General features: G+C 67.6%; 179 protein-coding genes, 3 tRNA genes, 5 pseudogenes and 1 CRISPR repeat array (1 of these 188 cut by a window edge). Of the genes and pseudogenes, 96 read left to right on the top strand and 91 right to left on the bottom strand.

Annotated elements, in window-relative coordinates:
- The 8 genes and pseudogenes from CFB18_RS11510 to CFB18_RS11480 form a co-directional block, all read right to left on the bottom strand.
- Window positions 1–183: pseudogene (locus CFB18_RS11510) on the bottom strand (hypothetical protein); the annotation flags it as partial.
- A 16-nt stretch (window positions 184–199) separates the two neighbouring features.
- The gene (locus CFB18_RS11505) at window positions 200–700 is read right to left on the bottom strand and encodes a copper chaperone PCu(A)C (RefSeq protein WP_088571938.1); all 501 of its coding nucleotides are present in this window, start codon (window positions 698–700) and stop codon (window positions 200–202) included.
- A 25-nt stretch (window positions 701–725) separates the two neighbouring features.
- A complete protein-coding gene (locus tag CFB18_RS11500; protein ID WP_159461727.1) occupies window positions 726–1,424 on the bottom strand; it encodes an SCO family protein in 699 nt (232 codons plus the stop codon).
- A 129-nt stretch (window positions 1,425–1,553) separates the two neighbouring features.
- Window positions 1,554–3,203 carry a b(o/a)3-type cytochrome-c oxidase subunit 1 gene (locus CFB18_RS11495; protein ID WP_088571936.1) on the bottom strand — a complete coding sequence of 550 codons (1,650 nt, stop codon included), beginning with the start codon at window positions 3,201–3,203 and terminating at the stop codon, window positions 1,554–1,556.
- A 37-nt stretch (window positions 3,204–3,240) separates the two neighbouring features.
- Window positions 3,241–3,612: pseudogene (locus CFB18_RS11490) on the bottom strand (CBS domain-containing protein); the annotation flags it as partial.
- A 24-nt stretch (window positions 3,613–3,636) separates the two neighbouring features.
- Window positions 3,637–4,152 carry a cytochrome c oxidase subunit II gene (locus CFB18_RS11485; RefSeq protein WP_088571934.1) on the bottom strand — a complete coding sequence of 172 codons (516 nt, stop codon included), beginning with the start codon at window positions 4,150–4,152 and terminating at the stop codon, window positions 3,637–3,639.
- A gap of 37 nt (window positions 4,153–4,189) precedes the next feature.
- On the bottom strand, window positions 4,190–4,315 hold the full coding sequence (locus CFB18_RS16305) for a hypothetical protein (protein WP_268808076.1): 126 nt from the start codon (window positions 4,313–4,315) through the stop codon (window positions 4,190–4,192).
- Between the two features lie 14 nt (window positions 4,316–4,329).
- Complete coding sequence (locus tag CFB18_RS11480) at window positions 4,330–4,815, bottom strand: RrF2 family transcriptional regulator (RefSeq protein WP_088571933.1); 486 nt, start codon at window positions 4,813–4,815, stop codon at window positions 4,330–4,332.
- Window positions 4,816–5,035: 220 nt separating this feature from the next.
- On the opposite strand from CFB18_RS11480, the gene CFB18_RS11475 reads away from it, so the two are divergent.
- From CFB18_RS11475 to CFB18_RS11455, 5 genes are all read left to right on the top strand, one after another.
- Window positions 5,036–5,923, top strand: a complete 888-nt coding sequence (locus tag CFB18_RS11475; RefSeq protein WP_088571932.1) for a DUF5666 domain-containing protein — start codon at window positions 5,036–5,038, stop codon at window positions 5,921–5,923.
- Between the two features lie 90 nt (window positions 5,924–6,013).
- The gene (locus tag CFB18_RS11470; RefSeq protein WP_088571931.1) at window positions 6,014–6,622 is read left to right on the top strand and encodes a DUF5666 domain-containing protein; all 609 of its coding nucleotides are present in this window, start codon (window positions 6,014–6,016) and stop codon (window positions 6,620–6,622) included.
- A gap of 185 nt (window positions 6,623–6,807) precedes the next feature.
- Window positions 6,808–7,476, top strand: a complete 669-nt coding sequence (locus CFB18_RS11465) for a winged helix-turn-helix domain-containing protein (RefSeq protein ID WP_088571958.1) — start codon at window positions 6,808–6,810, stop codon at window positions 7,474–7,476.
- A gap of 2 nt (window positions 7,477–7,478) precedes the next feature.
- On the top strand, window positions 7,479–8,609 hold the full coding sequence (locus tag CFB18_RS11460) for a sensor histidine kinase (RefSeq protein ID WP_088571930.1): 1,131 nt from the start codon (window positions 7,479–7,481) through the stop codon (window positions 8,607–8,609).
- Between the two features lie 18 nt (window positions 8,610–8,627).
- Window positions 8,628–9,275, top strand: coding sequence for an MBL fold metallo-hydrolase (locus CFB18_RS11455; RefSeq protein ID WP_200808189.1), 648 nt, complete (start codon window positions 8,628–8,630; stop codon window positions 9,273–9,275).
- Here CFB18_RS11455 and CFB18_RS11450 read toward each other — a convergent pair.
- Window positions 9,175–9,936 carry a DUF2085 domain-containing protein gene (locus CFB18_RS11450; protein WP_200808188.1) on the bottom strand — a complete coding sequence of 254 codons (762 nt, stop codon included), beginning with the start codon at window positions 9,934–9,936 and terminating at the stop codon, window positions 9,175–9,177. The genes CFB18_RS11455 and CFB18_RS11450 overlap by 101 nt on opposite strands.
- 30 nt (window positions 9,937–9,966) lie before the next feature.
- Here CFB18_RS11450 and CFB18_RS11445 point away from each other — a divergent pair.
- From CFB18_RS11445 to CFB18_RS15635, 3 genes and pseudogenes are all read left to right on the top strand, one after another.
- Window positions 9,967–10,050, top strand: a tRNA-Leu gene (locus CFB18_RS11445).
- Window positions 10,051–10,466: 416 nt separating this feature from the next.
- Window positions 10,467–11,375: pseudogene (locus CFB18_RS16585) on the top strand (ATP-dependent metallopeptidase FtsH/Yme1/Tma family protein); the annotation flags it as partial.
- Window positions 11,364–13,709: a hypothetical protein gene (locus tag CFB18_RS15635; RefSeq protein WP_407084014.1), complete on the top strand. Its 2,346-nt coding sequence runs from the start codon at window positions 11,364–11,366 to the stop codon at window positions 13,707–13,709. The pseudogene CFB18_RS16585 and the gene CFB18_RS15635, both read left to right, overlap by 12 nt.
- A 55-nt stretch (window positions 13,710–13,764) precedes the next feature.
- Here the strand turns inward: CFB18_RS15635 and CFB18_RS16035 are convergent, their stop codons facing one another.
- The 4 genes and pseudogenes from CFB18_RS16035 to CFB18_RS11425 all read right to left on the bottom strand — a co-directional run bounded on the left by CFB18_RS16035 (window position 13,765) and on the right by CFB18_RS11425 (window position 18,092).
- Window positions 13,765–15,330 carry a hypothetical protein gene (locus CFB18_RS16035; RefSeq protein ID WP_234977044.1) on the bottom strand — a complete coding sequence of 522 codons (1,566 nt, stop codon included), beginning with the start codon at window positions 15,328–15,330 and terminating at the stop codon, window positions 13,765–13,767.
- Window positions 15,331–15,870: 540 nt separating this feature from the next.
- Window positions 15,871–16,476: pseudogene (locus CFB18_RS16580) on the bottom strand (glycosyltransferase family 39 protein); the annotation flags it as partial.
- A gap of 106 nt (window positions 16,477–16,582) precedes the next feature.
- The gene (locus CFB18_RS11430) at window positions 16,583–17,290 is read right to left on the bottom strand and encodes a sugar isomerase domain-containing protein (RefSeq protein ID WP_159461726.1); all 708 of its coding nucleotides are present in this window, start codon (window positions 17,288–17,290) and stop codon (window positions 16,583–16,585) included.
- Window positions 17,291–17,306: 16 nt separating this feature from the next.
- Window positions 17,307–18,092 carry a GntR family transcriptional regulator gene (locus tag CFB18_RS11425; protein WP_088571927.1) on the bottom strand — a complete coding sequence of 262 codons (786 nt, stop codon included), beginning with the start codon at window positions 18,090–18,092 and terminating at the stop codon, window positions 17,307–17,309.
- Window positions 18,093–18,236: 144 nt separating this feature from the next.
- Between CFB18_RS11425 and CFB18_RS11420 the strand changes: the two genes are divergently transcribed.
- The 5 genes from CFB18_RS11420 to CFB18_RS11400 are packed head-to-tail and all read left to right on the top strand — an operon-like array spanning window position 18,237 to window position 21,456.
- Entirely contained in the window at window positions 18,237–18,902 is a 666-nt protein-coding gene (locus tag CFB18_RS11420; RefSeq protein WP_088571926.1) for a Type 1 glutamine amidotransferase-like domain-containing protein, read from the top strand.
- Window positions 18,903–18,913: 11 nt separating this feature from the next.
- The gene (locus tag CFB18_RS11415; RefSeq protein ID WP_088571925.1) at window positions 18,914–19,792 is read left to right on the top strand and encodes a helical backbone metal receptor; all 879 of its coding nucleotides are present in this window, start codon (window positions 18,914–18,916) and stop codon (window positions 19,790–19,792) included.
- 50 nt (window positions 19,793–19,842) lie between these two features.
- Window positions 19,843–20,412: a UbiX family flavin prenyltransferase gene (locus CFB18_RS11410; RefSeq protein ID WP_088571924.1), complete on the top strand. Its 570-nt coding sequence runs from the start codon at window positions 19,843–19,845 to the stop codon at window positions 20,410–20,412.
- On the top strand, window positions 20,409–21,152 hold the full coding sequence (locus CFB18_RS11405) for a polyprenol monophosphomannose synthase (protein ID WP_088571923.1): 744 nt from the start codon (window positions 20,409–20,411) through the stop codon (window positions 21,150–21,152). Before CFB18_RS11410 ends, CFB18_RS11405 begins: the two co-directional genes overlap by 4 nt.
- A 10-nt stretch (window positions 21,153–21,162) precedes the next feature.
- Window positions 21,163–21,456, top strand: a complete 294-nt coding sequence (locus CFB18_RS11400; RefSeq protein ID WP_088571922.1) for an ArsR/SmtB family transcription factor — start codon at window positions 21,163–21,165, stop codon at window positions 21,454–21,456.
- Window positions 21,457–21,467: 11 nt separating this feature from the next.
- Here CFB18_RS11400 and CFB18_RS11395 read toward each other — a convergent pair whose 3' ends face one another.
- Window positions 21,468–22,832 (bottom strand): tetratricopeptide repeat protein, encoded by a 1,365-nt coding sequence (locus tag CFB18_RS11395; protein WP_159461725.1) that lies wholly within the window; start codon window positions 22,830–22,832, stop codon window positions 21,468–21,470.
- Window positions 22,833–22,971: 139 nt separating this feature from the next.
- On the opposite strand from CFB18_RS11395, the gene CFB18_RS11390 reads away from it, so the two are divergent.
- From CFB18_RS11390 to CFB18_RS11375, 4 genes are all read left to right on the top strand, one after another.
- A complete protein-coding gene (locus CFB18_RS11390) occupies window positions 22,972–24,315 on the top strand; it encodes an NAD(P)/FAD-dependent oxidoreductase (RefSeq protein ID WP_234977043.1) in 1,344 nt (447 codons plus the stop codon).
- An 85-nt stretch (window positions 24,316–24,400) separates the two neighbouring features.
- Window positions 24,401–26,092: a cyclic nucleotide-binding domain-containing protein gene (locus CFB18_RS11385; RefSeq protein WP_088571920.1), complete on the top strand. Its 1,692-nt coding sequence runs from the start codon at window positions 24,401–24,403 to the stop codon at window positions 26,090–26,092.
- Between the two features lie 272 nt (window positions 26,093–26,364).
- Complete coding sequence (locus CFB18_RS11380) at window positions 26,365–26,871, top strand: YceD family protein (RefSeq protein WP_088571919.1); 507 nt, start codon at window positions 26,365–26,367, stop codon at window positions 26,869–26,871.
- A gap of 61 nt (window positions 26,872–26,932) precedes the next feature.
- Window positions 26,933–28,141, top strand: coding sequence for a sigma-70 family RNA polymerase sigma factor (locus CFB18_RS11375; protein WP_088571918.1), 1,209 nt, complete (start codon window positions 26,933–26,935; stop codon window positions 28,139–28,141).
- A 336-nt stretch (window positions 28,142–28,477) separates the two neighbouring features.
- On the opposite strand, the gene CFB18_RS11370 is transcribed toward CFB18_RS11375, so the two are convergent.
- Together CFB18_RS11370 and CFB18_RS11365 are read right to left on the bottom strand one after the other, a co-directional pair.
- On the bottom strand, window positions 28,478–29,065 hold the full coding sequence (locus tag CFB18_RS11370) for a hypothetical protein (protein ID WP_088571917.1): 588 nt from the start codon (window positions 29,063–29,065) through the stop codon (window positions 28,478–28,480).
- Window positions 29,062–29,844 (bottom strand): P-loop nucleotide/nucleoside kinase family protein, encoded by a 783-nt coding sequence (locus CFB18_RS11365; protein ID WP_088571916.1) that lies wholly within the window; start codon window positions 29,842–29,844, stop codon window positions 29,062–29,064. The genes CFB18_RS11370 and CFB18_RS11365 overlap by 4 nt, the downstream gene beginning before the upstream one ends.
- A gap of 211 nt (window positions 29,845–30,055) precedes the next feature.
- Between CFB18_RS11365 and CFB18_RS11360 the strand changes: the two genes are divergently transcribed.
- Complete coding sequence (locus tag CFB18_RS11360) at window positions 30,056–30,973, top strand: DMT family transporter (RefSeq protein WP_088571915.1); 918 nt, start codon at window positions 30,056–30,058, stop codon at window positions 30,971–30,973.
- Window positions 30,974–30,995: 22 nt separating this feature from the next.
- Window positions 30,996–32,393: a tryptophanase gene (locus CFB18_RS11355; protein ID WP_088571914.1), complete on the top strand. Its 1,398-nt coding sequence runs from the start codon at window positions 30,996–30,998 to the stop codon at window positions 32,391–32,393.
- A 4-nt stretch (window positions 32,394–32,397) separates the two neighbouring features.
- Here the strand turns inward: CFB18_RS11355 and CFB18_RS11350 are convergent, their stop codons facing one another.
- Complete coding sequence (locus CFB18_RS11350) at window positions 32,398–33,627, bottom strand: molybdopterin molybdotransferase MoeA (RefSeq protein WP_088571913.1); 1,230 nt, start codon at window positions 33,625–33,627, stop codon at window positions 32,398–32,400.
- 97 nt (window positions 33,628–33,724) lie between these two features.
- Here CFB18_RS11350 and efp point away from each other — a divergent pair, with 97 nt between their 5' ends.
- From efp to rocF, 4 genes are all read left to right on the top strand, one after another.
- Window positions 33,725–34,285 (top strand): elongation factor P, encoded by a 561-nt coding sequence (gene efp, locus CFB18_RS11345; protein WP_088571912.1) that lies wholly within the window; start codon window positions 33,725–33,727, stop codon window positions 34,283–34,285.
- Window positions 34,286–34,319: 34 nt separating this feature from the next.
- On the top strand, window positions 34,320–35,567 hold the full coding sequence (fabF, locus tag CFB18_RS11340) for a beta-ketoacyl-ACP synthase II (RefSeq protein ID WP_088571911.1): 1,248 nt from the start codon (window positions 34,320–34,322) through the stop codon (window positions 35,565–35,567).
- A gap of 106 nt (window positions 35,568–35,673) precedes the next feature.
- On the top strand, window positions 35,674–36,342 hold the full coding sequence (locus CFB18_RS11335; RefSeq protein ID WP_088571910.1) for an HAD family hydrolase: 669 nt from the start codon (window positions 35,674–35,676) through the stop codon (window positions 36,340–36,342).
- 325 nt (window positions 36,343–36,667) lie between these two features.
- Window positions 36,668–37,567 (top strand): arginase, encoded by a 900-nt coding sequence (rocF, locus tag CFB18_RS11330; RefSeq protein ID WP_088571909.1) that lies wholly within the window; start codon window positions 36,668–36,670, stop codon window positions 37,565–37,567.
- Window positions 37,568–37,571: 4 nt separating this feature from the next.
- On the opposite strand, the gene CFB18_RS11325 is transcribed toward rocF, so the two are convergent.
- From CFB18_RS11325 to CFB18_RS11315, 3 genes are all read right to left on the bottom strand, one after another.
- Complete coding sequence (locus CFB18_RS11325) at window positions 37,572–38,693, bottom strand: cation:proton antiporter (protein WP_088571908.1); 1,122 nt, start codon at window positions 38,691–38,693, stop codon at window positions 37,572–37,574.
- Window positions 38,694–38,799: 106 nt separating this feature from the next.
- Window positions 38,800–39,183, bottom strand: coding sequence for a zinc ribbon domain-containing protein (locus CFB18_RS11320; RefSeq protein WP_088571907.1), 384 nt, complete (start codon window positions 39,181–39,183; stop codon window positions 38,800–38,802).
- A 27-nt stretch (window positions 39,184–39,210) separates the two neighbouring features.
- The gene (locus tag CFB18_RS11315; protein WP_088571906.1) at window positions 39,211–39,786 is read right to left on the bottom strand and encodes a phosphoribosyltransferase family protein; all 576 of its coding nucleotides are present in this window, start codon (window positions 39,784–39,786) and stop codon (window positions 39,211–39,213) included.
- 129 nt (window positions 39,787–39,915) lie between these two features.
- On the opposite strand from CFB18_RS11315, the gene CFB18_RS11310 reads away from it, so the two are divergent.
- Both CFB18_RS11310 and CFB18_RS11305 read left to right on the top strand, forming a co-directional pair.
- Entirely contained in the window at window positions 39,916–40,215 is a 300-nt protein-coding gene (locus CFB18_RS11310; protein WP_159461724.1) for a tetratricopeptide repeat protein, read from the top strand.
- The gene (locus CFB18_RS11305) at window positions 40,202–41,185 is read left to right on the top strand and encodes a uroporphyrinogen decarboxylase family protein (protein WP_088571904.1); all 984 of its coding nucleotides are present in this window, start codon (window positions 40,202–40,204) and stop codon (window positions 41,183–41,185) included. The genes CFB18_RS11310 and CFB18_RS11305 overlap by 14 nt, the downstream gene beginning before the upstream one ends.
- Before the next feature lie 91 nt (window positions 41,186–41,276).
- Here CFB18_RS11305 and CFB18_RS11300 read toward each other — a convergent pair.
- The 12 genes from CFB18_RS11300 to CFB18_RS15380 form a co-directional block, all read right to left on the bottom strand.
- Window positions 41,277–41,352: transfer RNA gene (locus CFB18_RS11300), tRNA-Arg, on the bottom strand.
- Window positions 41,353–42,183: 831 nt separating this feature from the next.
- A complete protein-coding gene (locus tag CFB18_RS11295) occupies window positions 42,184–42,435 on the bottom strand; it encodes a hypothetical protein (protein WP_143597593.1) in 252 nt (83 codons plus the stop codon).
- A 393-nt stretch (window positions 42,436–42,828) separates the two neighbouring features.
- A complete protein-coding gene (mobB, locus tag CFB18_RS11290) occupies window positions 42,829–43,347 on the bottom strand; it encodes a molybdopterin-guanine dinucleotide biosynthesis protein B (RefSeq protein WP_088571902.1) in 519 nt (172 codons plus the stop codon).
- A 48-nt stretch (window positions 43,348–43,395) separates the two neighbouring features.
- Entirely contained in the window at window positions 43,396–44,748 is a 1,353-nt protein-coding gene (locus CFB18_RS11285; protein WP_088571953.1) for a glycerate kinase type-2 family protein, read from the bottom strand.
- Between the two features lie 46 nt (window positions 44,749–44,794).
- The gene (locus tag CFB18_RS11280) at window positions 44,795–45,298 is read right to left on the bottom strand and encodes a hypothetical protein (protein WP_143597592.1); all 504 of its coding nucleotides are present in this window, start codon (window positions 45,296–45,298) and stop codon (window positions 44,795–44,797) included.
- Between the two features lie 211 nt (window positions 45,299–45,509).
- Window positions 45,510–46,679, bottom strand: a complete 1,170-nt coding sequence (phoU, locus tag CFB18_RS16575) for a phosphate signaling complex protein PhoU (RefSeq protein WP_088571900.1) — start codon at window positions 46,677–46,679, stop codon at window positions 45,510–45,512.
- Between the two features lie 9 nt (window positions 46,680–46,688).
- Entirely contained in the window at window positions 46,689–47,462 is a 774-nt protein-coding gene (gene pstB, locus CFB18_RS11270) for a phosphate ABC transporter ATP-binding protein PstB (protein ID WP_088571899.1), read from the bottom strand.
- Between the two features lie 10 nt (window positions 47,463–47,472).
- The gene (gene pstA / locus CFB18_RS11265) at window positions 47,473–48,330 is read right to left on the bottom strand and encodes a phosphate ABC transporter permease PstA (protein WP_088571898.1); all 858 of its coding nucleotides are present in this window, start codon (window positions 48,328–48,330) and stop codon (window positions 47,473–47,475) included.
- 15 nt (window positions 48,331–48,345) lie between these two features.
- On the bottom strand, window positions 48,346–49,236 hold the full coding sequence (gene pstC, locus CFB18_RS11260; protein ID WP_407084013.1) for a phosphate ABC transporter permease subunit PstC: 891 nt from the start codon (window positions 49,234–49,236) through the stop codon (window positions 48,346–48,348).
- A 174-nt stretch (window positions 49,237–49,410) separates the two neighbouring features.
- Window positions 49,411–50,496 (bottom strand): PstS family phosphate ABC transporter substrate-binding protein, encoded by a 1,086-nt coding sequence (locus tag CFB18_RS11255; protein ID WP_088571896.1) that lies wholly within the window; start codon window positions 50,494–50,496, stop codon window positions 49,411–49,413.
- Between the two features lie 123 nt (window positions 50,497–50,619).
- Complete coding sequence (locus CFB18_RS11250; protein WP_088571895.1) at window positions 50,620–50,955, bottom strand: hypothetical protein; 336 nt, start codon at window positions 50,953–50,955, stop codon at window positions 50,620–50,622.
- A 34-nt stretch (window positions 50,956–50,989) separates the two neighbouring features.
- Window positions 50,990–51,163, bottom strand: coding sequence for a hypothetical protein (locus CFB18_RS15380; RefSeq protein WP_159461723.1), 174 nt, complete (start codon window positions 51,161–51,163; stop codon window positions 50,990–50,992).
- Between the two features lie 349 nt (window positions 51,164–51,512).
- Here CFB18_RS15380 and CFB18_RS11245 point away from each other — a divergent pair, with 349 nt between their 5' ends.
- The 9 genes and pseudogenes from CFB18_RS11245 (at window position 51,513) to CFB18_RS11205 (ending at window position 59,519) form a co-directional block, all read left to right on the top strand.
- Window positions 51,513–51,851, top strand: a complete 339-nt coding sequence (locus CFB18_RS11245) for a TraR/DksA family transcriptional regulator (RefSeq protein WP_088571894.1) — start codon at window positions 51,513–51,515, stop codon at window positions 51,849–51,851.
- Window positions 51,852–52,083: 232 nt separating this feature from the next.
- On the top strand, window positions 52,084–52,587 hold the full coding sequence (lspA, locus tag CFB18_RS11240; RefSeq protein ID WP_088571893.1) for a signal peptidase II: 504 nt from the start codon (window positions 52,084–52,086) through the stop codon (window positions 52,585–52,587).
- 150 nt (window positions 52,588–52,737) lie between these two features.
- Window positions 52,738–53,628, top strand: a pseudogene (locus CFB18_RS11235) (ABC transporter ATP-binding protein); the annotation flags it as partial.
- Window positions 53,625–54,470, top strand: a complete 846-nt coding sequence (locus tag CFB18_RS11230; RefSeq protein WP_088571891.1) for an ABC transporter permease — start codon at window positions 53,625–53,627, stop codon at window positions 54,468–54,470. The pseudogene CFB18_RS11235 and the gene CFB18_RS11230, both read left to right, overlap by 4 nt.
- 197 nt (window positions 54,471–54,667) lie before the next feature.
- Window positions 54,668–55,681: an AIR synthase family protein gene (locus CFB18_RS11225; protein ID WP_088571890.1), complete on the top strand. Its 1,014-nt coding sequence runs from the start codon at window positions 54,668–54,670 to the stop codon at window positions 55,679–55,681.
- A gap of 131 nt (window positions 55,682–55,812) precedes the next feature.
- A complete protein-coding gene (locus tag CFB18_RS11220) occupies window positions 55,813–56,637 on the top strand; it encodes a beta/gamma crystallin family protein (RefSeq protein WP_088571889.1) in 825 nt (274 codons plus the stop codon).
- Window positions 56,638–56,675: 38 nt separating this feature from the next.
- Complete coding sequence (locus CFB18_RS11215; RefSeq protein ID WP_088571888.1) at window positions 56,676–57,266, top strand: RNA polymerase sigma factor; 591 nt, start codon at window positions 56,676–56,678, stop codon at window positions 57,264–57,266.
- Window positions 57,259–58,392, top strand: coding sequence for a hypothetical protein (locus tag CFB18_RS11210; RefSeq protein ID WP_088571887.1), 1,134 nt, complete (start codon window positions 57,259–57,261; stop codon window positions 58,390–58,392). The genes CFB18_RS11215 and CFB18_RS11210 overlap by 8 nt, the downstream gene beginning before the upstream one ends.
- 230 nt (window positions 58,393–58,622) lie before the next feature.
- Window positions 58,623–59,519 carry a L,D-transpeptidase gene (locus CFB18_RS11205; protein ID WP_159461722.1) on the top strand — a complete coding sequence of 299 codons (897 nt, stop codon included), beginning with the start codon at window positions 58,623–58,625 and terminating at the stop codon, window positions 59,517–59,519.
- A 50-nt stretch (window positions 59,520–59,569) separates the two neighbouring features.
- On the opposite strand, the gene mtnP is transcribed toward CFB18_RS11205, so the two are convergent.
- Window positions 59,570–60,451: an S-methyl-5'-thioadenosine phosphorylase gene (mtnP, locus tag CFB18_RS11200; RefSeq protein ID WP_088571885.1), complete on the bottom strand. Its 882-nt coding sequence runs from the start codon at window positions 60,449–60,451 to the stop codon at window positions 59,570–59,572.
- Window positions 60,452–60,906: 455 nt separating this feature from the next.
- On the opposite strand from mtnP, the gene CFB18_RS11195 reads away from it, so the two are divergent.
- Genes CFB18_RS11195 through CFB18_RS11185 form a run of 3 tightly spaced genes read left to right on the top strand, consistent with a single transcriptional unit; the run spans window position 60,907 to window position 63,922 of the window.
- Window positions 60,907–61,533, top strand: a complete 627-nt coding sequence (locus CFB18_RS11195; protein WP_088571884.1) for a LysM peptidoglycan-binding domain-containing protein — start codon at window positions 60,907–60,909, stop codon at window positions 61,531–61,533.
- A 24-nt stretch (window positions 61,534–61,557) separates the two neighbouring features.
- Window positions 61,558–62,103: an NUDIX domain-containing protein gene (locus tag CFB18_RS11190; RefSeq protein ID WP_200808185.1), complete on the top strand. Its 546-nt coding sequence runs from the start codon at window positions 61,558–61,560 to the stop codon at window positions 62,101–62,103.
- Between the two features lies 1 nt (window position 62,104).
- The gene (locus CFB18_RS11185; RefSeq protein ID WP_088571883.1) at window positions 62,105–63,922 is read left to right on the top strand and encodes a VanW family protein; all 1,818 of its coding nucleotides are present in this window, start codon (window positions 62,105–62,107) and stop codon (window positions 63,920–63,922) included.
- A 7-nt stretch (window positions 63,923–63,929) separates the two neighbouring features.
- Here the strand turns inward: CFB18_RS11185 and CFB18_RS11180 are convergent, their stop codons facing one another.
- Both CFB18_RS11180 and CFB18_RS11175 read right to left on the bottom strand, forming a co-directional pair.
- Entirely contained in the window at window positions 63,930–65,780 is a 1,851-nt protein-coding gene (locus CFB18_RS11180; protein WP_088571882.1) for a protein kinase domain-containing protein, read from the bottom strand.
- 105 nt (window positions 65,781–65,885) lie between these two features.
- A complete protein-coding gene (locus CFB18_RS11175) occupies window positions 65,886–66,827 on the bottom strand; it encodes a S1C family serine protease (RefSeq protein WP_088571881.1) in 942 nt (313 codons plus the stop codon).
- Window positions 66,828–67,517: 690 nt separating this feature from the next.
- Here CFB18_RS11175 and CFB18_RS11170 point away from each other — a divergent pair.
- Both CFB18_RS11170 and CFB18_RS11165 read left to right on the top strand, forming a co-directional pair.
- Window positions 67,518–67,748, top strand: a complete 231-nt coding sequence (locus CFB18_RS11170; protein WP_088571880.1) for a hypothetical protein — start codon at window positions 67,518–67,520, stop codon at window positions 67,746–67,748.
- Between the two features lie 56 nt (window positions 67,749–67,804).
- Window positions 67,805–68,440 carry a hypothetical protein gene (locus CFB18_RS11165; protein WP_088571879.1) on the top strand — a complete coding sequence of 212 codons (636 nt, stop codon included), beginning with the start codon at window positions 67,805–67,807 and terminating at the stop codon, window positions 68,438–68,440.
- A 13-nt stretch (window positions 68,441–68,453) separates the two neighbouring features.
- On the opposite strand, the gene CFB18_RS11160 is transcribed toward CFB18_RS11165, so the two are convergent.
- The 4 genes from CFB18_RS11160 to secG form a co-directional block, all read right to left on the bottom strand.
- Entirely contained in the window at window positions 68,454–68,642 is a 189-nt protein-coding gene (locus tag CFB18_RS11160) for a hypothetical protein (RefSeq protein WP_088571878.1), read from the bottom strand.
- A gap of 63 nt (window positions 68,643–68,705) precedes the next feature.
- Window positions 68,706–68,966, bottom strand: coding sequence for a hypothetical protein (locus CFB18_RS11155; protein WP_088571877.1), 261 nt, complete (start codon window positions 68,964–68,966; stop codon window positions 68,706–68,708).
- A gap of 19 nt (window positions 68,967–68,985) precedes the next feature.
- Complete coding sequence (locus tag CFB18_RS11150; RefSeq protein WP_088571876.1) at window positions 68,986–70,662, bottom strand: peptide ABC transporter substrate-binding protein; 1,677 nt, start codon at window positions 70,660–70,662, stop codon at window positions 68,986–68,988.
- Window positions 70,663–70,671: 9 nt separating this feature from the next.
- Window positions 70,672–70,908: a preprotein translocase subunit SecG gene (gene secG / locus CFB18_RS15375; protein WP_159461721.1), complete on the bottom strand. Its 237-nt coding sequence runs from the start codon at window positions 70,906–70,908 to the stop codon at window positions 70,672–70,674.
- 492 nt (window positions 70,909–71,400) lie between these two features.
- Between secG and CFB18_RS11140 the strand changes: the two genes are divergently transcribed.
- A complete protein-coding gene (locus tag CFB18_RS11140; RefSeq protein ID WP_159461720.1) occupies window positions 71,401–72,633 on the top strand; it encodes an MFS transporter in 1,233 nt (410 codons plus the stop codon).
- A gap of 233 nt (window positions 72,634–72,866) precedes the next feature.
- Complete coding sequence (moaA, locus tag CFB18_RS11135) at window positions 72,867–73,847, top strand: GTP 3',8-cyclase MoaA (protein ID WP_088571874.1); 981 nt, start codon at window positions 72,867–72,869, stop codon at window positions 73,845–73,847.
- A 52-nt stretch (window positions 73,848–73,899) separates the two neighbouring features.
- On the opposite strand, the gene CFB18_RS11130 is transcribed toward moaA, so the two are convergent.
- Together CFB18_RS11130 and CFB18_RS11125 are read right to left on the bottom strand one after the other, a co-directional pair.
- Window positions 73,900–76,080 (bottom strand): glycosyltransferase family 39 protein, encoded by a 2,181-nt coding sequence (locus CFB18_RS11130; RefSeq protein ID WP_088571873.1) that lies wholly within the window; start codon window positions 76,078–76,080, stop codon window positions 73,900–73,902.
- Window positions 76,081–76,090: 10 nt separating this feature from the next.
- On the bottom strand, window positions 76,091–77,248 hold the full coding sequence (locus CFB18_RS11125; protein WP_088571872.1) for a glycosyltransferase: 1,158 nt from the start codon (window positions 77,246–77,248) through the stop codon (window positions 76,091–76,093).
- A gap of 83 nt (window positions 77,249–77,331) precedes the next feature.
- Here CFB18_RS11125 and CFB18_RS11120 point away from each other — a divergent pair, with 83 nt between their 5' ends.
- The 5 genes from CFB18_RS11120 (at window position 77,332) to CFB18_RS11100 (ending at window position 80,770) form a co-directional block, all read left to right on the top strand.
- Window positions 77,332–78,015: a glycosyltransferase family 2 protein gene (locus tag CFB18_RS11120; protein ID WP_200808184.1), complete on the top strand. Its 684-nt coding sequence runs from the start codon at window positions 77,332–77,334 to the stop codon at window positions 78,013–78,015.
- 14 nt (window positions 78,016–78,029) lie between these two features.
- On the top strand, window positions 78,030–78,638 hold the full coding sequence (locus CFB18_RS11115; protein ID WP_088571871.1) for an RNA polymerase sigma factor: 609 nt from the start codon (window positions 78,030–78,032) through the stop codon (window positions 78,636–78,638).
- Between the two features lie 19 nt (window positions 78,639–78,657).
- Window positions 78,658–79,272 (top strand): anti-sigma factor family protein, encoded by a 615-nt coding sequence (locus CFB18_RS11110; RefSeq protein ID WP_088571870.1) that lies wholly within the window; start codon window positions 78,658–78,660, stop codon window positions 79,270–79,272.
- Window positions 79,273–79,428: 156 nt separating this feature from the next.
- Window positions 79,429–80,136 (top strand): (d)CMP kinase, encoded by a 708-nt coding sequence (cmk, locus tag CFB18_RS11105; RefSeq protein WP_088571869.1) that lies wholly within the window; start codon window positions 79,429–79,431, stop codon window positions 80,134–80,136.
- A complete protein-coding gene (locus CFB18_RS11100) occupies window positions 80,123–80,770 on the top strand; it encodes a PHP-associated domain-containing protein (RefSeq protein ID WP_088571868.1) in 648 nt (215 codons plus the stop codon). Before cmk ends, CFB18_RS11100 begins: the two co-directional genes overlap by 14 nt.
- Here the strand turns inward: CFB18_RS11100 and CFB18_RS11095 are convergent.
- Complete coding sequence (locus CFB18_RS11095) at window positions 80,765–81,532, bottom strand: ABC transporter ATP-binding protein (protein ID WP_088571867.1); 768 nt, start codon at window positions 81,530–81,532, stop codon at window positions 80,765–80,767. The genes CFB18_RS11100 and CFB18_RS11095 overlap by 6 nt on opposite strands.
- Before the next feature lie 222 nt (window positions 81,533–81,754).
- Between CFB18_RS11095 and CFB18_RS11090 the strand changes: the two genes are divergently transcribed.
- The 6 genes from CFB18_RS11090 to CFB18_RS11065 all read left to right on the top strand — a co-directional run bounded on the left by CFB18_RS11090 (window position 81,755) and on the right by CFB18_RS11065 (window position 88,246).
- A complete protein-coding gene (locus tag CFB18_RS11090; RefSeq protein WP_088571866.1) occupies window positions 81,755–82,798 on the top strand; it encodes a LacI family DNA-binding transcriptional regulator in 1,044 nt (347 codons plus the stop codon).
- Window positions 82,795–84,063, top strand: coding sequence for an ABC transporter substrate-binding protein (locus tag CFB18_RS11085; protein WP_200808183.1), 1,269 nt, complete (start codon window positions 82,795–82,797; stop codon window positions 84,061–84,063). Before CFB18_RS11090 ends, CFB18_RS11085 begins: the two co-directional genes overlap by 4 nt.
- Before the next feature lie 76 nt (window positions 84,064–84,139).
- Entirely contained in the window at window positions 84,140–85,051 is a 912-nt protein-coding gene (locus CFB18_RS11080; RefSeq protein ID WP_200808182.1) for a carbohydrate ABC transporter permease, read from the top strand.
- 6 nt (window positions 85,052–85,057) lie between these two features.
- Complete coding sequence (locus CFB18_RS11075; RefSeq protein ID WP_088571865.1) at window positions 85,058–85,888, top strand: carbohydrate ABC transporter permease; 831 nt, start codon at window positions 85,058–85,060, stop codon at window positions 85,886–85,888.
- Window positions 85,889–85,947: 59 nt separating this feature from the next.
- A complete protein-coding gene (locus tag CFB18_RS11070) occupies window positions 85,948–87,189 on the top strand; it encodes a glycosyltransferase (RefSeq protein ID WP_088571864.1) in 1,242 nt (413 codons plus the stop codon).
- A gap of 70 nt (window positions 87,190–87,259) precedes the next feature.
- Window positions 87,260–88,246, top strand: coding sequence for a sugar phosphate nucleotidyltransferase (locus CFB18_RS11065; protein ID WP_088571863.1), 987 nt, complete (start codon window positions 87,260–87,262; stop codon window positions 88,244–88,246).
- On the opposite strand, the gene scpB is transcribed toward CFB18_RS11065, so the two are convergent.
- The 6 genes from scpB to CFB18_RS11035 all read right to left on the bottom strand — a co-directional run bounded on the left by scpB (window position 88,239) and on the right by CFB18_RS11035 (window position 94,274).
- A complete protein-coding gene (gene scpB / locus CFB18_RS11060; protein ID WP_200808181.1) occupies window positions 88,239–88,814 on the bottom strand; it encodes an SMC-Scp complex subunit ScpB in 576 nt (191 codons plus the stop codon). The two genes, CFB18_RS11065 and scpB, sit on opposite strands and share 8 nt — an antisense overlap.
- A gap of 58 nt (window positions 88,815–88,872) precedes the next feature.
- On the bottom strand, window positions 88,873–89,442 hold the full coding sequence (locus CFB18_RS11055; RefSeq protein ID WP_088571861.1) for a hypothetical protein: 570 nt from the start codon (window positions 89,440–89,442) through the stop codon (window positions 88,873–88,875).
- A 41-nt stretch (window positions 89,443–89,483) separates the two neighbouring features.
- Complete coding sequence (locus CFB18_RS11050) at window positions 89,484–90,431, bottom strand: bifunctional riboflavin kinase/FAD synthetase (RefSeq protein ID WP_159461719.1); 948 nt, start codon at window positions 90,429–90,431, stop codon at window positions 89,484–89,486.
- 29 nt (window positions 90,432–90,460) lie between these two features.
- Window positions 90,461–91,351, bottom strand: a complete 891-nt coding sequence (gene truB / locus CFB18_RS11045; protein ID WP_088571859.1) for a tRNA pseudouridine(55) synthase TruB — start codon at window positions 91,349–91,351, stop codon at window positions 90,461–90,463.
- A gap of 11 nt (window positions 91,352–91,362) precedes the next feature.
- The gene (gene era / locus CFB18_RS11040; protein WP_234977041.1) at window positions 91,363–92,373 is read right to left on the bottom strand and encodes a GTPase Era; all 1,011 of its coding nucleotides are present in this window, start codon (window positions 92,371–92,373) and stop codon (window positions 91,363–91,365) included.
- 182 nt (window positions 92,374–92,555) lie between these two features.
- The gene (locus CFB18_RS11035; RefSeq protein ID WP_088571857.1) at window positions 92,556–94,274 is read right to left on the bottom strand and encodes an ABC transporter permease; all 1,719 of its coding nucleotides are present in this window, start codon (window positions 94,272–94,274) and stop codon (window positions 92,556–92,558) included.
- Window positions 94,275–94,530: 256 nt separating this feature from the next.
- Between CFB18_RS11035 and CFB18_RS11030 the strand changes: the two genes are divergently transcribed.
- Complete coding sequence (locus CFB18_RS11030; protein ID WP_088571856.1) at window positions 94,531–95,718, top strand: pyridoxal phosphate-dependent aminotransferase; 1,188 nt, start codon at window positions 94,531–94,533, stop codon at window positions 95,716–95,718.
- A gap of 10 nt (window positions 95,719–95,728) precedes the next feature.
- On the opposite strand, the gene glmU is transcribed toward CFB18_RS11030, so the two are convergent.
- Window positions 95,729–97,084 (bottom strand): bifunctional UDP-N-acetylglucosamine diphosphorylase/glucosamine-1-phosphate N-acetyltransferase GlmU, encoded by a 1,356-nt coding sequence (glmU, locus tag CFB18_RS11025; protein WP_088571855.1) that lies wholly within the window; start codon window positions 97,082–97,084, stop codon window positions 95,729–95,731.
- Window positions 97,085–97,181: 97 nt separating this feature from the next.
- Entirely contained in the window at window positions 97,182–97,979 is a 798-nt protein-coding gene (locus CFB18_RS11020) for a LysM peptidoglycan-binding domain-containing protein (RefSeq protein ID WP_159461718.1), read from the bottom strand.
- A gap of 134 nt (window positions 97,980–98,113) precedes the next feature.
- Between CFB18_RS11020 and CFB18_RS11015 the strand changes: the two genes are divergently transcribed.
- Window positions 98,114–98,629 (top strand): methylated-DNA--[protein]-cysteine S-methyltransferase, encoded by a 516-nt coding sequence (locus tag CFB18_RS11015; RefSeq protein WP_088571853.1) that lies wholly within the window; start codon window positions 98,114–98,116, stop codon window positions 98,627–98,629.
- Window positions 98,630–98,744: 115 nt separating this feature from the next.
- Here the strand turns inward: CFB18_RS11015 and CFB18_RS11010 are convergent, their stop codons facing one another.
- From CFB18_RS11010 to CFB18_RS10995, 5 genes are all read right to left on the bottom strand, one after another.
- Window positions 98,745–99,164: a response regulator gene (locus tag CFB18_RS11010; protein ID WP_088571852.1), complete on the bottom strand. Its 420-nt coding sequence runs from the start codon at window positions 99,162–99,164 to the stop codon at window positions 98,745–98,747.
- Window positions 99,165–99,171: 7 nt separating this feature from the next.
- Window positions 99,172–99,417, bottom strand: coding sequence for a hypothetical protein (locus CFB18_RS11005; protein ID WP_088571851.1), 246 nt, complete (start codon window positions 99,415–99,417; stop codon window positions 99,172–99,174).
- Between the two features lie 42 nt (window positions 99,418–99,459).
- Window positions 99,460–99,600: a hypothetical protein gene (locus CFB18_RS15370; RefSeq protein WP_159461717.1), complete on the bottom strand. Its 141-nt coding sequence runs from the start codon at window positions 99,598–99,600 to the stop codon at window positions 99,460–99,462.
- Window positions 99,601–99,874: 274 nt separating this feature from the next.
- Window positions 99,875–103,048 carry an ATP-binding protein gene (locus CFB18_RS15365; protein ID WP_088571850.1) on the bottom strand — a complete coding sequence of 1,058 codons (3,174 nt, stop codon included), beginning with the start codon at window positions 103,046–103,048 and terminating at the stop codon, window positions 99,875–99,877.
- Between the two features lie 201 nt (window positions 103,049–103,249).
- On the bottom strand, window positions 103,250–106,159 hold the full coding sequence (locus CFB18_RS10995) for a penicillin-binding protein (protein WP_159461716.1): 2,910 nt from the start codon (window positions 106,157–106,159) through the stop codon (window positions 103,250–103,252).
- 258 nt (window positions 106,160–106,417) lie between these two features.
- Between CFB18_RS10995 and CFB18_RS10990 the strand changes: the two genes are divergently transcribed.
- Window positions 106,418–107,362 (top strand): branched-chain amino acid transaminase, encoded by a 945-nt coding sequence (locus CFB18_RS10990; RefSeq protein ID WP_088571848.1) that lies wholly within the window; start codon window positions 106,418–106,420, stop codon window positions 107,360–107,362.
- Between the two features lie 92 nt (window positions 107,363–107,454).
- On the opposite strand, the gene CFB18_RS10985 is transcribed toward CFB18_RS10990, so the two are convergent.
- The 7 genes from CFB18_RS10985 to argC form a co-directional block, all read right to left on the bottom strand.
- Window positions 107,455–108,960 carry a leucyl aminopeptidase gene (locus CFB18_RS10985; RefSeq protein WP_159461715.1) on the bottom strand — a complete coding sequence of 502 codons (1,506 nt, stop codon included), beginning with the start codon at window positions 108,958–108,960 and terminating at the stop codon, window positions 107,455–107,457.
- A gap of 93 nt (window positions 108,961–109,053) precedes the next feature.
- Window positions 109,054–110,436, bottom strand: a complete 1,383-nt coding sequence (gene argH, locus CFB18_RS10980; protein ID WP_088571846.1) for an argininosuccinate lyase — start codon at window positions 110,434–110,436, stop codon at window positions 109,054–109,056.
- Between the two features lie 30 nt (window positions 110,437–110,466).
- Complete coding sequence (locus CFB18_RS10975; protein WP_088571845.1) at window positions 110,467–111,720, bottom strand: argininosuccinate synthase; 1,254 nt, start codon at window positions 111,718–111,720, stop codon at window positions 110,467–110,469.
- Window positions 111,721–111,761: 41 nt separating this feature from the next.
- Window positions 111,762–112,232 (bottom strand): N-acetyltransferase, encoded by a 471-nt coding sequence (locus CFB18_RS10970; protein ID WP_088571844.1) that lies wholly within the window; start codon window positions 112,230–112,232, stop codon window positions 111,762–111,764.
- A 14-nt stretch (window positions 112,233–112,246) separates the two neighbouring features.
- A complete protein-coding gene (locus CFB18_RS10965; RefSeq protein ID WP_088571843.1) occupies window positions 112,247–113,455 on the bottom strand; it encodes an aspartate aminotransferase family protein in 1,209 nt (402 codons plus the stop codon).
- A gap of 2 nt (window positions 113,456–113,457) precedes the next feature.
- Window positions 113,458–114,186, bottom strand: coding sequence for an acetylglutamate kinase (gene argB / locus CFB18_RS10960; RefSeq protein WP_088571842.1), 729 nt, complete (start codon window positions 114,184–114,186; stop codon window positions 113,458–113,460).
- 28 nt (window positions 114,187–114,214) lie between these two features.
- On the bottom strand, window positions 114,215–115,228 hold the full coding sequence (argC, locus tag CFB18_RS10955) for an N-acetyl-gamma-glutamyl-phosphate reductase (RefSeq protein ID WP_088571841.1): 1,014 nt from the start codon (window positions 115,226–115,228) through the stop codon (window positions 114,215–114,217).
- Window positions 115,229–115,646: 418 nt separating this feature from the next.
- Between argC and CFB18_RS10950 the strand changes: the two genes are divergently transcribed.
- Window positions 115,647–116,093: a hypothetical protein gene (locus tag CFB18_RS10950; RefSeq protein WP_088571840.1), complete on the top strand. Its 447-nt coding sequence runs from the start codon at window positions 115,647–115,649 to the stop codon at window positions 116,091–116,093.
- A gap of 53 nt (window positions 116,094–116,146) precedes the next feature.
- Window positions 116,147–116,803 (top strand): 50S ribosomal protein L25, encoded by a 657-nt coding sequence (locus tag CFB18_RS10945; protein ID WP_088571839.1) that lies wholly within the window; start codon window positions 116,147–116,149, stop codon window positions 116,801–116,803.
- A 411-nt stretch (window positions 116,804–117,214) separates the two neighbouring features.
- Here CFB18_RS10945 and CFB18_RS10940 read toward each other — a convergent pair whose 3' ends face one another.
- Window positions 117,215–119,632: a transglycosylase SLT domain-containing protein gene (locus CFB18_RS10940; protein WP_088571838.1), complete on the bottom strand. Its 2,418-nt coding sequence runs from the start codon at window positions 119,630–119,632 to the stop codon at window positions 117,215–117,217.
- 297 nt (window positions 119,633–119,929) lie between these two features.
- Between CFB18_RS10940 and CFB18_RS10935 the strand changes: the two genes are divergently transcribed.
- From CFB18_RS10935 to CFB18_RS10900, 8 genes are all read left to right on the top strand, one after another.
- Window positions 119,930–120,136 carry a hypothetical protein gene (locus tag CFB18_RS10935; RefSeq protein ID WP_143597590.1) on the top strand — a complete coding sequence of 69 codons (207 nt, stop codon included), beginning with the start codon at window positions 119,930–119,932 and terminating at the stop codon, window positions 120,134–120,136.
- Between the two features lie 45 nt (window positions 120,137–120,181).
- Entirely contained in the window at window positions 120,182–121,885 is a 1,704-nt protein-coding gene (locus CFB18_RS10930; RefSeq protein WP_088571836.1) for an aldehyde dehydrogenase family protein, read from the top strand.
- A 43-nt stretch (window positions 121,886–121,928) separates the two neighbouring features.
- Entirely contained in the window at window positions 121,929–122,657 is a 729-nt protein-coding gene (locus CFB18_RS10925) for an alpha/beta hydrolase (protein ID WP_088571835.1), read from the top strand.
- Window positions 122,630–124,564 carry a histidine kinase N-terminal 7TM domain-containing protein gene (locus tag CFB18_RS10920; RefSeq protein ID WP_088571834.1) on the top strand — a complete coding sequence of 645 codons (1,935 nt, stop codon included), beginning with the start codon at window positions 122,630–122,632 and terminating at the stop codon, window positions 124,562–124,564. The genes CFB18_RS10925 and CFB18_RS10920 overlap by 28 nt, the downstream gene beginning before the upstream one ends.
- Entirely contained in the window at window positions 124,561–125,679 is a 1,119-nt protein-coding gene (locus CFB18_RS10915) for a glycosyltransferase family 4 protein (RefSeq protein WP_143597589.1), read from the top strand. Before CFB18_RS10920 ends, CFB18_RS10915 begins: the two co-directional genes overlap by 4 nt.
- A gap of 62 nt (window positions 125,680–125,741) precedes the next feature.
- On the top strand, window positions 125,742–126,956 hold the full coding sequence (locus CFB18_RS10910; RefSeq protein ID WP_088571832.1) for a glycosyltransferase: 1,215 nt from the start codon (window positions 125,742–125,744) through the stop codon (window positions 126,954–126,956).
- A gap of 271 nt (window positions 126,957–127,227) precedes the next feature.
- A complete protein-coding gene (locus CFB18_RS10905) occupies window positions 127,228–128,187 on the top strand; it encodes a metal-dependent hydrolase (RefSeq protein WP_159461714.1) in 960 nt (319 codons plus the stop codon).
- 99 nt (window positions 128,188–128,286) lie between these two features.
- Window positions 128,287–129,501 (top strand): hypothetical protein, encoded by a 1,215-nt coding sequence (locus tag CFB18_RS10900; RefSeq protein ID WP_088571830.1) that lies wholly within the window; start codon window positions 128,287–128,289, stop codon window positions 129,499–129,501.
- Between the two features lie 93 nt (window positions 129,502–129,594).
- On the opposite strand, the gene CFB18_RS10895 is transcribed toward CFB18_RS10900, so the two are convergent.
- The 5 genes from CFB18_RS10895 to CFB18_RS10880 form a co-directional block, all read right to left on the bottom strand.
- A complete protein-coding gene (locus CFB18_RS10895; RefSeq protein WP_088571829.1) occupies window positions 129,595–129,816 on the bottom strand; it encodes a hypothetical protein in 222 nt (73 codons plus the stop codon).
- 127 nt (window positions 129,817–129,943) lie between these two features.
- On the bottom strand, window positions 129,944–130,066 hold the full coding sequence (locus CFB18_RS16300; RefSeq protein WP_268808075.1) for a hypothetical protein: 123 nt from the start codon (window positions 130,064–130,066) through the stop codon (window positions 129,944–129,946).
- A gap of 24 nt (window positions 130,067–130,090) precedes the next feature.
- Window positions 130,091–130,654, bottom strand: a complete 564-nt coding sequence (locus CFB18_RS10890) for a hypothetical protein (protein WP_088571828.1) — start codon at window positions 130,652–130,654, stop codon at window positions 130,091–130,093.
- Entirely contained in the window at window positions 130,638–131,081 is a 444-nt protein-coding gene (locus CFB18_RS10885; protein WP_088571827.1) for a hypothetical protein, read from the bottom strand. Before CFB18_RS10885 ends, CFB18_RS10890 begins: the two co-directional genes overlap by 17 nt.
- Window positions 131,082–131,116: 35 nt before the next feature.
- A CRISPR array of direct repeats spans window positions 131,117–136,762; the repeat unit is 30 nt; unit sequence GTTTCAATCCCACGCTGGTTCGATTGAGGC.
- A gap of 363 nt (window positions 136,763–137,125) precedes the next feature.
- Window positions 137,126–138,511, bottom strand: a complete 1,386-nt coding sequence (locus CFB18_RS10880; protein ID WP_088571947.1) for a PLP-dependent cysteine synthase family protein — start codon at window positions 138,509–138,511, stop codon at window positions 137,126–137,128.
- A gap of 167 nt (window positions 138,512–138,678) precedes the next feature.
- Here CFB18_RS10880 and CFB18_RS10875 point away from each other — a divergent pair, with 167 nt between their 5' ends.
- The 5 genes from CFB18_RS10875 to CFB18_RS10855 all read left to right on the top strand — a co-directional run bounded on the left by CFB18_RS10875 (window position 138,679) and on the right by CFB18_RS10855 (window position 145,739).
- Window positions 138,679–139,410 carry a DUF2085 domain-containing protein gene (locus CFB18_RS10875; RefSeq protein WP_159461713.1) on the top strand — a complete coding sequence of 244 codons (732 nt, stop codon included), beginning with the start codon at window positions 138,679–138,681 and terminating at the stop codon, window positions 139,408–139,410.
- A gap of 13 nt (window positions 139,411–139,423) precedes the next feature.
- A complete protein-coding gene (locus CFB18_RS10870) occupies window positions 139,424–140,383 on the top strand; it encodes a DMT family transporter (protein ID WP_088571825.1) in 960 nt (319 codons plus the stop codon).
- Between the two features lie 63 nt (window positions 140,384–140,446).
- The gene (locus CFB18_RS10865) at window positions 140,447–142,918 is read left to right on the top strand and encodes a Lon protease family protein (RefSeq protein WP_088571824.1); all 2,472 of its coding nucleotides are present in this window, start codon (window positions 140,447–140,449) and stop codon (window positions 142,916–142,918) included.
- A 385-nt stretch (window positions 142,919–143,303) separates the two neighbouring features.
- Entirely contained in the window at window positions 143,304–144,131 is an 828-nt protein-coding gene (gene trmD / locus CFB18_RS10860; protein ID WP_088571823.1) for a tRNA (guanosine(37)-N1)-methyltransferase TrmD, read from the top strand.
- Between the two features lie 27 nt (window positions 144,132–144,158).
- Window positions 144,159–145,739, top strand: a complete 1,581-nt coding sequence (locus tag CFB18_RS10855) for a UDP-N-acetylmuramoyl-L-alanyl-D-glutamate--2,6-diaminopimelate ligase (protein ID WP_200808178.1) — start codon at window positions 144,159–144,161, stop codon at window positions 145,737–145,739.
- Between the two features lie 15 nt (window positions 145,740–145,754).
- On the opposite strand, the gene CFB18_RS10850 is transcribed toward CFB18_RS10855, so the two are convergent.
- Complete coding sequence (locus CFB18_RS10850) at window positions 145,755–146,825, bottom strand: LCP family protein (protein WP_088571822.1); 1,071 nt, start codon at window positions 146,823–146,825, stop codon at window positions 145,755–145,757.
- Between the two features lie 261 nt (window positions 146,826–147,086).
- Here CFB18_RS10850 and CFB18_RS10845 point away from each other — a divergent pair, with 261 nt between their 5' ends.
- The 3 genes from CFB18_RS10845 (at window position 147,087) to CFB18_RS10835 (ending at window position 149,939) form a co-directional block, all read left to right on the top strand.
- Entirely contained in the window at window positions 147,087–148,238 is a 1,152-nt protein-coding gene (locus tag CFB18_RS10845; protein ID WP_088571821.1) for an XRE family transcriptional regulator, read from the top strand.
- Window positions 148,239–148,254: 16 nt separating this feature from the next.
- On the top strand, window positions 148,255–149,061 hold the full coding sequence (modA, locus tag CFB18_RS10840; protein WP_088571820.1) for a molybdate ABC transporter substrate-binding protein: 807 nt from the start codon (window positions 148,255–148,257) through the stop codon (window positions 149,059–149,061).
- A gap of 125 nt (window positions 149,062–149,186) precedes the next feature.
- Window positions 149,187–149,939 carry an ABC transporter permease gene (locus CFB18_RS10835; protein WP_159461712.1) on the top strand — a complete coding sequence of 251 codons (753 nt, stop codon included), beginning with the start codon at window positions 149,187–149,189 and terminating at the stop codon, window positions 149,937–149,939.
- A gap of 54 nt (window positions 149,940–149,993) precedes the next feature.
- Here CFB18_RS10835 and CFB18_RS16295 read toward each other — a convergent pair whose 3' ends face one another.
- From CFB18_RS16295 to CFB18_RS10815, 4 genes are all read right to left on the bottom strand, one after another.
- Window positions 149,994–150,284, bottom strand: coding sequence for a type II toxin-antitoxin system Phd/YefM family antitoxin (locus CFB18_RS16295; RefSeq protein ID WP_088571818.1), 291 nt, complete (start codon window positions 150,282–150,284; stop codon window positions 149,994–149,996).
- Between the two features lie 20 nt (window positions 150,285–150,304).
- On the bottom strand, window positions 150,305–151,390 hold the full coding sequence (locus tag CFB18_RS10825) for a baeRF10 domain-containing protein (RefSeq protein WP_088571817.1): 1,086 nt from the start codon (window positions 151,388–151,390) through the stop codon (window positions 150,305–150,307).
- A 72-nt stretch (window positions 151,391–151,462) separates the two neighbouring features.
- On the bottom strand, window positions 151,463–152,209 hold the full coding sequence (locus CFB18_RS10820; protein WP_088571816.1) for a DUF72 domain-containing protein: 747 nt from the start codon (window positions 152,207–152,209) through the stop codon (window positions 151,463–151,465).
- Between the two features lie 36 nt (window positions 152,210–152,245).
- Window positions 152,246–153,298, bottom strand: coding sequence for an L-threonylcarbamoyladenylate synthase (locus tag CFB18_RS10815; RefSeq protein ID WP_088571815.1), 1,053 nt, complete (start codon window positions 153,296–153,298; stop codon window positions 152,246–152,248).
- 192 nt (window positions 153,299–153,490) lie between these two features.
- On the opposite strand from CFB18_RS10815, the gene CFB18_RS10810 reads away from it, so the two are divergent.
- The 5 genes from CFB18_RS10810 to pyk all read left to right on the top strand — a co-directional run bounded on the left by CFB18_RS10810 (window position 153,491) and on the right by pyk (window position 159,060).
- Window positions 153,491–153,563 (top strand) — tRNA-Thr (locus tag CFB18_RS10810).
- 87 nt (window positions 153,564–153,650) lie between these two features.
- Window positions 153,651–154,703, top strand: a complete 1,053-nt coding sequence (locus CFB18_RS10805) for a hypothetical protein (RefSeq protein WP_088571814.1) — start codon at window positions 153,651–153,653, stop codon at window positions 154,701–154,703.
- A 225-nt stretch (window positions 154,704–154,928) separates the two neighbouring features.
- A complete protein-coding gene (fabF, locus tag CFB18_RS10800; protein ID WP_088571813.1) occupies window positions 154,929–156,176 on the top strand; it encodes a beta-ketoacyl-ACP synthase II in 1,248 nt (415 codons plus the stop codon).
- A 49-nt stretch (window positions 156,177–156,225) separates the two neighbouring features.
- Window positions 156,226–157,359 carry a beta-ketoacyl-ACP synthase III gene (locus CFB18_RS10795; protein ID WP_088571812.1) on the top strand — a complete coding sequence of 378 codons (1,134 nt, stop codon included), beginning with the start codon at window positions 156,226–156,228 and terminating at the stop codon, window positions 157,357–157,359.
- Window positions 157,360–157,608: 249 nt separating this feature from the next.
- Window positions 157,609–159,060: a pyruvate kinase gene (gene pyk / locus CFB18_RS10790; protein WP_159461711.1), complete on the top strand. Its 1,452-nt coding sequence runs from the start codon at window positions 157,609–157,611 to the stop codon at window positions 159,058–159,060.
- A 62-nt stretch (window positions 159,061–159,122) separates the two neighbouring features.
- Here the strand turns inward: pyk and rpmB are convergent, their stop codons facing one another.
- Window positions 159,123–159,308, bottom strand: a complete 186-nt coding sequence (gene rpmB / locus CFB18_RS10785; protein WP_088571810.1) for a 50S ribosomal protein L28 — start codon at window positions 159,306–159,308, stop codon at window positions 159,123–159,125.
- Window positions 159,309–159,645: 337 nt separating this feature from the next.
- Here rpmB and CFB18_RS10780 point away from each other — a divergent pair, with 337 nt between their 5' ends.
- The 4 genes from CFB18_RS10780 (at window position 159,646) to phnE (CFB18_RS10765) (ending at window position 163,998) form a co-directional block, all read left to right on the top strand.
- On the top strand, window positions 159,646–160,554 hold the full coding sequence (locus tag CFB18_RS10780) for a phosphate/phosphite/phosphonate ABC transporter substrate-binding protein (protein WP_159461710.1): 909 nt from the start codon (window positions 159,646–159,648) through the stop codon (window positions 160,552–160,554).
- A 139-nt stretch (window positions 160,555–160,693) separates the two neighbouring features.
- Window positions 160,694–161,452 carry a phosphonate ABC transporter ATP-binding protein gene (gene phnC, locus CFB18_RS10775; protein WP_088571808.1) on the top strand — a complete coding sequence of 253 codons (759 nt, stop codon included), beginning with the start codon at window positions 160,694–160,696 and terminating at the stop codon, window positions 161,450–161,452.
- Window positions 161,442–162,812, top strand: a complete 1,371-nt coding sequence (gene phnE, locus CFB18_RS10770; RefSeq protein ID WP_159461709.1) for a phosphonate ABC transporter, permease protein PhnE — start codon at window positions 161,442–161,444, stop codon at window positions 162,810–162,812. The genes phnC and phnE (CFB18_RS10770) overlap by 11 nt, the downstream gene beginning before the upstream one ends.
- Before the next feature lie 37 nt (window positions 162,813–162,849).
- Window positions 162,850–163,998: a phosphonate ABC transporter, permease protein PhnE gene (gene phnE / locus CFB18_RS10765; protein ID WP_088571806.1), complete on the top strand. Its 1,149-nt coding sequence runs from the start codon at window positions 162,850–162,852 to the stop codon at window positions 163,996–163,998.
- Window positions 163,999–164,011: 13 nt separating this feature from the next.
- On the opposite strand, the gene ruvA is transcribed toward phnE (CFB18_RS10765), so the two are convergent.
- From ruvA to CFB18_RS10740, 5 genes are all read right to left on the bottom strand, one after another.
- Window positions 164,012–164,608, bottom strand: a complete 597-nt coding sequence (gene ruvA, locus CFB18_RS15360) for a Holliday junction branch migration protein RuvA (RefSeq protein WP_159461708.1) — start codon at window positions 164,606–164,608, stop codon at window positions 164,012–164,014.
- 38 nt (window positions 164,609–164,646) lie between these two features.
- On the bottom strand, window positions 164,647–165,528 hold the full coding sequence (locus CFB18_RS10755; protein WP_088571805.1) for a response regulator transcription factor: 882 nt from the start codon (window positions 165,526–165,528) through the stop codon (window positions 164,647–164,649).
- A 56-nt stretch (window positions 165,529–165,584) separates the two neighbouring features.
- Window positions 165,585–166,070 (bottom strand): crossover junction endodeoxyribonuclease RuvC, encoded by a 486-nt coding sequence (gene ruvC, locus CFB18_RS10750; RefSeq protein WP_088571804.1) that lies wholly within the window; start codon window positions 166,068–166,070, stop codon window positions 165,585–165,587.
- Window positions 166,070–166,831 (bottom strand): YebC/PmpR family DNA-binding transcriptional regulator, encoded by a 762-nt coding sequence (locus CFB18_RS10745; protein WP_088571803.1) that lies wholly within the window; start codon window positions 166,829–166,831, stop codon window positions 166,070–166,072. Before CFB18_RS10745 ends, ruvC begins: the two co-directional genes overlap by 1 nt.
- A gap of 154 nt (window positions 166,832–166,985) precedes the next feature.
- Window positions 166,986–168,218 (bottom strand): S8 family peptidase, encoded by a 1,233-nt coding sequence (locus CFB18_RS10740; protein ID WP_088571802.1) that lies wholly within the window; start codon window positions 168,216–168,218, stop codon window positions 166,986–166,988.
- 232 nt (window positions 168,219–168,450) lie between these two features.
- Between CFB18_RS10740 and CFB18_RS10735 the strand changes: the two genes are divergently transcribed.
- On the top strand, window positions 168,451–169,728 hold the full coding sequence (locus CFB18_RS10735; protein WP_088571801.1) for an ABC transporter substrate-binding protein: 1,278 nt from the start codon (window positions 168,451–168,453) through the stop codon (window positions 169,726–169,728).
- 95 nt (window positions 169,729–169,823) lie between these two features.
- Here the strand turns inward: CFB18_RS10735 and CFB18_RS10730 are convergent, their stop codons facing one another.
- Complete coding sequence (locus CFB18_RS10730) at window positions 169,824–171,014, bottom strand: citrate/2-methylcitrate synthase (RefSeq protein ID WP_200808176.1); 1,191 nt, start codon at window positions 171,012–171,014, stop codon at window positions 169,824–169,826.
- 407 nt (window positions 171,015–171,421) lie between these two features.
- Here CFB18_RS10730 and CFB18_RS10725 point away from each other — a divergent pair, with 407 nt between their 5' ends.
- The 3 genes from CFB18_RS10725 to thpR all read left to right on the top strand — a co-directional run bounded on the left by CFB18_RS10725 (window position 171,422) and on the right by thpR (window position 174,160).
- On the top strand, window positions 171,422–172,603 hold the full coding sequence (locus CFB18_RS10725; RefSeq protein ID WP_088571800.1) for a phosphoglycerate kinase: 1,182 nt from the start codon (window positions 171,422–171,424) through the stop codon (window positions 172,601–172,603).
- 19 nt (window positions 172,604–172,622) lie between these two features.
- Entirely contained in the window at window positions 172,623–173,393 is a 771-nt protein-coding gene (locus tag CFB18_RS15355) for a hypothetical protein (protein WP_159461707.1), read from the top strand.
- A gap of 167 nt (window positions 173,394–173,560) precedes the next feature.
- A complete protein-coding gene (gene thpR, locus CFB18_RS15350; RefSeq protein ID WP_159461706.1) occupies window positions 173,561–174,160 on the top strand; it encodes an RNA 2',3'-cyclic phosphodiesterase in 600 nt (199 codons plus the stop codon).
- A gap of 37 nt (window positions 174,161–174,197) precedes the next feature.
- On the opposite strand, the gene CFB18_RS10715 is transcribed toward thpR, so the two are convergent.
- The gene (locus CFB18_RS10715; protein ID WP_088571798.1) at window positions 174,198–174,572 is read right to left on the bottom strand and encodes a YraN family protein; all 375 of its coding nucleotides are present in this window, start codon (window positions 174,570–174,572) and stop codon (window positions 174,198–174,200) included.
- Window positions 174,569–175,258 (bottom strand): FHA domain-containing protein, encoded by a 690-nt coding sequence (locus tag CFB18_RS10710; RefSeq protein ID WP_159461705.1) that lies wholly within the window; start codon window positions 175,256–175,258, stop codon window positions 174,569–174,571. Before CFB18_RS10710 ends, CFB18_RS10715 begins: the two co-directional genes overlap by 4 nt.
- Window positions 175,259–175,484: 226 nt before the next feature.
- On the opposite strand from CFB18_RS10710, the gene tig reads away from it, so the two are divergent.
- Genes tig through clpX form a run of 3 tightly spaced genes read left to right on the top strand, consistent with a single transcriptional unit; the run spans window position 175,485 to window position 178,798 of the window.
- Complete coding sequence (gene tig, locus CFB18_RS10705; protein WP_088571796.1) at window positions 175,485–176,828, top strand: trigger factor; 1,344 nt, start codon at window positions 175,485–175,487, stop codon at window positions 176,826–176,828.
- Between the two features lie 20 nt (window positions 176,829–176,848).
- On the top strand, window positions 176,849–177,514 hold the full coding sequence (locus tag CFB18_RS10700; protein WP_088571795.1) for a ClpP family protease: 666 nt from the start codon (window positions 176,849–176,851) through the stop codon (window positions 177,512–177,514).
- Between the two features lie 6 nt (window positions 177,515–177,520).
- Window positions 177,521–178,798, top strand: coding sequence for an ATP-dependent Clp protease ATP-binding subunit ClpX (clpX, locus tag CFB18_RS10695; RefSeq protein WP_088571794.1), 1,278 nt, complete (start codon window positions 177,521–177,523; stop codon window positions 178,796–178,798).
- Between the two features lie 5 nt (window positions 178,799–178,803).
- On the opposite strand, the gene CFB18_RS10690 is transcribed toward clpX, so the two are convergent.
- From CFB18_RS10690 to sufC, 4 genes are all read right to left on the bottom strand, one after another.
- Window positions 178,804–180,057: a cysteine desulfurase gene (locus tag CFB18_RS10690; protein ID WP_088571793.1), complete on the bottom strand. Its 1,254-nt coding sequence runs from the start codon at window positions 180,055–180,057 to the stop codon at window positions 178,804–178,806.
- Window positions 180,058–180,184: 127 nt separating this feature from the next.
- Window positions 180,185–181,522 (bottom strand): Fe-S cluster assembly protein SufD, encoded by a 1,338-nt coding sequence (sufD, locus tag CFB18_RS10685; RefSeq protein ID WP_088571792.1) that lies wholly within the window; start codon window positions 181,520–181,522, stop codon window positions 180,185–180,187.
- A 168-nt stretch (window positions 181,523–181,690) separates the two neighbouring features.
- Window positions 181,691–183,097, bottom strand: a complete 1,407-nt coding sequence (gene sufB, locus CFB18_RS10680) for a Fe-S cluster assembly protein SufB (RefSeq protein WP_088571791.1) — start codon at window positions 183,095–183,097, stop codon at window positions 181,691–181,693.
- Between the two features lie 9 nt (window positions 183,098–183,106).
- The gene (sufC, locus tag CFB18_RS10675) at window positions 183,107–183,886 is read right to left on the bottom strand and encodes a Fe-S cluster assembly ATPase SufC (RefSeq protein ID WP_088571790.1); all 780 of its coding nucleotides are present in this window, start codon (window positions 183,884–183,886) and stop codon (window positions 183,107–183,109) included.
- Window positions 183,887–184,065: 179 nt separating this feature from the next.
- On the opposite strand from sufC, the gene CFB18_RS10670 reads away from it, so the two are divergent.
- Together CFB18_RS10670 and CFB18_RS10665 are read left to right on the top strand one after the other, a co-directional pair.
- Complete coding sequence (locus tag CFB18_RS10670; protein ID WP_159461704.1) at window positions 184,066–184,734, top strand: helix-turn-helix transcriptional regulator; 669 nt, start codon at window positions 184,066–184,068, stop codon at window positions 184,732–184,734.
- Window positions 184,735–184,818: 84 nt separating this feature from the next.
- Window positions 184,819–185,163: a metal-sulfur cluster assembly factor gene (locus CFB18_RS10665; protein ID WP_088571788.1), complete on the top strand. Its 345-nt coding sequence runs from the start codon at window positions 184,819–184,821 to the stop codon at window positions 185,161–185,163.
- 12 nt (window positions 185,164–185,175) lie between these two features.
- On the opposite strand, the gene CFB18_RS10660 is transcribed toward CFB18_RS10665, so the two are convergent.
- The 3 genes from CFB18_RS10660 to CFB18_RS10650 are packed head-to-tail and all read right to left on the bottom strand — an operon-like array spanning window position 185,176 to window position 189,582.
- Window positions 185,176–187,245 (bottom strand): hypothetical protein, encoded by a 2,070-nt coding sequence (locus tag CFB18_RS10660; RefSeq protein WP_143597588.1) that lies wholly within the window; start codon window positions 187,243–187,245, stop codon window positions 185,176–185,178.
- Window positions 187,229–187,603, bottom strand: coding sequence for a diacylglycerol kinase family protein (locus tag CFB18_RS10655; protein ID WP_200808175.1), 375 nt, complete (start codon window positions 187,601–187,603; stop codon window positions 187,229–187,231). Before CFB18_RS10655 ends, CFB18_RS10660 begins: the two co-directional genes overlap by 17 nt.
- Window positions 187,604–187,635: 32 nt before the next feature.
- Window positions 187,636–189,582 carry an acetate--CoA ligase gene (locus tag CFB18_RS10650; RefSeq protein WP_200808174.1) on the bottom strand — a complete coding sequence of 649 codons (1,947 nt, stop codon included), beginning with the start codon at window positions 189,580–189,582 and terminating at the stop codon, window positions 187,636–187,638.
- 354 nt (window positions 189,583–189,936) lie between these two features.
- Between CFB18_RS10650 and CFB18_RS10645 the strand changes: the two genes are divergently transcribed.
- From CFB18_RS10645 to CFB18_RS15630, 5 genes are read left to right on the top strand one after another with little or no spacing between them, the layout of a single operon-like run.
- Window positions 189,937–190,419, top strand: a complete 483-nt coding sequence (locus CFB18_RS10645) for a hypothetical protein (protein ID WP_088571785.1) — start codon at window positions 189,937–189,939, stop codon at window positions 190,417–190,419.
- A 30-nt stretch (window positions 190,420–190,449) separates the two neighbouring features.
- On the top strand, window positions 190,450–192,726 hold the full coding sequence (locus CFB18_RS10640) for a molybdopterin-containing oxidoreductase family protein (RefSeq protein ID WP_200808173.1): 2,277 nt from the start codon (window positions 190,450–190,452) through the stop codon (window positions 192,724–192,726).
- Between the two features lies 1 nt (window position 192,727).
- Entirely contained in the window at window positions 192,728–193,462 is a 735-nt protein-coding gene (locus CFB18_RS10635) for a 4Fe-4S dicluster domain-containing protein (RefSeq protein ID WP_088571784.1), read from the top strand.
- A 3-nt stretch (window positions 193,463–193,465) separates the two neighbouring features.
- A complete protein-coding gene (locus CFB18_RS10630; protein ID WP_088571783.1) occupies window positions 193,466–194,182 on the top strand; it encodes a formate dehydrogenase subunit gamma in 717 nt (238 codons plus the stop codon).
- A 34-nt stretch (window positions 194,183–194,216) separates the two neighbouring features.
- The gene (locus CFB18_RS15630; protein ID WP_200808172.1) at window positions 194,217–195,134 is read left to right on the top strand and encodes a rhodanese-like domain-containing protein; all 918 of its coding nucleotides are present in this window, start codon (window positions 194,217–194,219) and stop codon (window positions 195,132–195,134) included.
- Window positions 195,135–195,190: 56 nt separating this feature from the next.
- On the opposite strand, the gene CFB18_RS10620 is transcribed toward CFB18_RS15630, so the two are convergent.
- Together CFB18_RS10620 and CFB18_RS10615 are read right to left on the bottom strand one after the other, a co-directional pair.
- Complete coding sequence (locus tag CFB18_RS10620; RefSeq protein ID WP_088571782.1) at window positions 195,191–196,369, bottom strand: tungsten cofactor oxidoreductase radical SAM maturase; 1,179 nt, start codon at window positions 196,367–196,369, stop codon at window positions 195,191–195,193.
- 18 nt (window positions 196,370–196,387) lie between these two features.
- Window positions 196,388–196,659, bottom strand: partial view of a response regulator transcription factor gene (locus CFB18_RS10615; RefSeq protein ID WP_088571940.1) — the end only. Its footprint extends 400 nt past the window's final position; 272 of the gene's 672 nt are visible here — the last part of the coding sequence; its start codon lies off the right edge, out of view — the gene reads right to left on this strand; its stop codon occupies window positions 196,388–196,390.

Raw genomic sequence — 196,659 nt, 5'->3', positions numbered from 1 at the left:
GCACGAAGCACACGTGCCCAAAAACAGCTCCTTCCCCTTCTCCGCATCCCCCTTCAGGGCAGCCGCCGCCGGCGCGGCCTCCCCGCCGCCCGAGGGGCGCGAGGCAGGCGCCCCACCCCCGCACGCGCTGCCCACCATCAGGATCCCGAGGAGCGCCAGCACCCCGAGCCGCCGTCGATCCATTGCTATGGCCTCCTCATTAGGGATTCATTTCCTTCACCGTCACGGTGACCTGTTTCTCCCCGCTCTTCTCAAAGCGAAGCGTCAGCGTGAAGGTGTCCCCGACCTTCAGATCGCGCCGCAGCCCGATGAGCATGACGTGAAGGCCTCGGGGGCGGAACTCCACCTGCCCCCGCGCCGGGACCTCCACCCGGGGGACCGGGTGCATCTTGGCCACGTCGCCTTCCATGCGAGTCTCATGGAGCTCCACCGTCTCCGCCACATCCGTAGCGGCCCCGATCAAGGCATCTGGCTGATCCCCCTCGTTGCGGACCACGAAATACACCGCGCTGGTGGCGGCCCCGCCGTGGCCCCCATGGCCATGGCCCTCCCCCATAGACATCCCCCCGCTCATCCCCGGACGGGCCCACGGATCCACGATTTGGATCTGGGGGCCAGAGGCCCCCGGCGCCCCACACGCGACCAGCGTCCACAGGAGACCGCCTGCGAAGACTACGCGCCAGATCTTGATCCAGGACATCGCGACACCTCTGTGCAGAGTGTTATTAAAACGAGCTCCTCAACGCAACGCGCATCGGAAGCAGCGCTGAGGAGGCCGGCCGCTCCCGCACCAGCCGGCGGATCTTCTCCATGGCCTCCGGCAGCTCAGTCCGGCTCCCAGGCAGCAGCGCCCGCACCCGCCCCTGACGGTCCACCAGGAAGATGCGATCCGTGTGGTTGATGAAGTAAGTCGCCGCCCCGGCGCCTCCGCCGGGCGTGGCGGCCGGCGTGCCGTCGATCACATACACCCGCTCCGTGTAGATCCCCAGCGCCTCGGTCAGATGACGGATGGTGGAGGGATCGCCGGTGAGGAAGGCCCAGTTCGTGAAGTCCACCTTGCGGGCCCGGGCGTAGCGCCGCAAAACCTCTGGGGTGTCCCGCTCCGGATCAAAGGTGATGGTGACGAAAAACACCTGATCCGAGAGGCCCTCCGCGGCCACCCGCTCCTGGAGCTCCCGCATCCGGGCGGTGATCAGCGGACAGACGTCCGGGCAGTGGGTGTAGATCATCCCCAGGACCACCACCCGGCCCCGGGTCTGCCCCAGCCAGAAGGTGCGGCCCTCCTGGTCGGTGAAGGGCCAGTCAGGGACGGTCATATACACCGGCAGGGACTCGGCCCGGGCGTCCAGGGCGATCTTCACCGCCCCCGCCGCGGCCACCAGAAGCAGACCGATCCCCACACCCAACCAGAACCCACGCGGCATCCCGTCGTCTCCCTCTTCACTCTGAGCAGGAATTTTACCCTTCCCTTCTCGCATAAGGGGGGCGGACGCCTGGGGCATCCGCCCCCTTCGGAGGCAGGTCTTCGGTCTCGGGCTCCCACTTGCACACACTCAGCGGATGGGCACCGCGCTGGAGGGAAGGTAGCCGTAAGCCGAGAACGACGAGACCTGGAGCACCTGGGTGATCACCGGCGCGTAGGCGATCACGATGAGGACGGCGGCGACAGCCAGCCACACCCGCCAGCGCTCGAAGGCGAGAGGCGCCTCGGCGGCGGTGTGCAGGGCCTCGGAGATGGGCACTTCCACCGCCGCGGGCTGTCGGGAGAACCAGAGGGTCATCGCCATGTTCAGCAGGAACAGCACCCCGGCGATGAACATCAGCGTCCCGCCCACCGCGGCCATGATCAGGAACGGCCTCCACTCCGGCAGCAGATACGGCGAGAAGCCCAGGTTGGTCCGCCGGGGCTCGCCCTCCAGCCCGCCGCGCATCATCCCCACGGCGAAGATCATCACCCCAACGAACCAGAGATATACGTTCGCCAGGGCGGCCTTCCGGCTCCAGAGGGCGCGGCCGGTGAGGTAGGGGACCAGCCAGGTGGCCATGGCCATGAAGGTCAGGGTCACCGCTGTGCCCACCGTGAGGTGCAGGTGGCCGGGGACCCAGGAGGTGTTGTGGACCACCAGGTTGACGTTATAAGAGGCGTTGACAATGCCGCTGATCCCCCCGAAGATGAAGGCGATCATCGAAAGCGTAGCCCCGGCGAAGGCCGGCTCTCCCCACGGAAGCCGGAAGATCCAGTCAACCCATCCCCGGCCGCCCCGCTGCCGGCCGGCGTACTCCAGGGAGGCCATCAGGTTGAAAGCGGTCAGCAGGCTGGGGATCGCCACCATGAACGTGCCGAAGGCATGCAGTAGCTTCCATTCCTGCCCGACAGCGGGATCGGCGTATTGATGGTGCAAGCCGATCGGGGTGGAGAAGATCAGCAACATCAGGAAGGCCAGGCGCGCCATCGGATCGCTATACAGCTTGCCCCCCGCCAGCCGGGGGACCATCGTATACCAGGCCACGTAGGCCGGCAGCAGCCAGAAGTAGACCAGGGGATGCCCGAAATACCAGAACAGGGTGCGGGCCAGCATGGGGTTGGTCTGCTTGACCAGGCCCAGGGACCAGGGGAGCAGCAGGAAGAGGACCTCAATGGCCACCCCCAGGGTGGCGATATACCAGAGGACGAAGACCACGATGGAGCCGAAGGTCATCAGCGGCGTGCGCTGCCCCGGGTTCTCCCGCCGCCAAGCCACATAGGTGAGGATCAGGTTCGCCCCGCTGACCCAGGAGCCCACAATGAGCAGGGTGGCGCCCAGGTAGAAGGCCGGATGGGCCATCAGCGGCGGGTAGAACGTGTAGAGGACGTTGGCCTGGCGGGTGAGGATGGCGTAGCCGGCGGCGGCGACCCCCACCGTCATCAGCCCGAACCCCGTCCACCCCAGGGCCGGGCTGTAGAGGGGACGCCCGAGGGAGGCCCGCACGGCCACCGCGAGCAACGCCACGATGTTGAAGGTGGTCCACACCAAGGCGTTCAGCACCCCATGGAAGGTGAGGCCCTGGTAGTAGTCATACAAAGGCGTGGGAGGCAGCAGCTTGGCCCGGCTGAGGACCTGCAGCAGGCCGAAGAAGATGCCCACCGCAAGGGCGATGTAGGCCACATACAGATGCCAGCGGATCAGCCGCTTTTCGCCTTCGGAGATCACAAGGGTTCCCATCTCAACCTCCTTGGGAGACAGGGGTTCCGTCTCACAGGGCCTTGCGGATGATATCGGTGACGGAGATCACCCCCAGCAGCCGCTCCCGGATCACCGGCGCGCGCCGGATCCCGGTCCGGGCGAAGAGGCGGGCCACGTTCTCCACCGAGAGGTCGGGGTTCACCACGATGCAGGGCTTGGTCATGATCTCCCGCACCAGCACGGACTGCGGGCTCAGGCCCTGGGCGACGACCTTGTAGACGATGTCGGTCTCCGTGACGATGCCGTAGGCGTCCTCCTCGTTGGTCCGCTCCACGATGAGCGCCCGCAGGCCTTTTTCCTTCATCAGGGCCACCGCCTCCGCGACCGTAGCGGAGGGCTCGATGGTCACCACCTCCGTGGTCATGATGTCTTTCGCCTTCAGCCCCATGGCGCACCCCCTTCACATATGGTTTCAGCGGGCCCAGCACGCCAGCGCCGAGGCCATCGCCCGAGGCGTCGGGAGGGAAGGCCCCTCCGCGGTCCGTGGCTCGACGATCACCTTGGCAAACATGGCGTGGTGACCCGTCCCGCAATACTCGTGGCAGACGATCAGATACTCGCCGGGCTGGTCGAAGCGGACCTGCGCCCGGTTCACCACGCCGGGCACGGCCATCAAGTTCACGTTGGTGTTGAGGATCTGGAAGCCGTGCTGCACGTCCTTGCTGACGAGGTTGAAGGTCACGAGGGAGCCGGCGGGGACGCGGATCTCACGAGGGTTGAAGGCCCACATCTGGGCGACGACGTTCACCACATACCGGCCGGGGGCTACCTCCTGGACAGCGGGCTGATCGAAGGGGGGGATGTCGGTCACGCAAGTGGGCACGCGGATCCCCAGGCCGAAGGCACCAACGACGATGGCGACGAAGAAAGCGGTCATCAAAAGCCCAGCGCCGAAAACCGCTACACGTTCAAAGGGATCGTGGATCATCCCTCACCTCCGCGGATCAGGATGGAGCCGGGAGCGCTCAGAAGGCGGTCATCCCCCGGGGGAGGAGGACCGTCAGGTAAAGGCCGAACCACATGGCCGCGAACAGCAGGATCATGCCGATAAAGAGGAGCAAAGCCGCCTTGGGCTGGAAGGCCTCCTGCATCGCGCACCTCCTGTTCACGGGGTGGGGATCGGCGACCGGAGCGCCGGCACCGCCGGAGCGCTGGCCCCATTGCGGGCCTGGGCCGCCCGGATCTGACGCCCGCGCTCCGCCACCTGAGCGAAAGTGGTGGAGCCCAGAAGGCGCTCCAGATACGCCTGCGCCTGGGCCCAGATCGGATGGATGGCGCAAAAGCTGTAGCGCGGGCAGAGATGGGGCTCCCGGGAGCAGCGGTTGAGGCGGATGGGGCCTTCCATGGCCTCGAGGACCTCCAACAGCGTGATGGACTCGGCCGGACGCGCCAGGCGGACCCCTCCTCGACGCCCCCGGCTGGCCTCCACAAACCCCGCCGCGCACAGATCCCGGATGATCTTCTGCAAAAAGGCGTATGGGATGGCCTGCCGCCGCGCGATGTCCCGGGCCCGGGCCCGCATCCCCGGCGGCAACATCGCCAGATCCAGGATCACCCGCATCGCGTAATCCGCCCGCCGACTGATCTCCATCCCCACCCCCGGCTTTGTAGAGTTTTCAGATCCGCATGATCCATTTTTCCAACCCGACACCCTCCGGGTAGTGCCCTCCCTCACGTTCTCTCTATGACATCTGGCAGGTCCCTTTCCGGGCCTTCGGGTTCGGCGCCCATAACCCACGCCCTCCTCGCCCGTTATTCATGACGGGAGCGCGAATGGGGCTCCCCAACCCGTAAGGCCAAGGAGGTGCGCGATGCGTCGGCTATGGATCGGGCTGATGGCGCTGACAGTGCTGGCCGTGTTGCTGGCCCCCATGGGGGCGGCCTGGGCCCAGGAACCCACCCCCACGTCGACCCCCGCCCCCACCCGGCCGGCGACGGTCCGCGGGACCCTTACGGCCATTCGGGCGAACGGATTCACCCTTCAGACGGAGCGCTGGGGCGATCTGGAGGTTCGGATCACCGAAGGGACCCGCTTTCGCGTCCCCGGCTTCGTGCGCGCGGACCTGAGCGACGTGCGGGTGGGGGATTCCGCCACCGTACACGGCCGCTGGATCGAGGAAGGCCGCGCCCTGGAGGCGCACTGGGTGATCGTCCGCGGGCCCACCCAGGTCCGCCACGGGACCATCCAGGGCATTGATGTCTCGGCCCGGCGGATGGAGGTGAAGACCCGGGCGGGGGAGGTGATCCCGGTGGAGTGGACGGAGCACACCCGCCTGCATGTGACCGGTGTGCTCTCGCCCACCTGGTCGGACCTGGGGGCGGGGTATCCGGTCACCGTGATCGGGCACTTCGTCCAGGGCACGTTCCTGGCCGGACGGGTCGTCTCCCATCGCCCACGCCATCTCTTCCAGGGCACCCTCCAGGGGATCGAAGGGACCACCCTGATCATCCAAACCCGAAGCGGTGAGACGGTCTCTGTGAGGACCGATGAGCACACGCGCATCCGGATCCCCGGCCGTCCCCATGCTACCCTGGGGGACTTGCAGGTGGGGGATGCCATCACCGTGTGGGTGGTGGGCCAGCCCGATGGGAGCTGGCTGGCCCGGCTGGTGGTCGCCCGCTCGCCGCGGGCCCCGAAGCCTACTCAGGGTCCCGAAAAAGGCCCTGGCAAGGGCCCTGCCCCCACCCGGCGGCCGTGACCCCGGGCATCAGCAGCAGGCCCTCGTGGCGGGGGTGTGGCGGCGCCACACCCCCGGGATCTCCACAATCCAGAGGGCAAGGAGGGTAAGGTGAGCCGAGCGTTCCCCCTATGGATATGGATGCTTCTGTTCTCCATCGGGATCCTGTTCTCCGCTTGCGCCCGGGGCATCCCGGGAGAGCGGCTCCCGGAAGGAAGCCGGCCGACCGCGCCGCCACCCGGCCGGACGGGAGGTCAGGGGACGGTGGCGCGCCCTCCGGCCTCGCCGCCGCGCCCGTCCCCCATCGAGGAGCCCTCCGGGGAGGCGATGACGCTGGAGGGCCGGATCACCGCGGTCATCCCGGGAGGCTATCAGGTGGACGGTCATCGGGTGCATGTAAGCCCGGAAGCGGACGCGGAGGGCCCGCTGCCGGTCGGGGTCTACGTGACGGTGGTCGGGATCGCTCGCCCGGACGGCTCGATCGAGGCAGAGGTCCTGGAGGTCCTGCGCCGCCCGGGCGCGGAGCGGGAGTGGGAGAGCACGCTGGAGCAGGTGCGGACGGATGGCTATCAGATCGATGGACGCCGGGTGTTCGTCCTTCCTACCACGGAGGTGATCGGGGATCCAAAGCCCGGCTCCTCGGTTTATCTCTCCGGGTTCGAGCAGCCCGATGGCTCCCTGGTGGCGGACACCGTGATCGTGATCGAGACAGAGCCGTGAATCCCCGCACCGGTTCTCCGCCGTGGCGGGGGCTGGGCCGGGCTCAGCCCCCGCCGATCTTTTGGACCCCGCGCGCTCTCTCGACGCCCATTGGGCTGTTTGACGGGCCCCTATGCGCGTGGCAACATACGGAAAGGAAATGGAGGACGATCCCGCTGGATGTGAAGATGTGCGGAGAGGAGAAGATGCGGTTGTTGCTGGTGGAGGATGATGCGTCCCTGCGGGAGACCCTGAGCGAGGCGCTGCGGCGGGAGGGCTTCGAGGTGATCGCCACTGGAGATGGCGGGGAGGCCCTGGAGCTGGCTCGCACAACCCAACCGGATCTGATCATCCTGGACCTGATGCTTCCCACCCTGGATGGCCTCTCGATCTGTCGGATCCTACGGAAGGAGAGCGATGTGCCCATCCTGGTGCTCACCGCCCGCAGCGGGCCGGTGGATCGCGTCGTCGGTCTGGAGATGGGAGCGGACGATTACGTAGTGAAGCCCTTTCATATGGGAGAGCTACTCGCCCGCATCCGGGCCCTTCTGCGGCGCGCGCGGGGACGCCCGGCCACCACCCTGACCGCGGGAGATCTCACCCTGGACCTGCTGTCCCGCAAGGCCTTCCGGGGCGGCCAGGAGCTCCGTCTCACGATGAAGGAGTTCGATCTCCTGGCCACCCTGATCCAGCACCGGGGCCGTGTCCTGAGCCGGGCCTTCCTCCTGGAGCGGGTGTGGGGCCTGGAGCACCCGGTGGACACCCGGACGGTGGACACCCACATCCGCTGGCTTCGGGAGAAGATCGAGGAAGACCCTGCGCGTCCGCGGCGGATCGTCACCGTGCGGGGGATCGGATATCGATTCGAGGGATAGGGATGCTGGAGATCTCTCTGGCGTCTCTGGCGCTCCTCGCGCTGCTCGCCCTGGGGGGCCTGGGCTTCGTCTACCGGCGGTGGCAGCGGGCGGAAACTGCCCTCCGGGAGGCCCGATGGCGGCTACAGGAGGAAACGACGGAGGCGCTCCGTTTCCGCGCCGATCTGGAGGCCCTGGCCCAGGGCGGGACGGAGGCCCTGCTCCTGCTGGATCGGGAGCGGCGCATCCGGTGGGCCAACCGTCCCGCGATGGAGCGCCTCGGCGCGCGGCCGGGCCGCACCCTCCTGGAAGCCACCCAGTCCCCTGAGCTGGACGCGCTGATCCCTCCTCCGGCTCCCTCTGAAGGAGAGGGGATCAGCATCCAGGAGCTGCGCTGGCGGGGGCGCTGGTGGCAGGCGACAGCCTGGGAATGGCCGGGTGGCTATGGGCTGGCCCTGCTGGATATCACCCAGCAGCGCGAGGCAGAGCGGGCGCGTCGGGAGCTCACTGCCAACGTGGCTCATGACCTCCGGACGCCACTCACCACTATCCGCCTGCTGCTGGACGAGCTCCGACCTCCGGATCCGTTGCCGCCACCCTGGCAGCGTCTGATCGGAGAGGTCGACCGGCTGATCCGGCTGGTGCACACCCTACTGGATCTGGCCCGGCTGGAGGCGGGGGAGTGGCCGATGGCCTACGAGGCGCTGGAGGTGAGCGCCTGGGTCCGGGGCGAGGTGGAGCGCTTCGCTCCGCTCTATCAGGCCCGTGGGCTGAAGGTGACGCTGGAGATCCCGGAGGGGCTCCGGGTGTGGGCGGATCCCGGGTGGGCGAGCCGGGCGCTGGGGAACCTGCTGGACAACGCCATCCGGTTCACCCCGCCTGGTGGGGAGATCCGGGTGCGGGCTTGGCCGGAGGGGGAGTGGGTGGCCATCGAGGTGGCGGACACCGGGCCGGGCATCCCACCGGAGGAGCTTCCCCGCATCTTCGAACGGTTCTACCGGGGGGAGCGGCACCGCGGGGGCGGCGGCAGCGGATTAGGTCTGGCCATCGCCCGCCATGCCGTGGAGGCCCACGGCGGCCGCATCCAGGCCTTCAGCGAACCCGGTCGGGGCGCGCGGTTCGTGTTCACGCTCCCCGCCGTTACGGATTCCTGAAAGCAGCGGGAGGCCCTTATGCCGGCATCCACCCTGCAGATGCGGATCCTGACCCTGGGGCCCCTGGCCACGAACTGTTATATCGTCTTCTGCTCAGAGACCCGGGAGGCGTTGATCATAGATCCCGGGTGGGATGCCCGACAGATCCTCGCCATGGTGCGGGCGCTGGATCTGCGGGTGCGGTATGTGGTGAACACCCATGCCCACTGGGATCACATCGGGGCAAATGCGGCGGTGGTGGAGGCCACCGGGGCGCCTCTGGCCTTGCATCCGGCGGACCGACCCCTGCTGGAGGCGAAGGGCGGGGCCGATTGGTGGTCGATCCCCCTTCCACCCAGCCCGCCGCCGGATCTCGAGCTCCAGGATGGTGAGGTCTTGGAGGTGGGGAAGCTGCAGTTTCAGGTGCTGTGGACGCCGGGCCACACCCCTGGGCACATCTCCCTGTATGAAGCGCAGGCCGGGGTGGTCCTGGACGGGGACGTGCTGTTCGCCCGGGGCATCGGCCGCACGGATCTGCCCGGAGGGGATTACGAGACGCTGATGCGGAGCATCCGGGAGAAGCTGCTCACCCTTCCCGATGAGACGCGGGTGTATCCGGGGCACGGGCCGCCGACCACAATCGGCCAGGAGCGGGCAGCGAATCCGTTCCTGGAGTTTCTGGAGTAGATGAAGAGGCGTCCTCCTGAGCGGCCCATTCCAGCCGCCAGAGGCGCGGGAAGAAGGTTCCGACGAAGGTGGTTCCGAACAGGGCGCCCGTGAGGAGGCGGAGCAGGGGGGTGCTCTCGCGGGGCGAGAAGGGCCCGATCATCGCCAGGATGTAGGAGAGCAGCTGGGAGCCGCCGTCCAGGGCGATGGGGAGCAGGCCCACTGTGAGGAAGAGCCAGAGCGGGAGGGGGCGTCCGGGGCGCCGGCGGAGGATCATCGCAGTGGCGGTCAGGGCCATGGCGCCGTAGATGGCCAGATCCCGCTGGCATAGGGCCGTCTTCCAGCCGACGGAGGGATCTCCGATGAAGGCGCGGGGCCACGGATCGCCGGGCAGGCGCTCGGATCCCACCCGGGCCCGGAGCTCCTCCAGCGTGTAGGCGGGCTGCTCCCCGAAGAGGAAGAAGGACCGCTGGGGAAGCTGATGGCAGGTGAAGGAATACAGCGTATAGAGGGCGGTGGCGAGGGCGTGAAGGCCGGTCTGGACCGGGGGGCTGACCCGGAGGACGTGTGGGATCCCCTCCAGCAGGGGGGCGAGGAGGCCGCCGCCCACATACAGCCAGAGCCCGAAGGTCAACAAGAGGATGCTCCGGGGGATCGGCGTCTCGCGCATCTTGACACCCATGGAGAGCTCCCCGTAGAATGAAATCGGCGCGCCGGGGTGGCGGAACAGGAAGACGCGCCTGACTCAAAATCAGGTGGCCGCAAGGCCGTGCGGGTTCGACTCCCGCCCCCGGCACCTGTGCATGATACCTGCGAAACGCCCTGGCAGGCGACTTGCCGAAAATCCGGGGCCGGGAAGAGACCTCAGGGGCGTCCCTATCCGGATGATTCCGTGGAACACCTCCCAGAGGTGGAGCCCACCAGGTCTATCGGGAAGGCCCGGTCGTCCTCAACCCTCCCCCTCACGGCTTGCCCGAACGGCCCCAGCGCCGAGCCTTCCAGACCGCCTGATCCCGAGGAAACAGGGGCGATGGCAGGTCGCCCCCACCGGCTGGCATGCATGCCTGGAATCTGTGGACCATCAACCCGATCCCCCAGCATCCAGATCCATCCCGCGTTCGGAGAAACCGGAAAGCCCTGACCGGAGGATTTGCGTGATATAATCAGGGGTGGGAATCGAAGGGCAGGAGGCTGCGTGTGAACTCGGTGCGAATGCGCAACGGGCTGATCTGGCTCCTCATCGCCATCACCCTCATCGTCTTCCTGGCCATGGGCCGGGGAGGGGGAAGCCGCGGGGAATCCGTCTCCCTCACCGACATCGCCGCCCGCTTAGAAGCCGGCGAGGTCAAGAAGGTGGTGGTCAGCGGCGACTACGTCCAGGTCGAGCTTCGGAACGGGAAGATCCTGACCGCGGTCAAGGAAAGCGGCTCCACCTTCCTCGATCAGATGAAAGCCCTGGGGGTGCCCGAGGACAAGCTCCGGGGCATCCAGTATGTGCCGGAGCGCCCCAACGAGTGGGGAAGCATCCTCATCGCCTTCCTCACCTATGGGCTGCCCGCTCTGGTTGTGGTCGGCTTCCTGTATTTCATCCTGCGACAGGCCCAGGCGCCGGGCAACCAGGCCTTCAACTTCAGCAAGAGCCGGGCCCGCATGTTCACCGGGGAGCGCCCCACGGTGACCTTCGATGACGTGGCCGGGGTCGATGAGGCCAAGCAGGAGCTCCAGGAAGTGGTGGAGTTCCTCAAGGAGCCGGAGAAGTTCATCGCCCTGGGCGCCCGCATCCCCAAGGGGGTCCTCCTGGTCGGCCCGCCGGGCACCGGCAAGACGCTGCTGGCCAAGGCCGTCTCCGGGGAGGCCGGTGTGCCCTTCTTCTCCATCTCGGGATCCGAGTTCGTGGAGATGTTCGTGGGCGTGGGGGCCGCCCGGGTTCGAGATCTTTTCGAGCAGGCGAAGCGCCACAGCCCGTGCATCGTGTTCATCGATGAGATCGACGCGGTGGGCCGCTACCGCGGAGCCGGGATCGGAGGCAGCCACGACGAGCGCGAGCAGACGCTGAACCAGATCCTGGTGGAGATGGACGGCTTCGACACCGACACCAATGTGATCGTCATGGCCGCCAGCGTCACCGGCGACACCCCCATCCTGATCAAGGAACGGGACGGACGTGTCCGTCTCCTGCCCATCGCGGAGGTGGTGGACCGCTACTACGCCCCGGGCGAGGAAGGGGTCGAGAAGCCCGCCGACTTCATGGCCCTTGGGCTGGTGCCCCGCCATGATCCCCGGGGGAACCACGCCCTCCTCTTCGGTCACAGCGCCTTCGTCCCGGTTCGCGGGGTGTTCCGGCACCGGGTGAATGAGATCTACGAGATCGAATTCGCCGGCGGGACCATTCGGGCCACGGGCAACCACTCGGTGTTCGTCCGCACCCGGCAAGGCCTGGTCACCAAGGCGGTGGCGGAGCTGCAGCCCGGCGATGTCCTGGTCGCCTTGCCCTACAAGGTCAACCGCACTTCCCGCGCCCGCGCGGTTCGTGCGCACCGCTTCCCCCAAGCCTTTTCGATGGAACTGCCCCTCTATGAGGAGCCTGAGGAGATCCGGGCGGCCTACGAATGGGCGGTCGCCGCCCCGCTCCCACAGGCCGCCGTCGCCGCCGCCCTCGGGATCTCCCAGACCACGATCTCCAAGTGGCGCCGGGGGCTCCATCTCCCGCGCTCCTTGAGCCGCGTCACCTCCCGGCACGCGCTGCCGGAGAAGGTGCCGGTGACGCCGGAGCTATGCCGGCTCCTGGGATATTTCGCCGCCGACGGATACAGCCGCAAGGAAGTGATCTTCTCCCTGGGCGCTGACGAACATGAGGAAATCGAGGACATCCGCCGGCTGATGCGGGAGATCTTCGGCCTGGAGCCGGACCGTATCCGGGAAGGGCCGGGTCGGGCGATCCACCTGGTGTATCACAGCAAGCCGCTGGCCGATTTCTTCGCCCGTCATGTCGGGCGGACCGCTCGGAGCAAGCACGTGCCGGCGTTCCTGTTCGAAGCCCCCTTTGAGTATTTCGTCGAGTTCCTGCGAGGCTACGCTCGAGGGGATGGTCACATCGACGCCCGGGGCAAGCTGGAGATCACCTCTGTGAACCATCAGCTGATCCTGGAGCTCCACTGGCTCTGCCGGATGCACGGCCTGAACAGCTACGTCTCCACCTTCCACGTCAGGGCCGGGCGCCGTATCGCCGGAGGCAAGCCGCTCCCCGCCACCCGAGCGTATCGCCTGGGCCTGGGCCGCTGGGATAACCCCCTGCTGCCCGGCTGGAAGCGGGAGAACAGCCACGCCCATCTGCCGGTGGTTCGGTCGGTGCGCCGCATGCCCTACGAAGGATATGTTTACGACCTCTGCGGCTGCCAGCACGAGGCTTTCTTCGGCGGGGAGACGCCGATCCTGTTGCACAACACCAACCGCCCGGATATCCTCGACCCGGCGCTCTTGCGCCCCGGGCGTTTCGATCGTCGGGTGATCCTGGATCGGCCGGATGTGAAGGGCCGGGAGGCGATCTTCCGGGTGCACCTGCGGGGCAAGCCGCTGGACGACGACGTGGATGTGTCGGTGCTGGCCCGGGCCACGCCGGGCTTCGTCGGCGCGGACATCGCCAACGTGGTCAATGAGGCCGCCATCCTGGCCGCCCGCAAGAACAAGAAGAAGATCTCCATGAAGGACTTCGAGGAGGCCATCGAGAAAGTCATCGCCGGCCCGGAGCGCAAGAGCCGCCTCATCACCGAGCGGGAGAAGCGCATCATCGCCTACCACGAGGCCGGCCACGCGGTGGTCGCTTATTACCTGCCCAACTGCGACCCGGTCCACAAGGTCACCATCATCCCGCGGGGGATGGCCGGTGGCTATACCCTTGCCCTCCCCCAAGAGGATCGCACGCTCTGGACGCGGTCCAAGTTCCTGGACGATATGGCCATGGCCCTGGGCGGACGGGCGGCGGAGGAAATCGTCTTCGGCGATATCACCACCGGCGCGGCGGAGGACCTGGAGCGGGTCACCGAGCTGGCCCGGGCCATGGTCACCCGGTATGGGATGAGCGAGAAGCTGGGGCCGATGGTCTTCGGGAAGAAAGAGGAGCTGATCTTCCTGGGCAAGGAGATCGCGGAGCAGCGCGACTACAGCGACGCGGTGGCCCAGGAGATCGACGCTGAGGTCCGCCGCTTGGTGATGGAGGCCTACGAGCGGGCCAAGCGGATCCTCACCGAGCACCGGGACAAGCTGGAGGCGGTGGCCCAGAAGCTGATCGAGCTGGAGACCCTGGACGCGGAGACCTTCCGGGCCATTATGGAGGGCCGGTTGCCTCCAGGGCCGAAGGCTCCCGAAGCCCCCGGCCCCAGCCCGCAGCCGGCTGCTCCCCAACCCAGTGCCCCCACCCCGGGCACGGGGCCTGCCCCGGTCCCCGTTCCGGCGTGACGAAACGGCCGGCAAAACTCGCGGAGGCGGGCGGTTGATCCGCCCGCCTCTTGGTTTATGGCCGCACCTCGATCTCCCCCAGCGGCACGGCATCCATCCGATAGCGAGCCCCCGAAGGATCCACCGCCATCCAACGTCCCTCCTCCGAATACCAGCCTACGAAGATCGCATATCGGCCGGCTGGGAGATCCTCCGGGATCCGTAGCGTGTGGATGTCCTCCACATATTCCCCCGGCTCCCAGGTCACGATGGGGCGCTGGCCTCCCTGCGGCGGCCCATCCCCCGTCGCCCACGGCGCCTGATCCGGCCTCTGGGTCAGGTGGACGAACACCACCCCTGGACGCTCGGGCCGGCGTCGCACATGCCAGGCCAGACGGACCTCCACGATCCCACCGGGGGCAACCCCTTCAGGTTGGATCTCGTAGCGATCCAGACAGACCGTCTCCACAAAGCATGCTCCCCCCTCTCGAGCCAGCGGGATGGGTTTGCGGCGGACCGGCCATGACGAGAGGCTCACCGAGAGGACCGGATAGCCTCGACGGTAAAACGGCCAAAAGGCGTCCCAGGGAAGCTCCCGGCCCGCCTCGTCATAGAGAGCCAGCCGGATCTGCCCGTAGCCCCGCAGATCCGGGGGCAAAGGGACCCAGATCCGTTGGGCCACCACCTGGCCGGCCCGCCAGCGATCTGCGGGGAAGGAGGAAGGCCCCAGCTGCCCTCGCAACAGCAGCCGGCGCTCCCCTCCCTGCTGCCAGAACAACGCCATCATCCGCGCCACCGGTGGGGAGGCCTCCGCCTGCCAGCGTAGCCAGAGCGGGATCCCCAGGCCGGGGAAGTAAGGCGGGCCCACCTCCGGCTGGGCCGAAAGCAGCTGCAGGCCTCCCGCGGAGCGAGCAATGGGGGAGAGGGAAAAGCGCTCCGTGTAGCCCTCCAGGGCGAAGAAGGGCGACTCCCAGACCGGGCCCCCATCCGCCGGGATTCGCCGGTCGAGGTCGAAGGCCTCCACCCGCAGTCGATAGCGGCCGGGAGGAAGACCGGGCGGCAGCCGCAGGCGGACCTGCTGGCAAACCGGTTCCCCCTCCGGCCACCGATCCGGGGGATACGACGGCCAGATGGGCTGGACCTCCCGCACCCAGACGGTGCCGGCCTCATCGACCAGCTGGATCCCCAACCACAGGTTCAACGAAGAGGCGCTCCCTTTCTCCCAGAAAAACCGCGCCCGCAGGAAGGGACTTGAGGGCTCCACCTCAAAGCCACGGAGCCGGAAATACGCTCCGAACCCCACGCCTGTCGGAGAGGTCCGGGGCGAGGGCGCGCAACCCGGGGAGGAAAAATCGTAAACCAGCACGCGGATCCAGACATTGCGGCTGGGGAAGACCTCCTGGCTCAGATAGCGGCCCCGGCGGCCCAGCCAGTGGTAGAGGGCCTGCTCCGGCCGGGCGAGATCCTCTGAGGAGAGGCCCGTGACCAGCCAGATCCGCTCGATGGGCCGGGGCCAGCCCTCCAGCCGGTGGATTAGCGCCTCCTGTCCTTCTCCTTGTTGTCCAATTAAGAACAGCTTGGCTGTTCCTTGATAATAATAATCTGCTAAAGGAGTAAGTGCAAGATCCTGCAAAACCAACACATCTTCTGGGCTCGCATTCTGATTTATCCATACCAAAGCCTCTCGCAGACTCTGTCTGGAGGGATAAGAATTTGCCAAATAATGCCAATTGTTCAAAAACATCCCGCCCAAGATCGACATATAAATCGCATAAGAAAAACCCTTTAATAATTTAGAAATTGCGAAAAATCCTTTCGAACAAACAAAATAAACAAAAGGAATTACGAAGAAAAGATGACGAACAGTCTGATAAATTGGCCTGATATAGGCCATCAAATATATCTCCGCAATCGGCAAAACAATCAAAAATAAAATATAGATACCTAATCTCCAAATTTTCACCAAATTTATCAATCCAATTACCATAATTACGATCCAGATTAATAGTAATAGGACATTTAGTGTTCCATAATCCGGTATTTCAAAACCTAAAATAGATGCTCTAAAAACATCAAATAAGATTGCATAAAAATCAGAAAAACTTGGCACAAAATATTTGCCTTCCACCCATTGATGGGCTGCTAAATATGTGAATGGTAGCATGAGAACGACCATGATTCCAAATCCTGCGAGGAGCCGGGGCAGATCCCGCCGGGGCTGGCCCAGGGCCCAGAGCCCGAGGGCCGGGACCAGGAGGAACGCGGTGTAATGGGTCAGGATCATCGCGAGCAGCGTCACGAGGGCCGCAATCTGCCGGCGGAGGCCCAGGGACGTGCCATGTCTGGAGGGAAGCAACAGGAAGAGCAGGAGCCCGCTCTCCAGGGCCAGCAGGGTATACATCCGCGCTTCCTGGGCATACCAGAGGTAAAGTGGGGAGGCCGCCGTCAAGGCCGCCCCCGCCCACGCCGCCGCGGGCTCCCTCAAACGCCTCCCGGTCGCCCAGGCCAGCGGGATCAGCAGGATCGACGCGAACACGGAGGGAAAGCGGAGGGCGAACTCGCTGTCACCGGCCAGGCCCACCCAAGCCTTCAGGACCGCGAAATAAAGGGGCGGATGATTGTCGATGGTCTCAATCGGCTGTAAGCCCCGCAGCACAATGCGGCCGCGCAGGAGCTCCTCCCAGGATGCCCGGGCCCGGTAGAGGCTCAGCCCCTCATCGCCCCACAGAGAGGGCTCCCCCAGCCGATAAAGCCGGAGGCCGAAGGCCAGCAGAAGCAACAACCCCATCCCACCCATGGCCCAGGATCGGACCCCAGGCCACATATGCCGTCGCATGCGCAAAACCCCGATGGGAGATCCCGGAGGGATTATATCCACGAAGGCCGGCGGGGCCTCAGATCAGGGGGAACACCCGCCCATGGTAACGCAGCCGGAGGGCGTGATTCTGCGCGTCCGCCCCCTCCACGTTCCCGGATCGGAAGAGGGGCGGGCGGATTCCCATGGCGAGGAGGCGGGCTGCGGCCTCCACCATCACCGCCTGGAGCAGCGCCGCCCCCACCACAGTGGAGGTGGGCCCCGCGGAGAGCTCCGGCCCCAGGGCCACGGCCGCATCCCCCGGAGCCCCCAGGGTGTCCAGGACCACGTCCGCGAGCTCGAAGAGGCGCCGGCCGGAGGAATGCCGCGAGGGCAACGAGCGGCTGAAGGCGACGGCGGTCACGGCGATCACCGGAAGGCCCTGGGCGCGACCCTGGAGGGCCACCTCCACCGGGGCCGGGTTGCGGCCGGAATGGGAGATCACAATGAGCACATCCCCGGGCTGGAAGCGGTGCGCGGACAGGAGAGCCGCGGCGAACTGCTCCACCCGTTCCGCCCGCCCGAAGAGCGGATCGAAGAGGGGATTGACGTTCGCAAAACCCCCAGCCCGGCCCACCACATCCAGGGCGACCAGCTGGGAGTGGCCGCTGCCGAAGACGTGCACGATCCGATCCTCCGCCACCGCCCGGGCGATGCGCTCCGCCGCCGCCGGGATCGACTCCCGGTTCACCTCAAAGGCCTGCTGGAGCTGATCCATCACAACCTCGCGATACAAAACCCAGCTCATCCCGCTCCCTCCCGGGTCACTTCGGGGTAAAAAGATGGACCTGGAACGCATAGCGATCTCCTCGGTAGAGGGATCGCACGAACTCGATGGCCTCACCGCTCTCCAGAAAGGTGACCCGTTCGAAGAGGAAAGCCGGCGAGCCCGCGGGCAGCCCGAACCAGCGCGCCTCCCGGGCGGAGAGAACCACCACCCGGATCACCTGCTCCGCACGGTCCAGACGTAGCCCATAATGCTTCCGCAACACCTCATAGAGCGAAAGCCGAGAGAAATCGAAGGAGAGCAACCCCGGGCACCGCGCGTGGGGAAGATACGCGGTCTCCAGCGCCATGGGCCCCCCATCCGCCGGCCGCAACCGCTCCAGCTGCACCACCTCCGCTCCTACCTCAATCCCCAGACGCTGGGCCACCTCCGGAGGGGCCGGGAGAACCCGCTGGCCCAGCACCCGACTGGAGGCCTTCATCCCCCGCGCGGCCATGTCCTCCGTGAAGCTGGTCAACCACTGAAGGGGTTGATGCACCCGAACCTGCGCGACGAAGGTCCCCTTCCCCGGCCGGGCGTAAAGATACCCCTGGCGGATCAGCTCCTGCACCGCCTGACGCACCGTCAGACGGTTGACCCCGAACCACTCCGCCAGCAGGCGCTCCGAAGGCAGCCGGCGATGAACCGGGATGTGCGCCGCCTGGATCGCCCGCACCAAACGCTCCCGGATCTGCTCGTGAAGGGGAACCGGCCCGTCCCGATCCAGCGGCTCCTGCAACAGGAACCGCTTCAGCGCCTCCCGCTCCGCTTCCGCGCGGCCCATCGCTCCAGCCCTGCATGGATTGTCTATACCGGATTATGCCAAATCGGCGGGAAGCACACAACTGGGAGCGCTCCCTTCCACGAGAGGCCGCATGACCTCCGGCTGTGTCAAAATACTAAGAGATCGTGAGCGAAGGGGAACCGGATGGGACAGAAAGGGCCTTTGCGGTGGCGGAGCGGATCCGGCTGGCTGGTGCTGTGCGGCGGGGAGGAGGCTGAGGAGGTGCATCGGATGGCCCTGGCCCGGAGCGCTCCCGGGCTGGCGGTGGTGGTGGCGGCGGCGGAGACGCCGGAGACCGCCCGCGCCTATGAGCACCGGTATCGCGCGTGGGGAGGCCCCCCATGCCGGGTGCTCACCCTACGCTCCCGGGAGGAGGCCTTCCAGACCGCCCACACTCGCATGCTGCTGGAGGCCCGCCTGATCCTGATCGCCGACGGAGACATCCGCCGCCTGCTGGAGACGTTCTTCGACACGCCAGCCCTCCAGGCGATGCTCACCGCCTATCACGCCGGGGCCGTGCTGGTCGGGATAGGGGCCGGCGCCGAAGCGATGGGGACATGGGTGCTGCGGTCCGGCCGGGAGGAAACCCTCGGCGCCTGGGGCTGGCTCCCCGGCGCCTTTGTGGTCAGCCACTACACGCCCGAAGCCGCCCGCGCCCTTCAGGCCGCCCTCCATCGGCGTCCCTTCGCCTACGGCATCGGCCTGGCCGAAGGAGCCGCCCTGGCCCTGGGCCCCCACGACCAGATCGAGCGCTGGGGCGCCGGCGAGATCACGGTGATCTTCGGTGCCCGCTGGCTGCATCCCGGATGAGCGGAACCGAGATGCTCGAAACGTCCTCCCCCCCAATCTGGGATCTGGAAGGACGGCCCTTCCGGCCCGACCGTCCGCTCCAGCGTATTGTCTCCCTGGTGCCCAGCCTCACGGAGACGCTGTTCGAGCTGGGGCTGGGGGATCGGGTGGTGGGACGCACGGATTACTGCCGCCACCCGCCTGAGGCCCAATCGATCCCCTCCGTGGGGGGGACGAAAAACCCGGACCTCGCCCGCATCCAAGCGCTGTGCCCGGACGTGGTGTTCGTCAACGTGGAGGAGAACCGGCGATCAGACGCCCTCGCCCTCGCGGCTGGGGGGATCCCGGTGGCCGTCTCGTTCCCCCGCTCGGTGAGGGAAGCCATCGCCCTGATCCGCTGGCTGGCCGGGATCTTCGAGCTTCGCGCGCCGCCGGTCCTGGAGGAGATCGAAGCGCTCTACGCCGAGCGGTGCCGCGCCGGGCCGGCCCGGCGTCCCCGGGTCTTCTGCCCCATCTGGAGGGATCCGTGGATGACTTTCAACGCGGAGACCTACGCCCACGACCTGCTCGTCCTGTGCGGGGGCGAGAACGTCTTCGCCCGCCGACGGCGACGCTACCCGCTGTCAGCGGACCTCAATCCCGCCCTGCCCGCCCGCCCGGCCGACCGGGACCATCGCTACCCGCGCCTCTCCACGGAAGAAATCCGGGCAGCAGAGCCCGAGCTGATCCTCCTCCCCGACGAGCCCTACCCGTTCCGGCCCGAGGACACCGGATGGGTGCGGGCGCTGTTCGCGGACACGCCCGCCGGGCGCGCGGGCCGGGTGCGCTGGATCGAGGGGAGTCTGCTCTTCTGGCACGGCACCCGCCTGCGACACGCCCTGCGGATCCTGCCGCAAGCGCTGGCCGATTGAGGCGAGCTCAGGCGATGGAACATCCATAGCCGAGAAGGAGATGAAACTGGATGGCGCAACGACTGATCGTGGGGATCAGCGGGGCCAGTGGGGTGATCTACGGGATCCGCCTGCTGGAAGTGCTCCGCTCCAACCCGGAGATCGAGACCCACCTCGTCCTCAGCCCCGCCGCCCGCCGGACGATTGTGGAGGAGACCGACTACACGGTCCGCCAGGTCCTGGAGCTGGCGGATGTGGTTTATCCTTTCCATGACATCGGGGCCGCCATCGCCTCCGGCTCCTTTCGGACCATGGGGATGGTGATCATCCCCTGCTCCATCAAGACGCTGGGGGCCATCGTCAGCGGCTACACAGCGGACCTGATGAGCCGGGCGGCCGACGTCACCCTGAAGGAGGGCCGTCCCCTGGTCCTGGTGGTGCGGGAGACCCCTCTGCATCTGGGCCATCTGGACCTGATGCGGCGGGCGGCGCGGATGGGGGCGGTGATCATGCCTCCCGTCCCCGCCTTCTACGGGCGGCCCCGCACCCTCCAGGACCTGATCGATCAGACCGTGGGGCGGGTGCTCCTGCGCCTGGGGATCGAGAACGATCTCTACACCCGCTGGAAGGAGAGCTCATGAGAACCATCGTCGTGGTCCCCACGTATAACGAAGCGGAGAACCTCCCCCAGCTGGTCCGGGCCCTGCTGGACCTGGGGCTGCCGGACCTGCGCATCCTGGTGGTGGACGACCGGTCGCCGGATGGGACGGGGGAGGTGGCCGAGGCGCTGGCCCGAGCACATCCCGGCCGCCTCCTGGTGTGCCATCGGGACGGGCCTCGCGGGCTGGGGCCGGCGTATCGGGAAGGCTTCCGCCTCGCCCTCGAGACCGACGCCGAGGCCATCGTGCAGATGGACGCCGACCTCTCTCACCCGCCCGCGGCCATCCCTCAGATGTTAGAACGGATGCCCGACTGTCACGTCGTGGTGGGCTCCCGTTACGTGCCGGGGGGACGGGTGGATCCGCGCTGGGGGCCCGGCCGCTACTGGCTGAGCCGCTGGGGGAACTTCTACGCCCGCGCGGTCCTGGGCCTCAAGGTCCGGGACGCGACGGCGGGCTTCAAATGCTGGCGCCGGGATGCCCTGGCGCGCATGCCCCTGGACCGTGTTCGATCCACCGGCTATATCTTCCAGGTGGAGATGGCCTACATCGCCCAGCGCCTGGGCTACCGGGTGTGCGAGATTCCCATCTTCTTTGAAGATCGGCGGGTCGGGCGCTCTAAGATGGACTGGCGGATCAAGATCGAGGCGGCCCTGCGGGTGTGGGAGCTCCGCTGGCGCTATCGGGATCTGCGGCCCATCGCCCGGGAGAACCTCCGGTAAGGGAGGGTCGATGAGCGGCGATCCGGTTCGTTTCGCCCAGGCCCTGGCCGACTCCCGTCGACAGCAGATCCTGAGGCTGCTGTGGGGACGGGAGCTGTGTGTGCGAGATCTGGTGCAGGCCCTGGGCCTCTCCCAGCCCACCGTCTCTCACCATCTCCGGATCCTGCAAGGGGTCGGCCTGGTGCGCGCCCGCGAGGCCGGCCGCAGGACGTTCTATACCCTGGACTCGGAAGCCCTGGACCGCGGGCTGCGGGCCCTCCGGCTCGCCCTGCGACCTACCCGCCGCCGGGCGCGGCGCCGCTGAAGGCCCGCCCGCTACGGGATCCGGTGAAGCATCCGGATGGCGCGGCCGCCGAAATCCCCCGTCGGATCCAGGAGCACCGTTCGCTCCAGGAGACGACGGGCTTCGGCCCATCGCCCCTCCGCCGCCATCACCACGCCCAGCCGGTAATGGGCCGAGGCGCGCTCTGGATCCATCCCCACGGCCTGCTGCAGCAGCCGCTCCGCCTCGGCGAAGTTCCCCTGAAGGTAACGCGCCCATCCCAGCCACTCGTAGCCCTCCACCCGCCGGGGATCCCGCCGCAGAAGCTCCAGAGCCGCCTCGATCCCCTTCCCCAGCCCGATTTGATGACCCAGGTAAAGCGCGGCCAGGGCGTTCCAGACCTCGACGTTCCCCGGGGCGTCCGCCGCTGCCTGGCGAAGCCAGCGCTCGGCGGTGAGAAGATCGCCGGCCAGCATGGCCGCGCGTCCCCGCTCCAGCGCGTAAAGGGGATGGGGATCCTGCTGGTAAGCGGCGGCGAAGCGCTCCTGGGCCTCGGCGTAGCGCCCTCGCTCCAGCAGGTAAAGGCCGGCGAAGTAATGGGCCTCCGGCGGGGCTTCGGCCCCTGCGAGGGCCCGTTGCAACCACGACTCCCCTTCCTGCCCCAGCCGTCCCAGGACATAGCCCATAGCGGCCATGGCAACCGGATCCCTCGGATCCTGCTCCAGCCAGCGGGCGAGGGCCCCTCGGGCTTCCCCCCAGTAACGCCCCCCGACTAGGGCAAGCCCCCATCGCCGCAGGGTCGACGGCTGGGCGGGATCCGGGAGCATCTCCGCCCAGCTTCGGAGAGGGGAGGGGAGGTCCTTGAGCAGCACCTGGGCAGCCCTCGGGTCCTCCGCGCCCCGCAGGAGGCCCAGCCGGAATCGGAACAATGGACCCTCGGGGTGATGCGCAAGCCCGGTTTCCCAGGCGGCCCGAGCCTCCGCTTCGTCGCCCAGGGCCAGCGCGGCCTCCGCCCAGCGCGCATACGCCTCCTGGTCCTCGGGATGGCGACGCGCCCAGTCCTTCCAGCGTCGTCGGGCTTCATCCCAATCCCCGCGGCGGGTCGCCAGCTCCGCCCGACCACGCGCCGCCCAGGGATCCCCCTGCGTCGCCGCCCGGGCCCAGGCGGCCTCCGCTTCCTCCAGCTCCCCCAAAGCCATATGCAGCTGGGCGATGCGATGCCAGAGGGCCGGGTCAGCGGAGCGAAGGGTCAGGGCCCTCTGATAGGCCTTTTGGGCGGAAAGCACCCGTCCCTCTGCCCAGAGGGTATCTCCCTCCCGCAGCCACCGCGCCGCCGGGATGCCGGAGGGGTCCAGGGCGAGCAGGAGCCCGCTGAGGAGGAGCAGCCCCATCGCGCCGACGCGTCGCATTCGTGCCATGGATGCCCATCCGTTGCGGTCAGACTCTCCGGATTCGATCGCCTCTTCCATTCCAGTTCATCCAAGGGGAACACGGCCCGGGTTACAATATAGCGCGAATACGTGGGGAACAGCGGGCATCCTTCCGGTGGAGCGGAAGATGACGTTGCGTGTGGCCATTGTGGGAGCGGGCGCGGCGGGCTTGGCCGCTGCCTATGACCTGACCCGGGCAGGGGCCCGGGTGGTGGTGTATGAGGCCGCGCCCCAGCCCGGCGGGCTGGCCTCCGGCTTCCGCGCGGAGGGCTGGTCCTGGTCCCTGGAGCGCTTCTATCATCACTGGTTCGCGTCAGATACCGAGATCCTGAGGCTGATCCGGGAGCTGGGCCTGAGCCACCGGGTGCGATTCCCCCGGCCGGTCACCGCCGTCTGGTATAACGAGCGCCCGTATCCCTTCGACAGCCCGCTGGCCGTGCTGCGCTTCCCCGGTCTCTCCCTCCTGGAGAAGCTGCGGATGGGGCTCGTGATCGCCTATCTGCGGCTGACTCCGCGCTGGGAACCCCTGGAGCGGGTGACGGCTCACGAGTGGCTCCCCCGGTATATGGGGCGCCGGGCTTACGAGCAGATCTGGCAGCCCCTTCTCGAGGGCAAGTTCGGGGAGGCGTATGCGGAGATCAACATGGCCTGGTTCTGGGCGCGGATCCACAAGCGCAGCCCGCGGCTGGGCACCTTCGAGGGGGGCTTTCAGGCCTTCTTCGACGCCCTGGCCGACCGGGTCCGCGCCCAGGGTGGGGAGATCCGCCTGAGCACCCCCGTGTTCCGCTTAGAGCCGGAGGCGGCCGGATGGCGGGTGGAGGCCGCGGATGGCCCGGGCACGTATGACGCGGCTCTGGTCACCACCTCCCCCCGCCTGCTGGTCCGCCTCGTCCCCACGTTGCCCGCCGGGTATGTGAGCCAGCTGCTCGCCTTGCGCTCCCTGGGGGCGGTGGTCCTCATCTTAGCCCTTGCGCGCCCACTCACCCAGGGCGTTTACTGGATCAACCTCCCCAAGCGGGCGGGGTTTCCCTTCCTGGCCCTGGTGGAGCACACGAATTACATCCCCCCCGAACATTACGGCGGAGAGCACCTGGTGTATTGCGGGGATTACCTCCCGCCGGATCACCCGTATTTCTCCATGTCGCCCGAGGAGCTGTTGCGCACGTTCCTGCCCGCTCTGCCGCGTTTCAACCCGGCTTTCCGACCGGAGTGGGTGCGGCGCTACTGGGTCTTCCGGGAGCCTTATGCCCAGCCGGTGGTGCCGGTGAACTACTCCCGGATGATCCCGGATCTGCGAGCCCCACTGCCCGGGCTTTACTTCGCCAGCATGAGCCAGGTGTATCCGTGGGATCGGGGGACGAACTACGCGGTGGAGATGGGCCGTCGCGTTGCCCGGATGATCCTGGAGGACCACCGGCAGGGCTGCTGGGCCGCCATGGCCCTCGAGGGTATATCCCAAGGCGCCCCATGAAGCGCGCGCCTTCGGCTTCCCGAGCATTCAGGCCGGGATTACTATAGTAAAGACCGGATTTTCCTGCTGACCGGCAGGGGGTGGGATGGTGGATCCGGCGCTGCGGGCGGCGCTGGCGGCGCAACCCCTCTTCCGCCGGCTGGATCCGGAGGAGCTCGATCAGCTGGCGGCGCGGTTTCAGACCCGAACCCTAAACCCCGGAGAGGAGCTGTTCATTGAGGGGGAACGGTTCCCGGCCTATTTCATCCTGCGCGCCGGGCGCTTGGCCCTGCTGCGCATCGACGCCGACGGCGTTGAGCGCCTGGTCCGCCATCTTCAGCCGGGGGAGGGCGTCGGGGCCCACGCCCTCTTCCTGGATGAGCCCCGGGACGTGACGGCGATGGCCATCACCCGGGTGGAAGGCTGGTTGCTGGAGCGAGCGGCGTTCGAAGCCCTCCTCGCCGAGCGGCCGGGCCTCATCCACCGCCTGGAGATCCCACCGGATGTGGAAGCCCGTCTGCGGGCGCCTCGCTTCCCCTGGCTGGAGCCTGACGAGCAGGTGCTGGCGGCCATCCATCGCCACTGGATCAGTCTGATCCCGGTTCTCCTCCCTCCCCTGGCCTTGCTGCTGGTCTTCATCGTCCTCACGACCTTCCTGGTCGCCCAGCTGGGCTGGTGGCCTGTTCTCTTCCTCAACGCGATCCCTCTGGTCTTCCTGGGCGCCCAGGTGTGGAACTGGTGGGACGACCAGTATATCCTCACCACCCATCGTATCGTCCACATCGAGCGGGAGCGCTGGCTTTACGTGTTCCCGGGCCCGGAGGCCCGGCAGGACATGCCGCTGGACCAGGTGCAGGGGGTGCAGATCCTGCGGCGCACCCCGCTGGCCAGCCCTTATCTTCTGGACTTCGGGGACATCGAGGTAGATGCCTTCACCGGTCGGGTGAGCTTCGCGAACCTCCCGCAGCCGGAGGAGATCCGTCGGCTGATCTACGAGCAACTGGACCGACTGCGGGCGCTGCAGCAGGCCCGCCAGCGCTACCGCTTGCAGCGGGAGCTGCGCCGCCGCCTGGGGCTGGAGCTCCCGCCGGCGGAAGCGGAGCCTGCCCCGACGCCGGAGCCCCCCCCGGGCTGGTGGGGCCGCCTCCTCCTGATCCTGCGGGCGGTGCTCCGCTATCTCCTTCCTCCGATCCGTGAGGAAGTCGGGGATCGGATCATCTACCGCAAGCACTGGGTGGCCCTGATCCGCTCCCTGCTCTGGGGGCCGCCCCTGGCGACCGGGCTGTGGATCCTGGGCTGGCTGCTCCACCTTCACCACGTGTGGCCGGTCGATCGCATCGAGCCAGGGATCCGCTGGGGGGCACTGATCCTGATTGGGATCCTGCTGGGGGTCTGGTGGTGGTGGCGCTACGAGAACTGGCGGAACGACGAATACATCCTGACCCCCAGCCAGCTGATCCTCTCCCAGCGCCTGCCGGCCCTCATGCGGGAGGAAACGCAGACGGCCAGCCTGAACCGCATTCAGAGCGTGGAGTATACGATCCCCTCCCTCTTGGCCCGCATCCTCGGCTACGGACATGTGCTGGTTCGGGTCCCCGGTGGGGATTTCCACCTGCGTTACGTTGGGAAGCCCCGACAGGTGCAGCAGGAAATCACCCGGCGGATGGAAGCCTACCGCCGCCGGCTCCAGGAAGAGGAGGCCGCTCGCCAGCGCCGCCATATCGTGGACACCCTCGCCGCTTACGATCGCCTCCGCTTCGGCCCCCCGGGCATCGGACCCGGCCCCCACGCCCCCTAAGCTCCATCCCTCCCATCCATCTTTTGTCCACCCCAGTCCCAGGCCTGCGATATATCTGGCCGATAATGGTGATCTAAATCTCTTCCATTTTCCATTAAAACAATCGATATATCTGATTTGTAATTTCATTCCAGGGAATGGGTTTCAACGGGATCCGTGTGGTGCTTGACGGGGGGATCGGCGCTGTGCTATAATCAGCGCAGCAGGTTTTGCCAACCTGCCCCAAAACGGATGCAGGCCAACCGGTCGATGGCCTGTCCGGGGAGGGCCCCATGAAAATGTTGCGCTATCGGGTGGGCGCGCTGGTGAGCGCGCCGGTGGGCAGCCGCATGGTGCTGGCCCTGGAGGAGGGACCGGGGGATTTGGGATATGGGGTGGAGGTGGATTATCTGCGCGGGGAGATCGAGCTGGTCCGCTCCGACCGTCGGCTCCTGGCCTCCGGCACCATCGCCACGCAGATCCACACCCAGTGCGCCCGCTGCCTGGAACCGGTTGCCTTCCCGATGACCTTCGAGTTCGAGGAGGCTTTTTTCCTCTCCCCCGTGGACATCCCGGGGGAGACGTTTTATGCGGTGACCGATGATGGTTATCTGTTCCTGACGGCGCCGCTACGGGAGCACATCCTGCTGAACACCCCGTTGCGGGTGCTCTGCCGGCCGGATTGTCGTGGGCTGTGCCCGGAGTGTGGGCAGAACCTGAATGAGGGGGAATGCGGATGTGTTCGGGAGCCGGACCCGCGATGGGCGGCTCTGGCCGCATTCCGCCTGCAGGGGGAGTGAAGGGGGCCGTTGGGAGCGGGAAGGAGCGTTTCGAGATCTCTGGGTGCGGAGAGGAGCGACGATGGCGAGCTTCGACGAAGTAATCGGCGAGCTGCTGTCCCTGGCGGAGCGACAGGGCTATCTCACCGTCACGGACATCTTGGAGATCTATCCGGAGGCGGAGGAATCCCCCGAGGAGCTGGATGAGATCTGCCTCTGGCTGCAGGAAGCGGGCATCGAGCTCTACGACGACACCCGGATCAACATCGAGGAAGAGGAGCGGTTCCTCCGGGAGATCGAAGAAGAAGAGGAAGAGGAGAGCGAAGAGCATTTCGAGACCAGCGATGTGGTCCTGGGGGAGGATGACGATCTGGCAGACATCGATGTGGATGACACGGTCGGCCTCTACCTGAAGGAGATGGCCCGTGTCCCCCTGCTGACCAGCGAGGAGGAGGTGCGGCTGGCCCGGCAGGTGTTCCGCGGGCAACAGGCCGCCCGGCGGTTGCGCGAGGCGCGGCGGCTAACCCCTCAGCAACGGGCGCGGCTGGAGAAGCTGGTGGAGGAGGGCCGCAAAGCCCGAGAGCACCTGATCAAGGCCAACACCCGCCTGGTGGTGAGCATCGCCAAGAAATACATGGGCCGCGGGGTCCCCTTCCTGGACCTCATCCAGGAGGGCAACTTGGGCCTGATGAAGGCGGTGGAGAAGTTCGATTACCGGCGCGGCTACCGCTTCAGCACCTACGCCACCTGGTGGATCCGCCAGACCATCACCCGGGCCATCGCCGACCAGAGCCGCACCATCCGCGTCCCCGTCCACATGAGCGATCGCATCCGCAAACTGTATCGGGTGGCCCACGAGCTGGAGCAGAGCCTGGGCCGTAAGCCCACCGTGGAGGAGATCGCCGCCGAGCTGGGCGTGGATCCCCGCAAGGTGGAGTGGATGTTCCGGGTCTCCTGGCAGCCCCTGAGCCTGGAGAACCCGGTGGGGGAGGACGAGGAGGACGAGCTGGGCTACTTCATCGAGGACGAATCCTCCCCCTCTCCTAACCAGATCGCTTATCAGAACCTGCTCCGGGAGAAGATCGAGGAGATCCTCTCCACCCTCAGCCCGCGGGAGGCCCGCATCCTGCGGCTGCGGTTCGGCCTGGTGAACGGTCGCTGCTACACCCTGGAAGAGGTGGGCAAGAAGTTCGGGCTGACCCGGGAGCGCATCCGCCAGATTGAGGGGCGCGCCCTGCGCCGGCTCCGCCACCCCCGTCGCAGCCGCCAGCTCCGGGAGTTCCTGACCTGAGTCGATGTCGCCTTCCCGCAATCCGATGTCGGGGCGCCGTGCGACGGCGCCCCGATTTTTTGCGAGTCTCCTCCTCTGCGAATGGCTTCTTTACTGAAAACGAAGGGGCCGCCTCCCGACGCCGGGGGCGGCCCCTTCCGGCGGGCCGTCGCTTATCGGTCCTCACCGGAGGTGATGCGACGGCCCGCCTCCCTCAGGTCTGTCCGACGTTTTTCGTCCATGTCGCATCACCTCCTTTCCGGTGGGATGGCACATCCGGAGGCGCCGCACTCGCCATCGGCGGGGGCGCCCGGAACATTGAGGATCATGCCCGCGATCCGGGACGCTGTCAATTCCTCACCCCCCGACGGCCTCCCGACCCTGCAGCCGGCCATACAGCCACCAGAAGCGCTCCCGGGGGAAGGCGCGTTGCAACGCCTCCTCCCACAGGAAGGGGCCGGGCACCCAGTGACGACGCAGACGTTGATCCAGGGCCTCCACCCGGCGCCGGGCCGGCTGGACCTCTAACCCCAGCCGTTCGGCTTCCTCCAGCAACAGATCGATCTTCACGCGGATGTGGACCTGAGCGGGATAGCTAACGGCCGCCTCCTCCGGCCGCTCCTCATAGTCCTCCAGATACCAGGACCAGGCGTCCAGACGGCTGCTGAGCTCCCGCTCGACCTTCCGACGATATCGATCCGGATGGACCTCCCGCACGCGCTCCAGCTGGCTCTTCATGGCCCCCAGCTCCGCCTGAGCCCCAGGCGGCAACTCCTCCCGGCGGGCCTCCAGACGACGCAGGCTCTCCAGCAGCCCCCCCACGCTGAAGGCAGGGAACGTGGCGGAGAAGGGGCGGAGCGTCCAGTAGACCAGATCCGAGCTCAGGTAGTCCTCCATCGCGGCCATCCCCTCACGGACGAAGGTCAGCTCCTCCTCCGGCTTCATCGCGATCCCTCCAGGGATGGGTTGCTCGGGCCCTGTCCCTCCTCCGCCGGCGAACGAGGCACGGAGGGAAGACCGGGAAGGGGCCACACAGGCTGGCGGATGGCCTGCACCAGATCCGGCAGGAGGGCCTCCAGATCTCGGGAGGTGTCCACCTCCAGATAGGGGCGCCCGATGGGCTCCATCTGCCGGCGCATCCGCTCGTAGACCGGCCAGGTGGCCTCGCTGGCGTCCGTCGGATCCCGATGGCGGAGCCGCCCCTCCAGGCGATCCCGGACCACCTCCGGAGGCGCGGTGACGAGGAGGATGATCAGGGGGATGCGGAGGCGGTCGGCGATCTGATAGACCAGGGCGCGATGCGCTTCGATGAGGTTGGTGGCGTCGAAGATGGCGGAGGAACCCTGGCGCAGCAGCTGCTCGAGGAGCACCCGACATACCTGATGAACCCGCCGGCTCTCCTGAAGGGAGTGGCGGGGCCACTTGAAGAGGACGCGGCGCACCCGGTCGGACTCCACGATGGGAGCCGGCAGGGCAGCGGCCAGGCGGCGGGCCAGGGTGGACTTCCCGGTCCCGGGCAGGCCGACCATCAGGATCAGGCGTGGATGCGGCGTGGGGATCGGACGGATGTCTAAGGCCTGGGCGGCCCGTCGGGCCATCGCCTCCGCCTCCTCTCGGGTCAGGGGATAAGGCGAGGGCCCGCCCGCGCCGCGCTCCCGCTCCGGGCTCCGTCCGGGGATGCCGGATGCGGGCCTCTCCGGCTGCGCAAGCCTTCGATCCTCCATATGATCTGATCCTCGCGCCGGAACCGCCACGGGCGATTTGTCAGGACCTCTGGTCAGAATTATAAACCGAAGGGCGGTGAGCGCTGCGCCGCTCTCCTCCCTCCAGCGCACCACCCGGGCCGGGGCCGAGACATGGCATCGTGGAAGCCCCGCCGCCGGAGGAGGGGACGAGAAGCGATCCAGGAAGCCGATCTTTTCTGGGAGGGAGGTGATGTCGCATCGGGAAAGCCCCCCCGTTCCGCCCTATCTGGTCCTGGCCTTGGGCATCCTGGCGGTCTCCATGGCCTCGATCTTCATCCGCTTCGCCCAGCGCGAGGCCTCCTCCCTGGTCATCGCCGCCTATCGCCTGACCCTGGCCACCTTGCTGATCCTGCCCGTGGCCATCGGGCGCTACGGGCACGAATGGAAGCGGATCGGCCGCAGCGATCTGCTCTGGATGCTGCTCTCCGGGGTCTTCCTGGCCCTGCATTTCGTGACCTGGATCACCTCCCTGGAATACACGACGGTGGCCAGCTCGGTGGTGCTGGTGAGCCTCTCCCCGGTGTTCGTGGCCATCGCGGCCCCCCTCTTCCTTCGGGAGGCCATCTCCCTTCGCACGGCCCTGGGGATCTTGCTGGCCCTGGTGGGGAGCGGGATGGTGGGCCTGAGCGACGCCTGCACGGGATCCCCCCTGCGCTGCGAGCTGGGAGGGAGCCGATCCCTGATCGGCAACCTCCTCGCCCTGGCGGGAGCGGTCATGGTGGCCGGCTATTTCATGATCGGGCGTCGGGTGCGTGGCCGCTTCTCCCTCCCGGTCTATATCGCCATTGTCTACGGGACGGCGGCCGTGGTTTGCCTCCTGATCGTGGCCGCCGCCCGCCTCCCGGTGCTCGGCTACACGCCCATGACTTACGTCTGGCTGAGCCTGGTAGCGATCTTCCCCCAGCTGATCGGACATTCTTCCTTCAACTGGGCCCTCCGCTACCTGCCGACGGCGGTGGTCACCGTGACCACCTTGGGCGAGCCCATCGGCTCCACCATCCTGGCCTACCTGATCCTGGGGGAAATACCAGGCTGGATCAAGCTCCTCGGGGGCGGGTTGATCCTCTCCGGCATCACCATCGTCTCCCGGGAGGGGGCCAGCGCTTAACTTTATCGTTGGAGGTTTCCCCATGCCGATCCATCCACCGGAGCCGTTTCGCATCAAGATGGTGGAGCCCATCCGGCTCCTCCCGCGGGAGGAGCGTCGGCGGCGTCTGGAGGAGGCCGGATACAACCTGTTCCGCCTGCGGGCGGAGGACGTCTACATCGACCTGCTCACGGATTCGGGGACCGGGGCGATGAGCGACCGGCAGTGGGCGGCGATGATGCAGGGGGATGAATCCTACGCCGGAGCCCGCAGCTTCCACCGGTTCCAGGAGACAATCCAGGAGATCACCGGCTACCCGTATGTGGTGCCGGTCCATCAGGGCCGGGCCGCGGAGCACCTCTTCTTCGCGGTCGCCGTCCGCCCGGGCCAGAAGGTCCCCAGCAACAATCACTTCGACACCACCCGGGCCAACCTGCTGGCCCGGCCGGCGGAGCCGGTGGATCTGGTCATCGAGGAGGCTTACGACCCGACCCTGGAGCACCCCTTCAAGGGCAACATGGACCCGGCGAAGCTGGAAGCCTTCTTCGAGCAGGTCGGGCCGGAGAACATCCCCTTCGTGATGCTCACCCTGACCAACAACACCGTGGGCGGGCAGCCGGTCTCCATGGAGAACGTGCGGGCCGTGGCGGCGATCGCCCGGCGATACGGGAAGGGGCTGTATCTGGACGTGGCCCGCTATGCGGAGAACGTCTATTTCATCCGGATGCGGGAGCCGGGATATGCAGGCCGCCCGTTGCGGGAGATCGCCCGGGAGCTCTTCGGATACGCTGACGGCTGTCTGATGAGCGCCAAGAAGGACGGCCTGGCCAACATCGGCGGGTTCATCGCCCTGAAGGATCGTGACCTCTATGAAGCCCTCTGCGCCCAGCTGGTACTGCGGGAGGGCTTTCCGACCTACGGCGGCCTGGCCGGCCGCGATCTGGAGGCCATCGCCATCGGGTTGCAGGAAGCCCTCGATGAGGCGTATCTGGCCTATCGCGTCGGCCAGGTGAGTTATCTGGCGGAGTCCCTCCGGCAGGCGGGGATCCCCATCGTGGTGCCGCCCGGGGGCCATGCCGTGTATCTGGACGCGCGACGTTTCCTCCCTCATATCCCCCAGAAGGAATACCCGGGCCACGCCCTGGCGGTCCATCTGTATCTGGAGGGGGGCATCCGTGGGGTCGAGATCGGCAGCGTGATGCTGGCCCAGGAGGATCCCCGCACCAGTGAGATGATCTATCCCCGATTAGAGCTGGTGCGCCTGGCGATCCCTCGCCGGGTTTACACCCAGAGCCATCTGGATTACGTGGTCGAAGTGTGCGCCCGGGTCTACGCCCGACGGGAGCGCATCCGGGGCTTCCGCATCGTGGAGGCGCCGAGGTTGCTCCGGCACTTCCTCGCTCGCTTCGAGCCCCTGGGAGAGCTGGACGAGGCGGCCTGACCCCTCACTCCCAGAGCCACACGTCCACCGGGTCTCCGGCCTGCAGGCCGTTGAGATCCAGGGGGACCATCACCAGGCCGTCGGAGCGGGCCAGGGTGAAGATCAGGTTGCTCTTGCCGAACACCGGCTCGGCCCAGAGGCCATCCCCTCGAGGGACGAGGCGGGCGGGCACCCAATCGATGCGCCCGGGGGCGGAGGGGATGTTGTGGGACAGGCGGGCAGGCTGACGGCGCGGCGGGGGCGGCTCCACGCCCTGAAGGAGATAGAGAAGGGGGACCAGGAGCATCCGAGCGACCACGAAGGCGGAGACCGGGTTCCCGGGCAGGCCCAGCACCGGCTTGCCGGCGCAGAAGGCCACCAGGGTGGGTTTGCCGGGGCGGATGGCCAGGCCGTGGGCCAGGATCCCCGGCGGGCCCAGGCGCTCGATGACCGTCGCGGTGAGGTCCCGCGTGCTCACGGAGCTCCCGGCAGTGAAGACCAGGACATCGGCGGCCTCAAAGGCCTCCCGGGCCATCGCCTCCAGGACCTCCAGGCGATCCGGGGCGATCCCCCAGGGGAGGGGCTCCCCGCCGTGCTGGCGGATCAGGCCGATCAGGGAGAATGTGTTGACATCCCGCACCTGGCCGGGCTGGGGCCGCTGGTCAGGCGGCACGATCTCATCGCCGCTGCCCAGGATGGCCACCCGGGGGCAGCGGGCCACCGGCACGCGGGCCACCCCCAGGGCAGCCAGGGCCCCCAGATCCTGGGGACGCAGGCGATGGCCCGCCGGGAAGGCGATCTCCCCCTGCCGGATGTCCTCGCCGATGGCGATGACGTTCTCCCCTGGGGCCACCGGCCGCAACACTTCGATGGTCTCCGCATCCAGCCGCTGGGTCCGCTCCAGCATGACCACCGCGTCGGCTCCCTCCGGCAACATCCCCCCGGTGTGGATCAGGGCGGCCTCTCCCGGGCCGATGGCGAACCCCGGGGCCTGTCCCATGGGCACCTCGCCGATCACCCGCAGGTAGGCCGGCAGGCCCTCGGTGGCCCCAAAGGTGTCGGCCGCCCGCACCGCATAGCCGTCCATCGCGCTCCGCGGGAACGCAGGCAGGGGCTCGGGGGCGACGACGGGTTGGGCCAGGGCTCGACCGAGGGCCTCGGAGAGCGGGAGGATCTCGGCCGGCAAAGGGCTCAGATGAGCGCGCAGCCGCTCCAGCGCCTGATCGGGCGGGAGAACCGTGAAGAACTCCGGCATCGATCCCTCCAGGCCGGGTCATTGACGGTCGGTTTTCCATTTTCTATAATGCCTCCGGAGTGGGAATTCAGGGAGCTTCGGCGGGAGGGAACCGAAGATGATCGATGTGAATGACCTGCGGAAGGGGACGACCTTCATCCTGGACGGTCAGATCTATGAGGTGCTGGAGTATCAGCATCACAAGCCCGGCCGGGGGAACGCCTTCATCCGCACCAAGCTGCGCAACCTGCGCACTGGGGCCATCATCGACAAGACGTTCCTCTCGGGCGATCGGGTGCAGGACATCCGGGTGGAGAACCGGGAGGTGCAGTTCCTGTATCGGGACGGCGATCTCTACTATATGATGGACACCCGGACCTATGAGCAGATCCCGGTGCCGGCCGAGCGGCTGGGGGAGGCGGTGAACTTCCTGAAGGAGGGGATCACCCTGATCCTGCGGGAATACGAGGGCGAGCCCCTGGGGGTGGAGCTGCCGGTGACGGTGGACCTGCGGGTGGTGGAGGCGGAGCCAGGGGTGAAAGGCGATACCGCCTCGGGTGCCGACAAATGGGTGGTGCTGGAGACCGGCTATCGCCTCCGGGTCCCCCTCTTCGTCAACGAGGGCGACATCGTCCGGGTCGACACCCGCACCGGGGAATACGTGACCCGCGTGGGTTAAATCCATCATGGAACCTGATCACAGGAGGAGACGAATGCGGCCCCGTCGTGTGGTGATCACTGGGATGGGGGCCATCACGCCGCTGGGGCTGGATGTGCCCACCACGTGGGCCAACGCCGTCGCCGGCCGCTCCGGCGTGGGGCCGATCACCCTCTTCGACGCCTCCGGTCTGAACGTGCGCATCGCCGCCGAGGTCAAGGGGTTCGACCCATTGAATTATATGGACGCCCGGGAGGCCCGGCGGCGGGACCGGTTCGAGCAGTTCGCAGTGGTCGCCACCCAGGAGGCGGTGCGCCAGGCTGGGCTGCGGATCACCGAGGAGATCGCCGATGAGGTAGGGGTGATCATCGGCTCAGCCATCGGCGGGGCCCAAACCTTCGCCGATGGGGTGGAGACGGCCCTGCACAAGAGCCCCCGCCTGCTCCATCCCTTCGTCATCCCCATGGTGATCACGGACGGCGCCTCCGCCCAGATCGCCATCGAGCTGGGGGCCCGAGGCCCCAACTTCGCCACGGTCTCCGCCTGCGCCGCCGGGGCGGACGCCATCGGCATCGCCTACGAGCTGATCCGCAGCGGAGATTGCCGGGTCTGCATCGCCGGGGGCGCCGAGGCCAGCATCACTTTCATCGGCATCGCCGCCTTCGACCGCATCGGGGCCATGTCCCGCCGCAACGACGACCCCGCCGGGGCGTGCCGCCCCTTCGACCGGGATCGGGACGGCACGGTGATGGGAGAGGGCGCGGCGGTCCTGGTGCTGGAGGACTTGGAGTTCGCCCTGGCCCGGGGGGCCGAACCCCTGGCCGAGATCATCGGCTACGGGGCGACCTCCGATGCTTACCATCCCATCGCCCCCGATGAAAACGGGGCGGGGGCGGCCCGGGCGATGGCCAAGGCCCTGCGCAAAGCCGGGATCCGCCCGGAGGAGGTGGATTACATCAACGCCCACGGCACCGGGACGCCCCTCAACGACAAAACCGAGACCCTGGCCATCAAGACGGTCTTCGGCGAGCGGGCCTACGAGATCCCGGTCAGCGCCACCAAATCCATGACCGGCCACATGATCGGGGCCACGGGAGCCCTGGAGGCCATCTTCTGTGTCATGGCCATCCGCGAGGGAATCATCCCCCCTACCATCAACCTGCAGAACCCGGATCCGGAGTGCGACCTGGACTACGTCCCCAATCAGGCCCGCCGCAAAGAGGTGCGCATCGCCATCACCAACGCCTTCGGGTTCGGCGGCCACAACAGCGTGCTGGTGCTCAAGCGCTGGGAAGGCGCGTGATGAGATCACCGCGTCCCTACATCTCGAAACGGATCGGACGGAGAGGATCCTCCGTCCGATCTTTGTTCAGGGGACCCTGGGGCGAAGCGGCGGGGAGGCGAGCGGGATGGAACCGGAAGGCGGGGAGATCGCGGCGTTCTTCGATGTGGACCACACGGTGCTCTCGGTGAGCTCGGGGAGGCAGTGGGTGCGCTATCTGCGCCGCAGCGGCCGGATGACCGGAGCGCTCTGGTGGACATTCCTGTGGCTGGCGCTGCGGTATTATTTGGGGTTGCTGGAGTTCCCCCGGGCCAGTGCCCGCCTCACGGCGATGATCGCCGGCGCCGATGAGGGCGCCTTCCGGGAGGAGACCCGGCGTTGGTTCGAGGAGTGGGTGCGGCCGTATATCGCTCCCGGGGCCGTGGAGCGGATCGAGGCCCATCGCCGCCAGGGGCACCGGGTGGCCCTGATCTCCGCCGCCACCGAATACGTGGTCCGCCCCCTGGCGGAGGCCCTGGGGATCCCCGATTATCTCTGCACTCGCCTGGAGGTGGTGGACGGACGCCTCACGGGCCGGGTAGTGGAGCCCCCGTGCTACGGCCCGGGGAAAGTCTACTGGGCCGAGCGCTACGCGGCAGAGAAAGGCGTCGATCTCTCCCGCAGCTATTTCTACACGGATAGCTATACGGATCTCCCTCTTCTGCTGCGGGTCGGCCATCCGGTGGCGGTGAACCCCGATCTCCGGTTGCGCCGGCTGGCCCGCCGGCGGGGATGGCCCATCGAGCGCTTCTATTGAAGAGCGGCGTAACGATCTGTCTGGCTCCTTGCGCTGATTGGGATGGGCCTTCCCAGGCGCTCCGCACCCAGCGCTGGCCTTCGCCGACACAAAGGACGTTTTTCGGTCGGTGCCTTCTCACGCCGATTGAAACCGGCCTCCCAGGGCGCTGCCCGCCCAGCGTCGGCCTCCGCCGACGCAAAAGACACCTTCCCGGTTGGCGCAGGCCGACCGCGGGCCGAAGACCTGTGGGGGTCGAATTCATTCGACCCGCAAGCTGAGTCGGCCGGTGGCCTCCTGCGGCCGAATTCATTTGACACGATCACGGGAACGATACGGAGGGAAGATGCGACGCGTGGTCCGCATCCTGGGCGTGCCGATGGACCTGGGGCAGGGGCGGCGCGGCGTGGACATGGGGCCCAGCGCCGTCCGCTACGCTGGTCTGCAGGCCCGCCTGGAGGGCCTGGGTTACCAGGTGGAGGACGGAGGAAACATCATCGTGCCGGTCCCGGAGGAGGTGCGCGCCGTCGGCCCTGGCGGGATGCGCCACCTGGAGGCAGTGGCTGAAGCCTGTGAACGGGTGTTCCAGGCGGTGCGGGAGACGGTGGCGGATGGGCGCTTCCCGATCATCCTGGGAGGGGATCATTCCATCGCCATGGGGACGATCGCCGGGGTCATCGCTGCGGCGGGACCGACCGGCGTGTTGTGGATCGACGCCCATGGGGATTTCAACACGCCGGAGACCTCGCCCTCCGGCAACATCCACGGCATGCCGCTGGCCCATCTGGTCGGCCGGGGCCACCCCCGCCTGATCCAGATCGGTGGGCCGGAGCCCAAGCTCCGGCCCGAACAGATCGTCCTCATCGGGGTGCGTTCCCTGGATCCCGAGGAGCGCCGGGCCATGGCGGAGAGCGGAATGCTGGTCTTCACCATGCGGGAGATCGACGAGCTGGGGATCGCCACGGTGGTCCGGCAGGCCCTCACCCGACTGAAGGCGTGGCCGCGCCTCCACGTCAGCCTGGACCTCGACGTCCTGGATCCCCAGGTGGCGCCCGGGGTGGGCACGCCGGTGCCCGGCGGGCTGACCTATCGCGAGGCCCATCTGATGATGGAGATCCTGGCAGATAGCGGCCGGGTGGGCTCGGTGGACGTGGTGGAGATCAACCCGATCCTGGACGAGCGCAATCGCACCGCCGAGCTGGCCGTGGAGCTGCTCGCCTCCCTGCTGGGTCAGCAGATCCTGTAGCGCGCTATCCCTCCCGGGGCAACCAGTGGACCACCAGCGGCCCCAGGAGCGTGCTGAGGAGCACATATGCGGTGACAAGAGGAACAAAGGTCACGGTGGGCAGAGTCAGGCCCACCAGCCCGGCGATCACCCCGGAGAGCTCCCCCCGCGCGATCAGGAGCGCCCCTGCCCGACCGCGCGCCCATCCCCGGATCCCCGCCCGATGGGCCGCGATCCATCCCGTGAGTCCCTTGGTCAGCCCGGTGGCCAGTGCGAGGAGGACCGCCAGAGGCAGGACGGGGAGGAGCAGCCCCGGATCCGTGCGTAGGCCCAGGGTGAGAAAGAAAACCGTGGCGGACAGGTCCCGCACCGGCCCGATCAGCCGCCGGGCCCGCTCTTTCACCGGGTCCGAGATCGCGATCCCCAAAAGGAAGGCCCCCACGGCCGCCGGGATCTGAAGGGCCAGGGCGATCCCTCCCGCCAGCAGCACCAGCCCGAACAGGGAAAGCAGAAGCACTGTCTCGTTCTCGTGATCGATGGCCCGGCTGAGGACTTGGCCGTAGCGAATGGCGGTCCCCATGGCGGCGACGGACAAGAGGAGGGACAGCGCCAGCGGCCCGATGGCCGCCTCGCCGGTTCGAAAAAAGAGCACCATCACCGGCGGCAGCAGGAGAGCGATCAACAGGTCCTCCAGGATCGAGAGGGAGACAGCCACGCGCGCCTCCGCACGGCCTTCCCATCCCAGCTCGTCGATCAGATGGGCGAGGATGCCGGAGGAGGTGACGAAGGTCACCCCGCCCATCAAGAGGGCCAGAGGCAACCCCCACCCCAGCGCCAGCGCCAACAGAAAGCCCGGCGTGAAGTTCAGGAAGGCATCCACGAGGCTGTCCGAGAAGTGAGCCAGGAGCGCATCCCGCAACTCCCGACCGCTGTATTCCAGGCCCAGCATGAACAGCAGGAGGAGGGCGCCGATCTCCGCGGTGGTCCGGACGAAGGGCTCGCTCAACCGGAGGGCGAGGAGACCCCCTTCGCCGAAGGCCAGGCCGACGAGCAGGACGAGGGGGATGGGGGAGAAGGCGAGGCGATGCGCCAGGCGGTGGATCAAAGCCAGGCCTAGGAAGATCGCTCCCAGCTCGATCAGGATCATTTCCCTCTCCGCACCAGGCGCCCGCCCAGCTCAAAGAAGCCCCGGGGAGAGAAGAGAGCGGCCCTCCCTCCCCGGGGGCAACGCCGCGGTCCAGGGACGGGAGGCTTCAGCGCCCCGCCCCGCGGCCCTCCGCCATGCCCGGCTCCGGATACGCCGGCCCGGCCACGAGAGGCCCTACGAGGTTCCGGAATTCCAGGCGGCCCCAGCCGCATCGCGCGCAGGTTACCCGAAGCTCCTCCACATAGGGGTCATGGTCGTCCGGCTGGATCGCTGACCAACGGAGCCGGCCTCCGCACTGCGGGCAGGTCGGGGTGATCAGCCAGGCGTAAACCCCGGGCGGGACGATGAGGGCCAGCCCGGTCATGATCAGGACCAGCCCGATGCCGATGAGGGCCGGGCCCTGGGGCCGGAGCGCAAGCCAGATCCCCAGCCACAGAAGGGCGAGAAAGGCGATGAAGACGCGCACGTAACGGTATCGGATGAACAGCATCGGCTCCCCCTTACAGACAGCGTGGAATCATTCTTTCTTCGCATTCTTGGAATTGGCGGTGAAGATGGGCAGATGGCCCAGGGCGATGATATGCCGCCACTTCGCTCGCTCCCCCTCCGTGAACACGGCGGCCTCGGCGATCACGATGGCGCCCGCCTTGTTCATCAGCAGGCGCATCGCCTGGAGGGTGGAGCCCGTGGAGATCACATCGTCCACCAGCACCACCTTCCGGCCGCGGACCAGCTCGATATCCTTCTCATCCAGATAGAGGGTCTGGGGCTGGCCGGTGGTGATGGAGAGGGTCTCGGCGCTCAGGGCCTCGCCCATGTAGGGCTTGTAGCTTTTGCGCAGGATCACGTAGGGGAGGCCGGTCTCAATGGAAAGCTGATAGGCGAGAGGGATGGCCTTCGCCTCCGGGGTGACGATCACCTCGGCCTCCTTGGGGATCCGCCGGGCCAGCTCTTTAGCCGCCGCCAGGACCACCTCCGTGTCCCCGAGCATGTTGAAGATGGCGATGCGCACGCCGGGGGCGATCTCGAACAGCGGGAGATGCCGGACCAAGCCGGCGATCTCCACCGTGTAGGTCTCGCGCTTCGGGCCCATCGGGTCCACCTCCTCCCAAGATGCCGGGGATATTATATCACCCTCCAGCCCCTGGTTATTCCCTCTCCGGATCCGCTATAATCCCCATAGATGCGGTGGATCATCCAGAGCCCTCTGGAGGAAAACGGGATGTCGGAGCGCGCGGCGGCACATATCGATCGGGGGTGGGAGCTCCACGCCCAGCGCCAGTATGAACAGGCCATCGAGGAATTCCGCAAGGCCATCGAGGTGGATGGGAACGCCATCGACGCCTATTACGGCCTGGGCCTGGCCGCGAAGGCGGCGGGCCGCAAGGAGACCGCCATCGCGGCCTTCGAGAAGGTCCTTACCTTGCTTCCCACGGTGGAGGACCGGGGCAAGGCCCAGATCCTCTCCCGCCTGACCCAGGCTCATCTCCAGTGGCTGCGAGGATCCAATGGAGAAGCGTGAACGTCTCCAGGCGGCCCTGCGGGGCGAGCCGGTGGACCGCCCGCCGGTGGCCCTCTGGCGCCACTTCCCGGTGGCGGATCAGGATCCCCAGGCCTTCGCCGACGCAGTGGTGGAATTCCAGCAGCGCTTCGATTTCGACTTCGTCAAGATCACCCCCGCCTCCAGCTACTGCGTCCGGGATTGGGGGGCGGAGGACGTCTGGGAAGGGGATACCGAAGGAACCCGGCGCTACATCCAGCACCCGGTTCAGGATCCCGAGGACTGGACAAGGTTGCCCGTGCTGGATCCCGAGCGGGGGGTCCTCGGGGAGCATCTTGAAGCGGTGGCCCGCATCCGGCAGGCCCTCCCCGAAGTTCCCCTGGTGGTCACCGTGTTCAGCCCCCTGGCTCAGGCGAAGAACCTGGCCGGCTCCCAGCGGCTGCTGCTGCATCTGCGCCAGGCCCCGAAGGCCCTGGAGAGGGGACTGGAGACGATCACCGAGAGCACCCGTCGCTTCGTCCGGGCTGCCCTCGCACGGGGGGTGGATGGGATCTTCTACGCCGTGCAGCACGCCTCGTATCTGCTGCTCTCGCCCGAGGAATACCGGCGTTTCGGCTGTCCGTATGATCAGGCGATCCTGAGGGAAGCGGGCGGGGCCTGGCTGAATCTCCTCCACCTGCACGGCGAGGCGGTGATGTTCGACTTGTTCGTGGATTATCCGGTGGCGGTCTGGAACTGGCATGATCGGGAGACCCCGCCGGCCCTGGCGGAGGCGCAGCGGAAGGTCCCTGGGGCGGTGCTCGGAGGGCTCTCCCGGGTGAGCACGCTGGTGCGGGGGACGCCGGAGCGGGTGATCGCAGAGGCCCGGGAGGCCATCGCCCAGACCGGAGGCCGGCGCTTCATCCTGGGCACCGGTTGTGTGGTCCCTATCCACGCTCCTGAAGTCAACCTGCGGGCAGCCCGCCGCGCCGTGGAGATGCCCCCCGGGTAAGTTCCGCTCATCCCTCCTCCGCCCGGAACACAGGGCTTTTCAAAAAAAGCGCGCAGAGGGCCGTTTGCTTTCCCAGCCCTCTGCGCCGGGATGGCGCCCCCTCCGGGATTCGAACCCGGACACGCCGCTTAGAAGGCGGCCGCTCTTTCCCTTTGAGCTAAGGGGGCGATCTTAGTGTAAAGAAAAATCCACCCAACCGGGATAGGAAAAAAGTCCCAGGGGATACCCCTACGGACCGGCCGGCGCCGAAGTCAGCGTGCTCTCTTTAGAGAAACCGTGGAGAACCGATGGGAAGAAACGGCTCGCCTCTGCAGGAAGTCGAGCCCTGGCTCGGAAGCGGTGAATCGGGGATGCTCCGGCTGAGCCATCGATGAATCCTGCCGTAGCGTAAAATGATATGGACTGCTCACCGGGCTGGCTCTACGATAGCACAATCCGCGCACTCTGTCAAGGCTGAGGGCACGGATCGTGGAGTTCATAGAGTGACTTCGGAGCCCTCGGATCTGCCGGTTTCGGCTCATACCCCTCCTCGCCGGCAAGATCGACTGCGGCAACGTCGACGGCAGGGTGGGGGCGATCATCGGCGGACAGCCATAGGTATACGTGATCGTCTGGCTGCCCACCGTCCGCGTGACGATGTTCCCCATCCGGTCATAGCCGTAGGTTTCGCTGTATTGCCCGTTGCCCGCCGCACGGGTGCGCGCCCACACCAGCCGGTCGCAGGCGTCATACCCAAAAGTCTGCACCTGGCCGCCGTTCGCCGTGTCAGTGATGGCGGTGATGTCCCCACCCGGTCATAGCCGTAACGCAGGTCCAGAAGGTTGCCGGAGACCATCAGTTGCACCAGCCGCGCGCTCTGCAGGTGGTAGGCGTAGGCGGTGACGCGGCCGTTCCCCCAGTTCTGCTGCAGCGGCCGGCCCAGCGCGTTGTAGGCCGCGCCGGTAAGATATGGACTCTGCCCGGTGACGGTCGTCCTGAAAGTCGCGCACCGTCGGTTGTCAGGGCTGCGCATAGTTGCCGATGTCGGATTGAGTGGACAGGGCCACGGCGAAGGTTCCTTCTTCCTCTTCCTCAACCTTCGCTGTGAGCACTAGGTCCTCTCCTTCCCAGCGGCGGATGGTGAGGAGCCGCTCCCAGCGCTTCGCGGCCTCCTCGTATCGGAAAAGGGCCACGAGCGGCCAGGAGATGGGATCCGCAGGGTCCTCCAGCCTCAACGTTGAGGTGACGGTCTCGCCCAGCGCGACACCCACCGGCTCGGTCCACACGGTCAGGCCGAGGGTCGGTGCTGACGCGGGCGGGGCGGGAAGGGGGCTGGTGAGCACCGAAGGCGAAGGGAACGGCATCGGTGTGGAGAGGGGAGAGGTGAAAGCCGCCGAGCCCATCGTTGCCGTTGAGGGGATCCCAGAAGGTCTGAAGGGCAGGGGCCATGTGGTGGACAGCAGGGATAAAACCAGCCACACCGAGACCCTGCGGGTGAATGAGGAAGCACGGACATCACGACCCCCTGCGCGCAGGTTCCTGAACCGTGGAGGTTCTCCATCGCCTCCCAGAAAAAGCGTGCTCCTGCCCGTCGATGGAGAGACGAGGGGCCCGAACGTGCCTCGGAGCGCCGTCTTCACGGCTATGAGGGGGACGGCGCATCCTCAACGGGGAGTTGCTCCCGGCAACCCCAGGCGCCGGGCCAGGAACCGCGCCAGCTCCTCCAGCTCCCCAAACCGGAAGCAGGGGGCCCCCAGCTCAAGGGGCACATCCGATACGATCGCCCAGCGCTCCCCTGGCTGGGTCACCGGCTCCAGCCCTGTCTCCGAACGCATCACCTCCACCTTGGGGGCGGCTTCCGTGTGGAAGCCTTCCACGAGGATCACATCCACCCCCTGGAGCTCCTGAACGAGGTCACGCAGGGTGAGGGGGCACTCGAGGCGCCGGGAGATCCAGAGCCAGCGCGGCGTCACGCCGATGACCAGGTCCGCTCCGGCCTCCCGATGCCGCCACGTGTCCTTCCCGACCTGATCCCACTCCATCTCCCCGTGGGGATCATGCTTGATCGTCCCCACCCGGAGCCCCCATCCCCGGAAGATCCGCACCAATCCCTCGAGGACCGTTGTCTTTCCCGCGCCCGATCTTCCGACGATGCAGATCCAGGGAGGAGAAGCACGGCGCATGGCGGATCTCCCACGTTTTGATCCGAAGGAGGGGAACAGCGCCCCGGCTCACTTCGGGCCCACCAGCAACACCCCGATGTCGTTCACGTTGGTCCCCGTCGGCCCGGTGCGGATCAGATCCCCCAGAGCCTCGAAGAAGGCGTAGGCATCGTTGGCATGCAGATGAGCCATCGCGTCCAGGCCCAGGAGGTAAGCCCGGTGCACACTCTCGCCGTCCGCCAGGGCGCCGGCCGCGTCCGTCGGTCCATCGATCCCATCGGTCCCCATGGAGGCCACCACGCAATCCGGCCAGCCCTGCAGGGCGATGGCCGCTGCCAGCACCAGCTCCTGGTTCCGTCCGCCCCGACCGCTCCCGCGCACGGTGACCGTGGTCTCGCCGCCCCAGACGACACAGGCCGGGCGGGGGACCGGTTGGTCCGTGGCGGCGATCTCCTTGGCGATGGCGGCGATCACCCGAGCGACCTCGCGGGCCTCCCCTTCCATGAACGTGGAGAGCAGAAGCGGATGATAGCCCAGGCGGGCCGCTTCCTCCAGAGCGGCGCGGGCGGCCAGGCGGTTGCTGGCGATGATGTGATGGAACACCCGCTGGAAGATCTCATCGCCGGGCTTCGGGGTTTCAGGGATCCGCCCGTGGAGCCCGGCCTCCAGGTGAAGGCGCACCGGCAGGGGGACGCGCTCGAGCAGGCCGTAGCGGTTCAGCACCCGCCAGGCATCCTGGAAGGTCGACGGATCGGCGGCCATAGGTCCCGAGGCGATCACCGAGAGATCATCGCCCACGACGTCGGAGAGCACCAGGGTCACCACGGTGGCCGGGTAGGCGAACCGGGCCAGCCCTCCCCCCTTGATCCGATCCAGATGCTTGCGCACGGCGTTCAGCTCGTGGATGGTGGCCCCCGCCCGCAACAGCAGGTCCGTCACCGCCTGGAGATCGCTCAGGCTGAGGCCCTCCACCGGCCACGTGGCCAGGGCGGAGCCTCCCCCGCTGAGGGCGCAGAGGATCAGGTCCTCCGGCCCGGCTTGTTCGGCTAGGGCAGCCAGGGCCTGGGCGCCCCGCACGCTGTTCTCGTCTGGGACCGGATGCCCGGCTTCGACCACCGTCCAGCGCTCGTCGAGGGCGGCGGCCAGGTGCCCGTATTTGGTCACCAGGACTCCCCGATCGAGGCGGCTGCCCAGCAGCACCTGCAGGGCATAGGCCATCGGGTAGGCGGCCTTGCCCAAGGCCAGCACGAACACGTGACGGTAGCGCTCCAGGTCGAAGCGCTCCCCCCCGATGAGGAGCTGGTTCCCCTCCCGGCGGACGTGCCGGCGGACCGCAGCGCTCGGGTCCACCGCGCCCAGGGCCGCGTGCAGGATCTGCAGGGCATCCCGGCGAAGGGCATGCTCTTCCTTTTCGACCGACATCCCTTTGCGCTCCTCGAGGAGAGAGGTGGATTCTCCACCTTCCATTTTAGCGATGCTGCTCCCGGTAGTGATCGATCGTCCGGCTCAGGGCCATCCAATCGGAGACCAGGCAGACGAAGCCGGTGCCCTCAGGCAGGCAGAGATAAGGGCCCAGCAGCCAGCGGATCCAACGGGTGGGGATGGGGTAGCCGGCGGTCTCGATCACCAGCACCGTGTGGTCGTAAAAAGGCTCCACCCACCGTCGGTGGCGAAAGGGGAGGCGTGGGAAGATCTCCGAGAAACGGGTGGGGCGGGTGGCGCGGATCCGACGGTAGGAGACCCGGAGCGCGAAGAAGGGGGCCCGGAAGATCAGGGCCTCCGGGCGGGGCTCCACCCCGGAGAGCCGGCTGCCGATCTCCGGGACCAGCCAGACCCCCAGGGCGGCTCCCGCCAGGATCAGCAACAGGGCGTCCTGTTCCGGAGGCCAGGGATAATCGACCTCAGCGATCAGGGGGAGATAATACAGCCCGAGGGCCAGGAGCGCGATCCACCACGCGGGGCCTCGATACATGCGAGCCAGCCGCTGATACAACAAAAAAGGGAAACGCCGGGGGCGGATTCCACTCCGCTTGCTCTCCCCGGCAACCGCTCTCCGGGTCCCCTGAGGCCGGCGGAAGGCCATGCGCGTAATGCGTTCCCGAGAGAACGCCTTCGGAAGATAAGCGCTCCTGGCTCGTCTTTCAGGGAGAACGCCTGTCTTATACCCCTTGCCTCGCCCGGGCTCAGTTCAGCTCCTGCAGCTCCCCGGTGACCATGAAGATCACCCGCTCTGCGATGTTGGTCACCCGGTCCGCGATGCGCTCCAGGTTGTGGGAGATCCAGAGCAGGCGGGTGGCCCGGAAGATCGTCCGCGGGTCCTGCATCATATACGTGATCAGCTCCCGGTAGACCTGCTCGTCCAGCGCGTCCACCTCGTCGTCCCGGGCCACGGCCGCGCGGGCCTTCTCCGCATCCTGCTCCACATAGGCTTCCAGGACCTGCCGCAACATCTCCTTGGCGATCTGGGCCATGCGGGGGATGTCGATGAGCGGCTTGAGCAGGGGTTCGTCGGCCATCTCGATGGTGAGCTTGGCGATGCTCTTGGCGTGATCGCCCATGCGCTCCAGGTTGGTGGCGCAGAACATGGCGGCGATGATGGCCCGCAGATCGCTGGCCATCGGCTGCTGGGTGGCGATGGTTTCCAGGCATGCCTCTTCGATCTGATAGCGCATCCGGTTGATCTCCTCATCGAAGGCGATGATCTCCCGGGCCATCCCCACGTCCAGCCGCTTCAGGGCTTCGATGCAGCGATCGATGGCCTGCTCCACCATCCCCCCCAGCCGCAGCACATCCTGACGGATAGCGCTCAGATCGCGCTCCAGCATCACTCGCGCCTGCATCAGCCCCTCCTTCCCGGACCTGGCGCCCGTATGGTAATCCCCGGCCGGCGCCCGGTCAAGCATCCTCTGCTCCGGCTCCCATCGCTCCAGCCAGCGCCGCAGGGCCGGGAGCAGCTCCTCCCGCATCCGATCCCGGACCTCGCGGAACTCCTCCAGCATCCCTTCCTCGTCCCAGGCCCGCCGGCCGGGGTCGGGATAACCGATGTGCATCCGCTCGCCCTGGCCGGGCCAGACGGGGCACTCCTCGGCCGCATCGTCGCAGACCGTGAGGACCAGATCGAAGGGTTGTCCGATGAACTCGGACAGCGATTTGCTGCGCTGGCCGGAGATGTCGATCCCGATCTCCCGCATCACTTGGATGGCCATCGGGTGCACGTAGCCGGCCGGATGGGTCCCGGCGGAGAAGACCTCCACCCGGTCCCCCAGGGCGGCGCGGATCAGCCCCTCCGCCATCTGGCTGCGGGCAGCGTTCCCGGTGCACAGCACCAGCACGCGCGGCTTCCGCGAGCTCATCCACCCTCCTCATCCGAACCGTCCGGTGATGTAGTCCTCCGTGCGTCGATCCCGCGGGCGGGTGAAGATCTGCTGGGTGGGCCCGAACTCGATGAGCCGTCCTACCCGATCCTCCCCGGCCAGCATGAAGGCCGTGTAATCGCTCACCCGGGCGGCCTGCTGCATGTTGTGGGTGACGATCACGATGGTGTATTCCCGGGCCAGCTCCCGCATCAGATCCTCGATCTTCATGGTGGCGATGGGGTCCAAGGCGGAGGCCGGCTCGTCCATCAGCAGCACCTCGGGTTCGGTGGCCAGGGCCCGGGCGATGCACAGGCGCTGCTGCTGGCCGCCGGAGAGGGTCAGGGCGTTCTGGTGCAGCTTGTCCTTGACCTCGTCCCACAGGGCCGCCGCCCGCAGACAGCGCTCCACGATCTCATCCAGCTTGCGCCGGTCCCGGATTCCTTGGATGCGCGGGCCGAAGGCCACGTTCTCATAAATGCTCTTGGGGAAGGGATTCGGCTTCTGGAAGACCATCCCGATGCGCCGCCGCACCTCCACCACATCCACATCCGAGCTGTAGAGGTCAAGGCCCTCAAACAGGACCCGGCCGGTCACGCGGGCGGAGGGGATGAGGTCGTTCATCCGGTTGAAGCAACGCAGCAGGGTGCTTTTGCCGCACCCGGAGGGTCCGATGATCGCCGTGATCCGCCGGCGGGGGATCTTCATGGAGATCCCCTCGATGGCCGGACGGCCGTCGTAGTAGACGGTGAGGTTCTGCGTCTCCAGGACGATCTCCTCCATATGTTCCCCCTCACCACTGATAGCGCCGCTGCGAGCGATAGCGGAGGTAAATGGCCAGCCCGTTCATCGACAGCAAAGCCGCCAGCAACACCAGGATGGCCCCCGCTGCGCGGGCGTGGAAGCCCGCCTGGGGTCGAGAGACCCAGTTGAAGATCTGGATCGGGAGCACCGTGAACTTATCGAAGGGGCTCTTAGGATCGAAGGCGATGAAGGTCAAGGCCCCGATGGTGATCAGCGGGGCCGTCTCCCCGATGGCCCGGGAGAGGGCCAGGATCATCCCGGTGAGGATGCCGGGGAAGGCCACCGGCAGCACCTGATGGCGAATCACCTGCCAGCGGGTGGCCCCCAGGGCGAAGGCGGCCTCCCGCAGGCTCATCGGAACCGCCCGCAGCGCCTCCCGGGAGGCGGTGATCAGGATGGGCAGGATGAGCAGGCTGAGGGTGAGGGCGCCGGCCAGGATGCTGCGCTCCAGCCGCATCGCCCGGACGAACAGCTCCAGCCCCAGCAGGCCGTAAATGATCGAAGGCACGCCGGCCAGGTTGTTGATGTTCAGCTCGATGAGCCGGGTCAGCCGGTTGCGGGGCGCGTATTCCTCCAGGTAGATGGCGGCGGCCACCCCCAGGGGCACCGCGAAGAGCGCCGTCAGCGGGATGACCCAGACGGTCCCCAGCAGCGCGGAGCGGATCCCCGCCTGCTCCGGGAACCGGGAGGGATAGGAAGTGAGGAAGGACCAGGAGAGCACCCCCAGCCCCCGGCGGGCCACGTCGAGCAGCAGGAAGGCGAGGACCAGCAAGCCGAAGACCGTGGCTGCCAGCGCGATCCCCTCGAACAGCTTCCCTAACAGCTCCCGCCGTTGCCGATGTCCCATGCGCGCACCTCCGGCCTACCGATAAACCTCCCGATAGCGCTCGATGATCCGTATGGCAATCAGGTTCAGAACCAGGGTGATCAGGAAAAGCACCAGGCCCACCGCGAAGATCGTGCGGAACTCCAGGGTGCCGTGAGGGGTGTCCCCCAGGCTGACCTGGACGATATAAGCGGTCATCGTCTCGATCGCCCGCCGGGGATCCAGGGTCAGCGTCGGTCGCTGCCCGGCGGCGATGGCCACAATCATCGTCTCCCCGACGGCGCGGGAGGCCGCCAGGATGAACGAGGCCACGATCCCGGAGAGGGCTGCCGGGATCACCACGCGCACCGCCACCTCCAGGCGCGTGGCGCCCAGGGCGTAGGCCGCCTCCCGCAGCGAAGAAGGGACCGCATACAGGGCGTCCTCGCTCAGGGAGGAGATCAGGGGGATGATCATCACGCCCATGGTCAGGCCGGCGCTGAGGGCGTTGAAGGTCTCCAGATCCGGGATGATCCGCTTCAGAAGGGGCGTGACGGTGAGCAACGCGAAGTATCCGTAGACCACGGTGGGGATGCCGGCCAGGATCTCCAGGGCGGGCTTTAAGACAGCCCGGACTCGCGGCGAGGCGTATTCGCTAAGGTAGATCGCGCTCAGCAGCCCCACCGGCATAGCCAGGGCCACGGCCACCGCCGAGGTGAGGAACGTTCCCGCCACCAGCGGCATGATCCCGAAATGTTTCTGGGCGAACAGCGGCGTCCACTGGGGATCCAGCAGGAACTCCTTCAGAGAGACCTGCTGGAAGAAGGGGAGGGCCTCCACCAGGAGGACGGCGACGATGCCGATGGTGGTGAAGACGGAGACCATGGCCGCGAAGAACAGAAGGGCCTGGACGGCCAGCTCCCCCCATTCCCGCCAGCGGGCCGCCATGCCCCTCTGGAGACGGGCCGTAGAGATCTCCACTACCGAGCGAGCGGTCAATCCCATCGATCTTGGCTCCACGAGCGGAGGATCGTGCGAGGGGCGGCGCCTTTGGGGACGCCGCCCCCCATACCCTCTATCAAGTATAGGCAATCCGGGCCGTTCCCGGACCTCCGGAAGGCTTCACTGCTCCACTTTCAACAGGTCCTCGATCGACAGCCCCACCGGGGGCTCGCCCTTAAACAAGGTCCCCACCTTGCGAGCCTCGAAGCGCTTCAGGGCCAGCTGGTAAACCGTATCCGGCAACGGGACGTATCCGACCTGCTTGACCAGGGCGGGGCCCTTTTCGAGGTAGAACCGAACGAAAGCCTCCACCTCCGGGCGATCCACGGCCTTGCGGTTCACGTAGATGAAGAGGGGGCGGGAGAGGGGCTGGTAAGTTCCATCCCGCACCGTCTCCTCCGAGGGGAGCACACAGCCCTTCCCGTTGTCAATGGCAACCGCCTTCAGTTTGTCCTGGTTCTCGAAGTAGTAGGCGAGGCCGAAATACCCCAGGGCGTATTGATCGTTGGCCACCCCCTGCACCAGGACGTTGTCGTCCTCGCTGGCGGTGTAGTCGCCCCGGCTCGACTTGGCCTTGCCCACGATGGCCTCGGTGAAATAGTCGAAGGTCCCACTGTCCGTGCCCGCGCCGTAGAGGTTGAGGGGGGCGTCCGGCCACTCCGGCCGCACCTGGTTCCAGCGGGTGATCTTCCCCTGGGCATCCGGCTCCCAGATCTTCTTCAACTCCGCCACGGTCATGCAAGCGGCCCAGTCGTTCTGGGGGTTGACCACCACTGAGAGGGCGTCATAGGCCACCGGGAGCTCGATATATTCAATGCCGTTCTGGGCGCAGGTGTCGATCTCCTTCTGCACGATGGGACGCGAAGCGTTCGAGATGTCCGTCTCCCCGTTGCAGAACTTCTTGAAACCCCCGCCGGTGCCGGAGATCCCCACCACCACCTTCACGTCGGGGTTGGCCTTCTGGAACTCCTCCGCGACCGCCTCCGTGATCGGGTAGACGGTGGAGGATCCATCGATCTTAATCTCGCCGCTCAGGCGGGCAGGCCCCTGAGTGGGGGTAGGAGCCTGGGCTGGGGCAGGAGCGGTCGGGCTGGGAGCTTGGGCTTGAGAAGGAGCCGTCGGGGCAGGGGTGGGCGCCGCCTGACACGCCACCGCCGCGATCACCAGCAAAGCCGCAGCCTTGCTGAGAACAGAACGCCATTTCATCACACACCTCCCATCAGTTAGATGTGGTGGATCGGGGAGGGAGTTCGGGCGCCTCTTCTCCCCGCGCCAAGCCATCGCTTCTCCGCATGCGCGGCGCGACGACCCGGCCCGGCGAGAGGAGATCTACCTCGAATCTCGCTTCCCCCGGCGCGCTGGAGAGCCCGTGGAGCGCACCTCCACGCGGATCCCGTTCTCCTTCAGGAACGCGCGGAGGGCCTCCGTGTCCGGCAGGCTCAGCAGCACGTAGCGCCCCTCGCGCTTGAGAAGGATATGGTAGTAAGGACGCCAGCCTGTCTCCTGATAGGCATAAACCGGCGGATCGATCTCCCAGCCGGAGTCCAGGGCGAACAGCAGATCGGCCAGATCCGCATAGCCGGGCTGCAGGCCCTCCGGCCGGTGCTGCAGCCGGCTCCACGCCGGCAGGCACTCCGCGAACTCCTCCGCTACCGAGGGGCGCATCTTTCCCTCCCGGGTCATCGGCGATCGGAACCGATCATGCCGCCTGGCGCCACGCCCGCAGCTCCCGACGCAGCGCCTCCAGGCGCTCCAGCTCCGCCAGCATGCGTCGCAAGCGGAGCCCCTCCTCATCCTCCCCGTTGCGCACCATCCGGGTGAGCTCCTCCCGGAGCTGCCGGAGCCGCTCATCGATCTGCACCACTGTCTCCATATGCAGCCTCCTTCTCCGAGATTCCACCCTCATCTTACCGGCGTCCCCCCAAAGCGGGGTGAAGGGACCTTCCCAGTTTCTTAAAAGGATCGTTAAATCTTTTTGACATCGACGCCTTCGCTCTGGAGGGAGAAACCACAGCCGCCATCCTGGGGGGAGCCCACCGGTTTCCCCCGCAGGTCCTTCGGCTTCGTAGGGCCATGCACGGATCTGATCCAGGCGATCCAGCGGTCCGCTCCCTGGCATCCATATCCACCGTTTTGTTTTACAATTTTCTGGGATTCGAACTCCTTCGAGGCATCCCAGAAGTCTGATCCTCAGGCTTGTGTGGCACAGAAAGGGGCGGCCGATGACGATCCCTTTTGAGTCCCTGCGTCAAGCGCTGGAGGAGGAGCGGAGCCGCTTGCGGGAGGAGCTGGCGCGCCTGGATGCCCGGGCGCCGGAGGGCATCGGCTACCATGATCATATGGCCGATGATGCCACCGATGTGATGGATCAGGCGACCCGGGTGACCCTGCGTCGCCACCTGGAGGCCCGCCTGCGCGAGGTGGAAGCCGCCCTGCGACGGATGGAGGAGGGCACGTATGGGATCTGCCAGGACTGCGGCCGGCCGATTGAGGTCGCCCGGCTGAAGGCCCTCCCCTTCGCCGCCTTCTGCTTGGAATGCCAGGCCCGTCGGGAGCGGTAAGCCGGACGCGGGAGGGATGCGCGACGGGGGCCGTCCGCGAACAGGAGCCCGAACGTGCGGGCAGGAGCGCGTGCGAAGGTCTTCGGAGATCGGATCGATGCCTCCGCATCGAGATCCGTGGACGCTTCCCCGGATTGGGGCCCTGCCCGCGCCCGGCGAGGGCGGCTTCGATCCCTGAGGCAGACGTTCGGGGCTTGAGTGGAACCATGCAGCGCGCGGAGGAGGATTTCGGATGGGGCGACGCGGGTTGTTATGGGCGGTGGCGATCCTGACCTTCGCCGCCGATCAGGGGAGCAAGGCCTGGGTTCGGGAGAACCTGGCCCTGTATGAATCGTGGGCGCCCATCCCGGCCCTGGCCCGCTATTTCACCTTCACCCACGTGACCAACACGGGGATCGCCTTCGGCCTGTTCCGGGAGTGGGGCTCCGTCCTGGTCGCCGTGGCCGTGGTGGTCATCGCCTTCCTGTTGCTCTACACCCGACAGCTCGCCACCGCCCGCTGGCCGGTTCAGATCGCCCTGGGCCTGCAGCTGGGCGGGGCTTTCGGGAACCTGCTCGATCGGCTGCGCTTCGGCTTCGTCACTGACTTCCTGGACTTCAAGTTCTGGCCGGTCTTCAACCTGGCCGACAGCGCCATCGTGGTCGGGATGGTGCTGTTGCTCCTCTTCCTGGAGGAAGGCAAACCGCGCGCCCCGGCCGCGTCCCCCCCGCCGGAGGATCCCGGCCAGAACCCGTGACGCGATGCCTGGATCGATCCCATGCATGCCATTGAGGTCCGTCACCTTCATAAATACTACACCGTCCATCACAAGGCCCCCGGGCTGATGGGCTCCGTGCGCTCTTTCTTCCGTCGGCAGTATCGGGTGGTCCGGGCGGTGGAGGACATCTCGTTCACCATCGATCCCGGGGAGATCGTGGGTTTCCTGGGGCCGAACGGCGCCGGCAAGACCACCACCCTGAAGGTCCTGGCAGGACTGCTACACCCCACCGCCGGCGAGGTCCGGGTGCTGGGGTTCATCCCCCAGCGTCGGGAGCGGGCCTTCCTGCGCCGGATCACGCTGGTGATGGGCCAGAAGCAACAGTTGCTGTGGGACCTGCCGGCCATTGAAACCTTCTTGCTCAACCAGGCGGTCTACGGGATCCCGGAGGCGGAGTTCCGACGCACGTTGGATGAGCTGGCCGAGCTGCTGGATCTGGAGGGGTTGCTCACCAAGCAGGTGCGCAAGCTCAGCCTGGGGGAGCGCATGAAGTGCGAGCTGGCCGCCGCCCTCCTCCACCGGCCGCAGGTGCTGTTCCTGGACGAGCCCACCATCGGCCTCGATGTGACCATGCAGGCCCGGATCCGAGAGTTCATCCGGGAATACAACCGCCGCACGGGGGCAACGGTGCTGCTGACCAGCCACTACATGGCCGACGTGGCCGCCCTCTGCCGGCGGGTGCTGGTGATCCATCGAGGGCACCTGCTTTACGATGGGGACCTGGAGGATCTGGCGGAACGGGTGACGCCCTACCGCATCGTGCGGGTGACCATGGCCCAATCGCTCTCCGCCAGCGCGCTCTCCCCATATGGGGAGGTGCTGAGCCTGAACTCCCACCGGGCCGAGCTGCGGGTGCCGCGAGCCCGCACGGCGGAGATCGCTGCGGCCATGCTGACCGCCCTCCCGATCACCGACCTGGCCATCGAGGAGCCACCGGTCGAGGAGGTCATCCGGCGGGTGTTCGCGGAGGCCTCCGCGTTAGATACCTATGGATCGGGCTCGCAAGAGGAGGGGGAATGAACAGCTCCCCGCGCCCCACCGCGCTCTCGGAAGGATGGGCCGCTGCGGCCGCCACGCTGCGGGCCTATCCCACGCTGTTGCGCATTTACTGGGCCCGCACCCTGGAGTACCGGATCCAGATCCTGATCTGGATCCTATCGGGGGCGGTGCCGCTGGTGATGCTCGCCGTCTGGCTCTCCATGGCGCAGGAGGGCCCCGTCGGCTCCTTCGACGCGGGGACCTTTGTGGGGTATTATCTGGCGGCCATCTTCCTGCGCCGCATGACGGGCGTCTGGATCGTGTGGGACCTCAACCGAGACATCCGGACCGGGGGGTTGAGCGCGCGGCTGCTCCGTCCCCTCCATCCGCTGCATTACGACCTCGCGCGCACCCTGGCCTCCCGCCCCCTGCAAGCCCTGCTGGTCGGCCCGCCCATCGCCCTGGCCCTCTATCTGTATCCGGGCCCTCAATTGGATCTCGCCCCGGTGAACGTCGTCCGGGTCCTCCTGGCGACGTTCCTCGCCCTGTTGCTGGAGTTCTTCTTCCAGTATGCCATCGGCCTCACCGCCTTCTGGACCTCCCAGGCAGTGGCTTTCCATGAGGTCTGGTTCTTCATCAAAGCGCTGGGATCCGGTTATGTGATCCCCCTGGCCCTGATGCCCGAGGGGATCCGGAGCGCCCTGAGCTGGACGCCCTTCCCGCTGATGCTCTCCTTCCCCCTGGAGATGCTCCTGGGCCGTCTCCCGCCGGACCGCATCGCGCAGGGGTTCCTGGCCCAGATCCTCTGGCTGGCGGTAGCGGTCTCCCTGGTGACGTTGCTCTGGCGGCTGGGGATCCGACGGTATGAGGCCTTCGGGGCCTGAAACGGTCGGCACATGCCGAGGATGGGGGAAGGTCTTGGTGCCGATTGAAATCAGCCTTTTGGGGCGCTGCGCCCCGGGCGTCGGCCTCCGCCGACGCAGACGGCGTTTTGGCGGCCGGCGCAGGCCGACCGTTGGCCGAAGGCCTCTCCAGGCCGAATTTCATTCGGCACACATCCATCCCGGGAGGTGAGGGGAAGATGACAGAGATCCTGCCCGTTGGCAAGCTCCCGCTGGAATGGATGCGGCGCCTGCTGGATTACCCCATCTCGGACCCGCGGGTGCGTCTGGGGCCTGGGGTGGGGCTGGATGCCGCCGTGGTCGAGATGGGGGACCGATGCCTGGTGGTCAAGGCGGACCCCATCACCTTCGCCACCGAGGCCATCGGCTGGTACGCGGTCCAGATCAACGCCAACGACATCGCCACCACCGGCGCCGTCCCCCGCTGGATGCTGGCCATCCTCCTCCTGCCGGAGGGGCGCACGGACCGGGCGCTGGTGGAGGAGATCTTCGGGCAGCTGCGATCCGCCTGCGAGGCCCTGGGGATCAACCTGATCGGGGGCCACAGCGAAGTCACCTACGGGCTGGATCGACCGATCCTCGCCGGCTTTATGCTGGGGGAGGTGGAGCCGGAACGCCTGATCACGCCGCGGGGGGCCCGGGCGGGCGACCGGGTGATCCTGAGCAAGCCCATCGCCATCGAGGGGACGGCGGTGATCGCCCGGGAGAAACGCGCCGAGCTGTTGCCGATCTTTGGAGAAGAATTCCTCCAGCGATGCGCCGATTTCCTTTACACCCCTGGGATCAGCGTGGTGGAGGACGCCCGGATCGCCCAGCGCGCCGGGCGGGTGCACGCCATGCACGATCCCACCGAGGGGGGACTGACCACCGGGCTGTGGGAGCTGGCGGAGGCCGCCGGCCTGGGCCTTCGGGTGGAGGGCGAGGCCGTGCCGGTGTATCCGGAGACCCAGGCGCTGTGCGCCCATTACGGGCTGGATCCGTGGGGGCTGCTGGCCTCGGGCTCCCTGCTGATCGCCGCCCCTCCGGAGGACGCCCCGGCCATCCGGGAGGCGCTGATCGCCGCCGGGCGCCCGGCCGCCCTGATCGGCGAGCTGCGGCCGCCGGAGGAAGGGCGATGGATCGAGCGGGAGGGCCGGCGGGTCCCTCTCCAGCCTTTCCCCCGGGACGAGCTGGCCCGTCTCTTTGAAGGCTAACGCCACGGAAAGCGCTCCTTTTTCTCTGCATCCGGCACGCAGGCCCAACCGCAGGACCTAACCCCGCCCCCCCACCTTTTCCGCCCTTGCCGGGTATTCCATGGTGGAAGCGATCCTCGAGGAGGTGGATTATGATCCGCATCCGGCAAGGGCTTCGAGTTGCGGGCTTGGGCCTGGTCCTCCTGGGAGCCGGAGCGCTGGCCCTTCTCGGCATAGGGGCGGCCACGCGCCCTTCTTGGGGAGATCCGGCGCGTCCGGTCTGGTATAAGGGGCGGTTGGTTCCCTTCGGGGAGCTGATCGCCCGAGGCGTCGAGCCGAAGTGCCATGACGGCGCCGGCCCGGGGGTGATCACGTGCTACGACACGAACGAGGAGCTGGCCGCAGCGACCGGGCTTGACCTGCCGAACACAGATCCCGGGAAGGTCCGCGCCCTCCGGGCCGCCATGAGCGCCGGTTCGACGTCCGCGCCTTCCCTCCCTTACGTCCCAGTCTGGTATTACGGGCAGCTGGTTCCCTTTGAAGCGCTCCTGGCCCAGGGGATCGAACCCCATTGCCATGATGGGCGGGGCCCGGGCATCGTGACGTGCTACCGCACCAACGAGGAGCTCGCGGCGGCCACCGGCCTGGAGCTGCCGGGCGTTCATCCGGAGGCGGTAGAAACCCTGCGACGCCAGGGAGCCGTCGTCCCGGTGGCCTGCGCATATTACGCGGTGGTGTGGGAGCACGCGTATTACGGATGCCGGAACTTTGCGTTGTGCTATGACTACAACGATTTCCGCGCCATCAACTTTAACGGCATTGCTTCCTCCATCTGGATCCCCTCCGGGGCAGGGGCCAGCACTTACTTTGAACATATCAACTATGGGGGGGATCGCCGCACCTTCACCGCGAGTGTCCCGGATCTGACGACTTATGGTTTCAATGATCGGATCTCTTCCGCACGGTGGGGTTACTGAACATTGGACCTCACCGCGTGCTCCGGAGGGATGGGTGGATGGATGAGGCCCAGGCCGTCGAGCGGTGGCAGCGGGGCGATCCGGAGGGGCTGGAGGCGCTGGTCCGGGCGTATGAGCTGCGCGCGCTTCGCACCGCTTATCTGATCCTGCGGGATCGCATGGACGCCGAGGACGCGGTGCAGAACGCCTTTCTGCGCGCCTGGGAACACCGTCATCGGTTCGACCCCCGACGTCCCTTCTGGCCCTGGCTCCTGCGCCTTGTCCTCCGGGAGGCCCTGCGCCTGGCTGGGCGGCGGGATCGGCGTCTTTCGGCCTCTTCCCCCTCCTTCTTGGAGACAGAGGATCCTGTGGAATCCACCTGGGGGGATCCCCATCCCTCTCCAGAGCAGATGGCGGAGCAGGCGGAGCAAAGAAGACGCCTCTGGCAGGCTCTGGGGCTCCTCTCCCCGACCCAACGGACCGCCATCGTGCTGCGTTACTATCACGAGCTTCCGGAGAAGGAGATCGCCGAGCTCATGGGATGCACCACAGGCACCGTGAAGCACTACCTGTATGAAGGGCGGATCCGCCTGCGAGGCATCCTTGGATCCCCAGACGCGCCGGACCGAAAGGGAGAGGACCATGGATGAACGCGAGCTGTCCCGATGGTTAAGGGAAATCGCGGAGGAGGGAATCCCTCGCTCGCCGGATCTCTGGCCGGCTATCCGGGAGCGGATCGCTTCGCCCGCTTCCCGAAAAGCACGCCGGTGGAGGTCCGGCGGATGGCCCGCCTGGGGAATTCCACTGATCCTCGTGGCGCTGGCCATCGGGGCCGTCGCCTCTGCCGGGAGCCTGTGGAAATCCTTCGTCCTGTCCCACGGCCCGGAGGGGGCGCTGTCCGTTCAGCCGCTGCATCTGCAACAAGAGCAGGGAGGCTATCGGGTGCTTCTGGAATGGGCCTATGCGGACTGGAACGCCATCCGCATCGGCTATCGCGTGCAGGGTCCTCTGGATCCCGGGCAGCGGGCTGCGCTCTCTGAGGTCCTTCTGACCGACGAATCCGGGCGCTCATTTCCACTGGAGATGGAAGAAGGGCTGATCGGCGCTTCGGAGGCGATGCGAATAGCGTTGCCTCCCGGAGAACAGGCTTCCATCTTGTCCTTTGAGGGCTGGGCTTATGCGCCGCTTCCAGACCCCTTGCGGCTCCGGTTGCGCCTGCGCCTCGTCATCGACCTCCCATCCGGCATTCGGGAAGAGCGGGGACCGTTCGATTTCGATTTCCGCATCCCTGTCCATCCCGGAGTGATCCGGGAGGATCGGCGGACCGTGGTGGCGAACGGGGTCGCCGTGACTATGGAGCGAGCGGTGATCGCCCCCTCCGGCGTGCGGGCGCGGATCTGTTTCCCGCCGCCGGACCCCCGGCGCGTCTGGCGCCCGCTCCCGGATAGCGGAGCGGTTCGGGAGGAGGGGGATGGGTGCTTTCGTGTTTTCTTCTTCCCAAGGCCCGGCGTGGCCGCGCCGGCTCCCGGTGCCCTGCGCATCCTGGAATTGATCGGTGTGGACCCCAGGGGACAGGACGAGCCTCTCCGGCTGCCCGGGCCATGGGTGTTCCCGCTTGATCTTTCCGGGAGCGAGGTGCCTTCGCGCCGGTCTTCCGGGATGCCGGACGCCCATTTCTCCGACCATCGGCCCCGGCATCCGGTTTTCGGAGGAGATCCGTATCCTTTCCGTCCGGATAGCGTCCAGGAACTTTCCGGCACCTCAATACGTTTATAATTTAGAGAGGATCACCCGAGGGTAGCGCCCGGAAGCCCTGAACCGACCCGCCGGGAGGAACCATGTGGGGCCTTATTTTGTTGTTCATGGGTATGATGCTTCCAACCATTGCGGACTGCGTGCCGCCGGATGGGGATCCGCAGTTCTGCCCCCGACCTCGTCTCCCGCGGACGCCGGCCTCGATCTCGGGCCGCCCCTCTTCGGAAGGAGGCCGTCCCGGAGGGGGTGGAGTGAAGCAGGCCGAGCCCCTGGTGCCCTACACCTATGCCTATGTGAAGGCGCCCGCCCCGACCTATCGCTCTCCAGAGGAAGCCCTCAACGGAGGCGCACCGCGCCGCGTCTTTCCGGCCGGCTACGTATGGGTAAGCGTGCACGGGCGGGTCGAGGCGGGCGGGAAGGTGTTCTATCAGATTAACCCGGACGAATACATCGACGCCGCCTACCTGGCCTTCGGGGCGCCTTCCACATTCCAGGGCGTGGTGTTCAGCGAGCCGCCCTCGCGCCCCTTTGGCTGGATCGTGCAGGCGACGCGGCCTTCCACAGCGCCCGGCCGGGCCCCTGATCCGCAGGCCCCGTTGTTAGCGCGTTACACGCGCATTACCGTGGAGGAAACCCGCGAGATCGGCGATCAGGTCTGGTATCGAGTCGGCCCGGATCAGTGGGTGAAGGCCCAGGCCGTCGGCCTGGTGTTCCCCACCCGGCGGCCGGAGGGGATCCCATCTGGTGTGAAATGGATTGAGGTGAATCTTTCCGAGCAGACCCTGGCGGCCTATGAAGGGGATCGCCTGGTGTTCGCCACCTTGATCTCCTCCGGGCGGCCGCGGACTCCTACCGTCACCGGCCTCTACCGGATCCAGGTCAAGGTGCGGGCGACCCGAATGGATGGGAACATCTTCGGCTACTACTATCTGGAGGACGTCCCCTGGACCATGTTCTTCTACCAGGGATATGCCCTCCACGGCACCTACTGGCATGACCGCTTCGGGTTTCCACAAAGCCGCGGGTGTGTGAACCTTTCCCCGCGGGACGCCCGTTGGCTCTACGAGTGGGCGGAGCCTTATGGGGATCGACCCCTGGTGCGGGCCACACCCGACAACCCCGGCACCTACGTGTGGGTGCACCGTTAAAGTGAGGGGCCCGGCTCTTTTCGGAGCCGGGCCCACGGTTTCCGGGCCGATCAGGCGGACGGGGCGAGATACTTCCCCAGGATGGGGGCGAGATCCCGCTTAAGGGGTTCGGGGACGAGGGAGAGGTCGGTGGCGAAGGCGTGCTGGAGGGCGCTGCCGCAAGCGCACGGCCGTTCCTCCGGGAGCGTCCGGGCCAAGACCCGGATGGCTTCCTTGGCCAGGGCCACGTTGGCCGCCAGGCGCCGGATCACCATCTCCGCGGTCACCGGCTCCTCGGCCTCCCGCCACACGTCGTAATCGGTCACGTGGGCCATGGCCGCGTAGCAGATCTCCGCCTCCCGGGCCAGCTGGGCCTCCGGCACCGCGGTCATGCCGATGATGTCCGCCCCCCACTGGCGCCACACCCGGCTCTCCGCCTTCGTGGAGAACCGCGGCCCCTCGATGGTGATGAACGTCCCCCCCTTGTGCACGGTGCCCCCCACCGCTTTCACGGCTTGATAGACGTATTCGCTCAGGTGAGGGCAGAAGGGATCGGCCATCGAGATGTGGACCACCAGGCCGTTGCCGAAGAAGGAGTAGGCGCGCTTGCCCTTGGTGGCGTCGATGAGCTGATCGGGCACCACAACGTGGCCGGGGGCGAACTCCTCGCGCAGGCTCCCGCAGGCGCTGACGGCGACGATCCGCTCCACCCCAAGGGTTTTCAGGGCGTAGATGTTGGCGCGGCTGTTGATCTCGCTGGGGGAGATCCGATGGCCACGCCCGTGGCGGGGGAGGAAGGCCACCCGCCGTCCCTCCAGCGTCCCGACGATGATGGCGTCGCTGGGATCCCCGAAGGGCGTCGAGATCCGCACCTCCTCCACGTCCCGCAGGGCTTCCATCTCATAGAGGCCGCTGCCCCCGATGATGGCCAGCTTCACCGGCTCCCGCGCCATGGGTCCTCCCTTTGTGCAGGGTGAGCACCCTTTATGGTAATGGGAAACAATCCTCCATGCAACCTGCGCCTCCATTCCAACCCAGACGGGGCTTGCGCAGGCGTTCCGGGGCGGCAGGACAGCGGTTTCGCTGTCGCCCCGCCCACGTATTCGATTCGAACACAACCCTTTGATCTCTCTGTCAGGGAGCGCTCGTCTTCGATAACGGTCGCCGCGGGTGTGTCCCAAAATCGTAGGACAACTGCTCGCAGTTGTCCTACAAGGCGGCCAGGCTCGACAAAATCGGGACACACCCGTCGCTGGGCAGGAGGCGTCCCCCTTGCCTGCCCGTCCTGCTCGTGTTAGTCTTCTTAACAACAAGTTCTCTCCCGGATCCATCCGCGCGCGGAGGATTCCGTCCACCGCGAGAGGGGCGGATCTGCGAATCCTGAAGTGCGAAGCTGCAGGAGGCGCCCATGGTTGGAAAGCGTATGCGTCGTGCTTTGCCCTGGCTGGGCCTGGCGACGCTGGTGGCCCTGACCGCGTGCCGCCCCACGCGCTCCCGCTCCGGCCCCGTGCCCACGGCGACCCCTCCGGAGCTGCTCTTCGGCGCGCCGACGGCGACCGCGACGGCCGCGCCCGCAATGCCGCCCACGCCGACGCTCCTGCCGGTCACCCCCATCATGCCCGAAGGTGCCCCCACGCCCACACCCTTCTTCTCCCCGCTTCCTCCGCCCACGCCGGTCGCTCCGGCCCCCACCGCCGCGCCGCCCGCCCAGGTGACCCACGTGGTCCAGCCAGGGGAGACATTGTTCCGCATCGCCCTCCGCTATGGGACCACGGTAGAGGCCATCGCCCGGGCGAACAACCTGATCAACCCAGACTTCATCGTGCCCGGTCAGCGGCTGGTGATCCCGGTCTCCGCGCCGGCTGCCGGGACGCCCACCGGGGGCGAGCGGGTTTACATCGTCCAGCCCGGGGATAACCTGTTCCGCATCGGGCTGAAGTTCAACATGCTGTGGACGGTGATCGCCGCCCGGAACGGGATCACCAACCCGAACGCGATCTACCCCGGCCAGCGGCTGATCATCCCCAGCCCCTAAACCATGGGGACGTCTCCAGAGCGTATGGATCCGATCGCTGCCGAGGTCCCGCTGGAGAGTCGGAGGATCTACGAGGGCCGGATCCTCAACATGCGGGTGGATCAGGTCCGCCTGCCCTCCGGGGGAACGGCGCTGCGGGAGGTGGTGGAGTATCGCGGCGCCGTCGCCGTCGTGCCGGTCCTGGACGACGAGCACGTGGTCCTGGTCCGCCAGTTCCGTTACGCGGTGGGTCAGATCTCGCTGGAGATCCCCGCCGGCACCCTGGAGCCGGGGGAAGATCCGCTGACGTGCGCCCGTCGGGAACTGGCGGAGGAGACCGGCTATCAGGCCGCCCGATGGGAGCGGCTGGGGACCATCTGGCCCACGCCTGCCTACAGCACCGAGGAGATCGTCCTCTTCCTCGCCCGCGATCTGACGCCGGGCCCGGCCCATCCGGAGGTCGATGAAGTGCTCCAGGTGGTCCTCATGCGCTGGGTGGATCTGTGGGAGGCCATCGAGGATGGACGCCTGCGGGACGCCAAGAGCATCGTGGCCCTGACCTGGGCGGCCCGCCGGCTGGGGAGGGTCTGAGATGGCCGAGCAGGCGGCCTCCGTTCGGACCCCACGCGCCTTCCCGATCTTCCCAGCCGCCGTCCTCCTGCTGATCCTCGGGCTGGGGCTGGTGACGGCGGGGGCGCTGGAGTGGATCTACGCCGGGCGGATCTGGCCCGGGGTGTTCATCGGCGCCGTGCCGGTGGGCGGGCTCACCGAAGCGGAGGCGCAGGCGCGCTGGCAGGCCACCCTGCCGGACCCCCAGCGTCCTTTCCTGACCCTCCAGGGCCCCGGGCTCCAGCGGACCCTCTCGCTGACGGACCTGGGCGCCTCTGTGGATATCCCGGGCACCCTGGAAGAGGCGATGCGGGCCGGCCGCGGCCGCGGATGGCTCGACGTCTGGGATCGCCTGTGGATCTGGTGGGCCGGATATGGGGTGGCGCCACGGGTGGTGGTGGAGCTCGAACGCCTGGAGGCGCAGATCGAGGCCCTGGCCGCCGCCATCGATCGCCCCCCTCAGGACGCCGCCCTGGAGATCCGGGAGGGAGAGGTCCGGGTGCTCCCCGCCCGGGCGGGGATCCGGCTGGATCGCACCGCCACGCGGGCGCGCCTGCTGGAGGCCCTCTCGGCATTGCAACCTGTGACGCTCGCCCTCCCGGTGGAGACCGTGCCCCCTTCCCTGACGGAGGTCGAGCCGGCGCGGACGCAGCTGGCGCAATGGCTGGAGGGGCCGATTCGCCTCTTCGTCCCGACGGACACGTTCACGGTCACGCTGCCCCTGAGCGCCACCGGCCCATGGGAGCTCTCCCCCGCCGAGCTGGGCCGCATGATCGCCCTGGAGCGGGTGGAGGCTCCTACGCCCCACCTGGAAGCCCGGCTGGAGGAGGAGCGCCTGCAGGAGTGGCTCTCGCCCATCGTGCAGACCCTGCAGGTGGACCCCGTGGACGCCCGCTTCGTTTTCGATGAAGGCTCGCGCCGCCTGATCCCCATCGCGCCCTCCCGCTGGGGATACCGAGTGGACATCCCCACGACCATCGCCCGCATCCGGGAGAGCCTCCGCGGGCCCACTCGAGAGGTCCCCATCGCCCTCACGCTGATCCCCCCGCGCTATCCGGAGACCATCACGGCGGAGGAGCTGGGGATCACCGGGCGGATCGCGGAGGCCGTCACGAACTTCAAAGGCTCCCCACCCCCTCGGGTGCGGAACATCACGTTGGGCGCCGCCCGCATGCACGGCGTGATCGTCCCCCCCGGCGAAGTGTTCTCCTTCAACGCCCACCTGGGGGATGTCAGTGTGGATGCCGGCTTTGAGGAGGCATTGATCATCTACAACGGGCGGACGATCCGAGGCGTGGGTGGGGGGCTCTGTCAGGTTTCCACCACTCTGTTCCGCGCCGCCTTCTTCGGGGGCTTTCCCATCGTGGAGCGCTGGCCTCACGCCTATCGGGTCGGCTGGTATGAGCGGACCTTCGGGCCCGGGCTGGACGCGGCCATCTTCAGCCCCTATGCCGATTTCAAGTTCCGCAACGATCGGGAGACCCCCATCCTGATCACGGCGAAGGTGGACCCCGAGGCGGGGACCCTCACCTTCACGATCTACGGGGCGGACGACGGCCGCCGGGTGATCATTGAGGGCCCCTTCGTCTCGAACATCGTCCCCCACGGGCCGGACATCTACGAGGTGGATCCCACCCTGCCGAAGGGCCGCGTCGTTCAGGTGGACTGGGCGGTGGACGGGGCCGACGTGCTGGTGAAGCGCCGGGTGGAGCGGAACGGCCAGATCCTCTATGAGGACCGGGTGTTCACCCGCTACCAGCCCTGGCGGGCGGTCTTCAAGGTCGGCACTGGGGAGCCGTGAAGGCCCCTCACGGGCGGACGATCAGCTCGCTGATCAGGAGGCTGTTGTTCACCGCGCTGGAGTAGCCCGGGCTGAGGACGATGACGCGGGCCGCCGGGTTGCCCTCCGGGTAAAGCCCGGTGCGCAGCTGATAGGTCCCGGGCGGGGCGTTCCCTGGGATGGGCAGGGCCAGGGGATCGCGGACGATCTGCCCGGGCTGCCAGGCCGGGATCGGCGGGTTGGGCTGGGCGTCCCGCTGGGCGATGAGCTGGCCGTTCGGGCCGATGAGGTGGACGAAGATCACCAGGGGCTGATCCACCCGCTGCAGGGAGCGCCACTCCAGCGTCGCCGCCACCACTTCCCCAGGCCGGAACGTCCGTTGCGGCAGATCCACGGCGTCCAGCATCACCCAGTTGGCGAAGTTGGCCCCGATCTCCACCCGCGTCCCGGCGCTGACGGTGAGGGTGAGGGGCTGGCCCACCCCCAGCAAGGCCCCCGGCGGCGGCGTCTGCTCCAGGATCCGCCCGGGCGGCTCCGGGCTCCACACCCGCTCCACCCGCACATCCCATCCATATGAGCGCAGGCCATTCAGGATGTTGTCGTCCAGCGTATAGCCGATCACGTTAACCACCGGGAAAGTCGGGCCGCCCCGGTTGATGGTGACCCGGATCGGCTCCCCGGGATGGAGGCTCGCCCCGGGGGGAGGCTCCTGCTCGATCACCACGCCGGCCGGCCGCTGGGGATCCTCCACCTCCCGGACGACGGTGAACCCCAGGCCGAGCCCGGCGGCGCGGGCCTGCGCCTCCGCCACGGCCAACCCCCGCAGGTCAGGGACCTGAACCGTGGGGACGATGGTGGGGGGCGGGGTGGGCGTGGGAAGGCCGGAGGGGCTGCCCAGGTAGGCCCGGTAGACCATGATCCAGAGGGGGATCAGGCCCAGCAGGGCCAGGGCCGCCAGCACCCCCAGGAGCCAGAGCACCCAGTCCCGCTCCTCCGGCAAGGCGGGCGCCGGGGGGATCGGCCGGGTGGTCGCCTCCCGGGCTGGCTCCGGAGGAGGGGCCGGCGCGGCGGCCGGATGACGGCGGAGGAGCACCTGGGCCAGCTGGTCCGCGTTGCGATAGCGCCGGGCGGGCTCCTTCTCTAGGCACGTTAGGATGATCGCAGCCACATCTTCCGGTAAGGCCGGGTTGAAGACCTTGGGGGAAGGCGGCCGCTGCGTCAGGTGGGCCTGGATCAGCTCCGCCGGCGTGCCGGCCTCGAAGGGCAGACGGCCCGTCAGCATCTCATAGAGGATGAGCCCCAGGCTATACACATCGGAGGCCGGCGTGGGAGGGCCGCCGGCCGCCTGCTCTGGGGAAAGATACTGCGGGGTCGCCCAGGTGGTGCGATCGGGATCCCGGGACCACAGGACAGCGGCGATCCCGAAGTCCGCCACCTTCACCTCTCCGGAGCGGGAGACCAGGATGTTCTGGGGCTTGAGGTCGCCGTGGACGATGTGGTTGCGGTGGGCATAGCCCACGGCGGCGCAGATCTGCAGGAACAGCTCCAGAGCGCGGTCCAGGGCCAAGGGCGCCCCGTGCCGGATGAGGGTCTTGAGGTCCCATCCGTCCACATATTCCATCACAAAGTAGGGCTGCTCATTCTCCCAGCCGAAATCGTAGACGGTCACCAGGTTGGGGTGGGAGAGGTTGGCCAGGAGGCGGGCTTCCGCCTCCAGCTGCCGGCGCAGCTCTGGATCCCGCAGGCGATCGTCGCGGAGGACCTTCACGGCCACCGGGCGCTGGAGGACGGTGTCGAAGGCGCGGTAGACCACCGCGAACCCGCCGCGGCCCAGCGTGCCCAGGATGCGATACCTTCCGGCGAACAGGTTCTCCGCCATCTTCACCTCGACAGAGGCCCGGGATGGACGTGCGCAGGCATCACAAGCCCAGACGCATCCTGGCTCCCATTATATGCGCCGTCGTCGGGAAGGCGGGGGGATCCCTCAGGACCCAAGGGAGGGAGCCTCCTGGGGGATCAGGGTGAACATGCGAAGCTGGTTGTGGCGCAGCACCTGAACCTCAAGGGGCCTCCCGGGAGGCCAGTGGGCCAGGAAGCGATGGAGCTCTCCCAGGCTCCTCACCGGTTGTCCTCCCACGCGGATCAGGATGTCGCCTTCCTGGAGGCCGGCCCGGGCCGCGGGACCCCTCCGGTCCACCTCCACGATCTCCAGCCCTGCGGCCTCCGAAGGCCAGGAGATCGGGCGAACCTGGACCACCAGCCCCAGGTAAGCGCGACGGATCCGCCCCTCTTTAATGAGCAGCGCCGCCACCCATTCCGCGGTGTGGCTGGGGATGGCGAAGGCGATGTTCTCCGCTCCGAGGAGGGTGGCCACGCAGACGCCGATGACCTGGCCCCGGCTGTCCACCAGGGGGCCGCCGGAGTTGCCGGGGTTGAGGGCCGCGTCGGTCTGGATGATGTCCTCGATGATCCGCCCGCCAGGCCCCTGGAGCGCCCGGCCCAGGCCGCTGATGATCCCGGCGGACACCGTGAACTGGAAGCCCAGGGGATTGCCGATGGCGACCACCAGCTGTCCCAGCCGCAGGCGCGAGGAATCCCCCAGCCGGGCTGCTGGGAACGTCCCCTCGTGCTCCACCCGCAACACGGCCAGATCGGTGACGGGGTCCTCCCCGATCACCCGCGCCGGGAACGTGCGGCCGTCGATCAGGGTGATCTCCGGATGGCGGATGGGGCGGATCACGTGGCTGTTGGTCAGGAGGTAGCCGTCCGGGGTGATGAAGAAGCCGGAGCCCATCAGCTCGACCGCGGGGCGGCGCCGGGGCGATCCCGCCGGTCGGATGCTCACCACCGCCGGGCCCACCTGCTCCACCGCCCGGATCACCGTCCGCGAGTAAACGTCCAGCTCTTCCTCTTCGGGCGTTGTCATTTGGCCTCACCTCAACCTTTCCCGCGCTCCGCGCTTCCCGGATGGCGCGAGGGGATCGGCTTTCAAAATCAATCCGAACGCCCGGGAACGGGCGAGGCCTCGGCACCGACGGGATGACGGTCGAAATGAATGGCTTTCGCCCCGAGCCCTCTGTCTTCAATGGCGCAAGGGTCGCGGCGGAAGCCGCACCCAACAGTCCGAACCCTGTCCTCTCGATCCCGCAAAGGTTGTGGCGAAAGCCGCTCCTGCAAATGCGGATCCTCCTGTAGCCCCGAACCCTGTCTTCGATGACGCAAAGGGTCGCGGCTAAAGCCGCTCTTACAAACGTGAATGCCGAAATGAATTTCTTACGGAGGGGGCTTTCGCCCCGAATCCTTTGACTTCGACGGCGCAAGGGCCGCGGCGAAAGCCATTCCTGCGAAAACCGGTTCGGCTCCCGGCCTCTTCCCGCTTGTCCCAGCTCAGATCTGAACCTCAGAGCGATTTCCACCCCTCAAATTAATCGTGGGCCGAATGGCTGTCAATGTTGGCGCCGGGAACCATGAGGGCGCCTGGTCCTGGGCCTCGGAAGCAGGCCGACGGGTCCGCGAACACGAGATGTGTGGTGCCCTTCCGGGAGCTCAACGCGCGCCTGGATGTGAATACCTGGCCCGGGAAGGCTGGCGCCCCGAGGAAGTGCGCCGCTCGGAGATGACCGGCCTGATCTTCGGCCGGGATCCGGCGGAGGTGCGGCGAAAGCTCGTCGGACGCCCGGAGGAAGCGCTGCGGGCTTGGGGGATCTTGATCGGAACTCCCTCCGCGCTTCGGGAGCAAGTCGAGCGACTGGGGGAGGCCGGGGTCCAGCGGGTGATGCTCCAGTGGCTTGAGCTGGATGATCTGGGGGGACTAGAGCGGCTGGCGCGTGCCCTCCTGGAGGGGTAAGATCATCATGCCAGATACCGATCGATTGGCGCGTCGAGCTCAGGAGGTGATGGCAGATGCGCCTGTGGGACGTGCGCGCAGGCCTCCAGGCGCTCCAGACGCTGGGGCGGCTGGCCGAACAGACCAAAGCGGCCCTCGCCCGACGGATCCAGGGGGAGCCGCTCCCTGAAAACGCCCAAGCCACCCTGCACCACGCCCTGGACCACCTCTCCGAAGTGCGGGAGGGGTTCATCCTCAGCCTGCGGACCTCCGCGGTCCCCTCCTTCGCCGAGCTGCGCGCCCTGGTGGAGCGGGTGATGATGGACTGGTCCGCATGGGAGGCCATGGGGTTCCGGTTCATGCCGGCCTTCCAGCTGGCCCGACCCGGAGATCAGGTCTTCTTCTTCCACCACGCTTACATCGCCATGGGGATCCTGCCCCGGCTCCCCGATTACGCGGTGACCTTCCCTCATCAGCGTCATCCCACCTATGCGGACATCCCGGTGCCGGGCACGCCCGGAGAGGTCCTGGACCGAATCGAGGAGATGGAGCACGTGGTCTGGGTGGCGGAGAACGCTGATCTGGAGTCGGCCCCTGCGGATTCCGTCCGCCGCACCTACGCCTTCTTCGAGGCCAGCGCCTGGCTGGTCGCCACAGAGCTCTCCCGTTGGATGGGCCGGCGGGGATGGCCCGGCCTCCGGCCGGAGGGCTAAGGGGGAGGATCCCTCATGGCGGAGCGCCGGGCTCCCGCAGCTGCCGCTCCAGCTCCTCCACCCCCGGGATCATGGTCACACCCGTCCAGATGTGAACCAGACGGCCCTGGGCATCGAACAGCGCGAGGGAGGGGGTGAGCCGCAACCCCCACCGCTGGCCGAAGGCCCGCCCGGCCGGGCTCAGCGCCTCCACGTAGAGCACTTTTCCGCCTCGCCACTCCCGCTCGAGCCTGCGCACGGCAGGCTGGATGGAGAGGCACCCCAGTCAGTAGTTCGAGAACCAGTAGACCAGGACCGGCCGTCCGCTCCGCCAGGCCGCCGCGATCTCCTCCTCCGAGGAGAAGGGCGCGGACGGCTGCGCCCGTCGGGACAGCCCGAAGACCACCAAGGCGAGCAGGAGCAGGAGCCAGATCCCCCAGCCGATCCCGCCCGCGCGTCGCAGCCCCAGCACGACGGCCAGCCCGAGCAGGGCCGCTCCTCCGAGAACCAGAAACGAATAACGATTTATCACCTCCAGAGGCCCCACCCTTCCCCTCCTGAGGAAGCTATCGCACGATGATCCGCCGCCGGACCAGAGTATACCATCCGGTGATCCCATCCAGGCGGTCCGCCGGGGTGTTCAACAACGCCCCTACCTGGATCCCGGAGATCCGCTCGTCCACCGCGAACGTGTAAACCGGATAGTAGAGCAGGATGGCCGGCACCTTCTTCTGGAAGAGCTCCTGAAAGCGCCAGTAGAGCTCCCTCCGGCGGGCGATGTCAAAGACCCGGCGGGCCTCCTCGATCACCTCGCTGATGTCCCGATCCCGGAACCTCCCGTAGTTCTGCCCGGTTTCCACCTGCGTCTCGTGCCAGAACGGGTAAGGGTCTGGATCCCCAGGGACCATGATCTCCACCAGGGCCGCGTCGAACTGGCGAGGGGCCAGCACCTGTCCCACCAGATCCCCGGGGATGGGATCGACGTCCACCTTCACCCCGATCTCCTCCCACTGTCGAGCGATCTCCTGGGCCAGCACCTCATGGAAGCCATCTGCGCTCGCGGCGAGGCGGAACCGAAGCACCTGATCCCCCTTCTGCCGGATCGTCCCGCCCTCCGGGATCACCCATCCCCGTGCTTCCAGAAGGGCCCGCGCCTTCGCCGGATCATAAGGGACCGGCGACAGCTGGGGATGGCGCGCCCAGTTCCCCGGCGGGATCGGGCTGTCCGCCACGACGCCCTGGCCGGCCAGGAACCGATCGATCAGCCGCTGGCGATCCAGGGCCAGCCAGAGGGCCTGTCGCACCTCGGCCTCCCGGAAGAGGGGAGAAGCGTGGTTCAGCAGGATGACCTCGTAACTGGAGAGCACGGCGGAGAACAGGTTCAGCGAGGGCAGGGCGCGGACCTGATCTAGGTCCGTGGGGAAGATCCGGGCGATGCCCTGCACCTCCCCCGCCCGGTAGGCCTGGAGGGCTGTGCGGGTGTCCGGGAAGATCCGGAACTCGAGGCGCTCGAGCAGCGGCGGGCCCCGGAAATACTGGGGGTTGGCGGAGAGGACGATCTGCTGGATCCGCCCCTCCTCGACGCGGACAGTCTCCACCCGATATGGCCCGGTGCCGATGGGGTTCAGGTGGAAGGGATGGGTGTTCAGCTGGGCCGGCGGGACATCGCGGAGGCGATGGGCCGGCAGGATCCCGAAGGTCAGCAGATCAGGGAAGAGCGCCAGAGGCTCCGGCAGCCGGAACTGCACCGTCAGGCTGTTGACCGGGATGACCTCGATAGACTGCCAGAGGCGGGCCCGTTCCGGCGGACCGGGCAGCTCCTCGGACTGGAGCAGGCGCACCGTGAAGAGCACGTCCTCCACCGTGAAAGGAGCCCCGTCGTGCCAGCGAACGTTCGGGCGCAGGTAGAACGTGTAGCGCAGGCCATCCTCGGAGACCTCCCAGCGCTGGGCCAGATCGCCCACCGGAAGCCCTTGCTCGTTCAGCTGGACCAGGCCGTTGAAGATCAGGCGCGTGAGCTCGGCTTCAGGATCCCCGGGCTGGACCTGAAGGGGGTTCAGGGTGGTGATCGGGCCCCCGATCGCCTCCGTGTAATGCCCCCCGCGGGCCGGGACCGTCTCCACGCCCGCCCGCAGGATGAGGGAGAGCATCATCGTCCCCAGGCCGAGGGCGGTGAGGGTCAGCAGGATCAGGGGGAAGTAGAGCCCGCGCGCCAGGGTGGGATCACGTGGACGGGTGGCCATCGCCTGCCTTCAGCCGGTGGGGGTGCCGGTCACGATCACGTTCACCACCGCCAGGACCAGGAAGAGGACGGCCAGGAAGATCGTGAGGTTGAAGACGGTGCGCTCCAGGCCCCGCCGTTTCCGGGGCACTCCCACATCCCCCAGGCCGAACACCCCTCCCAGCTGCGAGGAGCCGGCCTGCAGCAGGATGATGGCGATCAGGGCGATCGCCAGCAGGATCTGCGCGATGTTCAACGCCGTGGCCACCGCTTTCCTCCCTCGAAAGGTTCCCGCTCCCGACCGGAGCCCCTCCATTATAACTTGATCCCCGCCTCCACGACAGATCCCCCTCCCCCAACTGAACAACACCCCTGCCACCCGCCGGCCCCATTTCTCTATTTGAACTTGGTAATACCAAGCGAAAGGGCTCGTAGTTGGCATATATCTCCCGAATGATTGAATCAAGATTTCGATATAGCGAGATATATCTGCAAACAATTCGGAAATATTAGCCTTGTGGATCCATTGGGCTCTTACGGAATTCTGAGGTGTGTGTGGTAGGATGGGGATGGCTCTCCTCTGGAGCGCCCCGGGGAAGCTCCGGCAGGGCTTTTCCTCGTTTCGCCGATCGACCGTTTCCGGGTGAGCCGTTGGGTCCGGCGCGCCGCGAACCGCTGGAGGGGTGGAGTGTCTCGGATGTCCTCTCGGCCTCATTCCTGCCCGACCCCCAGGGGGTCGGGCCTCCGGAGGGAAGCGGAGATGCGCAGGCTTCGACGTTTCGACCGGAACGTTCGTCTCTTCCTGATCGCCCTGGCCCTGCATGGGTTCAGCAGCGCCATCTATGGCCTCTGGTTTAACCTGCACGTGCTGGAGGGGGGCGGATCCCGGGAGCTCCTGGGTCTGCTGAACGCCCTGCCCTCCGCGCTGGCTTTGGGGATCGGCCTGCCGGCGGGCCGGTGGATCGATCGGATCGGCCGTCGGCCGGCGATGCTCCTGGGCGTCCTCCTGATGGGCCTGGGCACCGTCGGGGTGGGCCTGGGGACGGGCCCCTGGCCCCTCGGGCTGGGCGTGGGCTTGATCGGGGTAGGATACAACCTGTTCGTGATCGCCCATGCGCCGTTCCTGGCGGAGAACGCCTCCGAGGCGGAACGGGCGGCCCTCTTCGCCCTCTCCTCGGCGGTCCTGTTCTGGGCCGGCTTCGCAGGTGAGCTGGCAGGGGGCGCGTTGCCGGATCTCTTCCGGGTGCTCGGGTTGGTGGGGCCGACGCCCTACGCCGGTCCCATCCTGTTCACCGCCCTCATCGACTTCGCCTCCCTGGGGCCGCTGCTCGCTATCCGAGAGGCCCCTCGCGCTCCGATGGCCGCCAGGCCGATGCGCGGCCAGGGGCGACCCCTGCGCGCGCCGGTTTTCCACATGGCGGTCCCGAACTTCCTGATGGGGATCGGGGCGGCTCTCAGCATCCCCTTCCTCAACGTCTATTTCCATGAGCGTTACGGGCTGCCGGATGAGATCCTGGGCGCGCTCTTCGCCCTGGCCTCCGCCCTTACCGGGCTGGCTACGTTGCTGGCCCCGGCCCTGGCTCGTGGGATCGGGCGCATCCCGACTGTGGCTCTCACCCAGGGGCTGTCGGTGATCTTCCTGATCGGGATGGCCCTCACGGATCAGACGCCGCTGGCCGCCCTGGCGATGATCCTGCGCGGGGCGCTGATGAACATGGCTTCTCCGCTCTTCACCGAGTTTTGCATGGAGCAGACCCCTCCGGCCGAGCGGGCGACGGTGAGCAGCATCCTGAACCTGACCTGGGAGGCCGGCTGGATGATCGGGGCCACCCTCTCCGGGCTCCTGCAGGCCCGCTACGGCCTGACCGCGATGCTCCTCGGCACCGCCGCGCTGTATGGGCTGGGGACCCTCCATCAGTATCTGGCCTTCGCCCCTCGGGATCGCGCCCCAGCTCCCCAACCCGCTCCGGCTCTCCGACGCCCGGCCGGGTGAGGGCCCGCCCCGGCCCATTGTCCATCGGTGCCCCCCCACCGAACCCGGACCCCGGAAGTCCTTGCGCGCCCTGTTCGTAGGTTCGTGCTCGGACTCGTGGACGGCCCTCCGCGCTTTCTCCCAGCGTGCCGATCGGGAATTGTTGAACGTGAGAATTGTGGACAAGCCCTCTTCAATCGGGATAGAATAGAAGCAAGAGGGCGGAGGGCAAAGGATCCCTGGAAGGGGGTTCCATGGTTCTGGATCAATTCGGCCGCCACATTCGATATCTCCGGATCTCTCTGACCGACCGCTGCAACCTCCGCTGTGTCTACTGCATGCCGGAGCAGATGGTCTTCCTCCCCCGAGAAGAGCTCCTCACCGATGACGAGCTGATCCGCCTGGCCCGCCTCTTCGCCGAGCTGGGCTTTGACAAGATCCGCCTCACCGGTGGAGAGCCCACCGTCCGCCCCCATCTGGTGGAGCTGGTCGCCCGGATGGCCGCCCTCCCCGGGATCCGGGAGATCTCCATGACCACCAACGGCCTGCGCCTTAAGGCCCTGGCCGAGCCCCTGGCCCGCGCCGGCCTGAAACGGGTCAACGTCAGCCTGGACACCCTGGACCCGGAGAAGTTCCGCCGCATCACCCGGTGGGGCCGACTGGAGGATGTGTGGGAAGGCATCCTCGCCGCCGAATCCGCCGGGCTCACCCCCATCAAACTCAACGCCGTGGTGGTCCGGGGCTATAACGATTCGGACATCGTCGACCTGGCCGCCCTCACCCTCGCCCGCCCCTGGCAGGTTCGCTTCATCGAGGTGATGCCCTTCGCCGACGTCGCCCCCTTCGCCCAGCAGGCGGTGGTTTCCACCGCCGAGATGATCCGCGTCCTGGAGGGCGAATTCGGGCCGCTGGAGCCGGTCGGCGACGGCCGTCTGGACGGCGAGGCCCGGGTGTATCGCATTCGGGGGGCGGCGGGGACGGTGGGGTTCATCAGCCCGGTCAGTGAGCCCTTCTGCGCCCAGTGTAACCGAGTCCGCCTGACGGCGGAGGGACGGCTCCGCCTGTGCCTCTTGCGGGATGATGAGGTGGACCTGCGGACGCCGCTTCGAAACGGCGCCGATGATGAGGAGCTGAAGGCCCTGATCCGGTCCGCCATCTGGCGCAAGCCCTGGGGCCACGGCCTCCCCGAAGGCGTCATCCCCACCGCCCGCGTGATGAGCCAAATCGGCGGGTAGAACCGGTCCGGGCTGGACGCCCGATGGGATGGGAACATCCCCTCGCGCCCGTTTAGGGCATTACTTCCACTATCCCCACCGTCTGCCCGCTCTCTTCTCCGACAGCGACCTCCAGGGGATAACGCCCCGGGGCACAGGGCACCGGCACCGGATATCGGACCCGCCATCGCTCCCCCGGTCCCCAGATCGCCTCGGGCTGCGCCGGGTTCCACGGCCAGACGCCCTCGGCCTCCCCGATGCGAACCCGCACCCAGGCCGCCGGAGGCGGCCCCTCCACCCGCCACCAGAGGGCAACGGTGAGCGCCCGACACGCGCGGGGCTCTCCTTCGAGATCCACGTGGGTGAGGGCCAGGCCCGGCCATCGTGCCCGCGGCGGCTCCTCCCACCGGGGATCCTCATAGGGACGCGACGGGGCCGCTCGGACCACGGGGTTCAGCCGGGCGTCCAGCCAGACCTCCCCGCCCTGGTAGACCACCAGGCGCGGCCGATACCGCCCGGGGGGCGTCCCCACTTGGGCCATCACCTCATAGCGGGCCAGGATGGTGCGCGGATACGGCCACCGGGCCGTGTCCCATGTCTCGCCCCCCAGCGCCCCATCCCACTGTCCCCACACCGTGCCATCCTCCCACTCCAGCCGAAAAGAGATCCGCAACCCAGACGGGAGGGGCCCGGTCGTCCGCCATCCCACGATCACCGGAAGGGGGCGATCGATGGGAATCTCCCCTCCCGGGAGGCCGTAGCCCAGCCAGCGCAGGTTCGGCCCGATGGGCTGGCCCGCGTGACCGAAGAGGGCCTCCGGCTCCGCAGGCAGCGGGCGAAAGCTCCCCCAGAGGAACCGTCGAACCCGGATTCTCCCGCCGAAGGCCCATGTCTCCACCTCATCCCCCACCCAGTCCAGGGCCGCTGCCACAATCTGGGCCGGGTCGTTGATCTCATCCCCCCACTGCACCAGCCACGCCCCCGAGGTCCCGGAGAGGGCGGCGTTCAGCCTCGGGGCGACCGTCTCATAGTCCAGCACGTGGCGCACATCGGCCACCGGATCCGCGGGGAGCGGGACTGGCGTGGTGGACCGGGCGTAAGCCTGATACGCCGGGAGGGCGAACCCGCTCACCAGCACCACCGCTTCCCCCGGCCCTCGCCGGGCCTCCACCGTTCGCACCGCCCCCCGCCAGTCGTCCTTGGTCTGCTCCGCGGGGCCCAGCGCCCAGAGGAGCGCCGGCCCGACGAAGAGGCCCCAGGCCAGCAATCCAGGCAGGAGGGCCCAGCGGACGTGCCGAACCCCTTCCGCCCAGCCCAGGACCACCGCCAGATAGAAGGCCACCGTCACGCCGATGAAATAATGCGGGTGGAACTTGGGGCTGCGGTAGAGCAGGCCCAGCCCGACGGCAAGGGGGAGGAGGCCGAGCCAGACCCATCGAACCCGCATCGCCCGCGAGCGGATCCCCACGAGGAGGCCGGCGACGAGGAGGAGGGCTCCGGCGATCAGGCCCGGAAGCCACGGGGAGCCCGGCGGTGGGAGAAGGCCGGCCATCCGGGCCTGCAACGCCTGGGCCTGCCCGAGGGTCCCCAGGGCCCGGATCAGATCCAGCCGTCCCGGCCAGAAGGCCCCCTGGGTTTGACCCACCCACAGGGCATGGAGGGCTCCCGGGGCCGCTCCCAGGGCGATGATCAGCGCCCACAGCCCGCGATCCCACCCCCGCCTCCCGAGGAGGAGCAGCCACCCGGGGACCATCCAAAGCATCGCGTAGTGGGTGTAGACCCCGGCCAGGACCGCGAGGGCGGTCCCCATAGGCCGGCCCCGGAGTTCCAGCCACAGCGCCAGGGCCGTCCACATCCCCAGGGCCGAATACATGCGGACCTCGCGGGACTCCCAGATCCAGAAGGGGAGGGTGGCCGCCAAGGTCAGCCCGAGGAGCCCTGCCCAGGGGGATCGCCCGAGGCGGGCCGCCGCCGCCCCGAAGAGGGCCACGGTCAGCATCCCCACGCCCACCGAAAGGAAACGGGCGCTGAACTCGGAGGAGCCCGCGAGAGCTATCCAGAGCCGGAGGATGAGATAGAAAAGGGGAGGATGCGCCTCCAGGGGCTGCCAGACCCCCGAGCGGGCCAGGGCGATGCTGAAGGCCTCGTCATACCACAGGCTGGGCCCGTCCAGACGGTAGACTCGCAGCCCGAAGGCCAGCGCGAGCAGGAGCAACGCGGCTCCGGGCCATGCCAGCCATCGGCTCCGATGCATCGGCTCCTCCTCAGCGAGCGCGCAGCGCCCGGAAGACTTCCTCCACCTGCGCGGCGATGCGCTCCCAGGCGAAGATTTCGGCTAGCCGTCGCGCCCCCTCCTCCAAACGGGCGCGCATCTCTGGCTCCGCCAGCACCCGGCCCAGGGCCCGCGCCAGGGCCGCCGGATCCTCCGGAGGAATTAGGAAGATGTTCTCCCCCTCCCGCAGCTCGGGGATTGGGACCCGTGGGAAGGTGCTGACCACCGCCCGTCCGTGGGCCAGGGCGGCCATCAGGGTGCCGCGACGGAAGGAGACGCCGTCCCGATAGGGCAGGGCGCAGACCTCCACCGCGGCAAAGGCCAGGGAGATCTCCTCGGGCGGACGGTAGCCGGTTTCCCACACCGCATCCGCCAGCCCCAGCTCCTGGATCCGCTGGCGACAGGCCGCCGCGTAACCCCGCTGGCTGGGATCGCTGGGGGCCACCGATGCCCCGATGTGCACCAGGCCGATCCTCACCCCCTCCCGGCGGAGCGCGGCGATGGCCTCCAGCAACACATCGAAGCCTTTCGATGGATGAAGAAAGCCGAAGAAGCCCACCAGCGGCCGGTCAACGGGAAGCCCCAGCCGCCGCCGGGCCTCTGTGGGATCCGGGAGGTTGGGAGGAGGCTGGATGTTGCTGCCGATGGGGATCCGCCAGAGGGCCCGGAGGCCCTGGGCGCGCAGCCGGAGCTCGTCCTCGTGGTTGGTGACGATCACCCCGTTGGCGGCGCGGGCCAGGAAGCGCATGCTCCACTCCCGGAGCGGGCCGGCCTTCGGGAAGAGATAGGGGACCCGGAGGTCGTGAAAGGTGACCACGAGGGGCGCGTCGCCGATCCAGCGTCGGGCGAGGGCCGGCCACAGGTTCATCGCCCCGCCCAGCCCGTAGGCGGCGGCCTGATACTGCAGCAGCACTCCCTCCGGCCGCCAAGCCCGCAGGGAGCGCCCCAGCGCCCACCAGGCGGTGAGGTCCCACCGGCGCACCACCCGATGGACCGGCACCGGGGAGCCGGCCTCTCCCACGCCCCGCCGGTCCGTCCACACCGCCACCGTGTGCCCCCGGGCCTGCAGGGCCCGGGCCAGCTCGCGGGTGTAATCCCCCACCCCGCCGGGGAGCGGTGGGTATTCACCGGTGATCAGCGCCAGCCGCAAGGAGACCTCCTTTCTCTCCGGCTCATCCTGGATCGCATCTATGGTATAAATGAGGCGAAGAATCCAGAACAGGGGGCGGGGCGGTGCGCCTTTCGGTGATCATACCCGTTTACAACGAGCGGGCCACCATCCGGGAGATCCTGAGACAGGTGCGGGCGGTGGGCCTGGCGGACGAGATCATCGTGGTGGACGATGGCTCCACCGACGGGACGCGGGAGATCCTCCAGGAGGAAGCCCGCAACGGGGATATCCGGGTGATCTTCCACGAGCGGAACATGGGGAAGGGGGCGGCGGTGCGGACCGGCATCGCCCACGCCACGGGGGACATCCTCCTGATCCAGGACGCCGATCTGGAGTATGATCCGCGAGACTACCCTCAGCTGATCCGCCCGATTCAGGAGGGACGGGCGGCGGTGGTCTACGGCTCCCGCTTCCTGGGCCCGCGCAAGGCCATGCTCTTCTGGCACATGATCGGCAACAAGTTCCTCACCCTGGTGACCAACCTGCTCTACGACGCCATCCTGAGCGATATGGAGACCGGCTACAAGGTGTTCCGCGCCGACGTGATCCGGAACATCCCGCTGCGGGCCCGGGGGTTCGAGTTCGAGCCGGAGATCACCGCCAAGATCCTCAAGCGGGGCTACCGCATCTTCGAGGTCCCCATCTCCTACTACGGGCGGGAGTTCAAAGAGGGCAAGAAGATCCGTCCCCTGCGCGACGGCCTGAAGGCCCTGTGGACCCTCATCAAATACCGGTTCACGGATTAGGCGGACACGGACAGATGAGCGCCTCCCTCCCTCCTGCTGAAGAGGGCCGGCTGATCGAGGCCGCCCGGTCCGGCGACCTGGAGGCCTTCAACACCCTCATCCGGGCCTATCAGGACCGTCTTTACAACGTAGCCTTCCGGATCATGGGCGATCACGATTCCGCCTGGGACGCGGTGCAGGAGGCCTTGATCTCGGCCTTCCGGGGGATCCGGGGGTTCCGCGGGGGATCCTTCCTCGCCTGGCTGATGCGCATCGTCACCCACGCCTGCTACGATGAGCTGCGCCGCCGGCGCCGCCGGCCTCAGGCCTCTCTGGAAGCCTTGTTCGTGGCCGATCAAACCCCGGAGACGGAGATGACCCTGCCCCCGGTGGAGGGGCCGGAGTTCTACGCGGAGCGCCGGGAGCTGGCGGAGCTCCTCCACCGGGCGATCCAGACCCTCCCGGAGGATCAACGCATCGTCCTGGTGCTCTCCGACATCGAGGGATATTCCTATGAGGAGATCTCAGGGATCCTGGGGGTGCCCCTGGGGACCGTCAAATCGCGCCTGAGCCGGGCCCGGATGCGGGTCCGAGACATCCTGCTCGCCCACCGGGAACTTCTGCCCGGCAAGGCTCGTCCATAAGAGTGAGGGAAAGGTTCCGATGTTTCTTCGATTCCGGTTCGACGAGCATCAGTGGGTCCGGGAGCGGCTCTCGCTCTATCTGGACGGCCGCCTGGATCCCGAGGCACGGGCGCGGGTGGAGCGCCACCTGGCCGCATGCGCCGCGTGCGCCCGGTCATGGGAGACCCTGCGATGGACGGTGCAGGCCCTCCGGGCCATGCCGCGGGTCCCGGCGCCCCGTCCTCTCGCGCTGCGGCCGGAGGACATCATCCCGGCTCCCCGCCCGGTCGGGTGGCTCCGGCGAGCCGCCTGGGCCATGGCGGCGGTGCTCCTCCTCGTGCTGGGCCTGGATCTCGCGTGGACGATGGGGCAGGAAGCTGCTCCATTCCCCACGGCTTCGGTCCCCATGGCCCCTGCGGAGGCGCCGGCGCTGCGCGCCCCGAAGGCGGAGGAGGCCACCCCCGCGCCGCTATTCGGCCTCGCGGTCCCTTCAGAAACCCCCGTGGCGTCCCCGACGCCGATTCCCCCGGCGCCTGCGCCTTCTCCCCCCGCGCCGCCCCTCTGGCCCTCGCCGTGGCGGCTGATCGAGGCCCTCCTGCTGCTGGGGATCCTGGGGGCCCTGGCCCTGGACCGCTGGGGACGGCGCCCTCGATAGCGCTCCCGGATTCCGGGCAAGAGATGCGTTCGAGTAGAATCCTGGAGGAAGGTCACCTCGTGCGCTTCGGCGGAGGCGGACCGTGGGCCGCCGGCCCGCGGTGACCTCAGCCGTCGACGTAGAGGGAAAATCCGGGAAAGCGGGGAACGTTCGGCGATGGGGACGCCGTTGCGGATCGCCATTGATGGGCCGGCCGCCTCCGGGAAGAGCACCCTGGCCCAGCGGCTGGCAGCCCATCTCGGCTACACCTACATCGACACCGGGGTGATGTATCGGGCGGTCACCTGGGCCGCCCTGCGCCGGGGGATCTCCCCGGAGGACGCCGAGGCCCTTACCCACCTGGCGGAGAGCCTGGATCTGGACATTCAGCGCCCCACGGTAGCGGATGGCCGTCCTTACACGGTGATCGTGGAGGGTGAGGACGTCACGTGGGAGTTGCGGCGACCGGAGGTGGACGCCGCCGTCTCCCAGGTTTCTGCCCATCCCGGCGTCCGCCAGGCCCTGAGCCAGCGGCAGCGTCAGCTGGGGTTGCGGGGACGCGTGGTGATGGTCGGCCGGGACATCGGCACCGTCGTCCTCCCGGAGGCGGATCTGAAGATCTACCTGGACGCGGATCTGGAGACCCGGGCGCGACGGCGATATCAGGAGCTCCGGGAACGGGGGCAGGCGGTTTCCTTCGAGGAGGTCCTGGAAGCCATGCGGCAGCGGGACGCGCTGGATCAAGGGCGGGAGGTGGCGCCCCTCCGCCCGGCCCCCGACGCGGTCGTCCTGGACACCACCGCCCTGGACATCGAGGAAGTGTTCCAGAAGGTGGTGGCGCTCATCGAGGCCCGATGCCGGGAGGGCTCCCGTGTGGCGCGTTGAGCTGCATGCTCATACCCGCTACTCCCCCGACAGCCTCTTGGAACTGGAGGAGTTCCTGGAGGCCTGCCAACGCCGGGGGCTGGATCGGGTGGCGGTGACGGATCACAACACCATTGAAGGGGCGCTGCGGCTGAAGGAGAAGGCGCCGGAGTGGATCATCATTGGGGAGGAAATCCGGACCCGGGAAGGCGAGGTGCTGGCCTACTTCATCGAGCGGGAGATCCCCAAGGGCCTTCCCCTGCTGGAGACCATCGAGCGGATCCGGGAGCAGGGCGGGGTGGTGGCCCTCCCCCATCCATGCGATCGGGCCCGGGGCTCGGCGGTGGGCCGGCGGACGGCGGAGGCTATCCTTCCCCTGGTCGATGCGGTGGAGGTCTTCAACGCGCGGTGCCTCTTCCCCGGCGACAACGCCTGCGCGGCGGCGCTGGCGGCCCGTTTCGGCAAGCCGGGGTTCTCCGGGAGCGACGCCCACACCGCCTGGGAGCTCGGGCGGGCGTGGACGGCACTGCCGCCCTTCGAGGACGCGGAGGGCTTCCGGCAGGCCCTGCAACATGCGCGCCCCACCCGCCGCCTCAGCCCTCCCTGGGTGCACCTGCTCTCCACGTGGGCCAAATGGAGGCGCCGCCTCTCATAGCTCAGGCCAGATCAGCCAGCCGGCCTCCGGGTGGCGTTCCACCCGCATTGGGATCCCGTAGGCGGCTTCCAGCAGCGCGGGCTGGAGCACCACCTCGGGCGGACCCCCGGCGAGGGCCCGGCCCTCCCGGAGCAGAAGCAGCTGGTCGCAGAATCGCGCCGCCAGATGCAGATCGTGGATCGCCAGCACCCCCGCCATCCCTTCTTCCTGCAGCAGGCGGCGGATCATGCGCAGCAGGCGGACCTGATACTTCAGGTCCAGGTGGGCGAAGGCCTCGTCCAGCAACAGGATCTGGGGGGTCTGGGCGAAGGCCCGGGCGAGCAGGAGGCGTTGCCGCTCTCCTCCCGAGAGGGTTCCCACCCGGCGCTCCGCGAAGGCCTGCGTGTCGGTGCGGATCATCGCCCGGGCGATCGGGAGATGATCCAGATCCGCGAGGGGGCCCCACCAGGGATGATAGGGGGTTCGCCCGAAGGCGACGACCTCCTCGCCGGTGAAGGCCTCCGGCAACGTCGCCCCCTGGGGGACCACCGCCACCCAGCGGGCGCGTTGCTCCGGCGGCAGGGTGTGCAGGGGCACTGTCTCCCAGAAGATCGTCCCGCCCTGAAGCGGGAGCACGCCGCTTAAGGCCCGGATCACCGTCGTCTTGCCGGCCCCGTTGGGGCCGATCAACCCCAGGGCCTGCCCCGGCGCCACCGTGAAGCTCAACCCCGGGATCACCACCCGCTCCCCATACGCCACCCGGAGTCCCTCGACGCGCAGCATCCTCTCCCCTCCCGGAGCGATTCGGAGACTCAGTTTACCCGCGCCGGCCTCCCCTTCGCAATCCCCACCGGATCCCCCGGGGACCCTAAAATTTTCTTCTCATCATCATCGAAAACGGCCATATTGTGAAAAATATCACTTGACAAGCTGAGTTGAAGGGATTAACATGATAGTGCTAACACGTGTTACCAATGATCGGATTCCCGCGGCAGAGGGGATCAGATGGGGAAGCCTCGGCGGGCTCCGACGGCGGAGGATGTGGCCCGTCTGGCGGGGGTCTCCCGCACCACGGTCTCGCTGGTGCTCAATGGGGTGGTGGGCGTTCGGATCCCGGAGGAGACCCGTCGGCGGGTGCGGGAGGCGGCGGCGCGCTTGGGCTATCGCCCGCACGCGGCGGCCCGGCATCTGGTGCGCGGGCGCGCGGAGGTGATCGCCCTGGTGCTCCGCCAGACCCCCGATCAGGTCTTCGCCGATGCCTTCCTCCCCGAGGTCCTCCGCGGCCTGAGCCGCGTGCTGCGAAAGGCGGGCTTTCATCTATTGATCTTCCCCCTCTCCCCGGATCACCCCCCCGAGGAGACGGTGGCGTTGCTTCAGGAGCGCCGGGTAGATGGGCTGATCCTCTCTGGGCCTCGCTTTGAGGATCGGGAGTGGCTGGCGCGCTGGAGCCAGGAGACCCCCGTCGTCCTCCTGGGCCGCCTGAGCGATACCCCGATCCCCTCCGTGGATGTGGACAACGTTCAGGCCGCGGCGGAGGCGGTTCGCCATTTAATCCGCCTGGGCCACCGGCGCATCGGGCTGATCACCAACGCCCCCCTCTCCTACACCGCGAGCTACGAGCGCTGGCTGGGTTATCGCCAGGCCCTGGAGGAAGCCGGTCTCCTCTACGAGGAGGCATGGGTCGCCTTCGGCGCCTTCACCCCCGCCAGCGGCGCGGCAGCCATGGAGCAGCTGCTCCGGCTTCCGGATCCCCCCACAGCGGTCTTCGCGGCCAGCGATGTGGTGGCCTTCGGGGCTCTGCAGACCATCCGGCGCCACGGCCTGCGCGTCCCCCAGGACATTGCCATCGTGGGCTTCGACGATGTTCCCCTCTCCGCTTACGTGGATCCCCCGTTGACCACCGTGCACCTGCCGGCGGAGGAGCTGGGGCTCCATGCCGGCCATCTGCTCCTTCGGTGGATCGAGGAGGGAAGGCCTCCCACGCAGGAGATCCGGCTGGCCACCGGGCTGATCATCCGTCAATCCTGTGGCGCAGGAGGTGGAGCATGAAGCGCATCGGTCTGGCCCTCGTGATCTTGATGCTCGCGCTGAGCGCATGCGTGCCGGCGGCCACCCCCACCCCCGAACGCATCGTAGAAACCCGGGTGGTGGAGCGGACAGTCGAAGTAGAGAAAACCGTCGAGGTCACCAAAGTGATCCCCACCCTGACGGTCATCGGCCCGTGGGCGGGGGCGGAGATGGACCAGTTCCTCCCGGTCCTCAAGGCCGCGGAGGAGAAGCTGGGCATGAAGATCCAGTATCGGATCTACCGCGCCGAGGACCTCTCCCAGGTCCTGCCGCCCCAATTTGAGGCGAAGCAGGCCCCGGGCGATGTGATCTTCATGTGGGAGTGGTGGGTCCGGGAGAACAAGGACCACGCCGTGGACCTCACGGATCTGTGGCAGAAGGAGGCGAACCAGTTCGTCCTCCAGCCCACCACCGTGGACGGCCGGGTCTACGCCGTCCCCTATGTCCTGTTTGTGAAGCCGGGCTTCTGGTATAAGAAGTCCTTCTTCCAGAAGCACAACCTGCAGCCGCCGACCACCTGGGAGGAGTTCCTGGCCCTCCTGGACAAGATCTCGGCGATCCCCGGGATCAAGAAGGCGATCATCACCGGCGACGGCGTGGGCTGGCCGATCTCAGACATCGTGGAGCACTTCCTGATCACCTTCGGCGGGCCGGAGCTCCAGCAGAACCTCATCGCCGGCAAGGTCCGCTTCACCGACCCCCAGGTTCGATCCATTTTCGCCGAGCGGCTGGTGCCCCTCCTCGGCAAATACTTCAGCGATCCGGTGGAGTGGACCCAGGCCATCGACCTCTGGTGGAACGAGGAATACGGCCTGTTCTTCATGGGGAACTGGCTGACCGGCATGGTGAAGGATCCCAACGATCTGGGGGTCTTCACCCTGCCCGGAGCCCGTGGCGTGGTGGGCGGGACGGACTGGGCCTTCATCCCCAAATACAGCGAGAACGTGGAGGCGGCCAAGCAGCTGATCGCCTTCATGATCAGCAAGGAGGGGATGGAGGTCCGGGCCAAACAGGGCGGCAAGCTGGCCAGCCGGAAGGACATCCCCCCGGACGTCTACCCGCCGGCGGACCGTGCCCTGGCGGAGGCGCTGGCCAAAGTGGAGCAGCCGACGGTGCCGGACCTGGATGACGCCGTGGGTGGCGACTGGCAGCGCCTGTTCTGGGATCAGATGAAGCTCCTCTGGGTCCGCCCCCAGGCCCTGGACAGCGTGCTCCGGCAGCTGGATGCCAAGTTCCCCACGAAGTGAGAACCGGCGAGGGGAGGGCCTGAGCGGGCCCTCCCCTCTGGGATCCGGCGGGCCGCCAGAGAAGGGAGCGGAGCGAATGAGGCTCCATCGCGCTCGATGGGAACGGATGCGGCGCTGGGGGGCGTTCCTAACGTTCACCGCCCCCGCCCTCGCCCTGATCTTCCTGCTGATCATCCTGCCCGCGGTGCAGACGGTCGCCCTCAGCTTTACGGACAAGCGGGGCGCTTTCGTCGGCCTGAGGAACTTCATAGAGGTTCTCTCCGATTCGGACACCCTGAACCTCACCGGTTTCCCCCCCGGGCCGCCGCCCTGGGGTTCCCTGGTGCACAACGTCGTCTGGATCCTGCTCCATCTCCCCCTTACCGTGGGGCTGGGCCTGATCCTGGCGGTGCTGCTGGAGCGGGCCCGGGGGGCCACCTTTCTGAAGTCGGTCATCTTCCTGGGAATGGTCACCCCGATGATTGTGGGCGGGGTGATCATCCGCTTCCTGTTCGATGAGAACGCAGGGGTGGTGACGGCGATCATGCGGGCAGTGGGGCTGACGGCGCTGGGACGGAGCTGGACCGCCTATCCGGAGACCGCGCTCCTTGCCCTCATCCTCGGATCGGTCTGGCTCTGGGCGGGCTTCAGCATGATCCTTTACAGCGCCGGCCTGGCCACGATCCCCCGGGATTACTACGAGGCCGCCGCGGTGGACGGGGCCGGACCTCTCCAACAATTCTGGTATATCACGGTCCCCAGCCTCCGGCCGGTCACCATGGTCATCGTGGCCATGACCATCCTCTGGGAGCTGAAGATCTTCGACATCGTCTACACGGCTACCCTGGGCGGGCCGGGCGGGGCCACCATGGTGCTCGCTCTCCAGATGTATTTCTACGCCTTCCGCGCCCTGGAGTTCCCGCGGGCGGCGGCGGTGGCGACCATGCTCAGCCTCTTTACCCTGATCGTCGGCCTCTGGTTCGTGCGGACCCTGAGGTCCTCGGAGTGAGCGGCCATGCGGCGATGGGGACGGGAACTGTGGATCAACGCCCTGGCCTGGGGGATCGGGCTGGCCTGGATCGTCCCCTTCCTCGGGATCCTGATGAGCGCCCTGCGCCCCCAGAGCGAACTGATCCACGGCTGGTGGCAGTTCTCCTCCTTCACCATCTCTCTAGACAACTTCGTCAAGGCCTGGAACCATCCCACCGCGCCGATGAGCCAGGGGATCCGCAACTCGCTGCTGGTGGTGATCCCTTCCACGATCCTGCCCCTCTTCATCGGGGCCATGGCCGCTTACGCCATGCTGCGCTTCCCCTTCCCGCTCCGGGATCCGCTCTTTTTGGTCATCGTGTTGCTGATGGCCATCCCCCAGCAGATGGTGGCGGTCCCCCTGTTCCGGTTCCTGCGGGATCTGGGGCTGATCAACCATTACGCGGGATTGATCCTGGTGCACACCGCGTGGGCCCTGCCCTGGGTGATCCTCTTCCTGCGCAATTATTTCTCCACCCTGCCTCCGGAGATCGAAGAAGCGGCCAGCCTGGACGGGGCCAGCCGGTTCCAGATCTTCACCCGAATCGTGCTGCCCCTGAGCCTCCCCGGCCTGGCCTCGGCGGCCGCCCTGCAGCTGACCTGGGCCTGGAACGACTTCTTCATGGCCCTGATCCTGATCTACGACCCGGAGAAGCTGGTGGCCACCCAGCGCATCCCGCTGCTACGGGGACAGTATCACATCGACTGGGGGGTGCTCACTGCCGCCTCCATCCTGACCATGAGCATGCCCATCCTGGTCTTCGCCCTGCTTCAGCGCTACTACATCCGCGGCCTGATCGGATGGACGCTGAAATGAGCTCGGGGCAGGGCCCGCAGGCGCCTCCCAGGCCTTATCCCCTGCAAGGAGAGCTCGCGATGCACGAGCCGGTGTCTGTGACGCCCCGCTCCCTGAACGCGCTGCGCCCGGTGGTCGGGGAGGAGGAGGTCGAAGCGCTGCGGGAGCTGGCCGCGCCGCTGCGCGGCATGCGCGTGCTGCATGTGAACGCCACCGCCTTCGGCGGCGGCGTGGCGGAGATCCTGAGCACCCATATCCCCTTGTTGCGTGACCTGGGCCTGGAGGCGGAATGGCGGGTGATCCATGGCGACGAGGCCTTCTTCCGGGTCACCAAGGCCATGCATAACGGCCTGCAAGGGATGGAGCTCCCCTTCTCTCCCGAAATGCAGGAGATCTGGCGGGAGGGGAACCGGCGCAACGCCGCGCAGCTGGAAGGAGATTACGACGTGATCTTCATCCACGACCCCCAGCCGGCCGGCATCCCGGCGTTCCGGGAGCGGCGGGGGGCCCGGCTCTGGATCTGGCGCTGTCACATCGACACCCGGACCCCCCATCCGCCCTTCTGGTCTTTCCTACTCCCTTATCTCTCCGCCTACGACGCAGCCATCTTCACCATGGCCGAATACGTGGGGCCCGATTTCCCAGTCCGCCGGGTGGCCTTCATCCCGCCGACCATCGATCCCCTCTCCCCCAAGAACGCGCCGATGAGGGAGGACGAAGCCCGCGCCATCGTCGCCCGCTTCGGGGTGGATCCCCATCGGCCCCTCCTCCTCCAGGTCTCCCGCTTCGATCCGTGGAAGGATCCCATCGGGGTGATCGACGCTTACCGGCTGGTGAAACGGGAGCGTCCGGAGGTCCAGCTGGCCCTGGTGGGTTCCATGGCCCACGACGACCCGGAGGGCTGGTGGTATTACGACCGCACGCTCCGGCACGCCGGGGAGGATCCCGACCTCCACGTGCTGCACAATTTCCATGGGGTAGGGGCTTGGGAGGTGAACGCCTTCCAGCGGGCGGCCGCGGTGGTGATCCAGAAATCCCTGCGGGAGGGGTTCGGGCTGACGGTGACCGAAGCCCTATGGAAGGGCAAACCGGTCGTCGGGGGCCGGACCGGCGGGATCCCCCTGCAGGTCCACGACGGCGAGACCGGGTTCCTGGTGGACAGCGTCGCGGCATGTGCGGAGAAGGCCCTCTACCTCCTCTCCCATCCAGAGGAGGCGCAGGCGATGGGGGCGCGCGGGCGGGAGCATGTGCGACGCCACTTTCTCTGCACCCGGGGCCTCCGGGATGAGCTCGCCCTCCTGCGGGAGTGGATGGCCGGATAAGGAACGGGCTTCCCCTTCCGGCGGGCTTCGGCTAAGATGAAAATCCCTACCCTCCGCAGGAGGTCCGGTGATGAAAGCGGTGATCCCGGTGGCCGGGTTCGGAACCCGGCTGCGGCCGCACACCTACAGCAAGCCGAAGCCCCTGATCAACGTGGCCGGCAAGCCCTTCCTGGGCTACATCGTGGAGAAGCTGGCCGCCCTCAACCCGGAGGAATACATCTTCATTGTGGGCTACCTGGGCGAACAGATCCAGCAGTATGTGGACAGCACCTACCGCCTCCCCGCCCGCTACGTGGAGCAGAAGGAGCTCCTCGGCCAGGCCCACGCCCTCTGGCTGGCCCGGGACCACATCGACGGCCCCATCGTGATCATCTTCGCCGACACCCTCTTCGAGGCGGACCTCCGGGACCTGGATCCGAAGGACGCGGATGGCATCGCCTTCGTGAAGGAGGTGGAGGATCCCCGGCGCTTCGGGGTGGTGGAGCTCGACGCCCGGGGCTATGTCACTCGCTTCGTGGAGAAGCCGGCCAGCCTGGAGAACCGCCTGGCGGTGATCGGGATGTATTACATCCGCAACGGCCCCCTGTTGGTGAAAGCCTGCGAGGAGCTGATGGCCCGAGGGATCCGCACCCGGGGCGAGTATTTCCTGACGGACGCCCTGAACATCTTCCTGGAATACGGCCAGCGGCTGCGGGTGCGCGAGGTGAACGTCTGGGTGGATTGCGGGACGCCGGAGGCGGTGCTGGAGACCAACCGCTACCTGCTCGCCCACGGCCACGATAACTCCCGGGAGGCCCAGCGCGAGGGGGTGGTGATCATCCCACCCGTCTTCATCTCCCCCACCGCCCACGTCCGCCATGCGGTCATCGGCCCCTACGCCACTATCGCTGATGGCTGCTTCATCGAGAACGCCATCATCCGCGACTCCATCGTCGACAGCGGGGCGCGCATCGTGAACGCCATCCTGGAAGGATCCCTCATCGGCCGCGACGCCTACGTGGGCGGACGGTTCCGCCGCTTCAACGTGGGGGACTCCTCCAGCATCGATTTCACGTAGCGGAGGCGCCCTCCTCTGCCCCATCCAGGGGCGGGAGGTCCTCCAGGGAACGCAGCCCAAAATGCTGGAGGAAGAGGAAGGTGGTCCCATAAAGGATGGGGCGGCCCGGCCCTTCCGACCGCCCGACCTCCTCGATCAGCCCGCGGGCGAGGAGGGTGCGCAGCACCCCATCGCAGTTCACCCCGCGGATGGCCTCGATCTCCGCGCGGGTGATGGGCTGGCGGTAAGCGATGATGGCCAGCGTCTCCAGGGCGGCGGGGGAAAGCCGCGGGCCTGCGGTCAGGCCCAGGAAACGTCGCACGTCCTCCGCCGCCTCCGGCGCGGTCACCAGCTGCACCCGATCCCCCTTCCGCTGCAGCCGGAGCCCCCGATCCTTCAGGCGCTTCGCCAGCCCCCGCAGCGCCTCCTCCACCGCCTCCGGGGTGGCCTCCAGAGCCCGGGCCAGCTGAACAACCGAAGGGGGCTCCTCCGCGACAAACAGCAACGCCTCCACCCGCGCCTCCAGGGGGAGCCCCCCGTTCGGCTGGATCAGCGGCCGGGGGAACCATTCCCGCTCCGGCTCGGTCACGGCTCCCGACCTCCCGAACTCCATCCTATTTCCATCCATAAGATTCTCACGCCGTCGATCAGGCCGGGGCCGGCGGGCGCCGCTCCCCCCGTGGATAGGGAGCATGGCGGATGCGCACCACCGGCTGGCCCCGCAGGCGCAAGCCCATCTTCTCCTCCACCACCACCCGCGCGATCTGCAGGATCTCCTCCGCCTTGCGGGGGACGTCCACCTCGGGCGCGGTGAGGACGTCCAGCTCGACCTGCAGCCCGTCCCGGTGCGGGATCACCCGGGGCCGCACCTCGATCACATCGGCCAGCTGATCCAGATGATACCGCAGCCGCTCCCGGATGGAATCCACGGCCACGGCCACCGTCGCCCCGCTCACCCCCGGGACCCGGATGATCCGCCGTGGGGGCCGGACCTCCAGCACCAGCCACAGGAGGAGCAGGGCGTCCACCACCAGGGCCAGCAGGATCCCCACCCCATAGCGGATCTCAGGGCGGATTTGGCTGAGGCTCTCCGCCAGATTCCCCAGGCCGGCCTGGAGCAGGCGGGCCAGCTCCACCGGCGTGATGAGGACCACGCTGCAGAGCGGGATGGCCACTAGAATCATTAACACCACCAGGACGCGGTTCAGCGTGTTCATCTCTTGCCTCCGCAGGAGGATTCGGAAGCGGTCATGCCGCGTTACTCCGCCTCGATGGGAACGGGCGGCGCCATCGCCTCCAGCAACGCGCGGGCCCGCTCGACGTCCCGATGGATCTGCGCGACCAGGTCCGCGACCGACGGGAACCGGCGCTCCTCCCGCAGGCGTTCGATAAAGTGCAGCGTCACCCGCTGGCCGTATAGATCGCCGTGCCAGTCCAGCAGATGGGCCTCGACGATGCGCTCCTGGCTCTGATCGAAGGTGGGCCGGACCCCGATGTTGACCACCGCCATGCGGCGGATCCCTTCCGGCAGATCCGCCCAGCACGCATACACCCCGTCCGCCGGGAGGGCGTGCTCCGGCCAGATCGCGAGGTTCGCAGTGGGGAAGCCCAGGCGCTGCCCCCGGCCGGCCCCGGCGATGACCTCCCCGCTGACCGCGAAGGGACGCCCCAGGCACGCCGCGGCGGCGCGCACGTCCCCCTGCCGCAGCGCCTCGCGGATCCGACTGCTGCGCACCGGGCGACCGCCCAGACGGAACTCCATGGCGACGTGAACTGTGTAGCCATGCTGGCGGCCCAGCGCCTCCAGGACGGGCAGGGTCCCCTCCCGCCGATAACCCAGGGCGAAATCCGGGCCGGCCCAGAGGGCCCGCATGCCGATGCGGACCAGCTGCTCGACGAACGCCGCGGCCCGGATGCGGGCCGTCTCCGGCGTGAAGGGGAGCTGGACCAGCAGGTCCACCCCCAGGCGGGCGATGTAGCGCCGCTTCTCCTCGGGGGACGTGAGGTAGAACGGCGTCTCCCCGCGCAGGACCACGGCGGGGTGCGGGAAGAAAGTGACCACCACGGCGCGCCCGCCTGTCGCCCGGGCCATGGCCACGACCTGGGCGATGAGGGCCTGATGGCCCAGGTGCACGCCGTCGAAGGCACCCACCGTCACCACGGAAGGGAACGGCTCCACCTCCTCCAGATCCTGGACGAAACGCATCCGCGGCTCCTTTCCCACCGGTTCCCTGCTCATGGATCCTCCGGGAACACCCGCACGGGCTGCCAGCGGTCCCCCCTTCGTTCCAGCAGGGCAATCAGCTCCCCATCCGGTCCGTGGACCCGGAGGCGGGGGCCGGGATGGGGGAGCGCGGCCGCCGGGAGGGCCTGGCCGTGGCGCAGCCGGACGAGGAGCGCCTCGCCCGGGGTCACCGGGGGCCAGTCCGGCAATGCCTCCCCCACCGGGCGCAGGTAAGCCGTCCAGGATCCCGCCCGGGCGGCAGCCTCGAAGGCCTCCCAAGGGACCGCGTCGGCCAGGGTGAAGGGCCCGCTGGCCAGGCGCCGCAGCGCCGTCAGATGGGCTCCGCATCCCAGGCGCTCCCCGATGTCCCGGGCCAGGGCGCGGATATACGTGCCCGCGGAGCAGTCCACCTCCAGGACCGCCCATGGAGGGTTCCACTCCACCAGCCGCAGGGCGTCAATGCGCACCCGGCGCGGTGGGGGAGACACCGGCTCGCCCCGGCGGGCCTTCTCATACAGCCGCTCCCCACCCATCCGGATGGCGGAGAAGGCGGGGGGGATCTGATCGATCTCCCCGATGAAGGCCTGCAGGACCTCCTCGAAGGCCTCCCGCGAGATCGCCACCGGCCGCTCGAACAGGACACGTCCTTCCGCATCTCCCGTGTCGGTGGCGATCCCCAGGCGGAGAGTGGCCCGGTAACGCTTGTCGTGCCGAAGCAGGAACTCCGCCAGCCGGGTGGCCGGCCCGATCAGCACCACCAGCACCCCGGTCGCCAGGGGATCCAGCGTCCCGGCGTGGCCCACCCGCCGGACGCGGGTCAACCGCCGGACCCGCTCCACGACGTCGTGGGAGGTCCAGCCCTGGGGTTTGTCCAGCACCAGCAGGCCTGCGGGCCCTTTCATCGCCGGGCTCCTCAACGGCGGCCTTTGCGCTCCCGGGGGAGGGCGTAGCCCAGGCGGCGCAGCTGCTCCGGATCCCGCCGCCAGTTCTTGCGGACCTTCACCCAGAGCTCGAGGTAAACCGCATGGCCCAGGAGGGCCTCGATCTCCTGACGGGCCGCCGCCCCGATGCGCTTGAGCATCTGCCCGTTCTCGCCGATGACGATGGGCTTGTGGGTCTCTTTCTCCACATAGATCGTGGCGGCGATGTAGGTGAGGTTCGGGTTGCGATCCACCCAGTCGGTGATCTCCACCGCGATCCCGTGGGGGACTTCCTCCCGCAGCAGGAGCAGGGCCTTCTCCCGGATGAGCTCCGCCACGATCATTTGCATCGGCTGGTCCGTCAGCATCTCGGGGTCGTAATAGCGGGGCCCCTCCGGGAGATGGGCGATGATCCGTTCCAGTAGCTGATCCAGGTTATCCCCTCGAATGGCGGAGATCTGAACTTCCTCCCAGGGGAAAGGGGGTTCGGCGTCCGGCGGGGTAGGGGCCAGGGCCCGGTAGGCGGCCAGGTGGGCCTCCCGGTCGGATTTCAGAAGATCGATCTTGTTCAGGGCGAGGATCACAGGCTTATCCGCCGCCTGCTCCTTCAGCAGCTCGGCGATCATGCGATCCTCCTCATCCGGCCACTGGGAAGCGTCCACCAGGAAGACCACCACATCGGCGTCCGGGATGGCCCGGCGGGCCACCTCCACCATATACTCCCCCAGCTTGTGGAAGGGCTGATGGATCCCCGGGGTGTCCATGAAGATCACCTGGGCGTCGGGCCGGGTCAGCACGCCCAGGATGCGATGGCGGGTGGTCTGGGGCTTCGGGGAAACGATGGCGATCTTGGTCCCCAGGTAGGCGTTGAGCAGGGTGGACTTGCCCACGTTGGGCTTGCCGATGATGGCCACGAAGCCGGCCTTATGGCCCGGGGGGACCTCCTCGTATTCCGGGATCCCCGGGATCGAGGGCTCGGGCTCCGAAGCGGGATGGGTGTTCACCGTCGCCGTGCCTCCGGGATCGGATTCGGCCCTCCGGCCCGTCCAGCGGGTTCCGGAAAGGACGCCATCTATCTATGTTAACCCGGATTCCGCCGGGAGAGGTGATCCCATCGCATGGGAGCGGGGTTTTCCGGCAGGGTCGCTGCGAGCGATCTCCTCGTGACCTCTGGTCAGGTCGGCCGTCATTCCAGGCGGAACCGTTCGGCGGCCATAGCGTAGAGGCGGCGCCAGACCAGGCGGTTGATGGCCGCGACGGTGAGGATCATCGTGAGGGTGGCGGCGAGCAGCATAGAGTAATCCCCCTGGCCGGTGGCCTGAGCGATGAGGGCCCCCAGGCCCAGGGTGGCGTGGGCCCGGCCGGCGAACTCCACATACTCCGCCACGATGGTGGCGTTCCACGCCCCGCCGCTGGCGGTGATCAGACCGGTGATCAGGTAGGGGAAGATCGCCGGCAGGATCAGCACCCGCCAGCGCTCCAGGCCCCGGAGCCCCAGGATCTCCGTGGTGAAGATCAGATCCCGGGGGATGGCGGAGGCCCCGGCGATGACGTTGAACAGCAGATACCACTGCGTGCCCATCAGCATCAGCAGCACGGCGGCGATCTCGATCCCCAGCGGGAGCCGCAGCGCGAAGAGCAGGATCACCGGGAAGAGGGCGGTGGCCGGGATGGAGGCCACGACCTGGACGATGGGTTGCAGCCGCGCCGCCAGCGAGCGGTTCATGCCGATCCACACCCCCACCGGCACCGTCCAGGCCAGGGCGATGATCTGGGCGGACAGGACGCGGGCCATGGAGGCCAGGGTGGCCAGGCCGAGGAGGGGCAGGGCCGAGGCGGGCAGCGCGCCGAGCAGGTGATAGGCCTGCACGATGCCATAGCCCAGGCCGAGGAGGGCCAGGGCCGCGAAGGGCAACCCCACCAGCCAGGGCGGGATGGGGTTCAGCGCCGGCCGGACGGCCAGCTGCTCGCTCAGGCGGCCCAGCGCCACATCCACGCGCTCCACCAGGGGCTCCCAGACCCGTCGCAGGAACCACTCGGACAGCGCGGCGCGCTGCCACAGGTCATAAAGCCAGGAGGAGGGCGCCTCGTCGCTCTCCACCATCTCCACGCGGAACTTATCCGCCCAGGCCAGCAGGGGGCGCCAGATCAGCTGATCCATCCCCACGATCACCGCGATCAGGGCGAGCAACCCCCACCCCAGGGCCTGCAGATCTCCCTGTTCCGCTGCCATCTGCAGGTAGGTCCCCAGACCGAGCAGCCGGAAGTCCCGGGCGCCGACCGTGAAGGTCTCCGCCGCCATCAGGAAGAACCATCCCCCGGCCCAGCTCATCATGCTGTTCCAGATCAGAGGGATGGCGGCGTGAGGCAGCTCCAGATGTCGGAAGCGGAGCCAGGGGTTCAGCCGGAAGATGCGGGCCGCCTCTCGGAGATCCCCCGGGATGGTGATCAATGACTGGTAGAAGCTGAAGGTCAAGTTCCAGACCTGGCTGGTGAAGATGAGGACGATGGAGGCCAGCTCCACCGCCACGCCCTCGGGGAGGATGGCTGTCAGGGAAAGGGCGACCACAGGAAGGAAGGAGAGGATCGGCACCGACTGGAGGACGTCCAGGATGGGGAGGATGATCGCGCCGGCCCAGCGCCGGGTCGCCGCGAGGTAGCCCACTGTCAGGGAGAACAGGAGGGAGAGGATATAGGCCATTGCCATGCGCAGGAGGGAGCGCAGGGCGTAATACGGCAGGAGCTCCGGGGCCAGCTTCACCGCTGGCCCGGAGATCGCGGCCGGGGCCTGAACCGCCAGGGCCATCCCCAGCACCAGAAGCGCTCCCAGCAGCAGCAGGATGACCAAATCCGCGCCGCTCAGGGCCACGCGGATTGGGATGAAGGCACCGAAGAAACGCCGCATCTCCCATGGCTCCGTCCGGGATCCCTCCCAAAGGCCGGACCCATTTTACCGCCAAAGGCGGAAGGTCCCGCTTCCCGTTTCAACCGGCAGGCCATTTCGGGGAAGCCACTTTGACACAAAAGACCATCGCTCCCATAATCCACTGAGGGTTTGAAGGCATCCCTTGCGGCGCCTCGGAGCCCGGCGGTCGTGAAGAGCCTGCCGCGAGGGCGTGCAGGATTTCCCACCTGTGGGTTCAAACTCGGCCGGAGGGTGGATGGTGAAGGCTCGCACTGCAGATCGCGTAACGCATTTCACCGAATCCGTCATCCGGGAGATGACCCGGTGGGCCCATCAGTTTGGAGCCATCAACCTGGCCCAGGGGTTCCCGGATTTCCCTGCCCCGGAGGCCCTGAAGGAGGCGGCCGCCCGGGCCATCCGGGAGGACCACAACCAGTATGCCATCACCTGGGGGAGTCCTCGCCTGCGCGCCGCCATCGCCGAAAAATATCGCCGCTTTTACGGCATGGAGGTCGACCCGGAGCGGCACATCACGGTGTGCTGCGGGGCTACGGAGTGCATGATTGCCACCCTGCTTGCCCTGCTCAACCCCGGCGACGAGGTAATCATCTTTGAGCCCTTCTACGAGAACTACGGGCCAGACACCTGGATCAGCGGGGCGAAGCCGGTCTACGTCCCCCTGCATCCGCCCGACTGGACCTTCGACCCGGACGCGTTGCGGCGGGCCTTCTCCCCCCGCACCCGGGCCATCATCCTCAACACGCCGCACAACCCCACCGGCCACGTGTTCTCAGAGGAGGAGCTCCGCTTCATCGCCGAGCTGTGCCAGCGCTACGATGCCTATGCCATCACGGATGAGATCTACGAGCACATCCTCTACGATGGCCACCGCCACATCCCCATCGCCACCCTCCCCGGGATGTGGGAGCGCACGGTCACCATCAGCGGGATGTCGAAGTCCTACGCGGTGACCGGATGGCGCATCGGCTGGTGCATCGCCCCGGAGGACCTCACCGGCGCGATCCGCAAGGTCCACGACTTCCTCACGGTGGGCGCGCCAGCTCCCCTCCAGGAGGCGAGCGCTGTGGCCCTACAGTTCCCGCCCGCGTATTACGAGGCGCTGCGGGCGGATTACGACCGCCGGCGGCGGCTGTTGGTGGACGCTCTGGAGGAGCTGGGGTTCGAGGTCTGGCGGCCTCAAGGAGCTTATTACGTGATGACGGACTTCCGGGCCTTCGGCTTCGAGGACGACACCGCCTTCGCCATGCACCTGGTCCGGGAGATCGGCGTGGCCGTGGTCCCCGGCTCCAGCTTCTACGCCCACCCGGAGCGAGGGCGCAGCCAGGTCCGCTTCGCCTTCTGCAAGCGGGAGGAGACCCTGCGGGAGGCGGTGGCGCGTCTCAGCCGGTTGCGGGCGCGCCGGGCGGCGTTGGGGGCTGCCTGAGAACCCCCCTTCACTCGGATCCCGAGGCCGGGCGAGGGCGCGCCGGCACCCCATAGACCAGCGTCTCCGGCGGGACGTCGCGGGTCACCACGGAACCGGCGCCGGTTTTGGCCCCGCGCCCCACCCGCACCGGGGCCACCAGCATCGTGTCGCTGCCGATGAAAGCCCCATCCTCGATCACCGTGGGATGCTTGCGCACCCCGTCGTAGTTGCAGGTCACCGTCCCCGCCCCGATGTTCACATCGGCGCCCACCGTGGCGTCCCCCAGATAGCCGAAATGGTGCATCCGGGTCCGCGGGCCGACGACGCTGTTCTTGATCTCGGCGAAGTTCCCCACCCGCACCTCCTCCGCCAGCCGCGTCCCCGGGCGGAGGTGGGCGAAGGGCCCCACGTGGACGCGATCCGCCAGCACGGCGCCCTCCACCACCGACGCCTCCACCACGCAATCATCCCCGATCACCGCGTCCCGCAGGATGGCGTTGGGCCCGATGCGACAGCGGCGGCCGATCCGCGTCTCCCCCTCGATGTAAGTGTCCGGATAGATCACGGTGTCCGGGCCGATGATCGCCTCCATCCCGATATACACGCGGTCCGGATCGACCAGGGTGACCCCCTCCAGCATCCAGCGGGCGTTGATCCGCCGCCGCAGGATGCGCTCGGCCTCGGCCAGCTGAACCCGGGTGTTGACCCCTAAGGCTTCCTCTGGATCCTCCAGGGGCACCGCCTCCACCGGCTCGCCGTCCGCCACGGCCAGGGCGACGAGATCCGTGAGGTAGAGCTCGCCCTTCACCGGGCTGGGCTGCAGCCGGGCCAGGGCGGGCCAGAGCCAGGCCGCCCGCACCGCGTAGACCCCTACGTTGATCTCCGAGAGGCGCCGCTCCTCCGGGCTCGCCTCGGCCTGCTCCACCACCCGCACCACCCGCCCGGCTTCATCCCGGACCACCCGGCCGTAGCCGGTGGGATCCGAGAGCCGGGCGGTGAGGAGGGTGAGCGTGGCCCTTCGCGCCCGGTGAGCCTCCATCAGGCGCCGGTAGGTTTCGGGACGCACCAGCGGGAGATCCGCATAGGTGATCAGGAGGTCGGAGGCCTCCTCCCGCAGGAGCGGCTCGGCCCACCGGACGGCGTCGCCGGTTCCTCGGGGGGCCGGCTGCCGGACGAAGCGCACCCCCGGGCCGGCCGCCTCCCGGACCAGGTCCGCAGCCGGTCCGATGACCACCACGGGAGGATGGGGCGATCCGGCCGCCCGCAGGGCCTCGATGCTGTGTCGGATCATCGGGCGGCCGGCCAGGGGATGGATCACCTTCGGCCGCTCGGAGCGGAAGCGGGTGCTTAACCCCGCCGCCAGGATCACTCCCGTCCACGTCATCGCCCGATCCTTTCAGTTTGCTTTCAGGGGGACATCTTTCTTGCCACCGCGTTCCCGGTTGCGGCACACCGGCGCGGGTCCGTTCTCCCCGGGTGCCTCACCGCGGCCGGGCGCGCCGCTGGCCGACCCAGTAGCCGACCGCACCCCCGACCAGCAGCAATGCGAGGAACCCGGCGGCGAGCAGCAGCGCCTCCCCCAGGCGGGTGAGATCGAGGCCGGAGGCGCTCGCCGCGGCAGGGGCCGGCAAAGGAGTGGGGGCCGGGGACGCGGCAGCCGGGCGGAGCCCGAAGAGCAGGGTCACTTCCGCGTTCCATGGCAACCAGACCTCCCGTCGCGGGAAGCCGGAGGCTTGGTAGCCGGCCGGATCGTCCAGGGCGAGGAGATAGTAACCCGGCTCCAGATCCCGGGCGCAGGCCGGCTGGCCGGCTTGGGAGATCAGAGTCTGCTGAAAGCCGCGCCCGTTCACCAGGGCGATGCGCACCCCCGCGATCCAGGGCTCCCCCTCTTCCCTCTGGTCGTTCCCGTTCCGATCCTCGAAGGCCCCGGTGCACAGCGCCCCCGGCTGGCGCGCCACGGGCGCGGGCGTCGGCGAAGGAGCGGCCGGGGCAGCCTGCGGCGGCCGGATCAGGAGCTCCTGGCCGACGATCAGCAGGTCCGAGTCCAGCCCGTTCAGGGCCCGGATCTCGTCTACGGTGGTGCCGTAAAGCAGGGCGAGGCCGAAGAGGGTGTCCCCCTCCTGCACGGTGTGGACGATCGAGCCATCGGGGCGCGGGGTGGCGGTGACCGCCGCCTGGGCCAGGGCCCGGGGTCCGGAGCCGGCCAGACCGGCCACTGTGAGGCCCATCAGGGCGAGCCCGATCCATGCCGCGAGCAGCCAGCCAGCGGTTCGACGCATCGATCTTCCCTCACCTTGGGCTGAAGAAAGGGTGCAGCGGGGGCATTTTAGCAGAAGCCGGAACGGGGGGAAAATCCATGGCGGATCCCATCGTGGCCTGTGCTGTGGGGAGCCTTTCATTGGATGGAGGCGCCATGCACTGGTCGATGGCGGAGGGGACACCGCTGGGGACGCTGTGGGTGGTGGCGGGGGCGCGGGGCGTGCGACGGGTGATCTTCGGGGAGGACGCCGCTTCGGAGTGGGCGGCCCTTCAGGCGGCCCACCCCGAGTGGATCCGGTGGGACGGCGGCTTAGCCGCCCAGGCCATCGCCCAGATCCTGGAGTATTTGCGGGGGAAACGGAAAACGTTCACCGTCCCTCTGGATCCGGAGGGCACGGCCTTTCAGCAGGCGGTCTGGCGGGAGACGCTGCGCATCCCGTATGGGCGGACGATCACATATGCAGAGCTGGCGCGGCGCATCGGACGGCCGGGGGCGACCCGGGCCGTGGGACAAGCCCTCGGGGCGAACCCCCTTCCCATCCTCATCCCCTGTCACCGGGTGGTCGCCTCGGACGGGAGCCTGGGGGGCTACACCGGGGGGCTCTCCCTCAAGCAATGGCTCCTCCTGCTAGAGGGCGTTGCAGAAACCCTCCCCGCACAGAAGCGCTGACACCTCCGTCCCGGGGGTCCGGGCAGGTGCCCCCTTGGGGCGTTCCCATCCTGCTCCCCCGCGGCCGGGAGGAGCGAGCCTCCGGGCCGCCCCTCCCGGCCGCAGCTCCCCGGGTTTATCCTTGCGGCGGGCGATTCGAGGACCCGTTGTTCCCACCGGCGACGGCCTGCCGGACCTGGTGATAGAGCTCCTCCAGCCGCTTGGGCAGCTCCCGGGGCGGGATCGGGCCCAGCCAGCAGGCGTCCGCCTCCACCTCTTGGCTCCGCCGCCGGATCAGTCCGTCCATATAGTAAACCGTGATGGCCACCACAATGTCCCGGGTCTCCGGATTCGACTTGATCCAGGCGCAGAGCTCGAAGGGATCCCCATCCGGCAGCTCCTCGCCGATCAGGACGATGTCCGGATGGTGCGCCGTCACCTGCTCCAGGGCCTCCGCCATCGTGCCCGCCTCTCGGATCTCCCACGGCACGTTGCGCAGGCCGATGCGGTAGAGCAGCCGCATATCCGGGTTTTGTTCCACAATCAGGAGTCTCATCGCCCACCTACGCGAAGAGATAATCGGGGAAAGGGGTCTCGTCCCGGGCCGCCCGATGCTCCAGCCACCGGGCCGCCGCTGCGGCGAAGCCGGTCAGGTCCTTCGCCCGCACCCGGAGCAGCCACTGGCGCTCCTCCTCGGTGAGGTCGTAGCGGGCCAGCACCTCCGCCCGGCGGGGGCCCAGCAGCTCCTCGCGGATCCGCTCGTCGATCAGGGCCCAGCCCACCAGCTCGTCGATCGCCGCCGCCGACATGGTCGTCGCTCCTTATCGAGGATTCTGACGCTCAAGCCAAACCTATGTAGGACTGCCGCCATCCATCGGCGGGTTGGCCAGCCGGAAGACCGCCCCGACCAGCCAGACCGCGAGCAGGGCCAGGCGGAACGCCTGAGGATGGGTCATCAACCAGGTCGCCAGCGCGAGCCCACGGGCCTTCATGGCGCTTCCTCCCGAAAGGATTCTGGCTCCATCGTAACGAGGGCCTCTCACGGGACTCTCACGGGGATGGGCAGGGATTTCTGACGGACCAGGCGCGTGGTTAAGGGATTCTGTCGGGGGTTCAGGGCTCAGGAAGGGGGTGCCCGCGCCGGCGGGCGATGGCAGGACGGAGCGATGGGCCAGGCCTTTCGATCCCGCACCGGTGCGATTTCCCTCGCCGCGTCCGGCGGTTCGCCGCCTGCCTCAAGGGGCCGCTTTCAGGCGCGAGGGCGGATCACGGGCGGCCGGTCGGGCTCCGGGCGCGGCGGATGGACTCATACAGGGCCTGGGCCTCGGGGGAGGGCCGCAGGCCCAGCTCCCGCTCCAGGCGGGCCGCATACTGCCGGTAGAGATCCAGGGCGGCACCGGGCTGGTCCAGGGCGAGGTAACAGCGGAGGGCCCCCAGGCAGGCGGCCTCTAAGTAGGGGTCAGCCTCCAGGGCCCGTTGGAACCAGGCCAGGGCCGCCGCCGGCTCCCCCGCCGTCAGGGTCGCCTCCGCCAGGGTGAGGAGGGCCTCCAGATACTGGGCCCGCAGCCGCTCCCGGCGCTCCACCGCCCACTCGGCGTTCCAGCCGCTCAGGTAGTCCCCCCGGTAGAGCTCCACGGCCGCCCGCAGGTGGGAGAGGGCCTCGGGGGTCCCCCGGGCCGCCCGGGCCTGCCGGAGGTGCGCCTCGAAGACCTCCACGTCATACCAGTGGGGCTGGCGGCGATCGAAGGCGTAGCGACCCTCCCGGAAAACCAGGACCTCCCGCCTCAGGATCCGCTTGAGGCGCCACTTGGCCGAGTGGAACTGGCCGGTGAGCCGGGCCGGATCGGCGTCGGGCCAGAGGGCCGCCCCGATCTCCTCTCGAGTCGCCGAGCCCACCGAGAGCATGAAGAAGAATAGCTCCCAGGCCTTGCGGCCCTCAGGCCAGGCCACGCGCTGCCCCTCGATCCACACCTCCCCGGGGCCGAAGGCCCGGATCTCCATAGGGGGCGAGGCGGCCCGGGCGGAGGCCCGGCGGGACCGCCCGAGCCGGCGCAGGGGATCCCAGATCCGGGGCCACTCCACCCCCCGCCGCCCGGCCAAGCGGAAGAGCTTGTCGGCCCGCCGGAGCTCCGGGAGCAGGGGGGCGACGAGGAGGTCCGGCCCGTTGAGCCGGGCCGCCTCGGCGAGCTGCTGGAGGGCATCCCGCTGGCGGTGGGCCAGGAAGTAGGCCCGGGCCATCAGGAAGTGCCCCCACACCCGGGTGGGCAGCTCCGCCCCCTGCAGGCGCTCCAGGGCCGGGGCCATGCGGGAGAGGCCGTCCAGGGCCTGCCCAGCCTCCACCTCGGCCATCCCCCGGGAGAGGGCGGCCACCGCGGCCAGGGTCGGCACCCCCAGGCGGGCCGCCATCTCCGCCGCCTCCCGCAGGGAGGCGAGGGCCTGGCGGGGCTGCCCCTTCAGCCGCAGGGTCCGCCCCAGCCCCTCCAAGCCGTAGGCGGTGAGGTAGGCGTTGCGGACCTCCCGGGCGATCTCCAGGGCCGCCCGGTAGGCCGCCAGGGCTTCCTCCAGCCGCTCCTCGTCCCGGGCCAAGTCCGCCAGGCCGATGAGGAGGAAGGCCTCGGCCCGCCGATCCCCCACCTGGCGGGCCAGCCCCAGGCCCTCCTCGTAGTAGCGCCGGGCGGCCTCGAACTGGCACCGGGTGTAGGCCGTGTAGCCCAGGTTGTTCAGGAGGGAGATCAGGGGACGGGGGTTCTCCAGGGACCGGGCCAAGGCCAGGGCCTCCTGAAGGTAGAGGTCCATCTCCACCAGCCGATCCTGGGCCCGCAGGGCCTCGGCCAGCTCGATCAGGGTGTTCACAAGATCCACCGGGGCCTCGAGGGAACGGAACAGCGCCATGGCCTGGCGGAGGTCCTGCTCCGCCTCCCGGGGGCGGCCCTGGGCGAGGCGGGCGAAGCCCCGCAGCCGGTGGGCGGCGGCCAGGGGGTGAGTCCACTCCGGCCGGCAGGCGGCGAGGGCGGCCTCGGCGGCGGCGAGGGCCTCGGCGTGCCGGCCCATCAGCTTCAGGGTGGAGGCCCGCTGGATCTCGATCTCCACCCGGACCTGGTCGTCCCCCGGCCCGCAGGCCGCCGCGGCTTGGTCCAGGAGGTGGAGGGCGGCTTCCGGCCGGCCGGTGTCGGCGAGCATCTTGGCTTGGTAAAGCAGCAGGCGGGGGGCCTGCCGCAGGCGGGCGGGGGGCAGGGCCCGGAACCACCGGCCCAGGGTCTCCAGGCGCCCGGCGGCGAAGACGCCCCGCACCGCCCCCTCCATGGCCTCGACGGCGGCCTCCAGATCCTCGGCCTCTAAGAAGTGGGCGACGGCGGCCTCGGCGTCGCCCCGCCCGGCGAACCATCGGCCCGCCCGCTGATGGAGGACCCGGTAACGGGCGGGGTCCCAGGAGCGCAGGTGGAAGTTGAGGAACTCCCGGAAGAGATGATGGTAGCGATACCAGGGGCCCTCCGCGGTGGTCTCGACCTGGATCAGGAAGAGCTGGCGGCGGTCGGCCTCTTCGATCCACCGGGCGGAGTCGTCCCGGGCGCGCACGGCGTTGCAGGCGGCGACGTTGAAGAGGGGGAGGATGGCGGTCTCCAGGAGGAAGTCCTGAAGCTCAGGGGGCTGGCGATGCAGGACCTCCTCCTCGAGATACCGGTAGAGGGCGCCGGGCTCGCCGGGCCGCAGGGGGCGGTAGGCCCCGGTCTCCCGCAGGTGCTCCACCAGGAGGAGGATGGCGGTGATCCACCCCTCGGTCTCCTGGGCCAGGGCCCGGGCCTCCTCTTCGGAGAGCTCCATGGCGTGGTGGCGGGTGAAGAGGGCGCGGACCTCCTCGGGGGTGAAGGCGAGGTGGCGGGCGCCCAGGCCGGTGGCCTGCTGGCGGGCGACCAGAGGGGTCATCGGGAGGCCGTAGGGGCCGCGGCTGGCCAGCAGGATGTGGAGGTGCTCGGGGGCGCGCTCCAGCAGGTGGCGCATCAGGATCTGAATGCCGAGGTGCTCCGCCACCATGTGATAGTCGTCGAGGATCAGGGCGAAGTAGTCGGGGATGTTCTCGAGCATGTCGTTGATGATGGCAGTGGCCACCGTCTCGGGGGGGGCGCCGGCCCGCAGCACCCCCAGGGTGAGGCGGCCGAAGGCAGGGAACCGCTCCCGGAGGGAGGCCACCAGGTGCTCCACGAAGCGGTGGAGGTTCCGATCCGTCTCATCCAGGCTATACCAGGCGACGGGGAGGTCGGTGTCGTGATAGAACTGGATGAGGAGGGCGGTCTTCCCGTAACCGGCCGGCGCGGAGAGCAGGATAAGGGTCTTATCGATGTTCTCATGCAGGAAGTTGAGCAAGCGGGGGCGCTCCAGCAGCGGCCCGCGCCGCACCGGCGGGTAGATCTTGGTTCTGGCGATGGGGAGCTCCGCGATCATAGCACCCCCCTGCGCTCCGGCAGGCGGAGCCCAGCGGCTTCTCCCAACCTCCGCCGGGCCCCGCCCGGAACCCCCTCTTCCGCGCTTCCTCCCGGGCAGCGGCCTCCCGTCCCATCAGGTTGGAGCTGTGTTGGTGCTTGAAGTATAGCGGGGAGCTTGCGGATCGACAAGGTGGGTGGCCTGCGGCCTCCGGGCTGACGCTCAGCGGGTGACGCAGGCGCGGACGTGGTGGCTCTCGGTCTCGTTGCCGGCCTTGTCGTAGGCCTTCACCCAGAACTCGTGGCAGCCCAGCAGGCGCTCCCGCTCCACCCGGTTGAAATACCACTTCGCGTTGAAGGGCGGCGCGTCGCGCACGGCGAAAGGCTGCCCGTCCGCGTAGAACTCCACCCGGTCCATGGCGTAGTTGTCTGAGACCTCGGTGACCACGCTGATCCATTCCTCCGAAAGCTTATACGTCTCCCCCTCCCGCGGATACACCACCCGCACCGCAGGGGGGGTGCGGTCCACGGTCACCGGGACCACGGCGGTGTGCACGCTCCCGTCGTGGCGGACCACGGTGAGCTGCAGGGTGTAGAGGCCGTCGGCGAAGCCGGAGGTGTCCCAGCTCTCCAGGAGCCCGTTGTCCACGGGGTTGCCGTGCTCCGGGCCAATCGGGATCCAGGCGGTGGGGTTCAGGCCGGCCCCCATGGCCAGCCGGTAGAAGGCCACATCCCCCCGGGCGTTGCCGATGATGGGGACGATCCCGCGGACGTAGGCGTAGGGGGCGGGGTTGAGGATGGCGACGTCGCCGGCCGGCTGAGCGAACTGGGTGTCGTATTCCGTGGGCGGCTGGGGGATGCCGGCCTCCCGGGCCCAGCCCAGGGCCTCCGGCGGGACCACCAGGAAGACTTTCTCCTCCACCTTGTCCGGGGGCGTGCTGGCGGTGGCCAGCTTGCCGGTCTCCCGGTTGATGCGGAAGGCCTGGTGCAGGTCGCAGATCTCTTGAGGTTCCGTCCCCGGGATGAACAGCTCCTTCACCGTCGGGCAGTAGGGGCCGGGGAGCTTGCCGGAGACGGCGCAGATGGTCTGCTCGATCAGGCCGGGAGGCCGCTGGAAGGGCTCCTCCGGGAGGTCCCGGTGGGCGTATTCCATCACGTCATGCCAGATGGGGGCCGCCCCAGCGATCCCGGAGACGTTCCGCATCGGGCTGTTGTCGGTGTTCCCCACCCACACGCCCACCGCCAGCTGCGGGGTGTAGCCGATGGTCCAGTTGTCCCGCCAGTCGTTGGTGGTCCCCGTCTTCACCGCCGCGGGCCGGGAGAGCTCCAAGACGTTGCCGCGCCCGAAGGCCTCCCAGCGGGCGGCCTTGTCCGAGAGGATGCTGGTGATCAGGTAGGCCACCCGCGGGTCCAGGATGGCCTGGACCTCCGGCTGGCGGTATTCCCAGAGGACCTTCCCATCCGGGGTTTCCACCCGGAGCACAGGGACCGGGTCCAGCTCCCGGTAGCCGGGCCGGCGGCGGTCTTCGGGGACGGGGGCGCCGGCCATGAAGCCGTTGTTGGCGAAGACGCTGAAGGCGTAGACCATGTCGATCAGGCGCACCTCGCCGCCGCCCAGGGTGAGGGCCAGGCCGTAGTAATCCAGGCCTTTATCCAGGGTGGTGAGCCCCATGCGGTGGGCGAGGCGGATGACGTTGGCGATCCCGGCCATCTGCAGGGCCTCCACGGCCGGGATGTTGTAGCTGCGGGCCAGGGCCAATCGCATCCGCTGGGGGCCATGGAACTTGCGGTCGTAGTTCTCCGGGGCGTAAGGCGGCATCCCCGGCCCCTGATCGAAGGTCTTAGGGACATCCCAGAACAAGTGGGAAGCCGGCACGCCCTGGCTGAGCAGGGTGGCGTAGGTGAAAGGCTTGAAGGCGGAGCCCGGCTGCCGCAGTCCATCCACGGCCACGTTGAAGCGGCCATCGATGGACTCGTCCCAGTAATCCACGCTTCCCACCATGGCCAGGATCTCACCGGTCCTCGGCCGGATGGCCACCAGGGCCCCGTTGGTCACGTTGCGCTTTTCCGCCTTCAGCTTCTCGACGTGGCGGCGGACGGCCTGCTCGGCGTATTGCTGGAGGTCCCAGTCCAGGGTGGTGTAGACCCGGAGCCCACCACGGTGGACCAGTTCGGGTCCGAAGCGCTCCTCCAGCCAGCGGCGGACGTAAAGGGAGAAGTGGGGGGCTTTGATGTCGAAACGCGCGGCGGGCTGACGCCGGATCTGGAGGGGCTGGGCCTTGGCGGCCGCGGCCGCCTCGGGGGAGATGTAGCCCTCCCGCACCATCGCGTCCAGCACGATCTCCTGACGGCGCTTGGCCTCCTGGGGGGCGTCGATGGGGTTCAGGCTGGGGAACTGGGGGATGGCGGCCAGCATGGCGGACTCCGCCAGGTTCAGCTCCCACACATGCTTGCCGAAGTAGATCTGGGAGGCGGCCTCCACCCCGTAAGCCAGGTTCCCGTAGAAGTTCGTGTTCAGATACATTTCCAGGATCTGATCCTTCGAGTAGCGGCGGGAGAGCTCCAGGGCCAGCAGGATCTCCTTGATCTTGCGGGTGTAGGAGCGCTGGTAGCGCTCCTGGGGATCGATGAGGGTGTTCTTCACCAGCTGCTGGGTGATGGAGGAGCCGCCCTGGACGACCTCGCCGCCGGTGCGCAGGTTGATCCAGAAGGCCCGCAACAGGCCGCGAGGGTTGATCCCCGGGTTCTCGTAGAAGGAGCGATCCTCGATGGCGATGGTGGCCTGGCGCAGGGCGAGGGGAATCTGCTCCAGGGGCACCCAGGTGCGATCGCCCCAGGTGGGATCGATCACCTCATAGAGGAGGACGCGGCCGGTGCGGTCGTAGATCTTGGTGGTCTCGAAGGCTCTGGCGCTGGCCTCGATGCGAGCGGGATCGGCCTGGCGGATCAGGCTGACGTAAAGGGCGGCGGCCCCGGCCACGCCAGCCGCGGCGAACAATCCCATCCCGGTGAGGCCGAAGATCCCCAGCGCCAGGGCCAGGCGGATCCATCGGGCGGCCCCCTGGTGGCGGCGGGCCCGCCGCATCCGTCGTCGCTCCAGCAGCCAGCTCAAATCCCCGGGTCGAAGAGCCATCGCATCCCATCCTCTCTCGCAAAATGCGGGAACGCTTCCGCTCGGAACACCCATCAGGGGCTTCCGGGTTTCTGCATCCCACTTCCCTCGCATGGATCATTCTACCGCACCGGCGAACGGATGCCCCATCCGGTTCTGGCCAGGGCCGGCGGGGTCCCGGCCGCGCTATAATGAAAGCGGGGCCTCGGCCCGCGCTCCGCATCGGTGCGGACCTCCGGGCCCGCTGGATGTTCACCACCTTTCCAGAGGGGGAAGGCCATGAGCGGCCGCTATGCCTTCTTCAAAGGGCGCATCGTGCCCATCGAGGAGGCGGTGATCAGCGTGCGCACCCACGCCTTCAACTACGGCACCGGCGTCTTCGAAGGGATACGGGCCTACTGGAACGAGGAAGAGCAGCAGCTCTTCATCTTCCGGCCCCGTGAGCACTACGAGCGACTCCTCGCCTCCGCCCGCATGCTCCTGATGAGCTTCCCCTACACCCCCGACGACCTCACCCGCATCACCGTCGAGCTCCTGCAGAAAGAAGGCTACCGGGAGGACGTCTACATCCGCCCCATCGCCTACAAGGCGGACGAGGTCATCGGGGTCCGCCTGCACAACCTCAAGGAGGAGCTGACCATCTGGACCACCCCCTTCGGCCACTACATCGAGCGGGAGGCGGCCCACGTGATGGTCTCCTCCTGGCGGCGGATCAACGACAACGCCATCCCCGCCCGCTCCAAGATCACCGGGGCCTACGTGAACTCCGCCCTGGCCAAGAGCGAGGCCATGCTCAACGGCTTCGACGAGGCCATCGTGCTGACCGAGGACGGCCATGTGGCCGAGGGGAGCGCCGAGAACCTCTTCATCATCCGAAACGGCGTCCTGATCACCCCGCCGGTGACCGACGAGATCCTCGAGGGCATCACCCGGCGCACCCTCATCGAGCTGGCCCACAACGAGCTGGGGATCCCGACGGTGGAGCGCCACATCGACCGCACCGAGCTGTATTACGCCGACGAGATGTTCCTGTGCGGCACCGGCGTCCAGCTCGTCCCGGTGGTCTCGGTGGACCGGCGGCCGGTGGGCAACGGAGAGATCGGGCCGATCACCCGGCGCCTCCATGATCTCTACTTCGATGTGGTGCGGGGGAAGGTGCCGAAGTATCGGGGCTGGTGCGTCCCGGTCTATGTGCCGGAGCCGGTGGGGGCCGCCCGCGGATAGGCGCGGGCTCAGGCAACCAGGGCCGGAGGGGCCCCCGAGCGCCCTCCGGCCCTTGATTTTCCCTCAAGGAAAGGGCTGCTCCTCGGCGGGCCTTATGGCCGGGGATCCTCCAGGTAGCGCACCAGCAGCCGCACCCCGAATCCGGTCCCTCCCTTGGGTATGTAACCCCGGGCCTTCTCCGCCATATCCATCGGGGCGATGTCCAGATGGGCCCAGGGGACGCCCTCCGGAGCGAACTGCTTGAGGAACATGGCGGAGGTCCCCAGCCCACCGTAGCGGCCCCCGCTGTTCTTGACGTCGGCCACATCGCTTTTGATCCGCTCCAGGTAATCCTCCCACAGGGGCATGCGCCAGAGCCGCTCGCCGGTGGCCTCGGCGGCCCGCAGCAACGCCGCGGCCAGCTCCTCGTGGTCCGAGAACAGGGCGGCGGCCACATCCTGGCCCAGGGCGATGATGGCTGCCCCGGTCAGGGTGGCTACGTCGATCACCGCGCGGGGCGCGTAGCGGGCGGCGTAAGAGAGGGCATCCGCCAGGATCAGCCGTCCCTCGGCATCGGTGTTCACGATCTCGATGGTTTTGCCGTTGAGGGCCCGCAGGATATCCCCGGGCTTGTAGGATTTGCCGGAGGGCATGTTCTCGCAGGCGGGGGCGAGGGCCACCACCGGGACCGGCAGCCCCAGCGCGGCGGCGGCCAAGGTCGCCCCGAGCACCGCCGCCGCGCCGGCCATATCCCCCTTCATCGTGAGCATGCCTTCCTCGCTCTTGAGGTTGAGCCCGCCGCTGTCGAAGGTGATCCCCTTCCCGACCAGGACCACCGGCCGCTCCAGGCGGCCCTCCGGGGCGTATTCCAGGATGATGAAGCGGGGGGGCTCCTCGCTGCCGCGGGCCACCGCCGTGAGGGCGCCCATCCCCAGGGCGGTGATCTGGTGCTCATCCAGGACCTGGACCCGCACGCCGCCGACCTCGGCGGCCAGCCCGCGGACCTCCTCGGCCAGCCGGCGGGGCGTCAGATCCGAGCCCGGCTCGTTCACCCAGTCCCGCACCCGGTTCACATAGCGGGCGAGGGTCTCGGCGCGGCGGGCGCCCGCGGCGATGGCCGCCTCCTTGGCGGCGTCGAACTCCACCAGCAGAAGGGTCTCCGGCCCGGATCCTCCGGTGTTCTCCTTCTTCCGCTGGTAAGTGTAAAGGCCCAGCAGGGCCCCCTCCACGGTGGCCTGGGCGGCTTCCTCCGGGGAGAGCCCGCCCCGGCCCGCTCCGTGGACCACCGTCGCCAGGGTCCGCACCCGCAGGTCCCGGGCGCGCTGGGCCGCGGCGGCGGCCGCGTGGCGGATTTTTTCGGTGTTGAAGGAAGCCTCCGGGCCCAGCCCGACCAGGATCACCCGGGGCGCGGGGATGCGCCCGTCGGGGTAGAGGACCAGGGTCTCCCCCAGGCGGCCCCGGAAGTCCCCAGCGGCGAGCACCCGTGAGATCCGACCCTCCAGGGCGCGATCCACGGCCGCCGTGGCCCCGCCCGGCGCCGTCACGCCCTCAAACAAGTTCACCACGATCGCATCCGCCTCCACCTCCTGGATGGCCCCGATCCGAACTTCCACGCGCATGGGCATCCTCCTGTGCATGCCGTGTTCGGAGGGAATTATAGTGTGGGAAGAGAATGCCCTCACCATAATAGCGGGAAAGCCCTTGAGTCCCTCCTACTGGGAGTCGGCGGGGGCCAGGCGCGCCCGGAGGGCCCGGATCTGGGCGTCCACCGCGGCCCGGGCCGTCCCGCCGATGACAACCCGCCGCTCTACAGCGGCCTCGGGGTCCAGGGCGGCGAAGACGTCCGCTTCGAAAGCCGGATGATGCCGGCGCATCCGCTCCAGAGGGAGAGCGCTCAGGGCCTTCCCCTCCCGAAGGGCCTCCTGCACCAGCGCGCTCACCACCCGATGGGCTTCCCGGAAGGGGACGCCCTTGCGCACCAGGTAGTCGGCGAGCTCCGTGGCCAGCATAGCCTCCTCCAGGGCGGCGCGCATGCGTTCTGGGCGGGGCCGCATGGTCGCGATCAGGCCGGGCATCACGGCCAGCACCGCCCGCAGCGTGTCCACCGTATCGAAGACCGGCTCCTTGTCCTCCTGGAGGTCCTTGTTATAGCCGGAGGGCAAGCCCTTGAGCACCGTGAGGAAACCGGTGAGATGCCCGATGAGCCGCCCGGCCTTCGCCCGGGCCAGCTCCAGGGCGTCGGGGTTGCGCTTCTGGGGCATCAGGCTGGAGCCGGTGGTATAGGCGGGATCCAGCTCGATGAACCCGAACTCCGCGCTGGCGAACAGGATGAGGTCCTCGGCCAGGCGGCTGAGATGGATACCGATCATGGCGGCGATGAAGAGAAATTCGGCGACGAAGTCCCGATCGGAGACTGCGTCCAGGCTGTTGGGGGAGACCTGCTGAAAGCCCAGCTCCCGGGCCAGGGCCTCCCGGTCGATGGGGAAGGGCGTGCCGGCGAGGGCGCCGCTGCCCAGGGGGAGGGTGGCCAGGCGGGGGAAGGCCTCCTGCAGCCGCTCCCGGTCCCGCTCGAAGGCCCAGGCGTGGGCCAGACACCACTGGGCGTAGCGGATGGGCTGGGCCCGTTGCAGATGCGTGTAGCCCGGCATCAGGAGATCCGGGTGCGCCTCCGCCTGCCGGACCAGGGCCTCCTCCAGCGCGCGCAGCCCGCCCTCCAGCTCCGGCCATTCGTCCATCAGAAAGAGCCGGAGATCTGTCGCCACCTGGTCGTTCCGGCTGCGCCCGGTGTGGAGCTTGCCGGCGGCCGGGCCGATGAGCTCCGAGAGCCGCCGTTCGACCGCCGTGTGGATGTCCTCATCGGTGGGCCGGAAGAGGAAGAGGCCGGCGTCCAACTCCTCCCGAACCCGTTGCAAGCCCTCCTCGATGGCCTGCTGCTCCTCGGGGCTCAGGATCCCGGCCCGGGCCAGGGCCCGGGCCCAGGCGATGGAGCCCCGGATGTCCTGGGGATACAGGCGACGGTCGAACGGCAGCGAAGCGTTCAGCCGCTCGAAGGCCGGATCCAGCGGCGGGTTCTCCACGGTCCCCCACAGGCGCATTCCGACTCCTTTCCCAGGCGAGGGGTTCGGCTAATCCCGCTCCTCCGGGGTGCGGGGCTCCCCGCGCAGCCCGCGGCGGACCAGGCCGTGCACCTTCAGCGGGAGTCCGAACAGCCGGATGAAGCCGGCGGCGTCCTTGTGGTCGTAGGCCCCCACGGTATCGAAAGAGACGATGTCCTCCCGGTAGAGGCTGTAGGGCGAGCGCCGGCCCACCACCCACACGTTCCCTTTATACAGTTTGAGGCGGACCTCCCCGGTCACGTTCCGCATCACCACCTTCACGAAGGCGTCCATGGCCTCGCGCAGGGGGCTGAACCACCAGCCGTAGTAGACCAGCTCCGCGTAGCGCAGGGCCAGGGCCTGCTTGAAGTGCATGGTCTCGCGGTCCAGGCACAGGGTCTCCAGGGCCCGCAGGGCCTCCACCAGGATGGTGCCCCCCGGTGTCTCGTAAACGCCTCGGGACTTCATCCCCACCAGCCGGTTCTCCACCAGATCCACCCGTCCGACGCCGTGCTTGGCCCCCAGGGCGTTGAGGGCCTCCATCAAGGGCACCAGGCCCATCGGCTGGCCGTTGAGGGCCACCGGGACCCCTTGCTCGAAGGCCAAGGTGATGGTCTCGGGGGTCTCCGGGGCACAGGTCGGATCCGTGGTCCAGAGGAAGACATCCGCTTCAGGCTCCCAATCCGGGTCCTCCAGGGGACCGCCCTCGTGGGAGACGTGCCAGAGGTTCCGATCGCGGCTGTAGCGGCTGGTGCTCCACTCGATGGGCACCCCGTGGGCGCGGGCGTATTCATAGGCCTCGCGGCGGGAGGTGATGGACCACTCCCGCCATGGGGCGATCACCCGCAGATGGGGTGCCAGGGCTTGGTAGGCGAGCTCGAAGCGGACCTGGTCGTTGCCCTTGCCGGTGGCTCCATGGGCCACCGCGTCCGCTCCCTCCTCCAGGGCGATCTGGACCTGGTGTTTGGCGATCAGGGGGCGGGCCATCGCCGTCCCCAGGAGGTATTTGCCCTCATAGACGGCGCCGGCCTGCACCGTGGGCAGCACGTAGTCCCGCAGGAACTCCTCGCGCAGGTCGCGGAGGATCACCTTGGACGCCCCGCCGGCGTAGGCCCGCTCCTCCACCCCGCGCAGCTCCTCCTCCCCTTGGCCGATGTCGGCGCAGAAGGCGATCACCTCGCACCCATACGTCTCTCGCAGCCACGGGATGATGGTGGAGGTGTCCAGTCCGCCGGAATACGCCAGCACCACCTTGCGAACCATACGGACCTCCCTGGAATCAATATGGGGTTCCCAGATTCGGGTTTCCTCCGTGCGCCTTCCGCTCAGGCCTCGTCCTCCGGGAAGGCGTAGACCACCGCCACCTCATCGCAGCGCTCCCGCAGGGGGCAGCGCACGCAGTCCCGCCAGACTTTTTCGGGGAAACGTTCCCGCTCCGTCACCGCGAAGCCCAGGCGCTCGAAGAAGGGGACGGCCCGGGTGAGGGCGAACACGACCCGGGCCCCGGCCGCCCGGGCGCGCCGGACCAACGCCTGGACGATGGCGCCCCCTGCGCCGTTGCCTTGATAATCCTCGGCCACGGCCAGGGAGCGGATCTCCACTAGGGTCGGGCTCATCCAGACCAGGGAGCCGCATCCCACCATCCGGCCCTCCGCCTCCGCCACGACCCAATCCGACAGGGTGGCCGCGATCTCCTCCTCGGATCGTGGCAGCAACAATCCCCGCCGGGCGTAGGCGTCCACCAGGCCGAACAGGGCAGGGATGTCCTCGGGTCGGGCCGGTCGGATCCGCACCATCCGATGCCTCCCGTTCAGGCGTGGGAAGAGCGGGCGGGGAGGGCCGCCCGCATGGCGTCCTCCAGGATCCCCAGGGCCTCGTCGATGTGGGCCCGTTCGACGATCAGCGGGGGGACCAGGCGCACCACCGTGTCGCCGGCGGTGGTGATCAGTAAGCCCCGCTCCAGGGCGGCGGCGACCACGGCCCGGGCGTCTCCCTCGATCTCGATCCCCACCAGCAGGCCCCGGCCCCGGATCTCCTTCACGCCGGGGAGCGCCAGCGCCTGCAGGCGCGCCATCAGGTATTCCCCCACCTCCCGCACGTGGGCCAGGAAGGTGGGGTCGCACAGCCGCCGGAACACGTGGAGGGCCACCGCCGTCACCAGGGGTCCGCCGGCGAAGGTGCTGCCGTGGTCCCCGGGCTGGAGGGCCGCGGCCACCGCCTCCCGCATCAGGACAGCCCCGATGGGCAGCCCGTTGGCCAGGGGCTTGGCGACCGTCAGCAAATCCGGCTCCACTCCATATGCTTCGTAGGCCCACAAGGTCCCCGTGCGTCCCAGGCCGCACTGCACCTCGTCGAAGATGAGCAGCGCGCCGACCTCATCGCAGCGCGCCCGCAGGGCCCGGAGGAACGCCGGGGTGGCCACGTTCACCCCGCCCTCCCCCTGGATCGGCTCCACGATCACCGCGCATGTCTCCTCCGTGATGGCCGCTCGGGCGGCCTCCACGTCGTTGAAAGGGACGAAGGTCACCCCGGGGACCAGGGGGGCGAAGGGCTCGCGGTAAGCGGGCTTCTCGGTCACGGAGAGGGCGCCCATCGTGCGGCCGTGGAAGCTGTGGGTGAAGGCGACGAAGCCGGTCTTGTGGGGGCCGAAACGGAGCCGGGCGAACTTGCGGGCGAACTTCAGGGCCGCCTCGGCGGCCTCAGCGCCGGAGTTGCAGAAGAAGACGCGGTCGGCGAAGCTGTGGGCGACCAGGGCCTCCGCCAGGTGCAGGTGGGGCTCGGTGTGGTAGAGGTTGCTCAGGTGGACCAGCCGCCGGGCTTGCTCGGCGACCACCTGGGCCACCCCGGGATCCGCGTGGCCCAGGGCGCAGACAGCGATGCCGGCCACGAAGTCCAGGTAGCGCCGGCCGTTCGCGTCGTAAACATACATCCCCTCGCCGTGGGTGAAGAGCACGGGAGGGCGTCGGTAGGTGGGCGCCAACACCCGTTCCGCTAGGGCGATCAGGGCCTCCGCCTCCATCGCTATGCCTCCGCGAGGATCTCGGTGCCGCCGGCCTCTAGGCCGCTCAGGTTCGTGATGCGAACCCGTCGGACGCCGGCGGCGAGGGCTTCCAGGGCCGAGCGCACTTTGGGGATCATGCCGTCGCGGATGACGCCGGCGGCGATCAGCACCTCGGCCTCCCGGGCGCGGAGGGAAGGGCGAACCGCTCCCTCCGCCTGCACCCCCGGGACGTCGGTTAGGAAGACCAGCTCCTCGGCGGGGAGGGCCGCGGCGATGGCCGCCGCCATCTGGTCAGCGTTGACGTTGTAGAGCCCCCCGGGCCCCAGGCCGATGGGGGCGATCACCGGCAGCAGCCCCTCCGCCAGCCAGCGCCGGAGGCGTTCCGCGTCCACCGCCGATGGTTTCCCCACCCATCCCAGCTCCGGCAGGGGCTCCACCCGCACCAGGGCCAGGTCGGCCCCGCACAGGCCCAGGGCAGGGAGGCCAGCCTGGGCCAGGGCCGCCACCAGGGACTTGTTGGTCAGCCCCGCCAGGGTCATCACCGCCAGCTCCCGGGTCTCGTCGTCGGTCACCCGCAGCCCGCCGATGTAGCGCGGGGTGAGCCCCACCCGCTGCTGCCAGGCGCTCACCGCCTTCCCCCCGCCGTGGACCAGGAGGGGCAGCGGTCGCATCCGGCGCAGGGCGGCGATCAGGCCCTCCAGGAAAGAGGGCTGGTCCAGCTCGTGGCCCCCGATCTTGATCACCCGCATCGTCTCTCTCCTCCTCACCGCCGCGCGCTCACAGAAGGCCCGCTGTCTCCTCGATCCCGAACATCACGTTGAAGTTCTGGACCGCCTGCCCGGCGGCGCCCTTGATCAGGTTGTCGATGGAAGACGTCACGATGACCATGCCGGCCTCCGGCACGCCGGTCACCGAGAGCACGCAGAGGTTCGTCCCCACGCTGTGGCGGAGCGTCGCCAGCGTCCCGCGAGGCAGCACCTTCACGAAGGGCTCGCGCCCATACACCTCCGTCAGCAGCTCGTGGACCATCGCCTCGGTCCAGCCGGGGGCGAGGGGGACGTAGATCGTGGCCAGGATGCCCCGGGCCACCGGGAGCAGCTGGGGAGAGAACACCAGGGGGCCGAGGGTGCCGTGGATGGCCTGCAGCATCTGTTCCATCTCCGGCAGATGGCGGTGGGCGCGGCCGATGCTGTAGGGGCTCAGGTTCTCATCCACCTCCACAAAGTGGGTGGTGAGGGAGGGTTTGCGGCCGGCCCCGGAGACCCCGGATTTCGCGTCCACCACGATGGGGCCGGGCCCCACGGCCCCGGCCTGGGCCAGGGGGAGCAGGGCCAGGAGGGTGGCGGTGGGGTAGCAGCCGGGGTTGGCGATCAGCGTCGCCTCACGGATGGCCGCCCGGTTCCATTCCGTCAGGCCGTAGACCGCCTCAGGCAACAGCTCGGGGGCGGGATGCGCTTCCCGATACCATCGGGCATATGTCGCAGGGTCCTTCAGGCGGAAGTCGGCGGAGAGGTCGATGACGCGCACGCCGGCGTCGTGGGCCTGGCGGGCCACCGAAGCGGAGACCCCGTGGGGCAACGCCAGGAACACCGCGTCCACCTGATCCAGGGGGGCTTCCGCGAAGCCCACCACCGGGAAGTCCTCCGTAGTGGGGAAGAGCTGGGAGAGGACACTGCCGGCGCCGCTCTCCGAGGCGGCGAAGACGATCTCCACCGCCGGGTGTCGCCGCAGCAGGCGGAAGACCTCGAACCCGGCGTAGCCGGTCACCCCGTAGATCCCCACTCGCCACATTCTTGTTGCCTCCGCATCCAGAACTCCTGGGAAAACGAAAACCCCCCGGGCATCGAGCCCGGGGGGTTGAGTGTGATCTCTAAAGGGAGTTCATCAATGGCCAATCACCCACTTCCCCGCACCGGACCCGATACCCGGCAGGGTCTCCGGACGACGGATGCGTGGGAAGCGGATGAAAGCCAACGTCATACGGATCCTCATCCCAGGATTTGGCCCTAATCATAATCAGATCGTTGAGATCTGTCAAGATAGGGGCTCTGGCTTGACGCCCCTGCCCGGGCCCTATACAATCCCTTCGGCAAGGATGTGGGGGCAGTGGGGTGATGTGCGCTCCCCCCGATGGCGGCTTGTCCTGTCGGCCCGAGGGCCTCCTCTGCGGCATGGGAGGTCCCATCGGATCTAAATCTGAGGTCTGAGGATGTCGGAGGCTGAACCTCGAGGGCCGGAAGCTCTGAGCGCGGAGTCGATCGCGCTCTCCAGGGTCCAGGTGGGATCCCTGATCGCCAACACGGCCACGTGCCAGGAGGCGGCCATCTCCCACCTTGCGGCCAACCAGGTCCACGCCCAGCGCGCGGCCTTCGGAACAGCGCGGGGCGTGCGCATGGAATTTCGGGAAAGCGCGGTCGGGCTGGCCTCCTCCCAGGAGGCGGAGCTCCACAAGAGCTGGGCCGGCCTGGTGCTCGCCCGCAACCTCCGGATGCACGGCGGGCGGGCCGGGTTGATCCTCGCCCGCTCCGTGGAGGGAACGCCCGCCGGCCCGCAGGCCTCATGGATCGGCCTGCTCCTCGGCCTCCTCCTGGGCACGCTCCTGGGCTGGACCCTGAGCCGCCGGGTCCGTGTGATGAAACCCACGTCTCGGGGATGAGGACGGCCCCCAGGATCCGCAGGTTTTTCCAACCCTTTTTGAGGTGAGAGGCGATGGCCGAGCTGGTGCTGAACGCGAAACCTCGAAGCGTGATCGGGAAAGCCGTGAAAGCCCTCCGCCGCCAGGGATGGATCCCGGCGGTGCTTTACGGGCGTCACATCTCGCCCCTTCCCATCCAGGTCGAGGGCCGGGAGCTGCAACGGGTGCTCTCCCAGGCTCGGGGCGGCGCCCGGCTGATCACCCTCCAGGTGGACGGCGAGACCCACCTGGCGCTGATCCGTGAGGTGCAGCGCGAGCCTATCCGCCGGGAGATCCTCCACGTCGATTTCCAGGCCATCGAGATGACGGAGAAGATCCGGGTGGAGGTCCCGGTGATCTTCAAGGGCGCCTCCCCGGCGGTGGAGCGGGGCGAGGGCGTCCTGGTGCACGGCCTGACTCACGTGGAGATCGAATGTCTCCCCAAGGACCTCATCGAGGCCATCACTGTGGACCTGAGCGTCCTGGATCGGGTGGATGCGGCGATCTACGTGCGGGATCTTCAGGCGCCGCCCGGGGTCACCATCGTGAGCGATCCGGACGAGCTGATCGCGCTGGTGACCGCGCCCGCGGCGGAGGCCATTGAAGAAGCCCCGCTGCCTGCGGAAGCTCCCGAGGTCGAGGTCATCGGACGCGGGAAGAAGGTCGAGGAGGGAGAGGAAGAGGAGGAGTGACCGCTCCCCCGGCATCCCCCCGTCGATGGCGTGGCGGGCCCCTCCGAAGGCCCGCCACGCGTTTTCCCGGAGGCGTCGACGGTCCGCGAAGGGAGGCCCGAACGTGCGAATGCGGCGGTCGGGCTTCATCTTCACGCGGATTGAAATCAGCCTTTTAAGGCCCTGCGCGCCAAGCGTCGGCCTTCGCCGACGCGAGAATCGCTTTGGGTTGGCGCAGGCCGACCGTGGGCCGAAGGCTTTTGTGCCGATTGAAATCGGCCTCCTAAGGCGCTTGCGCGCCGGGCGTCGGCCTTCGCCGACGCAAGAATCGCTTTCGGTTGGCGCAGGCCGACCGCCGGCCGAAGGCCTCCCCAGGCCGAATTCATTCGGCACGCAGGCCGACCATCGGCCGAAGGCCTCCTGAAGCCGAATTCATTCGGCGCGCCCGGCGTAGAGGGTCCGATACACCGCGAGATGCTCCACGACCCGCTCGAGATACCGGCGGGTCTCCTCCAGGGTGATCCGCTCGTAGAACAGGTCGGGATCCCCCCGCGCCGTCGCCCACCAGCGCGCTGCGTTCCCCGGCCCCCCGTTGTAAGCGGCCAGGGCCACCCACAGGTTCCCCCCGAAGCGATCCCGCTGCCGGGCCAGATAATAGGCCCCGAAGGCGATGCTCACAGCCGGACGATGCAACCAGGACTCCTGGTATGGCTGACCCAGGGCCTCAGCGATCTCCCGAGCTGTCGGCGGAATGATCTGCATCAGCCCGCGGGCTCGGGCCGAGGAGACCGCATGGGGATCGAACAGGCTCTCCTGGCGCATCACTGCATACAGCAGGAGCGGCGGCAGACGATGCCGCCGGGCCTCCTCCAGGACCTGATCCAGATAAGGCACCGGATAGGCGAGCCGGGCCAGGAAAGGCGGCGCCTCCCGGGGATCCACCCGGAGGCGGGCGAGCAGCCGGGCGGCCGCCTGGACGGCTAGGGCGTCTGCCCCCTGCTCCCGGAAGGCCAGGGCCAGGGCATACAGCGCGAGGGGATCCCCCTCCACGCGTTGCCGCAAGACGGTCCAGAGTCCTCGCGCCTCCTCCACCCAGCCCACCCGCCAGGCCTCCGCACCGGCCTGCCAGAGGGGATCCTCCCACAGCGCGGACGGCGAGAGCGGATGGGTGCCGGTGATCCCCAGACGGGCCCGCAGCCATTCCTCGGCCTCCGCCCGGCCCGCCTCCGGATCCAGGAGGTCCAGGGTTTCGGGCAGGTCGGTGAGATCCTCGCCCTGCAGGAGCATGCGGGCTCGCTCCCCGAGGAAGCGCCCGGAGGCCTGGGCGACGACGGCCTGCCACTCCGCCTCCGCCCGCACGCGATCCCCGCGGGCCAGGGCCACCTTCCCCAGCCAGAAGCGAGCGGCCAGGGCCTCCGGCGCCTCTGGATGCTGGCTTCGCAACGCCTCCCATGCCGCGGCCGCCGCGTCGAGATCCCCCCGGCCGTAGGCCAGCACCCCCTGCCGGTGCCGGGCCTCCGGCGCGCGCGGATCCGCCGGGAAGCGCTCGGCGAGGAGACGATAGAACTCCTCCGCCGCTTCCTCCGCTCCGTTCCGCTCCAGGAGGCGGGCGGCCTCGTAGAGCAGACGAGGAGTGAAGGGATGGGTCGGGAAGCGGGCGAGGAACTGTCGCCAGAGGGCCACGGCGGCCTCCACCGCCCCGCTTCGGAGCCACAGCCGCCCCTTCTCCAGCCATCCCTCCGCCCAGCGGGAGGCCTCCGGATGATCGCGGATCAGGGCGTCGAGATGAGCGTGGGCGGCCTTCAGGTTCCCCAGATCCCGATAACAGCGGGCGGCCTCGTAGTGGATGTCCCCGTGGTCCGGGTGGGCGGCGATCCAGCGCTCAAAGGCCTGGACGGCCGGGAGGCACTGCCCGGCGGCGGCGTCGATGCGGCCTCGCAGGTCATCCGGCACCGGGATCCCCGCCTCCACCAGGCGGACCAGGGCGTTGTAGGCGGCGAGGGTATCCGGGGCCTCCCGGATCAGCTGCTGGAGCCGGGCGTAGCCCTCTGCGGTCTGGCCGGCGGCGAGAAGGACCTGGGCCGCCCGCCATTCGATATATGCGCGGTAAGCGCGGTTCCGGGCGAAAGCCAGGATGGCCTCATACTGCTCGAGGGCGGCCGGGTAAGCCTGGAGGGCCTCCAGGGTCTCCGCCAGCCGCTCCCGGATGGCGGCCTCCTGACTGGGGTTCCGGGCTGCAGGGAGAGCGGCCCGCAGCTCCGCCGCAGCGGCCTCCAGCCGACCCGCCTCCTGCAGGGCGAGGGCGCGGCGCATCCGGAGCTCCGCCGTCAGGGGAGAGCCCAGGGCGAGGGCGTGGCGATACGCCTCGGCGGCTCCGGCTGGATCCCCGGCCGCCCGCTGGGCGTCCCCCCGGAGCGTCCAGACCCCGCGGGCCCACTCGGGGGGCAGCTCCTCCATAGGGGCCTGGGCGAGGACTCGGGCGGCCTCCGCCGGCTGCTCGGCGGCCAGCAAGGCCCGTCCCCATCCGACCCACGCCTCGCCGGCAGCCTCCGGAGGCAAAGCGCCCTGCAACGCCGCCGCATAGGCGGCGGCAGCCTCCTCAAACGCTCCCACCCGCATGGCCCTGCGTCCTCGATCCAGCCACTCCCCGGGAAGGGGCGTGGGGGTCGATGTCGGCGAGGGGGTGGGCGACGGGGTCGCCGGGACGGTGGGGGAAGGAAGCGGTGTCCGCGTCCGGGAGGGAAGGGCGGACGGCCGCGGCCATCTCGCGAAGAAAGCCGCCAGCCCGAACAACACCACGCCCATCACCGCCCAGCGCCACCATCCTCGGAAGGATCCCTGCCAGTGCATCCAACGCCCCTTTCCCTGTGGAGTGCTCTTAGACGCAGCGTCTCTCTCCCACCGCAGCCATCCGGGTTGGAATTTAGTTTATCCGATCCCAACCCAAACCCCAATCCCCCTGGGTCGGGCAGGACTTCACCGTCTCCGGTCTGGTTTATAATCAAGTCAGATCATCACGGCGGATTGGCGAAGCGATCGATGGAGTCTTCCGGGAAGGAAGTCGAGATCCGATTCGCGTGGCGCTCGGTTCAGGGCCCTCAGGTGGTCGCCCGGTTCCGGGCAGCCGTAGAGGGGGAGGATCCGGCGATGCGGCGGGTTCTGTGTCGCCTGATGACTCTGCTGGAGGTGCAGACCCCCCCGGGCGTAGAGGATCCCTTGCTCCGTCCAGAGGGTCTTCGCACGCTGGAAGGGAAGCGGGTGAAGGTCCCCGAGGAGGCCCTCCACGGCCTCACCCTCCCTCTCAAACGGGAGACCCTGACCGGGGGCCTGCGGATCCCCTATTTCTTCGATTGAGGAAGGTGGTCTTGCAAGCGCAGAACACCGGCTCAGGAGGTCAGAATGCCTGCGAAGAAGCCCACGCGTAAGACGACGCGGAAGGCGGCGCCGAAGAAGACGGCCCGTAAAACGACCCGGAAGGCGCCCGCGCGCGCAGTCTCCCCACGCCGCCGGGGGGGCCCGGCGGCGGAGGCCCCGGCCCAGCCCTTCAAGATCACCTACGCCACCCTCGCCGTCCCCAGCGAGGAGCTCCACATTCGTTATGAAGTTGCCCTGGGGAAGGTCCGAGAGAGCCTGGGCGGGACCGTCCCCATGGTCATCGGCGGGCAGCCCCGCTACGCTGAGCGCACCTTTGAGGATCGCTCCCCGATCAACACCGACTGGCTGCTGGGGATCTTCCAGCGGGGGACCCCTGAGGACGTGGCGGACGCGGTGGCGGCGGCGAAGGCGGCCTTCCCGGCCTGGAGCCGCACCCCCTGGACGGAGCGGGTGAAGATCCTGCGCCGGGCAGCGGACCTCATCAGCGAGCGGGCCTTCGAGCTGGCGGCGCTGATGAGCCTGGAGGTGGGCAAGAACCGCCTGGAAGCCCTGGGGGACGTGGAGGAGACCGCGGATCTCATCCGCTACTACTGCGACCAGATGGAGGCCCACGACGGCTACGTCGTGCCCATGAAGCAGGAATCCCCCAAGCACCACAACCGCAGCGTCCTGAAGCCCTACGGGGTGTGGGCGGTGATCTCCCCCTTCAACTTCCCCCTGGCCCTGGCCGGCGGCCCCGCTGGGGCGGCCCTGCTGGCCGGCAACACGGTGGTGTTCAAGCCGGCGTCGGACACCCCCTACGTGGGCTACAGGCTCTATGAGATCTTCCGCGACGCGGGGGTGCCCGAGGGGGCTTTCAACTACATCACGGGGAGCGGGAGCGAGGTCGGCGACCCCCTGGTCCTGCACCCGGATGTGGCCGGGATCACCTTCACCGGCAGCTATGAGGTGGGGATGTCCATCTATCGCAAGGTGGCGGCCTCGACCCGGTATCCTAAGCCCATCATCCTGGAGATGGGGGGCAAGAACCCGGTGATCATCAGCCGCCACGCGGATTTAGACCGGGCGGCCCTGGGCTGCATGCGCTCGGCCTTCGGCCTTCAGGGCCAGAAGTGCTCGGCGGCCTCGCGGATCTACGTGGAGCGCCCGGTGCGGGACGCCTTCCTGGAGAAGTTCCTGGACCTCACCAGCAAGATCCGCATCGGCGATCCCACCCAGCGGGACGTGTTCCTGGGTCCGGTGATCAACCGGACCGCCTATGAGAAGTTCCAGCGCTACGTGGAGATCCTCCGCCGCGACGGCGTGGTCCTCTTCGGGGGCAACGTCCTGACCGATGGGGAGTTCGCCAAAGGCTACTTCGTGGAGCCCACGGTGGTCGACGGCCTCCCGCCGGATCATCCGCTGCTCCGGGAGGAGATGTTCCTCCCCATCACCTGCATCGTGACCGTGGATTCCCTGGAGGAGGCCATGCGCTACGCCAACGCGGTGGACTACGGTCTGACCGCCGGCTTCTACAGCAACGACCCGGAGGAGATCCAGTGGTTCTTCGATCACATCGAGGCCGGCGTGACCTATGTCAACCGGGCGGCGGGGGCGACCACCGGCGCCTGGCCCGGCTACCAGCCCTTCGGGGGCTGGAAGGCCAGCGGCTCCACCGGCCGGGGCGCCGGCGGGCCCTATTACCTGATCCAGTATCTGCGGGAGCAGAGTCAGACGGTGATCGATTGACCGGCCCCGGCGGCCGGAACTTCCCGGAGGGACGCGGCCGGCGATGCTGAGCGGCGTGATCTTCGAGAGCAACGGGTATCGGCTGCTCGGGCGCTTCTACCGGGCGGATGGGGAGGGACCTCACCCTACGCTGGTGATGGCCCACGGCATCGCCGGCGTGGAGCTCAACCTGGACCTAGCCGACGCCCTCCGGGATGCGGGGTGGAACATCCTGGTCTTCCACTATCGGGGATGCTGGGGAAGCGAAGGCCCCTACCGCCTCACCACCCTGGTGGAGGATGTCCGGGCCGCCGTCGATTGGGCCCTGGCCCAGCCGGCGGTGGACCCCCATCGTCTGGTCCTGCTGGGATACAGCATCGGGGGCTGGGCCGCGGTGCTCGCCGCGGCCCAGGACCCCCGCCCCTTCGCGCTGATCACGCTCTCTACGGTGAGCGACCTGCGGGCCTGGACGCCGGATGAGGCGATGCTCGCCGACTGGGTCCGCTTCATGCAGGGGATGACGGTGGAGCGCCTGCGGGAGGACCTGCGGGCCTGCGCCGAAGGGCTTCAGCCGGTGGAGGTGGTCGATCGGCTCTCCCCGCGGCCGCTCCTCATCGTCCACGGGACCGCGGACCCGGTGGTGCATCACCGCCACAGCCTGGCCCTTCATCACCGGGCCGGGCTGAACACCGACCTGGCCCTCATCGATGGAGGAGATCACCGCTACACCGGCCGGCGCCGGGTGATGATCCAGCGTATCCAGCGATGGCTCGAACAGATCCGCTCGACCTGATCATCCAGATCAACTTCGTCATCGTCGCCGCGCTGCTCATCGCCGCCTTCTCCCTGCTGGTCTACCTGCTCGCTTATTACTTCCAGAGCCGGAGCGCCCGGGGGGCGGCGTGGCTGCTGGCCTCGGTCTCTATCGTCTACCTGGGCGATCTGGTCCTCTTCTTCGTGGCCGATCCCCGGTCCGCGGAGCCGTGGCTCCGGCTGCAATGGCTGGGCATCGCTATCGCCCCGGCGGCCTATGCGCATCTGACCGACGCCTTGCTGGAGCGGACCGGCTCCTTCTCCCCGTGGCGCCGCTGGGCGGTCCGAGGGGCCTACGCCCTGGCCTTCCTCTGGTTTCTGCTCGCCCTGTCGAGCGATCTCCTGGTTCACGACGGGACGGCGGATGGCCGGGCCTTCCATCTGTGGGCGGGCCCCCTCTTTCCCCTCTTTTTGATCTACTTCATCGGAGGGGTGGGCTGGGGGATCGTGAACGCCTGGCGGGTCCGGCAACGGACGCTGATCTCCACCCATCGGCGGCGGATGACCTACCTGGCCCTCACGATGATCGCCCCCGCTGTCGGGGTCTTCCCCTATCTGCTTCTGGCCGGGCGGACCCTCCCGGCTTACCCCCTGGTCTTCTGGGGGATGGTGGGGATCAGCAACCTGTTCATCGGGACGATGCTGTTCGGTATGGTCTACGCCGTCGCCTATGTGGATGTGCTGGTGCCGGATCGGGTGGTCAAGCAGCGCTGGATCACCTACCTGCTGCGCGGGCCGGTCCTGGCCACCCTGGTGGCCCTGGTGATGTTCGGGGTCAGCCGGCTGAGCCACGCCCTGGGGCTGCCCCTGGCGCTTCTCCTCCCCTTGGCGGCGGTGGGGACCATCGTGAGCTATGAGCTGTTGAGCGACGGGATCCGCCCCCTTTTCGAGTGGCTGTTCCTGCGGCGGGACGTCTCGGAGCTGGCGCGGATGCGCCGGCTGAGCGAGGCGATGATCACCGCCCGGGATCTGCGACAGTTCCTGGAGGGGATCCTGGCCCTGATCTGCGAGACCCTCCGCTCGCCCACCGGGTTCGTGGTGCGTCGCACCCCGGAGGGGATCGAGCCGGTGGCCGCCTTCGGCGACATCGCGCATGCCTCCATCGAGGCCACTCTGGCGGAGGTGGAGCCCTCCTCGAACGGGCCGGTGCGGACGGACGGCTTCTGGGTGTGGCCCCTGCGGAGCCGGGCGGAAGGGATCCTCCTGGGGGCCATCGCCGTGGCCGCTCCGCCCAGCGAGGTCTCCCCGGAGGTCCTCCACGAGGTCCTCCCCGTCTGGATCGCCCGGGCCGCCGCCGCCCTGGAGGACCGGCTGATCCAGGAGCGGGCGCTGCAGGCCCTGGAACAGGTGGCCGAGGAGGCCCGCCGCCTGCGATGGGCGGAGGGGGAGCCTTCTGCCCGCTCTCTCATCGAACATCCAGAGTTCATCACCTGGGTCCGGGACGCCCTGGCGCACTACTGGGGTGGTCCCCGGCTGCTCCAGAGCCCCCTGTTGCAGCTGCGGGTGGTGCAGCAGGCGATGGAGGCCCACGACGGCAACCCCATCCGCGCCCTGCGGGCCGTGCTGGCCGAGGCCATCGAGCGGCTCCGCCCGGATGGCGAGCGGAAATTGACAGCGCCGGAGTGGCTGCTCTACAACCTGCTGGAGCTGCGGTTCCTTCAAGGTCGCAAGGTCCGCGAGATCGCCCAGCGCCTGGCCCTGAGCGAGTCGGACCTCTACCGCAAGCAGCGGGCGGCCATCGAGGCGGTGGCCATGGTCCTGGCGGAGATGGAACGCCGGGCTGCCCGCTCGACGGAGGAAGAGCCCTCCCTGCCCCCGCGCGCGCCGCATCCGGCCCGGGGCGGAGGCCGGGAGATCCCACCGGAGGAGGATGGAGCGCCCCGATGATACGGATTGGATTGGACGCTCGGTTGCTGGCGTATCGACGGGAAGGCATCGCCCGTTACATCCTGGAGCTGGCCGCCCGACTCCCCCAAGTCATCCACGACCCCGACGTCCGCCTGGTGATCTTCCAGAGCCGTAAGGACCCCAACACCTGGGCCGCTGGGCCTCAGGTGCGGGTCGCCCATGCCTGGACCCCTCCGCATCATCGCTGGGAGCAGCGCGTGTGGCCGCTGGAGGTGGGCCTGCGGCGGGTGGCCCTGCTCCACAGCCCGGACTTCATCCCCCCGTTCTCCGGGCCTTTCCGGAAGGTCATCACCATCCACGACCTACATTTCCTGAAGTATCCGGACTTCATGACCGCGGAGAGCCGACGCTATTACGCCGGACAGATCGAGCGGGCGGCGGCCGTGGCCGATCACATCATCGCCGTCTCTCAGACCACCCGGGCGGATCTCATCGCTCACCTGGGGGTTCCGGAGGACCGGATCACGGTGATCTACGAGGGGGCCAGCGCCGTGTGCCGCCCGCTCCCCCCGGAACAGGTGCGGGAGACTCTGGGGCGTCTGGGCCTGGAGCCGGGATATATACTGTTCGTGGGGGCGTGGGAGCCCCGGAAGAACATCCCGATGCTGTTGCGGGCGTATGCCCGGCTGCGGGAGCGCCGCCCGAATGCCCCGCCCCTGGTGCTGGCCGGCCGGCGGGGCTGGCTGTATCAGGAGATCCTGGAATGGCCCCACCGCCTGCACATCGCCGATCATCTGCGCTGGATCGAGGGGCCGGACGATCAAACCCTGGCGGTCCTCTATAACGGGGCGGCCTTCCTGGCCTTCCCCTCGCTGTATGAAGGCTTCGGCCTGCCGGCCCTGGAGGCTATGGCCTGCGGCACCCCGGTGGTGGTCAGCGACCGGGGGGCGCTGCCCGAGGTGGTGGGGGAGGCGGGGATGGTCCTGCCCGCCGAAGATGAAGCGCGCTGGGCCGAAGCCATGGAGGCGCTCTTAGAGGACGCGGCGCAGCGGGAGCGGATGCGCCGCCAGGGGCTGGAGCGGTCCGCCGCCTTCTCCTGGGACCGCGCCGCCGCCGAGACCTGGGCGGTTTACCGCCGCGTCCTCGGCCGTTAAGCATCATCCGGGAGGAGCGGCTTCAGCCGCGACTCCCTTTTGCTCAGGATCGAGGGCACCGCGTGATCCTGTTCCTGGCCCCCGAGCTCCCGGATCCCCCCAACAAGGGAGGTTCCATCCGGGCCTTCCACGTGTTGCGTCGGCTGGCCCGGCTGGGACCGGTGGTCGTGCTCGCCCTCTCGGAGCGACCCGGGCCGCCGCCGCCCTCCTGGCAGGCCCTGGCCCACGAGATCCGGCTGTTCCCCTGGCGCCCGCGTCCCCTCTCGGTCCGGCTGCGCCAGCTGCTGACCTCCTCGCGGCCCGATCTCGCCTTTCGTTATCGGACCCGCGCCTTGGTGGAAGGGTTGGAGGAGCTCCTGGCCCGGGGCCCGGTCGACCTCATCCTCATCGAGGGGCTGGAGATGGCCTGGGCGGTGGAGGAGATGCTCGCGCGCCCGCCGGGATCCCGCCCCTTCCTCCTCCTGGACGAGCTGAACGCCGAATACCGGCTGCAGGAACGGTTGTTCCGAGCGGATCAGCGGGATCCGCGGCGGTGGATCGGGGCGCTCTATTCGGGGATCCAGGCCCGGCGGCTCCGCCGCTATGAGGCCTGGGTGGTGCGCGGCGTGGACGCGGTGATCGCGGTCTCGGAGCCCGACGCCCGGGATCTCCATGCCCTGGGGATGGCCCGCATGCCGGTAGTGGCGCCCAATGGGGTGGACACCGCGTTCTTCCGGCCCGAGGCCGTCCCGCCGGCTCCGCTCCCGGAGCCGGCCTTCGTGTTCACCGGGTCGATGGACTACCGGCCGAACATCGACGCGGCCCTCTGGCTGGCCCGGGCCGTCTGGCCTCGGGTGCGAGCGGTCCTCCCCGCGGCGCGCCTGTTCCTGGTCGGCCGGCGCCCGGCTCCGGCGGTGCGCGCCCTGGGGGAGATCCCGGGCGTGGAGGTGGTCGGGGAAGTGCCCGATGTGCGGCCGTATCTGGCCGCCGCGACGGTCTATGTGGCGCCCCTGCGGGCCGGCGGGGGGACCCGCCTCAAGGTCTTGGAGGCCATGGCGATGGGGAGGGCCATCGTCAGCACCCCGATGGGGTGCGAGGGGCTAACGGTGCGGGATCAGGAGCACGTGTGGCTGGCCGACGGGGAGGCGTTCGCCGAGGCGATGATCGCCTTAGCCACGGATGAAGCCCGTCGCCGGCAGCTGGGGGAGGCGGCGCGCCGCCTGGCCGTCGCCCGTTACGACTGGGAACAGACCCTGGCGCCCCTTGAGGCCCTCGTCCGCCCCCTTCTTCAGCAGTAGGACAACGGCTCCCCCTCTCCCCGTCCAGCCAGCCATAGCCGACGCACCGGAAGCGGGCGAGGCAAAGAAACCCGGCCCCCAGGCCTGTTACCCCACCTGGAGAACTCCGCCCCCGGCTGCGGGAATGCGCCGACCGGGCCGCCTGCCCTGCCACCTTCCCCGGAACGCCCAGTCCGGTTATCGGCAATTCGGCATGCGACAACGCGGGGGAAGGGGAGGGCGCAGCCAGCCGGCTATCATCATGATAGAGCGCGCCGCACGGGATGCCTCGATGAAGGGCTTCACCCACTTCATCTCCGCCCTTGCCGCGGCCACGTTTTTCCCCGAGGTGGTGCAGGCGGCGGCCCGGGGGGCGATCTGGCCCGCCCTGGCCGGCATCGCCGCGCTGCTCCCGGACGCCCTGGATTTCCGCCTCGCCCGGTGGTTGGAGCAACCGGATCTCTCCGTGGATTTTGAGGAGGATCCCCCGGATCCGGCGGTCATCGCGGAGGGGATCGTGGCGGCGGTGGCGATGGCCCGACGGGAGGGGCGGGCGGTCCGCCTGATGCTGCACACCCTGCGCTTGGGGCCGGACGCCTGGCGGCGCTACCGGGTGCGGTTCGACCTCGAGGGCGGGGCGGTGGAGGTCGAGGTGGGCCCGGTGGTGAACACCGGCGGGCGGCCGATTCGGGGGGGCGAGGAAGCGGGAGGGCGGGCCCGCCGTCCCCTTCCGAGCCCTGTGCGATATGGCTACGATCCGGAGATCACGGTGGACATCTTCTCGGGCCCCTCGCTGGCTTTCTGTCCGGAGGGGGAGGCGGTGCGGGTGGAGTTCCTCCCCTGGCATCGGGCGTGGAGCCACTCGCTGGTGCTGGCGGCTGCCCTGGGGACGGGCGTGGGGATGTGGTGGGGGTGGTGGCCGGGGGTGATGGTGGGGCTGGGGTATGCGTTGCACATCCTGGAGGACCAGCTGGGGTGGATGGGGAGCAACCTGTTCTGGCCCTTCACCCGTCGTCGGATCCCGGGGCTGCGCTGGATGCGGAGTGTGGATCCGTGGCCCAACTTCAGCGTGGTCTGGCTGAGCCTGATCCTGATGCTGTGGAACCTGGATCGCTTCGCGGGGGCGCCGCATCTGCCGGCGGGTTTCCCGTTGCTGGGGTTGCTGATGCCGCTGCTCATATGGGCTGTCCGTCGTCATCCCGCCCTTCGCCTCCCGGAGGCCCCTGAGGAGGAAGGGGAACCCGAACCCTAAACCCTCCCCGAATCGCTCGTGTGGTATCGTAGAGGTGGGTCCGGCCGCTTTCCCCTGGTGCGCTTCCGGGCTGGGGAGCACAACTTATAGGGGATTCCGGTGCGGCGCGTCTTTCGATCCTCGCCCTCTGTCCTCAGGGTGATCCTCCTCGCGCTGCTGCCTGCCTTGATCCGGCTTGCAGCGGATCTTTCCCGGCTGTGGCGGACGCCGTGGGTCTGGTCGCCGGCCGTCCTGCCCGCCCGGGTGGAGGAGGTTCTCTCCATGGACATCGCGCGCCTCCTGGTGGGATTGGCGTTGCTGCGCGCGGCCTGGAGAGGATCCCCCCGCATCCCGGGGGATGCGGCGTGGGCGCTGAGTGGGGTTTGCTTCCTGAGCGCTCTGGACCTTCTGTGGGAGCCGCTCATCCGGCGGTGGATGGATCCATACATCCTTGCGCTCTCATCGTACCCGGACGTTCCGGGGATGGTGGAGTTGCTCCTCTCGATGATCGGTTTTGTGCTTGGGCTGCTCACTTCCTCCCCGGTGGGGGCGGAGAGGGGAGGGAGGTGGTGGCTCTCGTGGGCGCTGGCGTTGCTTCCGGCCCTCCTTTGGATGGTGGGGATTGGGGTGGGGACGAGGGTAGAGCGGATCCTCTTCCCTCCTGATGGGAGGGGAGAGATGCTTCGGGCCATCGCACGGATCGTAGGCGCTTATTTGCTGATCGCAGGGGTGGATGCGGGGGTGGACGCTGTGCAGGCCGTGGTGGTGCTGATGGGGAGGCGGATCGAAGAGGCGGCCTACCGGAATCCCTATGCGGTGGGTGTGGAGATAGGATGGTGGGGGGCGCTGGCGTTGCTGAGCGTAGCGGGGGCGCTGAGCGCAGGCGGGGTGGGGGCATGGAATCTGGGGCTGATGCGGCAGGCGGAGGTGGGGCGTATCCTGGCGGTGGGGACAGGGAGCGTGGGGCTGGCCTGGCTGGGGATGACCCTGGCCCTGATCGGGTCGGAACGCGCCTATCCGGAGGCTTACGAAGCCAACCCGGGTGCGCTGTTCTTCTGGCTGGCAAACCTGCCGCTTGCGGTGGGGCTTGCCATCCTGGCCGTATATTTGATGCGATCTGTCTTCTCTTCCCGCGGATCCGGCTGGCTGATCGCCGCGGGCCTCTTCCTGATGCTGGGAACAGGATGGATGATGCTGGGCCTCACCTTGAGGGATGGGGTGGTGGGATCATGCGTCTGGATGGCTGGTGCAGGCTTTCCATCCCTGATCGTCCTGGGCCTTGGGCTTTACGCCCGCCGGGCGCGTCCTCGAGCGAACCGGATGTCGGATCGCTGAAGCGCAGAAGGGCCCTCACTCCTTCTAATCCTAAAGTTGGTTCGATTGAGGCGACATCCCGCCGCCGCGCAAAGCGGCGCCGACACGTCGGCTTCACGTCCGCGTCAGGCGCGCGCGCAACCGCTCGATCGCATCCGGGTTCCGCTCCAGGTAGTCGGCCAGCATCATCCAAGAGGTCCCGCAGATGTCGCGGATCCGGCCATCCCGCAGGGCCGCCCGGATATCCGCAGGCTCCGGCCGCACGCCCCACGACCGAAGCTGGGAGACACAGAAGGCGAGGCTCAGATCTTCCAGCGCCTGGATGATCTCGTCCATCTCATCCTCCGATCAGCTTCCGCGCCTCCTCCCGCAGGGCCTCCAGGATCGCCGGGCCGCCCCGCCCCAGGCGGCGCGCGAAAGGCCGCCGCGGGATCCAGCCCGCGCGTTCGATCCAGTATACCCATCAGCGCCCGGGTTTCAGTCCCACACGGGTTCGATTGAGGCCATCCCCCTCGGCCCGGGCGGCGCCGGCCCCCGGGGCCAGGGCCAGCGCCGCCGCCAGGATCAGGATCCAGGTCTTCCGCATCCCACGCCTCCCCTCGCTTCTCGCTTATGGGGTGAAGGTGAGGGTCTTCTCCATCGGATAGGCCTTCAGATCCACCTGGTCGGGGAAGAAGTCCTTCTTCCCGAAGGCCCGGCCCAGCTCGGAGCGGGTGGTCCCCTGCACCCCCAGGACCTCCCACAGCCCCGAGCCGTCCGCCTCCACCACATGCATCCGCCGGGGCATGCCCTTCCCGTCCGCCCGGAACCAGCGGTGGACCCCGGCGTGGTAGAGCACAGGGGTCACCCGCCGCAGCACCGTCCCCCCCTCCAGGCGGACCGGCCAGATCCCATCGATGCGGCCGTCGAACACGTCCTCCATCTTGCCCTCCCACTGCACCCCGTAGGCCGCGCCGGGGTAGTCCCGGTAGAGGTAGACCAGCACTGGGTAATCGGGGTCGCCGGTGGAGAGGGCGGTGTAGGGGGTGAGGATCTCGTCGATCTTCCGCCCCGCCCGGTCGTAGAAGAGATAATCCTTCCAGGCCAGGTAGATGCCGATGGTCTTCCGGGTGATCTCCGGCCCCGGATCCCAATACCAGGGGACCTCGACCTTCTTGTCAATCTTGGGCGGCACGTCGGCCCGGGTGTAGGTGGCAAACAGGGCGTCTGCCAGGTCGCGCCACAGGCCCTGGTAGACGCAGGGGGGGCTCGATGCGGTAGATGGGCTTGAGCAGCCGGACGGGCTTGCTGGTCTTCGGGTCCTGGAAGGGCTGGATCTCCACCAGCTGCCACAGCTGCGGGTCCTCAGGGCAGAGGGGGGCGGGGGTGGCGGTGGGCTGGGAAGCGACCGCCGTGGCCGTGGCGAAGACCGCCGTGGCCGTGGGCGGGGGGAGAGTCGGGGCGGGGCGGACCGGCGGGGGCGCCATGAGGCAGGCGGCCAGGATGATCGGGGCGATGGCGCCCACCGCCAGGGTGGTCCCTAGCATCCCCACGGCGGCCGGGCGCATGATCCGGCGGCCATAGCGCTCGTAGGTGAGGTATTCCCAGATGGCTCGCAACATGTCCTCCTCCTTTCGTTAGGATGTCGAATGGGCCGGTTTCAATCCCATGCTGGTTCGATTGAGGCTGTTTCCGAGCGGCGCCCTCTACCTGGCAACCCCCTGGTTTCAATCTCACGCTGGTTCGATTGAGGCACATTATACGCGATCCACGACAGCGTGGTGGGCTTTGGTTTCAATCCCACGCTGGTTCGATTGAGGCCCACTCTGAGGCAGAACGGGGAGATCATTGTGATCATGTTTCAATCCCACGCTGGTTCGATTGAGGCGCCTCCTCGCGGCCACTCTGGTTCCCCCCGAGATGACGTTTCAATCCCACGCTGGTTCGATTGAGGCTGGCTCCGGTTCTGGGCGGGGGTCCGGGATGGGCTGGTTTCAATCCCACGCTGGTTCGATTGAGGCTCACCGTGTATCTGGTTATTCCGTCGACTGGTTGAAAGTTTCAATCCCACGCTGGTTCGATTGAGGCGAGGATGGGGATCACTGCACGCTGGAAGGCATTTGGGGTTTCAATCCCACGCTGGTTCGATTGAGGCCTCCTTCTCGTAGCGGCGGTAGATCACGGGGGGGACGGTTTCAATCCCACGCTGGTTCGATTGAGGCAGGCCCGGCTGGCCCTGGCCACAGGCGGCCTGCTTCTGGGGTTTCAATCCCACGCTGGTTCGATTGAGGCCCCACCATGGCCGCGGCGGCCTCGGCGGCCGCGTCGGGTTTCAATCCCACGCTGGTTCGATTGAGGCCCCGTCCCGGCGGGCCTCGTCGTAGGCGGCGGGGATCGTTTCAATCCCACGCTGGTTCGATTGAGGCGCGCGGGCGCGATCTAAGGTGGGGTTAATCCAGAAGCGGTTTCAATCCCACGCTGGTTCGATTGAGGCGCGTATCCGCCCGCAGCGGCTTCGGGAGGAGATCGAGTTTCAATCCCACGCTGGTTCGATTGAGGCCAGGTAGTCCGCCAGGGCCGTCCCGCGGCGGGCGAGTTTCAATCCCACGCTGGTTCGATTGAGGCCCAGCGCCTTCCCGCAGCCGCGCCAGGCCCTCCTCCGGTTTCAATCCCACGCTGGTTCGATTGAGGCTCCAGCGGACCATGCTGCTGGCCCGGGCGGCCCACGGTTTCAATCCCACGCTGGTTCGATTGAGGCCAGGGATAAGCCATGACGACCACTCCTCTGGTGATTCGTTTCAATCCCACGCTGGTTCGATTGAGGCCCGAATACCTGATCCGCGCCGCCCGGGGCGGGGCGCGGTTTCAATCCCACGCTGGTTCGATTGAGGCCCACGGCGGAAAACCTGTTGAAGGTCGCCATGGCGGAGTTTCAATCCCACGCTGGTTCGATTGAGGCAGTAGCCCTCAGCAATCTTCTTCTCAAGATGAAGTTGTTTCAATCCCACGCTGGTTCGATTGAGGCAATTCTACGACCGAAAACTTGTTGAAGGCCGCCATGGGTTTCAATCCCACGCTGGTTCGATTGAGGCCACCTCCTCCTTCAACAGGTCCATTGCCTTGACATAGGTTTCAATCCCACGCTGGTTCGATTGAGGCCTGGGGCTGGTCAGCAAACACGGGAGGATCGTTAAGGGTTTCAATCCCACGCTGGTTCGATTGAGGCATCGCGCCCGGTAACGCACGCCTGGCGGCGCAGAGAAGTTTCAATCCCACGCTGGTTCGATTGAGGCTCAAGATGAATTTTGATGGCCCCCCCCAACGCTTTGGCCGTTTCAATCCCACGCTGGTTCGATTGAGGCAGATCCTCGTGCCCTTTCGCGATCCCTGTGTCCAATAGTTTCAATCCCACGCTGGTTCGATTGAGGCGCGCTCAGTTCTGGAAGCGGATTATGAACAGCGTGTAGTTTCAATCCCACGCTGGTTCGATTGAGGCTGATCCGCTTCCATATGTTCTCGTTTACCCAAGCCAGTTTCAATCCCACGCTGGTTCGATTGAGGCACGCCAGTCCCATCTGCTCGAACATTCCTCGTGGATGCGTTTCAATCCCACGCTGGTTCGATTGAGGCGAACTCCTTGCCCTCGAGCTCCGCCGCCGAAATGATGTTTCAATCCCACGCTGGTTCGATTGAGGCCCATCCTGCCGGAGGGATAGCCCGATGGAAGATCTGGGTTTCAATCCCACGCTGGTTCGATTGAGGCTCGAAGTAGCCGCCGACACGGTTGAAAACGTCCGCCGTTTCAATCCCACGCTGGTTCGATTGAGGCACCTCCCGATCTCTCAGATCCTCGTCAACATCCGAGGTTTCAATCCCACGCTGGTTCGATTGAGGCGAGTCGATACATCCGCCGGATGTCCACGCGCGTGATGTTTCAATCCCACGCTGGTTCGATTGAGGCAAGACAATCGCCGCAGCCGCAGGCGGCGGATCGGCCGTTTCAATCCCACGCTGGTTCGATTGAGGCCGGTCCGGACCGAGGCCCGCATCCGGGCCAAGGGTGTTTCAATCCCACGCTGGTTCGATTGAGGCAGCTCCCAGTGAGCGCGCCAATACGCCCGGACCCAGGTTTCAATCCCACGCTGGTTCGATTGAGGCGCCTTCCCGCCCGAAGGGGTGGAGGACGACTTCGTGAGTTTCAATCCCACGCTGGTTCGATTGAGGCCTGGCGGGTTCGATTCCCGCCCGGGGAAATGACCCGCCGTTTCAATCCCACGCTGGTTCGATTGAGGCCTGATCCGCTTCCATATGTTCTCGTTTACCCAAGCCAGTTTCAATCCCACGCTGGTTCGATTGAGGCTTGGACCGAACAAATAGTGATTTTGTTTGTTGCTATTTGTTTCAATCCCACGCTGGTTCGATTGAGGCATTGATGAGTTTCTGCTCAAAGGTGGCAAATATTTCGTTTCAATCCCACGCTGGTTCGATTGAGGCATTGGTGGGGCTGGAGCCCTGTCGAGGCGGTAGCTGGTTTCAATCCCACGCTGGTTCGATTGAGGCTGAGGGGGAGGGAAAATCAGGGAGTGAACCCCATAGTTTCAATCCCACGCTGGTTCGATTGAGGCCCTTCCCCGAGGTCTTGGGATGCAGCCAGCCGAAATCGTTTCAATCCCACGCTGGTTCGATTGAGGCAAGCCGTAAACGAGGTTTACATCAACGACCACAAAGCCGTTTCAATCCCACGCTGGTTCGATTGAGGCAATCGCTGGATTTGTCAGTCCAACCGAATAACAGAAGTTTCAATCCCACGCTGGTTCGATTGAGGCCACCCGGTGAGCCGGGAAGACATTCCCGGCCTCCTGGGTTTCAATCCCACGCTGGTTCGATTGAGGCATAATTTTCACCACAATCGGGGCACCGAGCCCAAGACTGTTTCAATCCCACGCTGGTTCGATTGAGGCAGGGTATCGGGCAATGCCCCTCCGCGCCGCATGTGGGTTTCAATCCCACGCTGGTTCGATTGAGGCAGTCCGGCAGAGAGATCCGGGGAAGTTGCTGTGCGAAAGTTTCAATCCCACGCTGGTTCGATTGAGGCTATGTCAAGGCCTTCGTGACCGGGCAGCCGATATTGCGTTTCAATCCCACGCTGGTTCGATTGAGGCGTGTCTAGAGCGCTATATCGCCCTCCTGGCCCATGGCGTTTCAATCCCACGCTGGTTCGATTGAGGCGGAGAGGGGGCGCCATGGCGAAGCCGGCCGTTCCGGGTTTCAATCCCACGCTGGTTCGATTGAGGCCCGATCCCGATCCAACGCGGCCCCCGCCGCGAGGGATGTTTCAATCCCACGCTGGTTCGATTGAGGCCAATATCTTTTTTGTCCGGGTTCCTCGTGACTGTGCCGTTTCAATCCCACGCTGGTTCGATTGAGGCCGTTCCGGGCCAGCCGGTGGCCCGGCCAGGGGAAATCCGTTTCAATCCCACGCTGGTTCGATTGAGGCGTTTCCGCTGCCGCCCGCCGCGAGGGCGGCGCTTTTGGTTTCAATCCCACGCTGGTTCGATTGAGGCCTCTTGGTTCTCCGATGAATACTATGATCTCACGGGGTTTCAATCCCACGCTGGTTCGATTGAGGCTCAGCGTGATGTAAGTATCCTCTATCACGACGCCGTTGTTTCAATCCCACGCTGGTTCGATTGAGGCTTTGAGTTGCACGGCGATGGCTTCGATGCGGGTGGATGTTTCAATCCCACGCTGGTTCGATTGAGGCTTCGCGCCGGCGGAGGGACAAATTAAAAACAAAAAGAGTTTCAATCCCACGCTGGTTCGATTGAGGCCCCCTTGGCTTTGGGCCCCTGGCCTTTTTGGCCAGGGTTTCAATCCCACGCTGGTTCGATTGAGGCCAGGATCAACCCCGGGTGGACTGCGGAGCACAAGACCTGTTTCAATCCCACGCTGGTTCGATTGAGGCTTGGTCCGGCTGAACTGGGGGTATGAGGGGGAAGGCAGTTTCAATCCCACGCTGGTTCGATTGAGGCACGCTGCCGGAGCCGGGCTGGGCCCGGGCCCGGGATGGTTTCAATCCCACGCTGGTTCGATTGAGGCGAAGGCCGGGCTAAATCCAAAGAGGAGGGGGGAGAGAGTTTCAATCCCACGCTGGTTCGATTGAGGCGGATCACATCCGCAAGGTTGCAGTAGTCGCCAAGGTGTTTCAATCCCACGCTGGTTCGATTGAGGCCCGATCCCTCAGCCGAGAGGATCCTGGAGGGCCCCTGTTTCAATCCCACGCTGGTTCGATTGAGGCGGGCTTGCCCACAAAAGGCCAATGAAGACAAGGCAAATGTTTCAATCCCACGCTGGTTCGATTGAGGCACGGGTTTTGATGAAGGCCTTCCGGATCTGGGCCTCCAGTTTCAATCCCACGCTGGTTCGATTGAGGCGTGGAATGTGCATGAATTTATGCACGTGTTGGATAACGTTTCAATCCCACGCTGGTTCGATTGAGGCGATTTACACGGTAGAGATCCCGGTTTTGAAGATTCACTGTTTCAATCCCACGCTGGTTCGATTGAGGCACGAACGCAGATGCTTGATGCAGGCGGCCCTCCATTGTTTCAATCCCACGCTGGTTCGATTGAGGCCTCCGCAAGATGGGCGTGGAGGGCAAAACGCTCTTCGGTTTCAATCCCACGCTGGTTCGATTGAGGCCGGCATGTGGTGGTTCTGGACGCTCACCCAGAGCTGTAGTTTCAATCCCACGCTGGTTCGATTGAGGCGGCTTTGTTTGTTCCAGACCTCGCAAGGAGGAGGCAAGTTTCAATCCCACGCTGGTTCGATTGAGGCCAACATCGCGCAGCGCGCCGCATTTCAGACGGCCATGGTTTCAATCCCACGCTGGTTCGATTGAGGCGGGTGGAAGTTGGTCGAGATGGATGCTTGCTGCTCTGGTTTCAATCCCACGCTGGTTCGATTGAGGCTCCCCAAGGTGGTTCTCTATTTGCGGCCATTGCCGTCGTTTCAATCCCACGCTGGTTCGATTGAGGCCCCCGGGGGGCTTCGCCCCCCGGACCCCCACAGCGGTGTTTCAATCCCACGCTGGTTCGATTGAGGCGGGTCGCACGACTACGCGGCAACAGCGCGCAGCAAAGTTTCAATCCCACGCTGGTTCGATTGAGGCGCTTTTCCGCCCAGAAGTGGACCTTGATGGATCACGGTTTCAATCCCACGCTGGTTCGATTGAGGCCCCGCCTTTTATCGCGACAAGGGAGAACTGGCCTTTGTTTCAATCCCACGCTGGTTCGATTGAGGCCCTGCGATTTCAGGCGGTGAGAGGGAGAAGAGAGAGAGCTACCCTTTCCTGCATCCAGTTCGCCATGAATATAACACAGGACGCGTTGGTTGTCAAGGGGTTCGGGTTCCTCCATGCGCCAGAGGACGAAGGGGGGTCCGCGGAAGCCTTTTCCGAAGAAAGGCATCTTGCTCATCTAAATATCTCGTTTCGGGCATAAATCAAACCATCATCTTCCTGAATGGGAGAAGAATGGTGGATTCTAAAGGCTCATTAAACAAACCTTCCGCGGACCCCCGGTGGCCGGATTTTCCATGGGGGTCCGCGGAAGGTTTCTGCGCCCGGTGAACGCAAGGTCGAGATCCGGCGCCTCGGGCCGGCGGGCTAAAAGCCCCGCACCTCCCGCCACAGTCGGTCCAGCTCCGGGATCCGCGCCTGCTCCCGCTCCCACCACTCCGGATCCAGCTGCGCGTCCAGCTCCTCCACCGTCTTGCCCTGTTGCTCCACCCACGTGAAATACTTCAGGTTGTGCCACCGCCGCCGGTTCTCCTGCGTCCCCTCCTGGATCCAGTCCAGCCCCTGCCCATGGAAGATGTGCACCAATCGCACCGTGGCCTCCACCTCGTCCATCGGCCCACACTGCCGGGTGAGCTCCGCCAACACCGACCGATACCGATCCACCCCGTCCGTGGCCACGGTCACGATGACGTCCTTCGGCCCGAACCGGTAAAACTTCGCCGCTTTGATCGCCCCCAATACGTTGGCGATCCCACTGATGCCGAACATCTGCGACAGCCGCATCACCTGCCCCTCCGAAACCCCCCAGCGCATCAGCACCTTCCACCCCACCTCCTCCGCCAATAACTGCAACCCCTTCTTGCACGATAGATCATCCACGCACACCAACGCATCCATGTTCATCACGTGATGGATCCACGTCACATGCTTGTCCCCGATCCCCTGGATGTCGTGAACCCCATACCCGTTCAGATACAGGGTGGGGCACTGGATGGGCTCCACGCCCACCACCCGACAGGTCGGCCAGACCTGCTTCAGCCGATCCCCCGCCCCGATGGTCCCCGCCGAGCCCATCGCCGAGACGAAGGCCGCCACCTTCCCCTCCCCGATCCCCCGCTCCCCCAACTCCGCCGCCAGGTCCACAATGGTGTTGCCGGTGACGTAATAGTGAAACCGATAGTTCCCCATCTCGCTGAACTGATTGAGCACCCGCACCCGCGGGTCGACCGCCATCAGCTCCTTGCACTTGTCGTAGATCTCCTTGACGTTGCTCTCCGAGCCCGGCGTCCGGATCACCCGCGCCCCATAGGCCTCGATCCGCTCGAAGCGCTCCCGGCTCATCCCCTCCGGCAGGATCACGATCCCCTCAAAGCCCATCCGTCCCCCCACCCAGGCCCCGCCGATCCCATAGTTCCCTGTGGACGGCCACACCAGCACGTGCTCCCCCGGCCGCAGGCCCTCCAGGAGCACCTTCTCCATCAGGATGGAATAGGCCGCCCCGACTTTGTGCGAGCCGGTGGGGAAATCCTTGGCGTAGATCACCACGATGGGCGCCTCCACCCCGGTGAGAGCCCGGGGGAGAACCTCGTAATAGATCCGTCCCTCCGGATCCCGCCAGGTGATATTGAAAAGATTGTATGGATCCATGGGGTCGCGCTCCCGTGCCGCCAGGGCCCGCGCCCGCACCTCCGGAGGCTGGCGCGAGGGATCCCGCATCTCCTCAAAGGTGGGTCCGAAGAACGGCGCGCGCATGGACATCTCCTCCCGTGGAATCATTTCTTGGGCTTCGATCTTAGGCCCGCGAGCGCCCTCCGGCAATCCTGCCGGAGACCCCCGTGTTGCACGACGCCGGGCTGCGCAGTAGGATGAAGAAGACCCGGCGGCGTTGCCGGGCGGATCCAGGGAAAGGAGAGACGCTGATGTCCTCCCCCGCGTCATCCCCTCTCACCGCGGCCGCGCCGGATCGAGCCAGTCGCCGGAGCCGCTGGCTGGCCCGGGAATGGATCTGGGCCTTCGTCCTCCTCTACGGCCTCTTCGTGGGGCTCCCCTGGCTCGCCCCCATCCTGATGCACCTGGGCTGGGAGACCCCCGCGCGATGGCTGTATGCCTTCTACAGCCTCTTCTGCCATCAGCTCCCCCAGCGCTCCCTCTTCCTCTTCGGACTCAAACCGATGTATTCCCTCTCGGAGCTCCGACAGGTCTGGCCCTACGAGGATCCCCTCCAGCTGCGCGCCTTCATCGGGGACCCGGTCTTCGGTTACAAGGTCGCCTGGTCGGACCGCATGATCTCGACCTACACCAGCTTCTGGCTGGCCGCCCTCCTCTTCGCCCTGAGCGGGCGCCGCTGGCGGCCGCTGCCGTGGTGGGCCCTCTTCCTCCTCACCCTGCCCATCGCCCTGGATGGGACCTCCCATCTGATCAACGACCTGCTGTATGGGATCGGCGAGCGGGGCTTCCGCTATGACAACGCCTGGCTGGTCGCCCTGACGGGCGGGAGGCTGCCCGAATGGTTCTACGTCGGCGACGCCCTGGGCTCCTTCAACTCCTGGATGCGCTGGATCAGCGGGGTCCTGTTCGGGTTGGGCGCCGGCGGCTTCGCCCTGCCTTACGTGGACCGATCCTTCCGGGAGCTGGGGGAAACCGAAGCGTGAGCGAAGAGGACCGATGAAGGCGACGGCGAGGATCCGGGTGGCGTTCCCTCCCTGGGTGACGGGAGGGTTGCTGGTGAACCTGGCCACGTTCACCTGGGCCACCAACATGATCCTGGGGCGGTGGCTGCGGGAGAGCATCGGGCCCTTCACCCTTTCCGCCCTCCGCTTCGCCCTGGCGGTCCTCTGCTTCGGGATCCTGCTGCGAGCCCGGCCGCCGACGGAGCGCCGGCCCGGGCCGGACCTCCCGCTGCTGCTCGCCATGGCCTTGACCGGTGTGGCCTTCTTCGCCCCCACCCTCTATGGGGGCCTGCGCGAGACCACCGCCGTCAACGCCACGCTGATCAACGGCCTGGGCCCGCTGATCACCGGCCTCCTGGCGGCCCTCCTGATCCGAGAGCCCTTCTCCCTGCGTCAGGGGATCGCCGCCCTCCTGGGGCTGATCGGGGTGGGGATCGTGATCTCCGGCGGCTCCCCCACCCGATGGGGCTCCCTGCGGGGCCAGCGCGGCGATCTGATGGTGCTGGCCGCGCTGACCCTGTGGGGGCTTTACTCGGTGCTCGGGCGCCGGGTCATGGCCCGCCGCTCCGCCCTCTCCGCCACCGCCCTCTCCATGGCCCTGGCGCTCCCCCTGCTCATCCCGGCCGCGTTGTTGGAGCAGCGCTTCCTCCCCCTGCAGGGGCGCCCCGAGGTGGCTCTGGCCGTCCTCTACATCGGGATCAGCCCCACCGTCCTGGGCTTCCTGGCGTGGAACGCGGGGGTGCGCCGGCTGGGCCCGGGCGGCGCGATGATGTTCTACAACACGCTGCCCCTCTACGGGGCGCTGCTGGGACACTTCCTCCTCCGGGAGCCCCTCGGCCTCGCCCATCTGATCGGCGGGGCCCTCATCCTCGGCGCCGGGTTGTGGGCCGCCGCCTCCCCGCCGGCAAGGGCCCCTCGCTCCGAGCGAAACGACCAGATGGACTATGCTTCATGAGCGAACACCGCTTCGTTCCCGGCATCCGTGTTCATGGATCCTGTGTAAGAAGGAGGAAGCCCAATGGCCCGTTCCCTTCCGCCGGAGGCCCTGCGCCGCACCGTGGATCCGAACACCCTGCCGCTGCGCTCCACCGAGGAGCATCCCCCCCTCGCCGGCCTGATCGGGCAGCCCCGGGCGGTGGCCGCCCTGGAGTTCGGGCTGGACATCCCGGACCAGGGTTTCAACATCTATGTGGCCGGTCCCCCCGGCGTCGGCCGCATGACCGGCGTCCAGATGTTCCTGGAGGCCCGGGCGAAAACCCAGCCCACGCCCCCCGACTGGTGCTACGTTTACAACTTCCAGGACCCCTCCCGGCCGCGGGCCCTGCGCCTGCCGCCCGGCCGGGGCCGGGAGCTGCAACGGGACATGCAGCGGCTCATCGAGGGGGTGCGCCGGGAGATCCCCCGCGTCTTCGAAAGCGATGAATACAACGCCCGCCGCGAGGCCATCCTCAAGGAGATCAACCAGCAGCGGGAGGAGATCCTCAAGCGGCTCAACCAGCGGGCCATGGCCCAGGAGATGATGGTGGAGGTCACCCCCATGGGCATCGCCGTGATCCCCCTCCTGGGCGGGCGGCCCATCACGGACCAGCAGTTCGCCGCCCTCCCCCCGGCCATGCAGGAGCTGCTCCGCCGCCGCCGGGAGGCTTTCGAGGAGGAGGTCAAACAGGCCCTCAAGGAGATCCGTCAGCTGGAGCGGGCCGCTCAGGAGCGGCTGCGCCGGCTGAACCGGGAGGTGGCCCTCTTCGTGGTCGGGGGGCTGATGGACGACCTCTTCGAGAAATACCGGGACCTCCCCGAGGTGATCGCCTACCTCCAGGCGGTGCAGGAGGACATCGTCGAGAACGTGGACCAGTTCCGGAGCCGCGAGGAGGGCGCCCCGGGGCTTCCCTTCCCCCTCCCCCTGCCGGCCCTCGGGGAGATGGCCCTGCGCAAATACACCGTGAACGTGCTGGTGGACAACGCCGAGCAGCAGGGGGCCCCGGTGATCATCGAGTGGAACCCCACCTTCCCCAACGTCTTCGGCCGCCTGGAGAAGGAGAGCCTGCTCGGGGTGCTGCACACCGACTTCACCCTGATCCGCGCCGGGGCGCTGCACCGGGCCAACGGAGGCTACCTGGTGATGCCCGTGGAGGGGGTTCTGGTCAACCCCTTCGTCTGGGAGGGCCTCAAGCGCGCCCTACGGCAGCGGGCCGTCGAGATCGAGGAGCCCGGGGAGCGCATGGGGTTGCTCACCACCCGCACCCTGGACCCCGAACCCATCCCCCTTCACGTGAAGGTCATCCTCATCGGCAGCCCGCTTCTCTACCACCTGCTGTATCTCTACGATGAGGAGTTCAGCGAGCTCTTCAAGGTGAAGGCCGACTTCGATGTCGAGATGCCGTGGGACGAAAACGGGATGCAGGATTACATTGCCCTCATCGGCACCCTTTGCCGCAAGGAGGGGCTATGCCATCTGGACGCCGGGGCGGTGGCCCGGGTGATCGAATACGGCGGGCGGCTGGCCGAGGACCAAACCCGCCTCTCCACGCGTTTCGCCGAGGTGGCGGACCTGGTGCGGGAGGCCAGCTTCTGGGCCCGCAAGACCGGCTCCCCCCTGGTGACCGCCGACCACGTCCGCCAGGCCCTGGAGGCCAAGGTCTATCGCTCCAACCTCATCGAGGAGCGCATCCGCCAGCTGATCGCCGAGGGCACCCTGCTCATCGACGTGGAGGGCGCGAAGGTGGGCCAGGTCAACGGCCTCTCGGTGCTGGACCTGGGGGACTATCGCTTCGGCCGGCCGAACCGCATCACCGCCACCGTCGCCCTGGGACGGGAGGGGGTGATCGACATCGAGCGGGAAGCCCGCCTGGGCGGCCCCATCCACACCAAGGGCGTCCTTATCCTCAGCGGCTACCTGGCCTCCAAATACGCCCAGGACAAGCCGCTGACCCTCTCCGCCCGCCTGGTCTTCGAGCAGTCCTATTCCGGGGTGGAGGGCGACAGCGCCTCCTGCGCGGAGCTGTGCGCCCTGCTTTCGGCCCTCGCTGACGTCCCCATCCGCCAGGGCATCGCCATCACCGGCTCCATCAACCAGAAGGGGGAGCTGCAGGCCATCGGGGGGGTGAACGAGAAGATCGAGGGCTTTTACTACACGTGCAAGGTCAAGGGGCTCACGGGGGAGCAGGGCGTGATCATCCCCGAGGCCAACGTCCGCAACCTGATGCTCCGGGAGGAGGTCGTCGAGGCGGTGCGGGAGGGGAAGTTCCACATCTGGGCCGCCCGCACCGTTGACGAGGCCATCGAGATCCTCACCGGCATCCCCGCGGGGGAGCGCGGGCCCGACGGCCGGTATCCGGAGGGGACGATCAACGCGCGGGTGGATCAGCGGCTCCGGGAGATGGCGGAGACCCTGCAGCGCTTCGGCCGTGAGGAGCGTGGGGAGCGCAAGGCCCCCGAGGCCCGCGAGGAGGGGCGGGGCAACGCCGGAGGCGGAAATATGTCCGTCGAATGAATTCGACCTCAGAAGGCCTTCGGCCAACGGTCGGCCGGCGCCGACCGAAAAGGCATCCTTCGCGTCGGCGAAGGCCGACGCTTGGCGCGCAGCGCCTCGGAAGGCCGATTTCCATCGGCACAAAGGCCTCCGGCCCATGGTTGGCCTGCGCCGACTGAAACACCTCCTTCTTGCGCCTTGAAAGATGGATCTTCACAATTGAATTCGGGCCGCGCGGAGGGGAGACGCGGTTTTTCGCAGGAGCGGCTTTCGCCGCGAACTCTTGCGTTATCGAAGGCTGGGGTTTGGGGTTGAAGCTTCCTGCGTAAGCCGAAATTCATTTCGGCATCCATCCTGTAGGAGCGGCTTTCGCTGCAACCCTTGCGCCATCGAAAGGTGAACGGGCGTGCGGATTGACGTCGTGACGTTGTTCCCAGAATACTTTGAGAGCCCCTTGCGGGTCAGCATCCTGAGGCGCGCTCAGGAGTCCGGACACGTTCAGATCGTGATCCACAGCTTGCGTGATTTCGGCATCGGACGGCATCGGGTGACCGATGACGCGCCTTACGGCGGGGGCGGCGGGATGGTCATGCGGCCGGAGCCGATCTTCGACGCCGTAGCGCACATCCTGGCGGAGGTCCCGGAGGCCGAGCGTATGCAGATCCCCATCATCCTCCTGGACCCGGCCGGGCGGCGCTTCACTCAGGAGGTGGCCTGGGAGCTGGCCGGCCATCCCCGTCTGGTGCTGATCTGCGGCCACTATGAGGGGGTGGATGAGCGGGTGCGGGAGCACTTGGCGACCGACGAGATCTCCATCGGGGACTTCGTCCTGACCGGCGGCGAGCCCGCCGCCCTGGTGATCCTCGACGCTGTGGTGCGCCTGGTGCCCGGCGTGCTGGGCGATCCGGAGGCCCCGCGGCACGACTCCTTCGCGGGGAGCCTCCTGGAGCATCCCCACTACACCCGCCCCGCCGTCTATCGGGGCTGGGAGGTCCCCGAGGTCCTGCGCTCCGGCCATCACCAGGCCATCGCCCGGTGGCGCCGGATGCAGTCCCTCCGGCGGACCTGGGAGCGCCGCCCGGATCTCCTCCTCCGGGCGGCCCTCACCGAAGAGGAACGGTCTTGGATCGCCCGCTGGGAGGCGGAGCGCCGTGCGCTCCTGGCCCCGCTGCTCGGGGAGGGGACGGTCCCTGGGGAGCCCTCCGCCCGCTCGCCGGATGAAGAGTGCCGTTGATATCTTCCTGCCGGAAGGGAGATCGCCGTGGCCCCTCAGACGCTCTCGCAGCTGCTTCAGACCCTTCCTTTCCCGTATCGTCATACCGGTGGCGATCCGCGGATTCAGGACGTGGTGACCGACTCTCGGCAGGTCCGGCCGGGGGCCCTTTTCGTGGCCTACCGCGGGTTGCAGCACGACAAGCACGCCTTCATCCCCGACGCCCTGGCCCGCGGGGCGGTGGCGGTGGTCGGGGAGCGGCCCCGGGAGACGCTCCCTCTCCCCGAGGATGTGGCCTACGTGGAGGTCCCCAGTGGACGGGAGGCGCTGGCCTGGCTCTGCGCCGCCTTCCACGACTTTCCCTCCCGTCGGTTGATCCTGATCGGCGTGACCGGGACCGACGGCAAGACCACCACCGTGAACTTGATTCACTCTATCCTCACCGCCGCCGGGGTCCGGGCGGGGATGATCAGCACCGTGAACGCCGTGATCGGGGATCGGGTCTATGAGACCGGTCTTCATACCACCACGCCCGAGGCCCCAGAAGTCCAGCGCTATCTCCGCGAGATGGTCGAGGCGGGCCTCACCCATGCCGTGCTGGAGACCACCTCCGAGGGCCTGGCCCAGCACCGGGTCACCGCCTGCGACTTCGACGTCGCCGTCCTCACCAACCTCACCCACGAGCACCTGAACTTCCACGGCACATGGGAGAACTACCGGGCCGCCAAGGCTCGCCTGTTCGAGATGCTCCGGGCTTCCGTCCGCAAAGGGCTCCCCAAGACCTCGATCCTGAACGCCGAGGATCCCTCTTACGATTACTTCCGGCGCATCCCGGCCGATCGCTACCTGAGCTACGCCCGGGAGAAGCCGGCTGACCTGACGGCCGAGGAGGTGCGCTTCGAGCCGGGCCGCACCCGCTTCATCGCCCGCACGCCGGTCGGCGCCATCCCCATCGAGACCGCCCTGGTGGGGGAATACAACGTCTCCAACATCCTGGCCGCCGTGGGGGTCGGCGTCGCCCTGGGGCTGCCGCCGGAGGCCATCGCCGAGGGCGTGCGGCGCCTCCCGGGCGTCCCGGGCCGGCTAGAACGGATCGACGAGGGGCAGGATTTCATCGCCATCGTGGATTTCGCCCACACGCCGAACGCCCTGGAGCAGGCCCTGAAGACCGTCCGGCGCATGACCTCGGGGCGGGTGATCGTGGTCTTCGGCAGCGCCGGGCTGCGGGATGTGCAGAAGCGGGGGATGATGGGCCGTGTGGCCGGACGGCTGGCGGACCGCATCGTGATCACCGCCGAGGACCCCCGGACGGAGGATCTGGAGGCCATCCTGGAGGCCATCGCCGAGGGCGTGCGGGCAGAAGGGCGCGTGGAGGGGGTGGATTTCTGGCGCATCCCGGACCGGGCCGAGGCCATCCGCTTCGCGGTGGACCTGGCGGGGCCGGGCGATCTGGTGATCGCCTGCGGCAAAGGCCACGAGCCCTCGCTGTGCTACGGGACCGTGGAGTATCCCTGGGATGAGCGGGAGGTCATGCGCGCCGCCCTGCGGGAGCGGCTGGGGAAGGGCCGCGACCTGATCCGGCCCTGGTGCTACCTCCGCGCCCTGCAGGAAAAGGGTTCCTCCGGCTGATCCCCTTTCCCCGGCCTATCGCTCCCAGTTGAACGCCTCCATCAGCGCCGCCAGCGCCTGGCGGTTGGGGATCAGGACCGCCGCGCCCCCCGGCGTCCGCCAGGGGCGGACCATGGAGGGCTCCACGGCGAGCAGGCGGATCCGCTCCTCCGGCACCCCCCGGGCGAACTGGGCGATGGCCAGCATCTCCGGGATCGTCAGATCCGTTTGCACGGATTCGCCCAGGGTCCGCAGGATCTCCGGGATCTGGGGCAGGGTCTGAAGGGAAAGGACCTTCGCCCGCAGGGCCATCAGCACCTGCTGTTGCCGCTTCAGCCGCCCGAAATCGCTGTCCGCATGCCGGGTCCGCACATACTTCAGCGCCAGCTCCCCATCCATATGGATCCGCCCGGCCGGGATCACCAGGCGCTCCGTGCCATAGTCATCCGTGGGGTAAGCGTTGTCCACGATGGTGCGGGGCACATCCACCTCGATCCCGCCCACCAGATCGATGATCCGCTTGAAACCGTTGAAGTCCAGGAGGACGTAGCGGTGCACCGGGACGCCGAAGTTGTAAGCCACCGTCCGCTTGGCCAGCTCCCCGCATCCCCCGAGGTGATAATAGTCCCCGTAGAAGCACGCGGTGTTGATGCGGCTCTGGGAGATCCCGCGTTCCTCCAGCCCGGGGATGGGCACATAGAGATCCCGGGGGATGGAGAGCACGGAGATCGTATCGCTGATGGGGTCCAGGCCGATGAGCATGATCCCATCGGAGCGGACCGGGACGTCCTGTTCGTCGGGCCGGCGATCCACGCCCAGCACCAGGACGTTCAGACGGCCGGGGACCGGCCATGCGGGCGCCGGGTTGAGCCACTCGATGGGGTTGAGCATCCGCCCCACTTCCGAGATGGGCGGCAGGCCCAGCGGGCCACCGCCGGAGCCTCCCGCGCCGGCCATCGCCCGCCAGCGCTGGGCGCGCGCGGCCATCACCACGGCGATCCCCAGCCAGGTGGAAAGCAACGTGGAGGCGAGCAGGACCACCAGGAACAGCCGGTAATACCGCCCGCCCGAGGCCGGGCGGGGAGAGGTCGATGTCGCGGAATTCACAGCCTCCTCCGTCCCTGGGTTTCGACTCGACCTTGTAGGACCCTCTGTGGGCCTTCCGCGTTCTCACACCGACCCTCTATTGTAATCCACTTTGTGGGACAACGGCTCACAGTTGCCCGACGATTCTGGGACACACCTCCGCTCCTGCGGAAGGAGCGCGGCCGCGCTGGGCCCTGCCTCCCGACGCCTGGGTGTCAATGATAATTGACAAATTGACCGAAATCCATTACCATCGCGGTGTGTTCTCAAGGGAGGGATGCGATGGGACGGCGTGTGCGGCTGGAGGGTGGGGAGAACCGGGTGCGGGAGGTCCGGGAGAGGCAGGGGCTGAGCCAGGCCGAGCTGGCGCGGCGGGCCGGGCTGAGCCGGCAAGCCCTCAGCGCCATCGAGGCCGGCCGATACCTGCCCAACGTGGCGGTGGCCCTCCGCCTGGCCCAGGCCCTCTCGTGCTGGGTGGAGGATCTGTTCCCGGCTCCCCCGGCGGCCCAGATCCTGGAAGCCGAATGGCCGCTCCCGGTCCGGCGGGGCCAGCCGGCGACGCGGCGGGTGGGCCTCGCTCGGGTGGGGGAGCGCCTTGTCGCGTGGCCGCTGCAGGAAGCATGGGGGCTTCAGGCCCCGGCCGACGGCTTCGTCGTGGAAGGCGGACGCCCCGGACGGGTCCGGGTGGCCCTGCGGATCCCCCCGGCGATCCTGGAGCGGACGCTGCTCATCGGAGGGTGTAACCCGGCCCTGGCGTTGCTGGCCGCGCATCTGAGGGAGCGGTTCCCGGAATATCGCCTGCGCTGGATCCCGATGAACAGCCAGGCGGCGCTGCAGGCCCTGGCGCGCGGAGAGCTCCACATCGCCGGCACCCATCTCGCGGATCCGGTGCGGGGGATGGATAATCTCCCGGCGATCCGCCGCATCCTGGCCGGCCGCCCCGTGGCGGTCGTCACCCTGGCCCGCTGGGTGGAAGGAGTGATGGTGCCGGCCGGCAACCCCGGTCGGATCCATCACCTCCAGGATCTGGCCCGGCCCGGCTTGCGGGTTCTCCTGCGGGAGAGCGGGGCGGGCAGCCAGCGGATCCTGGCGTGGCGGCTTCGTCGGGAGGGCCTCCCGCCCTCGGCCCTCCCCGCCCTCCGCTGGCGGGCTCGGGATCATCTGGAGGTGGCCGCGGCGCTCACCGCCCGGCTGGCCGATGCGGGACCAGGGGTGTTGCCCGTCGCCCGGATCTTCGGGCTGGGGTTCCTGCCCCTGGCGGAATCCCGCTACGACCTGGTCATCCCGGAGGCGTTCTTCTGGACCCCTGCGGTCGAGGCTTTGCTGGAGGTATTGAGCAGCCGCCGCTTCCGGGAGGAACTGGAGGCCATCGGGGGGTTCGATCCACGCCCTGCGGGCACCCTGGTGGCCCGTCTGAGCCCATCGACATCCTGACCACAGAGGGGAACCCATGCGTCGTCTTTTCCTCTCATTGCTTGGCCTGCTCCTCCTTGAAGCATGCGCCGCCCGGAATCCTCCTTCACCCTCCAGCGTTTCAACGCTGGAAGGTGAGATCATCGTGTTCGCGGCCGCTTCTCTCACCGATCCTTTCCAGGAGCTGGCCGCGCTCTTCCAGCAGGAGCATCCCGGGGTGAAGGTCACCTTTAACTTCGCTGCTTCCTCCATCCTGCGGACCCAGATCCTGCAGGGGGCGCCGGCGGATCTCTTCGCTTCTGCGGATGAGAAAAACATGGAAGAGGTGGTGCAGGCCGGCCGGGTGGCGGAGGGTCCATGGATTTTCGCCACCAACCGGCTGGTGGTCGTCACGCCGACCTCCAGCCCGGCAGGCATCATGGCGTTGCGGGATCTGGCGCGCCCCGGCCTCCGCCTGGCCCTGCCCGGCCCGGAGGTGCCCATCGGGGCTTACGCCCGTGAGGTGCTGGCGCGTGCCTCGAAAGATCCTGCCTACGGCTCCGACTTCGCGGAGCGAGTGCTGGGGAACGTGGCCTCTTCGGAACCGAACGTGAAGGCGGCCCTGGCCCGGGTAGCGCTGGGAGAGGCGGATGCAGCCCTGGTCTATCGCTCGGATGTGACGCCGGCCTATCAGGGGAAGGTGCGGGTGGTGGAGATCCCGGATCCCCTGAATGTCATCGCTCGGTATCCGATCGCCCTTCTGAAGGAGGCGTCGCACCCTGCTGCGGCGCGTGCCTTCGTAGAGCTGCTGCGTTCCCCCCGGGGCCGGGAGATCATGCAGCGCTGGGGTTTCGGCGCCCCATAGGCGAACCGATCGCGAGGAGGTTGCACATGGTCCGGGAGCGCGTCGCTTCGTTCCCTCGCTGGGGTGAAGCAAGGCCACGGGTTTTCCTGAACTCCACGATCTGGTTATATGTGTGGAGCCTTCCCATGGCGCTGTTCTTGATCAGCCCTTCCCTGCTCCTGATCCTTTATCTCCTGAGGACCCCCCTCTGGGAGGAGGTGGGTTCCACCCTGGTCCGCCAGGCGTTCCATCTCACGCTGCAGACCAGTCTGGTGACCGCGCTGGCTGCCCTGGTGATGGGGACCCCGCTGGCGTATCTGCTGGCCCGGCGGCGGTTCCCGGGCAAGTCGCTGGTGGAAGGGCTGGTGGAGCTGCCCATCGTCGTCCCGCCGATCGCCGCGGGGGTCTTGCTTCTGCTGGCTTTCGGGCGGCAAGGAGCGCTGGGCCCGCTCCTGGAGCGGATGGGGATCACGCTGCCTTTCACCCCCGCTGGGGTTGTGGTGGCCCAGCTGTTCATCTCCGTGCCCTTCTACATCCGAGGGGCGCGCCTGGGCTTCATGATGGTGCCGAAGGAGCTGGAGGAGGCCGCTGCGGTCGATGGAGCGTCTTCGATCCATATCTGGCGGCACGTGACGTTGCCCATCGCCTTCCCGGGCATGTCCTCCGGCCTGATCCTCTGCTGGGCGCGGGCGGTAGGGGAGTTCGGTGCCACCTACCTGTTCGCCGGGAACATGCCCGGGCGCACCCAGACCATGCCGCTCGCCATCCTGTCCGCGATGGAGACCGATCTGAGCGCGGCGCTCCTGATGACCGGGGTCCTGATGGGATTCGCCCTGGTCACCCTTATTGGCGCCTGGCTGCTTGTGGGAGGCCGGGGGGAATCTTCGCTGGCCCTTTAGCGGCGTCCCCCCCACCGGGTAGCGGCAGACCGGCAAGGCCCCCTTCTTTTACCTCTACCTCGTCCGTTCCTCCAGCTCCCTCCGGGGGGCTTCATATAACTCGGTGGCGGGGATACTGCTCCCCTTCATCTTCTGGGAGAGACGCACTATGGTGGAATAGGCCTTCCGTCGCTGCAAGCGCCCGTGTTCATTGAAGGGCAAGATCACCGCCTCCGGCTCGCCCCGCCGGGTTATGATCACCGGTTCCTCCCGGGCGCGCTTGAGCAGCGCAGGGAAATCTTCCCTGGCTTCAGCGATGATTTTGAGGCTCCTTCCTCCTATAGCTCGGAGGAGACCACAGATCATGCTCAGGCAGAGCGTCTCCCTCAGTAGCGCAGCAGGGCGGCTGTGCCGAGCTCCCGCAGGCGGGGATGGCCCTCGACGATCTCCACTTGGCCGCCGTTCTCCAGCACCGTGGCGATCAGCCAGTCCACGGCGTCCGGCAGCGTTTCGAAAGCCGCGCCGCAGAAGGGGCAGGATGCGCGCGGGATCGTGGTGAGGAAGCCGCAGCCGGCGCACCGGTAAGCCGGGGCGTGGAAGCCGTCGGCCACCAGCAATACCTGCACCCGGCCCTCGGCAGCCGCCCGCAGGGTGTCCTCCAGGTTGATCACCCCGTTGGCCCCTTTGGATGCCGCAGTGATGGCCGTCTCCACCAGGGCGAACTCCTGCTCCCGTTCGACCTGCTGGAGGACGCGCAGGGCCGCCTCCCGGAGCTCCCCCTCATCCGCCATTCGGTCCCCGGGGATCGTCCCGGCGATGCGATCCCGCCAGGGGGAGGGCAGGAGCTCCCGGAACTCCACGACAGTCGGGTCCGCCCCGCCGAGGAGCAGGTAGCGAGGCTGGTGGCGTTCACAGAAGCCCACGGTCAGCTCGGCCGCCTCTTTCAGGTTGCGATAGGCCACCTCGTCTTCGTGTCGCTGGAGCTTCTCCGCTCCCCAGCCCCCCTGCTTGTGGCGCTTGATGGGCTCCCCGCGCAGCTCCAGGGTCTCCCGGAGCTCCCCCATCTGGTAGAACAGCAGGCGAATGTGGGTCTTGTCCACCAGCGCGATGAGGAAGCGGCCGTAAGCGTCCCAGAGCTTGGCCAATGGAAAGACATAGGGCTTGCGCCCTACGAAGGCCAGGTTGGGGGTGGGAACAGCAAGGGTGAAGGCCCGCCACAGGCCGCGAGCCTGGGCGGAGAACACAGCCAGGCCCCGCCCCGAGCCATCGTATTCCCGTTCGACGAAACGCTGAACCGCCTCCACATCGGCCCGGGAAACCTGGTCCTCCACACGCTCCAGCAGATGCCGCAGGTTCAACCGGTAATGATCCTTGGTCTGATGGCGGGGATCTACATTCAGGTAGAGGCTCAGGACGGGGACATCCGGGCTTTCCAGCGCAGCCAGCTCCCGCAGATCCCGCTCGGTAAACATGGTCGACCTCCCTCACCCGGTTTTCCCATTGTGCCGGACAGCGAGGAAGCGCGCGGGAGAACCTCTCCTCACTTAAATTGTAGCCCCATCCGGAGAGGGCGCCCGGAGCCGGATCATCTCCTGGAACCGCCGGGCATCCTCCCACATGGACACATTGTTGAAGAACACGAAGGCCTCCCGGAACCCCTGACAGCGGGCCCAGAGCTCCTCCAGGTCTGCGTCGGTGTAACGATAAGCGTATCCGGTCCGGCCGTGGAGGCGGAAGTAGGCGACGTCGCCGGTGACCGGGGCGCTCGCCAGAGGATCTACGGCATGGATCAGCCGGTAGCGCTCGCAGATGCGACGGATCACTGCCTCCGGCCAGTCGCCCCGGGGCTCCCAGGCCAGCCGGAAGGGGACCTCCCGGACGCGTTCGAGGAAGGCTTCCAGGTTGCGGAGGTGAGCAGGGGTCGGGGTGAAGGAGGCCGGGCACTGCAGCAGCACGACCGCCGCGCTGAGGGCCTTCGCTGCCTCCACCGTGGCAGCCCATCCTCGCTGCACCACCGGCGTGTCCTGAAAGGCGCCGGCCTGAGGGCGTTCCTCAGGAGCCAGGGGGTGCCGCAATCGGCGGTACGTCGGGCTGCTCGCCGGGTGGGTGACGAGCTGCCACGCCTTAATGGTGAAAACAAAATCCGGCCCCGCCTCCTCGCGCCATCGCCGCAGCGTCTTCGGCTGGGGCGGATCGTAGAACGTCTGCTGGACCTCGACAGCCCGGAACATCCGGTAGTAAACCGATCGCGCTTTGGGGAACCCGCAGCATCCGATGTGGATGGCCCCCATGGGTCGGCAGACCTCCCGGGCGAAGATCTCTCGCCCCTACGATGGTTCTTCGATCCGGATGACGCGGCCGCCGGCGGCGCGGATGAGGCGATCCCGAATGGCCAGCCCCAGCCCCTCGGCCCCGAACTCCCGGGCGAGGATCAGATCCAGCCCCCGCTGGTCCAGCTCCCGGAGCGCCGGATACAGCCGGCGGGCGATGCCTGCCAGGTCCGCTTCCGAGCCCAGGATCGCGACCTCGACGGGCAGGTCGGCCACAGCCGCGCGGTCCTCCTCCGCGATCAACAGTCCCACCCGGTGTCCCTGCTGGACGTAGTGGCGAGCGATCTCCCGCAGGTGCGGGCGCAGCCTCTCTTTCGGCCCCAGCAAGACCACCAGTTCCGTGCGGGGCGCATAATGTTTGGGCGACATCCCGGGGGAAGGCGCGGGACCCGCCACCGCGCGGTCGAACACCGCCACCGGCCCCAGAACGGCCTCCAGGGCCTCGCGGGGCAAGCCCCCTGGTCGGAGAATAGTGGGCACCGGCCGGGTGAGGTCCAGCACTGTGGACTCCACCCCGATGGCCGTGGGGCCTGCGTCCAGGATGAGATCGATGCGGCTCTCCAGGTCCTCCAGGACGTGCCGGGCGGTGGTTGGGCTGACGTGGCCGAACCGATTGGCGCTGGGGGCCGCGATGGGCGTCCCTGCCGCTCGGATCAGGGCCAGGGCCACCGGATGGGCGGGCATCCGAACCGCTACCGTCGGCAGGCCGGCGGTGGCGAGATCGGGGACCGCGGGTTGCTTGGGCAACACCAGGGTCAGGGGGCCCGGCCAGAAGCGCTGCGCCAGGGTCCAGACGGGGGGAGGGATCTCCCGGGCCAGCCGGGGTAGTGTCTCCAGGTCCGCGATGTGGAGGATCACGGGGTCGGTGGGCGGCCGACCCTTTGCGGCGAACAGGCGCTCCAAGGCCTTGGGGTTGAGGCCATCGGCCCCCAACCCGTATACGGTTTCCGTGGGGAAGGCCACCAGGCCGCCCGCCCGCAGGATCTCCGCCGCCCGGGCGATGGTCCCCGGATCCGGGCGCTCGGGGTCGATCGAGATCACCCGCGTCATCGTCCTGTCCTCCGAAAGGGATTTTGGGAGGGGGCTCAGGGAAAAGCAAGATGAGGACCAAGCCCGGGGCGAGGAGGGACGACCGCTTGCGGCGCCTCATGGCCGGCCTGGGGGGACCGCCGGAAAGCCCGGTCGCAGGCGCTTGCCGGGTTGTCGAGCTCCTCGGATTCCCGTATAATTGAAGCTGCGGATGCCACCTTAGCTCAGCCGGTAGAGCACCCGCCTCGTAAGCGGGGGGTCGCGGGTTCGAATCCCGCAGGTGGCTTTCCAGACCCCGGTGATTCCCTCGATGCGGGAACATCCTTCTTCAGAATCAGCAGAAAATCGGAGAAGCGTTCGGATCCCCCCCTGGATGCCCTCGCCCGGATGGGCGCACGGGATCCGCGAGGGATGGCATCTTCTGCGCCGCGCATGGGAATGGCTGAGCAGCCCCTGGGGGATTGGCATCCCGGCGGCGCTGCTCGCCCTCGGTCTCCTCTGGATGCTTCTGGCCTCCCAGATGCCGGAGCCGCGCGATCCGGCCTATGGCCTCTGGGTGGCCCGGGCCCGGCTGCGCTTCGGCGCCCTGTTCGATCCGCTGGAGCGCCTGGGTCTATGGGCCCTGAGGGAGACGCCGGGCTGGCGGCTGGCATGGGCTGCCCTGGGGCTGAGCCTGCTGGTCCACGCCCTGGAGGCGGCCGCGGCCCGGCGTCGGTGGGCCGCCCTCAGCGCGGCCGCCCTCCTGGGGGCCATCCTTCTGGGGATCGCCGGCGAGGCCCTTCCGCCTCCGCTCTCGGTTTCCCTGGCGTCGGGGGAAGGGCGGTCCGTCGGAGCGTTCTGGCTGACCCTGGAAGAAGGGCGGATTGTCCTCTGGGAGCAAGGGAACCCTGTTGGGGGGCTGACCTTCGCGCCCAACCGTCCTCTGCGTCTGGGACCTTATATTGCCCTAGCGTGGCGCGAGGGCGCCGTGCTGGAGCTCCGGGCGGCCGGGCCGGAAGGGCCGTTGACGCTGCGCGCCGCCCTGGACGCCCCACCGGTTTCCAGCCTGTTGTTGCATTCCTCTCCGGAAGGCGAAGCCTTCGCCGCCCTCCCCCAGGCCGGTTGGATCCTCCGGCTGAGCCCCCCGCGGACGCTGACGGTTTTCCGGGAAGGGACCGGCGAGGTGGTCTGGCAGGAGACGCTTCCATCGCTCCGCGACGGCGAGACGCTGGAGCGGGCGCTGCCGGGCGGCTATGCCCTCGCGCTCACCGCCCGCCCGGTCTATCGGATTGTGCTCCTCTCGCCCCTCGCCTTCGCCCAGTGGGTCCTGAGCGGGGCGATGGCCCTGATCGGCCTGCTCGCCGGTGCCCTGCAGATCCTCCCCGCCGCCTTCGCCCGTCGCTCCCGCTCGCCCGGGCATGCGGAGCCGGGTCCGCCGGCGGCGTAACATTTTCCGAAGGAAGGTGTTTTCTCTTCAGAAGAAGTCCTCTCCTTCTGTGGTCTTTCAACGAGGAGCCCGGACGCCGGTGGACGGGGCGAGGCCCTCCGAAGGGGCCGAGGGGGTCATTTTTCGCACCCCGCGCGCTGTCCGGAATGAAAGCCCATCGAAGGGGAGATCGGAGTCCTCAGGCTTGAGATGCGAGGAGTGCGCATTGAGAGGAGGCTTTTCGAGATGACACGCGTGGTGATCACCGGGATGGGGGCGATCACGCCCCTGGGGAACGATGTGGAGACGTTCTGGCGGAACGTGGTGGCCGGGCGCTCGGGTGTGGGTCCGATCACCCTCTTTGATGCCTCGGCGATGAAGACCCGTATCGCCGCCGAGGTCAAGGGGTTTGATCCGGAGGCGTGGTTCGGCCGCAAGGAGGCCCGCCGGATGGATCGCTACGCCCAGTTCGCCCTGGCCGCCACCCAGCAAGCCCTCCAGGACGCTCGCCTGGATCCTGCCCATGTGGATCGGGAGCGGGTGGGGGTGATCCTGGGGACGGGGATCGGCGGGATCGGGGCCCTGGTGCAGGGCGTGGAGACCCTGATGACCCGGGGGCCGGACCGGATCAGCCCGTTCATGGTCCCCATGATGCTGGCGGACACGGCCCCGGGCCTGATTGCCATCGCCTATGGCTTTCGCGGCCCCAACATGGCCGTGGTCACGGCCTGCGCCAGCGGGACCAACGCCATCGGCGAGGCCGTGAATCTGATCCGGCGGGGCGATGCCGACGTGGTGATCGCCGGCGGCGCGGAGGCGGCCATCCTCCCGGTGGCCGTGGCCGCTTTCAACGTGATGGGCGCCATCTCCACCCGCAATGAGGAGCCGGAGCGGGCCTCCCGTCCCTTCGATCGGACCCGGGACGGCTTCGTGATGGGGGAGGGAGCGGGGATCCTGATCCTGGAGCGGCTAGAGCACGCCCGGGCCCGGGGCGCCCGGATCTACGCGGAGGTGGTGGGCTACGGGACCTCGGCGGATGCCTATCACATCACCGCTCCTCTGGAGAACGGGGAGGGGGCGGCTCTGGCCATGCGCCGGGCTCTGGCCGATGCGGGCCTCTCGCCCCGGGACATCGATTACATCAACGCCCACGGCACCAGCACCCCGCTCAACGACAAGAGCGAGACCCAGGCCATCAAGGCGGTCTTCGGGGAAGCGGCTTACGATGTGCCGATCTCCTCCACGAAGTCCATGATCGGCCACCTGTTGGGCGCGGCGGGGGCGGTGGAGGCCATCGTCTGCATCCGCGCCATCACCGATGGCGTCATCCCGCCCACGATCAACTACGAGCATCCCGATCCGGAGTGCGACCTGGATTATGTGCCGAACGTGGCGCGGCGCAAGCCGGTGCGGACGGCCATGTCGAACTCCTTCGGCTTCGGGGGGCACAACGCCTGCGTGATCTTCCGGCGTTATGAGGATGGCGCGTCGTGAACTTTCCCCTTTCTGAACCCTTGCGGGATCCCTGACCAGGTGGAGTCGGATGGCTCGTTACGCGCACATCGTGGGCTGGGGGATGGCGGTCCCCCAGCGGGTGGTTACGAACCATGAGCTGGCTCAGTTTGTGGATACCTCAGACGAGTGGATCGTGACCCGCACGGGGATCCGGGAGCGGCGGGTGGCCGGCCCTCAGGAGAGCACCGCCACCCTCTCCATCGCCGCCGCCGAGGAGGCCCTGGCGGTGGCCGGGATCAACCCCCGGGATGTGGACCTGATCCTGGTGGCCACGGTAACCCCCGAGCACCTCTTCCCGGCGACCGCTTGCCTGGTCCAGGATGCCTTAGGGGCCCCGAGGGCAGGGGCCTTCGATCTGCTCGCCGGATGCTCCGGCTTCATTTATGCCCTGCACATGGCTGCCGCCGCCATCCGGGCCGGGACCCATGACATCGCCCTGGTCATCGGGGCCGAGACCCTCTCCCGCATCGTGAACTGGCGCGATCGCAACACGTGCGTGCTCTTCGGGGACGGGGCAGGGGCGGTGGTGCTGAAAGGGAGCGAGACCCCCGGCGGCGTGCTGGCCTCCATGATCCGGGCGGACGGCTCCGGGGGGGAGCTCCTGATCCTGCCCGCGGGCGGCAGCCGGATGCCCATCTCGGAGGCGGTGGTGCGGGACGGCTGTCACTTCGTCCGGATGAACGGTCGGGAGGTCTTCCGGTTCGCCACCCGGGTGATGGAGAAGGCCACCCGGGAGGTGGTCGCTCAGGCCGGGCTGCGCCTGGAGGATGTGGATCTGATCATCCCGCATCAGGCCAACATCCGGATCATCGAGGCCGCGGCGAAGGGTCTGGGGTTGCCCATGGATCGTTTCTTCGTGAATATTGACCGCTACGGGAACACCTCCTCTGCCAGCATCCCCATCGCGCTGTGCGAGGCCGTGCAGCAGGGGCGCCTGAAATCCGGGGACACCGCCGTGATGGTGGCCTTCGGCGCCGGCCTGACCTGGGCCGCCGCCGTGGTCCGGTGGGGGATGCCTCTGGCGCGTCCCCGGCCGCCCTGGCTGGAGCGTCTGGGCCGCATCACCCTCTACCTGCCGGCCCAGCTGCACTCCCGCCTGATGCGTCTCTGGCGGCGCTTCGACGCCTGGCTGAGCCGCTTCCTCCGGCAGGAGGGCGAATAAAAGCAGGGGTTGTCTTTTCCTCGCGAGGGCCCCGGCCGCATCGCAGGGCGCGGAGAGACCGCTTCCCCTCCGCGATCCCCGGATAGGTGTCTCGGCCCTTCATCGGCGGAGGATCGATTCCGACCTACAATGGAGGGGAGCTGCCGTAGCCCGGGCCGAAACGGATTCCGGCTTACACCCGGATCGTTGATCCATCATCCCGACACCGGATTCGCTCCTGGTGATGGAGGCCAAGCGGTGAGGTCCACGATGTCCATACGACCACGCACCAAAATCGTCTGCACCTTAGGTCCTTCCACGGATCATCCGGAGATCCTGCGGGCGATGATCCGGGCGGGGATGAGCGTGGCCCGCATCAATTTCTCCCACGGCGACCACGCCGCCCATGCCCGACGCATCGCACTGGTGCGCCAGGTAGCCCAGGAGGAAGGCGCTATCGTCGCCATCCTGGGGGACCTCCAGGGCCCGCGCTGGCGGGTCGGCGTCATCGAGGGAGGTTACATCTCCATCGCCCCGGGCCAGCGTATCACCCTGACCACCCGTCCGGTCCCCGGCAGCCCCCAGGAGGTCCATCTCCCCCATCCGGAGCTGGTGGCCTTGGTGCAGCCCGGTCAGATCCTCCTTCTGGACGACGGGCTGCTGGAGTTCCGAGTGGAGGAGGTGAACGGGACGGACGTGGTCTGTCGGGTGGTGCGCGGGGGAACGCTGAGCTCCCATAAGGGGATCAACGCGCCGGGCCTCCCGCTGACCCTGCCCGCCCTCACGGAGAAGGACCGGCTGGATGTGCGGTTTGCGGTGGAACAGGGGTTGGATTACCTGGCGCTCTCCTTCGTGCGCACCGCGGAGGATGTCCACGCGTTGCGAGGCCTCCTGCAGGAGCTGGGGGCCTCGATCCCGATCATCGCCAAGATCGAGAAACGGGAGGCTCTGGACAACATCGAGGCCATCCTGGAGGCGGCGGATGCGGTGATGGTCGCCCGGGGGGACCTCGGCGTGGAGATCCCTCCGGAGGAGGTGCCTATTCATCAGAAGCGGATCATCCGGTTGTGTAACCGGGCGGGCAAGCCGGTGATCACCGCAACCCAGATGCTCAACTCCATGGTGAGCCATCCCCGTCCGACCCGTGCGGAGGCCAGCGATGTGGCCAACGCCATCCTGGATGGGACGGATGCGGTGATGCTCTCCGCGGAGACGGCCACCGGCACCTATCCGGTGGAGGCGGTGCAGATGATGGCGCGCATCGCCCGGATCGCGGAGGAGGCCATGCCGCACCGCCGGTGGCTGGACCTCATCGGGGAGCCTGCGGAGGTCACGGAGGCCATCAGCCGGGCGACGGTGGAGATCGCTGAGCAGATCAGGGCCCGAGCCATCGTCACCTCCACCATATCCGGCTACACGGCCCGGATGATCGCCCGTCACCGCCCATCGGTGCCCATCTTGGCGGTGACGCCGGTCCCGGCCACCCTGCGGCGGCTGGCCCTGGTGTGGGGGGTGCAGCCTGTCTTGATGCCGGCGGTGCGAAACACCGATGAGATGCTGGGGGCGGCCAGCCAGGCGGCCCTCCAGAGCGGCCTGGCCCGGCCCGGCGATCTCTTGGTGATCACCGCCGGCGTCCCCTTCGGCCGCCCCGGCCATACGAACCTCCTGAAAGTCCATTGCATCGAGCCGGCTCCCATGCCCAACGGCTCCACGTCCGCATGAAAAAAACAGGGGATGGGAAGTCCTCACCGGGCTCCCCATCCCCTCGTGAGAAAGCCAGCGGATCAGGCCCTTGCCTTGTGGAGGGCCTTCAGGCAGCGGGTGCAGATGTGGATCCGGCGTGTGACCCCGTTCAGGGTGACCCGCTTCTTCTGAACGTTGGCCATGAACCGCCGGCGCTCGGCGTGATTCGAGTGGCTGACGTAGTTGCCGAAAGCTGTTCCTTTCCCGCAGATCTCACAGCGTGCCATGGGGCCTCCCCTGGTTCCCAGGATGAGGGCAGGTCACCACCCTCGATCCGCATCATAATCCGTTCGCCTGGGCGCCTCGCGACACCTCTGCCAGCGCGCGGGTTATTGTAACCTGGTCTCCGGTCGGCGTCAACCCGGCGCTGCGAAGGGGCTCCAGGGTGTGCCCCAATTTTGTCGGGCCTCGCCGCTTTGTAGGACAACTGCGAGCAGCCGTCCTACGATTTTGGGACACACTTACCGCGAAGGGACGCTGGGGATTCTCAGCCCTTGACATCGTCTTCCTCCCCTCCTAAGATGAACCTGAACCCTCATGAGACCTGAGGAAGGAGGTTCTCCGATGAAACGCCTGATGGGAGTGGCAACCCTCGGCGTTCTGGTCCTCGGCCTGGCCCTGGGGGCCTGTGCGCCCCAGAAGCCTCCCCTGGGGAGCGAGCAGAACCCCCTGGTGATGGTCTTCGTGCCCTCCGGGGAGTCCGAGGAGATCAAGCGGGGGGGCGAGCAACTGGCCGAGCTGTTGAGCAAAAAGCTAAACATGAAAGTCAAGATCAACCTGGCCAGCAGCTTCGCCGCTGCGGTGGAGGCCATGGGGGCCGGCCAGGCCCAGATCGGATGGCTGAACACCTTAAGCTACCTCCTGGCCCACGAGAAATACGGCGTGGAGGTGATCCTGGCCACCGTCCGCTTCAACCAGACCTACTACACCGGGCAGATCATCGTGCGGGCGGACTCTGGAATCAAGAGCCTCGCCGACCTCAAGGGCAAGGTGATGTGCTGGGTGGATCCCCTCTCCACCTCCGGCTATCTGATGCCCCGCATCCTGCTCAAGGCCAACGGGGTGGATCCAGACACGGATTTCGCCAAGACGGTGAACGCGGGCTCCCACCCCAACGTGGTCAAGGCGGTCTACAATGGGGATTGCGACGCCGGGGCGACCTATGTGGACGCCCGGGGCGCGGTGGAGAAGGACCTGCCGGATGTGAAGGAGAAGGTGGTGGTGCTGGCCACCACGGCGAAGATCCCCAACGACAACGTCAGCGTGGTCAAGGATCTGCCGGCAGACCTCAAAGAGAAGATCCGGCAGGCGCTGCTGGAGATCGCGGCCTCGGAGGAGGGCAAGCAGGCCCTGAAGACGGTCTATCAGATCGAGGGCCTGCAGAAGGTGGACGACTCCTTCTACGATGAGTTCCGGGCCCAGCTGAGCGCCTCCGGCTACAAGCTGGAGGATCTGGTGAAACCGGCCAAGTGATCCCGAAGCGGGGGGCCGGCCTCCCGGTCCCCCGCCTCTCGGATCCGGGGATCCCTCCGCCGGGTCCTTCCGCCCATGCGATGAGGAAAATCCCGATGTTCTCCCCGACCCGACCCCGAGAGATCCAGGGGCACTTCCCATGCCGCTGATTGTGGAGCGTTTGACCAAGATCTATCCGGATGGAACGCGGGCGCTGCATGAGGTAAGCTTCACGGTGGAGGATGGGGAGTTCGTGGCCATCATCGGGCTCAGCGGGGCGGGGAAGAGCACGTTGCTGCGCTGCATTAACCGCCTGATCGAGCCGACCTCCGGCCGGGTGATCTGGAACGGGATTGACATCACCGCCGCCTCCCCCCGGGAGCTGCGGAAGATCCGGCGCCAGATCGGCATGATCTTCCAACAGTTCAACCTGGTGAAACGGGCGACCGTCCTCACCAACGTCCTCGCGGGCCGTCTGGGGTATGTCAACCCCTGGCTCAGTCTGCTGGGCTACTTTCCTCCTTCTGAGGTGCAGCGGGCGATGCGGGCCCTGGAGCGGGTGGGGTTGGCGGATCTCGCAGACAAGCGGGCCGACGAGCTCTCCGGTGGTCAACAGCAGCGGGTCGGCATCGCCCGCGCCCTGATGCAGGAGCCCCGCCTGCTCCTGGCCGACGAGCCGGTCGCCAGCCTGGATCCCGTCCTTGCCCATTCGATCCTCCGCTACATCGAAGAGCTGAACCGGAAGGACGGCGTCACCGTCCTCTGCAGCCTGCACTTCCTGGATCTGGTCCATCGTTACGCAACCCGAGTGATCGGGCTGAAGGATGGGATCAAGGTGTTCGACGGGCGGCCGGACGAGATCGATGACCGCCGGTTCAAGGAGATCTACGGTCAGGAGGCCGAGCGCATTGGCGGCTGAGCGGCGTCCTCCGCGCGGGTATGCCCTTCTCCCGGCGCTGGCCTATCAGGCCCTAGGCCATCGATCCCTGGCCGTGATCTGGGTGGGGGTCTCCCTGGCCCTGATCGGACTGGTGGGATGGCGCGGGCATCCCGGGCTGTGGCTGGGAGTGGGGACATGGGGGCTGGGGACGATCTATGACGCCTGGCGGCGGCTCAGCGGCCGCCGGCCCCTTCTGTGGCCCGCCGTCCTAGCCGCGCTGGCTGTCCTTTACGCGGTGGGCTGGGAGGTCACGGAGATCGACCTGCGCGCCCCTTTCGTGCGCTTCGAGAAGATGCGCCCCTATCTGGTCGCCCTGACCCAGCCGGATCTCCTGACCTATCCCACCGAGCGACAGGTGCTCCGGATCCCGGTGGAGGTCCCGTGTCGGAGCGCGCCCCAGCCGGTGACCGTTCGCGAGGGGATGGAGGCCCGGCTCTCCGCCGGTTGCGCCCAGGCTGGTGACCCGCTGACCCTGGAAGGGGAGGGCTTCCCGCCCGGAGTCCCGCTGGAGCTTTGGTGGGTGAATCCCATCGGCGAGCGCCAGCGGATCCTGCAGGGAGGGCGCCCTCTGCCGGTGCAGGCGGATGGGACCGGACGCTTTCGAGCCGCCTTCCTGGCTCCCCGCGCGGTCCCTCCCGGGTTCGAGCCGCCCCCCGGCCAGTCCCAGACCCACTTCCTGGAGATCCACGCGGTGCGGGTGATCGGAGGCCCGCGGCCCAGCGAGGCCCTGCTGGAGGTGGCGGAGAAGATGGGGGAGACGGTGGCCATCGCCCTGCTGGCCACCACCTTCGCCGTGCTCATCGCGGCCCCCTTGTCGTTCCTGGCTGCGCGCAACCTGATGGGAGGCTCCCTTCCCACCCGCCTGATCTATTACGGGATGCGGGCTTTCTTCAACATCGTCCGGTCCGTGGAGCCTCTGATCTTCGGGATCGTGTTCGTGGTCTGGGTGGGCCTGGGCTCTTTCGCCGGGATGCTAGCCCTGATGGTCCACTCCATCGCCGCCCTGGGGAAGCTCTTCTCCGAGGTGGTGGAGCACATCGATCCGGGGCCGGTGGAGGCCCTCACCGCCACCGGGGCGACCCGCCTCCAGGTCATCCGTTACGCCGTGGTGCCTCAGGTGGTGCCGGAGTTCATCTCCTTTGCGGTTTACCGCTGGGACATCAACGTCCGCATGTCCACGATCATCGGGTTCGTGGGGGGCGGGGGGATCGGCTTTCGGTTGAGCGAGTGGATCCGCCTGAGCGCGTATCGTCAGGTGGCCACGGCGGTGATCGGCATCGCCCTGGTGGTGATGGCCCTGGACTTCGTGAGCGCTCAGGTGCGCCGCCGGATCGTCTGAGAGGCGTTGCGGCATCCCGCGAGGGATCTGAACCGCTATGCGTCGACCGCGTCTGTGGATCCGAATCGCCATCGGGTTTCTCGCCCTCCTGATTTATGCCTGGTCCTGGCGAATGGTGGGCGTCGATTTGGGGAAGTTCGTGGAGCCCCAGGCCGCCCGGCGCGCCCGGGAGATCTTCACCGCTTTCATCACCCCCGAGATCCTGGTCCCGGAGCGCGGCTTGCAGCGCGTAGAAGGGGCGTTGCAGGTGCCATGCGCGGCAGGGAGCGTGCCTGAGGAGATGACAATAGGAGAGGGGCCCCGCCTCTTCTTCCCGTCCTGCGCCGCCTCAGGGGAGCGGATTCGGGTTCGGGGCGAAGGGTTCCGCCCGAACAGCGAGGTGGTGGTCCGCTGGCGCTTCGCGCCCAGCCCTCAGTTGCCCCTGGGAGGCGAATTGCTGGCCGGGCGGACCCGGACGGACGCGGTGGGGAACTTCACCCTGGAGGTGGAGATCCGTCCTCTTCTGGCGCAGGAGGGAGGAGCCCGACTGCAGGCGGAGGCGCGCTGGGAGGGACAGTGGCAGGTGAGCCCGGCCCTGATCCGCACCCTGGAGCTGATGCTCCAGACGATCTTCCTGGCTCTGATGGCCACCACCCTGGCCACCCTCATCGCCGCCCCTCTCTCCTTCCTGGCCGCGCGCAACATCACAGCCCGGGGGCCCGTGGGCACGGCGGTCTATTATCTGGTGCGCACGATGTTCAACGTGGTGCGCTCCATCGAGCCGCTGGTGGTGGCCGCGATCTTCGCCACCTGGGTGGGCTTCGGGCCCTTCGCGGGGGTGCTGGCCCTCACCGTGGCCACCGTGGTCAACCTGGGCAAGCTCTTCTCCGAGGTCGTGGAGACCATCGACCCGGGCCCGGTGGAGGCCCTCACCGCCACCGGCGCGAATCCCCTCCAGGTCATCCGTTATGCGGTGATCCCGCAGATCACCCTGCCCTTCCTGGCTTTCATCATCTATCACTGGGACATCAACATCCGGATCTCCACCGTCGTGGGGTTTGTGGGAGGGGGAGGGATCGGCTATCAGCTCAAGTTGTGGATCGATCAGACGGACTATCACCGGGCCGGGACGGCAGTGTGGGCGATCGTGGCCGTGGTGTCCGCCATGGATTACATCAGCGCCCGGTTGCGAGAGGCGATCCGGTGAACGGCGCTCTCCGCTACCGTCCCGGCCGGCGGGCGAAGTAACTCAGGGCGAGGCGGATCTTCTCCTCCAGGGGCAGGTTCGGATCCGGTGGAACCTGGGAGAGGGCGGCCTGGGCTTCCACCACGCTGTAGCCCAGGGCGGTAAGGGCCGCGATGATCTCCGTGTCGTCAGAGCGCGCGGCCGGGGCCCCGGGAGCCGGGACCGCGCCGATTCGATCTTTGAGATGCAGGATGATGGAGCGGGCGGTCTTGGGGCCGATGCCGGGGACCCTCCGCAGGATCTCCACCTGCTCCTGGGCGATGGCGGCCCGCAACGTCGGAGCGGAGAGGCTCAGGAGGGCCAGGGCCGCCCGCGGCCCCACCCCGTTCACCGTGAGCAGCTGCTCGAAAAGCTCTCGCTCCTCCTCCTCGGCGAACCCATAGAGGGTGAACGTGATGCCGTGGCCCTCCACCCGGGCCAGCAAGGTGGTGTGCAGCGTGAGGGGCTCCCCTCGACGCGCCTGCGCCAACACGCTGGGAGGCACATATACCTGCAGCCCCAGGCCGTTCAGATCCAGCCGGACCCAATCCTTGCCGATGGCTTCCACGATCCCCCGCACCTGAACAAGCATTCCCTCACCCCCTGGGTTTTGCATCTTCACTGCGCGGGCTACCGTTCGCCCTCCGGGAGCTCTCGGGCGGGGAGCCCGGCGATGCGGGCGGCAGGTTCCCATGGGCGTGCAAGCGGCGGTGAGGCCAGCGCGGCGTAGGCCACCTCCGTGATCAGACGCATCCCGGCTGGGGCCAGATAGGCCAGGCGGAGCGCTTCCCGAACCGCCTCCCCGATGATGGTTCCAGCGGCAAATCCGGGCGCTTCCAGCCAGCCCAGCTCCACCGAGCCCACGTGGAGCACGGCGGTCCAGAGGAAGGGAAAGGAGCGAAGGGCCTCCAGCGCCCGGGCCACGCTCAGGAAGAGGGCCAGGAGGTTTCCGTCCGGGAGGGGCAGCGGCATCCCGTCCGCCTGCCGCAGATGGCGGACGCCATAAGCCCATTCCAACCGCAATGCTTCCCGATCTTTCCCTTCGGGGGAGCGCAGGATCAGGATCCCGGCGGAAGTGTAGCACCCGGGGCCGGGCAGGGGAGGTCGAAAAGCAACCAGCCATCGGAACCCGGCTCGCAGCGCGGCCAGGCGCTCCGCCACCGCGATCCGGGCCAGCAGCTCCTGGGGCGCGTAGGGCTTGGTCAGGTAGTCATCCGCCCCTGCCAGCAGGGCCTCGGCGATCTGATCCGGATCCGTGCGCCCGGAGACCACCAGGATCGTGAAGTTCCAGCCGAACGACCGGCTGCGCAACTCCTTCAACCAGGCCAGCCCATCCCCATCCGGGAGGTGGAGATCCAGGACGATGACGGAGGGGCGGAGCTCCAGCAGGCGTCGCCGGGCCGTGCGGAGATCGGGGGCCACCACGGCGGGGCGGAGGCTCCAGCGCAGCAGCTCGGAGAGCGCCTGGGCCTCCTGGGATTGATCTTCTACGATTAGGATCGGGCCGATCATGCTGCGCTCCGGAGGCGAGGGCCCGCGGGCGGCCTCGCGGGCCGGATCCTTCCTTCTCAGCGCAGGGCAGCGAGGCGGGCGTGGTTCAGGTGACAGATGGCTACGGCCAGGGCGTCGGCCACGTCGTCCGGGCGGGGGATCTCCGGGAGGTGAAGGAGCATGCGAACCATCGCCTGGATCTGGGCCTTGGGAGCGCTCCCGTATCCCACCAGGGCCTGTTTGACGTCCGCAGGGGTGTATTCGTAGATCGGGATCTCCGCCTGGGCCAGGGCCAAGAGGGCGACCCCGCGGGCCTGCCCGACGGCGAAAGCGGTGGTGACGTTGCGCCCGAAGAACACCCGCTCGATGGCCGCGACGTCCGGGCGATGGGCTTCGATCAGAGAACAGATGGCCTCATAGAGCTGGCGCAGACGCTGGGGAAGCGGATCCCCCGCGGGCGTCCGGATGTCCCCATAGGCCAGGGCCTCCAGGCTCCCCTCCCGCTCCTCCACCAGTCCGTAGCCGGTGATCGCGATCCCCGGGTCGATCCCCAGCACCCGCATCACGCGGCCTGTGCCTCATATTTACGGATCAGCTCGTCGGAGATCTCCAGGTTGGAGTAGACCTGCTGGACATCGTCCAGCTCCTCCAGGGCGTCCACCAGGGACATCACGGCCATGGTGGCGTGATCGTCCAGGGCCACCCGGGTTTTGGGCCGCATGGTGACCTCAGCGTTGTCGATGGTGAGGCCGGCCGCCATCAGGGCCTGGCGCACAGCCTGGAGGTCCTCCGGGGCGGTGTAGATCTCCACCAGGTCCTCGCTGATCTCCACGTCCTCCGCGCCCGCCTCAATGGCCATCTCGAAGATGCGCTCGGGGTCCTGGCCATCGGGGCGGATGGCGATGTAGCCTTTCTTTTCGAAGTTCCACATCACCGCGCCCGATTCCGCCAGGCTCCCCCCGTGGCGGGAGAAGATGCGGCGGAGCTCGGCCACCGTGCGGTTCCGGTTGTCTGTCAGCACCCGCACGAGGATAGCCACCCCATGGGGGCCGTAGCCTTCGTAGAGCAGCTCCTCGAATTGCTCCGCTCCCTTCTCCAGGCCGGCGCCGCGCCGGATGGCCCGCTCGATGTTCTCCTTGGGCATGTTCGCCGCCCGGGCCCGTTCGATGGCCAGCCGCAGGCGCAGGTTGATCTCCGGGTCAGGCCCTCCCTCCCGGGCTGCGACGATCAGCTCGCGGGTCAGACGGCTGAAGAGCTGCCCGCGCTTGGCGTCCATGGCCGCCTTGCGATGTTTGATGTTCGCCCACTTGCTGTGCCCTGCCATCGAAGCCCCCTCCAGCGAGGGATGGAATCCGCTCTCTCGCAATTCTATCATAACCCAAATGCCATCTCTTCATTGGGAGGAACAGGCGGAAAAGGGGGGCCGGGCAGGGCCCTCCGGGCCCGCCCGGCCCCCGAGGCTTCGGGATCCCGCGGGCTTACGGGGCGCTGACGGCCCGGTAGGCGTTGATACGCCCCCAATACCAGTAGCGGCCTGTGCCCGGGATGCGATCCGCGTTCGCCTCGATGCGCTGGCGCACGCAGGCGTTCGCGGTGCACTTACCGGTCGCCCACACCAGCCCGGCCAGCCCCGCCACGTGCGGCGTCGCCATGGAGGTCCCGTTTAGAGCATCATAGGTAGTGAAGTAGCCATACTGGGTGGTCAGGTAAACCGGCGTGTCCGGCATGGTGGAGAGGATGCGCACGCCGGGCGCGGCGACGTCTACCCATTTGGCGCCGTAGTTGGAGAAGGAGGCCTTGTTGTCGTTCTCATCCGTGGCCGCTACGGCGATGCAGTTCGTATAAGCGGCCGGGTAGGTTTTGGCGGAGGAGCCGCTGTTGCCTGCCGCGCATGCCAGCACCGCCCCCTTGTTCCAGGCGTAGTCCACTGCGTTCCGCAGCGTCGCCGAGCCGATGGAGCCGCCCAGGCTCAGGTTGATGACCTTCGCGCCGTGATCAGCGGCCCAGACGATGCCATCGGCCACCTGGGCGTAAGTCCCCGAGCCGCTGGCGTCCAGCACCTTGGCGGCCAGGAGCTGGACCTGCCAGTTCATCCCCGCCACGCCGACCCCGTTGTTCGTCAGAGCCCCGATGGTCCCGGCCACGTGGGTGCCGTGACCGTTGTCGTCCTCCGCGATGCCATCGTTGTTCACAAAGTCCCACTGATCCGCCACCGGCGGGAGGTCCGGGTGGCTGTTATCGATCCCGGTGTCGACGACCGCAATGCGGACGGTGCCGGAGCCGGTCACCAGATCCCACGCCGCATACGCCTGGATCTTCCCCCAGGCCCACTGGGAGACGCAGCCCGCCTTCGAGGAGTTGTAGCAGGTGGTGTTGTCGTAGGGATCGTTGGGATCCAGGAAGGCTGTGGCGATGCCGTTCAGCTCCACATACTCCACCAGCGGGTGGCGGCTCAAAGCCGTCCCCACTGCCTCCAGCGCCTGAGGGGGAACCTTTACTACCCACACCCCCAGTCGGGTGAGATGGTGGAGGCGGAACCCGAAGGCGTGAGCCAGGGCGGCCGGATCCGCACCGGGGGCAAATTTCACCAAGAGCTCATCCGGGACATAGTGGCCAGGGGGAAGGGCCTGCAGGGAAGGAAAGCGGGGCGCCCCACCCAGGGCGCTGATCATTAAAACAACGAAGATGGGAACCCACCATCGCCGCCCCATGGAACCTTCCAGATCATGGGATTCGACAGCGTCTAAATTATACCATTGGGGTGCGCTTTACGGATCCACCTTCAGGCCCTTATGAGCTTCGGAAGCCGGAGGGGGAGGGCGGATGCGGCGTGTGAGATGGCTTGACAGCCTCTCTTCCCTGTTTAGAATAGCAGGTGAGGATCCGGAACGCCATCGGCTCCCCTCAGCCTTGAGGTTCGCCCGCTGAGAAAAGGAGGTTGCCATGTCCCGGTCCCATCGCTGGTCCCTCTGGGTAGCGCTGTTGCTGATCCTCACCCTGCTCCTGGCCGCCTGCGCCCAACCGGCCACTCCTGCCCCGGCCAAAAAGCTGGAGATTTTCTCCTGGTGGACGGCGGGCGGGGAGGCGGAAGGGCTGGAGGCGATGTTCACCGTCTATCGTCAGAAATATCCGGGCGTGGAGATCATCAACGCTGCCGTTGCCGGCGGCGCCGGCGCCCAGGCCAAAGCCGTGCTGAAGACCCGCATGCTGGGCGGCGACCCGCCGGATTCCTTCCAGGTCCACGGCGGGGCGGAGCTGATCGATACCTGGGTGAAGACCGGCTACATGGAGGACCTCACGGATTTGTGGAAGAGCGAGGGGTGGATGGACAAGTTCCCCAAGCAGCTGATCGACCTGGTCAGCTACGAGGGGAAGATCTACTCCGTCCCCGTCAACGTCCACCGGGGCAACGTCCTCTGGTATAACAAGAAGATCTTCGATCAGTATGGCCTGCAGCCTCCCACCACCTTCGATGAGTTCTTCCAGGTGGCCGAGGCCCTCAAGGCCAAGGGGGTGACCCCACTGGCCCTGGGGGACAAGCTGAAGTGGGAGGCTGCTCACCTCTTCGAGACGGTCCTCGCGGGCGTGCTGGGAGCGGAGAAATACCGGGGCCTGTGGACCGGCCAGACGCCCTGGACGGGGCCGGAGGTGGCCCAGGCCTTCGAGATCTTCGGGCGGATGCTGGATTACGTCAATGAAGACCATGCCGCCCACACCTGGGACTCGGCCACCCAGCTGGTCCTGGATGGCAAGGCGGCCATGACGATCATGGGGGACTGGTCCCACGGGTATTTCCTCTCGAAGGGAGCCAAGCCGGGCGTGGACTATGGATGGGTCCCTGCCCCGAACAACAAGGGGCTCTTCATGGTGGTGACCGACACCTTCGGCCTGCCCAAGAAGGCTCCCCATCGGGAGCAGGCCATCGCCTGGCTGAAGGTCTGCGGCTCGAAGGAGGGCCAGGAGGCCTTCAACCCCAAGAAGGGCTCCATCTGCGCCCGCCTGGACTGCGATCGCAGCAAGTTCGATGTATATCTCCAGTCCTCGATGGACGACTTCGCCCGGGACCAGCTGATCCCGAGCGAGGTCCACGGCTCGGCCGCTCCGGAGGGCTTCGCCACCGCCTTCAACGACATTATCTTTAACTTCGTGACCAGCCGGGATGCCAAGGCGGCCATGGAAGCCCTCCAGAAGGCCTGTGTGGAGAACAAGATGTGCAAGTGAGGTGAAGAAGAACCCTGCCGATGGCGTTCCGGGAAAGAAACGGGCGCGGCCCGAACGTGGGCCGCGCCCGTTGTGGTTTCGGGCCCCGGAAGCGCTTAGCCGCGCTCCTCGATGGGGATGTATTCCATGTGCTCGGGGCCGACGTAGAAGAAGCGCGGTCGGTAGATGCGGTTGTCCTTCCGCTGTTCCAGGGCGTGGGCCACCCAGCCGGCGATGCGCCCCACGGCGAAGATCGGGGTGAAGAGGGCGGTCTCAATGCCCATGGAGGCCATCACGATGCCCGAGTAGAAGTCCACGTTGGGCTGGATGCCCTTCTGGCCCAGCCGCTCGATCATCACCCGCTCGATCACCTCCGCCATCCGCAGCCACTTCTCCGTGCCGGCCCGCCGGGTGACCTCCAGGGCATACTGCTTGAGGATGTGCGCCCGGGGGTCATAGGTCTTGTAGACGCGATGGCCGAAGCCGGGGATCTTCTTCTTGCGGGCCAGGGCCCGGAGCACCCACGCCTCCGCGTTCTCCACCTCCCCGATCTCATGAAGCATGTGCATCACTTCCTCGTTCGCGCCCCCATGGAGCGGACCCTTGAGGGCGGCGATGCCTCCCACCACGGCCGAATACATGTCGCTCAGGGTGGAGGTGATGGCCCGCACGGTGAAGGTGGAGGCGTTGCACTCGTGATCCGCGTGGAGGATGAGGATGACGTCCATCACCCGGGCGTAGAAGGGGTCCGGCTCCTCCCCAAAGAGCATGTAAAGGAAATTGGCGGCGTGGCTCAGGTCGGGGCGGGGATGAACCGGGGGGAGGCCCTTGCGGGCGCGCCCGATGGCGGCCACCACGGTGGCGATGCGGGAGGTCAGCTTGATGGCCTCCCGCTCGTGGGCGATCATCGTGTCCTCTTCCGCGGAGTCGTCGAAGGCCGCCAGCATAGAGATGGCCGTGCGCAACACCGACATCGGATGGAAGTTGTAGCGACGCCCGGCCCGGGAGATGAAGTCATAGACCTCGTCCGGGATCTCCCGATACTGGCGGAGGCGCATCTTGTAGACATCCAGCTCGTCCTCGGTGGGGAGCTTGTCGTAGAGGAGGAGGAAGGCGGTCTCTTCGAAGGTGGACTTCTCGGCGAGGACCTCAATGGGGATCCCGTGATAGATCAGGCGGCCGGCGATTCCGTCCACGTAGCTTTTCACCGACTCCGCGACGATCACGCCTTCCAGGCCCTTGGCGAAGGAGACCTCGCCCGGCTTCCCGATATACTTCACTTCCTGGGGGGCTGCTGTCGTGGTCATGACAACCTCCTCGTTCGGTTCAGGTTCACCGGCCTCGCTGCCCCTCCCCCCTTCCGTTGTCCCAGATCCAGCGAGCGGCCCCTCCTTGCGATCCCCCTGTGCGGAAAAGCAAATCCTTTCCGCTCCACATCCATCTTAGCCCCAGCCGGAGCAGGAAGCAACTCCCCTTTTGACATCTCAGACCCTTAAACCCTCAGTTTGTGATAAAATTCACATACCGGCCCTCCGTTTGTCACTGGTCCCTGTGCCTCTCTTCCGGTAATTGTGAAGTGAGGGTGCTCCAGAGGATCCTGTGAGGAAGATGGCCTGCGCCTCCGGGGGTCCGGGTAAAATGGGGAGACGTGGTGCGCAGGTGGTTTGTGACCTTTTTGGGGCCTGAGCCCTCAGCTCAGCGGGGAGGATCCACGATGAACAAGATGACGGTGCGAGATGTCGATGTTCGCGGGCGCCGGGTCCTGGTCCGCGTGGATTTCAACGTGCCCATCGCCGACGGGAAGGTGACCGACGACACGCGGATCCGGGCGACCCTGCCCACGCTGCAGTATCTCCTCGACCAGGGCGCGGCCCTCATCGTGATGTCGCACCTGGGCCGCCCGAAGAAGCCCGACCCGGCCTTCAGCCTTCGCCCGGTGGCCGAGCGCCTGAGCGAGCTGCTGGGCCGCCCGGTCCAGATGGCCCCCGACTGCGTGGGCCCGGAGGTGGAGGCGATGGCTGCGGCCCTGCAGCCCGGCCAGGTGCTGTTGCTGGAGAACCTCCGGTTCCATCCGGAAGAGGAAAAGAACGACCCCGAGTTCGCCAGCCGGCTGGCCCGCCTGGGGGATCTGTGCGTGAACGACGCCTTCGGCGCAGCCCATCGCGCCCACGCCTCGGTCGAAGCCATCGCCCGTTTCATCCCAGTCGTCGCCGGCTTCCTCATGGAGAAAGAGATCCGTTACCTGAGCCAGGCCCTCACGAACCCGGGCCGGCCTTTTGTGGCGATCCTCGGGGGGGCCAAGATCTCCGATAAGATCGGGGTCATCGAGAGCCTGCTCGCCCGGGCGGATCGCGTGCTCATCGGCGGTGGGATGGCCAACACCTTCTTGAAGGCCATGGGCTACCGGGTGGGCGATTCGCTGGTGGAGGACGAGGCCCTGGAGACCGCCCGGCGCCTCCTCCAGGAAGGCGGGGAACGCCTGATGCTGCCGGTGGATGTGGTGATCGCTGACGCGTTCGCCCCGGATGCCCGGGCCCGGGTGGTGCCGGTGGATCAGGTGCCGGACGGATGGCGGATCCTGGACATCGGGCCGCAGACCGTGGCCCGCTATGCCGAGGAGATCCGGCGGGCCGCCTTCATCGTCTGGAACGGGCCCATGGGGGTCTTCGAGTTCCCGCGCTTCGCTGAGGGGACCTTCGCCATCGCTCGGGCCGTGGCGGAGAGCGGGGCGGTCAGCATTGTGGGCGGTGGAGACTCGGTAGCGGCCGTGCACGCCGCCGGCGTCGCGGATCGCATCACCCACATCTCCACCGGTGGAGGGGCCAGCCTGGAGTTCCTGGAGGGCCGCACCCTCCCCGGGATCGCCGCCCTCGCCGATCGCCCGTCCTCCTCGTAAGGCCTCAGGGATTCGGCATATGAACCGGGGGGCGCCCCTGAAGCCGGCGGACCGGCCATGGGTGCGGATGACCATGGGGGCCGCCCAGATCGTTGCGGACGCGGAGGCCCTCCATCTGATGCTGCTCCCCAGCCCCGGGGATCGCTATGCGGACGCCCAGCTCGATGATTATGGAGGCACCCGCTTCGTCTGGCGTCCGCCGGTTCGCCTGATCGTCGAGGCGCGCTTTTCCCATCCCGTGGAAACGCTGGTGGGGACAGCGGGGTTCGGGTTCTGGAACGCCGGGGTGATGCCGGGCGCGCTCATCGGCCCCCCCTCCGCGGCCTGGTTCTTCTTCGCCTCGCCTCCCTCCCGGATCGCGCTGTCCCCTGAGGATGTGGGGCGGGGCTGGCTGGCGATGGTGTGGCGCAGCCCGACCGGCCCCCGCCTCCGGATCCCCGCGTGGCTCCAGCAGGGCTTGTGGCGGCTCCTGAAGGCCCCACCCCTCGCCCGCATCGCCCTCTCCCTGAGCGCACGCTGGATGGCGGTCTCTCAGCGTCCTCTGGAGATCGATCTCATGGCATGGCATCGCTACGTCCTGCGCTGGGAACGCCGTCAGGTGATTTTCGAAGTGGATGGGGAAGAGGTCCATTGCGCGCCCTTCGCTCCCCCCGGCCCCTTGGGGTTCGTGGCCTGGATGGACAACCAGTTCCTGATCCTGGATCCTGTCGCCGGTCTTTCCGCAGGGCTCCTTCCGGTTCCCGCCCTTCAGGCTCTGGCGTTGCGTCGCGTGGAGATCGAGCCGGGTTGAGCCGCCCGCGACCGCGCACCGAGGACGCCTGCGTTTCCTGTTCTATAATGGGACGGGGGCGATGGTGGTGCGCAAAGAGCGCCGCACCACCATCGTGTTTTCCGATCGCCTGTCCACGTGCGGGGGGAGGAGCCCTCTATCCTGCCACGGCTTCGGGAGGGCTTGGGATGGTGGCGGTGCGCGCTTTCATCGCGGTGGAGCTGCCCGATTCGCTCCAGCAGCAGCTGGCGGAGGTGCAGCGTCGCCTGCGCCAGGAGCTCCGGGATCTCCCGATCCGCTGGGTGCGTCCGGAGAGCATCCATCTCACCCTGAAATTCTTGGGAATGGTCCCCGCCCCTCAGATCGATGAGATCATCGCGGCGCTGCGGGGGCTGACCCTGGAGCGCGGGCCTTTCATGTTCATAGTGGAAGGGCTCGGGTGCTTCCCGGATCCTCGCCATCCCCGGGTGATCTGGGTGGGGGTGTCCGATCCCACGCGGGCGCTGGCGGGCTTTCAGCGCTTGGTGGAGGCCAGCATGCAGAAGCTGGGGTATCCCCCGGAGGATCGGCCGTATCAGCCCCATCTCACGCTGGCCCGGGTGAGCCGGGATGCCACCCCTGTCCATCATCGGCAGATCGCGGAGGTGATCGCGCGAACCCCCGTGGGACAACTGGGGGAGGTGCGGGTGGAGGAGATCACCCTGATGCGCAGCGACCTCCATCCAGAGGGGGCGATCTACACCCCCCTCATCCGCCTTCCGTTGCGCGGGAAGGGGAACCCCGATTGAAGCCGCTCATCCCGACCCGGACGGCCCGGGGCTGCCTCTACTCCAGGATGTTCTCGATGAAGGAGACCTCCATGGGCCGACCCCGAGGGTCCAGGGACACAGCGGCCAGATCCACCCGCCAGCGGGGCTCCGGGCCTTCCAGCTGGCCCAGATAGGCCAGGGCTGTCTGCTGCAAGCGCCGGCGCTTGCGCGGGCTCAGGCTCTCCTCCGGCCGTCCGAAGCGGTCGTTGCGCCGGGCGCGGACCTCGATGAAAAGCAGCCAGCCCTCTCCCTCGGCGATCAGATCGATCTCCCCGAATGGGCAGCGCCAGTTCCGGGCCCGGATGCGGTATCCTTGAGCCTCCAGATGGGCGGCCACGAATGCCTCCGCCGCCGTCCCGAGGGCGCGTCGAGAGGCCCGGTGGGTCCTCATCGTTCCTCCGGCTGGCCCTTGAGTTGCAGGGGCACGTCGGCCAGGCGGAAGCCGTGCCCGCGAACCGTCAGGATGTAATCCCGCCCGGGGTCGACCTGGGCCAGACGCTCCCGCAGTCGACGGATCAGGGCGTCCAGGGCCTGTTCCGTCACCCCCCGCGGATCCTCCTCCGGCCAGATATAACCCACCAATTCCTCCCGGGAGACCACCGCGCCGTGCGCCAGGGCCAGACGCTCTAGGGCGCGGAACTGAGCCGGGGAGAGCGGCGGGTCCACCTCTCGGCCGTTCACCCACACTCGGCGGGCGGCCCGATCGATGATCAGGCCTTGGGAGAGCCAGGCGACAGGAGGGGATTCCAGGGGGAGCGTGGCCTCGGCGCTGATGAAACGCATGCGCACGCACAGGGCCAGCGCGATCTCATCTCCATCCTTCAGCCGATGAGGAACAAACGGGGGGAGCGCCTGGCCGTTGATGAACGTCCCGTTTTTGCTGCCCAGATCCTCGATGTAATAACCGTCGGCCTCCCGTCGGAGCCGGGCGTGCTGGCGGGAGATCTGGCGCTCGGGAAGGACCAGATCACAGCCCTCGCTGCGGCCGATGAGGAGCACCTCCTGGTCGATCGGCCAGCGATGCCCGGCCAGCTGCCCCTCGGTGATCACCAGCATCGGCGCCTCGGCCCCCGGCATGATCGATCCCTCCCCCATTTCTGAGGGGGTTCATCCGATCAACCCTCCATTAATTTTATACGTGCCGTTTGTTGCAGCTCCATCATGGGCTCGTTATAATTCCACGTGACCGACCGGGTCCTCCCGCTCATTCTCCGGGGCGCAGGCTGGGCGTCTCGCGCGGAGGGGATGGGAAGGCACTCCCGGTGGGGATCCGTCGGGATTCCGAAGAAGGAGGAGCCTACGGGTGCGGATCACGAGCGAGAGCCTCCCGTCACGCCAGGTGGCCCTGACCATCGAGGTCGAGCCGGAACGGGTGGAGCAGGCGATGCGCCGGGTCGCCCGGCGCTTCTCGGAGCGCTACGAGATCCCGGGCTTCCGCCGCGGTCGGGCACCCTATGAAGTGGTGCTCCGAACCTTCGGTCGGGAAGCGATCTTCGAGGAGGCGGTGGAGCTCCTCAGCCAGGAGGTCTACCGGGAGGCCCTGGATCAGCTCGGCCTGGATCCCTATGGTCCGGGCCGACTGGAGCAGATCCAGCCGGAGCCCCTCACCTTCCGGGTGATCGTGCCGTTGAAGCCCGAGGTCCGGCTCGGCGACTACCGGTCCCTGCGGGTGCCCTATGAGCCGCCGCAACCCACGGAGGAAGCGGTGCAGGAAGTCCTGGAGCGGTTGCGGCGGGACAACGCCATCATCGAGCCTCTTTCGGAGGGGACAGCGGAGCCCGGGATGATGGTCACGGTCGCCCTGCGGGCGAGGGACGCGGAGGGGAAAACCCTTCTGGAGGATGAATTCTCCTTCGTGCTGGGCCAGGAGGCCCCGCCGCTGCCCGGGTTGGAGGAGCGGATCGTCGGGATGGCCCTCAATGAGACGCGGTCCTTCGATCTGCCCTGGCCCGGGGATCCATCGCGGACGCTGCAGGTCGAGGCGACGCTCACCGGGCTCGCGCGCTATCTCCTTCCGGATCTGGATGACGCCCTGGCCCAGACGGTGGGGGACTTCGAGACCCTGGAGGATCTGAAGGCGAAGATCCGGGAGGATCTGGCGGTCCATCTCCGCCGCCAATATGACGCCGAATACGCGGAGCGGGCCCTGAAGGCCCTGGCCGAGCAGGCGGAGGTGGAGTTCCCCCCGCAGATGCTGGAGGAGGAGATCGACGATCTCATCGAGGATCTGGAGAACACGCTGCGTCGACGCGGACAGGATTTGGAGTCTTATCTGAAGGAGCGCAATCAGACGCTAGAGGCGTTGCGGGAGGAGCTGCGGCCTCAGGCGGAGCAGCGGATCCGCCGGGGCCTGATCCTGTATCAGCTGGCGCAGGAGGAGGGGCTTTCCGTCCCGGAGGAGGAGCTGGAGGAGGAGGCCGGTGCGGTTCGCCAACGGCTCCAGGTCTCGGAGGAGGCCTGGCAGCGCTTGAGGCCGACGGTGATGTCGAGCCTCCGGTCGCGGCTTCTGCTGAGCCGGGCGCTGGAACGCCTGGTGGCCATCGCACGGGGGGCGGTGTCCCCCATGATGGCGGAGGCCTCTCCGGCTCCTGAACCGGAGGCGGAGGAGGTGGTTCCCTCCTCTGTTGAACCCTCAGACCCCATGTGACGATTGGAAGGAGGCGGGCGATGGCTCGGGAAGGGTTGCCGGAGCTGCTGATCCCGATGGTGATCGAGAACACGGGGCGCGGCGAGCGGGTTTACGACATCTACTCGCTGCTGCTGAAGGAGCGGATCATCTTCCTGGGAACCCCCATCACGGATCAGGTGGCGAACCTGGTGGTCGCGCAGTTGCTCTATCTGGATCGGGAGGATCCGGAGGAGGAGATCCGGCTTTACATCAACTCGCCGGGCGGGCTGATCTATCCGGGCCTGGCCATCTATGATACCATGCAGCAGGTGCGCGCCCCCATCTCCACCATCGCGGTGGGGTGGACGGCCAGCATGGCCACAGTGTTGCTGGCGGCCGGCACCAAGGGCCGTCGCTTCGCGCTCCCCCATGCCACCATCCACATGCACCCGGCTGGCGGCGGAGCCCATGGCTACGCTCCCGACGTGGAGATCCAGTATAAAGAGCTGATGCGGATGCAAAACCTGATCTTCGAGTTGCTGGCCCGTCACACCGGCCAGCCGGTGGAGCGCATCGCCGACGATTTCGATCGGGATTACTACATGTCGGCGGAGGAGGCGGTCAAATACGGGATCATCGATGAGGTGCTGAAGCCGCCGCCGCACAAGGAGCTGCCGCCGCTTCCCACCCGGGCGGCCGCCACCCCAGACGGGCATAAGGAGTGACCGGGGATGCAACGCGCCCGCAAGGAAGCGCCCCGCTGCTCCTTCTGTCGGCGGGATCCGGAGGAGACGGGTCGGCTTCTGGCGGGCCCGGATGGGGTTTACATCTGCGAGGCGTGTGTGGAGCTCAGCTATCGAATGCTGCGGGGGGAGCGCCGGGAGGCCGGCCTCCCCCTGTCCGTTCCCTCGCGTCTTCCCTCCCCTCGGGAGATCTACGCTTACCTGGACCAGTATGTTGTCGGGCAGGAGCGGGCGAAGCGGGTGCTGTCGGTGGCGGTTTACAACCATTACAAGCGGATCACCAGCAGGGGACGCTGGGAGGATGTGGAGATCGAGAAGAGCAACATCCTGCTCATCGGCCCCACCGGCTGCGGGAAGACCCTGCTGGCGCGCACCCTGGCCCGCATCCTCGACGTCCCCTTCGCCATCGCCGACGCCACCTCTTTGACGGAGGCCGGTTACGTGGGGGAGGATGTGGAGAACATCCTCCTCCGGCTGATCCAGGCGGCCGACTACAACCTGGAGCGGGCGGAGAAGGGCATCGTATACATCGATGAGATCGACAAGATCGCCCGCAAATCCGGCGACAACCCTTCCATCACCCGGGATGTCTCGGGGGAGGGCGTGCAGCAGGCCCTTCTCAAGATCATCGAGGGGACCATCGCTAACGTCCCCCCGCAGGGCGGGCGGAAGCATCCCCACCAGGAGTTCATCCAGATCGATACCACCAACATCCTCTTCATCTGCGGCGGGGCCTTCGAGGGGCTTTCGAAGATCATCGCCGAGCGCCTGGGGTTGCGCGGGCACATCGGCTTCCCCGGCGAGGTCAGAGCCCGGGGGCGGATCAGCCTGTCGGAGGCGGAGCTGCTGCAGCAGGTGGCCCCCGAGGATCTCATCCGCTTCGGCCTGATCCCGGAGCTGGTGGGGCGGCTGCCGGTGGTGATCCCGGTGGATCCCCTGGATCGGGAGGCGCTGAAGGCGGTGCTGACCCGGCCCCGCAACGCCCTGGTGAAGCAGTTCCAGCGGCTGTTCGCCCTGGACAACGTGGAGCTGATCTTCACGCCGGAGGCCATCGAGGCGGCTGCGGAGGAGGCGCTGCGCCTGGGGACGGGAGCCCGGGCCCTGCGGGCCATCCTGGAGCGGACGCTGTTAGACGTGATGTATGAGATCCCCTCTCATCCCCACATCCGTCGTTGCATCGTCACCGCGGAAGCCATCCGGGGGCAGGCGATGCCCCTGCTCCTGACGGAGTCCGGCCAGCCGGTGGAGCTGCGCCGGGCCGCCTGACCGGCTCAGGCTGGACGCCGGAAGGTCCGGCGCACGATCTCCAGCCCCTCGGCCAGCCGATCCACCTCCTCCATGGTGTTGTAGAGGTAGAAACTGGCCCGGGCGGTGGCGGTGAGGCCCAGTCGCTCATGGAGCGGCATCGCGCAGTGGTGGCCGGCCCGGATACAGATGCCCTCCCGATCCAGGATGGTGGCGATGTCGTGGGGATGGATGCGATCCATAGCGAAGGCCACCACGCCGCCGCGCTCCGCAGGGGGAGGCCCCACGATGCGAAGGCCGGGGATCTCGCTCAAGCGCTCCATGGCGTAGGCGGCCAGGGCCTGCTCATGGCGGTGGATGGCCTCCAGCCCGATTTGGCTCAGGTAATCCACTGCCGCCCCCAGCCCGATGGCCTCGGCGATGGCCGGGGTTCCCGCTTCGAACTTGTAGGGCAGCTCGTTCCATTCCGCGCCCTCGAAGGTGACCCGGCGGATCATGTCGCCGCCACCCAGGAAGGGGGGCATAGCCTCCAGGAGCTCGCGCCGCCCCCACAGCACCCCGATCCCGGTGGGGCCGCACATCTTATGGCCGGAGAAGGCCAGGAAATCGCATCCCAGCTCCTGGACGTTCACCGGGAGATGCGGAACCCCCTGGGCGCCGTCCACCAACACGACAGCCCCCACCGCGTGGGCCTTCTCGATGATCGGACGGAGGGGGTTGATGGTCCCCAGCACGTTCGACATCATCGTCACCGCCACCAGCCGGGTCCGCTCGGTGATCAACGCATCCAGCAGATCCAGCCGCAGGCGGCCTTCCTCGTCGATGGGGATATATCGGATGCGGAGCCCCTTCTCCTGCGCCACCAGGAACCAGGGGACCAGGTTGCTGTGGTGCTCCATCTCCGTGAGGAGGATCTCGTCTCCCTCCCGCAGGAAGGGGCGGGCCCAGGCGTAGGCCACCAGGTTGATGGCCTCGGTGGCGTTGCGGGTGAAGATGATCTCTTTAGGGGAGGCGGCGCCGATGAAGGCGGCGATCTTGCGCCGGGCCTCCTCATACAGGGCGGTGGCCTGCTCGCTCAGGCGGTAGACCCCCCGGTGGACGTTGGCGTGGGTGGTGCGGTAATAAGCGTTCATCGCCTCGATCACCGGGATGGGCTTCTGAGAGCTGGCCGCGCTGTCCAAAAACACCAGGGGTTTCCCGTTCACGGTCTGGTGGAGGATGGGGAAATCCGCCCGGATCCGTTCCACATCCAGGATGGCTTGTAGCCCCACGCTTCCCATAGGGGTCCTCCCCACATGTTCCCCGGATAAACGTTCCCCTGTAAGGGCCGGGCCGTCCTGCATCAATGCTCCCTAATCCCCTATTTTAGGTGAATCGGGTAGGGGCGACCCCCCTCCCGGATCGCCCCTACTCCTCCTCCGGTGGCACGCCCAGCTTGCGGTGGATGATATGATCCGCTTGGCGCCGGACATCGGCCACGGGGATACGGTCCAGGACGGGTGCGAAGAACCCCTCCACGATGAGCCGCGTGGCGACCGTCCGGGAGAGGCCGCGGGACATCAGATAGAAGAGCTCTTCCTCGTTGATCTGGCCGACGGTGGCCCCGTGGGTGCAGCGCAGATCGTTGGCCATGATCTCCAAGCCGGGGATGGAGTCTGCCCGGGCATGGGGGGAGAGGATCAGGTTGCGGTTGGCTTGGTAGGCGTCGGTCTTCTGGGCCCCGGGGTGTGCCCGGATCATCCCCTGCCAAACGGAGCGGGCTCGATCCTTCAGGGCGACCTTGTAGAGCAGATCGCTTTTGGTGTAGGGCGCGATGTGATCCTGCTCGGTGTCGTAGTCGGCGTGTTGCTGGCCGTCCAGGAAGAAGACGCCAGACATGTAGGCCGTGGACCCGCGGCCGATGAGAGCGGCCTCCAGGAAGGTCTTGGTGACGCCGCCTCCCATCCCCACCACCACCCAGTCCAGGGTGCTGTCGCGGTCCACAAAGGCCCGCTCATGGGTGAAGTTCCACATGTAACGGCCCCAGTTCTGGAGGGCGATGTAGGTCAGGTGGGCGTTCTCCTTCACGTGGATCTCCACCGTCCCGTTGTGGAAGGCGGCCCCCACCTCGTCGTCCGCCAGGCGCTCGTCGATGAAGGTCACCCGAGCGCCCGGCTCCACCACGATCAGGATGCGGGAGATGTCGGTCGGCAGCTCCCGCAGGCCGATCACCGCCCGCAGGGGCAAGGGGACCTCCAGATCCCGCGGCACATACAAGAAGATGCCATTGCGCCAGAAGGCACTGTTCATCGCGGCGAAGAAGCCATCCCCCGGCCGGACCACCTGCCCCAGGTAAGGGGCGACGAGATCGGGATGCTCTCGGGCTGCGGTGATCAAATCGGTGAAGATCAGGCCCCGGCGGCGCAGGCGCTCATCCAGCCAGTGCAGAGCCACCCCGCTGTCGAGCAACAGCAGCCCCCCCGACAGGTCCTCGCTCGGCTCCACGATTTGGCGCATCCCCAGGGCCGGGGAGGATCCGTCCGGGAAAAGGACGGTGGCCAGCTCTTCCACAGCCAGGGCCTGGATGTCGGTGCGCCGCCATGCTTCATCGGTCGGGCCGGGCTTGGGGGTCTCCCGCAGGATCTCCCAGGCCTCCCGGCGGGCTTGCCGGAGCCAATCGGGTTCCTCCCGGGCGGCCAGGAAGGCCTGGAATGCCTCCGGCCCGATCCCCCGGGCCGCTTCGCGAATCTTCGATGCTTCCGCCATTGCGGATCTCGACCTCCTGTGGGGTTATGGGTGAAGATGATCCGTCTGGAAGCTCCTGAGCGGAACGGTCCAGGCGGACGGCGAGGTCCCGGGTCCCCGGGGCGCCCCGGCGATGGATCACTGCCGGGGCGCCGCCGGTGCCCGGCCTCCTCCTGCAACCCCGGTGGTTTAACCCACCGAGCCGGACATCTGCAGGCGGATGAGCCGGTTCATCTCCACGGCGTATTCCATGGGCAGTTCCTTCACCAGGGGCTCGACGAAGCCGGTGACGATCATCGCCGCCGCCTCTTCCTGGGGGATGCCCCGGCTCATCAGATAGAAGAGCTGCTCGTCGCTGATCTTGCTCACCGTGGCCTCGTGGCCGATGGTGACGTTGTCCTCCTCGATCTCCATATACGGATACGTGTCGGAGCGGGAGATCTCATCCAGGATCAGGGCGTCGCAGTTGACGCTGACCGTGGATCCCTCGGCGCCCGGGTAGACCCGCACCAAGCCCCGATAGGAGGTGCGCCCCCCGTCCTTGCTGATGGACTTGGAGATGATGCGGGAGCGGGTGTGGGGAGCGGCGTGGATCGCCTTCCCCCCCGCGTCCTGATGCTGGCCGCGGCCCGCAAAAGCGATGGACAGGATCTCCCCGCGGGCCCCCGGCTCCATCAGGTAAACGCTCGGGTATTTCATGGTCACCTTGGACCCCAGGTTGCAGTCGACCCATTCCATCACCGCATCCCGGTAAACCACCGCTCGCTTGGTCACCAGGTTGTAGACATTGGTGGACCAGTTCTGAATCGTGGTGTAGCGCACCCGGGCACCCGGCTTGACGATGATCTCCACCACCGCGCTGTGCAGGGAGTCCGTGGTGTATATTGGAGCAGTACAACCCTCTACATAATGAACGAAAGATCCTTCCTCCGCGATGATCAGCGTTCGTTCGAACTGGCCTACGTTCTGGGCGTTGATGCGGAAGTAGGCCTGAAGCGGGAGATCCACGTGGACCCCCGGCGGCACGTAGATGAAGGAGCCGCCGGACCAGACGGCGGAGTTCAGGGCGGCGAACTTGTTGTCGTCGGGCGGGACCACCGTCCCGAAGTATTCCCGCACCAGGTCCGGATACTCCCGCACCGCCGTGTCGGTGTCCACGAAGATCACGCCCAGCTTGCGCAGGTGCTCCTGGAGGTTGTGGTAAACCACCTCGCTTTCATACTGTGCGCCCACTCCGGCCAGGAACTTGCGCTCGGCCTCGGGGATGCCCAGGAGCTCGAAGGTGCGCCGGATCTCCTCCGGCACCTCGTCCCACGAGCGGCTCTTCTTGTCGGTGGGCTTGATGTAGTAGTAGATGTCATCGAAATTGACCCCCGAGAGGTCCGCCCCCCAGGTGGGCATGGGCTTGGCGAGGAAGATCTCCAACGCGCGCAGGCGGAACTCCCGCATCCAGTCGGGCTCCCCCTTCAGCCAGGAGATCTCTTCCACGATCTCCCGGGAGAGGCCCTTGCGGGCCTTGTAGACGTAACGCTCGGGCATTGCGAACCCGTATTTATACGTGCCCAGCTCGCTCAGATCGAAGGTCTCCGCCGCCATGATCCCCCCTCAGGCCGTGGGTTGCTCGGCAAACTGCTCTCGCAGCCACTCGTAGCCCTTCTCCTCCAGCTCCAAGGCCAGCTCCGGCCCGCCGGAGGCCACGATGCGGCCGTTATACATCACGTGAACGAAGTGAGGCTTCACGTAGTTCAGGATCCGCTGATAGTGGGTGATGAGCAGGATCCCCATGTGGGGGCCGAAGATCCGATTGATCCCCTCGGCCACCGTGCGCACCCCGTCGATGTCCAGCCCCGAGTCGGTCTCATCCAGGATGGCCATCTCCGGCTGCAACACGGCCATCTGGAGGATCTCCAGGCGCTTCTTCTCGCCGCCGGAGAAGCCGTCGTTGACATAACGGGTGGCAAAGGACTCTTCCAGCCCCAGCATGGCCAGCTTCTCCCGCAACAGCTTACGGAACTCTGGGATCGGGATCCCTTTGTCCTCAGGGTTCAGGCGCTTGCGGCGCTCGTTCAGCGCCGTGCGCAGGAAGTTGGCCACCGTGACCCCCGGCACCGCCACCGGATACTGAAAGGCCAGGAACAGCCCCAGATGGGCCCGCTCATCGGGCGGCAGCTCCAGGACGTTCTGCCCCTTCCAGAGCACCTCCCCCCGCTCCACCGTGTAAGCGGGATGTCCCATCAGGACGTAGGCCAGGGTGGTCTTGCCGGAACCGTTCGGGCCCATCAGGGCGTGGATCTCCCCCTTGCGCACTGTTAGATCCACCCCCCGCAGGACCGGCTTGCCCTCCACACGGACGTGGAGATCCCGGATGATCAGCGCGTCCTCCATCGCTCTCCCCCTCACGGGTAGACTCAGGCTTCATCTTACCACGCCCGTCCGTGTTTGTCAATACTTTTCATAAAAATCTGCAAAATTGACAGGAGGCGGGAAACCGGCTAAGATGGGGATGATGCGGACTCCCGGCAGGGCGGATTCCTGACCCGATGCCTGGGGAAGGTGGGCGATCGATGAGCCAGACCCGACAGCAGATCCTGCAGCGTTTAAAGGAACGGGGACGGATGACCGCGGCGCAGCTCGCCGAGGAGCTGGGGCTTACGCCGGTCACCGTCCATTATCATCTGAATATCCTGCAGCGTCAAGGGTTGGTGGATGCGCAGGTGGAGCGGCGGGGGGTGGGCCGGCCCCGGCTGGTGTTCTTCCTGCGGGAGGAGGCCCTCTCCCAGTTCCCCCAGGGTTACCATCGCCTGGCTGCTCGTCTGCTCAACGAGCTCAAATCCCGTCTCCCCGAGGAGGAGATCCACCGTCTCTTCATCGCCATGGCGCAGGAGATCGCGGTGGAGCATGGGGAGCGGGTGCGGGCCTGCCGGACTCTGGAGGAGAAGCTGGAGGCCCTGGTGGAGCTGCTGGGGGAGGAAGGTTTCCTGGCCCGATGGGAGCGCCTGGGCAATGAGCTCCGCCTCCATCAATACAATTGCCCTTACAATTATGTGGTCCATCATCATCCTGAGGTGTGCGACCTGGATCGAACCCTCATCGCCCTTACCCTGGAGGCGGACGTGGAGCGTTCCAGTTGCATCCTGAGCGGCGATCTCTGCTGCACCTTCATCATCCGAACCGCCGCGCCTTCGTCCGTCAGCTTCCAGAGGGAGGAGCCCTCCTATCCCTCCGCCGCGTGAGGCGAGGGTGGGAGGCGCGCTCCCCGAAGTCGAGGGCCGTTCCCCTGCCTCCACCCCCGAACATCCTTTTTGAGGAGGTCTCCGATGCCGGAGAACGAGGTGGCTCCCCTGTCCGCTTCTCCCGCTGGATCCGAGGAGGAGCTGATCCAGAAGATCCGTGAGGCCCTCCGCACCGTGGTGGACCCGGAGATCGGGATGAACGTGGTCTCCCTGGGCCTGATTCGCAACATCGAGGTCCAGCCGGATTTGGTGCAGATCACCATGATCCTCACCACCCCCTTCTGCCCCGCCGGCCCCTACCTGCTGGAGCAAGTGCGTTACGTGACGGAGCAGGTGACCGGCCGGCCGACGAAGGTCACCCTGAGTATGGAGATGTGGGATCCCTCCATGATGGAGGAGGATGCTCTGGCAGAGTGGGGGATGTGGTGAGGTGCCCGGATCTCATCGGGGGGTTGCAAGAACCACGTATCGGTCCGGGGGCCTGAGCGTTCCCCATTCCACCGTCGCCCGCTCCCCGCTGGCCAAATCATAGAGGCCGAGGCGGAGGGCAGCGGGCCATGCTCCCGGGGGGAGCGGGCGGCGGTCGATCACCCAATCCCCGGCCCGCCATGCCTCGGTCGGTGCCAGCCCACCGGCCATCGGCCCGTCGGCCTGTCCGAGGAGCTCGCCCTTTTCGTCCAGCAAATGGACGAACACATGCCATCGGCGCTCCGGCGAGGCCAGGGCCTCCCAGGCCAGGATCAGCTCCCCGGCCTCCCGATCGATCCGCCAGCCGCGCAGCGCGATCCGCCCATCGAAGCGCGGGCTGGGCTCCAGGATCTCCAGGGGAGGTGCCTCCGCATACGCGCGGTCGGATATCCCATGAACCCGCCAGATTTCGTGGAGGGGGACCCAGGCGAGATCCTCCCGGAACACATACACCGCGTGATCCTCCAGAGCGTCCCGCAGCTTCGAGAAATCGATGGGCGGGGCGGGGGTGAACCAATTGGGATAAAGCGCCTCTAAGCGCCGGCTCTCCACCCATCCCGGGGGCCGGCCCGTGAGATCCGGGCCTCCGTTTAGTCGGATATACCGGGCCAGCTCCCGGTCCGTGGTGATGAGCACGGCTCCTGCGCCCCCATAGATGTAAGGATAAAAGCGAGCGCGGAACCAGCGGTAGCCCACGTTGTAGGGGAGGTTGACGTAGAGGATGGGACGATCCCCGGCCTCCCGGGCCGCCGCGGCCATCCCCCGTAGGATGTGTGTGGCGTCCCGGTAATACCCCAGCGAAGCGACGGTGACGAGGGTGGAGACGAGGAGCGTGATGCCCAGACCTGCTCCCACCAGCCCTCGCCCGCCGGCCCCGCGTTGCCGCCCGCCTTCCACGACCGCGGCCCAGGCCATGGCGCTGCCCACGCCGGGGATCACCAGCATCCGCGGGTAATTCATCATCCCGGAGGCCGGGCCCCAGAACAGCAGGGATGGGGTGATGCTGACGGCGAACCATCCCAGTCCCAGGGCGACCAGCCGGCGAGGCCGGGCGATGGCCATCATCGCTACGGTCACCCCCAGCCCCAGGCCCAGGAAGGCCCAGTCCCCCGGCCGCAGGGCTCGCAGGAGGATCGGCCGTGGCCCGAAGAGGGCCTCCCAGAGCGGCCGGAGCGCCGGCCCCAGGGGATACAGCCAGCCCTGAACGGCGTAGAGGCTGCTTTCCAGGGCGAAAATAGGCAACGCCAGCACCCCCGGATCGCCCCGCGGACGAGTCCGCCAGAAGAGCATGTAACCGGCCCCCAGGGCGAAGCCGGCGAGGATCAGGGGACGAAGGCCCTGGAACCGTCCCGGACGCCATCGCTCCAGCAGGAGCAGCAGGGCGGGCCAGACGATGCCGGTCTCGTGGGAGAGGATGGCCGCCAAATAGGCCCCGAGGGCGAGGAAGGCGTGTCCCCACCGAAGGGGCCGACCCGGTCGGAGGGCGAGGGCAGTGGCGCTCAGCATCCAGAGGAGCGCCAGGCTGTGCACCGATCCCATCACGAAGGCGATGGCCTCGTGGGCGAAGGGGAGCAACCCGAAGAGCGCCGTGGCGCTCCACGCCGGGGCCCGAGGGACGTCAAGCCGTCGCAGAATCGAATAGAGCAGGGAGACGTTTACCAGATAAACGCTCAAGGTGAGGAAATGGAAAATCGCCCCCTGAAACCCAAACACACGCCCGACGAGCCAGAAGAGCGACATGGAAAGAGGCCGGTAGTGCAAGAGCCCCTCCGCGCTCTGGAATAGCGCGAGGGGATCTCGAGGGGCGATCACGGTCAGGAGCAGGTCATCTGAGAAAAAGCCGACGGAGAGGACCGGCATATACAGGGCGAAGAGGAGTATTAAAAGGAGGCCTCCGATCCCCAGCGTGTGGAGGCGCGAGAGGACCGAGAGGCCCGAGGGAGCGGAAGCCTTCTCTGGGGATGGGAGGTTGGCCAGGGCGCGGGAAGGCGCGATCTCTCCATCCGGGAAGCTCCGAACAGAGGGGTCAGCGAAAGCGGGCACCGAGGGCCCACAGGGGTGGGCCGAAGAGGGCCAGGCCGATCAGCACAGCGGCGATGGCGCACAGCAGGACCATCCCCGCCGACACGTCCTTGGCGATCCGGGCCATCGGATGGAAGGCGGGGCTGACGAGGTCCACCACCGCTTCCAGGGCCGTGTTGAACAGCTCCGCCGCCCATACCATGGCGATGGTGAGCAGGAGGACGGCCCAGCGGAGGGGGTCGAACCCGAGCAGCCCGGCGAGGGCGATCACCAGGATCGTAATCGCCCCATGGATCCGCAGGTTCCGCTGGGTCCGCCAGGCGTAGCGCAGCCCGGCGAAGGCGAAGCCGAAACTCTCCCATAGGGTGCGCGCGCGCACGACCCTATTCCTCCGGATGATGGGCGGTCGTCTCAGCGAGCCCGGCGGATCTCCTCGACCGCCTGCGGGTTCTCCAGGGCGGAGAGGTCCCCGGGGTCGCGCCCCAGGTAGACGGCGCGGATGACCCGGCGCATCAGCTTGGCGTTGCGGGTCTTGGGGATGTCGCGGACGAAGCGGACCTCCTTCGGCGCCAGGGCTTTGCCCATCCGCCGGGCCACGTGCTCCATCAGCGCCGCCCGCAGCGCCTCGTCGGGCTCATAACCGGGCCGCAGGACCACGAAGGCCACGGGGGCTTCCCCCTTGATCTCATCCGGGACGCCGATCACCGCCGCCTCGGCCACCGCAGGATGCTCCACCAGCACGGATTCCATCTCCGCCGGGCCCAGGCGCTTGCCACCCACCTTCAGGGTGTCATCCGCCCGCCCCAGGATATACCAGAAGCCGTCCTCGTCGATGTAAACCAGGTCCCCGTGATACCAGAGCCCCTCCCAGCGCGACCAGTAGGTCTCCAGATAGCGTTCGGGATCCCGCCAGAAGCCCCGGGTCATCCCGGGGTTCAGGTTGCGGATCACCAGGAGGCCCACCTCTTCCCGCACCGGCCGCCCGGCCTCGTCCACGCAATCCGCCTGGACGCCGGGGACGACGGTGTTGAAGGAGCAGGGTTTGAGGGGGCGCAGCACGGTGCAGCCCAGGATGCCCCCGAAGATCTCCGTGCCCCCGGAGTAGTTGATGATCGGGCACCGCCCCTTGCCCACGTGCTGGAAGGTCCACAGCCACGGCTCCGGGTTCCACGGTTCGCCGGTGGAGCCCAGCAGGCGCAGCGAGGGCATGGCGTGACGGTCCGGCCATTCCGCCCCCGCGCGCATGAGGGCCCGGATCAGGGTGGGGGAGACGCCCAGGATGGTGACGCCATGCCGCTCCACCAGCTCCCACAGGCGGTCCGGCTCCGGGTGATCGGGCGCCCCGTCGTAGATCAGGCACGTCGCGCCCAGGGTCAGGCTGCCCAGGATCAGCCAGGGCCCCATCATCCAGCCGATGTCGGTCACCCAGTGGATGATGTCCGCCGGCTTCACATCGAAGAGATGGAACATATCTTGGGCGGCTTTAATGGGCGCCCCGCCGTGGACGTGGACCGTCCCCTTGGGCCGGCCGGTGGTTCCCGAGGTGTAGATGATCATGAAGGGCGTCTCGCTGGGGAAGGCAGACGCCTCATGAACGGCCGTCCCCCGGCCGATGGCCTCGTGGAGCCAGAGGTCCCGACCCTCCCGCCACGGGATGGGGTTGCCGGCCCGGCGGACCACGAGGACCTTCTCCACGCTGGGGGCGGCGCGCAGGGCCTCATCGGCGATCTCCTTCATCGGAACGATCCGTCCCCGTCGGGGGAAACCATCTGCGGTGATCAGGAAGCGGGCCTCCGCGTCCTGCAGGCGCACGGCCACCGCCTCAGGGCCGAAGCCGGAGAACAGGGGGATGACGATGGCCCCGATGCGCATGGCGGCCAGCAGGGCGAAGGCCACCTCCGGGATCATCGGCAGGAACAATCCGATGCGATCGCCGGGCTGCACGCCCAGGGCGCGCAGCGCCCCGGCCAGCCGGGCGACCTCCTCGAAAACCTGGCGATAGGTGTAGCGGCGGATCCCACCCTCCTCCCCTTCCCAGATCAGGGCGATGGCCTCCCCGCGCCCGGCCTCCACGTGGCGGTCCAGCGCGCTCTCGGTGGCGTTCAGGGCCCCGTCCACGAACCATCGGGCCCATGGTGCCCCGTTGCGAACGTCCAGGGTCTCTCGATAGGGGGCGCGCCAGCGGAAGCCGGTGTCCTCGAAGAAGGCTTTCCAGAAGCCGTCGGGGTTGGTGAAGGACCATTCGAGGAAGGCTTCGTAAGAGGGAAGGCCCAGCCGGCGCATCTGGGCGGAGACGTTGCTCCGCTCCGCCATCTCCGGGTCCGGATGCCAGACGACCTGAAGGTTCAACTCTTTCATGAAAGGCCCCTCCGGATGGGGGGATAGGCATGATCGCGTCCCCCAAGGTCCCGCCCCGTCCCCGCGCGGGCGCGTCGGGTCCCGGAAGGCCCGCTCCGGGCGGGCGTGGAAGCCCTCTGTGAGGATTTTAACCCAGCCTGACGATGGGGCGCTGGGAGCTCTTCAGCCGGTCGAGGCGGCCGAACTGGTCCCCCTTGCTCATTTTTCCCGCTTAGAGTCAGGGTTTCTCCCGCCCGAGGTGCGGGGATTTTCCCCTGCAGGATCTGGGAGTTCCCTGATGACAGGCGGGGTGAGGTTCGGGAAACTGAAAGTGGTCAAGGCGGAGGATCTCTCATTCCGGTTCGGAGGGTAAAGATGTTACGCGTGCTTCTCGCGATCGCGTCTCCGTTGTTTCGTCAGACCATGCAGCAGGTGGCCCGAGCAGCCCTCGATCTGCTCCCCTGGCCGGTGGCCGTGGAGGTGGTCGAAGCGCCTTCCGAACTGGAGGAGAAGGCGGGGCGTGATCCGAGGACGTTGTTGTTGCTGGATTGGGAGTGGGCGAAGGAGGAGACGCCCGCTCTTCTCCCTCGTTTGTTTGAACGGAATCCCGAGATGCGCGTGGTGGTGCTGCTGCCTCCCAGCGCGCCGAAGGCCTACCGGTCTGCGCTCTGGGCGGCGGGGGCGTGCGCCAGCACCCCGCGGGATCGGCTGGATGAGGAATGGCTGATCACGATCCTCTGCCTGGTCCGTCGGGCGATGGAACGCGAGGGCTTGCTGCCGGTGGCCTTCGACCAGGAGGCTGAAACCGGGGAAGGGGAGGTCTCTGCTTCGTCTGTCGCAAGCCCCATTGGCCCTTGAGGGTTTGAAGTCCGCTGGAGGAGGATTTCGATGAAGCTGACCCGTCGGGAATTCCTGCGGCGCGGGGGCGCTCTTGCGGGGATGTGGACGGGCCTCTCCCAGCTGGGGGAGCCTGTGCTCGCCTTCCTGCGAACCCGTGGGGCGCGCTGGCCTTGGTATCGCCCGGATGAGGTGCGGATCACTTACAACTACTGCGATATGTGCATGTGGCGCTGCGGCATGCTGGTCTATACCGTGAACGGCCGGGTCGTGAAGGTGGAGGGCAACCCGAAGGACCCGAAGAGCCGGGGCCGTCTGTGCGGCCGGGGTCAGGCGGCTGTAGCCCATCTTTACGATCCGGACCGTCTGCGCAAGCCGCTGATCCGCACGGGGGAGCGGGGGACCTGGTCGTTCCGGGAGGCGAGCTGGGAGGAAGCGCTGGATCGAGCGGCGGAAGCGCTGGCTCGCCTCCGGGATCAATATGGGCCGGAGTCGGTGGCGTGGTTCGCCCACACCACCGGAGATTTCTGGTTCGGGGACTATTTGCCCCTGGCTTTCGGCAGCCCCAACGTTGGCAAGCCGGCCACCGGCCTCTGCCTGACCCCCCGCGAGGTTGCCGCTCAGATCACCTTCGGGCGGGGGATAGGCGGTCACGAGCCGGTGGACTGGGAGAACACCCGCTACATCGTCCTCATCGGCAATCACATCGGGGAGAACGCCCACAACACGGTGATGCAGGACTTCGCCCGGGCCCTGGCACAGGGGGCGAAGCTCGTGGTGGTGGATCCCCGCTATTCCACCGCGGCGATGAAGGCGCACCGCTGGTTGCCCATCAAGCCCGGCACGGACACGGCCCTTCTTCTGGCCTGGATGAACGTCTTGATCACCGAGGGGCTTTACGATCGTGAATACATCGAGAAATACACGGTTGGTTTTGAGCGCTTGGCGGAGCATATCCGCCCCTTCACCCCGGAGTGGGCGGCCCCGATCACCGAGATCCCGGCGGAGGTGATCCGGGAGGTCGCCCGGGAGATGGCGGCCCACCGGCCTCAGGTGGTGATCCCGCCCGGGCGCCACGTGGTCTGGTATGGGAATGACACCCAGCGCATGCGCGCGCTCTTCATCCTGAACGTGTTGCTGGGCAACGTGGGGCGACGGGGCGGCCTCTACCTCCCGCGGGCGCCGGCCCTGGATCCCTATCCGCATCCACCTTTCCCGGTGGAGGTGGCGGCGGGAGGGTGCGGCGCGGCGGCGGTGGGCATCCGGATCCCGGACACGCCAGGGCATCCACCCCGCGCGGATGGGGTGGGGAGCAAGTTCGCCACCGGCCCCGTGGTCATCCAGGAGCTCATCGAGCCGATGATCACTGGCCAGCCCTATCCGATCCGCGGCCTAGTCGTCTACGGGGTCAACCTGTTCCACTCGATTCCCAATGTACCCCGCACCATCGAAGCCCTGAAGCGCCTGGAGTTCGTTCTGGCCATTGATGTGCTCCCCCAGGAGCACCTGGCCTGGGCGGACATCGTCCTGCCGGAGGCGACGTTCCTGGAGCGTTACGACGAGCTGTGGGTAGCCTCTCACCGCATACCCTACATCGCCTTGCGGGAGCCGGCAGTCGAGCCCCTGCCCGACACCCGTCCGGGGTGGTGGATCGCCCGGGAGCTGGGGCTGCGGCTGGGTCTGGCCGATTACTTTCAGTGGTCCAGCATCGAGGAATACCTGAACACCCGTCTGATGTCCGTGGGCCTCTCCCTGGACCGGCTGCGGGAAGCGGGCGGGGTCTTCACATGGCCCGGCAAGCCTTACCTGGAGGACTACGGGGAGGGGGAGACGCCGTTCCCCACCCCCAGCGGCAAGATCGAGATCTACTCGGAGGCCCTGGCCCGGGCGGGTTTCGATCCGCTCCCTGTTTACGAGCCGGTGGAGGAGCCGCCGCCGGGATACTTCCGCCTGCTGTATGGGCGGCACCCGCTCCACACTTTCGGCAAGACCCAGAACAACCCCTGGCTGGCGGAGGTTTATCCGGAGAACGAGGTGTGGGTCAACGATGAGATGGCTGCCGCGCTGGGCCTGAAGAACGGCGACCGTGTCCTCCTGGAGAACCAGGACGGCGTCCGCAGTGGTCCGGTGCGGGTGCGGGCGACCCCGCGTATCCGCAAGGATGCCGTCTATCTGGTTCACGGCTTCGGCCATCGGGGTTCCCGGTTGAGCCGGGCGGAGGGACGGGGGGCGAGCGACAACCTGCTCATCACCCGGTATCGTCTGGATCCGATCTCGGGCGGGGCGGGGATGCGGGTGAATTTTGTGCGCCTGATCCGGGAGGTGTGAAGTGGCCCGGCTGGCGATGCTGATCGACCTGAGTCGGTGTCTGGGTTGCCAAGCATGTGTGATCGCTTGCAAGGCCGGCCGGGAGCTGGCCCCAGGAGAGCGATGGGTGGAGATCCGGGAGGTGGTGTGGGGCCGCTTTCCCGAGCTGCAGGGCGCCTTCGTCCCGCATCGTTGCTTCCACTGTGCGGAGGCGGCGTGCGTTCAGGTCTGTCCGACCGGCGCCCTCTACAAGCGTGATGGTTTCACGCTGGTGGATTTCGGCCGATGCAGCGGGTGTGGCTATTGCGTCGAGGTTTGCCCGTATCAGGTGCCGCGCCTGGTGGACGGACGCGTCTCCAAATGCGCTTCGTGTCTGGATCTGGTTCAGAGGGGCGAGGAGCCGTGGTGCGTCCGAACTTGCCCGGCGGGGGCCCTGCAGTGCGGAACCCGGGAGGAGATCCTGGCGGAGGCCCAGGCGCGGGTGGCCGCTCTGAAGGATCGCTACCCCGAGGCTCAGATCTATGGAGAGACCCAGATGGGCGGTCTGGGGGTCATCATGGTGCTTCCGGCACCGCCGGAGACGCTGGGCCTGCCGGCGCAGCCGCAGATCCCGCCCCTGGCCATCTGGAAGGGTGGGGTTCAGCCCTTGAGTCTGGGCGCCCTCGCGTTGAGCGCCCTCACCAGCGGGATCGCCTTCTTCATCGCCCGGCGGCGTCACTTAGAGGAAAAGCGGAACTCTCAAAACCATGGGGAGTGAACCATGGCCAAGCAGACAGTTCGGTGGGTGCTGCGCTATCGTCCGGGCCAGCGGGTGGTCCACTGGCTCCACGCGGGGGCCTTCTTCGTTCTCCTCATCACCGGTCTGGCCCTGATCTGGCCACCCCTCTCCTTCCTCGCGGCCGGTGGCCTCTCCCGCCTGCTGCACCGGGTGGCGGCGGTGATCTTCCTCCTCACCCCCGTCCTATATGCCCTTCTGGACTTCCGGGGGCTTCGGGATCTGGTTCGGGATTCCTTCACCTACACCCGAGAGGATCTGGAATGGCTGAAAGGTTTCCCGGGCTATTTCCTGGGTCGGACGTCGCATCTGCCTCCGCAGGGGCGGATCAACGCGGGCCAGAAGATCCATCATGCCCTCACCATCATTGCCTACTTCGCTATCTCCGGCTCCGGCCTGGCCCTGTGGCTGGGCAAGGGCTCCCTGGGGCCCATCGGCCTGCTCGCCGCAACGCTCGTTCACGATGTGTCGATGGCTGTGATGGCCATCCTCACCGTAGGTCACATCTACTTCACTTTCGTTTACGATGCCCTGCCGGCGATGACCACTGGCTACGTCAGCGAGGAATACGCTCGGATGGAGCATGCCATGTGGCTGGCCTCCATCCCCCAGGAGCCTCCCTATGTGATCGAAGTGCAGGAGGAGATCCCAGAGCCTCGCCGGGTTCCCGGCGCCCGAGCTGAGGAGGAAGCAGTGGGATAAGCCTGCATGAAACCCTGAGTCTCAGGAGGCAACCATGAAGCGGACGTTGTGGATCCTTCTCACCATCTTTGCTCTAACGCTGGCGGCCTGCGGGCCTGCGGTTGCTCCGACGCCCACCGTAGCCCCTCCCACGCCGACGGTGGCGCCCACTCCGATCCCGCCGACGCCCACCAAAGCGGCCCTCGACCTGAAGGCGGTGGTGGATCGGTTTTTGAGTGGGATTCCGGACAAGTATTACACGGTGGGGACGGTGGATGCGTTGAAGGACATGCTGGCAGCGGGGAACGTGGTGCTGGTGGATGTGCGGGAGCCGAATGAGTATGCGGAGGGGCACATCCCTGGGGCGGTGAACATCCCGATTCGGACGCTGGCGAAGAATCTGGACAAGCTGCCGAAGGACAAGCCGGTGGTGGTCTATTGTCGGACGGGGCATCGGGCGGGGATGGCCACGGCGGCGCTGCAGCTGCTGGGCTACACCAACGTGCGTAACTTCACCCCCGCCATCCTCGGCTGGAAGGACGCCGGGGAGCCGCTCAGCACCGAGCCGGTGGAAGCGCGCTCCGTCGGACAGCCCCAAGTGGATCCGGAGCTCCTCGCGGTAGTGGATCGGTTTTTGAGTGGGATTCCGGACAAGTATTACACGGTGGGGGCGGTGGATGCGTTGAAGGACATGCTGGCGGCGGGGAACGTGGTGCTGGTGGACGTGCGGGAGCCGAATGAGTATGCGGAGGGGCACATCCCTGGGGCGGTGAACATCCCGATTCGGACGCTGGCGAAGAATCTGGACAAGCTGCCGAAGGATAAGCCGGTGGTGGTCTATTGTCGGACGGGGCATCGGGCGGGGATGGCCACGGCGGCGTTGCAGCTGCTGGGCTACACCAACGTGCGTAACTTCACCCCCGCCATCCTCGGCTGGCAGAAGGCTGGGGAGCCTTTGGAGAAAGCCCAGTGAGTCCGACGAGGACCGCCGGTGGGACAGACCCTCCGAGGGTCTGTCCCGCTTTTTCTTCATGGGCAGCGGATGATATCCTGAGCCCAGAGGCAATCGGCGCAGGAAGGGGTGTTTCCCCAGCAGTCCTCGTTGTGGGCAGCGTAGTAGCAGGCCATCCCGCAATCCACGCATGAGGGGAAGCGGAAGGCCCGCACTTTCGCCCGAAACCGCACATATTCCTCCGAGCTCCAAATCTCGATAAGGGGGCGTTGCTGGATGAAGCCCAAGATGTAAGCGGTGACCTCTTTACGACGTCCATAAATGTAATAGGGGTATGAATGCATCAACGCGTAGCAGGGGCTCACCCCGCCGTCCCATCGGATCACGGTGGAGCGTTCTTCGACAAAGCGACAGCGCCGCATCGCGCCCCATCGGGAGCGCGGCATCCGGGCGAGACCCCAGACCAGCCAGTCTCCGCCGGGGACCGGCCAGCCGGGAAGGGCGGGGAGGGGCTCTCCGCGGTCATACAGGATAGCTTGGGCTTGTTCCGGCGTGTGGGGGAGCAGATGGGTGATGAGGACGAACGAGGCCCCCAGGGCCTGGGCCAGGCGGGGGACCTGAGGGAGCTCCGGGAGGCTGTCCCGGGTGAGCACGAACTCCAGCCCGATGCGGGGGACCAGGCGGCGGTGCGCCCGCGCCAGCGCCTGCAGCCCGCGGATGTTATCGATGACCCGATCCAGGCCGTCGACCAGGCCGGCCTGCCGATAGGCCTGAAGGTGGGCGGTGTCGATGGACACGACCACCGTGTCCAGCCCGGCTTCCGACAGCGCCTCCGCCACCGCCCCATCCAAAAGCAGGCCGTTAGTGGTCAGGGTGATCCCCACACCCAGGGTTCGCGCCAGGGCCACCATGTCCGCGATGCGGGGATGGACGAGGGGCTCCCCGAACCCGCCGAACGTGATCCGGCGCAGTTCGGGGAAGGCCCGCAGCTGTCGGATGAGCTCCTCGAAAACCTCCCAGGGCATGGATCCGGGGCGATCCCGCCAGACCTGGCGGATGCAGATGGCGCAGTTGAGATTACAGAGGGCGGTGACCTCCACATAAACGCGGCGCAGATCGGGGCGGATGACGTGGAAAGCCCATCCATCCTCTGTTTGCTCCAGCACGCCTTCCGTCCCCGGCTCCACGCCGTATGAACGAAGGATCTCCGGGGGAAGGCGCAGCGTTCCGTCCGCTTCAAGCCTCAAACGGGCCAAGGGGGTCCCCCTTTCGAATCAAGCGGTCTCTTCGGAGATCAGGCCTTTGCGGAGGGCATAACGCACCAGCTCGGCCCGGGTGCGCAGATGCAGCTTCTCCATGATGCGCGTTCGGTAAGTCTCCACCGTTTTCACGCTGAGGTTCAATTTCTGAGCGATCTCCGCGTTGGTGTGACCCTCCGCCAGCAGGCGGAGGATCTCCCGCTCCCGCTCGCTGAGGCTCTCGTAGGAATCCTGCTCACGCCCGGCCCGAACCTGGGCGAGGTAATCGTCCAGGAGCATGCGGGTGG

It is taken from the genome of Thermoflexus hugenholtzii JAD2 (genome assembly GCF_900187885.1).
Classification (GTDB): Bacteria; Chloroflexota; Anaerolineae; order Thermoflexales; family Thermoflexaceae; genus Thermoflexus; species Thermoflexus hugenholtzii.
This window is presented reverse-complemented; position numbering and strand designations above follow the sequence as displayed.

What these genes read in the sequence shown, in the direction of transcription:
- CFB18_RS16295 (WP_088571818.1), bottom strand. Translation starts at nt 150,284, where the DNA reads ATGATCTGTGGTCTCCTCCGAGCTATAGGAGGAAGGAGCCTCAAAATC.
- CFB18_RS11015 (WP_088571853.1), top strand. Translation starts at nt 98,114, where the DNA reads ATGCACTGGTCGATGGCGGAGGGGACACCGCTGGGGACGCTGTGGGTG.
- CFB18_RS11095 (WP_088571867.1), bottom strand. Translation starts at nt 81,532, where the DNA reads ATGCTGCGCGTCGAGGGACTCCGGGTGGCGTATGGGGAGCGGGTGGTG.
- CFB18_RS11505 (WP_088571938.1), bottom strand. Translation starts at nt 700, where the DNA reads ATGTCCTGGATCAAGATCTGGCGCGTAGTCTTCGCAGGCGGTCTCCTG.
- CFB18_RS10835 (WP_159461712.1), top strand. Translation starts at nt 149,187, where the DNA reads ATGGCGCTGTTCTTGATCAGCCCTTCCCTGCTCCTGATCCTTTATCTC.
- CFB18_RS10965 (WP_088571843.1), bottom strand. Translation starts at nt 113,455, where the DNA reads ATGGAGGCGGAGGCCCTGATCGCCCTAGCGGAACGGGTGTTGGCGCCC.
- CFB18_RS16305 (WP_268808076.1), bottom strand. Translation starts at nt 4,315, where the DNA reads ATGCAGGAGGCCTTCCAGCCCAAGGCGGCTTTGCTCCTCTTTATCGGC.
- clpX (WP_088571794.1), top strand. Translation starts at nt 177,521, where the DNA reads ATGCAACGCGCCCGCAAGGAAGCGCCCCGCTGCTCCTTCTGTCGGCGG.
- CFB18_RS11050 (WP_159461719.1), bottom strand. Translation starts at nt 90,431, where the DNA reads ATGCGTTTCGTCCAGGATCTGGAGGAGGTGGAGCCGTTCCCTTCCGTG.
- CFB18_RS11375 (WP_088571918.1), top strand. Translation starts at nt 26,933, where the DNA reads ATGGCGAGCTTCGACGAAGTAATCGGCGAGCTGCTGTCCCTGGCGGAG.
- CFB18_RS15370 (WP_159461717.1), bottom strand. Translation starts at nt 99,600, where the DNA reads ATGAAGGCCCGTGGGCTCGCGCTGGCGACCTGGTTGATGACCCATCCT.
- sufB (WP_088571791.1), bottom strand. Translation starts at nt 183,097, where the DNA reads ATGGCGGCGGAGACCTTCGATCTGAGCGAGCTGGGCACGTATAAATAC.
- CFB18_RS11500 (WP_159461727.1), bottom strand. Translation starts at nt 1,424, where the DNA reads ATGCCGCGTGGGTTCTGGTTGGGTGTGGGGATCGGTCTGCTTCTGGTG.
- CFB18_RS11365 (WP_088571916.1), bottom strand. Translation starts at nt 29,844, where the DNA reads ATGGAGGATCGAAGGCTTGCGCAGCCGGAGAGGCCCGCATCCGGCATC.
- CFB18_RS11035 (WP_088571857.1), bottom strand. Translation starts at nt 94,274, where the DNA reads ATGCGGCGTTTCTTCGGTGCCTTCATCCCAATCCGCGTGGCCCTGAGC.
- CFB18_RS11170 (WP_088571880.1), top strand. Translation starts at nt 67,518, where the DNA reads ATGACCGGCCTGATCTTCGGCCGGGATCCGGCGGAGGTGCGGCGAAAG.
- CFB18_RS11460 (WP_088571930.1), top strand. Translation starts at nt 7,479, where the DNA reads ATGCTGGAGATCTCTCTGGCGTCTCTGGCGCTCCTCGCGCTGCTCGCC.
- CFB18_RS10970 (WP_088571844.1), bottom strand. Translation starts at nt 112,232, where the DNA reads ATGGTGCGGATCCGACCGGCCCGACCCGAGGACATCCCTGCCCTGTTC.
- CFB18_RS10700 (WP_088571795.1), top strand. Translation starts at nt 176,849, where the DNA reads ATGGCTCGGGAAGGGTTGCCGGAGCTGCTGATCCCGATGGTGATCGAG.
- CFB18_RS11385 (WP_088571920.1), top strand. Translation starts at nt 24,401, where the DNA reads ATGGTGGATCCGGCGCTGCGGGCGGCGCTGGCGGCGCAACCCCTCTTC.
- fabF (WP_088571911.1), top strand. Translation starts at nt 34,320, where the DNA reads ATGCGGCCCCGTCGTGTGGTGATCACTGGGATGGGGGCCATCACGCCG.
- rpmB (WP_088571810.1), bottom strand. Translation starts at nt 159,308, where the DNA reads ATGGCACGCTGTGAGATCTGCGGGAAAGGAACAGCTTTCGGCAACTAC.
- CFB18_RS10990 (WP_088571848.1), top strand. Translation starts at nt 106,418, where the DNA reads ATGAGCGGCCGCTATGCCTTCTTCAAAGGGCGCATCGTGCCCATCGAG.
- CFB18_RS10935 (WP_143597590.1), top strand. Translation starts at nt 119,930, where the DNA reads ATGCGGCGGGTTCTGTGTCGCCTGATGACTCTGCTGGAGGTGCAGACC.
- pstB (WP_088571899.1), bottom strand. Translation starts at nt 47,462, where the DNA reads ATGGAGGAGATCGTCCTGGAGACGCAGAACCTCACCGTCTACTACGAC.
- CFB18_RS10930 (WP_088571836.1), top strand. Translation starts at nt 120,182, where the DNA reads ATGCCTGCGAAGAAGCCCACGCGTAAGACGACGCGGAAGGCGGCGCCG.
- lspA (WP_088571893.1), top strand. Translation starts at nt 52,084, where the DNA reads ATGGGGCGACGCGGGTTGTTATGGGCGGTGGCGATCCTGACCTTCGCC.
- CFB18_RS11010 (WP_088571852.1), bottom strand. Translation starts at nt 99,164, where the DNA reads ATGAGACTCCTGATTGTGGAACAAAACCCGGATATGCGGCTGCTCTAC.
- CFB18_RS11140 (WP_159461720.1), top strand. Translation starts at nt 71,401, where the DNA reads ATGCGCAGGCTTCGACGTTTCGACCGGAACGTTCGTCTCTTCCTGATC.
- CFB18_RS10735 (WP_088571801.1), top strand. Translation starts at nt 168,451, where the DNA reads ATGTCCCGGTCCCATCGCTGGTCCCTCTGGGTAGCGCTGTTGCTGATC.
- phnC (WP_088571808.1), top strand. Translation starts at nt 160,694, where the DNA reads ATGCCGCTGATTGTGGAGCGTTTGACCAAGATCTATCCGGATGGAACG.
- CFB18_RS10740 (WP_088571802.1), bottom strand. Translation starts at nt 168,218, where the DNA reads ATGGGGCGGCGATGGTGGGTTCCCATCTTCGTTGTTTTAATGATCAGC.
- CFB18_RS11455 (WP_200808189.1), top strand. Translation starts at nt 8,628, where the DNA reads ATGCCGGCATCCACCCTGCAGATGCGGATCCTGACCCTGGGGCCCCTG.
- CFB18_RS11175 (WP_088571881.1), bottom strand. Translation starts at nt 66,827, where the DNA reads ATGACAACGCCCGAAGAGGAAGAGCTGGACGTTTACTCGCGGACGGTG.
- sufC (WP_088571790.1), bottom strand. Translation starts at nt 183,886, where the DNA reads ATGGAGGACGCGCTGATCATCCGGGATCTCCACGTCCGTGTGGAGGGC.
- CFB18_RS10805 (WP_088571814.1), top strand. Translation starts at nt 153,651, where the DNA reads ATGCCCTCGCCCGGATGGGCGCACGGGATCCGCGAGGGATGGCATCTT.
- mobB (WP_088571902.1), bottom strand. Translation starts at nt 43,347, where the DNA reads ATGCGCCGTGCTTCTCCTCCCTGGATCTGCATCGTCGGAAGATCGGGC.
- CFB18_RS10825 (WP_088571817.1), bottom strand. Translation starts at nt 151,390, where the DNA reads ATGTTTACCGAGCGGGATCTGCGGGAGCTGGCTGCGCTGGAAAGCCCG.
- CFB18_RS11190 (WP_200808185.1), top strand. Translation starts at nt 61,558, where the DNA reads ATGGATCCGATCGCTGCCGAGGTCCCGCTGGAGAGTCGGAGGATCTAC.
- CFB18_RS11195 (WP_088571884.1), top strand. Translation starts at nt 60,907, where the DNA reads ATGGTTGGAAAGCGTATGCGTCGTGCTTTGCCCTGGCTGGGCCTGGCG.
- CFB18_RS11180 (WP_088571882.1), bottom strand. Translation starts at nt 65,780, where the DNA reads ATGGCGGAGAACCTGTTCGCCGGAAGGTATCGCATCCTGGGCACGCTG.
- CFB18_RS11255 (WP_088571896.1), bottom strand. Translation starts at nt 50,496, where the DNA reads ATGAAATGGCGTTCTGTTCTCAGCAAGGCTGCGGCTTTGCTGGTGATC.
- CFB18_RS10725 (WP_088571800.1), top strand. Translation starts at nt 171,422, where the DNA reads ATGAACAAGATGACGGTGCGAGATGTCGATGTTCGCGGGCGCCGGGTC.
- CFB18_RS10880 (WP_088571947.1), bottom strand. Translation starts at nt 138,511, where the DNA reads ATGCGCGCGCCGTTCTTCGGACCCACCTTTGAGGAGATGCGGGATCCC.
- CFB18_RS11395 (WP_159461725.1), bottom strand. Translation starts at nt 22,832, where the DNA reads ATGGCACGAATGCGACGCGTCGGCGCGATGGGGCTGCTCCTCCTCAGC.
- CFB18_RS11080 (WP_200808182.1), top strand. Translation starts at nt 84,140, where the DNA reads ATGAGGCTCCATCGCGCTCGATGGGAACGGATGCGGCGCTGGGGGGCG.
- CFB18_RS10865 (WP_088571824.1), top strand. Translation starts at nt 140,447, where the DNA reads ATGGCCCGTTCCCTTCCGCCGGAGGCCCTGCGCCGCACCGTGGATCCG.
- CFB18_RS11250 (WP_088571895.1), bottom strand. Translation starts at nt 50,955, where the DNA reads ATGCGCCCCTCGGTAGCGGAGGAGTTCGCGGAGTGCCTGCCGGCGTGG.
- CFB18_RS11215 (WP_088571888.1), top strand. Translation starts at nt 56,676, where the DNA reads ATGGATGAGGCCCAGGCCGTCGAGCGGTGGCAGCGGGGCGATCCGGAG.
- moaA (WP_088571874.1), top strand. Translation starts at nt 72,867, where the DNA reads ATGGTTCTGGATCAATTCGGCCGCCACATTCGATATCTCCGGATCTCT.
- CFB18_RS10670 (WP_159461704.1), top strand. Translation starts at nt 184,066, where the DNA reads ATGAGCCAGACCCGACAGCAGATCCTGCAGCGTTTAAAGGAACGGGGA.
- CFB18_RS11320 (WP_088571907.1), bottom strand. Translation starts at nt 39,183, where the DNA reads ATGCTGTTCATCCGATACCGTTACGTGCGCGTCTTCATCGCCTTTCTC.
- CFB18_RS11325 (WP_088571908.1), bottom strand. Translation starts at nt 38,693, where the DNA reads ATGATCCTGATCGAGCTGGGAGCGATCTTCCTAGGCCTGGCTTTGATC.
- CFB18_RS11070 (WP_088571864.1), top strand. Translation starts at nt 85,948, where the DNA reads ATGCACGAGCCGGTGTCTGTGACGCCCCGCTCCCTGAACGCGCTGCGC.
- CFB18_RS11225 (WP_088571890.1), top strand. Translation starts at nt 54,668, where the DNA reads ATGACAGAGATCCTGCCCGTTGGCAAGCTCCCGCTGGAATGGATGCGG.
- CFB18_RS11110 (WP_088571870.1), top strand. Translation starts at nt 78,658, where the DNA reads ATGTTTCTTCGATTCCGGTTCGACGAGCATCAGTGGGTCCGGGAGCGG.
- CFB18_RS10745 (WP_088571803.1), bottom strand. Translation starts at nt 166,831, where the DNA reads ATGGCAGGGCACAGCAAGTGGGCGAACATCAAACATCGCAAGGCGGCC.
- CFB18_RS16300 (WP_268808075.1), bottom strand. Translation starts at nt 130,066, where the DNA reads ATGCGGAAGACCTGGATCCTGATCCTGGCGGCGGCGCTGGCCCTGGCC.
- CFB18_RS10870 (WP_088571825.1), top strand. Translation starts at nt 139,424, where the DNA reads ATGAAGGCGACGGCGAGGATCCGGGTGGCGTTCCCTCCCTGGGTGACG.
- CFB18_RS11315 (WP_088571906.1), bottom strand. Translation starts at nt 39,786, where the DNA reads ATGGGCCCGAAGCGCGAGACCTACACGGTGGAGATCGCCGGCTTGGTC.
- CFB18_RS10940 (WP_088571838.1), bottom strand. Translation starts at nt 119,632, where the DNA reads ATGCACTGGCAGGGATCCTTCCGAGGATGGTGGCGCTGGGCGGTGATG.
- CFB18_RS11085 (WP_200808183.1), top strand. Translation starts at nt 82,795, where the DNA reads ATGAAGCGCATCGGTCTGGCCCTCGTGATCTTGATGCTCGCGCTGAGC.
- CFB18_RS10690 (WP_088571793.1), bottom strand. Translation starts at nt 180,057, where the DNA reads ATGGGAAGCGTGGGGCTACAAGCCATCCTGGATGTGGAACGGATCCGG.
- CFB18_RS11480 (WP_088571933.1), bottom strand. Translation starts at nt 4,815, where the DNA reads ATGGAGATCAGTCGGCGGGCGGATTACGCGATGCGGGTGATCCTGGAT.
- CFB18_RS10885 (WP_088571827.1), bottom strand. Translation starts at nt 131,081, where the DNA reads ATGTTGCGAGCCATCTGGGAATACCTCACCTACGAGCGCTATGGCCGC.
- phnE (WP_088571806.1), top strand. Translation starts at nt 162,850, where the DNA reads ATGCGTCGACCGCGTCTGTGGATCCGAATCGCCATCGGGTTTCTCGCC.
- CFB18_RS11415 (WP_088571925.1), top strand. Translation starts at nt 18,914, where the DNA reads ATGCTCGAAACGTCCTCCCCCCCAATCTGGGATCTGGAAGGACGGCCC.
- CFB18_RS11280 (WP_143597592.1), bottom strand. Translation starts at nt 45,298, where the DNA reads ATGTATCGAGGCCCCGCGTGGTGGATCGCGCTCCTGGCCCTCGGGCTG.
- CFB18_RS11400 (WP_088571922.1), top strand. Translation starts at nt 21,163, where the DNA reads ATGAGCGGCGATCCGGTTCGTTTCGCCCAGGCCCTGGCCGACTCCCGT.
- CFB18_RS11245 (WP_088571894.1), top strand. Translation starts at nt 51,513, where the DNA reads ATGACGATCCCTTTTGAGTCCCTGCGTCAAGCGCTGGAGGAGGAGCGG.
- thpR (WP_159461706.1), top strand. Translation starts at nt 173,561, where the DNA reads ATGGTGGCGGTGCGCGCTTTCATCGCGGTGGAGCTGCCCGATTCGCTC.
- pstC (WP_407084013.1), bottom strand. Translation starts at nt 49,236, where the DNA reads ATGGCGGCCCGCTGGCGGGAATGGGGGGAGCTGGCCGTCCAGGCCCTT.
- CFB18_RS11355 (WP_088571914.1), top strand. Translation starts at nt 30,996, where the DNA reads ATGCCGATCCATCCACCGGAGCCGTTTCGCATCAAGATGGTGGAGCCC.
- CFB18_RS11430 (WP_159461726.1), bottom strand. Translation starts at nt 17,290, where the DNA reads ATGAGCTGGGTTTTGTATCGCGAGGTTGTGATGGATCAGCTCCAGCAG.
- CFB18_RS11360 (WP_088571915.1), top strand. Translation starts at nt 30,056, where the DNA reads ATGTCGCATCGGGAAAGCCCCCCCGTTCCGCCCTATCTGGTCCTGGCC.
- CFB18_RS11405 (WP_088571923.1), top strand. Translation starts at nt 20,409, where the DNA reads ATGAGAACCATCGTCGTGGTCCCCACGTATAACGAAGCGGAGAACCTC.
- CFB18_RS11335 (WP_088571910.1), top strand. Translation starts at nt 35,674, where the DNA reads ATGGAACCGGAAGGCGGGGAGATCGCGGCGTTCTTCGATGTGGACCAC.
- CFB18_RS11350 (WP_088571913.1), bottom strand. Translation starts at nt 33,627, where the DNA reads ATGCCGGAGTTCTTCACGGTTCTCCCGCCCGATCAGGCGCTGGAGCGG.
- phoU (WP_088571900.1), bottom strand. Translation starts at nt 46,679, where the DNA reads ATGAGCTCGCGGAAGCCGCGCGTGCTGGTGCTGTGCACCGGGAACGCT.
- CFB18_RS11380 (WP_088571919.1), top strand. Translation starts at nt 26,365, where the DNA reads ATGAAAATGTTGCGCTATCGGGTGGGCGCGCTGGTGAGCGCGCCGGTG.
- CFB18_RS11305 (WP_088571904.1), top strand. Translation starts at nt 40,202, where the DNA reads ATGGAGAAGCGTGAACGTCTCCAGGCGGCCCTGCGGGGCGAGCCGGTG.
- CFB18_RS11210 (WP_088571887.1), top strand. Translation starts at nt 57,259, where the DNA reads ATGGATGAACGCGAGCTGTCCCGATGGTTAAGGGAAATCGCGGAGGAG.
- ruvA (WP_159461708.1), bottom strand. Translation starts at nt 164,608, where the DNA reads ATGCTTGTTCAGGTGCGGGGGATCGTGGAAGCCATCGGCAAGGATTGG.
- CFB18_RS11090 (WP_088571866.1), top strand. Translation starts at nt 81,755, where the DNA reads ATGGGGAAGCCTCGGCGGGCTCCGACGGCGGAGGATGTGGCCCGTCTG.
- CFB18_RS11465 (WP_088571958.1), top strand. Translation starts at nt 6,808, where the DNA reads ATGCGGTTGTTGCTGGTGGAGGATGATGCGTCCCTGCGGGAGACCCTG.
- CFB18_RS11370 (WP_088571917.1), bottom strand. Translation starts at nt 29,065, where the DNA reads ATGAAGCCGGAGGAGGAGCTGACCTTCGTCCGTGAGGGGATGGCCGCG.
- CFB18_RS10780 (WP_159461710.1), top strand. Translation starts at nt 159,646, where the DNA reads ATGAAACGCCTGATGGGAGTGGCAACCCTCGGCGTTCTGGTCCTCGGC.
- CFB18_RS11285 (WP_088571953.1), bottom strand. Translation starts at nt 44,748, where the DNA reads ATGTCGGTCGAAAAGGAAGAGCATGCCCTTCGCCGGGATGCCCTGCAG.
- cmk (WP_088571869.1), top strand. Translation starts at nt 79,429, where the DNA reads ATGGGGACGCCGTTGCGGATCGCCATTGATGGGCCGGCCGCCTCCGGG.
- CFB18_RS11220 (WP_088571889.1), top strand. Translation starts at nt 55,813, where the DNA reads ATGATCCGCATCCGGCAAGGGCTTCGAGTTGCGGGCTTGGGCCTGGTC.
- CFB18_RS10730 (WP_200808176.1), bottom strand. Translation starts at nt 171,014, where the DNA reads ATGACCACGACAGCAGCCCCCCAGGAAGTGAAGTATATCGGGAAGCCG.
- CFB18_RS11485 (WP_088571934.1), bottom strand. Translation starts at nt 4,152, where the DNA reads ATGATCCACGATCCCTTTGAACGTGTAGCGGTTTTCGGCGCTGGGCTT.
- glmU (WP_088571855.1), bottom strand. Translation starts at nt 97,084, where the DNA reads ATGACGTGGACGGGAGTGATCCTGGCGGCGGGGTTAAGCACCCGCTTC.
- CFB18_RS10845 (WP_088571821.1), top strand. Translation starts at nt 147,087, where the DNA reads ATGGGACGGCGTGTGCGGCTGGAGGGTGGGGAGAACCGGGTGCGGGAG.
- CFB18_RS11450 (WP_200808188.1), bottom strand. Translation starts at nt 9,936, where the DNA reads ATGGGTGTCAAGATGCGCGAGACGCCGATCCCCCGGAGCATCCTCTTG.
- CFB18_RS11130 (WP_088571873.1), bottom strand. Translation starts at nt 76,080, where the DNA reads ATGCATCGGAGCCGATGGCTGGCATGGCCCGGAGCCGCGTTGCTCCTG.
- pyk (WP_159461711.1), top strand. Translation starts at nt 157,609, where the DNA reads ATGTCCATACGACCACGCACCAAAATCGTCTGCACCTTAGGTCCTTCC.
- CFB18_RS11495 (WP_088571936.1), bottom strand. Translation starts at nt 3,203, where the DNA reads ATGGGAACCCTTGTGATCTCCGAAGGCGAAAAGCGGCTGATCCGCTGG.
- CFB18_RS15630 (WP_200808172.1), top strand. Translation starts at nt 194,217, where the DNA reads ATGAAGCGGACGTTGTGGATCCTTCTCACCATCTTTGCTCTAACGCTG.
- CFB18_RS10945 (WP_088571839.1), top strand. Translation starts at nt 116,147, where the DNA reads ATGGCCGAGCTGGTGCTGAACGCGAAACCTCGAAGCGTGATCGGGAAA.
- CFB18_RS10895 (WP_088571829.1), bottom strand. Translation starts at nt 129,816, where the DNA reads ATGGACGAGATCATCCAGGCGCTGGAAGATCTGAGCCTCGCCTTCTGT.
- CFB18_RS10815 (WP_088571815.1), bottom strand. Translation starts at nt 153,298, where the DNA reads ATGACGCGGGTGATCTCGATCGACCCCGAGCGCCCGGATCCGGGGACC.
- CFB18_RS10640 (WP_200808173.1), top strand. Translation starts at nt 190,450, where the DNA reads ATGAAGCTGACCCGTCGGGAATTCCTGCGGCGCGGGGGCGCTCTTGCG.
- argH (WP_088571846.1), bottom strand. Translation starts at nt 110,436, where the DNA reads ATGCGCCTGTGGGGGACCGTGGAGAACCCGCCGCTGGATCCGGCCTTC.
- CFB18_RS11475 (WP_088571932.1), top strand. Translation starts at nt 5,036, where the DNA reads ATGCGTCGGCTATGGATCGGGCTGATGGCGCTGACAGTGCTGGCCGTG.
- CFB18_RS10995 (WP_159461716.1), bottom strand. Translation starts at nt 106,159, where the DNA reads ATGGCTCTTCGACCCGGGGATTTGAGCTGGCTGCTGGAGCGACGACGG.
- pstA (WP_088571898.1), bottom strand. Translation starts at nt 48,330, where the DNA reads ATGGGACATCGGCAACGGCGGGAGCTGTTAGGGAAGCTGTTCGAGGGG.
- CFB18_RS11310 (WP_159461724.1), top strand. Translation starts at nt 39,916, where the DNA reads ATGTCGGAGCGCGCGGCGGCACATATCGATCGGGGGTGGGAGCTCCAC.
- sufD (WP_088571792.1), bottom strand. Translation starts at nt 181,522, where the DNA reads ATGGCGGAAGCATCGAAGATTCGCGAAGCGGCCCGGGGGATCGGGCCG.
- fabF (WP_088571813.1), top strand. Translation starts at nt 154,929, where the DNA reads ATGACACGCGTGGTGATCACCGGGATGGGGGCGATCACGCCCCTGGGG.
- CFB18_RS15380 (WP_159461723.1), bottom strand. Translation starts at nt 51,163, where the DNA reads ATGGAGACAGTGGTGCAGATCGATGAGCGGCTCCGGCAGCTCCGGGAG.
- CFB18_RS10875 (WP_159461713.1), top strand. Translation starts at nt 138,679, where the DNA reads ATGTCCTCCCCCGCGTCATCCCCTCTCACCGCGGCCGCGCCGGATCGA.
- rocF (WP_088571909.1), top strand. Translation starts at nt 36,668, where the DNA reads ATGCGACGCGTGGTCCGCATCCTGGGCGTGCCGATGGACCTGGGGCAG.
- CFB18_RS10650 (WP_200808174.1), bottom strand. Translation starts at nt 189,582, where the DNA reads ATGAAAGAGTTGAACCTTCAGGTCGTCTGGCATCCGGACCCGGAGATG.
- CFB18_RS11030 (WP_088571856.1), top strand. Translation starts at nt 94,531, where the DNA reads ATGGTGAAGGCTCGCACTGCAGATCGCGTAACGCATTTCACCGAATCC.
- CFB18_RS11115 (WP_088571871.1), top strand. Translation starts at nt 78,030, where the DNA reads ATGAGCGCCTCCCTCCCTCCTGCTGAAGAGGGCCGGCTGATCGAGGCC.
- CFB18_RS10630 (WP_088571783.1), top strand. Translation starts at nt 193,466, where the DNA reads ATGGCCAAGCAGACAGTTCGGTGGGTGCTGCGCTATCGTCCGGGCCAG.
- CFB18_RS15635 (WP_407084014.1), top strand. Translation starts at nt 11,364, where the DNA reads ATGGCCGCCAGCGTCACCGGCGACACCCCCATCCTGATCAAGGAACGG.
- CFB18_RS11005 (WP_088571851.1), bottom strand. Translation starts at nt 99,417, where the DNA reads ATGTCGGCGGCGGCGATCGACGAGCTGGTGGGCTGGGCCCTGATCGAC.
- CFB18_RS10950 (WP_088571840.1), top strand. Translation starts at nt 115,647, where the DNA reads ATGTCGGAGGCTGAACCTCGAGGGCCGGAAGCTCTGAGCGCGGAGTCG.
- efp (WP_088571912.1), top strand. Translation starts at nt 33,725, where the DNA reads ATGATCGATGTGAATGACCTGCGGAAGGGGACGACCTTCATCCTGGAC.
- CFB18_RS11055 (WP_088571861.1), bottom strand. Translation starts at nt 89,442, where the DNA reads ATGAACACGCTGAACCGCGTCCTGGTGGTGTTAATGATTCTAGTGGCC.
- CFB18_RS11075 (WP_088571865.1), top strand. Translation starts at nt 85,058, where the DNA reads ATGCGGCGATGGGGACGGGAACTGTGGATCAACGCCCTGGCCTGGGGG.
- CFB18_RS11065 (WP_088571863.1), top strand. Translation starts at nt 87,260, where the DNA reads ATGAAAGCGGTGATCCCGGTGGCCGGGTTCGGAACCCGGCTGCGGCCG.
- CFB18_RS10820 (WP_088571816.1), bottom strand. Translation starts at nt 152,209, where the DNA reads ATGGGGGCCATCCACATCGGATGCTGCGGGTTCCCCAAAGCGCGATCG.
- CFB18_RS11420 (WP_088571926.1), top strand. Translation starts at nt 18,237, where the DNA reads ATGGGACAGAAAGGGCCTTTGCGGTGGCGGAGCGGATCCGGCTGGCTG.
- CFB18_RS11390 (WP_234977043.1), top strand. Translation starts at nt 22,972, where the DNA reads ATGACGTTGCGTGTGGCCATTGTGGGAGCGGGCGCGGCGGGCTTGGCC.
- CFB18_RS10925 (WP_088571835.1), top strand. Translation starts at nt 121,929, where the DNA reads ATGCTGAGCGGCGTGATCTTCGAGAGCAACGGGTATCGGCTGCTCGGG.
- CFB18_RS11150 (WP_088571876.1), bottom strand. Translation starts at nt 70,662, where the DNA reads ATGGCCACCCGTCCACGTGATCCCACCCTGGCGCGCGGGCTCTACTTC.
- CFB18_RS11425 (WP_088571927.1), bottom strand. Translation starts at nt 18,092, where the DNA reads ATGGGCCGCGCGGAAGCGGAGCGGGAGGCGCTGAAGCGGTTCCTGTTG.
- CFB18_RS10755 (WP_088571805.1), bottom strand. Translation starts at nt 165,528, where the DNA reads ATGATCGGCCCGATCCTAATCGTAGAAGATCAATCCCAGGAGGCCCAG.
- CFB18_RS10645 (WP_088571785.1), top strand. Translation starts at nt 189,937, where the DNA reads ATGTTACGCGTGCTTCTCGCGATCGCGTCTCCGTTGTTTCGTCAGACC.
- ruvC (WP_088571804.1), bottom strand. Translation starts at nt 166,070, where the DNA reads ATGCGGGTGCTGGGGATCGACCCGGGGATCGCGATCACCGGCTACGGA.
- modA (WP_088571820.1), top strand. Translation starts at nt 148,255, where the DNA reads ATGCGTCGTCTTTTCCTCTCATTGCTTGGCCTGCTCCTCCTTGAAGCA.
- CFB18_RS15365 (WP_088571850.1), bottom strand. Translation starts at nt 103,048, where the DNA reads ATGATCGCGGAGCTCCCCATCGCCAGAACCAAGATCTACCCGCCGGTG.
- CFB18_RS10905 (WP_159461714.1), top strand. Translation starts at nt 127,228, where the DNA reads ATGAAGGGCTTCACCCACTTCATCTCCGCCCTTGCCGCGGCCACGTTT.
- CFB18_RS10710 (WP_159461705.1), bottom strand. Translation starts at nt 175,258, where the DNA reads ATGCCGGGGGCCGAGGCGCCGATGCTGGTGATCACCGAGGGGCAGCTG.
- CFB18_RS15355 (WP_159461707.1), top strand. Translation starts at nt 172,623, where the DNA reads ATGAACCGGGGGGCGCCCCTGAAGCCGGCGGACCGGCCATGGGTGCGG.
- argC (WP_088571841.1), bottom strand. Translation starts at nt 115,228, where the DNA reads ATGTGGCGAGTGGGGATCTACGGGGTGACCGGCTACGCCGGGTTCGAG.
- CFB18_RS11165 (WP_088571879.1), top strand. Translation starts at nt 67,805, where the DNA reads ATGCGCCTGTGGGACGTGCGCGCAGGCCTCCAGGCGCTCCAGACGCTG.
- mtnP (WP_088571885.1), bottom strand. Translation starts at nt 60,451, where the DNA reads ATGGCGCGGGAGCCGGTGAAGCTGGCCATCATCGGGGGCAGCGGCCTC.
- CFB18_RS10920 (WP_088571834.1), top strand. Translation starts at nt 122,630, where the DNA reads ATGGCTCGAACAGATCCGCTCGACCTGATCATCCAGATCAACTTCGTC.
- CFB18_RS10665 (WP_088571788.1), top strand. Translation starts at nt 184,819, where the DNA reads ATGCCGGAGAACGAGGTGGCTCCCCTGTCCGCTTCTCCCGCTGGATCC.
- CFB18_RS11020 (WP_159461718.1), bottom strand. Translation starts at nt 97,979, where the DNA reads ATGCGTCGAACCGCTGGCTGGCTGCTCGCGGCATGGATCGGGCTCGCC.
- CFB18_RS10915 (WP_143597589.1), top strand. Translation starts at nt 124,561, where the DNA reads ATGATACGGATTGGATTGGACGCTCGGTTGCTGGCGTATCGACGGGAA.
- CFB18_RS10985 (WP_159461715.1), bottom strand. Translation starts at nt 108,960, where the DNA reads ATGCGCGTGGAAGTTCGGATCGGGGCCATCCAGGAGGTGGAGGCGGAT.
- truB (WP_088571859.1), bottom strand. Translation starts at nt 91,351, where the DNA reads ATGAAAGGGCCCGCAGGCCTGCTGGTGCTGGACAAACCCCAGGGCTGG.
- CFB18_RS11185 (WP_088571883.1), top strand. Translation starts at nt 62,105, where the DNA reads ATGGCCGAGCAGGCGGCCTCCGTTCGGACCCCACGCGCCTTCCCGATC.
- CFB18_RS10715 (WP_088571798.1), bottom strand. Translation starts at nt 174,572, where the DNA reads ATGAGGACCCACCGGGCCTCTCGACGCGCCCTCGGGACGGCGGCGGAG.
- CFB18_RS11230 (WP_088571891.1), top strand. Translation starts at nt 53,625, where the DNA reads ATGAACAGCTCCCCGCGCCCCACCGCGCTCTCGGAAGGATGGGCCGCT.
- argB (WP_088571842.1), bottom strand. Translation starts at nt 114,186, where the DNA reads ATGCGGGTGATCAAGATCGGGGGCCACGAGCTGGACCAGCCCTCTTTC.
- CFB18_RS10795 (WP_088571812.1), top strand. Translation starts at nt 156,226, where the DNA reads ATGGCTCGTTACGCGCACATCGTGGGCTGGGGGATGGCGGTCCCCCAG.
- CFB18_RS11410 (WP_088571924.1), top strand. Translation starts at nt 19,843, where the DNA reads ATGGCGCAACGACTGATCGTGGGGATCAGCGGGGCCAGTGGGGTGATC.